The sequence below is a fragment of the Herminiimonas aquatilis genome, assembly GCF_042665175.1.
GTDB lineage: Bacteria > Pseudomonadota > Gammaproteobacteria > Burkholderiales > Burkholderiaceae_D > Oxalicibacterium > Oxalicibacterium aquatilis.
The window spans coordinates 461374-692059 of sequence record NZ_JBHTCC010000001.1; the positions used below are offsets into that span (position 1 = coordinate 461374).

Annotated in this window: 228 protein-coding genes, 3 tRNA genes, 1 other RNA gene and 1 pseudogene (2 of these 233 running past the window's edge); 107 read left to right on the plus strand and 126 right to left on the minus strand. The window is 53.8% G+C overall.

Annotated features, from left to right (window positions below; translation table 11 throughout):
* The 6 genes in view from ACFQO0_RS02020 to cobA are tightly spaced (at most 26 nt apart) and all read left to right on the plus strand, a layout consistent with a single transcriptional unit that may run on beyond the window.
* Window positions 1-1413: the 3' portion of a nitrite/sulfite reductase gene (locus tag ACFQO0_RS02020; protein WP_382232380.1), read on the plus strand. 282 nt of this gene lie to the left of the window's left edge; the window shows 1413 of its 1695 coding nt (coding positions 283-1695); the start codon falls outside the window, past its left edge; the stop codon is at window positions 1411-1413.
* Window positions 1406-1972 carry a DUF934 domain-containing protein gene (locus tag ACFQO0_RS02025; RefSeq protein WP_382232381.1) on the plus strand — a complete coding sequence of 189 codons (567 nt, stop codon included), beginning with the start codon at window positions 1406-1408 and terminating at the stop codon, window positions 1970-1972. Before ACFQO0_RS02020 ends, ACFQO0_RS02025 begins: the two co-directional genes overlap by 8 nt.
* Window positions 1969-2703, plus strand: a complete 735-nt coding sequence (locus tag ACFQO0_RS02030; protein WP_382232382.1) for a phosphoadenylyl-sulfate reductase — start codon at window positions 1969-1971, stop codon at window positions 2701-2703. The genes ACFQO0_RS02025 and ACFQO0_RS02030 overlap by 4 nt, the downstream gene beginning before the upstream one ends.
* A gap of 6 nt (window positions 2704-2709) precedes the next feature.
* Window positions 2710-3645, plus strand: coding sequence for a sulfate adenylyltransferase subunit CysD (cysD, locus tag ACFQO0_RS02035; protein WP_382232383.1), 936 nt, complete (start codon window positions 2710-2712; stop codon window positions 3643-3645).
* A complete protein-coding gene (locus ACFQO0_RS02040) occupies window positions 3645-4982 on the plus strand; it encodes a sulfate adenylyltransferase subunit 1 (protein ID WP_382232384.1) in 1338 nt (445 codons plus the stop codon). The genes cysD and ACFQO0_RS02040 overlap by 1 nt, the downstream gene beginning before the upstream one ends.
* 26 nt (window positions 4983-5008) lie before the next feature.
* Window positions 5009-5746, plus strand: a complete 738-nt coding sequence (gene cobA / locus ACFQO0_RS02045; protein ID WP_382232385.1) for a uroporphyrinogen-III C-methyltransferase — start codon at window positions 5009-5011, stop codon at window positions 5744-5746.
* Window positions 5747-5754: 8 nt separating this feature from the next.
* Here the strand turns inward: cobA and ACFQO0_RS02050 are convergent, their stop codons facing one another.
* The 3 genes from ACFQO0_RS02050 to lptF are packed head-to-tail and all read right to left on the minus strand — an operon-like array spanning window position 5755 to window position 8413.
* Entirely contained in the window at window positions 5755-6135 is a 381-nt protein-coding gene (locus tag ACFQO0_RS02050; RefSeq protein WP_382232386.1) for a sirohydrochlorin chelatase, read from the minus strand.
* Between the two features lie 2 nt (window positions 6136-6137).
* Window positions 6138-7286: an LPS export ABC transporter permease LptG gene (gene lptG, locus ACFQO0_RS02055; protein WP_382232387.1), complete on the minus strand. Its 1149-nt coding sequence runs from the start codon at window positions 7284-7286 to the stop codon at window positions 6138-6140.
* Complete coding sequence (gene lptF, locus ACFQO0_RS02060) at window positions 7283-8413, minus strand: LPS export ABC transporter permease LptF (protein WP_382232388.1); 1131 nt, start codon at window positions 8411-8413, stop codon at window positions 7283-7285. Before lptF ends, lptG begins: the two co-directional genes overlap by 4 nt.
* 39 nt (window positions 8414-8452) lie before the next feature.
* Here lptF and ACFQO0_RS02065 point away from each other — a divergent pair, with 39 nt between their 5' ends.
* The 13 genes from ACFQO0_RS02065 (at window position 8453) to ACFQO0_RS02125 (ending at window position 18318) form a co-directional block, all read left to right on the plus strand.
* Entirely contained in the window at window positions 8453-9964 is a 1512-nt protein-coding gene (locus ACFQO0_RS02065; protein ID WP_382232389.1) for a leucyl aminopeptidase, read from the plus strand.
* 110 nt (window positions 9965-10074) lie between these two features.
* Window positions 10075-10824: an SDR family NAD(P)-dependent oxidoreductase gene (locus ACFQO0_RS02070; RefSeq protein ID WP_382232390.1), complete on the plus strand. Its 750-nt coding sequence runs from the start codon at window positions 10075-10077 to the stop codon at window positions 10822-10824.
* Between the two features lie 153 nt (window positions 10825-10977).
* Window positions 10978-11403 carry a tol-pal system-associated acyl-CoA thioesterase gene (gene ybgC / locus ACFQO0_RS02075; RefSeq protein WP_382232391.1) on the plus strand — a complete coding sequence of 142 codons (426 nt, stop codon included), beginning with the start codon at window positions 10978-10980 and terminating at the stop codon, window positions 11401-11403.
* A 165-nt stretch (window positions 11404-11568) separates the two neighbouring features.
* Window positions 11569-12261, plus strand: coding sequence for a protein TolQ (gene tolQ / locus ACFQO0_RS02080; RefSeq protein ID WP_382232392.1), 693 nt, complete (start codon window positions 11569-11571; stop codon window positions 12259-12261).
* 11 nt (window positions 12262-12272) lie between these two features.
* A complete protein-coding gene (locus tag ACFQO0_RS02085; RefSeq protein WP_382232393.1) occupies window positions 12273-12710 on the plus strand; it encodes an ExbD/TolR family protein in 438 nt (145 codons plus the stop codon).
* Window positions 12711-12720: 10 nt separating this feature from the next.
* Window positions 12721-13593 (plus strand): cell envelope integrity protein TolA, encoded by an 873-nt coding sequence (gene tolA, locus ACFQO0_RS02090; protein WP_382232394.1) that lies wholly within the window; start codon window positions 12721-12723, stop codon window positions 13591-13593.
* 3 nt (window positions 13594-13596) lie between these two features.
* Window positions 13597-14868, plus strand: coding sequence for a Tol-Pal system beta propeller repeat protein TolB (gene tolB, locus ACFQO0_RS02095; protein WP_382232395.1), 1272 nt, complete (start codon window positions 13597-13599; stop codon window positions 14866-14868).
* Between the two features lie 59 nt (window positions 14869-14927).
* On the plus strand, window positions 14928-15434 hold the full coding sequence (gene pal, locus ACFQO0_RS02100; protein WP_382232396.1) for a peptidoglycan-associated lipoprotein Pal: 507 nt from the start codon (window positions 14928-14930) through the stop codon (window positions 15432-15434).
* 5 nt (window positions 15435-15439) lie between these two features.
* Window positions 15440-16177, plus strand: a complete 738-nt coding sequence (ybgF, locus tag ACFQO0_RS02105) for a tol-pal system protein YbgF (protein WP_382232397.1) — start codon at window positions 15440-15442, stop codon at window positions 16175-16177.
* A 255-nt stretch (window positions 16178-16432) separates the two neighbouring features.
* A tRNA-Lys gene (locus ACFQO0_RS02110) sits at window positions 16433-16508 on the plus strand.
* A 672-nt stretch (window positions 16509-17180) separates the two neighbouring features.
* Window positions 17181-17552 (plus strand): hypothetical protein, encoded by a 372-nt coding sequence (locus ACFQO0_RS02115; protein ID WP_382232398.1) that lies wholly within the window; start codon window positions 17181-17183, stop codon window positions 17550-17552.
* 84 nt (window positions 17553-17636) lie between these two features.
* On the plus strand, window positions 17637-17981 hold the full coding sequence (locus ACFQO0_RS02120; RefSeq protein ID WP_382232399.1) for an ElaB/YgaM/YqjD family protein: 345 nt from the start codon (window positions 17637-17639) through the stop codon (window positions 17979-17981).
* Between the two features lie 196 nt (window positions 17982-18177).
* On the plus strand, window positions 18178-18318 hold the full coding sequence (locus tag ACFQO0_RS02125) for an entericidin A/B family lipoprotein (RefSeq protein WP_304932154.1): 141 nt from the start codon (window positions 18178-18180) through the stop codon (window positions 18316-18318).
* Window positions 18319-18437: 119 nt separating this feature from the next.
* Here ACFQO0_RS02125 and ACFQO0_RS02130 read toward each other — a convergent pair whose 3' ends face one another.
* From ACFQO0_RS02130 to dusA, 3 genes are all read right to left on the minus strand, one after another.
* Complete coding sequence (locus ACFQO0_RS02130) at window positions 18438-18983, minus strand: DUF421 domain-containing protein (RefSeq protein ID WP_382232400.1); 546 nt, start codon at window positions 18981-18983, stop codon at window positions 18438-18440.
* A 200-nt stretch (window positions 18984-19183) separates the two neighbouring features.
* Window positions 19184-19633, minus strand: a complete 450-nt coding sequence (locus ACFQO0_RS02135; RefSeq protein ID WP_382232401.1) for a BON domain-containing protein — start codon at window positions 19631-19633, stop codon at window positions 19184-19186.
* A 295-nt stretch (window positions 19634-19928) separates the two neighbouring features.
* A complete protein-coding gene (dusA, locus tag ACFQO0_RS02140; protein WP_382232402.1) occupies window positions 19929-20942 on the minus strand; it encodes a tRNA dihydrouridine(20/20a) synthase DusA in 1014 nt (337 codons plus the stop codon).
* Window positions 20943-21191: 249 nt separating this feature from the next.
* Between dusA and aptA the strand changes: the two genes are divergently transcribed.
* On the plus strand, window positions 21192-22514 hold the full coding sequence (gene aptA / locus ACFQO0_RS02145; protein WP_382232403.1) for an omega-aminotransferase AptA: 1323 nt from the start codon (window positions 21192-21194) through the stop codon (window positions 22512-22514).
* A 201-nt stretch (window positions 22515-22715) separates the two neighbouring features.
* On the opposite strand, the gene typA is transcribed toward aptA, so the two are convergent.
* The 9 genes from typA to ACFQO0_RS02190 form a co-directional block, all read right to left on the minus strand.
* Entirely contained in the window at window positions 22716-24554 is a 1839-nt protein-coding gene (gene typA, locus ACFQO0_RS02150; RefSeq protein WP_382232404.1) for a translational GTPase TypA, read from the minus strand.
* A gap of 204 nt (window positions 24555-24758) precedes the next feature.
* A complete protein-coding gene (gene truB, locus ACFQO0_RS02155; RefSeq protein WP_382232405.1) occupies window positions 24759-25703 on the minus strand; it encodes a tRNA pseudouridine(55) synthase TruB in 945 nt (314 codons plus the stop codon).
* Between the two features lie 128 nt (window positions 25704-25831).
* Complete coding sequence (rbfA, locus tag ACFQO0_RS02160) at window positions 25832-26218, minus strand: 30S ribosome-binding factor RbfA (RefSeq protein WP_382232406.1); 387 nt, start codon at window positions 26216-26218, stop codon at window positions 25832-25834.
* 218 nt (window positions 26219-26436) lie between these two features.
* Window positions 26437-29241 carry a translation initiation factor IF-2 gene (gene infB / locus ACFQO0_RS02165; RefSeq protein ID WP_382232407.1) on the minus strand — a complete coding sequence of 935 codons (2805 nt, stop codon included), beginning with the start codon at window positions 29239-29241 and terminating at the stop codon, window positions 26437-26439.
* Between the two features lie 49 nt (window positions 29242-29290).
* On the minus strand, window positions 29291-30850 hold the full coding sequence (gene nusA, locus ACFQO0_RS02170) for a transcription termination factor NusA (RefSeq protein ID WP_382232408.1): 1560 nt from the start codon (window positions 30848-30850) through the stop codon (window positions 29291-29293).
* Complete coding sequence (rimP, locus tag ACFQO0_RS02175; protein ID WP_382233987.1) at window positions 30847-31335, minus strand: ribosome maturation factor RimP; 489 nt, start codon at window positions 31333-31335, stop codon at window positions 30847-30849. Before rimP ends, nusA begins: the two co-directional genes overlap by 4 nt.
* A gap of 300 nt (window positions 31336-31635) precedes the next feature.
* Window positions 31636-33276 carry a 23S rRNA pseudouridine(2605) synthase RluB gene (gene rluB / locus ACFQO0_RS02180; protein WP_382233989.1) on the minus strand — a complete coding sequence of 547 codons (1641 nt, stop codon included), beginning with the start codon at window positions 33274-33276 and terminating at the stop codon, window positions 31636-31638.
* Window positions 33254-34147: an SMC-Scp complex subunit ScpB gene (gene scpB / locus ACFQO0_RS02185; protein ID WP_382232409.1), complete on the minus strand. Its 894-nt coding sequence runs from the start codon at window positions 34145-34147 to the stop codon at window positions 33254-33256. The genes rluB and scpB overlap by 23 nt, the downstream gene beginning before the upstream one ends.
* Window positions 34148-34307: 160 nt before the next feature.
* Window positions 34308-34384 (minus strand) — tRNA-Met (locus tag ACFQO0_RS02190).
* Window positions 34385-34524: 140 nt separating this feature from the next.
* Between ACFQO0_RS02190 and ACFQO0_RS02195 the strand changes: the two genes are divergently transcribed.
* Window positions 34525-35121, plus strand: coding sequence for an NUDIX hydrolase (locus tag ACFQO0_RS02195; RefSeq protein WP_382232410.1), 597 nt, complete (start codon window positions 34525-34527; stop codon window positions 35119-35121).
* Window positions 35122-35171: 50 nt separating this feature from the next.
* On the opposite strand, the gene ACFQO0_RS02200 is transcribed toward ACFQO0_RS02195, so the two are convergent.
* Window positions 35172-36374 carry an ammonium transporter gene (locus ACFQO0_RS02200; protein WP_382232411.1) on the minus strand — a complete coding sequence of 401 codons (1203 nt, stop codon included), beginning with the start codon at window positions 36372-36374 and terminating at the stop codon, window positions 35172-35174.
* Between the two features lie 181 nt (window positions 36375-36555).
* On the opposite strand from ACFQO0_RS02200, the gene aat reads away from it, so the two are divergent.
* The 3 genes from aat to ACFQO0_RS02215 all read left to right on the plus strand — a co-directional run bounded on the left by aat (window position 36556) and on the right by ACFQO0_RS02215 (window position 39248).
* On the plus strand, window positions 36556-37287 hold the full coding sequence (gene aat / locus ACFQO0_RS02205) for a leucyl/phenylalanyl-tRNA--protein transferase (RefSeq protein WP_382232412.1): 732 nt from the start codon (window positions 36556-36558) through the stop codon (window positions 37285-37287).
* Between the two features lie 80 nt (window positions 37288-37367).
* Window positions 37368-38117 (plus strand): arginyltransferase, encoded by a 750-nt coding sequence (locus ACFQO0_RS02210; RefSeq protein ID WP_382232413.1) that lies wholly within the window; start codon window positions 37368-37370, stop codon window positions 38115-38117.
* Between the two features lie 90 nt (window positions 38118-38207).
* A complete protein-coding gene (locus ACFQO0_RS02215; RefSeq protein ID WP_382232414.1) occupies window positions 38208-39248 on the plus strand; it encodes a quinone-dependent dihydroorotate dehydrogenase in 1041 nt (346 codons plus the stop codon).
* A 96-nt stretch (window positions 39249-39344) separates the two neighbouring features.
* Here ACFQO0_RS02215 and clpA read toward each other — a convergent pair whose 3' ends face one another.
* Window positions 39345-41648: an ATP-dependent Clp protease ATP-binding subunit ClpA gene (gene clpA / locus ACFQO0_RS02220; protein ID WP_382232415.1), complete on the minus strand. Its 2304-nt coding sequence runs from the start codon at window positions 41646-41648 to the stop codon at window positions 39345-39347.
* Window positions 41645-41953 carry an ATP-dependent Clp protease adapter ClpS gene (clpS, locus tag ACFQO0_RS02225; RefSeq protein WP_382232416.1) on the minus strand — a complete coding sequence of 103 codons (309 nt, stop codon included), beginning with the start codon at window positions 41951-41953 and terminating at the stop codon, window positions 41645-41647. Before clpS ends, clpA begins: the two co-directional genes overlap by 4 nt.
* Window positions 41954-42288: 335 nt before the next feature.
* Here clpS and cspE point away from each other — a divergent pair, with 335 nt between their 5' ends.
* The 3 genes from cspE to ACFQO0_RS02240 all read left to right on the plus strand — a co-directional run bounded on the left by cspE (window position 42289) and on the right by ACFQO0_RS02240 (window position 43954).
* Complete coding sequence (gene cspE / locus ACFQO0_RS02230; RefSeq protein WP_009665919.1) at window positions 42289-42492, plus strand: transcription antiterminator/RNA stability regulator CspE; 204 nt, start codon at window positions 42289-42291, stop codon at window positions 42490-42492.
* A 321-nt stretch (window positions 42493-42813) separates the two neighbouring features.
* Window positions 42814-43374, plus strand: a complete 561-nt coding sequence (locus tag ACFQO0_RS02235) for a pseudouridine synthase (protein ID WP_382232417.1) — start codon at window positions 42814-42816, stop codon at window positions 43372-43374.
* Between the two features lie 124 nt (window positions 43375-43498).
* Window positions 43499-43954 (plus strand): DUF192 domain-containing protein, encoded by a 456-nt coding sequence (locus ACFQO0_RS02240; RefSeq protein WP_382232418.1) that lies wholly within the window; start codon window positions 43499-43501, stop codon window positions 43952-43954.
* A 117-nt stretch (window positions 43955-44071) separates the two neighbouring features.
* On the opposite strand, the gene rpsT is transcribed toward ACFQO0_RS02240, so the two are convergent.
* Window positions 44072-44335: a 30S ribosomal protein S20 gene (gene rpsT, locus ACFQO0_RS02245; RefSeq protein ID WP_011871840.1), complete on the minus strand. Its 264-nt coding sequence runs from the start codon at window positions 44333-44335 to the stop codon at window positions 44072-44074.
* 338 nt (window positions 44336-44673) lie between these two features.
* Between rpsT and murJ the strand changes: the two genes are divergently transcribed.
* A complete protein-coding gene (gene murJ / locus ACFQO0_RS02250) occupies window positions 44674-46224 on the plus strand; it encodes a murein biosynthesis integral membrane protein MurJ (RefSeq protein ID WP_382232419.1) in 1551 nt (516 codons plus the stop codon).
* A gap of 61 nt (window positions 46225-46285) precedes the next feature.
* Complete coding sequence (locus ACFQO0_RS02255) at window positions 46286-47125, plus strand: SirB1 family protein (RefSeq protein WP_382232420.1); 840 nt, start codon at window positions 46286-46288, stop codon at window positions 47123-47125.
* A gap of 40 nt (window positions 47126-47165) precedes the next feature.
* Here ACFQO0_RS02255 and ACFQO0_RS02260 read toward each other — a convergent pair whose 3' ends face one another.
* Window positions 47166-49079 (minus strand): ATP-binding cassette domain-containing protein, encoded by a 1914-nt coding sequence (locus ACFQO0_RS02260; RefSeq protein ID WP_382232421.1) that lies wholly within the window; start codon window positions 49077-49079, stop codon window positions 47166-47168.
* A gap of 171 nt (window positions 49080-49250) precedes the next feature.
* Between ACFQO0_RS02260 and ACFQO0_RS02265 the strand changes: the two genes are divergently transcribed.
* Window positions 49251-49325, plus strand: a tRNA-Arg gene (locus ACFQO0_RS02265).
* 202 nt (window positions 49326-49527) lie between these two features.
* On the opposite strand, the gene ACFQO0_RS02270 is transcribed toward ACFQO0_RS02265, so the two are convergent.
* The gene (locus ACFQO0_RS02270) at window positions 49528-51147 is read right to left on the minus strand and encodes a methyl-accepting chemotaxis protein (RefSeq protein WP_382232422.1); all 1620 of its coding nucleotides are present in this window, start codon (window positions 51145-51147) and stop codon (window positions 49528-49530) included.
* Window positions 51148-51555: 408 nt separating this feature from the next.
* Here ACFQO0_RS02270 and ACFQO0_RS02275 point away from each other — a divergent pair, with 408 nt between their 5' ends.
* Window positions 51556-52041, plus strand: a complete 486-nt coding sequence (locus tag ACFQO0_RS02275; RefSeq protein ID WP_382232423.1) for an outer membrane lipoprotein — start codon at window positions 51556-51558, stop codon at window positions 52039-52041.
* A gap of 125 nt (window positions 52042-52166) precedes the next feature.
* Here ACFQO0_RS02275 and ACFQO0_RS02280 read toward each other — a convergent pair whose 3' ends face one another.
* Window positions 52167-52862: a fumarylacetoacetate hydrolase family protein gene (locus tag ACFQO0_RS02280; RefSeq protein WP_382232424.1), complete on the minus strand. Its 696-nt coding sequence runs from the start codon at window positions 52860-52862 to the stop codon at window positions 52167-52169.
* 304 nt (window positions 52863-53166) lie between these two features.
* On the opposite strand from ACFQO0_RS02280, the gene ACFQO0_RS02285 reads away from it, so the two are divergent.
* Window positions 53167-53865, plus strand: coding sequence for a GntR family transcriptional regulator (locus ACFQO0_RS02285; protein WP_382232425.1), 699 nt, complete (start codon window positions 53167-53169; stop codon window positions 53863-53865).
* A 112-nt stretch (window positions 53866-53977) separates the two neighbouring features.
* Here ACFQO0_RS02285 and ACFQO0_RS02290 read toward each other — a convergent pair whose 3' ends face one another.
* From ACFQO0_RS02290 to ACFQO0_RS02320, 7 genes are all read right to left on the minus strand, one after another.
* Window positions 53978-55573: a gamma-glutamyltransferase family protein gene (locus tag ACFQO0_RS02290; RefSeq protein WP_382232426.1), complete on the minus strand. Its 1596-nt coding sequence runs from the start codon at window positions 55571-55573 to the stop codon at window positions 53978-53980.
* Window positions 55574-56056: 483 nt separating this feature from the next.
* Window positions 56057-56782 carry an ABC transporter ATP-binding protein gene (locus tag ACFQO0_RS02295; RefSeq protein WP_382232427.1) on the minus strand — a complete coding sequence of 242 codons (726 nt, stop codon included), beginning with the start codon at window positions 56780-56782 and terminating at the stop codon, window positions 56057-56059.
* Between the two features lie 148 nt (window positions 56783-56930).
* The gene (locus ACFQO0_RS02300) at window positions 56931-57704 is read right to left on the minus strand and encodes an ABC transporter ATP-binding protein (protein WP_382233991.1); all 774 of its coding nucleotides are present in this window, start codon (window positions 57702-57704) and stop codon (window positions 56931-56933) included.
* 10 nt (window positions 57705-57714) lie between these two features.
* Window positions 57715-58929, minus strand: a complete 1215-nt coding sequence (locus tag ACFQO0_RS02305) for an ABC transporter permease subunit (RefSeq protein WP_382232428.1) — start codon at window positions 58927-58929, stop codon at window positions 57715-57717.
* Between the two features lie 9 nt (window positions 58930-58938).
* Window positions 58939-59868 (minus strand): branched-chain amino acid ABC transporter permease, encoded by a 930-nt coding sequence (locus ACFQO0_RS02310; RefSeq protein WP_382232429.1) that lies wholly within the window; start codon window positions 59866-59868, stop codon window positions 58939-58941.
* Between the two features lie 214 nt (window positions 59869-60082).
* Window positions 60083-61012, minus strand: coding sequence for a 4-hydroxy-3-methylbut-2-enyl diphosphate reductase (ispH, locus tag ACFQO0_RS02315; RefSeq protein ID WP_382232430.1), 930 nt, complete (start codon window positions 61010-61012; stop codon window positions 60083-60085).
* A gap of 147 nt (window positions 61013-61159) precedes the next feature.
* Window positions 61160-61615, minus strand: coding sequence for an FKBP-type peptidyl-prolyl cis-trans isomerase (locus ACFQO0_RS02320; RefSeq protein ID WP_382232431.1), 456 nt, complete (start codon window positions 61613-61615; stop codon window positions 61160-61162).
* 153 nt (window positions 61616-61768) lie between these two features.
* Here ACFQO0_RS02320 and radC point away from each other — a divergent pair, with 153 nt between their 5' ends.
* The 3 genes from radC to rpmG all read left to right on the plus strand — a co-directional run bounded on the left by radC (window position 61769) and on the right by rpmG (window position 63126).
* On the plus strand, window positions 61769-62443 hold the full coding sequence (radC, locus tag ACFQO0_RS02325; protein WP_382232432.1) for a RadC family protein: 675 nt from the start codon (window positions 61769-61771) through the stop codon (window positions 62441-62443).
* A gap of 253 nt (window positions 62444-62696) precedes the next feature.
* The gene (gene rpmB, locus ACFQO0_RS02330) at window positions 62697-62933 is read left to right on the plus strand and encodes a 50S ribosomal protein L28 (protein WP_011871857.1); all 237 of its coding nucleotides are present in this window, start codon (window positions 62697-62699) and stop codon (window positions 62931-62933) included.
* A 25-nt stretch (window positions 62934-62958) separates the two neighbouring features.
* Entirely contained in the window at window positions 62959-63126 is a 168-nt protein-coding gene (gene rpmG / locus ACFQO0_RS02335; protein WP_009667251.1) for a 50S ribosomal protein L33, read from the plus strand.
* Between the two features lie 156 nt (window positions 63127-63282).
* Here rpmG and ACFQO0_RS02340 read toward each other — a convergent pair whose 3' ends face one another.
* The 16 genes from ACFQO0_RS02340 to ACFQO0_RS02415 all read right to left on the minus strand — a co-directional run bounded on the left by ACFQO0_RS02340 (window position 63283) and on the right by ACFQO0_RS02415 (window position 80744).
* Window positions 63283-64476 carry a DesA family fatty acid desaturase gene (locus ACFQO0_RS02340; protein WP_382232433.1) on the minus strand — a complete coding sequence of 398 codons (1194 nt, stop codon included), beginning with the start codon at window positions 64474-64476 and terminating at the stop codon, window positions 63283-63285.
* A gap of 122 nt (window positions 64477-64598) precedes the next feature.
* Window positions 64599-65939: a mechanosensitive ion channel family protein gene (locus ACFQO0_RS02345; RefSeq protein ID WP_382232434.1), complete on the minus strand. Its 1341-nt coding sequence runs from the start codon at window positions 65937-65939 to the stop codon at window positions 64599-64601.
* Window positions 65940-65954: 15 nt separating this feature from the next.
* Window positions 65955-67217 carry an RsmB/NOP family class I SAM-dependent RNA methyltransferase gene (locus ACFQO0_RS02350; protein ID WP_382232435.1) on the minus strand — a complete coding sequence of 421 codons (1263 nt, stop codon included), beginning with the start codon at window positions 67215-67217 and terminating at the stop codon, window positions 65955-65957.
* A gap of 56 nt (window positions 67218-67273) precedes the next feature.
* A complete protein-coding gene (purN, locus tag ACFQO0_RS02355; RefSeq protein WP_382232436.1) occupies window positions 67274-67924 on the minus strand; it encodes a phosphoribosylglycinamide formyltransferase in 651 nt (216 codons plus the stop codon).
* Window positions 67925-68083: 159 nt separating this feature from the next.
* Window positions 68084-68482 carry a barstar family protein gene (locus ACFQO0_RS02360; protein WP_382232437.1) on the minus strand — a complete coding sequence of 133 codons (399 nt, stop codon included), beginning with the start codon at window positions 68480-68482 and terminating at the stop codon, window positions 68084-68086.
* 57 nt (window positions 68483-68539) lie between these two features.
* Entirely contained in the window at window positions 68540-68914 is a 375-nt protein-coding gene (locus ACFQO0_RS02365; RefSeq protein ID WP_382232438.1) for a guanyl-specific ribonuclease, read from the minus strand.
* A gap of 92 nt (window positions 68915-69006) precedes the next feature.
* Entirely contained in the window at window positions 69007-70251 is a 1245-nt protein-coding gene (locus ACFQO0_RS02370) for a patatin-like phospholipase family protein (RefSeq protein ID WP_382232439.1), read from the minus strand.
* A gap of 134 nt (window positions 70252-70385) precedes the next feature.
* On the minus strand, window positions 70386-72176 hold the full coding sequence (gene ggt, locus ACFQO0_RS02375; protein ID WP_382232440.1) for a gamma-glutamyltransferase: 1791 nt from the start codon (window positions 72174-72176) through the stop codon (window positions 70386-70388).
* 161 nt (window positions 72177-72337) lie between these two features.
* A complete protein-coding gene (locus tag ACFQO0_RS02380) occupies window positions 72338-74488 on the minus strand; it encodes a sodium-translocating pyrophosphatase (RefSeq protein ID WP_382232441.1) in 2151 nt (716 codons plus the stop codon).
* A 265-nt stretch (window positions 74489-74753) separates the two neighbouring features.
* The gene (adk, locus tag ACFQO0_RS02385) at window positions 74754-75410 is read right to left on the minus strand and encodes an adenylate kinase (RefSeq protein ID WP_382232442.1); all 657 of its coding nucleotides are present in this window, start codon (window positions 75408-75410) and stop codon (window positions 74754-74756) included.
* Window positions 75411-75580: 170 nt separating this feature from the next.
* Window positions 75581-76330, minus strand: a complete 750-nt coding sequence (kdsB, locus tag ACFQO0_RS02390) for a 3-deoxy-manno-octulosonate cytidylyltransferase (RefSeq protein ID WP_382232443.1) — start codon at window positions 76328-76330, stop codon at window positions 75581-75583.
* A 29-nt stretch (window positions 76331-76359) separates the two neighbouring features.
* Window positions 76360-76542, minus strand: a complete 183-nt coding sequence (locus ACFQO0_RS02395) for a Trm112 family protein (RefSeq protein ID WP_382232444.1) — start codon at window positions 76540-76542, stop codon at window positions 76360-76362.
* Window positions 76523-77587 (minus strand): tetraacyldisaccharide 4'-kinase, encoded by a 1065-nt coding sequence (gene lpxK / locus ACFQO0_RS02400; protein WP_382232445.1) that lies wholly within the window; start codon window positions 77585-77587, stop codon window positions 76523-76525. Before lpxK ends, ACFQO0_RS02395 begins: the two co-directional genes overlap by 20 nt.
* Before the next feature lie 74 nt (window positions 77588-77661).
* Complete coding sequence (locus tag ACFQO0_RS02405) at window positions 77662-78096, minus strand: ExbD/TolR family protein (RefSeq protein WP_382232446.1); 435 nt, start codon at window positions 78094-78096, stop codon at window positions 77662-77664.
* A 31-nt stretch (window positions 78097-78127) separates the two neighbouring features.
* A complete protein-coding gene (locus tag ACFQO0_RS02410; RefSeq protein ID WP_382232447.1) occupies window positions 78128-78739 on the minus strand; it encodes a MotA/TolQ/ExbB proton channel family protein in 612 nt (203 codons plus the stop codon).
* 379 nt (window positions 78740-79118) lie between these two features.
* Window positions 79119-80744, minus strand: a complete 1626-nt coding sequence (locus tag ACFQO0_RS02415) for an AAA family ATPase (RefSeq protein ID WP_382232448.1) — start codon at window positions 80742-80744, stop codon at window positions 79119-79121.
* Between the two features lie 391 nt (window positions 80745-81135).
* Here ACFQO0_RS02415 and rarD point away from each other — a divergent pair, with 391 nt between their 5' ends.
* Entirely contained in the window at window positions 81136-82023 is an 888-nt protein-coding gene (gene rarD / locus ACFQO0_RS02420; protein ID WP_382232449.1) for an EamA family transporter RarD, read from the plus strand.
* A gap of 126 nt (window positions 82024-82149) precedes the next feature.
* Here the strand turns inward: rarD and ACFQO0_RS02425 are convergent, their stop codons facing one another.
* Window positions 82150-83874 carry a methyl-accepting chemotaxis protein gene (locus tag ACFQO0_RS02425; protein ID WP_382232450.1) on the minus strand — a complete coding sequence of 575 codons (1725 nt, stop codon included), beginning with the start codon at window positions 83872-83874 and terminating at the stop codon, window positions 82150-82152.
* Between the two features lie 259 nt (window positions 83875-84133).
* Between ACFQO0_RS02425 and xseA the strand changes: the two genes are divergently transcribed.
* The 7 genes from xseA to ACFQO0_RS02460 all read left to right on the plus strand — a co-directional run bounded on the left by xseA (window position 84134) and on the right by ACFQO0_RS02460 (window position 91618).
* Window positions 84134-85495 carry an exodeoxyribonuclease VII large subunit gene (xseA, locus tag ACFQO0_RS02430; protein WP_382232451.1) on the plus strand — a complete coding sequence of 454 codons (1362 nt, stop codon included), beginning with the start codon at window positions 84134-84136 and terminating at the stop codon, window positions 85493-85495.
* Window positions 85496-85677: 182 nt separating this feature from the next.
* On the plus strand, window positions 85678-86256 hold the full coding sequence (gene sodB / locus ACFQO0_RS02435) for a superoxide dismutase [Fe] (RefSeq protein ID WP_382232452.1): 579 nt from the start codon (window positions 85678-85680) through the stop codon (window positions 86254-86256).
* Between the two features lie 262 nt (window positions 86257-86518).
* Complete coding sequence (gene cysP, locus ACFQO0_RS02440; RefSeq protein ID WP_382232453.1) at window positions 86519-87529, plus strand: thiosulfate ABC transporter substrate-binding protein CysP; 1011 nt, start codon at window positions 86519-86521, stop codon at window positions 87527-87529.
* Window positions 87530-87732: 203 nt separating this feature from the next.
* Window positions 87733-88569, plus strand: coding sequence for a sulfate ABC transporter permease subunit CysT (gene cysT / locus ACFQO0_RS02445; RefSeq protein WP_382232454.1), 837 nt, complete (start codon window positions 87733-87735; stop codon window positions 88567-88569).
* 10 nt (window positions 88570-88579) lie between these two features.
* A complete protein-coding gene (gene cysW, locus ACFQO0_RS02450; protein WP_382232455.1) occupies window positions 88580-89431 on the plus strand; it encodes a sulfate ABC transporter permease subunit CysW in 852 nt (283 codons plus the stop codon).
* Window positions 89432-89817: 386 nt separating this feature from the next.
* The gene (locus tag ACFQO0_RS02455) at window positions 89818-90012 is read left to right on the plus strand and encodes a hypothetical protein (protein WP_382232456.1); all 195 of its coding nucleotides are present in this window, start codon (window positions 89818-89820) and stop codon (window positions 90010-90012) included.
* Between the two features lie 331 nt (window positions 90013-90343).
* On the plus strand, window positions 90344-91618 hold the full coding sequence (locus ACFQO0_RS02460) for an FAD-dependent oxidoreductase (RefSeq protein ID WP_382232457.1): 1275 nt from the start codon (window positions 90344-90346) through the stop codon (window positions 91616-91618).
* A 39-nt stretch (window positions 91619-91657) separates the two neighbouring features.
* Here the strand turns inward: ACFQO0_RS02460 and ACFQO0_RS02465 are convergent, their stop codons facing one another.
* Window positions 91658-92416 carry an SDR family NAD(P)-dependent oxidoreductase gene (locus ACFQO0_RS02465; RefSeq protein WP_382232458.1) on the minus strand — a complete coding sequence of 253 codons (759 nt, stop codon included), beginning with the start codon at window positions 92414-92416 and terminating at the stop codon, window positions 91658-91660.
* A gap of 110 nt (window positions 92417-92526) precedes the next feature.
* Here ACFQO0_RS02465 and ACFQO0_RS02470 point away from each other — a divergent pair, with 110 nt between their 5' ends.
* On the plus strand, window positions 92527-93441 hold the full coding sequence (locus tag ACFQO0_RS02470) for a LysR family transcriptional regulator (protein WP_382232459.1): 915 nt from the start codon (window positions 92527-92529) through the stop codon (window positions 93439-93441).
* Window positions 93442-93496: 55 nt separating this feature from the next.
* On the opposite strand, the gene nhaR is transcribed toward ACFQO0_RS02470, so the two are convergent.
* Window positions 93497-94396, minus strand: coding sequence for a transcriptional activator NhaR (gene nhaR / locus ACFQO0_RS02475; RefSeq protein ID WP_382232460.1), 900 nt, complete (start codon window positions 94394-94396; stop codon window positions 93497-93499).
* Between the two features lie 200 nt (window positions 94397-94596).
* On the opposite strand from nhaR, the gene ACFQO0_RS02480 reads away from it, so the two are divergent.
* From ACFQO0_RS02480 to ACFQO0_RS02490, 3 genes are all read left to right on the plus strand, one after another.
* Entirely contained in the window at window positions 94597-95280 is a 684-nt protein-coding gene (locus tag ACFQO0_RS02480; protein WP_382232461.1) for a Bax inhibitor-1/YccA family protein, read from the plus strand.
* 122 nt (window positions 95281-95402) lie between these two features.
* Window positions 95403-95642, plus strand: coding sequence for a TFIIB-type zinc ribbon-containing protein (locus tag ACFQO0_RS02485; RefSeq protein ID WP_382232462.1), 240 nt, complete (start codon window positions 95403-95405; stop codon window positions 95640-95642).
* 332 nt (window positions 95643-95974) lie between these two features.
* The gene (locus ACFQO0_RS02490; protein ID WP_382232463.1) at window positions 95975-96598 is read left to right on the plus strand and encodes a carbonic anhydrase; all 624 of its coding nucleotides are present in this window, start codon (window positions 95975-95977) and stop codon (window positions 96596-96598) included.
* A 98-nt stretch (window positions 96599-96696) separates the two neighbouring features.
* Here the strand turns inward: ACFQO0_RS02490 and ACFQO0_RS02495 are convergent, their stop codons facing one another.
* Complete coding sequence (locus ACFQO0_RS02495; protein ID WP_382232464.1) at window positions 96697-97830, minus strand: lipid A deacylase LpxR family protein; 1134 nt, start codon at window positions 97828-97830, stop codon at window positions 96697-96699.
* Window positions 97831-98067: 237 nt separating this feature from the next.
* On the opposite strand from ACFQO0_RS02495, the gene ACFQO0_RS02500 reads away from it, so the two are divergent.
* Entirely contained in the window at window positions 98068-98757 is a 690-nt protein-coding gene (locus ACFQO0_RS02500) for a YbaY family lipoprotein (RefSeq protein WP_382232465.1), read from the plus strand.
* A gap of 13 nt (window positions 98758-98770) precedes the next feature.
* On the opposite strand, the gene ACFQO0_RS02505 is transcribed toward ACFQO0_RS02500, so the two are convergent.
* Window positions 98771-99388: a DUF938 domain-containing protein gene (locus ACFQO0_RS02505; protein WP_382232466.1), complete on the minus strand. Its 618-nt coding sequence runs from the start codon at window positions 99386-99388 to the stop codon at window positions 98771-98773.
* Entirely contained in the window at window positions 99385-99726 is a 342-nt protein-coding gene (locus ACFQO0_RS02510) for a GIY-YIG nuclease family protein (protein ID WP_382232467.1), read from the minus strand. The genes ACFQO0_RS02505 and ACFQO0_RS02510 overlap by 4 nt, the downstream gene beginning before the upstream one ends.
* Before the next feature lie 98 nt (window positions 99727-99824).
* On the opposite strand from ACFQO0_RS02510, the gene ACFQO0_RS02515 reads away from it, so the two are divergent.
* The gene (locus tag ACFQO0_RS02515; RefSeq protein ID WP_382232468.1) at window positions 99825-100700 is read left to right on the plus strand and encodes a c-type cytochrome; all 876 of its coding nucleotides are present in this window, start codon (window positions 99825-99827) and stop codon (window positions 100698-100700) included.
* 26 nt (window positions 100701-100726) lie between these two features.
* Here the strand turns inward: ACFQO0_RS02515 and ACFQO0_RS02520 are convergent, their stop codons facing one another.
* A complete protein-coding gene (locus tag ACFQO0_RS02520) occupies window positions 100727-101608 on the minus strand; it encodes a class I SAM-dependent methyltransferase (RefSeq protein WP_382232469.1) in 882 nt (293 codons plus the stop codon).
* A 349-nt stretch (window positions 101609-101957) separates the two neighbouring features.
* Between ACFQO0_RS02520 and ACFQO0_RS02525 the strand changes: the two genes are divergently transcribed.
* The 8 genes from ACFQO0_RS02525 (at window position 101958) to ACFQO0_RS02560 (ending at window position 114355) form a co-directional block, all read left to right on the plus strand.
* A complete protein-coding gene (locus ACFQO0_RS02525; RefSeq protein WP_382232470.1) occupies window positions 101958-103673 on the plus strand; it encodes an autotransporter assembly complex protein TamA in 1716 nt (571 codons plus the stop codon).
* Window positions 103663-107631 carry a translocation/assembly module TamB domain-containing protein gene (locus ACFQO0_RS02530; RefSeq protein ID WP_382232471.1) on the plus strand — a complete coding sequence of 1323 codons (3969 nt, stop codon included), beginning with the start codon at window positions 103663-103665 and terminating at the stop codon, window positions 107629-107631. The genes ACFQO0_RS02525 and ACFQO0_RS02530 overlap by 11 nt, the downstream gene beginning before the upstream one ends.
* A 168-nt stretch (window positions 107632-107799) precedes the next feature.
* Window positions 107800-109185, plus strand: a complete 1386-nt coding sequence (locus tag ACFQO0_RS02535; RefSeq protein WP_382232472.1) for an NAD(P)/FAD-dependent oxidoreductase — start codon at window positions 107800-107802, stop codon at window positions 109183-109185.
* 355 nt (window positions 109186-109540) lie between these two features.
* On the plus strand, window positions 109541-110743 hold the full coding sequence (locus tag ACFQO0_RS02540; protein WP_382232473.1) for a cation:proton antiporter: 1203 nt from the start codon (window positions 109541-109543) through the stop codon (window positions 110741-110743).
* 14 nt (window positions 110744-110757) lie between these two features.
* A complete protein-coding gene (locus ACFQO0_RS02545) occupies window positions 110758-111870 on the plus strand; it encodes a YbdK family carboxylate-amine ligase (RefSeq protein WP_382232474.1) in 1113 nt (370 codons plus the stop codon).
* A gap of 196 nt (window positions 111871-112066) precedes the next feature.
* Window positions 112067-113194, plus strand: coding sequence for a sigma-54 interaction domain-containing protein (locus tag ACFQO0_RS02550; RefSeq protein ID WP_382232475.1), 1128 nt, complete (start codon window positions 112067-112069; stop codon window positions 113192-113194).
* Between the two features lie 27 nt (window positions 113195-113221).
* Window positions 113222-113854 (plus strand): response regulator, encoded by a 633-nt coding sequence (locus tag ACFQO0_RS02555; protein ID WP_382232476.1) that lies wholly within the window; start codon window positions 113222-113224, stop codon window positions 113852-113854.
* Between the two features lie 66 nt (window positions 113855-113920).
* Window positions 113921-114355, plus strand: a complete 435-nt coding sequence (locus tag ACFQO0_RS02560; protein WP_382232477.1) for a response regulator — start codon at window positions 113921-113923, stop codon at window positions 114353-114355.
* A gap of 174 nt (window positions 114356-114529) precedes the next feature.
* On the opposite strand, the gene ACFQO0_RS02565 is transcribed toward ACFQO0_RS02560, so the two are convergent.
* On the minus strand, window positions 114530-116545 hold the full coding sequence (locus ACFQO0_RS02565) for a PAS domain-containing sensor histidine kinase (protein ID WP_382232478.1): 2016 nt from the start codon (window positions 116543-116545) through the stop codon (window positions 114530-114532).
* Between the two features lie 792 nt (window positions 116546-117337).
* Here ACFQO0_RS02565 and ACFQO0_RS02570 point away from each other — a divergent pair.
* From ACFQO0_RS02570 to ACFQO0_RS02580, 3 genes are all read left to right on the plus strand, one after another.
* Window positions 117338-118267, plus strand: coding sequence for a YihY/virulence factor BrkB family protein (locus tag ACFQO0_RS02570; RefSeq protein ID WP_382232479.1), 930 nt, complete (start codon window positions 117338-117340; stop codon window positions 118265-118267).
* A gap of 286 nt (window positions 118268-118553) precedes the next feature.
* Window positions 118554-118772 (plus strand): CsbD family protein, encoded by a 219-nt coding sequence (locus ACFQO0_RS02575; protein WP_382232480.1) that lies wholly within the window; start codon window positions 118554-118556, stop codon window positions 118770-118772.
* Between the two features lie 95 nt (window positions 118773-118867).
* On the plus strand, window positions 118868-119401 hold the full coding sequence (locus tag ACFQO0_RS02580; protein ID WP_382232481.1) for a hypothetical protein: 534 nt from the start codon (window positions 118868-118870) through the stop codon (window positions 119399-119401).
* A 199-nt stretch (window positions 119402-119600) separates the two neighbouring features.
* Here ACFQO0_RS02580 and fumC read toward each other — a convergent pair whose 3' ends face one another.
* Window positions 119601-120989, minus strand: a complete 1389-nt coding sequence (fumC, locus tag ACFQO0_RS02585) for a class II fumarate hydratase (protein WP_382232482.1) — start codon at window positions 120987-120989, stop codon at window positions 119601-119603.
* Window positions 120990-121379: 390 nt separating this feature from the next.
* The gene (locus ACFQO0_RS02590; RefSeq protein WP_382232483.1) at window positions 121380-122276 is read right to left on the minus strand and encodes a LysR family transcriptional regulator; all 897 of its coding nucleotides are present in this window, start codon (window positions 122274-122276) and stop codon (window positions 121380-121382) included.
* A gap of 114 nt (window positions 122277-122390) precedes the next feature.
* On the opposite strand from ACFQO0_RS02590, the gene ACFQO0_RS02595 reads away from it, so the two are divergent.
* Both ACFQO0_RS02595 and ACFQO0_RS02600 read left to right on the plus strand, forming a co-directional pair.
* On the plus strand, window positions 122391-123014 hold the full coding sequence (locus ACFQO0_RS02595) for a glutathione S-transferase (protein WP_382232484.1): 624 nt from the start codon (window positions 122391-122393) through the stop codon (window positions 123012-123014).
* Window positions 123011-123952, plus strand: a complete 942-nt coding sequence (locus ACFQO0_RS02600) for a pyridoxamine 5'-phosphate oxidase family protein (protein WP_382232485.1) — start codon at window positions 123011-123013, stop codon at window positions 123950-123952. Before ACFQO0_RS02595 ends, ACFQO0_RS02600 begins: the two co-directional genes overlap by 4 nt.
* Before the next feature lie 53 nt (window positions 123953-124005).
* Here the strand turns inward: ACFQO0_RS02600 and ACFQO0_RS02605 are convergent, their stop codons facing one another.
* From ACFQO0_RS02605 to ACFQO0_RS02735, 27 genes are all read right to left on the minus strand, one after another.
* Complete coding sequence (locus ACFQO0_RS02605; protein ID WP_382232486.1) at window positions 124006-124578, minus strand: 4'-phosphopantetheinyl transferase family protein; 573 nt, start codon at window positions 124576-124578, stop codon at window positions 124006-124008.
* A gap of 67 nt (window positions 124579-124645) precedes the next feature.
* A complete protein-coding gene (locus ACFQO0_RS02610) occupies window positions 124646-125101 on the minus strand; it encodes an excinuclease ATPase subunit (protein ID WP_382232487.1) in 456 nt (151 codons plus the stop codon).
* Window positions 125102-125116: 15 nt separating this feature from the next.
* Window positions 125117-125722: a hypothetical protein gene (locus ACFQO0_RS02615; protein ID WP_382232488.1), complete on the minus strand. Its 606-nt coding sequence runs from the start codon at window positions 125720-125722 to the stop codon at window positions 125117-125119.
* Between the two features lie 39 nt (window positions 125723-125761).
* Window positions 125762-126991, minus strand: a complete 1230-nt coding sequence (locus ACFQO0_RS02620; protein ID WP_382232489.1) for a beta-ketoacyl-ACP synthase — start codon at window positions 126989-126991, stop codon at window positions 125762-125764.
* Window positions 126988-127713, minus strand: coding sequence for a 3-ketoacyl-ACP reductase FabG2 (locus ACFQO0_RS02625; RefSeq protein WP_382232490.1), 726 nt, complete (start codon window positions 127711-127713; stop codon window positions 126988-126990). The genes ACFQO0_RS02620 and ACFQO0_RS02625 overlap by 4 nt, the downstream gene beginning before the upstream one ends.
* Window positions 127714-127722: 9 nt before the next feature.
* Entirely contained in the window at window positions 127723-128187 is a 465-nt protein-coding gene (locus tag ACFQO0_RS02630) for a hotdog family protein (protein WP_382232491.1), read from the minus strand.
* Window positions 128184-129368: a beta-ketoacyl-ACP synthase gene (locus ACFQO0_RS02635; RefSeq protein WP_382232492.1), complete on the minus strand. Its 1185-nt coding sequence runs from the start codon at window positions 129366-129368 to the stop codon at window positions 128184-128186. The genes ACFQO0_RS02630 and ACFQO0_RS02635 overlap by 4 nt, the downstream gene beginning before the upstream one ends.
* Window positions 129369-129385: 17 nt before the next feature.
* Window positions 129386-129946 (minus strand): DUF3261 domain-containing protein, encoded by a 561-nt coding sequence (locus tag ACFQO0_RS02640; RefSeq protein ID WP_382232493.1) that lies wholly within the window; start codon window positions 129944-129946, stop codon window positions 129386-129388.
* A complete protein-coding gene (locus ACFQO0_RS02645) occupies window positions 129931-131229 on the minus strand; it encodes an NAD(P)/FAD-dependent oxidoreductase (RefSeq protein ID WP_382232494.1) in 1299 nt (432 codons plus the stop codon). Before ACFQO0_RS02645 ends, ACFQO0_RS02640 begins: the two co-directional genes overlap by 16 nt.
* Entirely contained in the window at window positions 131213-133564 is a 2352-nt protein-coding gene (locus tag ACFQO0_RS02650) for an MMPL family transporter (RefSeq protein ID WP_382232495.1), read from the minus strand. Before ACFQO0_RS02650 ends, ACFQO0_RS02645 begins: the two co-directional genes overlap by 17 nt.
* Window positions 133564-134169: an outer membrane lipoprotein carrier protein LolA gene (locus ACFQO0_RS02655; RefSeq protein ID WP_382233993.1), complete on the minus strand. Its 606-nt coding sequence runs from the start codon at window positions 134167-134169 to the stop codon at window positions 133564-133566. The genes ACFQO0_RS02650 and ACFQO0_RS02655 overlap by 1 nt, the downstream gene beginning before the upstream one ends.
* An 11-nt stretch (window positions 134170-134180) precedes the next feature.
* Window positions 134181-134609, minus strand: coding sequence for an acyl-CoA thioesterase (locus tag ACFQO0_RS02660; protein ID WP_382232496.1), 429 nt, complete (start codon window positions 134607-134609; stop codon window positions 134181-134183).
* Window positions 134593-136158: an HAL/PAL/TAL family ammonia-lyase gene (locus tag ACFQO0_RS02665; RefSeq protein WP_382232497.1), complete on the minus strand. Its 1566-nt coding sequence runs from the start codon at window positions 136156-136158 to the stop codon at window positions 134593-134595. The genes ACFQO0_RS02660 and ACFQO0_RS02665 overlap by 17 nt, the downstream gene beginning before the upstream one ends.
* Window positions 136145-137128, minus strand: a complete 984-nt coding sequence (locus ACFQO0_RS02670) for an LpxL/LpxP family acyltransferase (RefSeq protein ID WP_382232498.1) — start codon at window positions 137126-137128, stop codon at window positions 136145-136147. The genes ACFQO0_RS02665 and ACFQO0_RS02670 overlap by 14 nt, the downstream gene beginning before the upstream one ends.
* A complete protein-coding gene (locus ACFQO0_RS02675) occupies window positions 137125-137901 on the minus strand; it encodes a glycosyltransferase family 2 protein (protein WP_382232499.1) in 777 nt (258 codons plus the stop codon). The genes ACFQO0_RS02670 and ACFQO0_RS02675 overlap by 4 nt, the downstream gene beginning before the upstream one ends.
* A complete protein-coding gene (locus ACFQO0_RS02680) occupies window positions 137894-139666 on the minus strand; it encodes an ApeI family dehydratase (RefSeq protein WP_382232500.1) in 1773 nt (590 codons plus the stop codon). Before ACFQO0_RS02680 ends, ACFQO0_RS02675 begins: the two co-directional genes overlap by 8 nt.
* A gap of 27 nt (window positions 139667-139693) precedes the next feature.
* Window positions 139694-140206: a COG4648 family protein gene (locus tag ACFQO0_RS02685; protein ID WP_382232501.1), complete on the minus strand. Its 513-nt coding sequence runs from the start codon at window positions 140204-140206 to the stop codon at window positions 139694-139696.
* Between the two features lie 38 nt (window positions 140207-140244).
* A complete protein-coding gene (locus ACFQO0_RS02690) occupies window positions 140245-140499 on the minus strand; it encodes an acyl carrier protein (RefSeq protein ID WP_382232502.1) in 255 nt (84 codons plus the stop codon).
* A 27-nt stretch (window positions 140500-140526) separates the two neighbouring features.
* A complete protein-coding gene (locus ACFQO0_RS02695) occupies window positions 140527-140781 on the minus strand; it encodes a phosphopantetheine-binding protein (protein WP_382232503.1) in 255 nt (84 codons plus the stop codon).
* Window positions 140774-141583: a lysophospholipid acyltransferase family protein gene (locus ACFQO0_RS02700; protein ID WP_382232504.1), complete on the minus strand. Its 810-nt coding sequence runs from the start codon at window positions 141581-141583 to the stop codon at window positions 140774-140776. The genes ACFQO0_RS02695 and ACFQO0_RS02700 overlap by 8 nt, the downstream gene beginning before the upstream one ends.
* Window positions 141549-142295 carry a beta-ketoacyl synthase chain length factor gene (locus tag ACFQO0_RS02705; protein ID WP_382232505.1) on the minus strand — a complete coding sequence of 249 codons (747 nt, stop codon included), beginning with the start codon at window positions 142293-142295 and terminating at the stop codon, window positions 141549-141551. Before ACFQO0_RS02705 ends, ACFQO0_RS02700 begins: the two co-directional genes overlap by 35 nt.
* 209 nt (window positions 142296-142504) lie before the next feature.
* Window positions 142505-143227: a class I SAM-dependent methyltransferase gene (locus ACFQO0_RS02710; RefSeq protein ID WP_382232506.1), complete on the minus strand. Its 723-nt coding sequence runs from the start codon at window positions 143225-143227 to the stop codon at window positions 142505-142507.
* A gap of 63 nt (window positions 143228-143290) precedes the next feature.
* Window positions 143291-144025 carry a hypothetical protein gene (locus ACFQO0_RS02715; RefSeq protein WP_382232507.1) on the minus strand — a complete coding sequence of 245 codons (735 nt, stop codon included), beginning with the start codon at window positions 144023-144025 and terminating at the stop codon, window positions 143291-143293.
* A gap of 480 nt (window positions 144026-144505) precedes the next feature.
* On the minus strand, window positions 144506-144943 hold the full coding sequence (locus tag ACFQO0_RS02720) for a YeeE/YedE family protein (RefSeq protein WP_382232508.1): 438 nt from the start codon (window positions 144941-144943) through the stop codon (window positions 144506-144508).
* Window positions 144944-144953: 10 nt separating this feature from the next.
* The gene (locus ACFQO0_RS02725) at window positions 144954-145385 is read right to left on the minus strand and encodes a YeeE/YedE family protein (protein ID WP_382232509.1); all 432 of its coding nucleotides are present in this window, start codon (window positions 145383-145385) and stop codon (window positions 144954-144956) included.
* Between the two features lie 2 nt (window positions 145386-145387).
* On the minus strand, window positions 145388-145714 hold the full coding sequence (locus ACFQO0_RS02730; protein WP_382232510.1) for an ArsR/SmtB family transcription factor: 327 nt from the start codon (window positions 145712-145714) through the stop codon (window positions 145388-145390).
* Between the two features lie 155 nt (window positions 145715-145869).
* A complete protein-coding gene (locus ACFQO0_RS02735) occupies window positions 145870-146073 on the minus strand; it encodes a hypothetical protein (RefSeq protein ID WP_382232511.1) in 204 nt (67 codons plus the stop codon).
* A gap of 168 nt (window positions 146074-146241) precedes the next feature.
* Between ACFQO0_RS02735 and ACFQO0_RS02740 the strand changes: the two genes are divergently transcribed.
* Window positions 146242-147072, plus strand: a complete 831-nt coding sequence (locus ACFQO0_RS02740) for a prolipoprotein diacylglyceryl transferase family protein (protein ID WP_382232512.1) — start codon at window positions 146242-146244, stop codon at window positions 147070-147072.
* A 9-nt stretch (window positions 147073-147081) separates the two neighbouring features.
* Here ACFQO0_RS02740 and tehA read toward each other — a convergent pair whose 3' ends face one another.
* From tehA to ACFQO0_RS02765, 5 genes are all read right to left on the minus strand, one after another.
* Window positions 147082-148017, minus strand: coding sequence for a dicarboxylate transporter/tellurite-resistance protein TehA (gene tehA, locus ACFQO0_RS02745; protein WP_382232513.1), 936 nt, complete (start codon window positions 148015-148017; stop codon window positions 147082-147084).
* 175 nt (window positions 148018-148192) lie between these two features.
* On the minus strand, window positions 148193-148384 hold the full coding sequence (locus ACFQO0_RS02750) for a YgaP family membrane protein (RefSeq protein WP_382232514.1): 192 nt from the start codon (window positions 148382-148384) through the stop codon (window positions 148193-148195).
* Window positions 148385-148495: 111 nt separating this feature from the next.
* Window positions 148496-149290, minus strand: coding sequence for a sulfite exporter TauE/SafE family protein (locus ACFQO0_RS02755; protein WP_382232515.1), 795 nt, complete (start codon window positions 149288-149290; stop codon window positions 148496-148498).
* A 134-nt stretch (window positions 149291-149424) separates the two neighbouring features.
* Window positions 149425-151092 (minus strand): bifunctional protein tyrosine phosphatase family protein/NAD(P)/FAD-dependent oxidoreductase, encoded by a 1668-nt coding sequence (locus ACFQO0_RS02760; protein WP_382232516.1) that lies wholly within the window; start codon window positions 151090-151092, stop codon window positions 149425-149427.
* 57 nt (window positions 151093-151149) lie between these two features.
* Entirely contained in the window at window positions 151150-152025 is an 876-nt protein-coding gene (locus tag ACFQO0_RS02765) for an MBL fold metallo-hydrolase (protein WP_382232517.1), read from the minus strand.
* Window positions 152026-152079: 54 nt separating this feature from the next.
* On the opposite strand from ACFQO0_RS02765, the gene ACFQO0_RS02770 reads away from it, so the two are divergent.
* Both ACFQO0_RS02770 and ACFQO0_RS02775 read left to right on the plus strand, forming a co-directional pair.
* On the plus strand, window positions 152080-152238 hold the full coding sequence (locus tag ACFQO0_RS02770) for a hypothetical protein (protein WP_382232518.1): 159 nt from the start codon (window positions 152080-152082) through the stop codon (window positions 152236-152238).
* Between the two features lie 61 nt (window positions 152239-152299).
* Entirely contained in the window at window positions 152300-153535 is a 1236-nt protein-coding gene (locus ACFQO0_RS02775; RefSeq protein WP_382233995.1) for a sigma-54 interaction domain-containing protein, read from the plus strand.
* Between the two features lie 20 nt (window positions 153536-153555).
* Here the strand turns inward: ACFQO0_RS02775 and ACFQO0_RS02780 are convergent, their stop codons facing one another.
* The 6 genes from ACFQO0_RS02780 to ACFQO0_RS02805 form a co-directional block, all read right to left on the minus strand.
* A complete protein-coding gene (locus ACFQO0_RS02780) occupies window positions 153556-154284 on the minus strand; it encodes a cytochrome c biogenesis CcdA family protein (RefSeq protein WP_382232519.1) in 729 nt (242 codons plus the stop codon).
* The gene (locus ACFQO0_RS02785) at window positions 154285-154680 is read right to left on the minus strand and encodes a thioredoxin family protein (RefSeq protein ID WP_382232520.1); all 396 of its coding nucleotides are present in this window, start codon (window positions 154678-154680) and stop codon (window positions 154285-154287) included.
* Between the two features lie 529 nt (window positions 154681-155209).
* Window positions 155210-156367 (minus strand): tetratricopeptide repeat protein, encoded by a 1158-nt coding sequence (locus ACFQO0_RS02790; RefSeq protein ID WP_382232521.1) that lies wholly within the window; start codon window positions 156365-156367, stop codon window positions 155210-155212.
* Window positions 156368-156593: 226 nt separating this feature from the next.
* Window positions 156594-158978: a glycosyltransferase family 2 protein gene (locus tag ACFQO0_RS02795; protein ID WP_382232522.1), complete on the minus strand. Its 2385-nt coding sequence runs from the start codon at window positions 158976-158978 to the stop codon at window positions 156594-156596.
* Window positions 158979-158980: 2 nt separating this feature from the next.
* Window positions 158981-159871, minus strand: a complete 891-nt coding sequence (locus tag ACFQO0_RS02800; RefSeq protein ID WP_382232523.1) for an ATP-grasp domain-containing protein — start codon at window positions 159869-159871, stop codon at window positions 158981-158983.
* A gap of 29 nt (window positions 159872-159900) precedes the next feature.
* Window positions 159901-160830: a PIG-L deacetylase family protein gene (locus tag ACFQO0_RS02805; protein WP_382232524.1), complete on the minus strand. Its 930-nt coding sequence runs from the start codon at window positions 160828-160830 to the stop codon at window positions 159901-159903.
* A gap of 386 nt (window positions 160831-161216) precedes the next feature.
* On the opposite strand from ACFQO0_RS02805, the gene groES reads away from it, so the two are divergent.
* The 5 genes from groES (at window position 161217) to ACFQO0_RS02830 (ending at window position 167684) form a co-directional block, all read left to right on the plus strand.
* Window positions 161217-161507 (plus strand): co-chaperone GroES, encoded by a 291-nt coding sequence (gene groES, locus ACFQO0_RS02810; RefSeq protein ID WP_382232525.1) that lies wholly within the window; start codon window positions 161217-161219, stop codon window positions 161505-161507.
* A 110-nt stretch (window positions 161508-161617) separates the two neighbouring features.
* Complete coding sequence (gene groL, locus ACFQO0_RS02815; RefSeq protein ID WP_382232526.1) at window positions 161618-163258, plus strand: chaperonin GroEL; 1641 nt, start codon at window positions 161618-161620, stop codon at window positions 163256-163258.
* A 427-nt stretch (window positions 163259-163685) separates the two neighbouring features.
* A complete protein-coding gene (locus ACFQO0_RS02820) occupies window positions 163686-164678 on the plus strand; it encodes a porin (RefSeq protein WP_382232527.1) in 993 nt (330 codons plus the stop codon).
* 185 nt (window positions 164679-164863) lie between these two features.
* Window positions 164864-166399 carry a BCCT family transporter gene (locus ACFQO0_RS02825; RefSeq protein ID WP_382233997.1) on the plus strand — a complete coding sequence of 512 codons (1536 nt, stop codon included), beginning with the start codon at window positions 164864-164866 and terminating at the stop codon, window positions 166397-166399.
* A gap of 16 nt (window positions 166400-166415) precedes the next feature.
* Entirely contained in the window at window positions 166416-167684 is a 1269-nt protein-coding gene (locus ACFQO0_RS02830; RefSeq protein WP_382232528.1) for an MFS transporter, read from the plus strand.
* A gap of 120 nt (window positions 167685-167804) precedes the next feature.
* On the opposite strand, the gene ylqF is transcribed toward ACFQO0_RS02830, so the two are convergent.
* On the minus strand, window positions 167805-168752 hold the full coding sequence (ylqF, locus tag ACFQO0_RS02835) for a ribosome biogenesis GTPase YlqF (RefSeq protein WP_382232529.1): 948 nt from the start codon (window positions 168750-168752) through the stop codon (window positions 167805-167807).
* A 328-nt stretch (window positions 168753-169080) separates the two neighbouring features.
* Between ylqF and ACFQO0_RS02840 the strand changes: the two genes are divergently transcribed.
* The 5 genes from ACFQO0_RS02840 (at window position 169081) to mltB (ending at window position 175366) form a co-directional block, all read left to right on the plus strand.
* Entirely contained in the window at window positions 169081-170103 is a 1023-nt protein-coding gene (locus ACFQO0_RS02840; RefSeq protein ID WP_382232530.1) for a transporter, read from the plus strand.
* A gap of 171 nt (window positions 170104-170274) precedes the next feature.
* On the plus strand, window positions 170275-171195 hold the full coding sequence (locus tag ACFQO0_RS02845) for an AAA family ATPase (protein WP_382232531.1): 921 nt from the start codon (window positions 170275-170277) through the stop codon (window positions 171193-171195).
* Window positions 171196-171246: 51 nt separating this feature from the next.
* Complete coding sequence (locus ACFQO0_RS02850; RefSeq protein WP_382232532.1) at window positions 171247-172248, plus strand: DUF58 domain-containing protein; 1002 nt, start codon at window positions 171247-171249, stop codon at window positions 172246-172248.
* The gene (locus ACFQO0_RS02855) at window positions 172245-174272 is read left to right on the plus strand and encodes a transglutaminase TgpA family protein (protein ID WP_382232533.1); all 2028 of its coding nucleotides are present in this window, start codon (window positions 172245-172247) and stop codon (window positions 174270-174272) included. The genes ACFQO0_RS02850 and ACFQO0_RS02855 overlap by 4 nt, the downstream gene beginning before the upstream one ends.
* Window positions 174269-175366, plus strand: a complete 1098-nt coding sequence (gene mltB, locus ACFQO0_RS02860; protein WP_382232534.1) for a lytic murein transglycosylase B — start codon at window positions 174269-174271, stop codon at window positions 175364-175366. The genes ACFQO0_RS02855 and mltB overlap by 4 nt, the downstream gene beginning before the upstream one ends.
* Window positions 175367-175419: 53 nt before the next feature.
* Here mltB and ACFQO0_RS02865 read toward each other — a convergent pair whose 3' ends face one another.
* Window positions 175420-175974, minus strand: coding sequence for a YaeQ family protein (locus tag ACFQO0_RS02865; protein ID WP_382232535.1), 555 nt, complete (start codon window positions 175972-175974; stop codon window positions 175420-175422).
* Between the two features lie 236 nt (window positions 175975-176210).
* On the opposite strand from ACFQO0_RS02865, the gene ACFQO0_RS02870 reads away from it, so the two are divergent.
* The gene (locus ACFQO0_RS02870; protein ID WP_382232536.1) at window positions 176211-176789 is read left to right on the plus strand and encodes a DUF1415 domain-containing protein; all 579 of its coding nucleotides are present in this window, start codon (window positions 176211-176213) and stop codon (window positions 176787-176789) included.
* 419 nt (window positions 176790-177208) lie between these two features.
* Window positions 177209-177520 (plus strand): hypothetical protein, encoded by a 312-nt coding sequence (locus tag ACFQO0_RS02875; RefSeq protein WP_382232537.1) that lies wholly within the window; start codon window positions 177209-177211, stop codon window positions 177518-177520.
* A 36-nt stretch (window positions 177521-177556) separates the two neighbouring features.
* Here ACFQO0_RS02875 and cysM read toward each other — a convergent pair whose 3' ends face one another.
* The 13 genes from cysM to gyrA all read right to left on the minus strand — a co-directional run bounded on the left by cysM (window position 177557) and on the right by gyrA (window position 192223).
* A complete protein-coding gene (gene cysM, locus ACFQO0_RS02880; RefSeq protein ID WP_382232538.1) occupies window positions 177557-178459 on the minus strand; it encodes a cysteine synthase CysM in 903 nt (300 codons plus the stop codon).
* Between the two features lie 166 nt (window positions 178460-178625).
* Window positions 178626-178991: a ComEA family DNA-binding protein gene (locus ACFQO0_RS02885; protein WP_382232539.1), complete on the minus strand. Its 366-nt coding sequence runs from the start codon at window positions 178989-178991 to the stop codon at window positions 178626-178628.
* A 209-nt stretch (window positions 178992-179200) separates the two neighbouring features.
* Window positions 179201-180376: a lipopolysaccharide assembly protein LapB gene (gene lapB / locus ACFQO0_RS02890; protein ID WP_382232540.1), complete on the minus strand. Its 1176-nt coding sequence runs from the start codon at window positions 180374-180376 to the stop codon at window positions 179201-179203.
* Between the two features lie 98 nt (window positions 180377-180474).
* Window positions 180475-180789, minus strand: coding sequence for a LapA family protein (locus ACFQO0_RS02895; RefSeq protein ID WP_382232541.1), 315 nt, complete (start codon window positions 180787-180789; stop codon window positions 180475-180477).
* Between the two features lie 168 nt (window positions 180790-180957).
* A complete protein-coding gene (locus ACFQO0_RS02900) occupies window positions 180958-181263 on the minus strand; it encodes an integration host factor subunit beta (protein WP_011871954.1) in 306 nt (101 codons plus the stop codon).
* 11 nt (window positions 181264-181274) lie between these two features.
* Window positions 181275-182996: a 30S ribosomal protein S1 gene (gene rpsA / locus ACFQO0_RS02905; RefSeq protein ID WP_382232542.1), complete on the minus strand. Its 1722-nt coding sequence runs from the start codon at window positions 182994-182996 to the stop codon at window positions 181275-181277.
* 154 nt (window positions 182997-183150) lie between these two features.
* Window positions 183151-183822: a (d)CMP kinase gene (cmk, locus tag ACFQO0_RS02910; RefSeq protein WP_382232543.1), complete on the minus strand. Its 672-nt coding sequence runs from the start codon at window positions 183820-183822 to the stop codon at window positions 183151-183153.
* A gap of 86 nt (window positions 183823-183908) precedes the next feature.
* Window positions 183909-185234 carry a 3-phosphoshikimate 1-carboxyvinyltransferase gene (gene aroA, locus ACFQO0_RS02915; RefSeq protein WP_382232544.1) on the minus strand — a complete coding sequence of 442 codons (1326 nt, stop codon included), beginning with the start codon at window positions 185232-185234 and terminating at the stop codon, window positions 183909-183911.
* A complete protein-coding gene (locus tag ACFQO0_RS02920; RefSeq protein ID WP_382232545.1) occupies window positions 185231-186133 on the minus strand; it encodes a prephenate dehydrogenase in 903 nt (300 codons plus the stop codon). The genes aroA and ACFQO0_RS02920 overlap by 4 nt, the downstream gene beginning before the upstream one ends.
* A gap of 75 nt (window positions 186134-186208) precedes the next feature.
* Window positions 186209-187315 carry a histidinol-phosphate transaminase gene (gene hisC / locus ACFQO0_RS02925; protein WP_382232546.1) on the minus strand — a complete coding sequence of 369 codons (1107 nt, stop codon included), beginning with the start codon at window positions 187313-187315 and terminating at the stop codon, window positions 186209-186211.
* 89 nt (window positions 187316-187404) lie between these two features.
* Window positions 187405-188481, minus strand: coding sequence for a prephenate dehydratase (gene pheA, locus ACFQO0_RS02930; RefSeq protein WP_382232547.1), 1077 nt, complete (start codon window positions 188479-188481; stop codon window positions 187405-187407).
* A gap of 38 nt (window positions 188482-188519) precedes the next feature.
* Window positions 188520-189611, minus strand: coding sequence for a 3-phosphoserine/phosphohydroxythreonine transaminase (gene serC, locus ACFQO0_RS02935; protein WP_382232548.1), 1092 nt, complete (start codon window positions 189609-189611; stop codon window positions 188520-188522).
* Between the two features lie 2 nt (window positions 189612-189613).
* Window positions 189614-192223, minus strand: a complete 2610-nt coding sequence (gene gyrA, locus ACFQO0_RS02940; RefSeq protein ID WP_382232549.1) for a DNA gyrase subunit A — start codon at window positions 192221-192223, stop codon at window positions 189614-189616.
* Between the two features lie 248 nt (window positions 192224-192471).
* Between gyrA and ACFQO0_RS02945 the strand changes: the two genes are divergently transcribed.
* From ACFQO0_RS02945 to ssrA, 5 genes are all read left to right on the plus strand, one after another.
* A complete protein-coding gene (locus ACFQO0_RS02945) occupies window positions 192472-193137 on the plus strand; it encodes an OmpA family protein (protein ID WP_382232550.1) in 666 nt (221 codons plus the stop codon).
* Window positions 193138-193455: 318 nt separating this feature from the next.
* Window positions 193456-194073 (plus strand): outer membrane protein OmpA, encoded by a 618-nt coding sequence (gene ompA, locus ACFQO0_RS02950; RefSeq protein WP_382232551.1) that lies wholly within the window; start codon window positions 193456-193458, stop codon window positions 194071-194073.
* A 119-nt stretch (window positions 194074-194192) separates the two neighbouring features.
* Window positions 194193-194888: a bifunctional 2-polyprenyl-6-hydroxyphenol methylase/3-demethylubiquinol 3-O-methyltransferase UbiG gene (ubiG, locus tag ACFQO0_RS02955; RefSeq protein WP_382232552.1), complete on the plus strand. Its 696-nt coding sequence runs from the start codon at window positions 194193-194195 to the stop codon at window positions 194886-194888.
* 71 nt (window positions 194889-194959) lie between these two features.
* Window positions 194960-195634 carry an HAD family hydrolase gene (locus ACFQO0_RS02960; protein ID WP_382232553.1) on the plus strand — a complete coding sequence of 225 codons (675 nt, stop codon included), beginning with the start codon at window positions 194960-194962 and terminating at the stop codon, window positions 195632-195634.
* Between the two features lie 98 nt (window positions 195635-195732).
* Window positions 195733-196096: a transfer-messenger RNA gene (ssrA, locus tag ACFQO0_RS02965) on the plus strand.
* 313 nt (window positions 196097-196409) lie between these two features.
* On the opposite strand, the gene ACFQO0_RS02970 is transcribed toward ssrA, so the two are convergent.
* The 3 genes from ACFQO0_RS02970 to istA (ACFQO0_RS02980) form a co-directional block, all read right to left on the minus strand.
* Window positions 196410-197198 (minus strand): hypothetical protein, encoded by a 789-nt coding sequence (locus ACFQO0_RS02970; RefSeq protein ID WP_382232554.1) that lies wholly within the window; start codon window positions 197196-197198, stop codon window positions 196410-196412.
* Window positions 197199-197312: 114 nt separating this feature from the next.
* Window positions 197313-198116, minus strand: coding sequence for an IS21-like element ISPst3 family helper ATPase IstB (gene istB / locus ACFQO0_RS02975; protein WP_010454871.1), 804 nt, complete (start codon window positions 198114-198116; stop codon window positions 197313-197315).
* Complete coding sequence (gene istA, locus ACFQO0_RS02980) at window positions 198109-199608, minus strand: IS21-like element ISPst3 family transposase (protein ID WP_024012635.1); 1500 nt, start codon at window positions 199606-199608, stop codon at window positions 198109-198111. The genes istB (ACFQO0_RS02975) and istA (ACFQO0_RS02980) overlap by 8 nt, the downstream gene beginning before the upstream one ends.
* Window positions 199609-199729: 121 nt before the next feature.
* On the opposite strand from istA (ACFQO0_RS02980), the pseudogene ACFQO0_RS16915 reads away from it, so the two are divergent.
* From ACFQO0_RS16915 to ACFQO0_RS02990, 3 genes and pseudogenes are all read left to right on the plus strand, one after another.
* Window positions 199730-199912: pseudogene (locus ACFQO0_RS16915) on the plus strand (hypothetical protein); the annotation flags it as partial.
* Window positions 199907-200788 (plus strand): tetratricopeptide repeat protein, encoded by an 882-nt coding sequence (locus ACFQO0_RS02985; protein ID WP_436539023.1) that lies wholly within the window; start codon window positions 199907-199909, stop codon window positions 200786-200788. The pseudogene ACFQO0_RS16915 and the gene ACFQO0_RS02985, both read left to right, overlap by 6 nt.
* Window positions 200789-201026: 238 nt before the next feature.
* The gene (locus ACFQO0_RS02990) at window positions 201027-201872 is read left to right on the plus strand and encodes an AraC family transcriptional regulator (RefSeq protein WP_003464995.1); all 846 of its coding nucleotides are present in this window, start codon (window positions 201027-201029) and stop codon (window positions 201870-201872) included.
* A 29-nt stretch (window positions 201873-201901) separates the two neighbouring features.
* On the opposite strand, the gene ACFQO0_RS02995 is transcribed toward ACFQO0_RS02990, so the two are convergent.
* From ACFQO0_RS02995 to ACFQO0_RS03040, 10 genes are all read right to left on the minus strand, one after another.
* Window positions 201902-202420, minus strand: a complete 519-nt coding sequence (locus tag ACFQO0_RS02995) for a YkgB family protein (protein WP_003464991.1) — start codon at window positions 202418-202420, stop codon at window positions 201902-201904.
* A 443-nt stretch (window positions 202421-202863) separates the two neighbouring features.
* A complete protein-coding gene (gene istB, locus ACFQO0_RS03000; RefSeq protein ID WP_010454871.1) occupies window positions 202864-203667 on the minus strand; it encodes an IS21-like element ISPst3 family helper ATPase IstB in 804 nt (267 codons plus the stop codon).
* The gene (gene istA, locus ACFQO0_RS03005; protein ID WP_024012635.1) at window positions 203660-205159 is read right to left on the minus strand and encodes an IS21-like element ISPst3 family transposase; all 1500 of its coding nucleotides are present in this window, start codon (window positions 205157-205159) and stop codon (window positions 203660-203662) included. The genes istB (ACFQO0_RS03000) and istA (ACFQO0_RS03005) overlap by 8 nt, the downstream gene beginning before the upstream one ends.
* A gap of 92 nt (window positions 205160-205251) precedes the next feature.
* Complete coding sequence (locus ACFQO0_RS03010) at window positions 205252-205680, minus strand: hypothetical protein (RefSeq protein ID WP_382232555.1); 429 nt, start codon at window positions 205678-205680, stop codon at window positions 205252-205254.
* Between the two features lie 172 nt (window positions 205681-205852).
* A complete protein-coding gene (locus tag ACFQO0_RS03015) occupies window positions 205853-206281 on the minus strand; it encodes a hypothetical protein (RefSeq protein ID WP_023113913.1) in 429 nt (142 codons plus the stop codon).
* Window positions 206278-207633, minus strand: a complete 1356-nt coding sequence (locus tag ACFQO0_RS03020) for a recombinase family protein (RefSeq protein WP_382232556.1) — start codon at window positions 207631-207633, stop codon at window positions 206278-206280. The genes ACFQO0_RS03015 and ACFQO0_RS03020 overlap by 4 nt, the downstream gene beginning before the upstream one ends.
* A complete protein-coding gene (locus ACFQO0_RS03025) occupies window positions 207630-208127 on the minus strand; it encodes a DUF2924 domain-containing protein (protein ID WP_382232557.1) in 498 nt (165 codons plus the stop codon). Before ACFQO0_RS03025 ends, ACFQO0_RS03020 begins: the two co-directional genes overlap by 4 nt.
* Entirely contained in the window at window positions 208124-208342 is a 219-nt protein-coding gene (locus ACFQO0_RS03030) for a hypothetical protein (protein WP_382232558.1), read from the minus strand. The genes ACFQO0_RS03025 and ACFQO0_RS03030 overlap by 4 nt, the downstream gene beginning before the upstream one ends.
* A gap of 131 nt (window positions 208343-208473) precedes the next feature.
* Window positions 208474-209388, minus strand: a complete 915-nt coding sequence (locus ACFQO0_RS03035; RefSeq protein WP_382232559.1) for an ImmA/IrrE family metallo-endopeptidase — start codon at window positions 209386-209388, stop codon at window positions 208474-208476.
* The gene (locus tag ACFQO0_RS03040; protein WP_382232560.1) at window positions 209385-209705 is read right to left on the minus strand and encodes a helix-turn-helix domain-containing protein; all 321 of its coding nucleotides are present in this window, start codon (window positions 209703-209705) and stop codon (window positions 209385-209387) included. Before ACFQO0_RS03040 ends, ACFQO0_RS03035 begins: the two co-directional genes overlap by 4 nt.
* Before the next feature lie 205 nt (window positions 209706-209910).
* On the opposite strand from ACFQO0_RS03040, the gene ACFQO0_RS03045 reads away from it, so the two are divergent.
* The 16 genes from ACFQO0_RS03045 to ACFQO0_RS03120 all read left to right on the plus strand — a co-directional run bounded on the left by ACFQO0_RS03045 (window position 209911) and on the right by ACFQO0_RS03120 (window position 224227).
* The gene (locus ACFQO0_RS03045; protein WP_382232561.1) at window positions 209911-211140 is read left to right on the plus strand and encodes a hypothetical protein; all 1230 of its coding nucleotides are present in this window, start codon (window positions 209911-209913) and stop codon (window positions 211138-211140) included.
* Window positions 211103-212107 (plus strand): hypothetical protein, encoded by a 1005-nt coding sequence (locus ACFQO0_RS03050; RefSeq protein ID WP_382232562.1) that lies wholly within the window; start codon window positions 211103-211105, stop codon window positions 212105-212107. Before ACFQO0_RS03045 ends, ACFQO0_RS03050 begins: the two co-directional genes overlap by 38 nt.
* Before the next feature lie 181 nt (window positions 212108-212288).
* On the plus strand, window positions 212289-212501 hold the full coding sequence (locus tag ACFQO0_RS03055) for a helix-turn-helix transcriptional regulator (protein ID WP_382232563.1): 213 nt from the start codon (window positions 212289-212291) through the stop codon (window positions 212499-212501).
* Window positions 212498-212968 carry a hypothetical protein gene (locus ACFQO0_RS03060; RefSeq protein ID WP_382232564.1) on the plus strand — a complete coding sequence of 157 codons (471 nt, stop codon included), beginning with the start codon at window positions 212498-212500 and terminating at the stop codon, window positions 212966-212968. The genes ACFQO0_RS03055 and ACFQO0_RS03060 overlap by 4 nt, the downstream gene beginning before the upstream one ends.
* A gap of 5 nt (window positions 212969-212973) precedes the next feature.
* Window positions 212974-213288 (plus strand): hypothetical protein, encoded by a 315-nt coding sequence (locus tag ACFQO0_RS03065; RefSeq protein WP_382232565.1) that lies wholly within the window; start codon window positions 212974-212976, stop codon window positions 213286-213288.
* Window positions 213285-214160 carry an ATP-binding protein gene (locus ACFQO0_RS03070; RefSeq protein ID WP_382232566.1) on the plus strand — a complete coding sequence of 292 codons (876 nt, stop codon included), beginning with the start codon at window positions 213285-213287 and terminating at the stop codon, window positions 214158-214160. Before ACFQO0_RS03065 ends, ACFQO0_RS03070 begins: the two co-directional genes overlap by 4 nt.
* A 2-nt stretch (window positions 214161-214162) precedes the next feature.
* Entirely contained in the window at window positions 214163-214768 is a 606-nt protein-coding gene (locus ACFQO0_RS03075; protein ID WP_009521739.1) for a hypothetical protein, read from the plus strand.
* A gap of 13 nt (window positions 214769-214781) precedes the next feature.
* Window positions 214782-216458, plus strand: coding sequence for a DEAD/DEAH box helicase (locus ACFQO0_RS03080; protein WP_382232567.1), 1677 nt, complete (start codon window positions 214782-214784; stop codon window positions 216456-216458).
* A 155-nt stretch (window positions 216459-216613) separates the two neighbouring features.
* A complete protein-coding gene (locus ACFQO0_RS03085) occupies window positions 216614-216877 on the plus strand; it encodes a DUF6511 domain-containing protein (RefSeq protein WP_382232568.1) in 264 nt (87 codons plus the stop codon).
* Window positions 216877-217632 (plus strand): PD-(D/E)XK nuclease family protein, encoded by a 756-nt coding sequence (locus ACFQO0_RS03090; RefSeq protein ID WP_382232569.1) that lies wholly within the window; start codon window positions 216877-216879, stop codon window positions 217630-217632. Before ACFQO0_RS03085 ends, ACFQO0_RS03090 begins: the two co-directional genes overlap by 1 nt.
* Window positions 217629-219818, plus strand: coding sequence for an AAA family ATPase (locus tag ACFQO0_RS03095; RefSeq protein ID WP_382232570.1), 2190 nt, complete (start codon window positions 217629-217631; stop codon window positions 219816-219818). Before ACFQO0_RS03090 ends, ACFQO0_RS03095 begins: the two co-directional genes overlap by 4 nt.
* A 314-nt stretch (window positions 219819-220132) precedes the next feature.
* The gene (locus ACFQO0_RS03100; RefSeq protein ID WP_382232571.1) at window positions 220133-220594 is read left to right on the plus strand and encodes a crossover junction endodeoxyribonuclease RuvC; all 462 of its coding nucleotides are present in this window, start codon (window positions 220133-220135) and stop codon (window positions 220592-220594) included.
* A 1-nt stretch (window position 220595) separates the two neighbouring features.
* Window positions 220596-220808 carry a hypothetical protein gene (locus ACFQO0_RS03105; protein ID WP_143504924.1) on the plus strand — a complete coding sequence of 71 codons (213 nt, stop codon included), beginning with the start codon at window positions 220596-220598 and terminating at the stop codon, window positions 220806-220808.
* The gene (locus ACFQO0_RS03110) at window positions 220801-221205 is read left to right on the plus strand and encodes a DUF6362 family protein (protein ID WP_382232572.1); all 405 of its coding nucleotides are present in this window, start codon (window positions 220801-220803) and stop codon (window positions 221203-221205) included. Before ACFQO0_RS03105 ends, ACFQO0_RS03110 begins: the two co-directional genes overlap by 8 nt.
* 377 nt (window positions 221206-221582) lie before the next feature.
* Complete coding sequence (locus tag ACFQO0_RS03115; RefSeq protein ID WP_382232573.1) at window positions 221583-222995, plus strand: site-specific DNA-methyltransferase; 1413 nt, start codon at window positions 221583-221585, stop codon at window positions 222993-222995.
* Window positions 222992-224227, plus strand: coding sequence for a site-specific DNA-methyltransferase (locus tag ACFQO0_RS03120; protein WP_382232574.1), 1236 nt, complete (start codon window positions 222992-222994; stop codon window positions 224225-224227). The genes ACFQO0_RS03115 and ACFQO0_RS03120 overlap by 4 nt, the downstream gene beginning before the upstream one ends.
* Here the strand turns inward: ACFQO0_RS03120 and ACFQO0_RS03125 are convergent.
* From ACFQO0_RS03125 to ACFQO0_RS03145, 5 genes are all read right to left on the minus strand, one after another.
* Window positions 224172-224411: a hypothetical protein gene (locus ACFQO0_RS03125; RefSeq protein ID WP_382232575.1), complete on the minus strand. Its 240-nt coding sequence runs from the start codon at window positions 224409-224411 to the stop codon at window positions 224172-224174. The two genes, ACFQO0_RS03120 and ACFQO0_RS03125, sit on opposite strands and share 56 nt — an antisense overlap.
* Window positions 224411-224773 (minus strand): hypothetical protein, encoded by a 363-nt coding sequence (locus tag ACFQO0_RS03130; protein ID WP_382232576.1) that lies wholly within the window; start codon window positions 224771-224773, stop codon window positions 224411-224413. Before ACFQO0_RS03130 ends, ACFQO0_RS03125 begins: the two co-directional genes overlap by 1 nt.
* A gap of 97 nt (window positions 224774-224870) precedes the next feature.
* Complete coding sequence (locus ACFQO0_RS03135) at window positions 224871-225230, minus strand: hypothetical protein (protein WP_382232577.1); 360 nt, start codon at window positions 225228-225230, stop codon at window positions 224871-224873.
* Window positions 225231-225359: 129 nt separating this feature from the next.
* Entirely contained in the window at window positions 225360-225923 is a 564-nt protein-coding gene (locus ACFQO0_RS03140; RefSeq protein ID WP_382232578.1) for a DUF3489 domain-containing protein, read from the minus strand.
* 95 nt (window positions 225924-226018) lie between these two features.
* A complete protein-coding gene (locus ACFQO0_RS03145; RefSeq protein ID WP_382232579.1) occupies window positions 226019-226216 on the minus strand; it encodes a DUF6900 domain-containing protein in 198 nt (65 codons plus the stop codon).
* 117 nt (window positions 226217-226333) lie between these two features.
* On the opposite strand from ACFQO0_RS03145, the gene ACFQO0_RS03150 reads away from it, so the two are divergent.
* The 6 genes in view from ACFQO0_RS03150 to ACFQO0_RS03175 are tightly spaced (at most 17 nt apart) and all read left to right on the plus strand, a layout consistent with a single transcriptional unit that may run on beyond the window.
* Window positions 226334-226870: an elements of external origin gene (locus ACFQO0_RS03150; RefSeq protein ID WP_382232580.1), complete on the plus strand. Its 537-nt coding sequence runs from the start codon at window positions 226334-226336 to the stop codon at window positions 226868-226870.
* Window positions 226870-228828 carry a phage terminase large subunit family protein gene (locus ACFQO0_RS03155; RefSeq protein ID WP_382232581.1) on the plus strand — a complete coding sequence of 653 codons (1959 nt, stop codon included), beginning with the start codon at window positions 226870-226872 and terminating at the stop codon, window positions 228826-228828. Before ACFQO0_RS03150 ends, ACFQO0_RS03155 begins: the two co-directional genes overlap by 1 nt.
* Window positions 228829-228845: 17 nt before the next feature.
* Window positions 228846-229337, plus strand: a complete 492-nt coding sequence (locus ACFQO0_RS03160; protein ID WP_012080616.1) for a hypothetical protein — start codon at window positions 228846-228848, stop codon at window positions 229335-229337.
* Window positions 229337-229729, plus strand: coding sequence for a hypothetical protein (locus ACFQO0_RS03165; RefSeq protein WP_382232582.1), 393 nt, complete (start codon window positions 229337-229339; stop codon window positions 229727-229729). Before ACFQO0_RS03160 ends, ACFQO0_RS03165 begins: the two co-directional genes overlap by 1 nt.
* Entirely contained in the window at window positions 229729-229950 is a 222-nt protein-coding gene (locus ACFQO0_RS03170; protein ID WP_382232583.1) for a phage head-tail joining protein, read from the plus strand. Before ACFQO0_RS03165 ends, ACFQO0_RS03170 begins: the two co-directional genes overlap by 1 nt.
* A 2-nt stretch (window positions 229951-229952) precedes the next feature.
* A protein-coding gene (locus ACFQO0_RS03175) for a phage portal protein (protein WP_382232584.1) crosses the window boundary here: on the plus strand, window positions 229953-230686 show its 5' end (the start). 799 nt of this gene lie beyond the right edge of the window; 734 of the gene's 1533 nt are visible here — the first part of the coding sequence; the start codon lies at window positions 229953-229955; its stop codon lies beyond the right edge, outside the window.

A 230686-nucleotide genomic window follows, 5' to 3' on the forward strand; every position in this document is an offset into this window, starting at 1 on the left:
TGGATCAATCTGGAAGAAACACCGGACATTCTGACTGAACTCGCTTCAGTCGAAATGCACGCAATCCAGACCTCAGGCAATTGCATCCGCAACACGACTTCAGATGAATTGGCCGGCGTTGCAGCCGACGAAATCGTCGATCCACGTCCGTATGCAGAAATCATCCGTGAATGGAGCACCTTCCACCCGGAATTCGCTTACCTGCCACGTAAATTCAAAATCGCGATCAGTGGTGCCAAAGAAGATCGCGCTGCGACTGCAGTGCATGACATCGGCCTGCACGTGATCAAAAACGAACAAGGCGAAATCGGCTTCCGTGTGATGGTAGGCGGCGGCATGGGCCGCACGCCTATCCTCGGCAGCGAGATTTGCGCATTCCTGCCGTGGCAACACGTGATGACTTATCTGGAAGCGATCCTGCGTGTTTATAACCAGTACGGTCGTCGCGACAATATTTACAAAGCGCGTATCAAGATTCTGGTAAAAGCCATCGGCATCGATGAATATCGTCGTCAGGTCGAACAAGAATGGCTGGACATCAAGGATGGTCCAGGCACCGTGACTGAAGAAGAATTGCATCGCGTCGCTGCATTTTTCACTTCGCCAGAGTATGAAACCCTGTCTGCAGACAATGCAGATTTTGAAGCGAAAAAAGCAGACGACAAAGCGTTCAACAACTGGTTGAAGCGCAACGTCAAGGCACATAAGGTGCCCGGTTATGCGGCTGTTGTCCTGTCCTGCAAAAAAACCGGCGTACCGCCGGGCGATGCAACTGCAGAACAGCTGGATTTCATGGCTGATCTGTCTGACCGCTACAGCTTTGGCGAATTGCGCGTCACCCACGAGCAAAACGTGGTGCTGGCCGACGTTAAAGTGTCCGATCTGTACACCGTCTGGCAAGAAGCCAAAGCGCACGGATTGGCAACGCCGAATATCGGTTTGCTGACCGACATGATTTGCTGCCCTGGTGGCGATTTCTGTTCGCTGGCCAATGCCAAATCGATTCCGATCGCGGAAGCGATTGCTGAACGCTTCGACAATCTCGACTTCCAGCATGACATCGGCGAGATCGAATTGAATATTTCCGGCTGCATCAACGCCTGCGGTCACCATCACGTCGGCAACATCGGCATCCTCGGTGTCGATAAAGATGGTGCCGAGTGGTATCAAGTATCGATAGGTGGCGCACAAGGCAACGAAAGTTCGATCGGCAAGATCATCGGACCATCGTTTTCCGCGCACCAAATGCCAACCGTGATCGAACGCTTGCTGGAAGTCTATGTACGCGATCGCGTTGAAGACGAACGCTTTATCGACACTGCGCGCCGCCTCGGCGTCGCGCCGTTCAAGGAACATGTGTACGCCACCCCCATCAAGGTCGCGCATGCGAAGGGAGAAGACGCATATGCTTAATATCATCAAAGACAAAGTCGTGGTCGGCGAAGACGATTGGACATTGCTGCGTCTGAAGCCGGCAATCGTTGAAGGTACCGAAGGCGCGGAAGTGCAAGAAGGCGACGCGCCCGAAACAGTAGTCGTTCCAGCAGGCAAGGTCATCGTGCCGCTAGCCGTATGGCAAGCGCAACGCGCAACACTGGAAACACGTAAGGATGTCGGCGTCTGGCTCGCCAGTGACGAAAGGCCGGAAGCATTGAAAGACGACGCGACTAAATTGACCATGATCGCCATCGACTTTCCTAAATTTGCAGATGGTCGTGGTTATTCGATCGCCTATAACTTGCGCGCGCGTTACGACTACAACGGCGAACTGCGTGCAGTCGGCGATGTCCTTCGTGATCAACTGTTTTATATGCAACGCGTCGGCTTCAACTCGTTTGCCGTGCGTGCAGATAGGGACGTCAACGATGCGCTGAAAGGCTTGAGCGATTTTTCGGAAAGCTATCAGCAATCGTGGGATAAAAAGACCCCGCTGTTCCGCCGCGTCGATCGTCAGGCGGTCGCACCAAAATGATCAGCGAAAATTTCGACGAACTGGTGAAAACAACCATCGCAACCCTGCAACGGGTAGCTGATGAGTTTTCACCTGCGGTTTTTGCATCAAGTCTTGCAGCAGAAGATCAAGTACTGACCGACATGATCTTGCGCAACAAGCTGCAAGACAAGGTCGTCATCTTCACGCTGGAAACCGGCCGCCTGCACGCAGAGACTTTGGCCGTGCTTGATCGCATCAAGGAAACCTACGATTACGAAGTCACGCCGTATCGTCCGCAACCTGAGGCCGTCGAAGCCTATGTCAAGCAAAACGGCTTGAACGCCTTCTATGAAAGCGTCGAGATGCGCAAGGAATGCTGCCGCATCCGCAAGGTTGAGCCGTTGAATCGTGCGTTGAAAGGCAATCGCTCGTGGATCACCGGCCAGCGCCGTGCGCAATCAAGCACACGCGCCGAGCTGGATGTGCAAGAGCAGGATGAAGCGCACGACATGATCAAGTTCAACCCTCTGACGGATTGGTCGGAAGAAGATGTCTGGCATTACATCCGCAGTAATAACGTGCCCTACAACGTATTGCACGACCGTGGCTTTCCATCAATAGGCTGCGAACCATGTACGCGCGCGATTCAACCTGGCGAAGATGTACGCGCCGGTCGCTGGTGGTGGGAAAACCCGGAATCGAAAGAATGCGGTTTGCACGTCGTTGACGGCAAGCTGATCAGAATCAAACCTGTAGCAACTAACGCTTGAGATCCTATGAACACAGTAGTCGATAAATTATTTCTCGATGCAGCCAGCAATAAACATCTGGACTGGCTCGAATCCGAAGCGATCCACATCATGCGCGAAGTCGCAGCGGAATGCAGCAATCCTGCACTGCTGTTTTCGGGCGGCAAAGATTCGGTCGTCATGTTGCGTCTGGCTGAAAAAGCATTCCGTCCGGGTAAATTCCCTTTCCCGCTGGTGCACATCGATACCGGTCACAACTTCGACGAAGTGATTCAGTTCCGCGACAAGCGCGCTGCTGAACTCGGCGAACGTTTGATCGTGGGTTCGGTGGAAGATTCGATCAAGCGCGGCACTGTGCGCCTGCGTAATCCACTGACCGATTCGCGTAATGCAGCGCAAGCTGTGACGCTGCTGGAAACCATCGTTGAATATAAATTCGACGCCTGCATCGGTGGTGCACGTCGCGATGAAGAAAAAGCACGTGCCAAAGAACGCATCTTTTCCTTCCGTGACGAATTCGGCCAATGGAATCCAAAAGCGCAGCGCCCCGAACTCTGGGATCTGTATAACACCCGCGTACATCCGGGCGAAAACATGCGCGTATTCCCGATCTCGAACTGGACCGAACTCGACGTATGGCAATACATCGCACGCGAAAAACTCGAACTCCCGTCTATCTACTTTGCGCATCAGCGCCAGGTCATTCCGCGCAATGGCTTGCTGGTGCCGCTGACCGATTTGACACCAGCCAAAGACGGCGAAACAGTGGAGACGCAAACCGTCCGTTTCCGCACCGTCGGCGATATTTCGTGCACCTGCCCTGTGTCATCGGATGCCGATACAGTCGACGCGATCATTGCAGAAACCGCAGTCACCCAAATCACCGAGCGCGGCGCAACCCGCATGGACGATCAAACGTCTGAAGCATCGATGGAAAAACGTAAAAAAGAAGGATATTTCTGATGAGTGCCCAATTGAACGCTACCGTCGTGGCCGATAGTAATTCGAAAAAATCGGCCGAACGTGGCTTGCTGCGCTTCATCACGGCCGGTTCCGTCGATGACGGCAAAAGCACACTGATAGGCCGCCTGCTGTTCGACAGCAAAGGCATTTTCGCCGATCAACTCGATGCAATGTCGCGCGCCAAACATAAACGCACAGTAGGTGACACCATCGATCTGTCCTTGCTGACCGACGGTCTGGAAGCAGAACGCGAACAAGGCATCACGATCGATGTCGCCTATCGCTATTTCGCCACGCCAAAACGCAAGTTCATCATCGCCGATACACCGGGCCACGAACAGTACACCCGCAATATGGTGACGGGCGCCTCGACCGCTGATGCAGTGATCATCCTGATCGACGTCTCCAAAGTCAAACTCGGCGATAACGGCAGCGTTGAATTGCTGATTCAAACCAAACGCCATTCGACCATTGCGCACTTGCTGCAAATCGAACACGTGATCGTTGCAGTCAACAAGATGGATCTGATCAACTACGATCAAGCTATCTACGACCGTATTGTTGCGGCCTATACAGAATTTGCAAAAACTCTGGGGCTGAAGGATATTCGTCCGATTCCATTGTCGGCGCTGGCTGGCGACAACGTAGTGACTCGCGGCGAGAAACTGGATTGGTATCAAGGCCCAACCCTGATCGAATTACTGGAATCCCTAAGCGTCTATGACGAGTCGCATGACGAGCCATTCCGCTTCCCGGTTCAATTAGTCGCGCGCCACAACGGTCATGAAGCCGATGACTTCCGCGGTTACATGGGGCGCATCGAAGCTGGCAAGGTCAGCAAGGGCGACAAGCTCGTAGTGCAACCTAGCGGTCACACCGCAACCGTTAAAGATATTCAAACCCTGGATGGTTCGCTGGAATATGCCGTGGTCGGTCAATCAATCACCTTGCTGCTGGAAGAGCATGTCGATATTTCTCGCGGCGATATGCTGTCGGCTGCCAGCCGTCCAGCTGAACTGCTGAAAACCGTCAATGCTGATTTATGCTGGTTGTCGGAAGAGCCGTTGGATGTACGTCGCAAATACTGGTTGAAACATACAACCCGCCAAGTCGCGGCACGCATCACCAAGATCGACACACTGCTCGACATCAACACGCAAGAAAAACGTCCAGCCGACGAAGTCAAACTCAACGGCATCGCTAGCGTCACGATTAATGTGCAACAGCCATTGGCTGCTGATGCCTACGACGAAATCCGCTCGACTGGTGCTTTCATATTGATCGATGAAGTCACGCATCAAACCGTCGCAGCCGGCATGATCCGTCTGACGAAATAAACTCTAGGCAATCTAAGCAGCACAGCATGACGCAAGCAGAAAAAACGTACGGTAAGGTTTATTTGATTGGTGCCGGCCCCGGTGCCGTCGATTTAATCACCGTACGTGGTGCGCGCATTCTGGCGCAAGCCGATGTCGTCTTGCACGATGCATTGGTCACCGCAGACATGTTGGCGCTTTGTCCGCAGGCAGAGAAAATTTCCGTCGGCAAGCGCAGCGGCCAGCGCTCTACTGCACAGATTGCAATCAATCAGCTATTGATAGATTGTGCAGAAAAATACAAATTGATCGTGCGCCTAAAAGGCGGCGACCCGATGCTGTTCGGACGTGCCGATGAAGAACTTCACGCGCTTGAATCGCACGGCATAGAAGTTGAAATTATCCCCGGCATTACCACCGCTTTCGCCGCAGCAGCAGCGACACAGCAACCACTGACCAAACGTGGTGTCGCCCGCAGCATTGCCTTCTTCACTTCAGCCACCGCACCGAACCAACCGAATGAATTAACGCTGCCGGATTGCGATACCTTGATTCAGTACATGGGTGGCCGCGAGGCTATCGTCACTGCGCAAAAATTGCTGGAGCAAGGCCGCTCACCGGCATTACCAGTTGTCATCGTAGAAAACTGCAGTCTGGAAAATCAGCGCATCCTGCGCATGACCTTGCATGATCTGGAACAGGGATTGGGGGATTGCGAAGGGCCAGTGCTGGTGATGATCGGTGAAGCGATGGCGGAACGCAGTACTTCAATACAGAATAATTAAGCAAATAGTTAAGCGATAGCACTGACGCAATAAGTCGCCATCGCATTCAACACTTGAGGATCTTCACCGACAGCACCAGCGATCTTGAATGACAAGGCTGGATAAGTCGTTTTCAACTCATCAATGATCAAAGGCAGGTCGCGCAATACATGGCCCCCCTGCCCGAGAAATACCGGCACAATCGTCACATCATCCACGCCCGCGCTAACTAGTTCAGGCACCAGTTCCGGCAAACGCGGTGACATCAATTCCAGAAACGCCAATGACACCGTCAGTTCAGGCGACTGCGCCTGCACAATTCCCTGCAAGCGTTTAAACGGTTCGGCCCAACGTGGATCGCGTGCGCCATGTGCGAATAAAACTAAAGCACGTTTTTGTGTAGTCGCCATCTTTAATGCCTCTCCACCCACAACAAGGTACCAATCGCAGCCAGAAGAAACAGCAGGCTGGGTAAAACAGCCGTTGCAAACGGAGGCCAGGTATTTAGCAAACCCACATGCGAGAACAAACTGTTAATCAACTGAAAACTGACACCTATCATGATGCCGGTAAAAATTTTAAGGCTAACACCGCCGGAACGGAAGTGCAGATAAGCAAACGGTAAGGCCAGCGCCATCATCACGAATACGGCAAATGGATAAACGATTTTCTTCCACAACGCAATTTCATAGCGCGCGGTTTCGCGATTATTCTCTGACAGATATTGCGTGTAATTTACCAAGTCATAGGCCGACATTTGCGCCGGGTCAGAGAAACCTACGGAAAGAATTTCCGGTGTCACCTCGGATATCAGCGGCTTGCTGGCGAACTTCTTGGTCGAAATGGCAGTTGTAATATCGGACGCAACAGTAGCGCCCATCAGTTGCGTCTCACCGAAAGCCGCTTCCGAACCATCGGATAAATTCCAGGTATTGTCACCGACGTAATTTGCTGTCGCTGCAGTGATCAATGCGGTCAGGTGAAAGTTGCGGTTGAACTCATAAATTTTGAGATCAAGCAGTTTTCCATCCGGCTGTACTGTACGTACATTCAAGAAGCGAGAACCGATGACCTCGCCATCCTTGCCATTCGCCCGAATGAGGTCCTTGGTCCACAAGCCCGAGCGGAATTCCTGCGACAAGGAGCCACCTTGGTTCAACGTCCTGATTTTTCCTGCAGTGGACGATGAAATTGGCACGATGAATTCGCCAAAGACAAACGTCGTGATCGCAAACACCATGCCGATCTTGATCAACATCATGCCAGCCATGCCAGTCGACATACTGGATGCACGCATGATCGTGAATTCGGAACGCGCAGCAAATTGCGAAAGCGCCCAGATCGTCCCGATCAGTGCGGCAATCGGCATCAATTCGTACAGATAGCCAGGCATAGACAGCAGCACGAATAACAATGCATGCTGAATCTTGTAACCGCCGTGTCCCACCGCTTTAAGCTCGGCAATCAAGTCGAAGAAGCCAAACAAAGCCAGAAAAGCAATCAATACGAAGATCACAGAGCGGCCGATCTCGGCCGCAAAGTACTTTTGCAGGATTTTCATGATGCCGCCCGCCGCGTGAAATAAGCGCGCTTGATCATGGCCCACACGACCAGTGGATGGTAGCTGCTGTTCACATTCAAGCGCCATGCAAAGAATACGACGACGATCAGCAATGCCACCAGATGCACCGGCCACCAGGCCAGCATCAGTAAGCTGCGGCCCTGCACCACCGTCGCTTGCGCATAACTGAGCATGTTGCTGTAAAAAACGAAGAGGAATAATGCGATCAGCAAATTGGCTGAACGGCCCCCACGCGGATTGACAAAACCCAGGGGGATCGCCAGCAACATCAACAAAATTCCCATCAGTGGCAGGGAAACCCGCCACAGCAATTCAGCGTCGTTGAAGTTATTGCGATTAACTAAAAGTTCTTTTGTCGACAATGCACGGGCTGACGTGTCACCCACCATTGCACTGGACTGACTGGACACCAATACGCCATAACGATCGAATTCCATCAATTGAAAATCCGATTGTGTGGGTACACCGTCGTAACGCCGGCCCTGATGCATGACGAGAAATTTGTCGCCAGCCGGATCGGCTTCGACCGTACCTTCCTTCGCTACCACCACGCTGGTTTTGCCATTGCGCACGCTACTGACGAAAATGTTCCTGACCTTGGTCGCATCACCGGCTACGCCTTCGACGAAAAACACGCGATTGGATGATGAAGATTCCTGAAACTTGCCCGGCGAAACTCGCGCGATATCTTCGCGATTCGCATAGCGTTCTTTATAAATAGCGCTTTGCTGGTTAGACCACGGCGTGAGGAAAAAACTGAGCAAGGCAGTCGTGATTACAATTGGCAAACCGAACATCAGCACGGGTGAAATCCAGCGTGACAGACTCAAACCTGAGGCAAACCAGACCACCATTTCGGAATCCTGATAGCTGCGCGTCACGACCAGCAATACCGACATGAAGCCGGCCAGATTCAGAATAATCGGTAAATAGTTGAGGGCGGAAAAGCCGATCAAGGCAACCACATCGGCGGACGCGACTTTGCCGCCCGCAGCCTGCCCCAGTATACGAATCAACATCACGGTGATCGTAATAGTAAGAAGGGTGGTGAAGACGGCGCCAGCGGTATTAAGCAAGTCGCGTCTAAGCGCGCGCTGAAAAATCATTGGAAGGCTATAATCGTGGATCGACAAGGAGAGCAACGCATGGACTTTAGCATAAAAGCACTGGACGCAAAAAGCACTATCGCCAGTATCAAGACCGGCTGCATCGCAGTTGCAGTATTTGAGAACAAAAACCTGTCATCCGCTGCGCAAGCCTTGAACCTCAAGGGCGATATCAGCGCTGCATTGAAATCCGGCGACATTACCGGCAAAGCCGGTTCCACCTTGCTGTTACGCGGCGTCAACGGTGTCGCTGCAGAGCGCGTATTGCTGGTCGGTTTGGGCAAGGAAGAGGCTGTCAGCGAAAAAGATTTCTCATCCGCGGCACAAGCTGTTGCACGTACCTTCAGCTCACTGGGTGCCAGCGATGCCGTTGTCGCACTGCCCTTGGATGCTGTCGCTGGCCGCGATCCTGCATGGGCCATTCGCTGCACCATCTTGAATGCGCGCGATGCAGCCTACCGCTTCGATAGTCTGAAAAGCAAGAAAGAACCCACTCCTGTCGGTGTGAAAAAAATCGCGTTTGCCGTCGCTCCGACTGCCGAAAATATTGCGAAAGAAGCGATCGCGCAAGCCGTAGCCGTCGCAAACGGTATCGACCTAACCAAGGATCTCGGCAATCTTCCTGCCAACGTCTGCACCCCGACTTACCTGGCGAACACCGCCAAGAAAATGGGCAAGGACTTCAAGCTGCAGGTGGAAGTGCTGGATCGCAAGCAGCTGCAGGCTTTAAAGATGGGCAGCTTTTTGTCGGTCACCAACGGCAGCGTAGAACCGCCTAAATTCATCGTCATCAAACATCTGGGCGGCAAAGCCAAGGATGCACCTACCGTTTTGGTAGGCAAAGGCATCACCTTCGATTCCGGCGGTATCTCGCTGAAACCAGGTGCCGCCATGGATGAAATGAAATACGACATGGGCGGCGCTGCATCGGTACTCGGCACCATGCGCGCAATCGCCGAACTGAAGTTGAAACTCAACGTTATCGTTGTTGTTCCTACCTGTGAAAACATGCCATCCGGCAGTGCCACCAAGCCCGGCGATATCGTGACCTCGATGTCGGGCCAGACGATTGAAGTTTTGAATACTGATGCAGAAGGTCGCTTGGTTCTGTGCGATGCACTGACTTATGTAGAACGCTTCAAACCGGCCGCCGTGGTAGACGTCGCAACCTTGACCGGCGCCTGCATCACCGCACTCGGCCATCACAATTCCGGTCTGTTTACCCGCAGCGACGACGCACACGATGCACTCGCGAATGAATTGCTGGCAGCCGGCAAAGCAGCGAGCGATACCGCATGGCGCATGCCTATCGAAGACAGTTATCAGGAACAGCTGAAGTCCAATTTCGCCGATATGGCCAACATCGGCGGCCCGGCCGGCGGTGCTGTCACTGCAGCTTGTTTCCTGGAACGCTATACGAAGAAATACACCTGGGCGCATCTGGATATCGCCGGTACCGCGTGGAAAAGCGGCGCTGCCAAAGGTTCTACCGGCCGGCCGGTGCCCTTGCTGACCAGTTTCCTGATCCAGCGCGCGCAGGCAGCCAAGTAATCAGACCAACATGTGCGTGTGCAAGCGATATTTGCCACGCACATGGTTAATCTGCGATAGCGTTAAACGAACACCCTCTTCGATCACGCTTTTGTTTTAAAGGAAATTCCATGATCGTCTTGATCACAGGTGCAAGTTCAGGCTTCGGTGCTGAAATGGCGCGAAAATTTGTACAACAGGGGCACAAGGTTATTGCAACTGGACGCCGTACTGACAGACTCGCTGATCTCGCTGCTGAACTGGGCTCGGCGGTTTTAACAGTCGCCATGGATGTGACCGACAAACATTCGATCACCGCCGCGTTAGCCTCCTTGCCTCCTGAATGGCAGGAAATCGATGTGCTGATCAACAATGCCGGGCTCGCACTCGGCGTCGCGCCCGCACAGAGCGCATCGCTGGAACAATGGGAAACCATGATAGAGACCAACTGCAAAGGTTTGGTCACCGTGACGCGTCTGGTCTTGCCGGATATGCTTAAGCGCAATCGCGGCACCATCATCAATATCGGTTCCAGTGCAGGCGCTTATGCGTACCCGGGCGCCAATGTATATGGTGCAACCAAGGCCTTCGTCGCGCAATTTACACTCAATTTGCGCGCAGATCTGGTCGGCACCGGCGTGCGTGCGACCAACCTTGCTCCCGGTCTGGCAGGCGGCACGGAGTTTTCAAATGTGCGCCTGAGCGACGATGCTGCGGCTGCGAAAGTGTATGAAGGGACTGTGCCTTTGAGCCCTAGCGATATTGCAGACACTGCATACTGGATTGCAACCCTGCCACCGCATGTCAACATTAATCATATTGAAATCATGCCGACATGCCAGGGCTTTGGCCCCTTGTTTATCAAGCGGAATCAAGCGTAATACCTGATAACTGTGCCGCTTGAACATGCTAAAGCAGCAAATTCAAGCACGCAAGTAACAATCTTGTCATGTCAAATCAATATCATCGATAATTGCGCATCCGCAGATAATCATGGCAACGCCATCCAGGCGCGGCTAACTCAAGGTCAACCGATGCAGTCAAATTTTACGTGGACCATCCGCGTCTATTACGAAGATACCGATGCAGGTGGCGTCGTGTTCTATGCGAACTACCTGAAATTCTTTGAACGGGCGCGCACTGAATGGCTGCGCAGCGCCGGGATCAACCAGCACAGCATGACCGAAACACATGGCGTCATGTTCGTGGTCAAGAGCACGGCTGTTGATTATCATGCCCCTGCGAAACTGGATAATGAACTGAAATTGACGGTTGTAGTCGAAAAGATGGGTCGCGCTTCGGTACAATTCGTGCAACAGGCTTGGCGCATCAATGGCGACAGCGAAGAATTACTGGCAACTGGCCGGATCAAGGTCGGTTGCGTGGATACATTGGGTTTCCGGCCCAGCGAAATTCCTCAGGAAGTTTTGCAAAGCATCCGCACGATTGAATCAACGTGATCAAGCTTGCAATGCGGCCCCTGCCACGTGACAGGCGACGCACAAGCAAACCGTAAAGAAGCACTACAGAACCACATATTTATAGAACAGTACTTGCAAGACCAAACCGCACAGCCCCCTGCCAGTTGCGCATACAATTGATCAATTCGACTACACCACACATCCATGACCGTCACTCAAGACCTTTCTTTTGTTCATCTGATTACCAACGCTTCGGTTCTTGTACAGCTCGTCATGCTGCTTCTGGTCGGCGTCTCTGCCATGAGCTGGACCTACATCTTTCGCAAGATGTTCACGATCAAGAATGCGCGCAGACAAACCGAAGAATTCGAACGCGCATTCTGGTCCGGCGGCGACTTGAATGCGCTGTATCAGGACGCCACCTCCAATAGACGCAAAAGCAGCGGTTCGACCGGCGCGCTGGAACGCATCTTCGAAGCCGGCATGAGCGAATTCAACAAATCCCGTGCCGCTCACGACCCGTCGCAGGCCAGCGTGCGTCTGGATGGCGCACGTCGCGCCATGCGTGCTGCTTACCAGCGCGAAATGGATGCGCTGGAATCCCACCTCGCCTTCCTCGCTTCCGTCGGTTCCGTCTCACCATATGTCGGCTTGTTCGGAACCGTGTGGGGCATCATGAATTCGTTCCGTGGTCTGGCAAACGTACAACAGGCAACGCTGGCCGCTGTTGCACCGGGGATTGCAGAAGCACTGATCGCTACCGCGATAGGCTTGTTCGCAGCGATTCCTGCAGTGGTTGCCTACAACCGTTATTCGCACGATATCGACAGACTGGCGATGCGTTTCGAAAGCTTCGTTGAAGAGTTCTCGAACATCCTGCAACGTCAGACGCGTTAAGGGCTGCAACGATGTCATTCTCATCCGGAAGCATGCGCGGCGGGCGCAGCAGAAAATTCAAGTCAGAGATCAACGTCGTCCCGTACATCGACGTCATGATGGTGCTGCTGGTGATCTTCATGGTAACCGCGCCCATGGTCAATCCCAATGAAATCCAGCTGCCAAACGCCGCCAGGTCCACGCAGCCGCCGACCGAATACATCAGCATCGAATTGAAAGCCGATGCGTCGGCTGCAGTTTCGGTAAAGGGAAAAAAAGGGGGGGCAGCTTCTAGCGAAACCGTGGGACGTGGGGAACTAGGTAAAAAATTGAAGGCCTTGTACGCCGACAATCCTGATATCGCCGTGATGATCGCCGCCGACAAGAACATTAAGTACGACGATGTGATGCAAGCGCTATCGGAAGCAAAAAAACTTGGCATCAGCCGCGTAGGTCTGGCTACCAATTGAATCCCGCTTTATGACTGAACACTCACCTTACATTGTCCCGAGAGAACCTGGTCGCTGGCGTGCCATCACGCTGGCCGTGACAGTGCACGTCGCCCTGCTGGTATTTTTCTGGATAGGTATCGATTGGCAGAATCAAACCCCTGTTGCCATCAAGGCGGAAATTTGGGACATGCAGGCGAAAGAAGCGGCACCACTGCCGCCAGAACCGGAGCCTACACCGCAACCGAAGCCAGAGCCGAAACCTATCGCCAAGGAAACTCCCAAGGCAGAACCCGTGAAACCGGAACCGCCAAAAGTTGATATCGCGCTGGAAAAAGAAAAGAAGCGCAAAGAACAAGAGCGTAAAGAAAAACTGGCCCAAGAAGAAAAAGAAAAGAAGCTGAAGCAAAAAGCCGAGCAAGAGAAGCAGGACAAACTCGACAAACAGCTCGCCGACAAGAAAGCCGAACAGCAGAAAAAAGCGGACGCAGACAAAAAGCGCCTGCAGGATCAGCGTGATGCGGAATTAAGCGAGAAGCGCCGCGCGGAAGAATTACGTCGCCTCACCGGTGCCATAGGCAGCGGCGGTTCCGGCCAAGCTGCGAAATCGCAAGGCAGCGGTCGCGCAGATGGCGCCTATGCCGATAAAATCCGGGCAAAAATCCGTTCCAACACGGTATTTATCGTCCCGCCTGAATTAAGCGGGAATCCTCAGGTCGAATACGATGTCGAATTGCTGCCCGACGGATCGCTACGCGGATTGCATCTGCGCAAATCCTCTGGCTTGCCCGGTTTCGATGAAGCAGTTAAACGTGCGATCGAACGTTCGCAACCATTTCCTCCCGATCAATCCGGCAGCGTCCCTGGCCGCTTGACCGTCGTACACAAACCGAAAGATCAGTGACCCATGATAAAGACTTCATTTTTACGCTCATTCGTGATCCTTGCCTTGTTCGTTACCAGTCTGGCTCACGCGCAATTGCGGGTGGAAATCGCCGGCGTCGGCGCCAACCAGATACCGGTAGCACTGGCCACCTTCGGCGACGAATCGCTGGCACCGCAGCAGGTCAGCGCCATCATCAAAGCCGATCTATTGCGTAGCGGTTATTTCAAGGTCATCGATACCGGTACGGTCCTGACCGAAAATTCTGCAGTTAATCTTGCGGACTGGAAATCGCGCGGAGCCGATGCACTGGTGGTCGGCAGCGTACAACGTTTGCCCGATGGTCGCTTCGACGTGAAATACCGTTTGTTCGACACCAACAAAGGCAGCCAACTGTCGTCGCTGGCCTTGGCGAACCAGCCGCAATTTCTCCGCGTCTCTGCACACAAGATTGCTGATGACATCTATGAAAAATTGACCGGCATACGCGGTGTGTTTGCCACACGCGTTGCCTATGTGACCAAGTCAGGCAAGGAATTCCGCCTTGAGATCGCCGATTCCGATGGCGAAGGCACACAGATCGCACTGCGTTCGAACGAACCGATCATTTCGCCAGCCTGGTCGCCAGACGGTACCAAGGTCGCCTATGTATCGTTCGAAAACAAAAAACCCGTTGTCTATATCCAGGATCTGGTCAGCCGCCAGCGTACGGTCGCCGCCAACTTCAAGGGCAGCAATTCTGCGCCATCATGGTCTCCCGACGGCAAACGCCTCGCCGTCGCCTTGTCCCGCGACGGCTTGACACAGGTGTTTGTTGTCAACGCCGACGGCACCAATCCACGCCGTCTGAGCAGCTCGAACGGCATTGATACCGAACCACAGTTTTCGGCAGACGGTCAAAGCATATTCTTCACCAGCGATCGTAGCGGTGGCCCACAGATCTACAAAATGAGCGCCAATGGTGGCGAAGCGCGTCGCGTGACTTTCTCCGGCGCCTACAACATCAGCCCGCGCATCTCGCCCGACGGTAAATTTTTGGCCTATATTTCACGCCGCGAAGGAAAATTTCAATTATTTATACTGGATTTGACCAATGGTCAGGAACAACGCCTGTCCGACACCGTCAAAGACGAATCGCCCAGCTTTTCGCCTAACGGCAAATATCTGATGTACGCCACCGAATCCGGTCGCCGTGGCACACTGGCGGTTGTTTCGGTAGATGGTCAGGTCAAGCAACGCCTGACCACTCAGGCTGGCGACATACGTGAGCCCACATGGGGCCCGTTTATGAAATAATGCAAGTCATTGCTGTAACCAACACTCGTTAACATTCGATATCAACAAGGGAAATAAAAATGCGCACAATTACATCCGTTTTCATCTTATCGACAGCCATGCTGCTGGCAGCATGTTCGTCCACCAAACTGGACGACAAGGCACCGGTTGAAGACCGCACAGGTTCATCATCAGTAGATCCACGTTCTGTTGGTACCATCAACGCATCGAGCGATCCATTGAACGATCCACAAGGTGTATTGGCCAAGCGCAGCGTGTACTTCGACCTCGATAGCTACGTCGTCAAACCTGAATACCAGCAAGTCGTCGCAAACCACGCTAAATACCTGCAAAGCAACAAGGCTCGCAAAATCATCATCCAAGGCAATACCGATGAACGCGGCGGCGCTGAATACAACCTGGCACTCGGTCAAAAACGTGCTGAAGCCGTACGTAAGTCACTGTCCCTGTTAGGCGTTCCAGAATCACAAATGGAAGCAGTATCGCTGGGCAAAGAAAAACCAAAAGCTTTGGGTAGCGACGAAGCAGCATGGGCAGAAAACCGCCGTGCCGATATCGTTTATTAATCTGAATGGCAATGATTAAAAGAACCCTGATTGCGGCCTTGATGGCCGCATTTTCATGTGCGTCGCTGTCAGCGCATGCGGCACTATTTGGTGATGACGAAGCACGTCGCGCGATTCTCGATGTACGTACCAAGGTCGACAGCCTGCAGCAAAGCAAGGCTGATTCAACTGCGATGATCGAGTTATCCAATCAAAACGACCAGCTGCGCCAGGAGATCTCCCGACTCAACGGTCAGATCGAAGTATTGTCGAATGAAGTCGCAAATATCCAGCAACGTCAAAAAGATTTTTACGTCGATCTCGATAATCGTCTGCGTAAACTTGAACCGCAAGTGGTCGCCATTGATGGCAAGGATGCGACAGTTGAGTTATCCGAGCAACGGATATACGACAATGCACTGGCTCTGTTCAAGGCCGGCGATTACAAAAAATCCGGCACTGCCTTTGCCGAATTTCTGCAACGCTACCCGCAGTCTGGCTACGCTCCATCCGCTCAGTACTGGATAGGCAATGCTTACTACGCACAACGCGATTACAAAAATGCGATCGCCGCACAGCAAGCCTTGCTGAAAAAATATCCGGGCAATCCAAAGGGTGCAGATGCCTTGTTGAACATTGCCAGCTCGTATACGGAGCTCAAGGATCGCAGTGCTGCGAAAAAAACATTGGAATCACTGGTTGCCCAGTACCCCAATGCGCCAGCAGCACAGACCGCGAAAGAACGTCTCGCCAATTTCAAATAATCCAAATGACTGCACGCATCATGTGATGCAGTCATCAAATTGAAACGCCGACTTTTTTCAAGATCGCATATCGAATCGCCCGCTAACCCGGGCGATTTTTTTGCGTTCTTAAGAAAATCCGGGGAATTTTCTCCCGCTTATAGTGAACGCACATGCTGGAAAATTCTGAGATTCAGGTTGCGTGAATAAACTTAGATAAAAAGCAGCGATGTGATTGACAGAGGTCATAAGTGTTCTCTATAATAGCTTTCTTTCGGGTCGTTAGCTCAGCTGGTAGAGCAGCGGACTTTTAATCCGTTGGTCGCAGGTTCGAATCCCGCACGGCCTACCACGAATAGCAGTAGTAAAAAAGGACCTCCTTATGGAGGTCCTTTTTTTATGTCCACAAACAAAATGACATGCGAAGGTTGCGGCAATATTAGTGGTGAATTACTGACGCCTTAAAGAATTTATCCACTGCGTCTATCCTCCATTGCGCAAATCAAATCCTATCCAAGTACCACTTCTTCCCACCCCAACATTTTGTATGAATTTCATGGCCATCGCTTCGTTGTAGCCGCATTCCTTTTGCTCTGCTCCAGGAAAATGATAACGTGACAGACAAGCGAACCACCATGGCCAGATGTCGATCACAGCAGCCTTATCCTTCTGTGGATACTAAGGCCCTCACAATATCCCATCGATATTGGGCAAAACTTTGAGGAACTAAAACCGCGGCGGCCATTGTCTCGTCCATATACTCGTTGAATAGAACCGCCGTCTGAAGGAAAACACCACCGTCCATGTTCGATGAAAGAAGCGGTAAAAAAATATGAAAATCGGCAGAATAACGCGATGTGGAAGAAAGTGACCGTAGAAAGGCTGCGATAAAAACTGTCTCTGACCAGCGCTATATGCCCATCGTAGCGCAGCAAGATTTAACAGATACCATGACAGGAATACATTCCAATTTGTCGCTCAGCGTATATCAAGTTGCGGCAATTCTGTTATCAGGTCGGCAATCTTGAAATTTACGCAAATAATTACCTCCCCCGAACGAATCATTGCAGATTGTTGTGGTCTGAACATATATCAGCAATTTGACGCTGATTTTGCGATTCACTCAAAAGGGGAAGTCACCATGAATATTCATGACGAACACGCAGCATTTTCAAACGAATTGAAGCGACGTTTTGAGGAATTCACGGTATGGGCGATTGCCAATTGGCCCGACAAGGATACTCCGCCGACCAGCCGTGATTTTGATGTCGCAAGGAAAGAAATTGCCGCAGTAACCAAACGGGATTTTGATATAGGCGCGCGCAACGCTGCTATACCCGAACCCGAGGACGCTGGCCCACAATATGTCAGTGTCAGCCCAGCACCTTGGCCTTGAGCGTCTGTTCATTGCGTGAGTTTGAATACAAGTCCATCAGCAACAGCCTGCTTTGTTAATCGCCACTACCCTAAAGGAATCCTCATGAGCTCCAACACATCCACCGTAACAGCCCGTAGCGCCAATCAAACGACAACTTCGACGGCCACGTTACGCGAAGACTTGCAAACACTGAAAGCAGATCTCGATACTCTCCTTGGTCATGCTGCCGAATTGACGGATACAGAACTGCATGATGCGCAGGAACGCATTTTGGCAAAGTTTAGTTCCCTGCGGTTTGCGGCTAAAGGTATGGCGGTAGAAGCCGGCCGTCAATTTCATCATGGCGTAGAAGTCACCACCGGTTACGTCAAAGAGAGGCCACTGCAGTCGATCGCTCTCGCGGTAGGCTTCGGCACCCTGCTCGGTGTGATTATCAGCCGCAAATAATGGGATATGGCCGCCGTGATTTCATTCATGAATTGCTTCATAACATTGATTGAATGAACTTTTTGGCAAACGATTGTCCAACTATCAAGTTGCTTGACCAGTCAAGGAAAAGCGACGCGAACGTTTTCCAGAAATCATTACTGGAAAAATAAAGGAGGCGTTCTACGCTTATCCACTCACCTGAAAGGAAAATTCCATGAAAAAAATTATTTCCATTATGTGTCTCGTCGCAATGAGCGTTGGACTGTCAGCTTGTAACACCATCCAAGGTGCAGGCAAAGATGTAGAACGTGGCGGCGAAAAAGTACAAGACGCTGCAGTTAAAGCAAAGAACTAATAAGTCCTTTGCCTCGTAAAAAAGCGTGAAGAAATTCACGCTTTTTTTACGTCTGCACCGCAAGTAATTTTTACCTTCCACGCAGACTGGCTATCCAACATTTACATAACAGCTTAGGGTCACATACTTTCAGATCGCGAAGGACTGTGCGGATTATGATGATCGCCACCTTCTTTTTTGATCACGCTGAATCCGCCATCTGACTCCAGATAGACAGTGCGCACCTCTGCAAGAGACTGTACCCCCTCCATACGCAAATGACTCCACAGCTCATCCTCGGTAATGAACTCGCGCCGCATATTGCGCTTCAAGATATGACCGTCTTTCACCAGGCATAAAGACGCAGGCGTCGCAAATCGTCTGAATGAGGGAAAATAATAAGCAAGTCTGTCAAACACAAGATTCCAAGCCACTAAAACGGCAATAAGAACCATGCCATCGGTAATGGTTTTATAGTCACCGGACATCGCATTTTGCGAAGCGTCAGCAATAATGACCAGGATCAGGATATCGGCGATACCTATCGCACCTACATCACGCGGAATAACAAAGCGAAAAACGATAAACAAGAACCAATAGATTGCCGTTCCGCGCACCATCATTTCCGATACCGGAACACTTAAAGTGAACAGTCCTACCCAATCAATGCTAAGAAATGTCTGCATTGCGCCCTCTTGCAGAGCCCTGAATGCGCCGCACTATTCACCAGTAATATGTTTGCATGGCTCTGCAACGAGCAGAGCCATGCAAAAGATCGAGCAAAGCGAATAAATATTCGGTGTCTGTCGATGTCAGCATAAAACTTCATACATCAAAAAATTTCAGTACTGGGGCGATTCCAATAAGTAACAGAACACGCCAGCCGTTATTTTTTGATAGTGAGATTATTGATGACTGACTTCACGCCAGCCACATCAGTCGCGAGTTTGCCGGCGCGATCAATCTGGGTTTGATTGTTGACGGCACCACTGAGCGTAACTACTGCTTGGGAGGTATCCACATTTACGTCCAAGCCTTTAACGTCGGAATCGGCGAGCAACGCAGTTTTCACTTTAGTAGTGATTACAGTGTCATCCACCACGCTACCTGGCATTTGATCGCCACTGGACATCTTATCAGCCGGCACCACTGGCGCAGGCGCTGCAGGTGCGGTTTCAGGCGGTGCGCTTGGCGTCGCCATTGGCGATTCTACGGGCGGCGTTGAGCCGGTTGCAGGATCTGTTTCCGTGCGACGCTCGCAACCCGTTGCAAATAAAACCGTCAACACAGCGGCAGCAAGAACAACGCGGGAATTATTAGGCAATGTTTTCATCATTATTTTCCTTTCAGGGAATTGGAAACACCCGTTCCACTCATCACTGCGGAAGCGGAAATTTCATGTGGAACTGGAATAAAATCCGACTTGCCTTAAAGCTATGCTTAAAAACATAATCGGTTATCTTCTTGACCACATTATTTCCAGAAGGTTCTCAACAAAAATTATTGTTAAGCCAAAAGAAATACAAATGAGCATTATTTACACGATCTGTAGAAATTACAGTTCGTATAAATAAAATTTTGGGAGAAATTACAAATCCTGTGTCGCGATAGTCACAACCTCAGACAGAGATTTATGCCGCTATCGGTTGCATGCGCGCCAATGCCTGCAGTAACAGATCTGGATCGCCAAGGGCCAGTTTCTTCGAGTCGGACAGGATTTGACGGAATGCACGCGCATTCGGCAGCCCCGCCATCAAACCCAGCATGTGACGTGTAATGCTGTTCAACTTTAAACCGCCACCCTTTTCACTCTTGCCGTGCTTCTCAAGCTGAGAATGAATATACGGAATCATCGCATGCAATACTTCTGCCCGCGTTTTTGGCACGGTCGTATCGTTGTAGTAGCGTGCATCGAAGGACGTCATCAGGAACGGATTGTGATAAGCCTCGCGCCCTATCATTACGCCGTCCACGTGCAACAAATGCGCGTCGATTTCTTCCACTGTTTTGAAACCGCCATTGATGATAATTTCCAGAGCAGGGAAATCTTTTTTCAATTGATGTGCAAACTCATAGCGCAAAGGTGGTATCTCGCGATTTTCCTTTGGACTCAAACCTTTAAGGATCGCATTGCGTGCATGAACAATAAAAGTATTACAGCCAGCATCGGCAACGGTACCAACAAAGTCACGCACAAAATCGTATGAAGTTATGTCATCAATGCCTATCCTGTGCTTGACGGTTACATCGATCTGCACGGCATCACGCATCGCCTTGACGCAATCGGCTACCAGTGTTGCCTCGCTCATCAGACACGCACCGAACGCGCCCTTTTGCACGCGCTCCGAAGGGCAACCGCAATTCAGATTGACTTCGTCATAGCCCCATTGCTCACCAAGCTTGGCACACTTCGCGAGATCCAGCGGCTCGCTACCGCCCAACTGCAAGGCAACCGGATGTTCTTCATCGTTAAAATCCAGATGACGCGGCACGTCCCCATGCAACAAGGCACCGGTCGTCACCATCTCTGTGTACAGCCAGGTGTGACGGCTGATCTGCCGATGAAACATGCGGCAGTGGCGATCCGTCCAGTCCATCATGGGAGCGACAGAGATACGGCGAGAAAAAATGTTATCTGGTTTCATTACCACTGACAATCATGTGAAAAATTATAAACTCTGCATATCGGAAGGCGAAAAAGCCGGAAAACAGCCAACTTACGTAACAGGACGAAGTATACGCAAGATTGCGCGTACTGACATGATTCGGTCCGACCTGGCTCCAAGGTGAAGCGCCATACCGCATTCGGAGGTGCACTCTTGATGACGCTCGCTTTCATACCTTGCGCAAACGTACTACCATTATCTTCATCACTTTATGGAAGCATCGTGCCCATGACCAAAGCCCTCGATACCTCGCACTTGTGGATGCCATTCACCGCCAATCGCCAGTTCAAGGAAAAGCCGCGTTTGATGGTCTCTGCAGCGGGCATGTATTACACCACTGATGATGGACGCAAGATTCTAGATGGCACAGCGGGCTTATGGTGCGTAAACGCTGGCCACTGCCACCCCAAGATCGTCGAAGCCGTGCAAAAGCAGGTCGCTGTGATGGATTTTGCACCCACGTTCCAGATGGGTCACCCCAAGGCGTTTGAAGCGGCGGCGGCATTGGCAGAAATTGCACCGGACGGCATGAATCGCGTTTTCTTTTGCAACGATGGTTCTGAAGGCGTAGACACTGCATTGAAAATCGCACTGGCTTATCACCGCGCACGCGGCAATGCAGGCCGCACCCGATTGGTAGGACGCGAGCGCGCATATCACGGTGTCGGTTTTGGTGGCATCGCAGTGGGTGGCATTGCTGCCAATCGCAAGCAGTTCGGCCCCGGCCTCGCCGCGACTGATCATATTCGTCATCCACTCAATCTTGAAAAAAATGCCTACTCGCGCGGCTTGCCAGTGAACGGTGCCGAGATGGCAGATGAACTCGAACAACGTCTGCTCGCGTTGCATGATCCATCGTCCGTCGCGGCCGTCATCCTTGAACCATTGCAAGGCTCGACGGGTGTGATTGTGCCGCCAGCGGGCTATCTGGAGAAAATCCGGGCGATCTGCGATCGACACGGCATCCTGCTGATTTTCGATGAAGTCATTACCGCTTTCGGACGTTTGGGTACCGCATTCGGCGCCGACTATTTCAAGGTCAAACCTGACATGATCGTTTGTGCCAAAGGATTGACCAATGCAACCGTACCTATGGGTGCCGTCATCGTTAAACAAGCGATACACGATACCCTCATGGAGGCAGCGCCAGCAGACTCCATTGAATTCTTCCATGGCTATACCTACTCCGGCCATCCGGTGGCCGCCGCAGCGGCGATCGCCACCCTGGAGGTTTACAAGGAAGAGCAACTGTTCGAACGAGCTGCCGCAATATCGCCCTACTTTGAAGACGCCGCACATAGCCTGAAAGGCCTGCCTTTAGTCAAAGACATACGCAATCTTGGATTGGTATGCGGGATCGAACTGGAAGGCATATCCGGCAAACCGGGCGCACGCGCCTACGACTTGTTCAACCAGGCTTTCTGGGACAAGGGCTTGTTAATTCGCACCACGGCGGATGTCGTTGCGCTGTCACCGCCATTAATCATCAACAAGGCGCAGATCGATCAGATGTTCAGCAGCATCGCCGACCTTTTGAAATCGATCAAATAAAGCTGCGATATTAATTCTTAACATCGTCGCTGCAGCACGCGATGAAGATCGCATCGCATTGATGACCCTGCAAACAGTGCGCACCATGGAAAAAGCCCGCTGATTCTGATGACCGATATGGTCATGGAATCAGCGGGCTTTTCGATTTCTGCGATGCAAAGTGTTAACCAACGTATCGCAGAAAATCGAAACTACTGAAAATTATGCGGCGTCGCGACCTGCTTTTTTACGCTCGTGTTCTTTCAAGAAACGCTTGCGCAGACGAATACTCTTAGGTGTTACTTCAACCAGTTCGTCGTCGTCGATAAATTCAACTGCATATTCGAGCGACATTTCGATAGGTGGAACCAGGCGCACCGCTTCATCGGTACCCGACGAACGAACGTTGGTCAGCTGCTTACCCTTGATCGGATTCACAACCAGATCGTTATCACGTGAGTGAATGCCGATGATCATGCCTTCGTACACTGGATCGTTGTGGCTGACAAACATACGGCCGCGATCCTGCAGTTTCCAGATTGCGTAAGCAACAGCTGCGCCGTCATCTTGCGAAATCAGTACACCGTTGCGACGACCACCGAGCTCGCCCTTGGTGTTATCTACTGGTGCATACTCGTCGAACACGTGGCTCATCAAGCCGGTACCGCGTGTCAGCGTCATAAATTCGCCCTGGAAGCCGATCAGGCCACGTGCAGGAATACGGTATTCCAGACGCACACGACCTTTGCCGTCCGGTTCCATGTTTTGCAGATCGCCACGACGACGACCGAGTTCTTCCATCACGCCGCCCTGGTTGGCTTCTTCGACGTCAACCGTCAGATTTTCAAACGGCTCATGGCGTACGCCATCCACCATTTTGAACACAACGCGAGGACGCGACACAGCCATTTCAAAGCCTTCGCGACGCATGTTTTCGATCAGAATGGTCAGATGCAATTCGCCACGACCTGACACTTCGTAGGTCGAATCATCTTCTTCCGATTGGACAACGCGCAAAGCCATATTGGCTTTCAATTCTTTTTCCAGACGGTCACGAATTTGACGCGTGGTAACGAACTTGCCTTCACGACCCGCCAAAGGCGAGTTGTTAACCATGAAGTTCATGGTCAGGGTAGGTTCATCGACCTTCAACATTGGCAGGCCGTTCGGAGTATCTGGTGCGCAAATCGTAGTACCGATACTGATTTCTTCAATACCGTTAATCAATACGATGTCGCCAGCCAATGCTTCATCAACCAGAACGCGATCCAGACCTTTGAATGTCAGGACTTGGTTAATACGTGCTTTGGTAGGTTTGTCTTCAGGACCATTCATCCACACCACATCTTGCAATGCTTTGATGCGACCAGCCAGGATACGGCCAACGCCGATTTTGCCGACGTAAGAAGAATATTCCAGCGATGTAATTTGCAATTGCAAAGGCGCATCAGGATCATCTTCACGCGCTGGAACGTGTTCCAGGATCGCGTCGAACAGTGGTTCCATATTGCCTTCGCGTACGGAATCTACCAAGCCAGCGTAGCCTTTGAAACCTGATGCGTAAACGATAGGAAAATCCAGTTGCTCATCAGTTGCGCCGAGCTTGTCGAACAATTCGAAAGTCGCGTTGACTGCTTTTTGCGGATCAGCATTTTCACGGTCGATTTTGTTGACGACAACGATAGGCTTCAAACCCAGTGCCAAGGCTTTGCGTGTCACGAAACGCGTTTGCGGCATCGGGCCTTCTTGCGCATCGACCAGCAACAACACGCTATCAACCATCGACAGAACACGTTCCACTTCACCGCCGAAATCGGCATGGCCTGGAGTATCGACGATGTTGATGTGTGTGCCCTTGTATTCAACCGCGCAGTTTTTCGACAAGATCGTGATGCCACGTTCTTTTTCGATGTCGTTCGAGTCCATCACGCGGGCATCGACCTGCTGGTTGTCACGGAAAGTGCCTGATTGACGCAATAATTGGTCAACAAGCGTGGTTTTGCCGTGATCAACGTGGGCGATGATGGCAATGTTACGAATAGCGCGTTTTGAGTTTGACATAGTCGGTTTTTACGGTTGGTGGTGCTGAATTTGGAAAACCGCAGATTATAGCACAGCAAGCCCTGCCAACCTTTGGAAAAGCTTGATATTTCAAGGAGTTGCTGCGAATTTTTATGACGGTTTGATGACCACGGCACCCAAAAATGCCAGGCGTAGTGGCGGAAAAATTATTGCTTGAATGAAAACTCAAGCTTCTGATAGGGATTAAATTGCAGTAGTTTGTACAGTAGAAATCAGGCGCTCAGGTGCCAGTATGCTGTATTCCTGCATCAATCCGGTGCCCAGCAATTGTCCATCGCATTGACGATAAATACGCATCCTGCCCTGACCTTCAGGCAAAACAATATCTTCTTTTCCCAAGGCCAATCTTTGCCCATGCAAGAATCGTTTGGCCAGTTCGTCGGATAAATAGAGCGCAGGAAACGATGTCAGCAATGCATCGACAGGTGCCAGGGCAGCAAGACGGGCTTCGGCATCTTTGCTTGCGATCTCTTCAATTGTGATCGCCTTGTTTATCAACAAATCTCCCACTTGAATCCGGCGCAGGGCGTTCAAATGTGCACCGCATCCAAGGGCGGCACCGATATCTTCGCCCAGCACGCGTATGTAGGTGCCTTTGCTGCAGCGCACGCGCAAGGTCAGATACGGTGTTTGAAAATCAACGAACTCCAGCAAATGGATAGTTACCGGACGCGCTTCGCGTTCCAGCGTGATGCCGGCGCGCGCATATTCATACAAAGGTTTGCCGTCGCGCTTGAGCGCGGAATACATAGGCGGCACCTGCATGATATCGCCGCGGAACCGGGCCAGTACCGCATCGATTTGCGCCTGGCTGACATTGACCTCGCGGGTATCGATGACGTCGCCTTCGGTATCGCCGGTATTGGTGGTGAGCCCGAGATGCACGACCGTTTCATACGTCTTGTCGGCATCCAGCAAATCCTGCGCGAACTTGGTCGCCTCGCCAAAACAAAGCGGCAACAAGCCGGTCGCAAATGGATCCAGCGTACCCGTATGCCCGGCTTTCATTGCATTCAGCAACCACTTTGCCTTGATCAGGGCATCGTTGCTGGATACGCCAACTTGTTTATCGAGCAGCAAAACGCCATGAACCGGCACGCGTTTTTTTTTGACGGGAATTGTGGCCATGATGAATGCGGGAGGGAAATGCGATGGAGGCAGCTCAGACTTGCTATCCGTCTGATATGACGCAAAAATAAAAGGAATAAATGCCTATCTTTACAACGGCTGCAGCAACCAGCCCTGCTGCGGGAAGATCAGTCTTCCGCATCCTTGGCGCGCGTTGCGTTGGCTTCATCGATCAACTTGGACATTTCAATGCCGCGCGCAGTCGATGTGTCATGCACGAAATGCAGTTGCGGCAAGGTATGAATCGACAAGCGGTGACCGAGCTGGCCGCGCATATAGCCGGATGCTGCAGTCAAGCCCGATACCGTGTTCTTGATCTCGTCCTTGTTATCGCTGAGCATCGTGAAAAACACTTTGGCATGCGCATAGTCAGGCGTAACTTGCACTTCGGTAATCGTGATCATCCCGACGCGCGGATCTTTTAATTCAAACGCGACAATTTCAGACAGATCGCGCTGGATCTGATCTGCAACGCGCAAGCCGCGTCCGGGGATGGATTTACTGTGTTTGGCCATAAACTATTTTTTCGATACAACGGTAAAGCTAAAGTAATTTCGCATCGGCAAGCAGGGAAGCCGGCCGATGCGATCATGATAAAACTGTGATCTGCTCTAGCAAATTTCAAACCGACACGGATTTGCTGTCACGGTGAGAACAAGGCGCAAAGCCGCAGACAGTACGAATGTACGGCAAGGCGAAGCAACGCAGTTATCGCCGTGACCGCAAGTCCGTATTAAAGCGTACGTGCGATTTCTTGTACTTCGAAGACTTCGAGTTGATCGCCTTCTTTGATGTCGTTGAAGTTTTTCAGGGTCAAGCCGCACTCGAAGCCGGATTTGACTTCTTTTGCATCATCCTTGAAGCGTTTCAACGAATCCAGTTCACCGGTCCAAATCACTACGTTATCACGCAGCAAGCGTACCGATGCACCACGACGTACCAAGCCTTCAAGCACATAGCAACCGGCAATCGCGCCGACTTTGCTGACCAGAATAACCTGGCGAATCTCGACCAGACCCAAGGCTTGTTCGCGCTTCTCTGGAGACAACATACCGGACATCGCTGCCTTGATTTCGTCTACTGCATCGTAAATGATGTTGTAGTAACGAATATCAACGCCATTGGCTTCCGCCAATTTACGAGCCGAAGCATCAGCACGCGTGTTGAAGCCGATGATGACCGCTTTCGAGGCGACCGCCAAGTTGACGTCAGACTCGGAAATACCGCCCACCGCTGCGTGCACAACTTGCACACGCACTTCGCTGGTCGACAGTTTTTGCAGCGAGCCAACCAGCGCTTCTTGCGAACCTTGTACGTCGGTCTTGATGATCATAGGCAGGTTCTTGACTTCGCCCTCGCCCATGTTCTCGAACATGTTTTCGAGTTTCGCCGCTTGCTGTTTCGCCAGCTTGACGTCACGGAATTTGCCTTGACGGAACAAACCGATTTCACGCGCTTTGCGTTCGTCAGCCATGACCATGACTTCTTCACCAGCGTTCGGCACTTCGGTCAAACCTTGAATCTCGACTGGAATCGATGGACCGGCTTCACTAATGCTCTTGCCGTTTTCGTCCAGCATTGCACGTACACGACCATAAGCCGAACCCGCCAACACGACATCGCCGCGGCGCAAAGTACCTGACTGAACCAGAATCGTGGCAACCGGGCCGCGACCTTTATCGAGCTTGGCTTCGACTACCAAACCACGCGCAGGTGAAATGACAGGCGCTTTCAGCTCCAGCACTTCAGCTTGCAACAATACCTGCTCGAGCAATGCATCAATGCCTTCACCGGTTTTGGCGGAGACAGGAACGAACGGCGAATCGCCACCGTATTCTTCCGGCACAACTTGCTCAGCGATCAGTTCTTGCTTGACGCGATCCATGTTGGCACCCGGCTTGTCGATCTTGTTGATCGCCACGACCAGAGGCACACCGGCAGCTTTCGCATGTGCGATCGCTTCTTTGGTTTGCGGCATCACGCCATCATCTGCAGCAACCACCAGAATCACGATATCGGTTGCTTTCGCACCGCGTGCACGCATAGCCGTAAATGCTTCATGGCCTGGTGTATCGAGGAAGGTGATCATGCCGCGCGGTGTTTCAACGTGATAAGCGCCGATATGCTGTGTAATACCACCCGCTTCGCCGGACGCAACCTTGGCGCGACGTATGTAATCCAGCAACGATGTTTTACCGTGATCGACGTGACCCATGACAGTGACAACCGGTGCACGTGGCAACGATTCCACATCAGCATGTTCTTCACCGATCTCCAGCAATGCTTCTGGATCATCCAGTTTGGCTGCGTGTGCCGTGTGGCCCATTTCTTCGACCAGAATCATTGCTGTTTCTTGATCGAGTACCTGGTTGATCGTGCACATCTGGCCGAGCTTCATCAAATGCTTGATGACTTCGGATGCCTTGACAGACATTTTGTGCGCCAATTCAGCAACGGTAATCGTTTCCGGCACATGCACGTCTTTTACAACGGCTTCAGTCGGCGCCTGGAAATTGCTTTCGCGATCGTCATGATGCGATGGACGACGGCCTTTAGGGCCTGCGCGCCAGCCATCACGACCACCGCCGGTATTGCCGCGCGTCTTGATGCCGGCACCGCGTTTTTTCGCGTCATCCTGCCAGGTCGATGAGACATTGGCCGATTTGATCGACTTCTTGTCTGCGGTGACAGCAGGTTTCTTTTCGTCTTTTTTCTCGCCAGGCTTTTTATCGGCCGGCTTGTGCAAGGTGCCTTCGGCTGCAGGTTTGGCTACCGGAGCGACTGGCTCTGGTGCCTTGATTGCACGACGCGGCGCATTCATCATGGCCTTGATCTGTGCAACTTCGTCAGCCACCACTTTGCGCGCGACTTCCGTCGCAGCAGCTTTTTCAGTTGCTTCCTTGGCCGCATCCTTGGCTACTTGCGCAGCTTTTTTCTTGCTCTCTTCTGCCGCAATACGTTTTTTCTCTTCGCCGGCAGATTCGTCTGCTTTAGCTTCAACCGGTTTATCAGCTTCTGCTTTTTGCGCGTCGACTTCGGCTTTTTTCAAAGCTTTGGCTTGTGCTTCTTTTTCAGCTTCCAGCTTGGCAAGGCGATCTTGTTTTTCGCGCAAATCAGCTTCCTGACGCGCCATCAATTCTGCATGGCGGCGCGACTCTTCGGCGCGACGTTCCACTTCAGCTTCGTCAATGACGGGGGCAGCGGCAACTACCGGCGCTTCTTCAACTGTCGGTTCATCGCGTTTCACAAAAGTGCGTTTCTTGCGAACTTCGACCTGAATCGTGCGCGACTTGCCAGTGGCATCGGCCTGCTTGATCTCGGTGGTTTCCTTGCGGGTCAGCGTGATTTTCTTTTTCTCTGCGTCAGGCGCAACACCATGCGCACGGCGCAGGTGATCAAGGAGCTTGTCCTTGTCAGTCTTGGATAACTCGTCGGCCGTGGAACTTTTTTCGACGCCAGCATCCCGCAGTTGCGTAAGCAGTACATCTGCTGGCATCTTGAGCTCGGTGGCAAATTGGGCTACGTTGTTACTCGCCATTCAGTCCTCTTTTCTATATGACACGTTAGATGTAAACAACCTTCGTGGATTATTTCGCTTCCGCGAGGCTCCACACCTTGGCTTGAAGCGCCTTGGCGTGATCATCGTATTTGGCATCGATGAGCTTCATCTCTTCGTCTGTCACATCTGCAAATTCAGTTTCAATCAATTGACGTGCGCGGTCTGCGGACAAGGCCAGAATTGCACCGAATTCGTCATATGCCAACGCAGCAAAAGCTTCCAGCGTTTTGATCCCGGCCAGGCCAAGCTTGCCGGCAACGACGCGATCCATACCTTCAAAGTTCGCGAGTGCCTCGTCCATGCCTTCCAGACCTTCTTCGGATGCAATTGCTTCAGTCACCAGTGCGTCACGTGCGCGGTTGCGCAGCTCGTTGACGGTGTCTTCGTCGAAGGATTCGATATCCAGCATTTCGCTGATAGGAACGTAGGCAATTTCTTCCAGCGAGGCAAAGCCCTCGTCAACCAGGATGTCAGCGACTTCCTGATCAACGTCGAGTTTTTCCATGAACAGGATGCGAATGGCTGCGGTTTCGAGCTGCGATTTATCAGCAGACTCTTCCGCCGTCATGATGTTGATTTGCCAGCCGGTCAATTCGGAGGCAAGGCGCACGTTTTGACCGCCGCGACCGATTGCAATCGCGAGATTTTCTTCGTCGACAACCACGTCCATTGCATGCTTTTCTTCATCGACAACGATGGAGGAAACATTCGCCGGTGCCAGTGCCCCGATGACGAATTGCGCTGGATCTTCCGACCACAACACGATATCAACACGTTCGCCGCCAAGTTCGCCAGTCACAGCCTGGACGCGCGAGCCGCGCATGCCGACACAGGTACCGATAGGATCGATACGCTTGTCTGCAGTGAACACAGCAATCTTGGCACGTACACCTGCGTCGCGTGCTGCCGATTTGATTTCCAGCAAACCTTGTTCGATCTCAGGCACTTCGAGCTCGAACAATTTCATGATGAATTCTGGTGCAGTACGAGACAAGATGACTTGCGGGCCGCGTGCATTGCGGTCGACGCGTAAAATATAGGCACGAACGCGATCGCCGATACGCAGATTTTCTTTTGGAATTGTCTGGTCACGTGGCAAACGTGCTTCGATACGGCCGGATTCGACAATCGCGTCGCCACGTTCCATGCGTTTGATGGTACCAGTTACCAGCGAATCGCCGCGTTCCAGGAAGTCGGCCAGAATCTGCTCACGCTCTGCATCGCGAATACGCTGCAATACAACTTGTTTGGTGTCTTGTGCAAAGCGACGACCGAACTCCACCGATTCAATCGGCTCTTCGATATGGTCATCCACTTCGATATCGCCAATTTGTTCCTTGGCTTCAAAGTGAAGAATTTCCTGATCAGGCAATTGCAGGCCTGCATCATCGGGCACTACATGCCAGCGACGGAATGACTCAAACGCACCGGTTTCGCGATCAATGGATACGCGGATATCGACATCGCCTTCATAGCGTTTTTTGGTGGCTTGCGCGAGCGCATGTTCCAAGGCGCCGAAGACGATATCTGTTTCGACGTTTTTTTCGCGCGCAAGCGCATCAACCAACTGTAAAATTTCGCGACTCATGCTTTGCGACTCCTAAAATCCACTTTCGGCACCAAATGTGCCTTGTCTACATCAGCGAGCGTAAATTCAAGCTTCGCCGGCCCCTCGTTTCCTTCAAATTCCAACGCCAGAGTTTCGCCCACCGGCTCCAGCAAAATACCCTGGAACGACTTGCGATTAGCCGCGTTCGGCATCGGCAAACGCAATTTTACGAGTGCCTCGGCACCGATAAAACGAACATAATCCGATAACTTCTTCAGCGGCCGGTCCAAACCCGGCGACGACACTTCCAGACGTTCATAATTGGCGTTTTCAACCGTCAATACATGTAGCAACTGGTGAGTGACCTTTTCACAGTCTTCTACCGTGATCGATCCTTTTTCCGCCGCGTCTTCCGGCGTAAAGTCTATGTACACGCGCACCAAACCACGGGCTGCCTGCTCAAAATTGACCAGCTCATAACCCATGCCAACCACGGTTTTTTCTATCAACGCCGACAACAGCAAAGGAATTCTCCGAATAACGTCAATATCGGCTATACCAGCAACCGAAATTGAATACAACAACGCAAACTGTTCAACAAAAAAAAAATGGGCATCTGCCCATCTTTTTTATCATTCTGACCACCAAATTCAATGCCAAAAACATAAGTATTTGGCTGGCGACCTTTGTTAACTGCCGAATTATAGTTGATTACCTTGTGCACCGCAATGCAGGAATCCTTGCGACCAGTAATTTGGGCAGCCAACAATCGAATCGTGTACAGCGCTACCAGCCATCAGGCCGGCAGTCTGAACGATACAAAATTAGATTTTAGAGCGACGGCGCGGCCCGCCTTGACCACCTTGCGGACCATTACCGCGCGATGGGCCATTGCTATTCGGACCGCGATTTGGACCGCTGCTGCGACGTGGCTGACCCATACCCGGAAATCCAAGCGAAGTTTGCAAAGGGTCTGGCTGACGGCTACGCGGCTGACCTTGGCGTCCGCCCGGCTTGCCAGGATTTTGTCCTTGCGGACGCCCCTGACCTTGCCCTGCACCCCATTGACTAGGGCTGCGCGGTTGTTGACCCATGCCATTATCAATGCGTGGAGCACGATTGCCGTTTTGGCGATCACCCGCTCCAGCGCGACCTTTAGGCGCACCCTCAACAGATTTTTTCTCCAGCCCGCTGACTGCCAGCAAATCGCGAACAGCGTGCTCTTCCATTTCTTCCCAGCGTCCGCGCTTGAGGTTTTTTGGTAAAGTAAGCGCGCCATAACGCGTACGAATCAGACGCGACACCGTCAAACCAATTGCCTCGAACATGCGACGCACTTCGCGATTACGACCTTCGCCAATGATGACGCGATACCATTTATTCACGCCTTCTCCGCCGCCGTCGGCGATCTTCGAGAATTGCGCAAGGCCGTCTTCCAGTTCAACACCCGCTAACAGCTTTTGGCGCATGCCTTCTTCCAACTCGCCCAAAGTACGCACCGCGTATTCGCGGTCGATGCCGTAGCGCGGATGCATCAAGCGATTCGCCAGATCACCGGAAGTTGTAAACAGCAGCAAACCTTCGGTATTGAAATCGAGTCGACCGACCGCAATCCATTTCGCTGCTTTCATGGTCGGCAAACGCTCGAACACGGATGGGCGGCCGTCCGGATCGTTGGTACTGACAATTTCACCGGCCGGTTTGTGATACACCAAGACACGCGGCGGCTTGTTGCTGACTTTTCGTTGAATCAATTTGCCGTTGATGCGCACCTGATCGGTAGGCAAAATGCGTTGGCCTATGTGTGCTGGCTCGCCATTGACCGAAACACGGCCGGCGATGATCAACTCTTCCATATCGCGTCGCGAGCCGAGTCCGGCTTCTGCCAGGACCTTGTGCAATTTTGGCGCATCATCATCCGCAGTTAAATCGCGGCGTACGGTTTTCTGTTCCTGACGGCGCTTGCCACCGGCGGTATCGTCTGCGCCGGCGAACGTATCAAAACCGTCGGATGTGACAAAAGAAAATACTTCGTCCGCATCCCCCCCTCTGGATGAGGGCTTGCCGCCCCGATTTGGGCCTGCATTGCTTGCGTTGCTGGATTTTCCACGCGGTTTTTGCGGACCTCTGGCTCCCGGCTGACGATCATCACGACGAGGGGTACGCTCCATGCGCGCATCACTTGAAGCAGAGACATCCGGCGACGATCCAGCTTGCGCCGCAGAACCTTCTGCACTAACGCTAGGCACGGGGCTGTTGTCTTGATTGAGCGGGCCAGTGCGTGGCGCGTTACGAGCACGTCGCAAAGTGCGCGGACCGCGCAAACCGCGCTTTACAGGTTTGCCCGCATCATTTCCATCGGGACTTGCAGTATTTTGCTCAGTCACAGGTCGATCTGCATGCTCTGTAGGCGATGCATCATTGATCGGCGTATCAGGGGTACTATTTTTCGTTGGGCGATTCATCATTCACTTCTTGGTTGTCTTGACTTTCGACGTCAACAACCGTCAAGTCAGGCGCCGCGTCGGAGGGTGTGGCTTCGGAAGCCGAAACCGGGATTGCACTTGTATTCGTTATTATTTCTTCGTTGCCGTTTAGGTCTTCATCTACGACAGAAAGTTCAGTCGTGCTGCCTTCAGTATGGATACCAGCGGCATCAATTTCAGTTTGAACCGCATCAGTTTGAGCGTGGACAGACTGAGATTCTGACTCAGCAAAATCGATCGCGGTCTGATCCAGGTGGGCTTGTATTTCCGCTTCCAGCGTTTGCATTTCCAGCAATACGTCGCCCTGCATATCGCCCTTCTCAACTTGCTGCAATGGCGGCAATTGATCCAGAGAAGTTAAACCAAGGTCATCCAGAAAATGTTTAGTCGTCGCAAACAATGCTGGACGACCAGGTACATCGCGATGTCCGATCGATTCAATCCAACCACGATCTTCCAGCATCTTGATAGTTTGCGAATTGACCGTCACGCCGCGAATTTCTTCGATATCGCCACGCGTAACCGGTTGACGATACGTAATGATGGCGAGAGTTTCGAGGGTTGCTCGCGAATACTTCGGTGGCTTTTCCGGATTCAGTCTTTCCAGATAAATCTTCATCTCCGGACGACTCTGGAAACGCCAGCCAGTCGACAAGCTGACGACCTCTATCCCCTTGTCCGCCCAATCTTCGCTCAGCTCTTCAAGCATTTGCTTGATGGCATCGTTATCGATTTGGATTTCTGCTTCACTCGTCTCGACGTAAAGCTTGCGCATGTCGTTGATAGACAGTGGCTCGTGAGCGCAAAGTAGCGCCGTTTCGAGGATCTTCTTCGCCTCAGCAATATTCATTTACGATTTTTACGACTGTTTAGTTGCAAGGTGCAAAATTATATTCAACGACAGGATCTTATGATCGCTATCCGGTTAGAGAACCAGTTGATATTGCTGTCCGACGCCCGTTTAGAGGAGATGTAATGATGGGCGGGATTATATAAGACTTGTAAGACTTTGGTTGCGGGGGCAGGATTTGAACCTACGACCTTCGGGTTATGAGCCCGACGAGCTGCCAGACTGCTCCACCCCGCGTCTGAAGATATGAAGTATATAGAGTATCTGCGCGCAAAGCAATCTTAATCGCAGATACTTTACTCGGTGATACACTTCTTGACTTGCAACACAGCTCGCAACAACCCTGATACCGAATGTTTTAAACGATTTTATTTCCCATGAAATTTTGTTCCGAGTGCGCTCACCCCGTTTCACTAACCATCCCGGATGGCGACAATCGCCCGCGTTATGTATGTAGTCATTGCGGCGCCATTCACTATCAGAACCCAAAGATGGTTCTCGGCTCAATTCCGGTATGGGACGAGGATGGCGACATGCGTATTCTTCTGTGCAAGCGCGCCATCGAACCGCGTCACGGCTATTGGACATTGCCAGCCGGCTTCATGGAAAACAATGAGACTACAAGCGAAGCAGCAATACGGGAAACCGTTGAAGAAGCTGGCGCAAACATTCAGTTGCACGAACTCTTTTCACTATTAAATGTACCGCATGTACATCAGGTCCACATGTTCTACCGGGCTACCTTGCTGGACCTGAACTACGAAGCAGGAGTTGAGAGTCTGGAGGTGAGAATGTTTGCTGCGGATGAAATTCCGTGGGACGAGATTGCATTTCAAACCGTCAGCCATACCTTGAAATTCTTTCTAGCCGATCATGCAGCACGGCTGGCAGGTTCCAAAGGCGAAGGCTACGGTTTTCATATACACGATATCTTGAAACCAGCAACATATCCGGAAGCCATAAACATCGACTAGTCATTGCAATAACGGCGCATTGAATGCGCCGTTATCTTCATATCTAACAATTACCAATAAGTTTCTCGCTCAGGCGTGGCACTAATATTGTGGATCGATAAATCTGCGCCATTGAATTCCTGCTCTGCATCCAGACGTATCCCCATCGTCAATTTCAATGTGCCGTATATCAGCGTTCCACCTGCCAACGCGATCGCGATGCCGAGTCCGGTACCCAGCAACTGGGACATGAACGAGACGCCACCCAACCCACCGAAAGCCTTCAAGCCAAAAATTCCGGCAGCCAGACCACCCCACGCGCCACACAAACCGTGCAAAGGCCATACCCCCAATACGTCATCGATCTTCCATTTATTCTGCGTAAGACCGAACATCCAAACAAAAATGAAACCTGCAATGGCGCCCGTCACCAATGCGCCCATCGGATGCATCAGATTAGAACCGGCGCACACGGCTACCAAGCCAGCCAGCGGGCCGTTATGTACATAACCAGGGTCATTCTTGCCTGCGATGAATGCGGCCAATGTGCCGCCCACCATCGCCATCAATGAATTCACTGCTACCAGACCATTCATATTTTCCATGGTCTGCGCACTCATCACATTAAAGCCGAACCAGCCCACGGTCAGTATCCAGGCACCGAGTGCGAGGAATGGAATACTGGAAGGCGGATGCGCCGCAATCGTTCCCTCCTTCGTATAACGTCCGCGTCGCGCACCCAATAGCAAGACCGCAGGCAAAGCAATCCAGCCACCGACTGCGTGCACTACTATCGAACCTGCAAAATCATGAAACGGCGCGCCAAAAGTAGCTTGTAACCATGCCTGAATACCGAAATGCTGATTCCATGCAATGCCTTCAAACAACGGATAAATCAGGCCCACAATCAAAGCTGTTGCCAATAACTGCGGATGAAAACGCGCACGCTCGGCAATTCCACCAGAAATAATGGCTGGAATCGCTGCGGCAAACGTCAACAAAAAGAAGAATTTTACCAGCTCGAAACCATTGCGCTGGGTCAGTACCTCGGCACTGCCGAAAAAACTCACGCCGTAGGCAACGCTGTAACCAACAAAAAAATAGGCAATTGTAGAAACTGCGAAATCGACTAATATTTTGACCAACGCGTTGACTTGATTTTTCTTGCGTACCGTCCCAAGTTCAAGAAAAGCAAAGCCGGCATGCATCGCCAAAACCATAATGGCCCCCAGCATGATAAACAATGCATCAGTGCCGCTTTTAAGTGCGTCCATGCAAAAAATCTCCCAATCAGTGTGCGGTTAAATAAATTAGCGCACCATAAAAGCAAAAATCGTTCCATTTTGGTGATTTTTGTAAGTCAATGATTTTAAAAGGTAATTTTTTGAAAACCAAAAGGCACCAGTTTTTCGCACTAAAATTGCGCAAAATTACGTATCAAAATGGGGAAACACAATGATTCCGTGGCTAGAGAAGGACGAGCCGTTTCCCAATGTATCCAGCGCGCTGACCGAAGCCGATGGCGCGGCGGGTTTGCTCGCGGCAGGAGCTGATCTGTCTCCTGAAAGGCTGCTGCAAGCTTACCGAAACGGAATTTTTCCTTGGTTCTCCGAAGGGCAACCCATTTTGTGGTGGAGTACGGATCCACGCATGGTGTTATTTGTGGATGATTTTAAAATTTCTTCCAGCCTGAAAAAGACCTTGAAAAACATCCATCGCAGCATGCAGTCAAACGGACGCTGGCGAGTCAGTTTCGATCAAGCCTTTGAAGATGTCATGCGCGCATGTGCTGCCCCACGTAACGGCGAAGCCGGCACGTGGATATCCGAGGACATCATTGCAGGTTATGCCGGCCTGCATAAGCAAGGCTATGCACATTCAGCCGAAGTTTGGCTGGACGGCGAACTGGTTGGCGGCGCCTACGGTGTGAGCATAGGGACGATGTTTTATGGTGAATCGATGTTTACCCGCGTAACAGATGCATCCAAAATTGCGCTCTCCTATCTCATTCAATTCCTGAAAAGCCGGGGAGTTTCGATGATAGACTGCCAACAGCAAACCGCGCATTTGGCGTCACTGGGAGCGACCCCAATCCCGCGCTCGGCATTTATTGCGCGCTTGCGACAGGCAATTGCTGCGCCGCAAATCAAGGACTGGAAACCAATCCCTGTATTGAAAGTAGATTGAAATGCACTTACATCGCACCATCTGTCTGATATAAAGTAAAAGAGTCCAATCGAGTCATCGAATTTGCCTACGCCATAGCCATGACGCATCCCAAAGAACTACCGTTCTCTACCCTCCAGTTTTATGCAACAGCACCTTATCCGTGCAGCTATCTGGATGGAAGGCAGGCGCGCTCGCAGGTTGCTACCCCTTCACATTTGATCAACGCTGACGTCTACAGCGAATTAGTCAAGAATGGATTTCGTCGCAGCGGAATTTTTACTTACCGCCCGTACTGCGATGGATGTCAGGCATGCACTCCCGTTCGCATCAAGGCAAATGAGTTTGTGCCGAATCGCAGTCAAAAGCGTGCGCAAACTCGTCATGGCAAGCTGCAGCCTTCCGTCACCAAGCTGGCCTATTCAAGCGAACATTACGATCTCTATTTGCGTTACCAAGCCGCGCGACATGCAGGTGGTGGCATGGATCAGGATAGCCGCGATCAATACGCCCAATTTCTATTGCAAAGCAAAGTAAATACGCGACTGGTGGAGTTCCGTGGCGAGGATGCCATATTGCGCATGGTCAGCATTATCGATGTACTCGATGATGGACTTTCTTCTGTCTATACTTTTTACGATCCCGACGAGAAAAACGCCTCCTACGGCACCTACAATGTACTGTGGCAAATTGAACAGGCCAGGCTGCTGCAAATGCCCTATGTTTATCTCGGTTACTGGATCAAGGAAAGCCAAAAAATGTCGTACAAACAAAATTTCCAGCCGCTGGAAGGGCTACAACAGGGCGAATGGCAAGCTCTGGATGAGGTGCTCTCCCCAAGCCCGCGTTAAAATGCCCGCACTTCAGCGTTGTCGCACGTCAGATTTTTACCGTGGCAACTCTGAATACCCTAACTCTGACTCAACAACCTGACTTCCATCGTGTCTGAAAAACTTCTCTACGCCCTCGCTCGCCCTCTGTTATTTGCCATTGACCCGGAAGCTGCTCATAACCTGACCTTGCCCGCTCTGCGCCGTGCTGCGGCACTAGGACTGACCGCGTCGATTGCCAAACCGCCAAGCGATCCGCGTACAGTAATGGGCATTACTTTCCCTAATCCCGTTGGGCTCGCTGCCGGGCTGGATAAAGACGGCGCCTACATCGATGGTTTGGCGACGCTGGGTTTTGGCTCTATCGAAGTCGGCACTGTGACTCCGCGGGCGCAACCAGGCAACCCTATGCCGCGCATGTTCCGTCTGCCGCAGGCAAACGCCATCATTAACCGCATGGGCTTTAACAACGGTGGCGTCGATACCTTTGTCTCCAATGTGCAAGCCTCGCGTTTCTATCAAAACCAGGAAGGCATACTCGGACTCAATATCGGCAAGAATGCAGACACGCCCATTGAGCGTGCGGTCGACGATTATTTGATCTGTCTGGAAAAGGTCTATCAATACGCCAGCTATGTGACGATTAACATTTCGTCCCCGAACACAAAGAATCTGCGGCAATTGCAAGGTGCCTCCGAACTCGACGCATTGCTGTCGCAACTTAAAGAAGCGCAACAACGTCTGGCGGATCAGCACAAACGTTATGTTCCGATTGCCTTGAAGATCGCTCCTGATATTGATTCTGAACAAATCCAGACCATTGCACAGGCATTGTTGCGTCACAAGATGGATGGCGTCATCGCTACCAATACGACAATCAACCGCGATGCAGTAAAGAACATGAAGCATGCGGAAGAGGCCGGAGGCCTGTCCGGCGCACCTGTTTTCGAAGCATCAAATATCGTGATTCGCGCGCTGAAGAAGGAACTGGGCGACGCCGTGCCCATCATAGGCGTTGGTGGAATTTTGTCAGGCGAAGATGCCCAAACCAAGATCGCTGCAGGCGCATCGCTGGTACAGCTATATACAGGCTTGATTTATCGTGGCCCGGCTTTGATCAAGGAATGTGCTGCCGCTTTACGCGTAAAGTAAAAATATCCGGAGCCAGCCGTGAAACTCATTACCCGCGCAATTGAAAAAGCCCGAACCACATTCATGGTTCGGGCTTTTTGATTTTCAGCGGGATGGCTATTCCACTTCTACCGTTTCTGGCGCCGCGGCGGGAGGCGTAGGATCACCTTCGCTAAAGTCCAGCTTAACCTGCTCATTTTCATCCAGATCAACTGTGACCTTACCGCCACTCACCAGACGGCCGAACAACAATTCATCTGCCAGCGCCTTGCGTATCATGTCTTGTATCAGACGTGACATAGGCCGTGCGCCCATGAGCGGATCGAAGCCCTTCTTGGCGAGGAATTTGCGAAGATTATCGGTAAAGATAGCTTCCACTTTTTTCTCGTGCAATTGTTCTTCCAGCTGCATCAGGAACTTGTCCACCACACGCAAGATGATTTCCTCGTCCAGCGCACGGAAGCTGATGATCGCATCCAGACGATTGCGGAACTCAGGCGTAAACATACGCTTGATATCTGCCATCTCGTCGCCGGCTTCCTTCTTCTCGGTGAAACCGATAGTGCGTTTCTGCAGGCTTTCGGCACCGGCATTGGTTGTCATGATGATTATCACATTACGGAAGTCCGCCTTGCGACCATTGTTATCAGTCAACGTGCCGTGATCCATCACCTGCAGCAGGATATTGAAAATATCCGGATGCGCTTTTTCAATTTCATCGAGCAGCAGAACAGCATGCGGCTTTTTGGTTATCGCTTCGGTCAGCAAACCACCTTGATCAAAGCCGACATAACCCGGAGGCGCACCGATCAAACGGCTGACTGCGTGACGTTCCATGTACTCGGACATATCGAAACGAATCAGCTCGATGCCCATGATGAAGGCCAACTGTTTTGCGGCTTCGGTTTTACCCACACCGGTCGGACCGGAGAACAGGAAGGAACCAATAGGCTTATCAGTTTTGCCCAAACCAGCACGTGCAACCTTGATCGCCGAACCCAAAGCTTCGAGCGCAGGATCCTGACCGAACACGACGTTTTTCAAGTCGCGATCGATGGTTTGCAATTTCGAACGATCATCCTGATTGACCGTTTGCGGTGGAATACGCGCTATCTTCGAAATGATGTCTTCGATTTCAGCCTTGCCTATGGTTTTCTTCTGCTTCGATTTCGGCAGGATACGTTGTGCAGCACCCGCTTCATCGATCACGTCGATTGCCTTGTCAGGCAAATGACGGTCATTGATAAAACGCGCAGCCAGCTCTGCAGCCGACGTCAGCGCTGATGCCGAATACTTCACACCATGATGTTCCTCGAAACGGGATTTCAAACCACGCAAAATTTGTATGGTTTGCTCAACCGTAGGCTCGTTCACATCGATCTTTTGGAAGCGACGTGACAAGGCATGGTCTTTTTCGAACACGCCGCGGAATTCTGTGAACGTGGTCGCACCGATGCATTTCAACTGGCCATTGGAAAGTGCAGGCTTGAGCAGATTAGATGCGTCCAGCGTACCGCCCGATGCCGAACCGGCACCGATGATTGTATGGATTTCATCGATGAAAAGAATCCCGTTTGGATTGTCTTTCAGCTGCTTCAATACCGCTTTCAGACGTTGTTCGAAGTCGCCGCGATACTTTGTACCGGCCAGCAACGCGCCCATATCCAGTGAATAGACGACCGCATTCTGCAACACCTCAGGGACATCGCCTTGCGTAATGCGCCAAGCGAGGCCTTCGGCGATTGCGGTTTTACCGACACCGGCTTCGCCGACGAGCAAGGGATTATTTTTGCGGCGACGGCACAAAGTCTGGATCACGCGCTCGACTTCACCTTCACGACCAATCAGCGGATCGATCTTGCCTTCGCTCGCAAGCTTGTTCAAATTCTGTGTGAACTGATCAAGTGCACTTTCTTTTTGCTGGCCTTCTGCCACAGGCGCATCTTCCGCGCCTTCCGAACTTTTCTGTGCATCGATCTGTTGATCTTTGCGCACACCGTGCGAAATAAAGTTCACGACGTCGAGGCGGGTCACACCTTGCTGGTGCAGGTAATACACGGCGTGCGAATCTTTTTCGCCAAAGATCGCAACCAGCACATTTGCGCCGGTTACTTCCTTCTTGCCATTGGACGCTGACTGGACGTGCATAATCGCACGTTGAATCACGCGTTGAAAACCGAGTGTAGGTTGAGTATCAACTTCTGCGGCGCCGGGGACTGTTGGCGTGTTATCGCCGATAAAATTAGTCAGCGTTTTCCGAAGATCATCGATGTTCACCGCGCAAGCACGCAACACCTCAGCGGCCGATGGATTATCCAGCAGTGCCAAGAGCAAATGCTCAACAGTGATGAATTCATGGCGCGCCTGTCTCGCTTCGACAAAGGCCATGTGCAAACTGACTTCCAATTCCTGCGCAATCATACTTCCTCCATCACGCACTGCAGGGGGTGCCCTGCTTTTCGGGCGTGGTTCAAAACCAGCTCAACTTTCGTAGACGCAATATCCTTCGGATACACGCCACAAATACCTTTTCCGTCGCGGTGAACCATGAGCATGATTTGCGTTGCTGTCTCACGATCTTTACTAAAGTATTCCTGAAGAACCATCACGACAAATTCCATTGGCGTGTAATCGTCATTCAGCAATAACACCTGATACATAGACGGCGGCTTGAGTTTTTGCTCTTGCCGCAAAAGGACCGTACCATCATCATGCTTAATTGCCATAGGTCTATTCTAATACGTTCGACCGTGTGCACAATGCCCAGAAGAACAGAGAAACAAATTAATTTAAATCTTACGCGTTTTCTTCTGATGACGCAGATGACGATCAATTTCGGAAATTCAAGAGCTGGTGTTTTGCACTGCCGAAATATACTTGTAAATACGCCATCAAAAAATCTTGACTTTTATATTTTTTACGTAAAGAATGAGTTTTATTGACGTGCTTGACAACATTGGCAGTCAATATGAAGTGAGCAGGTTTTAGGAGGGGCAACGATAGTCGAGGCTTCTTTCTTTTGCGGCTCGTGTGATTAAGTCTATATAGAAAGACGCTTTTTATGGCAACAGGTACAGTCAAGTGGTTCAACGATTCTAAAGGCTTCGGCTTTATCACCCCAGACGACGGCGGTGAAGATTTGTTTGCACACTTTTCCGCAATCCAGATGAACGGCTTCAAGACGCTCAAAGAAGGTCAAAAAGTACAGTTCGAAGTCACGCAAGGCCCTAAAGGCAAGCAAGCTTCCAACATTCAAGCTCCTTAATATTTAAGAAGCTACAAGAAAAACCCCGCTCAGGCGGGGTTTTTTATTATGGAAGACATTCCCAGAAACATAAAAATTCATTACAAGCGCAATTTATAACAACAGTAAGCGCCTGATCTTGTCAGCCCACACTCAATTGCGCATTAGCAGGTTGGTAGCAACCTGCCGCAGTGCGGAGTCAGCTTGAGCCTCAACGCATCAACAAGAGTAGCTGCGATGTCGGTTTTGATATCGCAAGCAAAGAAATCTCTTTACCATTCCACTTGATCATCGTTTGCGCTTGTAAGAACGATCGACTTTTCAAAAACCATATTGTTGACCATGCCTCTGATTCTGTTTAACAAGCCATTCCAGGTGATGTGCCAATTTTCCCCGCATCCAACGCGTCAATCTCTGGCTGATTATCTGGATATTCCCGATATCTATCCTGCGGGAAGACTCGATGCTGATAGCGAGGGTCTATTGTTACTGACCGACGACGGCAAATTGCAGCATGCAATCAGTCACCCCGATCACAAGCAGAAGAAGACCTACCTCGCTCAAGTCGAAGGCATTCCGGATACTGAAGTACTTGCGCGCTTACGTGCGCCACTTGATCTGGGAGACTTCATTACGCAGGGTTGCGAAGTTAAGCGAGTACATGATCCGGAATGGATGTGGCCACGCAATCCCCCCATTCGTGAACGTGCTCACGTCGCAACCAGCTGGCTTGCCATTACGCTGGCGGAAGGGAAAAATCGGCAGGTACGTCGCATGACAGGCGCTGTCGGCTTTCCAACCCTGCGCCTGGTTCGCATTGCGATAGGCGCTATCTCTTTGCAGTCGCATCCGCTTTTGCCGGGCGAATCTCGCGAAATCTCTGCAACTGAACTAGGTCGTTAAACAACACTCAATACCCTCACAAATTATCAGCGCCTCAAATTTCTGTCGCGGCAAACGCGTATTCTATTTTTTCAATTACACTCGTGCAGATTCATCCTCTTACCCTTTGCCCAGATATCGCCTCATGAATAAATTTCTTACCACTTGCGCTGCAGCTTTCCTGATTGCCTCCGCCCTTCCCGCAAGCGCGGCATGGGCACAGCAATACAAGAAATTTCCAGTAATTCCACTGACTACCGGCATGCATGTTATTCAAGCTGAAGTGGTTGCTACCGAAGCAGAGCGTCAGCAGGGATTGATGTTTCGCGAACACATGGCGCAAAATGAAGGAATGGTTTTTCTTTTCGGTGCGCCGGCTGGTGTTTGCATGTGGATGAAAAATACCCTGATTCCGCTCTCGGTCGCCTTTATTGACGACGATGGTAAGATCGTGAATATCGAGAATATGAAACCGCAAAGTCTGGAATCACACTGTTCGAAAAAACCGGTGCGCTATGCGCTGGAAATGACTGAAGGCTGGTTCAAGCAAAAGAATATCAAACCGGGCAGCACAATTGATGGCTTGCCGAAGAGTAGATAAGAAGCTGAGATAGCTAGTCGTAACGGTAACTGGTAAAAAATAAAAACCCCGCATGATTTGCACCATGCGGGGTTTTTATTACTTGATCGCTGCATTTCTGCAACGACAAGGAATCGATTAAGCCAGCGCTTTCAAAGCAGCTGCGAGGCGGCTTTTATGACGTGCTGCTTTGTTTTTATGTATGATTTTTTTGTCGGCGATACGATCGATCGTCGAAACAGATGCCAAGAAAACTTGAGCTGCTGCAGTTTTGTCGCCAGCTTCGATTGCTTTGCGAACTGCTTTAACAGCGGTACGCAATGTCGAACGTTGGCTCGAATTGTGAGCGTTTTGTTTGACTGCTTGACGAGCGCGTTTGCGTGCTTGTGCGGTATTTGCCATGAATATTATTTCCTAAAACAGGGTCGACGCGCATTCGCAAACACGCATTAGTGAGACAGAATTCTGTGAAGCCTCGGATTATAGCGGCATTTTGGCAATCAGGCAAATAGATGCTGATATGCGTTTAAGTCTGTTGCAACAACCGCTACCAAAAACGCCACATCTACAACCGGCGATATTTTAACGGTAACCAACAGCGGCGCCAAAAAATATTATTTCGACAATTAAAAGGGGCACGAAACCAATATTATTCCTGAGCAATTTCAGAGCCCATACCAACACTGAGCGGCCACCACAAGCACTGCCAACGCGACGCCGACCGGCTATAATCCCGCTCCATGAACTTGCACAAAACGCTAGCAGCAGTATCCGGCATGACGATGGTTTCTCGTGTGACGGGATTGATACGCGAGATCCTGTTTGCCCGTGCATTTGGCGCATCCGCCTATACCGATGCATTCAATATTGCCTTCCGCATCCCCAATCTATTGCGCCGGCTGTTTGCAGAAGGCGCATTTTCGCAAGCCTTTGTACCAATTCTCGCCGAATACAAGAGCCAAAAAGGGGAAGACGCCACCAAAACCCTGGTTGATCACGTAGCCACCGTGCTGATGTGGACGATGCTGCTGACTTGCCTGATTGGCATTATTGCGTCACCCGTCATCGTTTACCTGATTGCAACTGGCCTCAAATCCAACGATACAGTGTTTGATGCATCGGTCTGGATGACGCGCGTGATGTTTCCCTACATCGGCTTTATGTCCTTCGTGGCACTCAGCGGCGGCATTCTGAACACCTGGCGTGAATTCAAGATTCCAGCCTTTACGCCGGTTCTATTGAATCTTTCCTTCATTGTCGCCACCCTCTTCCTCGCACCGTATCTCGATACACCGGTCTATGCGATGGCGATTGCCGTCGTGGTCGGCGGCATTTTGCAGATGGCGATCCAGATCCCCGCCTTGCTGAAAATCGGCATGCTGCCGCGCGTTTCAAAAAATCCGTTTGCCAGCCTGGGCGATGCGGGCGTACGCAAGATCCTGAGAAAAATGGGGCCGGCAGTATTTGCCGTCTCGGCCGCGCAAATCAGCTTGATGATCAACACCAATATTGCATCCCGCCTAGAAAGCGGTAGCGTCTCGTGGCTTTCATACGCAGATCGCTTGATGGAATTCCCTACCGCGCTGCTCGGCGTGGCCTTGGGGACCATTCTGCTGCCCAGCTTATCCAAGGCCAACTTCGACGGCAATACCGCCGAATATTCATCCTTGCTGGACTGGGGCTTGCGTCTGACCTTTTTGCTCGCCCTACCCTGCGCTGTAGGCTTGGCAACAATCTCTGAACCATTAACCGCCACGCTATTCCATTACGGAAAATTCGATGCGCAATCGGTAGCCATGACCTCAAAGGCCCTAGTCGCTTATGGTGTGGGCTTGATCGGCCTGATTCTGGTGAAAATTCTCGCGCCAGGATTCTATGCGCAACAAAACATCAAAACCCCGGTCAAAATTGCGATCGGTGTTCTGATTGCAACACAATTGATGAACCTGATTTTTGTACCGTGGATCGCGCATGCGGGTCTGGCCTTATCGATCGGCTTGGGCGCTTGCATAAACGCGGGATTCTTGTATTGGGGCCTGAAAAGCCGTGGCATCTATTCCGCATTGCCGGGCTGGCGCATGTTCTTTATTCGCTTGGCCGGTGCACTATTTTTGATGGGTGGCGTTGCGCTGTGGACGGCAGGACATTTCGACTGGGTTGAAATGCGTGCATTTCCGCTACGCCGCGTCAGTGCCTTGCTGATTGTCATGGCGGCTTGCGGCGCAAGTTATTTTGGCGCATTGTTGGCCATGGGATTTCGCTTCCGCGATTTCAAACGGGTATCACACTGATCGCAACACCTTGAACGTGCACCTCAGCACGTTCGCCGCATCCTCGTTATGATGGAGGCATATGACGATCAACACTCTCGAATACTTTTCTACTCTGGTGCAGCAGGACGACAGCATTCCCTTGTTTGAAGCTGCGTTGGCGATTGCGCAAGACGCCGAACCTGACCTCGATCTGGCTGCACTGGAAGAAGAAGTCGATACACTTGCCGCCAAGCTCAAGCAGCGTTTGCCGGACGATGCATCCCACCTGCAAAAACTGCGCATGCTGAATCATTATTTCTACAATGAGCTAGGCTTCAGCGGCAACGTCAACGATTACTACAATCCAGACAACAGCTACCTGCATCGCGTGCTCAGCACACGGCGCGGCATTCCCATTTCGCTCGCGATTTTGTATATGGAGCTGGCGCAACAGATCGATCTGGAAGTGAAGGGAATTTCCTTTCCCGGCCATTTCCTGATGAAATTGTCGGTGCAATCGGGTCAGGTAGTGCTCGATCCGTTCAATGGGTCAAGCCTGTCGCGTGAAGAGCTGGAAGAACGTGTAGAACCTTATATCCTGGAGCAGGATTTCCCGGACGATTTCCAGTTCAACGCCTATCTCGACGCTGCCAGCCCGCGCGATATTCTGGTGCGCATGCTGCGTAATTTGAAACTGCTGTTCATGCAGCAGGAACACTGGCAGCGCTTGCTCGAAGTGCAGGAAAGATTATTGATTTTGCTGCCGCGTGAAATTACCGAGCGGCGCGACCGTGGTCTGGCGTATGCCAATCTGGAATGTCCGCAAGCGGCCTTGCAGGATATAGAAGCGTATCTGGAGCAACGTCCGTACGCGATGGATGCGGCAGAATTGCGCGCCAGGTTGCCTGATTTGCGAGATGCCGCCGGGCGCTTGAACTAGATTGCAACTCCCGCCCAAGCGGGAGCTGCAATTGAACACCTTACGCTTTCGCGCGTGCCTCTATCGTTTCCCACTTCTCCAGCGCATCCAGCAACAAGCCATCGATTTCTGCAAAACGCTGATTCAAGCGTTTTGCTTCATCTGCCTGCTTGGTATAGATGCTGGCATCTGCCAATTTCTCGGTAATCGCTTTTTGCTCTTCTTCGAGTTGCGCAATCAAGGTAGGCAAAGCATCGATCTCACGCTGCTCTTTATAGCTCAGCTTTTTCTGCTTTGCAGCCGGTGCAGCTTGCGACGACACGGCGTCCGTTTTGGCATCAGCTTTGCCTGAACCTTTAGGCGAACCCGCCGGAATCGCCGCAGGACGCACACGTTCCCAATCGGTATAGCCGCCGATATATTCGCGCCACAAACCATTGCCTTCTGCAACGATCACTTGCGTGACGACGTTATCAAGGAAGGTACGATCATGGCTGACCAGGAACACGGTACCTTCGTAATCTTCCAGCAATTCTTCCAGCAATTCCAGTGTATCAATATCCAGATCATTGGTCGGCTCATCCAGCACCAGCACATTTGCGGGTTTGGCAAACAATCGCGCCAGCAGCAAACGATTGCGCTCGCCACCAGACAATGATTTGACCGGTGAACGTGCGCGTTCCGGTGCGAACAGGAAGTCGTTCAAATACGTCATTACATGTTTGCGTTGACCGTTGATCTCGACCCAGTCGCTTCCCGGCGCAATGGTATCGGCCAGACTGGCGTTTTCATCGAGCTGCGCGCGCATTTGATCGAAGTACGCGATCTGCAATTTGGTACCCTGCTTGACGGTGCCCGAATCCGGCTCTTCCTGGCCCAGGATCATTTTCAGCAGCGTGGTTTTGCCGGCGCCGTTCAAACCGATCAGGCCGACTTTATCGCCACGCAAAATCGTTGCTGTGAAATCCTTGACGATCACCTTGTCGCCATAGACCTTGTTGATATTTTCCAGTTCGGCCACGATCTTGCCCGAGCGATCGCCAGACGATACATCCAGCTTGACCTGACCTTGTTGATCGCGACGCGCGCTACGCGACAGACGCAAGGCTTCAAGGCGGCGCACACGCCCTTCATCGCGCGTACGACGCGCCTGCACGCCTTTGCGGATCCAGACTTCTTCCTGCGCGAGGAATTTATCAAACTTGGCGTTCTCGACTTCTTCGATTTCCAGCTGTTCAGCCTTGCGCACTTGATACGCGCTGAAGTTACCCGGGAAGGACAGCAGGCGACCGCGATCAAGTTCGATGATGCGCGTTGCCACGTTATCCAGAAAGCTACGATCATGGGTGATGAACAGCACGCTACCTTTGTAATCGCGCAGCAAACCTTCGAGCCACAGAATAGATGTGAAGTCCAGATGGTTGGTCGGTTCATCAAGCAGCAACACATCAGGCGCACTCACCAGCGCGCGTGCCAGCGCAACGCGCTTTTGCATACCGCCGGACAAGGTGCCCATCAGCGAATCCTTGACCAGATTCAAGCGATCCAGCGTCGCTTCCACCTTGTGATTCAGGTTCCACGCGTCGGCCGCATCCAGCTTGACTTGAATGTCATGCATGCGCTCCATCAAGGCTTCATCGTCATCGCCGCCAAATTGACCGGTCAACGCATCGTATTCGGTCAATAGCGCCTGCATATCACCCATACCGGACGCCACTGCGTCATAGACGGACATGTCTTGCGAAAAATGAGGCTCCTGCTCAACATAGGCGATCTTGATGCCTTGCTGCATGACAAACAGACCATCATCCAGCTTGGACGTGCCGGCGATAATTTTCAGCAAAGACGATTTACCGGTGCCGTTACGGCCAATCAAACCCACGCGCTCGGTGGTTTCCAGAGAGAATTCCGCTTTGTCGAGCAACGGGACGTGGCCGAACGCGAGCTGCGCGTTCGAGAGGGAGATGACTGCCATAAATGCCTGAGGATGTGAGGTCGGCGTGCGATTGCAGGCGACCAATTAAAAAGAGTAAATCAAGAATGAAGTCCGCATTGTACCGATAGCGGCGCCTATCCTGCCATTCTTTGCACTTTCGTCAGCTATAATCCCGTGCGGAAGTGAGCAACATGCCTCGCTTTCGCGCGTCTCGCCGTAGTTCAATGGATAGAACGAGTGCCTCCTAAGCGCTAGATACAGGTCCGATTCCTGTCGGCGGGACCAATTACCCTGAACTATCAGACCTGTGCTGCCATTCAAATTCCAGCATTGCCATCAAGAAAAAGCTCTTGCACAGTAAAAAAAAGCCCACGTCCATTAAGACGCAGGCTTGTACAAATTTACCCAAACCTATAGTGGAGAGTGGTAAACCTGTGCCATCTTAAAAAGAATTTATTACCCTATCGTGACACCCAGTCAAAAATCGTCAAGCAAGCAAAGGAAAACTTTTTGATTGTTTTGTTAGCGAGGGGGCATGGTTATCAAGTTTAAAACTACCGACAGTTTGCGCCAATTTATCTGCCTGATTTTGCAATGAGGCAGCAGCAGCGGCGGCTTCTTCTACTAATGCGGCATTTTGCTGGGTAACCTCATCCATCTGCGAGATAGCCTGGTTGACTTGCTCAATCCCCGCGCTTTGCTCCTGACTGGCAAAAGCTATTTCAGCCATGATGTCCGTCACGCGTTTTACGCTTTCTACGATTTCGTCCATCGTGGTGCCTGCCTGCGCAACCAAACGTCCGCCTGCATCTACTCTCTCTACCGATGTCCCAATCAATTCCTTGATTTCCTTCGCGGCGGATGCTGAACGTTGTGCAAGGTTACGCACCTCCGCAGCCACCACTGCAAAACCGCGTCCTTGTTCGCCCGCACGCGCAGCTTCAACAGCGGCATTCAACGCCAGGATATTTGTTTGAAAAGCGATACCGTCTATCACCGCGATAATATCCACAATCTTTTTGGAGGCCTCATTAATTGACCCCATCGTGGTGACCACTTGCGACACGACATTCCCACCTTTTACGGCAATGTCTGAGGCCGATGTCGCCAACTGATTGGCTTGCTTTGCATTGTCGGCATTTTGTTTGACGGTAGAGGTGATCTCCTCCATGGAAGAAGCTGTTTCTTCCAGCGCGCTGGCTTGCTGCTCGGTACGCGACGACAAGTCCAGATTCCCTGCTGCGATTTGATTGGAGCCGGTGGCAATTGCATCGGTGCCATTGCGCACCTGGGTCACTATGCGCATGAGATTTTCATTCATCTCTTTCAATGCCTGCATGAGCTGTCCAGTCTCATCTTTCGATACAACATGGATCTTGGTGGTCAAATCCCCTGATGCAACGGTACGGGCGATGTCAATCGCACTATTCAACGGACGGGTGACGCTAGTGATGATCCAATACGTGAATCCGGCACCGACGGCAGTCAGGATGAGCAAAGCAAACAATATGGTTTGTTCTGCAAGATCGCTCTGAGCTTGAGCTGCCCGGCGATTTTGCTGCCGAATCTGCTCCGAACGTTCGCTCACAAAACTGACAATTTGATCAATTTTTTGCGTAGGTTCACGGTCCATTCCTTTAACCAAGACATCGACCGTTTGAGCACTATCTAATTTGGACGGATCATATTGCTGGAGTGCTTCCAGATATTTTTTCTCGAGTTGCTCCAGTGAAGATTTGGCCTCACCGAGCAACGGTGACTGAAACTGAAGTTTGGCAAATACTTTTTCAAGCTTCACGAAACCTTCTTGAATTTCCTTTCCCCGCTTAACAAAGTCGGTTTTGTATTTTTCAAAAGCCTTGGCATCCTGGCCCCGCAGGAGAATATTTTTCCATTCCTGAATCTGAATCTTGAAATCGACCTGAGCTTTTCTTGCAGTATCAACAGCGTTCTCCACATCCGATGCCTGTTCCAGCGTCAATAACATTAGCGCATTGGTCTTGTGAAGCGTATTCCACCCTATCAACCCTAATGTGACAGAGCCCAGTATTAGAAACGTACTGAGAATAATGAGACGGCTGGAAATTTTGACGTTTTGAATTTGCATGATGCCGCTTTCTTAGAAGGGATACGCCCAGAATTCACCTGAATTTGCGACCCAAATGGATACGCAATCGATATCAGCATATTCCATACCAAGCACGTGATCAACGTTAAACCGTGCAAGTGGCGACAGCCCGGCTACAACACATCAAATCCCCCCATATTCATGGGAGAAAATGCAATCTCGCCATTCAAAAATTTAACAATCAAGATTTCTCTCATTTAGTTACAAAGCACACACATCCCTAACCAGCTCCCACATATTTTTAACGCACTTGCCAACACAAATGCTGTCTATTCAGGCATGCCGATCTGTGGAACTGGGTGCGGTAGCGCACCGAATATCTGTGCACTAACAGTTACGCTCATCCCGTACCGTCAAAAAAATACCATCAACAATAACGGAGTCATCATGAAAACAACTCAAACAAAAAAAGCATTCAGGGCCATCGCCGTTCTTTCCGTAGCGGTACTTGCAGGTTGCGCCACGCCCTACAATCCTGATCCCGCCGGCAACCAGTATCCGCAAACGCCTGTCTCGAATGCGCCAGCTTACAATTCTGCCTATGGCGTGGTTGATTCGATTCAAGTAGTGCAACAAACCACGGGCCATAGCGGCATCGGGGCTGGTGCGGTAGTTGGCGGCGTGGTGGGCGGTTTGGTCGGCAATCAAATCGGTAACGGTTCAGGCCGCACTGCAGCCACTGCCGCAGGTGTAGTGGGCGGCGCGCTGGTTGGCAATCAAATTCAAAACAGTAACCAGCAAGTACGCGAGGTTTATCAGGTAGGCATCCGCCTCGATAGCGGTGCTTATCAGACCATGACGCTGGATAGCGTTGGCGATCTGCGCGTGGGTAACCGCGTACGTATCGAAAACGGTCGCGTTTATCGCTACTAATACTGCAATTCAATCCGTTGATTGATATCGTTACAAAGCTGTAACGATATCAATCAATAGCATGGCGTAAAAAAGCCCTGCTTCATATAAATGACGCGGGGCTTTTTCTATTGAGTCGAAACACGCTACACCACTTTGATATTCAGTTCGCCCAAGCCTTCAATCTTGCATTCCATTAAATCGCCTTTCTGTACTGGCGCTACGCCAGCCGGCGTGCCAGTCATGATCAGGTCGCCCGGTTGCAAAGTGAAATACTGCGACAGGTACGCAATCATTTCTTCCAAACTCCAGATTAGTTTGTCGACCGTGCTTTTTTGTTTGACCTGCCCGTTGACGTTCAACTGAATCGCGCGATTACCGGGCGCGCCTATTTCTGCAACAGGATGGATAGGACCGATAGGTGCGGAGTGTTCAAATGCCTTGCCGGTATCCCACGGACGGCGCAGGCTTTTTGCTTCAGCCTGCACGTCGCGGCGAGTCATGTCCAAACCGATTGCATATCCCCACACATATTGCATCGCATCTGCGGCTGCAATATTTTTACCCGTCTTGCCTATCGCCGCGACCAGTTCCAGCTCGTACTGAAAATCCTCAGTCATATCCGGATAAGGTAGTTCTGCTACTTCACCATATGCGACCGGGAATACTGCGTCTGCCGGCTTCATGAAAAAGAATGGCGGCTCCCTGCCAGTGCCGCCCATTTCAATCGCATGCTCGACGTAGTTACGCCCCACGCAATAAATGCGATGAACCGGGAACAATGCGGCGCTACCGACAACAGGAATGACCGCCGGCGACACGGCGGGGATAACAAACTGCATGACAACTCCTGGTTAGAAAAGATATGGCAACGCTGATGCGTATCCATGTTTTTATTAAAATAATCGGGTTGCTTATTTGAAGATACGCTTCATGGAATTATGCCATCGGTGTGCGCTACGCGTGATGCGTAAACTACTGAGTTGATTACAGGCGCTGTTTTTGCTTGCAATCCTTTTGCTTTGAGTCGGACCGCTTGCGTTCGATTTTTCGGTTTCGCAAGAGACGAATCGTATAATCAACAAACAGTCAGCAAAATGCCGCTACAAAACACAGGGCAAAGAGGCGTTATCTAAAGGTAGATCGATGATTACAGAAGAACAGATACAAGCACTGCAGTCTGAAATGGAGGGAAGTGGCGAGAATCAGGCGCAGATGGCTTATCGCATCCTGGAAGAAATGATCGTCACGCTCAAACTTCCGCCGGGCAGCAAGATTTCTGAAAAAGCCTTGAACCGCTCTTTGGGCTTTGGCCGCACCCCTTTGCGTGAAGCGCTGCAACGCCTCGCGATCGAAGGCAACGTAAAAATCATGCCGCGGTCCGGCGTGATCGTTTCTGAAATCGATCTAGCCGATCAGTTGAACATGATCGAAGTCAGACGTGAACTGGAGAAAATCATCGCCGGCCGCGCTGCCCGTCTGGCGATGGAAGACCAGCGTGCGGTTTTCCTGAAACTAGCGGAAGGTTTTGACCGTGCCGCCGAAACCAATGACGGCGCAATCTTTATCGAAACCGATAGAGACTTCAACAGCCTGTGCATAGAGACCGCGCAAAACAAATATGTATCCTACGCGATCGGCCCTATCGAAGCGCAAACCCGCCGCTTCTGGTATTTGCATTTCAAACGCTTCGGCGATCTGGCGCGCGTATCGCAATTGCATGCACGCATCGCACGCGCCATCGCCGCCAACGATGAAGCTGGCGCCCGCGAAGCATCGGATCGCCTGATCGATTACGTTGAGGAATACACGCGCAAGACACTGCAATTCATGGGTGGCCTGTAAAAAAGAACGCGACGGAATAACGGCGGCATCGCTGCCGCCGTAAACTTGCTTCAAAAAAAAGATCAAACGGAATCAGTCGTTTGACGTTTATTTCCACATCGACTTCACCCAATCAGAAACCCGCCACAATACCGTTGCTGCGCGGATCAAAACCGCCTTCGAACATGCCATCTGCATTGCGCACAATCGCGCCGGCATGGCCTACCATCTCGTCGAACGCAGCGATCACATCCACCTCGTGACCCAGTGCCTGCAAGCCGGCAATGATCTCCGGTGAAAAGCGATTCTCGACTTTCAACGAATCCGAGCTCTGGCCCCAGGTACGACCCAGTAACCAGCGCGGCGCGGTCACTGCCTGCTGCACTCCCTGCCCAAATACCGCATAACGTGTGAAGACGGCAGCTTGTGTCTGCGGTTGCCCATCGCCCCCCATCGTACCGTACACCATCGTGCGGCCATCGCTGAAATGCGCGAGCGCAGGATTGAGCGTATGGAATGGTTTTTTGCCCGGTAACAGCGCGTTCAGATGATGCGGATCCAGCGAGAAAGAGCAGCCACGATTTTGCCAGTTGATGCCGGTTTTTTCCAGCACAACGCCGCTACCGAACTCGTGATAAATGCTCTGAATGAAAGACACTGCACGTCCTTCACCATCAATGACGCCCATCCAGATCGTGTCGCCCGGACCTTTGCCCTGGCCCCACGGCAACGCCTTGTCGACGCGAATTGCGGCCACATATGGCGCGAGGAATTCGTCGGTCAAACATTGCTGCGGATCGATCGTCATGTAGGCCGGGTCGGTTACATACTGGTCGCGAATCGCAAAGGCCTGCTTGGTCGCTTCAACCACGAGGTGCACATATTCCAGACTGTCTGCTTCGTACTGCCCGAGGTTCAAGCGGTCAAGGATGCCGATAATGATCAGCGACACGACGCCCTGCGTCGGCGGTGCCGAGTTATAAACATCCCCCAAGCTGTGCTTGAGATGAACAGGTGCAACCGTACGCGCGCGATAGGCGTTCAGATCCTGCAAGGTAATCGGGCTACCTACAGCGGCCAGATCGGCCGCAATCTTTTTCGCCAGATCGCCACGATAAAAACTATCGAGACCGTCCTGGGCCAAAGTACGCAAGGTCGCGGCCATGCGCGGCTGCTTGAAACGCGTGCCGGCCAATGGTGCTTTGCCGTTCACCAAAAACGTATCGGAAAACCCCGGCTGGGCTACCAGTTCAGCATGTTTGGCGGAAGTACTGGCATGCTGCGAAGGCGTCACGGGAATGCCGTCTTCCGCATAATGAATCGCATCGCCCAGCAACCGCGCCAGAGGCAAGGTACCACCCCAGCGCGCACTGACCTCCAGCGCTTGCTGCCAACCGCCTATCGTGCCGGCCGTAGTGTTCGCCGCCAGTGGTCCGCGCACCGGAATCGCGGCAAGATTACGCTCAGCATAAAAATCGGTTGAAACTCCAACCCCGGCCACACCACACGCTTCGATCGCCAATACTGGCTGCCCCGGCTCGGACATCACCCAAAAGCTATCGCCACCTATCCCGTTCATATGAGGGTAAACGACGGCAATGGCCGCCGCAGCGGCAACCATCGCTTCAAGCGCATTGCCGCCATCCTGCAATACGGATTGTGCCGCCTGCGCAGCGAGGGAGTGCGGCGCAACAGCCATGCCGCGTGTTGCGTAGGTAGTATTTTGCATAAAAACCTTTATTAATTCGTGGTGTTAATTCATTGCAATAAATCGGTATCGCTATTCCTCGACTCAAGCCTTGACAGCAACTTATGTTGATCAGCCCATCATTTTCGTCACGTCTATTGCTGACATGTCAGTTTAATTGTAAGTTAAGCGCGGTAATTACAACTGTCAAGGACTTAAGGGATTTATGACGCTTTTTACAATTAAATGTACGCCTCAATACAATTCCAAATTAAGCAAACTTGATGCCAATTAGAAAGAGGAACGCAGAAGTAAGGTCGCGAGCCCAGTAACATGTCAGAAACGGGTATGTCTGGTGGCGCACTAGAGCGAGCGCGCGTTGCGCCCGCTTTTAGTGCGAAAAACAGGTGTGAAAAGGTGCGATGCAGGATTTAAACTGCTTTATGCAATGACATGATCAAAAAATAACGAAAAAATACTGCTGGCGGCATACATAAATACAAAAAGCAGAAATGCTGCGAGCGATCAGCCTTCGCCCAAATACGCTTCTTTTACCTTCGGATCGTTCAGCATCTGTTGCGCATCACCTTGCATGGTGACCAACCCGGATTCCATGACGTAGGCCCGATTCGCCGCTTGCAGCGCCAACTTTGCATTTTGCTCGACCAGCAATACCGTGATGCCTTGTGCCGAAACGGTGCGAACGACTTCAAAAATCTTTTCCACCATGATCGGTGACAAACCCATCGACGGTTCATCCAGCAACAGCAATTCTGGATGACTCATCAGCGCCCGTGCCATCGCCAGCATTTGCTGCTCGCCGCCGGACAAGGTGCCAGCCATTTGCATGGAGCGCTCTTTCAGACGCGGAAAAACCTCAAACCATTTTTCAATATCCGCATCAATCTCCACCTGATCATCGCGCGTGAATGCACCCATCAACAGATTTTCGTGGATAGACATACGCGTAAAAACGCCACGTCCCTCGGGTACCATCGCCAGCTTTCTTTTGACAAGCTCAAACGAATGCAGCCCCTTGATCGGGTGCCCCGCATAATAGATATGGCCTTCAACCCGGCAATCCGGCAAGGTGCCGGTAATGGCTTTCAGTATCGTCGTTTTGCCGGCGCCATTGGCACCGATCAGTGTGATCAGCTCACCCTTGTTGACTTCAAGGTCGACGCCTTTGACGGCTTGAATGCCGCCATACGCAACCTTCAAACCTTCGATCTTTAGAATGTTTGTAGTCATTCTCAGTCTTCCAATTTTTCTGAATCTTGCATGCCTTGAGCGCCGTCGCGAGCAAGTGCAGGCTGGCAGGAGAAGCGCAGCCGAACGAAAGTACGGTGAGCATCATGGCGTCGGTCTGCGCTTGCGCAGTAGGCGAATAAGGTACGCATCAGTGACCGCCGCCGAGATAGGCTTCAATCACGGCCGGATTCTTTTGCACATCGGCTGGCACGCCTTCGGCAATCGGCTTGCCGTAGTCGAGCACCGTAATGCGATCACACAAACCCATGACCAATTTGACGTCATGTTCAATCAATAAAATAGTCTTGCCTTCCGCCTTGATCTTGACCAGTAATTCACGCAGACCCAGCTTCTCGGTCGCATTCATTCCGGCGGCAGGCTCATCCAGTGCCAGCAATTGCGGGTCGGTCGCCAATGCGCGTGCAATTTCGAGGCGGCGCTGATCGCCATATGACAAATGACGCGCGGTGCGCTCGGCAAACTGTGCAATGCCGACGAAGTCCAGCAACTCCATCGCACGCGTTCGAATTTCCGCTTCTTCGCGGCGCGCTGCCTTGTGGTGAAAGACTGCGCCGAACAAGCCCTGATGCGTGCGCACGTGCCTACCGACCATCACATTTTCCAGTGCTGTCATCTCGCCGAACAAACGAATGTTTTGAAAGGTGCGCGCAATACCGGCCTTCGCGACTTCATGCGGAGCCGACGGCGAATAAGACTTGCCGGCCAGTTCGAAGCTGCCGGTATCGGCTTGATACAAGCCGGTAATCACATTGAAGAAAGTGGTCTTGCCGGCACCGTTCGGCCCGATCAAGCCATAGATCTGACCTTGCATGATCTTGACGTTGACGTCGGTCAGCGCCTGCAGGCCGCCGAAGCGCTTGCTCACATTGGCAATATTGAGAATGGTTTGCGAGGTGCTCATCATGACTCCCTCACACTGCCACGACATCGGTCGATTTCGCCGCAGTATCGGTATCCGATGTGGGACGATCTTCGTTCTTGGGTGCAGGCCACAGCCCGGCTGGACGGATCAGCATGATCAATACCATGGCGAGGCCGTACAGCAATTGGCGTAGGATTTCTGCATCAACCAGCACCTCGCCGAACAGTGATTGCTGCAGCGGCTCTACCCCATGCCGCAGCACCTCCGGCAATGCAGCAAGCAGAATGCCGCCCAACACCACACCGGGAATATGGCCCATGCCGCCCAGCACCACCATTGCCAGCACGGCGATCGATTCGGTCAGGGAGAAGGATTCCGGCGATACAAAACCCTGAAAGGAAGCGAACATGGCACCGGCCACACCACCAAAAGAAGCGCCCATCGCAAAGGCCAGCAACTTGACATTGCGCGTGTTGATGCCCATCGCCTTCGCGGCAATTTCATCTTCTCGTATCGCGACAAAGGCGCGGCCCAAACGCGAATTCTGCAAACGCACCGAGATGAAGATAATCGCGATGCACAGGGCCAGGAATAAAAAGTAGTACGCATTCACCGACGGCATCGCGTAATTGCCGAGCATGACGGTCGATGCCGATCCTTCTTCACCATTCAAGGACACACCAAAAATACGGATCGGGTCGATCATGTTGATCCCTTGCGGACCGTTGGTGATGTTGACCGGGCCGTTCAGGTTGTTCATGAAGATGCGGATGATTTCGCCAAAGCCCAGGGTAACGATCGCCAGATAGTCACCGCGCAGTTTGAGCGTAGGCGCACCCAGCAACGCACCGAAAAATCCGGCGACCAGGGCGGCCAGCGGCACGATCGCCCACATCGACAAATGAATGCCGTTCTGTGCAATCTCGGGACCGAAAATCCACATCAAGGTGGCACCGATCGCCGGATATTGATTGACGAAGGATTCCAGCACGACGGCAAACTGCGGCGATGCGAGCAAGGCCGTCAGATAGGCACCGATCGCATAAAACGCGATATAGCCCAGATCCAGCAAGCCGGCAAAACCGACTACCACGTTCAAGCCCAGAGCCAGCATGATGTAAAGCAGCGCGAAGTCCATGATGCGCACCCAGGAATTGCCAAAGTTTTGCGCGATGAAGGGGAACACCAGCGCAATGGCCAGGATGACGAGCAAGCCGGTCCAGGCTTTGCGCGGATTGTTTTTGACGTCGAAATAATTGGACATGATTTCCCCTTACGCCCTGTCCGGCACGCGTTCACCCATGATGCCGGACGGTCTGAGCGTCAACACAATGATAAGGACGACAAAGGCGAAGATGTCCTGATAATGACTGCCGAGGAAACCGCCGGTCAGATCGCCGATATAACCTGCGCCGAGACTCTCAATCAAGCCGAGCAAAATGCCCCCGAGCATGGCGCCATAAATATTGCCGATACCACCCAGCACGGCGGCTGAAAATGCTTTCAAGCCAGGTACGAATCCCATCGCAAATTGGGCGGAAGAATAATTGGCGGCCCACATCACGCCGGCAATCGCGGCCAGGATTGCTCCGATGACAAAGGTCATCACAATCACGCGGTTGGAATCCACCCCCATCAAACCGGCGACGCGCGGATTTTCTGCGGTTGCGCGCATGGCCCGTCCCATTTTTGTTTTTTCAATCAACAGCACCAGCAAACCCATGGCAATCGCCGCCAGCACCAGCAACATCACCTGCACCGGAGAAATCAGTGCACCCATGATGTGCAAAGGTTCGCCCGGCATCACTTGCGGGAAAGGAATCGGGCTGCGTCCCCAGATCATCATGGCAAACGTTTGCAACAGGATGGATACGCCGATCGCGGTAATCAACGGCGCCAGGCGCGGCGCATTGCGCAAGCGACGGTAGGCGACGCGCTCGATCAATACGTTGACACCGACGCAAACTGGAATCGCGCCGAGGATGGCGATCATCAATTTGACAATGCCTGGCAAATCCGGCGCTACCGTATTCACCATCTTCAGTATCGTCAAACCTGCCATCGCTCCTATCATCAGCACGTCGCCATGCGCGAAGTTGATCAGGTTGAGGACGCCATACACCATCGTATAGCCGAGCGCGACCAATGCGTACATGCTGCCGAGCACCAGACCGTTGATGATTTGCTGGATAAAGATATCCATGGATGCTTGCTCTCCTGATCGTGTATCAAGTGTTTGCCGATTAAGTTCGTCGGCAATGATTGAAATCTTGAGACGTTTACCGCGCTACGTTCGCCATCGTCGTTTTGCCTGCGCTTTCCGCCACTGTTACTGGGGCACGTCCGCCGCAATAATCGTTCCTGCCAAATAAAAACGGCACCCCGTCATGGGTGCCGCAAGACAGACCGTCATTGAACTAGCGCTTCAAACCCTTGGGCAAGGGGAAGATAACGTGCTCTTCCACGCCTTCGAGCGTGCGCACGCTCTTCGCGCCGTACTCCTTCAACTTGTCGATAACGGCTTGCACCAATACCTCGGGTGCAGATGCGCCAGCCGTCAGCCCTATGCGTAACTTGCCTTGCACCCAATCAGGATCGATCTGCGATGCGTTATCGACCATATAGGCGGGCACATTTTTCTTGCGCGCGACTTCGCGCAAGCGATTGGAATTGGAACTGTTCGGGCTGCCGACCACGATCACGACATCGACTTGCGGCGCCATGAACTTGACCGCCTCTTGTCGATTGGTGGTGGCATAACAGATGTCGGCCTTCTTCGGCTCGGAGATATTGGGGAAACGGCTTTTGAGCGCAGCAATGACATCAGCCGTGTCATCGATAGACAAGGTAGTTTGCGTGACGTAGGAAATCAGATCAGGATTCTTGACCTGCAATTTCTCAACATCGTCCACCGTCTCAACCAGATGCATGCCATCTTCGGTCTGCCCCATCGTCCCTTCGACTTCCGGATGGCCATCATGGCCGATCATGACGATCTCGCGACCATCGCGGCGCATTTTCTCAACTTCGATATGTACCTTGGTGACCAGCGGACAGGTCGCATCGAAAACGCGCAAGCCGCGTTGCTCGGCTTCCGCCTGCACCGCTTTGGAAACGCCATGCGCAGAAAACACCACGGTATTCCCGGCGGGGACATCTTCCAGCTCTTCGATAAAAATTGCGCCCTTGTTACGCAAGTCAGTCACGACATAGGCGTTATGCACGATTTCATGTCGTACATAAATCGGCGCGCCGAATTCGGTCAGCGCGCGTTCGACGATTTCAATCGCTCGATCGACACCGGCACAAAAGCCGCGTGGTTGAGCCAGTAAAATTTCCGTATCCATCTTTATCCTTTGATGCCCTGCACCTTGTACAGGCTTGTTCTGACTTAAGCGATGCTTATGGACTAAACGCATCTCGCTCTTGAATATGTTTGTTGCATTCGCGGCCACTTGCACGACTGCGCGGCGCTACGCTTCACTACCAGACCGTTACATGACGCCGATGATTTTGACTTCAAACTGCAGCGTTTGTCCCGCCAGCGGATGATTGAAATCGAACACTGCATTTTCATTGTCGATCTCGCGCAATACGCCGGCAAACTGGCCACCGCCAGGCGCTGCAAATTCCACCAAATCACCAATGACGTAATCTTCTGTCGGCCCGGAATTCTGTTCCAGCGTAGCACGCGATACCGGACGAATCAGTTCAGGATTACGTGGACCGAATGCACGTTCAGGCGGCAATTCAAATGTCTGATGCGCGCCTTCTTCCAAACCGATCAGACACGTTTCCAGAAATGGCGCCAACTGCCCTTTTCCCAATTGCAGCGTGGCTGGATTATCCGCAAAGGTGCTGACGATATCGTCGCCGGCGACCGATGCCAGTCGGTAGTGCAAAGTCAAATAGGCAGTTTCGGTAACAACAGGATGTGGTAAATTTGACATTAGAATTCCGTATTGCACAACAACGGCTATTTTAAGCTACGTTGCCCGGCCGCGCTAAGCATTCGGCCATTCAGGACTGCTGCAAATTAAAACATAGGCATGTGCGTCCCAAGCCATGCCCTTGCACTCCCACTCCTCCCCCGAGAAAAGAATATGGCGATTACCGACTGGCCCGAAGAACAGCGCCCACGCGAGCGCTTGATCAAACATGGTGCGACGATCCTGTCAGATGCCGAATTGCTGGCAGTGTTCCTGCGCGTCGGCGTGGCAGGCAAAAGTGCCGTCGATCTGGCGCGCGATATGGTGCAACACTTTGGCTCCTTGAACGGCTTGTTTGCCGCCTCACTCCACGATTTCTCAAAGTTGAACGGGCTGGGTCCTGCAAAGTATGCGCAGCTACAAGCCGTACTGGAACTGGCCAAGCGTTCGCTATCCGAAGAACTACAAGCCGGGGTCACACTCAGCTCGCCACAAGCCGTCAAACAATATCTGCAGTTGCTGTTGGGTGGAAAAGCATACGAATCGTTTGCAGTGCTGTTTTTAGACGTCAAGAATCGATTGATCGCCTGCGAAGAGATGTTCCGCGGAACATTGACGCACACCAGCGTTTATCCAAGAGAAATCGTTAAGGTAGCACTGGGGCACAATGCTGCCAGCGTAATACTCGCGCACAATCATCCCTCCGGCACGCCTGAACCCAGTGCTGCGGATCACACTCTGACACAGGCGCTCAAGCAAGCCTTGGCACTGATAGACATTCGCGTACTGGATCATTTTGTCGTGGCAGGTAAACACGTTTATTCGTTTACCGAACATGGGCAGTTATGAGGTCAGAGTGCGTCCTGGAGAAAGACCGTATTCCATGCGGCAAAGCTATCACCCTTCGCTAGCGGTTCGGGCAGAGCGCCCGCAGAAAACCGTAACTGTATTGACTTTCAAGAGTGTGAATTGCTGAACACACAAATTGTTAAATTAATTTAACTAACAAGACACAATTAATTTACGCAAGTCGTTGAATAATCTCGATTTTTTAGATATACTCACGTTTTTTCCAATTCCGGAAATCTTTAGGAGCACAAATATGGCACGTGTATGCCAAGTCACTGGGAAGGGGCCGATGGTCGGCAACAACGTTTCCCATGCAAACAACAAAACGAAACGTCGTTTTTTGCCTAACTTGCAAAATCGCCGCATTTTCGTCGAGTCGGAAAATCGCTGGGTTTCCCTGCGTCTGTCCAACGCCGGCCTGCGCGTCATCGACAAGATCGGCATTGATGCCGTATTAGTCGATATGCGTGCTCGTGGCGAAAAAGTCTAACTAGCAGAATATTTAAGGAACCATCATGGCGAAATCTGGCCGCGACAAAATCAAGTTGGAATCGACCGCCGGTACGGGTCACTTCTACACGACTACCAAAAACAAGCGCACGACTCCGGAAAAAATGTCGATCATGAAATTTGATCCAAAAGTCCGCAAGCATGTTGAATACAAAGAAACGAAGATCAAATAATCGATCATCTCGTTTTTCATAAAAAACCGCTCATTAGAGCGGTTTTTTTTCGTCCATTCTCTCGTCGAGCTGCAATCGGTTCTTGCCCTTGCTTGCGTTTGCACCACACATAAAAAAAGCCCGATCACTCGGGCTTTTTGACATTCATGAAGACGTTTAAGCGTAACTACGCAGACGCAGGGAGAAGTCACGTAACGCGGTAATACCAGACGCTTCAGCGCGTACGCACCAATCTTGCAACTGATGCAGCAGCTGCTCACGGCTAGCGTGTGAGCGCTCCCAGATCGCACCGAGTTCGACACGCATTTCGTGCATCGTTTTCAAGGCCTTGCTGTGCGCGAACAATTGCGTCAACTGTTCCTTATGCGGCGCTTCCAGTTTGGTCGGTTCGCGATGCAGCAATTTTTTGACGGACTTCAGAAAACCCGATTCCAGCTGGGCTTTTTCCTTCAAATGCTCGAGCTCCTCGTGCCATGCCAGCTTCAAGGACTTTGCATACTTCGCTGTTACATCGTAACGATTCGAAATCACTGATTGCAGCGTATTGAAGTCCATGTGCAATTTGCCATGTTCAAATTTCGGTGCTGGCGCCACTTTTTTAACGGTAGCCAAGCCGACTGTTTCCAGTATCCGGATATACATCCAGCCGATATCGAACTCATACCATTTCGACGACAGCTTGGCCGATGTCCCAAACGTGTGGTGATTGTTATGCAGTTCTTCGCCACCAATCAGAATGCCGATGGGGAAGATATTCGTTGCCGCATCGTTGCATTCGTAGTTGCGATAACCCCAGTAGTGGCCGATACCGTTAATAATGCCCGCAGCGGTAATCGGAATCCATGCCATTTGTAGTGCCCAAACCGATACGCCGATCACGCCGAACAACAAGACGTTGATGATCAACATTAAAACGATGCCAGTCGCGCTGCGGCCTGTATAGAGATTACGTTCGAGCCAGTCGTCCGGCGTGCCGTAACCGTACTTTTCCATCGTTTCCATGTTCTTTGCTTCGGCACGGTATAACTCGGAGCCTTCAAAAAACACTTTTTTGATGCCACGGGTTACCGGGCTGTGCGGATCATCTACTGTTTCACATTTGGCGTGATGCTTGCGATGAATAGCAACCCATTCCTTGGTGACCATGCCGGATGTCATCCAAAGCCAGAAGCGGAAAAAGTGACTAGGAATCGGATGCAAATCCAGACCGCGATGTGTTGCGCAGCGATGCAGATAGATCGTCACTGCAGCGATGGTGATATGGGTAACGGCGAGTGCATAGAAAAACACTTCCCAGCCGCTCGCGCGGGTCAGGCCGTTGGACAGAAAATCGAGTACTGCATCTAACATCGTTGAGGCTCCATTTTGAATGGCATAGTCAGGGATAACTTATATGGTGTCCCTTCGCACAAAAACGAGGGGCAACTGAAAATTCGAGGAGAATTGTACCCTTTTTAGGGGCGAGAATCAGGCTAGTCGGGGCTTTGTGGCGAATTTAAGCGCTCTTTTATCGCACCATATTGCTCATCAATCAACCTTATTTCCCTGCGAGGAAAAGGAACGCTGATTTTATGCTCTTGAAATGAGCGCCAGATTGCTCGATTGACATCGGAAAGTACGCCGCCGCGTCCTTCAGGATCATTCACGAAAAAACCGAGTTGCAAATCGATGCCATCCGCGCCGAATGCGAGCAATGTCGCGCCGGGCGTACGATCCGGTCCCTTGCGCACACGTTCATGACCAAGCGCAGCTTCTTGCAGCAGGTGCAAGGCGAGATCGATATCGGTACGGTAATCGACGCTAATGCGTGTCGTCACTTGCACCACGCTATCAGTCAGCGAAAAATTCTGTACGGCGTTGGAGACAAACATTTCGTTTGGCACTACAGTATCGATACCATCGCCGCTGCGCAAAACCGTGTAACGCGTATTGATCTGCGACACACGTCCGGAAAATTTATCCAGCGTAACGGTGTCGCCTATCGTCAAACTGCGTTCCAGCAAAATGATGAAACCAGATACATAGCTGCTGGCGATTTTCTGCAAACCCAAACCCAAACCAACACCAAGCGCACCACCAAAAACCGACAACACGGTTAAATCAATCCCGACCATAGACAGGCTCAACAGAAGTCCGATCAAAATCAGCAAGGCTCTGCCCATGCGCGACAGCACGACACGCATCGAAGAGTGGATGGAAACGATGCCCATCAAGCGTTCTTCCAGCATGGCGGATGCCCACAAGGCAATCACCAATGTAATGCAAATTGAAAGCGCGCCCTGCAGCACCATCAGGACAGATATTTTGTTGCGCCCAAGCGGGATGGCGGTGTTTTCAAGTAGTTCAACAAGATCTGGTAACAGCCCCGTGATATGCATCGCAACCACGATCCATATCAAGAACGCAAACCCTTTGCTCGTGAGTAAAGCGAATCCGCCCAAACGGCCGCCCTGCGCAAATGCTTGTTGCATGACATACGAAAGCAAACGAATAAATGCGAAAGAACCTACCAGCGGAATTGCAATACGAACCAGATCAACGCCACCGCCCCAACGCAGCAACATCGGCTTGGCAACGACCAGCAACAGCAAGGTAAGCAGAGGCCACAGGACGCGTGTGAAACTTTCCAGCCCCAGTCGGCGCATCGGATTGACTTCTTCTTCGCGTGCAGTAATGACGCTGCGCGCGAAGCGAGCCAAAGCCCAACCGAGTACGAAACAAACGATCAGGGCAAGTAACTGCCAGCGCAACGCGGGTACGCCCATTTCAGTCGAGAAGTCAGCCCAAAGATTGGAAAGCAGGTTTTGATTCATTTTTCCGTTCAGATTTTAGGCTGCAACTTTACGTTCCAGAACGGCCGCGAAGAAGCCATCCGTGTGGTGCTGAGCAGGTGACAATTTCAAATAGGAATCCATCGCCAAATCAATTTTCTGTTCGGCCAACACATCACTCATAGGCACTAAAACAAAGTCATCTCTCGATGCAAGGAATTGTTCGACGATCGCTTCATTTTCTTCGTTCAGAATACTGCATGTCGCGTAAACCAAACGTCCGCCAGCTTTTACCAAACGCGCAGCCGCTGCCAGAATCGAAGTCTGCTTTTCATTTAATTCAACGATCGATTGCGGGGTCTGACGCCATTTAACATCCGGATTGCGACGCAAGGTTCCCAGTCCACTGCAAGGTGCATCGACCAATACGCGGTCGATCTTGCCAGCCAAACGTTTTACCTTGGTATCGTTCTCATGCGCGATCAATACCGGATGCACATTCGACAATCCGCTACGGGCGAGACGAGGCTTCAACTTGGCCAAACGTTTTTCAGAAATATCAAACGCGTACAAGCGACCGGTATTGCGCATCGTTGCACCCAGCGACAAGGTCTTGCCACCAGCACCAGCACAAAAATCGACGACCATTTCACCGCGTTTCGCGCCGACGATTTGCGACAACAACTGGCTGCCTTCATCTTGGACTTCAATCGCACCACTTTTAAACAAAGGCAGATTTTGCAAAGTTGGTTTTTTGATGATGCGAATACCAAGCGGTGCAAACGGAGTGAACTCGCACAAAATCGGGGCTTCGGCTAATTCCTTGACAACATCGTCACGCGTCGCCTTGATTGCGTTGACACGCAGATCCAGCGGCGCCGGTTGATTCATCGCGTGCGCCAGCTCTAACGTAGCGGTTTCACCGTCGCGCGCAACCAACTTATCGAACAGCCATTCAGGCAAATTCGCACGCAACATGGAAGGCAACAAAGTGCGATCAATTTGCATCACGTGATTAAGCCATTCGGTTTCTTCTTCGCTCAAACCCGCAAGCGAATCAACGCCGACCGCATCCGCCAAACCGAGCAAGGTCATGCGACGCATGGTCGGGCCATTGCCGGACTCTGCAAAACTTGTATAGACCGCCTTGTTGCGCAGCAAGCCGTAGATAGCTTCAGCAACCACGCCGCGTTCACGCGAACCGAGTCGGGGATGATCACGGAAATAGCGTGACAAGGTGCCGTCAGCCGGGCCGGTAAAACGCAAAATTTCGCGTAACACTTCTTCAGTGTTATTAATGATCGCGGGAGGCAATCTCATACATATTCCTTCATAAAGTATTTTTGCAGTTATTTCTGCTTGGCTGCTTAGCCTGGTTACTTAAGCAAGCCGTTTATTGAGTCAGCCGACGGCTCGACTTTGTCTGTTGCGATGCAAGCCACGCCATCAACCAGCGACAAGCGCCCCTCGATGAAGCTGCGAATGGCTTGCGGATAAATGATGTGCTCCTGTTCCAGCACGCGTGCCGCCAAGGTTTCCTCCGTATCGTCCGGCAATACCGACACGCTCGTCTGCGACACGATGGGGCCGTGATCAAGATCCGCGGTAACAAAATGTACGGTCGCACCATGAATCTTTACGCCTGCTGCCAATGCTTGTCGATGCGTCGCCAAACCGGTGAAACTCGGCAGTAAGGACGGGTGAATATTCAACATCCGCCCTGCGTAATGCGCGACAAAACGTGGCGTCAGGACCCGCATGAATCCTGCCAGAACCAGCAGATCCGGCGCAAACTCATCGATTCTGCTTTGCAGCGCGGAGTCAAATGCATCCCGCGTTGTGTAATCTTTGTGCGGAACGACAATCGCCGGAATACCCTGTTCAGCCGCGTGGCGCAAACCGCTGGCATCGGCCCGATTGCTGATAACGGCGGCAATCTTGACTGGCCATTTCTCATTTTGCGCGGCCCGAATGATGGCTTGCATATTGCTGCCACGGCCGGAAATCAAAATGACGATTGTTCTCATGGCGCGCATTGTACCGTACCGCGGACTTGCGGCATTTCATCCGGGGACGGCAAACGGAAACAAATTGGCGAAAGACGGCGCGTGGCGGCCATCAGGTCTGGAAAATAGAAAAGATGAAAAACAGATCAGCCGCGCTGGCACGGCCGAATCATGGAAAAATTACTGAAAAGAGTAAAACACGCGGAATGCGATCTTTTTATCCGCCCAGAAATCAGCTGCATCGCGGAATACGTCTAGCAATGTTTCCCGCGCTTCCTTGTCGAATTTTGGTGTATTAGGCAACTGTTCTAGGACCACCAGAAAGCCTGGTTGCGACCCTGCCTTGTGCGGAAGGCTGGTCAGGCAATCCGACAATGCGTCGAAATTTTTACCAAAATGACGGGGAAACTGAAACGCTTCTGCAATGGTGGCAAGCACCTGTTGCTTGGTTGTCGCGTGCGCGCAGTGTGCATACAGAAAATGTTGCCCAAGCTGTGCAGCCTCCGCTTGCAGATCGGCCACACGGAAAGCACGGATCGATTGCACTACATTTGACGGCACGGTTTTAAACAAACTCATTTATCCCTCATCTCCAGCAATTTACTATTAACGTCAAACTCAACTTCAATCGCTCACCTAATCGATAACTCGTTTGAAGCTTCTATAGTGGTCGGCGGTGTAATAATATTCGTGCGGCCTGCTTTTCTCTCCGCCGGTAATAATCCGCCTCGCCCCCCGATTGCGGGCATAGGGCGTTTTCACGGTAAATTCGCGATAATACCCGCGCTTTTGTTGCGGCAAAATCTTTTCGTAATTTCCAAACACGGAGCCATCTTTCTCATAAGGGAAAGGGCCGCCCTGACGAATCAATACGATGGTTTGCCTTGCCTCAGGTGGTAAATCCCTTGCTTGTATGGTGCCAAGCACGCCGGAATCGAAGGCAAAAGCATTGAAAGAAAGTAATAATGTAGCGAAAAACAGGGAAAAACGTGTGATTAATTTAACGTTCACCGAAATTCCTTCATAAATGCGGTTAATTCATGGCCAGACGGTGACATATCTGTCGCGCCGACACAGGAGAGTAACGTGTTGCGTTAACGGAATCAACCCGTAAGCGTTGGCTCTACTACACTGCGATCTGTGTTTTTCGATTCCGCACTACCCTTTTCATCTGTCCTCTGACTCGCGAAAAAGGCCAGAATTTCATTTTTATGGGCTGCGGCATCTTTCCTGCCCAAGGCAATTAATTCACAGGTGTAGCTTTTTTCAAACAAAAGATAGGATGCCAATGCCGCGCCGCGGACCTCGGTTGCACCTATGCCTGCCAGCAACATGCGCACCGGGCGCGGCAGGCTGCCGATATGGCGGCTGGCGATCGTATCCAATCGTTCGGAAGGGGCAATCGTCAACATTTCAACCGGCCGCAAAGGCGTCCTGCTTCTTTGCTCATCGTTCAATAACGACAAGGTATGGTTAACGCGATTCAGGCGTTCAATATCACCGGCAATACTGTCGAGGAAGATGCTGGACATTGCATGGCCGGCGATTTGCGCCAGACTCGGATATTGCGCATGAACTGCGGGATCAATGGCAGGTTCCAGTAAACGTCCGGCACCAATCACGAGGATCTTGTCTGCCCCCAAATGGATGGCAGGTGAAATCGGAGCCATCTGCCGCATTGAACCATCACCAAAATATTCGCGACGACCTTCGCAGTAAATCGGCGTGGCCGGAAAAATCAAGGGTATGGCTGACGATGCCAGCAAATGCTCGACCCCGATCTGACTGCGAACCGCAACGCGCTGCGTACGCACCCAAGGAGCAATATCGACTTCACTTTGATAGAACGTGATGTGCTTGCCGGCCGTATAGGAGGAAGCGGTCACTGCCAGGGCGTGTAATTTTCCATCAACCAACGCCGCGTCCAGCCGCGGCAGATTCAGCATGCGATTGAGCAGACTGACGAGCGGCGTATTGTCGAGTAAGGAGTTGGGGGGATTGGCCTTCCATTGACGCATCAGCCAGCCGAAAGACAGCAGCGACAACCATCTTGCTCCAGAACGCAGAACACCCAGCGAATCGGCCCGATACACTTGTTCGGCAGTGAAGTTTTCCCACACTTGAACGACCTTGTTCAAGCCGGCAGTGAAGTCATCGGCGTGACATGCCAAGGCAGTCGCATTGATCGCACCGGCCGACGTGCCGCAAATGATGTCATAGGGATTACGTTCGGGCGCCCACCCCGTGCCGTTCAATATTTCCGATACGGCGTGCAGGACACCGACCTGGTATGCAGCCCTGGCGCCACCACCCGTCAGTACTAGTCCGATTTTCTTTTGAGTGTGCATAGAAACCAATTATTAGGGTGTTTGATGTTTCGGGCAAGTATCACTGCAGCTGCCATATATCTCGACCAACCAGCTGGATGATTGCGGCCTTGGCGAGCCTGCGATTTTTCGGCGATGGCTTGAGAAATAATCCCTCAATCCCCTTTGGCAATTCCCTCGCGCCTTGGATCGGCGGCACCGAACCAGACGTCTTCGCCGTGTACGGACAAACGCATAATGCCGTGCAATCCCGAGGTTTGTTCCATGATCTGCACTTCATGCCCTTTGGCTTTCAATTGCCTGATCAATGTATCCGGCACACGTCCTTGTTCCAGTTCAGTCGGGCCATTGCGGCTACCGATATTCGGCAGATTGATCGCCTCTTGCACATTGAGGCCCCAATCCATCATGCCTATCAGCGTCTTGCTGACATAATTGATGATGGCAGAGCCGCCTGGCGAGCCGACCGACAGCACCAGCTTCTTCGATCCTTTTTCAAACACCAGGGTTGGCGACATGGAACTGCGTGGACGTTTTCCGCCCTGCACGCGATTCGCAATCGGGCCGTCGGCATCTACCGCTTCGGCAGAAAAATCGGTCAATTCATTGTTCAATAAAAAGCCACCTACCATCTGACGCGAGCCAAAGCCGTTTTCTATCGTGGTCGTCATTGCCAGGGCATGGCCGTCGCCGTCAACGATGGAAATATGCGAAGTCGATGGCAGTTCTGGCGATGTATCCGTGCCCCAAGCCAGCTGCTGCCGGAAAGGCATGCCAGCACGCGCCCGCCCCATCGACTGGTCACCGATCAATGCTGCGCGCTGCGCCAGATATTTTTTATCCAGCAGCGCACGCAAGCCGCCTTCTGGCAACGGAACAAAATCAGTATCGGCAATGTAGCGATTGCGATCGGCATAAGCCAAGCGCCCAGCTTCGGTAAACAGATGCACTGCTTCCGGATCGAGCACGCCGTCCACAGGCGCAAGTGCGCGCATATCCTTGGTTTCCAGTATGCCCAGGATCTGTGCGATCGCAATACCTCCCGATGAAGGCGGCGGCATCCCGCACACAGTCCAGACGCGATAATCGCTGCAAATCGCCGTGCGCGTTTTTGCCTGATAGCCGGCGAGATCCTGCACCGTCAAACCACCTGGATTGGTGGGATGCTGCGTTACCTTGCGTGCAATGTCTTGCGCGATTTTTCCCGTGTAAAAAGCATCGACACCTTCTGTCGCAATTTTTTGCAGGGTCGCTGCCAATGCCGGATTTTTTAACAGGTAACCTACAGGTCGTGACTTGCCTTGTGCATCATAGAAATAGGCTGCGGCTACCGGATCGGTTTTCAAATACGTTTCTGATTCCAGCAATATCGCCAGGCGTGGACTGAGAGCAAAGCCATCGCGCGCAAGCTTGATTGCAGGCTCAAACAATACATGCCACGGCAACTTGCCATATTGCTTGTGCGCCAGCGCCAACATGCGCAGCACCCCAGGCACACCGACCGACCGACCGCCCACTACCGCTTCATGAAAAGGCATCGCCTTGCCATCGGGGGATAGGAATAGTGTTTCGTTGGCGCTGGCCGGCGCTGTTTCACGGCCGTCAAATGCATCGATCTTTGCGCCGTCGAAATACAGCATGAACGCACCGCCGCCTATGCCCGACGATTGCGGTTCAACCAGGCCCAATACCATTTGCGTCGCAATCGCCGCATCCAATGCCGAACCGCCCGCCTTCAACATGTGATAACCGGCATCGACCGCCAGCGGATTGGCCGCCGCCACCATAAAGCGCTGCGCCATCCAGCCGTTTTTTTCGGTATAACCGCTACTGCCTTCCGGTTCGATAGGAACAGGCTTGTTGCCAAGCGGTGCAGTGCTGCAACCTGCAAGCAAGCTGGTGAACAAAAAAACAAAGAGAGACGCGACGAGCGGTGATTTAAGCATGCAGGATTCCATGTGTGACAAGCGGGACGGCGGTCTCAGTGTAAACCGCTTGAGGTCTGCTGTCGCGCCGCAAAGTACAGCGTCTGAAACCAGCAATAAATTGAAGCACCTTCAGCCAATAAAAAAGGCAGCTGCCGCTGCCTTTTACATGATGCACTGCGCTAAGGCTTGTCAGGCAGAGGAATGACAATTTTGTTGACTGGCACAACAACGGTCGTCGCCGGTTGAATGATAGTGACTTCTGTCACACCAAGAGGTTGCGCCGCGACCTGCAAACCAGTAGCAGGCAACAAGGGGACAATCAGCAAGGCCACGATATTGATAATCTTGATCAAGGGATTGACGGCCGGGCCCGCAGTGTCCTTGTAGGGATCGCCGACCGTATCGCCGGTTACCGCTGCTTTGTGTGCTTCCGAACCCTTGCCGCCATGATGGCCGTCTTCTATGTATTTCTTCGCATTGTCCCAGGCACCGCCACCTGTAGTCATAGAAATCGCCACAAAGATGCCGGTCACGATTGCACCCATTAGCAAGCCGCCCAAGGCTGCAGGTCCCAATATCATGCCGACCAGAATCGGTATGACTACCGGCAGCAAGGAAGGCACGATCATTTCCTTGATGGCAGCAGTGGTCAGCATATCGACGGCTTTATCGTATTCCGGTTTGCCTGTGCCATCCATGATGCCTTTGATGTCACGGAACTGGCGTCGCACCTCCATCACCACGGCACCGGCTGCGCGCCCGACTGCTTCCATTGCCATTGCTCCGAACAGATAGGGGATCAAGCCACCGATGAACAGGCCGACGATCACCAAAGGATTCGATAAGTCAAAGGCAGTACTTTTGCCTACAGAATCCAGTGCATGTGTGTAGTCGGCAAACAGTACCAGCGCCGCCAGACCAGCCGATCCGATCGCATAACCCTTGGTCACGGCCTTGGTCGTATTGCCGACTGCATCGAGCGGATCGGTAATCGCGCGCACCGATTCCGGCATGCCTGACATTTCGGCAATACCGCCGGCGTTATCGGTGATCGGGCCATATGCATCCAGCGCGACAATGATGCCCGCCATGGACAGCATTGACGTCGCGGCTATCGCAATGCCGTACAAACCGCCCAGCCAATACGATGCGAGGATCGCGCCGCACACCGAAACAACAGGCCATGCCGTCGAGCGCATCGATACGCCAAGGCCGGCAATGATATTGGTGCCGTGACCGGTGGTCGATGCCTGTGCCACATGCTGCACCGGCTTGAAATCGGTGCCGGTGTAATACTCTGTGATGTAGACCATCAAACCGGTCAGAACGATACCGACTATGGCAGAACCCATCATCGGAATGCGCAGTTCAGGCGGCATCACCGTCCAGGTAACGACCGCAAAGCCGATCAGCGACAAGATTGCGGCCCACCACAAACCGGTGTACAAGGCCGACATGATTTTCTTGCCGGGCTTGGCTTTCACCATCGTACAGCCGACGATGGAAGCAAGGATGGATACTCCGCCCAGCAACAAGGGATAAATCGCTGCCTGCAGCTCCATTCCTTTCAACATCAAGGAACCCAGCAACATGGTCGCAATCAGGGTAACGACATAGGTCTCGAACAAATCTGCTGCCATGCCGGCGCAATCACCCACGTTATCGCCTACGTTATCGGCAATCACGGCCGGATTACGCGGATCGTCTTCGGGAATACCCGCCTCGACCTTGCCTACCAGATCGGCACCGACGTCGGCGCCCTTGGTAAAAATACCGCCGCCGAGTCGCGCAAAGATGGAAATCAGCGACGCACCAAATGCGAGGCCAATCAAAGGTGTGATTGCATCGTGCAAGTTCGCCGCATTACCAGCACCGTAGGTAATCAGGTAGACGTAAAAAAGTGTGACGCCGAGCAAGCCCAAACCGACTACCAGCATGCCGGTAATAGCACCGCCCTTGAAAGCGACATCGAGTGCCTCATTCATGCCTTTGGTTGCAGCTTGCGCAGTACGTACATTGGCACGCACAGAAACATTCATGCCGATAAAACCGCAAGCGCCGGATAACACGGCGCCGATCAGAAAACCGATGGCAGTCTTCAAACCGAGTCCGGGCACAATCGCAATGATGATGAAGAGTACCGCACCGACGACGGCAATCGTGCGGTACTGTCGCGCAAGATAGGCGGCGGCACCGGTTTGAATCGCACTGGCGATTTCCTGCATGAGAGGATTGCCGGCATCCTGCCTCAGGATCCAGCTACGTGAGATCAAACCATAAACAACGGCAATGACGCCGCATGCAATGGCGAACCAAATACTTGATGCCATATCGACTCCTCCAATTTTTTTTAACGACTTAGTTAACCACTACGACATTACGACCGACATTTAAAAAAACGTCCTCCGAACTGCGTACTGCAAAACTTTCCGTCGCCCTTGTTATTCTTTGGATGCCAGGGCTGGCTGAGTCTGATACTGCCATCAATATGTCTTCATGCTATAGCGATACGGGAGCAAGGACAAGTGATGCCAAACTTATTGCTCACGCTATTGCACAGGCATGAAAAAAGCGGACACATGGTCCGCTTTCTCTTTAACCTTCCAACGCTTTGAATGCGCTGTCGCGAATCTGATCGACCGGACCGACACCGGCGATCTTGCGGTATTTGGGAGCGCCCGGTTTGCCGGATGCGGCCCATTGATTGTAGTAACCAACCAGCACTTCTGTTTGTTCGTGATAAACCGACAGGCGTTTCTTGACGGTTTCTTCCTTGTCGTCGTCACGCTGGATCAATTCTTCACCTGTGATGTCGTCACGACCTTCGGCCTTCGGTGGATTGAATTTGACATGATAGGTACGACCCGAAGCTGGATGCACGCGACGACCGCTCATGCGCTCGACGATCGCCTCATCCGGCACATCGATTTCGAGCACGTAGTCGATCGCCACACCGGCATCCTTCATTGCATCTGCCTGTGGAATCGTGCGCGGGAATCCATCGAACAGATAACCATGGGCGCAGTCTGCGTCTTTCAATCTGTCTTTGACCAAACCGATGATGATGTCATCGGAAACCAGGCCGCCTTCGTCCATGATTTTTTTAGCGGCGATGCCCAGCGGTGTGCCGGCCTTGACCGCCGCGCGCAACATATCACCCGTCGAAATTTGCGGGATGTTGAATTTCTCTTTGATGAAACCAGCTTGCGTGCCTTTACCGGCACCAGGCGCTCCTAAAAGGATGAGGCGCATGAATTTTTCCTAAAACGAGTTTTTGAATTCTATTTCCGAAGGGCGCAAAAGCGGCACCGGGGATAGTCTTGATCTATAGATATAAGCTATGAACTTTGCACGAAACTTACCACAAAATTATATCAAACCGATAATTTGCGTTTGTTGCGCCGCAGTATAAAACGCAATCACTAAGCGAAATAATGGCGTACGCGCTGCAGGTCTTCCGGTGTATCTACCCCCGCCGCAGGCGCGTGCGGCGTAACGTAGACTGCAATCGGCACCCCGTGCCACAACACGCGCAATTGCTCCAGCGCTTCAACTTGTTCCAGTGGGGAAACAGCCAGTTGCGGATACGCCTGCAGGAAGTCATTGCGGTAAGCGTACAAACCGATATGGCGCAGCGGTGAATACGCAGCAGGCATCACATCCTTGCTCTGTGCAAAACCGTCGCGATGCCAGGGAATTGTTGCCCTGGAAAAATAAAGTGCACGTCCCGCCTTATCCAATACCACTTTCACCACATTCGGATTGAATGCATCAGCCATGTCATCAATTGCATGCGCAGCCGTTGCCATCGGTACATCATGGGCAATCAAACGCGCCGTGGCTGCAATCAGCGATGGATCAATCAAAGGTTCGTCGCCCTGTACATTGACCACCACCGTATCGGCGGACAAGCCGAGTGCTGCCGCCACTTCGGCAATACGATCGGTACCCGACGGGTGGTCGGCACGCGTCATTTGCACTGCGATGTTGTTGTGCGTGCATGCCGCAAAAATATCGGCATGATCGGTCGCGACGATGACTTGTGCCGCACCCGATTGCATCGCGCGCTCAGCCACGCGTACGATCATCGGCTTGCCGCCGAGATCAGCCAACGGTTTATTCGGCAAGCGGGTGGAAGCGAGACGGGCAGGAATAATGACAGTAAAAGACATCAGCGGATTCCGGAATGGCGCAGCCAGCCTCAGCCGGCTGAAGGTGTAGCTTGCAGATCGCGCGCCTGATCGGCCCACATGATAGGGATGCCATCGCGGATGGGATACGCGAGTTTATCGGCGTTGCAAATCAGTTCTTGCGCTTTTTTGTCGTGCTCCAGCGGCCCTTTGCAAATGGGGCAAACCAGAATATCAAGCAGGCGAGTGTCCACGAAGTTTCTCCACAATTCTTTTGGCAAACGGGTTATCAAGATGCGCCGTTACGGGTACGACCCAGATACGCGGGTCGTTTCTTATTGCATCATTCTGTCGACATTTTACTGCATCCTTTTCCGTGATCAGAATCACGTCTGCAGCCACATCGGCAAATGGATTATCGAGGTAATCGTAATGGTCGGGCAGAGGCAACTCGTCAAACTGCAAACCGGCATTGCTCAACTGCGCAAAAAACCTGGATGGATTGCCGATTCCGGCCGCAGCCAGAATGCGCGCTGGTGAAAATCCGGTGGTCGCAGCGGAAAATGAGCGCAGTGCACGCGACAGGGCGTGACCTTCTTCGGTACTCGAAGACGCCAGCGGTTCCGCCATCACGCCGGACAAATGCATTTGAAAAACCTCTTCCTGCATCGGCGTTTTTTCGGCCGAGCCGTTCAAGACGGTGAAATCGCGACGGCGCGATACCGGTTCGCGCAAAGGTCCCGCCGGCAACAACCAGCCATTGCCAACCCCGCGCGTGTCAAACAGGATGATCTCTATATCGCGCACCAACCGGTAATGCTGCAAGCCGTCGTCGGACACGATCACATCGACTTGCGGATGCGCGGCCAGCAAGGAGGTGGCCGCCGCAATGCGGTCCCTCCCGACGACTACCGGGCACTGCGCCCGATATGCAATCAGCAAAGGCTCGTCACCCACCTCTTGTGCCAGTGACGATGCAGTCACTTCCTGCGCAAATGATTTCTTGCCGCCGTAACCGCGCGATATCACACCCGGCGTATAACCGGCCTGCTTCAGCGTGTGCACCAGCCAGATCGTCAGCGGTGTTTTGCCGGTACCGCCGACAAAGATATTGCCAACGACGATTACAGGAACCGGCAAGCGCTGAGCCTTGTAAATTCCCGCCTGATATGACCATCGTCGCAAGCCCGCCAATGCACCGAACACGCAGGATAGTGGCAACAGCATGCGCGCGGGCCAGCCGCGATGCGTCCAGGTTCGCGTCAAAAAATCTTCTAGGGAGGAACGTTCCAGGGCCAAGGGCGTGATTCCGTGAATGAAAGAAGCTGCCTGCAAACGCTGCGCTCAAAAGCGCAGCACCAATATGACAGGACTTACTTTTTACCGCTGGTTTGTGCTGCGAATGTGACCTTGGAATAACCGGCAATGCGCGCCGCTTCCAATACATTGATCACGGTTTGATGCGTGGCAGTGGCTTCAGCCGCAATGATCACGACAGGATCAACATTGGTTTTGCCGGATGCCGCCGCTGCCGCAGTCAACTCGGCAGCCAGTGCTTCCGGATTTTGTACAGCAACACGCGTGTTATTGATTGCGTAACGACCTTGTGCATCAACGATGACGTTGATTTCAAACGGCCGCTCCATCGCCTTTTCTGCATCGGCAGTCGGCAAGGTGATTTGCAGCGCGGTGAACTTGCTGTAGCTGGTCGATACCATCAAAAAAATCAGGATCACCAACAAGACGTCGATGAAGGCGATCAGATTGATTTCGGGATCTTCGCGACCCTGCCCTTTGCGAAAATTCATGAGGCGTTTCTTTCAGTGGCTTTTCGGTGGCTTACTTGCGTGCGCCGTGCACGATGTCGACGAACTTCACGGCTTGCTGTTCCATGTCGATGATGAAGCTGTCGACCAGCGCGCGAAAATGACGATAGAAGACCAGCGATGGCATCGCAATCGCCAGGCCGAAACCGGTGTTATAAAGTGCGATCGAAATGCCGTGCGCCAGCTGTGCAGGATTGGCGCCGGTACCGGTTGCATTTTGTGAACCGAAAATTTCAATCATGCCGACCACGGTACCGAACAAACCCATCAATGGTGCCAGCGTAGCAATCGTGCCCAGCGTCGTCAGGAAGCGTTCCAGCTCATGCGCGGTGCCGCGCCCCGCTTCTTCTATCGATTCCTTCATCACATCGCGCGGCGCATCGACATTGCGCAAACCGGCCGCCAGTACGCGTCCAAGCGGCGAATTCTGTTCCAGTGTATTGATCACATTCGCATCAATCTTTCCGTTGTGATAAACCCGGACTACTTCATCCAGCAGCTTCGGCGGCAAAATACGCGGACGGCGCAAGTAGATCGAACGTTCAATAATCAGGGTAAGGGCAATGACAGATGCGATCAGCAGCAGCCAGATCGGCCAGCCTGCTGCTTGAATAATGGCGAGCAAAGTAAGCTCCTTCTTTGGTTCAGTGATGATGGATGGAGAATGTAACGGTTTGCCGCAGGGAGAGCAAGCGATGCCTGCATTCGGCGGCACAGGCACACGCCAGTGTTACCAGCATGTTAACCGGCATCGGTCCGGAGGCAGAAAAATCTTTAATCGGTCGCCTGCAAAGCGACTGCAGGGTTGTGCACAATTTCTGTGGATAACATTGTGTGCAACTGTGTTTAAGTAGGCAAAGCGCTTGATTTAAAAGAAGATTTTTTCACTGCTTCTAAATGAGGCGCTACGGACAAGCGTACTCGGCGAATGACTTTTCCCATCGGAGACTGCCCCCAGAGGATGAAGCGATGTCCTGCATCGGGCTGGCCGACGCAAGACATATTCAGTTAATCCCGCGGAACATCGCACATTGCCTGAAAGTCTCTTCAGAGAATGGGATTTTTTTGCTCTTGCAGAATTTCGACGTGAGCTTCAGCAATTCTTTGATGTCGCGACCACTGGATCTCGAATAAGTGTTGCTCAAGGCATCGATTAATTCATCGGACAGGCCGACACGGAATTGGGTCGCCAGTGATTTCCACAGCCGCATGGCATCTTCTTTCGACGGGGTTTCATACTGTATCGTCGCGATGCAGCGCGACAAGATCGCATCGTCCACATCCTGAATGCGATTGGTCGTCATGAACAACAAGCCGTTGAAATATTCCAGCGTGCGCAGGAATTCAGCCACGATCGCATTGTGCTGCAGATCGTTATCTCGGCAGCGGATGTAGACATCCGCTTCATCCAGCAACAGAATCGCATCCCAGCGTGCAGCACGCTGCAGGATTTGCGACAAATTCTGCTCTACCGATTCTGCCGTAATGCCTAGCTGGCCCGAATGCACGCGGTACAAGGGCTTGCCGACGACTTCTGAATACACCTCTGCCGTCAGCGTCTTGCCCAGGCCAGGTGCGCCCTTGCACAAAATCGTGGTACCGCCCGATTTGCCTTCAACGATGTCTTCCATCAATACCGTCATGTCGGCAGTCAGGATATCAATCAGGTCGCGATGATGCTCGGGCAGGATCAGCTTGTCGCGCAGTTCCGGCTTGTACTGGTATTCAATCAAATTCTGTACGTGCACCCAGATGTCCTGATGCAGTTCCAGATGGAACATGTACAGATAACAGTGCAGCGGAATTTTTTCGAAGCCGACGTCAAAACCGCTTTCACGCCAGAACGAGGCATCTGCACTCATTTCAAAACGGCGATCCAGATTTTCCTCATCGTTGACGCATTTCGCAATCACACCGTCCTTGATGCGCATCAGATGGAAACGTGACTTTTCATCCATGACAAACGCCGATTTTCGCGCGATGAACTGTGCGCCGAACTGCGCCTGATATTTGAGGAAGCGCTTGGATTGTTCTTCGTATTCCTGCTTGAACTCGGCGCACTCTTTAAAGTAGCCCTGATCGATCAGTAATTCTGGGATCGTGCGATTGGCAATATCGTTGGCATTGATCACGATCGCATTCGTCATGCCGGAACGGCGCATGCGGTGATCGGGCGAGGCCTCCTTGCTGGCGGCCTGCATGGTATTTGCCAGCAGATCGATGACGACGTACGGCGCGCCCTGATCCGGCACAATGTGGCGCAGTCTATGCACCAGCCATGGCAGCAGCACGCCATCTTTATTACGCTTGTAGAGCCAGCCGTCGATAACATCGCGGGAAAAGTAGGCAGCCAGGCCAGGCACCAGCATGTCAAGGCTGGGAATCTTGCGCGCTTGGGGCGCACCGAGAATATTATCTTGTGCCAGCATCTGGAACATCAGCGCGCGTTCATCCTGCGCCTTGCACAAATCGTACAAGGTATTCAGCGCGGTGGCATCGAACAGGCGGCTGGGGACCACCATTTTGCCGTGACAAACGCCATGCTCATTGAGCCGCTTTGCCAGCGGCGAGTTGGCTTCTATCATGCCGAGCAAAACGGTAACCAGCGATTCGGGTATTTCAAAATCCATCACAACTCCTGCTAATTTCGTGCCGTCGCAAATGAAAACGGCCTCCATCTCTGGAAGCCGCATATTATCTATTGGTGACCACGGCCGGAATCGATACTTGGCGGCCAATTCCTACATGCATCTTCGTCAAAAGCAGCTCTCTGCTTTTTGCCGAGATCGTCTCCTGGTTCTCCGGCCATCATAAAGCAATAATCTGCACATGTGAAGCCGGGGCCAGCCCGCTATTCGGCCACCCGGCGTGCATATCCAGCCAAACTTGCTGCAAATACGGACATCGCTGCAACACAGTCCGTTCCGGCGTAGCCTTTTGTGCTGAAGCGGGAAAAATATCGCGATCAGATAGAACTCCTTATACTTGCCGGCTACGCAAATCATTCATGACGGAGTCGCAGTGTCCAAGGGCGTTTTATTTTCAGTCATCAGCTCGGTGCTGTTTGCGACTCTGTATTTCTATTCGACGCTGCTGACGCCGCTCAATGGCGAAGAAATCTTTGGCTGGCGCACGCTGCTGACCATTCCCTTCCTGACCATCTTCATATGGCGTAGCGGCCATTGGCATCACATACAAGCGTGGGCGCACAGAATGCGTCAGCGTCCCTTGCTGATCGCGGGCGCGTTGGCGACTTCCGCATTCCTGGGGATTCAATTGTGGCTTTTCATGTGGGCGCCCTTGCAGGGGCGTGCACTGCAGGTTTCGCTAGGCTATTTCCTGCTACCGCTGACCATGTTGCTGACAGGCCGCATCGTGTACAAAGACCGTCTCTCGCGACTGCAAAATCTGGCGGCCATCTGCGCAGCATTCGGCGTGGCGAATGAATTGATTCAGGTCGGCAGCTTTTCGTGGGAAACCATGGTGGTCGCGTTCGGCTACCCCGGCTATTTTGTTTTGCGCCAAAAAATGCACAGCAATAATCTGGGAGGACTGTGGTTCGACATGGCCTTGCTGCTGCCCGCCGGGCTGTGGTTCGTGCACGCAGGATCGGTTGGATTTTCCGGCGTAGCCGATCATGCGGCGCTTTATCTGCTGATACCCTTGCTGGGCGTCCTGAGTGCCGCCGCCTTGATTTTTTACATGGTGGCGAGCCAGACGTTAAGTCTGAGCTTGTTTGGCCTGTTGGGATATGTAGAGCCAGTGCTACTCGTATTCGTTGCGCTGCTGCTGGGCGAGCAAATCAAGAGCCACGAATGGTTGACCTACATTCCCATCTGGATGGCTGTGTCGCTGCTGATTATTCAAGGCGCGTTGTCGGTCTATGCAAAGGCGGATCGCAGAACGTGACGCAGCCCCGCGTTCGGGTGACGGGTATTAAATAAAATCATTCCTGCATCGCCCATAAAAAAACCGTGCCTTTTTGCTCAAGGGATCATTCGATCGATCACATGAGCAAAAAAGCACGGCACCAACCTAGAACTGCTCCCACTCGTCGCCTACAGTTGCAAGCGCGACCTTTCTTTCCTTCGGCGCGATTGACTTGCTGGCAGACTGCGCAAGCGCGGGCTTCGCTGCTCCTAGCAAGGCCGTCGAAGTGCTACGCTTCACGTCATGCATCACGTCATGTTTCACGCTGTGCTGCAGGCTGTGCGTACCATCCAGTTTGAATACACTGACCACTTGCACCAGATTGCGCGCCTGATCCTGCAATGATTCAGCTGCGGCGGCGGCCTCCTCAACCAGCGCCGCATTTTGTTGCGTCACTTGATCCATCTGCATCACAGCTTGATGAATCTGTTCGATGCCGGCAGTTTGTTCGTGACCTGCCGCAGTGATTTCACCCATGATGTCAGTGACGCGGCGCACGCTGGCAACCACTTCCTGCATGGTTGTGCCAGCATCATCGACCAGGCGCGCGCCATCATTTACCTTGCTGACGGAGTCGCCTATCAGGCTCTTGATTTCCTTGGCGGCGGCAGCCGAACGTTGCGCCAGTGTGCGTACCTCGGCCGCCACGACTGCAAATCCCCGGCCCTGTTCACCCGCGCGCGCCGCTTCCACTGCGGCATTCAGGGCGAGAATATTGGTCTGGAAGGCGATGCCATCAATCACACCGATAATGTCGACAATCTTCTTGGAGGAATCGTTGATCGAACCCATCGTTTCCACCACTTGCGACACGACATTGCCCCCTCTCGTCGCGACTTCAGACGCGGTCAAGGCCAACTGATTCGCCTGGCGTGCATTGTCTGCATTCTGTTTTACTGTGCTATTCAACTCCTCCATCGATGATGCGGTCTCTTCCAGCGAACTGGCCTGTTCTTCCGTGCGTGAAGACAAGTCGAGGTTACCGCTGGCAATCTGGGTGGAAGCGGTGGCGATCGCTTCGGTGCTGTAACGTACTTCACCCACTATCTTGACCAGGCTGTTATTCATGTCCTTCAAGGCTTGCAATAACTGGCCGGTTTCATCCCTGGAATTGACTTCGATCACGCTACTCAAGTCGCCGCTGGCGACAGTTTGCGCAATCTTGACCGCTTCGTTCATCGGCTTGGTAATCGAATGCGTGATCCACCACGCAAAGCCGGCACCCAGAATGACTGCCGCAATCCCAAGCCCTATCATCAAGGCCGTTGCCGAATCGATGTGCGCCTTCGCTTGCGCGCCACTTTGCTCAACTATTTTCTTCTGCAAGGCAGCCAGTTCGGCCACCGTCTTTTGTACGTTATCGAGCGCAGGCAAGGTTTCGCTGACCATGAGCTTGATCGCTTCGTCGCGCTCATTGGCGGCAACCATCTTTCCGACCTTGCCGAATGAGGTGACATATTTGCCGCGCACATCCTTGAATGCCACCATCAAGGCTTTTCCCTCATCGCTTTTGATCAATTGATCCAGCACGACGACGGCGTCATCGATGATTTTCTTGTTCTTTTTAATTTCATCAAACAAGCCTGCCACTTTGACTGGCTCGTTTTCAATGAACAACTCCATGTTGCGACGTGCATTGGCGCGTATGGTTGCGTCTATGGTCGACACCGCTTCAGCCTTGACCCAATCGGTATCTATCATGTCGCTATTGATCTTGCCGATTTCTGCAAAGCGCACCAGGGCGAGCGCAATCAAAATTGCCATCAATACAAATACCAGCCCGAAGCCGATGCCAAGACGTGTGCCAATTTTTAAATTTTTGATATTCATTTCCCTATTCCTCAACAAAGTTCTGATGCTTTATTTCTGACCACAGGCTTGGTGGCATTTCTCTCAAAATTTCACCTGACACTGCATTTCAAACCGCATATCCATTACCATCTATTCTTTGCTGCTCGAATTACTGCGCACTTCTGAGGTGCAAACTACAGGGTTTGCGTGTTCACCTTCCTCCTGCGCACCAATTTCTTGCGCGCAACCATGGTGTACGCACCGTTTTGCACCACCAACGACTTCAACACTCATCACGATGCCCTCTGATCGCCCATTGCCGACCCCACCATCTGCACCACCTGTACTCAGCGTTTCTGCATTGAATCAGGCCGTATCACGCATGCTGGAACGCAGCTTCCCCTTGTCCTGGATATCTGGAGAGATATCCAATTTCACACGTGCAGCCTCAGGACACTGGTACTTCACGCTGAAGGACGATGCGGCCCAGGTGCGCGCGGTGATGTTTCGCGGTCGTGCTCAATACGCAGATTTCATGCCACGCGAAGGCGACAAGGTAGAAGTACGCGCATTGGTCACGCTGTATGCGCCGCGCGGTGACTATCAGTTAAGTGTGGAAGCCATACGTCGTGCCGGTATCGGCAATCTGTATGAAGCGTTTTTGCAATTGAAGGAAAAGCTGGCGGCCGAAGGTCTGTTCGACCCCGGGCGTAAGCGCCCGCTACCGGTTTTTGTGCGCACTATCGGTATTGTCACCAGTCCGCAGGCAGCCGCCCTGCGGGATATTTTGACTACGCTAAAACGTCGTGCGCCACATGTGCGCGTGATCCTGTATCCCACCCCGGTACAGGGCGAAGGTTCAGCAATGAAAATCGCGCAAGCGATTGCCAGCGCATCGGCGCGTGCCGAATGTGATGTATTGCTGGTATGTCGCGGCGGCGGCAGCATAGAAGACTTATGGTCGTTTAATCACGAACTGGTCGCACGCACGATAGTCGGTTGCGACATCCCGGTCATCGTCGGCGTGGGCCATGAAACCGATTTCACGATTGCCGATTTTGCCGCCGACTTGCGCGCGCCTACGCCGACGGCTGCGGCGGAACTGGCAACGCTGCCGCGCGCAGACTGGCTCGCACAATTGAGAACGCAAGCCGAGGACATGCGACGCGCGATGAAACGCCAGTTATCCGATACGACACAGACACTAGACTGGTTGTCGCGCCGCCTGGTCAGTCCGGCAGCGTATATCGCGCATGAAAGAATGAAACTGCAGGCACTGCAAACCCGGCTTGGTCATGCAACGCGCATCCCTTTGAGCAAGGCACAATTTGCACTCGCCCATTTACGCAATCGCTGGCTCACGCAACTGCCTGATACGCGCGTGCAACGAGCGAACGTGATCAACCAGGCGCGCGGTCTGACCCATCAAATGAACGCCCGTATTGCGACCCAACGGCAAGCCCTGCATGCACTTTCCGCACAGCTGGAAATGCTGAATCCGCAACGTACGCTGGAGCGTGGCTACGCTATCGTCACCAATGAAAAAGGGGGCATCATACGCACACCCCAAGAATTGCATCCACGCCAGAGCGTGACGGTCAAACTGGCGGAAGGGAGCGCGCTGATCGGCATTGCAACCGTGCAGGCCGCGCTGGAATAGCCGGACTGCAGCGCGTCGCGCCCTCTTTTTACCGCTCACCGCCTCGCCAAAGGCCCGCATACCCATGGCTGGCGTGCATTGTCAGAAATTGACCTATGTCGTGTGCAAGCAAAGCTTAAGCGCTTTACAATAAGGGCCTTTCAAAAAGAACATCTTTATTTTTAACCTCACAAAGGACGACCATGGAACATACCCTGCCGGCACTGCCCTATGCGTTGGATGCACTTGCTCCACACATCTCGAAAGAGACACTTGAATTCCATTACGGTAAGCATCACCAAACCTATGTGACGAATTTGAACAACCTGATCAAGGGTACCGAATTCGAAAACGCAACACTCGAAGACATCATCAAAAAATCTTCCGGTGGCGTATTCAACAATGCAGCACAAGTCTGGAACCACACTTTCTACTGGAACGGTTTGAAACCAGCAGGCGGCGGCGCACCTACAGGTGCAGTAGCTGACGCGATCAACGCCAAGTGGGGTTCTTTCGACAAGTTCAAGGAAGAATTCACCAAATCGTGCGTCACCAATTTCGGCTCAGGCTGGACATGGCTAGTTAAAAAAGCGGACGGCTCGCTCGACCTGGTTAATACATCGAACGCTGGTTGCCCATTGACCGGCACTGACAAACCATTGTTGACCTGCGACGTGTGGGAACACGCTTACTACATCGACTACCGCAATGCGCGTCCTAAGTATGTTGAGTCGTTCTGGGCGTTGGTGAACTGGGATTTCGTTGCGAAAAACCTGGCTTAATTTGTTTTAAGCCATACCAAGTTCTGAATAAAAAACGCCTCGAACCCTTCGAGGCGTTTTTACTTGCAGGAAGCAATAATACCTATTGCCATCCTGACACTGCATTTTTGCTTATTCGTTTTTTTGCATGAAGACATTTGAAAAGTATCGTTTGAGCGCATAAGGAATTTTGCTATATTCCTTTCCATTGGGTAAGTTGCTCGATTGCATACGCCGACCACTGCACCGCGTCCTCGAATTTTTACGAAAACATGGAGTAATTATGTTCAAAAAAGTTGTTTTACTCTCAGCCGTTGCTGCCACCCTGTTATCAGGCGCAGCACACGCTCAAGACAAACCCATACTGAATGCGTCGTACGACGTTGCGCGCGAAGTGTTTGCTGCCATCAATCCTAAATTCCAGGCTAAATGGAAAGCAGAAACCGGCCAGGACCTGAAGATAGATCAGTCGTTTGCCGGCACCTCGCGTCAGGCGCAGGACATCATGCAAGGTAAAAAAGTTGACACCGTTACCTTCAATCAAGTGACCGACATCGACATCCTGGCGCAACGCGGACTGGTGAACAAGGATTGGCGCAAAGCGTTCCCTAATAATGCATCGCCTTACTACAGCACGATGGCTTTCCTGGTACGCAAAGGTAATCCAAAGAACATTAAAAGCTGGGACGATCTGGTACGTGATGATGTAAAACTTGTATTTCCTAATCCAAAAACATCAGGCAACGCACGCTACACTTACCTTGGTGCATGGTTGTATGCGAATGAAAAATTCAAAGGCGATCAGGCGAAAACCAAGCAATTCGTCGGCAAACTGTTGCGCAATGTTGTGAACTTTCCTACCGGCGGTCGCGGTGCAACGGTGGCATTTGCGCAAAATAATCAAGGTGATGCACTGATTACGTTTGAATCTGAAGTCATTAACATCGCAAAAAGCGATGAATTCAAGGCAGGCGGTTACGAAGTCGTTACTCCAGCCGTTTCAGTCTTGGCTGAATTCCCGGTCGCCGTTGTCGATAAAGTCGTCGATGAAAAAGGCACGCGCAAAGTCGCTACCGCGTACTTGAACTACGAATACTCGCGCGAAATCCAATTGCTGCTGACCACCTTCAACTATCGCGTCCATCATCCTGATGTCGCAAAAGTTGTGGCCGATCGCTATCCTAAAGTGCGCCTGATTGATCCAGTCAAGGTACTCGGCTCATGGGACCAGATTCAGGCAACCCACTTTGCCAGCGGTGCGATACTGGATCAGTTGCTGGGCCAACGTAACTAAATATTCAAGGTGTGCGACAAAGATCGCTGACGGCGCAAAGTCAGATTTGCGAACTTGCTCTTGTCAGCATCATCTTTGTCATTCTGTATGAGGGTGGTTTACAATGCCGCCATCCATGCGACCATCTGTAACTGGATGGTCGTTTGCTTTTGTGGCATAACGTTTTGCAGTGACATCACACTGCCTATGAACCTGCACCTATTGTGAACCTGTCTCTCCGCTTCTTCCGTAGTACGCCAATCTTGCCGGGCTTCTCCATGAGCTTCGGTTTTTCGACGCTGTATATCAGCCTGGTTATCCTGCTGCCGATTTCGGCATTGCTGGTGTATGTCAGCGGCATGACGTGGGATCAATACTGGTTTGCGATTACCGATGCGCGCGTGCTGCAGAGTTACAAGGTCACGCTGACGGGTGCGTTCTACTCCACCGTTGTCGTGAGTTTCATCGGTTTCCTGCTGGCCTGGATCATCACGCGCTACGACTTCCCGGGTCGCCGTCTGATCGACTCGCTGGTCGATCTACCCTTTGCACTGCCCACCTCGGTGGCAGGTGTGACGCTGTCCGTCTTGTTCATGCCCACCGGCTGGCTCGGTCAGTGGTTCGATGTTTTCGGCATCAAAATCTCTTACGCATTCCCTGGCATCGTGGTCGCGATGATCTTTACCAGCCTGCCCTTCATCGTGCGTTCGGTACAACCGGTGCTGGAAGACATGGAGACAGAACTGGAAGAAGCAGCCCTGATGCTGGGCGCAAATAAATGGCAAATCTTCTGGCGCGTGATTTTGCCGACGCTGGTACCCGCCATGATCACCGGTTCGTCGCAAGCCTTCATCCGCAGCCTGGGTGAGTTTGGTGCGGTGATCATGATCGCCGGGAATATTCCATTCCAGACTGAGGTCACCTCGTTGATGCTGTTCGTGCGCCTGCAGGAGTACAACTATCCTGCGGCGGCCGCCATTGCCTCAGTCGTGCTGCTGGCGTCGCTGGCCCTACTGTTCCTGCTGCAAATCGTGCAGAGCCGCTTCTTCAGGAAAGGTTAAGGACACCATCATGGCAAAAGCTATCAAACGTCCTTCGGAAGCACATCAATGGATCCTGATCGGTCTCGGCATCGTCTTGACGATACTGCTGCTGATCGTGCCGCTGGTATTGATTTTCACGCAGGCATTCAGCGGTGGCCTGGCACTGCTGTGGCAAAACCTGAATGAAGATTACATGGTGCACGCGTTAGGCCTGACCTTGCTGGCTGCGGTACTGACGGTGCCTATCAATCTGGTATTCGGCATCCTGCTCGCATGGTGCGTCACGCATTACGACTTTTTCGGCCGGCGCCTGTTGATCACACTAGTGGAAATTCCGTATGCGACCTCGCCTGTCGTTGCCGGCTTTTGCTATCTGGTCGTGTATGGCCTGGAAGGCGCAATTGGCAAATACCTGTACGAAAAAGACGTCCAGCTGATGTTTGCATGGCCGGGCATCATCATGGTGACCGTATTCGTCACCGCACCCTATATCGCGCGTATCCTGATGCCCTTGATGCAAAAACAAGGCACGGAAGAAGAGATCGCCGCCTTGTCGCTGGGCGCAACCGGCTGGCAGATATTCTGGCGTGTGACTTTACCGAATATCAAATGGGCATTGCTGTACGGTGCCGTCATCACCAATGCACGCGCGGTGGGCGAATTCGGCGCCGTCGCCGTCGTATCCGGCACCATCATGAATCAAACCCTGACGCTGCCATTGCTCGTAGAGCAACTGAATAACGATTACAAGACCGCTGCAGCATTCACCGCCGCCGCCTTGCTCGCATGTATGGCACTGCTGACGCTGATTCTGAAAACGGCAATGGAATGGCGCCAGGAAAGACGTGAAGCAGAGTCGGCAGACGACCGTGCAAGTTAAGTGATATTTCAGGGTGTGCAGCGATTGTGCACTATTGCGAATTAATTTCGCACTGCCGCCCTACTCCTACCAAAATCCACTATCATCGCGCTGCGCTGCAGAACTGCTTGCGGCCACTCTTCCGTTTCGGTCCACACTCCCGGTTTCGACGTTGTAAGCAAGGTGCGCGACACGCCTGTTGGCCCGTAGCAAAAAAACGTGTATGTCTGTCAGAAAGTCAGCGCATTCCTACAAACATTTGGGATGATTTCTGATCGCCATTACCGGATGGCTCATCTATTCTCGCAACTCAGGTCGCGAACAGAATTTACCAAAGAGTAAATACGCATATGCGATAACAACGCAGCTTGGCCTTTACGCAAGCTGCCTTCAACAAGGAAAATGATATGTACAACAATCACGACGACATCAACAATCCGACGTTCCTCACTCACGTTAGACGTATCCCTGACGCTCATCAAGTCCAGGCTGGCGAACAGGACAATAACGATGATGCATCGACAGATATGGAAGAGGATGCCGATCCTGCGCATATCACTACCGTTCCTTTCAGCACGACCAAGGTTGGTTCTTTCCAATAATATTTTTCAAAAACAGATCAGCTTTCTGCGTGCCATCGCTTGTTTAAAAAACTTGCTGCACTTGCATCGCACACAAAGCTGATCTGCCCTTCAGTTCAGTAGTCCCCCCGCAGTACCTTCTTCTTTCCCTCAGCAGTTCCTGTCTATCGTTCTGTACCTTTCATTCGCTCCATACTTTGCGTTTTAAGCGTTTAATCAAGCGTTGCCATACATATTTCCTTTCTGAAATATGCCATACATTACTGACACTGATGTGCGGTCCTGCTGGCTATACTTAACTTAACAAAGTCTTCCGTTTCTGTATTGCCCTGACTCTTTTCGAGAGGAATATATGCCGAACGAAATTCACACGCGTTGTTGTATTGCAGGCGGAGGGCCAGCTGGCATGATGCTGGGTTTGCTGCTTGCCCGAGCTAGCATTGATGTTGTCGTGCTGGAAAAACATGGCGATTTCCTGCGCGACTTTAGGGGTGACACCGTGCATCCGTCCACCATGGAACTGATGCATGAACTCGGTTTGCTGCAACGCTTTTTGCAACGACCCCATGACAAGGCCTTTCAACTGAGCATTAACGTGGCTGGTCAGGAATGGCAGATTGCCGATTTCTCGCGCCTGCGTACGCAATGCAATTTCATCGCCTTGATGCCGCAATGGGATTTTCTGGATTTTCTGCGCGATGAGGCGGTCACCTATCCCAATTTCCAGCTGATACAGAACGCTGACGTCACAGGTTTGCTGGAGTCCGGTGAGCATATCAGCGGCGTGCGCGTTGATAGTGCGCAAGGCTTGCACAGCGTCCATGCAGACCTTGTCATCGGCGCCGATGGTCGTCATTCAACTGTGCGCAAGGCGGCGGGATTGACAGTACGCGATTTGGGCGCACCCATTGATGTACTGTGGATGCGCCTGCCGGTTGCGACCGGCGACCCCTCCACGACAGGAGCCCGCTTGGGAGCTGGACAATTCTTCGTGATGCTCAATCGCGGTAGCTACTGGCAATGCGCATATGTCATTCCGAAAGGCGGTGTCGATGCCATCCGTATGCGCGGACTGAACGCGTTTCATGCAGAGTTGACGGCAGTAGCGCCACTCTTTGCAGACCGGGTTCAATCGCTGCAAAGCTGGGACGACATCAAGTTGTTGAGTGTGACGGTAGACAGACTGGAACGCTGGTGGAAACCAGGCTTGCTGTGCATAGGCGATGCCGCCCATGCCATGTCGCCTATAGGTGGCGTAGGCATCAATCTGGCGATTCAGGATGCGGTGGCGACAGCAAACATTCTATCCAAATCACTAGCCAATCCGCAGGTGCGGGCCAAGGCCCTGACGCCTTTGCTAAAACAGATTCAAAGCCGACGCCTGTTCCCTGCGCGTATTACCCAAGCAATACAAGTCGCCATTCAAAATCGTGTGCTGGTGCCTTTAATCGGCAAGCAAGGCAAACAGGCGCTGACGGTTCCCTGGCCGCTCAAACTATTGAATCGCTGGCCGGCCTTACGCAAGCTTCCTGCCTATGCAGTTGGCATCGGCATTCAGCCGGAACACATCCTGGACAGGCAGGTGCATACGGAATCGCATACGCCTGCCCAACCGATCAGCAAGTAAATTGCCCAAATTGCTGCAACAACATTCCCCGCTACATGCCTAGATAAATATACCGCCCGAAACTTCGATGCGCTGCGCATTGATCCAGCGACTGCCGTCGGACAGCAGGGCTGCGATCGCACCGCCGACATCATCCGGCAGGCCGACGCGACCCAGTGCCGTGGCCGATGCGATGTGTTCGTTGATTTGCGCATTGTCACGCACGGCACCGCCGCGGAAATCCGTTTCTATCGCACCCGGCGCCAGTGCATTGACTGCGATGCCGCGCGCGCCAAACTCTTTTGCCATATAACGCGTCATCACTTCCACCCCGCCCTTCATCATGGCGTAAGCGGCATAATCCGGGAAACTGAAACGCGTCAAGCCGCTCGATATATTGACGATGCGGCCGCCATCCGCGATCAAGGGCAGCAATTTTTGCGTTAGAAAAAACGGTCCTTTCAAATGTATTCTCATCAACTGATCGAACTGCTCTTCCGTGGTCTCCGCAATACTGGCACCCAGACCAATACCGGCATTGTTGACGAGATAATCGACTTGCTGCGTGTTGAATTTGCTGAATAGCACATCCTTCAGCTGGTCGACAAAGGATGCAAACGACGCGCTGTTACCGACATCCAGTTGCAGCATTGCCGCCTGACCGCCTTTGGCTTCTATTGCGCTTGCCAGCGCGTCAGCCTCTACCGTATTGCTGTGATACGTGCCGATGATGGCAACACCTTGCGCAGCCAGATGCTGTGCCGCATTTTTACCTAGGCCGCGGCTTGCACCTGTGATGATGGCGATTTTCTGATTCATGTCTATTCCTCTGTTGGTTAATGATGAACCCAGTATATTGTTCGCACAAAGCAAGATAAATACCGATTAAATGAATATACTGTTCATATTAGACAAACCAATAGACCATCATGGCAGCCAATAAATTTGACCTTTTAAGAAGCTTCGTGCGCGTGACCGAAGTCGGTAGTTTTACGCAGGCCGCTACCAGTCTGGGCTTGCAAAAAGCCAGTGTGTCTGAGCATGTACGCTCACTGGAAGAATTGGTAGGCGCAAGACTTTTGCATCGCACGACGCGCAAGGTGCAAGCGACGCATGACGGGATTGCACTGTTCGAGCGCTGCAAGGATCTGCTGTCCGATATGGATGAGCTGGAAGGCATGTTCCGCCGCGATGGTGCGGCATTGACGGGCCGTTTGCGCGTCGATATGCCAACCGCCGTTGCCCACAAAATCGTCATGCCACATCTGGCAGAATTTGTCGCACAGTACCCGCATGTGCAAATCGAGATCAGCAGCGCCGATCGCCGTGTCGATGTGGTGCGTGAAGGATTCGATTGTGTTTTACGCGTCGGCGATACCGTAGATCCATCGCTGATTGCGCGCAAGCTAGGCGCGTTTCAGATGGCCAATTGCGCCAGCCCTGCTTATCTGAAGCAATACGGTATACCTCAATCGCTGGAAGATCTGACATCTCATCAACTGATACATTACACGCCGGTGCTCGGCATGCGTTCATCTGGTTTCGAATACGTCGTCGATGGCAAGACAGTTTCGGTCCCGATGTCAGGCGCTGTCACCGTCAATAACATTGAAGCCTACGAAGCAGCTTGCCTGGGTGGCTTGGGAATCGTGCAGTCGCCGCTTTCCGGTATGAGCGACCACCTTAAAAATGGCCGCCTGGTCAGCATTCTGCCGCAATTCATTCCTGCACCAATGACAGTCTCGCTGCTGTACTCACATCGCCGTCATCTGCCGCAGCGCGTGCGGATATTCATGGATTGGCTGGCCGAACTGATGGAACAACATTATCCATTCCTAAAGTAAAAAAGAGGACGAATAAATCGTCCTCCTTTTTTATCTTTTGCTAGATTCGCCACGTTTATCGAATCAGGCTTTCACGCGCAGCCGAACTGATCGCAACAACGGCCGGATGCGTCAACTGTCGCTCTACCGAAATGGCATAGAACTGTTCCGTCACGATGGTCGTGCGACCAATTTCAGTCACACCGTACTGCTTCTTGATTTGTTCTGCGACCGCCGATGGTGCCGCGAATATCCCTTTGCCTGCTGCACCGAAGGCCTGCAGCAATGCACCATCGTCAAACTCACCGATAATTCGCGGACGCACTTTTTCTTTTTCAAACCAGCGTATCAAGCGCGGCCTGACTGCTGCATCTTCACCCGGCATCAGGAAGGGTGCGCCATCCAGACTTTTCGGAAAATTTTTCTCGTATTCTTTCGCCAGCTCATCCGTCGCAAAAAAGGTCACACCGCATTCACCCAGCAAATGGTTATAGCCGCGCACGTCGATATTCGCGGGCATCGGGCTATCGGCAATCACAATGTCCAGTCTGTGCACCGCCAGATCAGCCAGCAGGCTGGTCAGCTTGCCTTCGCGACAAACAATGCGCAGAGACTCGGGTAACTCCATTGCCGGCTCCAGCAATAGATAGGCGATTGCCTTGGGCACCGCATCAGCCACACCTACCCTGAACTGCAAAGGCCAGCCGCCCGGACGGAAGCGCAATACTTCCTGCAATTCTTCGCCCAGCGTGAAAATTTCATCCGCGTAACCCAGCACTACGCGTCCGGCATCATTGAGCTCCAGACGTCGTCCGACGCGGTTGAATAATTTGTAACCGAGCACATCTTCAAACAAGGTAATCTGACCACTGATGGTTTGCGGCGTCAGGTGCAAACGTTCACTGGCACGTCCGATGCCGCCCGATTTGGCCACCACCCAGAAATAGTGCAAATGCTTGTAATTCATTGTACTCATCACGCCTCTAAGCTCAGTTTTTACGAATGAAAAATTGATTATATTCGAATTTTCAATAGAATAAAAAGCGCGTAAATTTAACCTGCGTCATGCTGGAACACAAGAAAGAAAAGCAGGAAAACAGAACCGCAGACAAATTAATCTGTCTTATGTTTTGTGACCAGCATGATGGAAACACACACACTTAAGGAGTAGCAACCATGAATCCAGTTGACCAACTGCGCAGTTCCCCACGAACGACCGGTTTCTCGACGTCCGTGTTATCTACCAACAAGGTGATCCGCAACACATATTTATTGCTGTCCGTGACCTTGCTGTTCAGCGCAATCACGGCGGGTATCGCGATGGCCTTGAACCTGCCGCATCCGGGCCTGATCATCACGATGGTCGGCTATTTCGGACTGCTGTTTCTGACCAATAAATTCCGCAATCAGGGACTGGGTATTGCTTGCGTGTTCGGACTGACCGGCTTCATGGGTTACACCATTGGACCTTTGCTGAACATGTATCTTGGCTTGCCTAACGGTGGACAGACCGTGATGATGGCTTTCGGTGCCACCGCAGCAATCTTTGTTGCACTGTCGGCCTACGCCCTCACCAGCCGCAAAAACTTCAGCTACATGGGTGGCTTTTTGACGGCAGGCATTCTGGTTGCCTTCCTGGCTTCGCTGGGTGCTTACTTCTTCCAGATCCAGGCCTTGTCGCTGGCAGTATCAGCCGCCTTCGTCTTGCTGATGTCGGGTCTGATTCTGTACGAAACCAGTGAAATCATCCACGGTGGCGAAACCAACTACGTGATGGCAACCGTCACCCTGTTCGTGGCGATCTTCAATCTGTTCATCAGCCTGTTGCAGTTGCTCGGTGTCGTGAATAGCAACGACTAATCATTTTCCTTGCTTCCTGTTTTTACGATGTTCTGAGTAACAAGGCGCGCCATCTACGGATGGCGCGTCTACTTTAAGGCATACACATGAAATGTCCGATTTGTTCTGATATGCACTTGATCATGTCCGATCGGCATGACATTGAAATCGACTATTGCCCGCAGTGTCGTGGCGTCTGGCTGGATCGTGGCGAACTCGAAAAATTGATCGATCGCTCAGCCACGGCATTGACCACTGAGATCCCACCGCGCCATCGTGGCGAACGCAAACACGCGGAACAGGAAAAACTGCATGGCTACAACAAGGAAGGTTATGGCCAGAAGAGTAAAAAAGATTTGATAGGCGAATTATTCGATTTCTGAAGCACACGTATCGACAGCAGGTTTTCATTTAAAAATCCAGGCCGGTCGCACGCTCTATAGATCGCAGCCGCTCCCTTTTCCCTTCCCGGTTTCCATTTCTTGTCCGCTCCCCCCGCCGTTTTAAACAGTAATTAATCGCCTCATCCACAGAAACACCCTCGACAGCGGCTTCTTTTTCACGCTTTTATCGCCCAGCCTTCGCCATTTTTCCAGAAAATTTTGGAAAGCAAAGCTTGCACGAATGCTTTAAAGTAGCGGACGTCTGGCCGCAGGTGCCGCTTGTTCTGTACTCAATAAGCAGACATGGAATCGAAAAGTAAGGGAAAAATCAAATGAATACTGCAAAAGATGCACTCGAACGTTTGCGGGAAGGGAACCGTCGCTTCGTCGCCGACATCCGCAATGATGACAACACATCCACCCGCGCACGTCGCAAAGAAGTCGCGGACGGGCAAGAGCCGTTTGCCATCATTCTCGGCTGTTCAGACTCGCGTGTACCGGCTGAAATGGTCTTCGATCAAGGTCTCGGTGACCTGTTCGTGATTCGCGTTGCCGGCAATATTGTCGCGCCCTCGCAAGTCGGCAGTGTTGAATTCGCAGCGGCGCAGTTCAAAACGAAATTAGTGGTCGTTCTTGGGCATTCGAAATGCGGCGCAATTGTGGCCACATTAGAGGAATTGAAACGCCCGACAGAAAACCAATCGCGCAACCTTAAATCGATCGTCGACCGTATCCGTCCATCGGTAGAGACTCTACTCGAAACAGATTTGAAACATGACCACGATGCCTTGGTACATCAATCGATACGTGCGAATATTCGTGCCTCTGCCAATCACTTGCGCCACGGATCAGAGTTACTCGAAAACCTGATACAAAATGAAGGCTTGGTGGTCGTCGGTGCAGAGTACTCACTGGAAACCGGTGCGGTCGAATTCTTCGACGGCATGCCCGCTTAGCATTGATGAAAAAGCCGGCCTTGATCATGGCCGGCTTTTTACAAATACTCCAGATACTTGCGCATGAGCGGCACGCTCGCTGCTGCTTGTTTCTGCAATCAATATTCCAGGCTCAGCGTCAGCGAGCCGAAACTCTGCGTATCTTTCTGCTGGCGAAATTCCTTGCTGCGCCAGTACTGTGCATAGGTGATTTTTCCGCCTGCCCATTGCCACGCAATACCGGCTGACACATCACCGACAAAATATTCTTTCGCCACACTATGGCTGTCTGAAAACGTATTTCCATCCAGGAAAATATTGTGTGCGACAGCACGTGCATCGACCGCCACAAAGGTATGGATACCACCGCCGGATATACGACGCGTGGCGTGGAGTGGCAAGGGCGCATTGCTGTCGCTCGCAGGCCGGATAGGTGAGGTGCCAAAATCATCCGGCAAATAACTACCTATACGCATCTCCAGACCGGCATTCAGATAAGTCTTCACATTCCCCACACTGAAGCCGTAATGCGTGATCGCGTCGATCTTCGGAGCATCCGGCCGTGAGATAACCAGCACCTTGTTTTTTCTCTCCTTCACAAACTGGATGCCCAATTCATTATTGAGTTGGTTGTCCCAGCCGTTAAAGCGATCAATACCGCGCCAGTCGTGGATCGTATTCTGTGATTGGCGCGCCAGCGATGCAGGGCCTACCATACCGATATCTATCTCGACGGTATCCATCTCCCTTGCATTGCGTGCGTTGTAGGCAAACCCGAGATATAGCCAGCCTGCATAAGGCCTGTCATCTTTAATCAAATCGCTGCGGGTGTTATCGGTAGGCGTATACATCGACTGACCAAAACTGACGACCATATTACGGGTTTCGAATGCACCTGGCTGCAAAGTCTGAGAAAACCGATTCAACTGACGCACCCATTTCGGCAGGCAGGGATCATGTATGTAATCTGCCAGATTGGCCGATACCCACGACAATTTGATGCCGTTCGTATAATTATTATCGGTACCGGCAAACAGATCGTTTTCGTAATAGAGATTGAATACTTCGGGATAATTTTTCAGCTCTCGAACGCCAGGCACTGCAGCACATGTTGCTTCGATAGGCTGCTTATCCAGCTCGCCCTTCAACTCACCGGCCTGCTCTTCGGCCAAGGCCCCGGCACCGAACATCAGGCAAGACAGAGATATAGAAAGGTGCAGCGATTTTTTGACGAAGGAACGAGCTATATGCATGGGGCGGGCTTTACAATCATTTTTATATTATGGATAGAACGCAAACAGGACTGTACTGTCCACTCCCTGACTCAGTGCGCAATCTTGTTTTTGCTTTGGCTCTACTTTGCTTATCGGCACACTAATTTCAGTTTATACAAACATCTATGCGCTAGCGTACATAAGCAATAATAATGCCGCTTGGCGTTGTTCCTTTTGCACGCTTCATCAGATCACACCATTTTTCAGGATAACCAGATGAAATATCGTCATTCATTGATCGCACTGCTTGCTGTATGCGTACTTGCCAGCGGTTGTGCGAAAAAACTCAAACCGGACAATTTGCCCGCTCTTTCCGGCACTGTTACCGGCAGCGTCACCTATCGTGAACGGATAGCGTTGCCGCCGGATGCGAAAATCATCGTCAACCTGGAAGATGTCACACGTTCAGGAAAAAGCGGCAGCTTTATCGCCCAGCAAACTATCCGTGCCACCACACAGGTCCCGATCCCATTCAACCTGCGCTATATCCCGGAGGCGATAGACCGCAGCCACCGCTATGCAATCAGCGCCTCGATACTGGATAGTCAGGACGGCGTGATATGGACGTCGGAAGAACCGGTCCCAGTCGCCTTCAACCAGCCGGAAAAACCGATCGCCATCTTGCTGCAGCGTGCCATTAATCCGAATGCCGTCGCGCCGCCCGCTGCCAACAGCGGCATGGCCTACAAATGTGATGAGGTCGAATTCATTGCCAAGTTCGGCAACGATAAAGTGCAGATTTTGCTGGCCGGAAGAACCCTAGTATTGCCGCACGTTGTTTCAGGTTCTGGCGCGCGTTATAGCGATGGCAGCAATACCTTCTGGAGCAAGGGCAACGAGGCTTTACTGGAAATCAATGGCGTCAGCTACAAAGGCTGCAAAACCGATCCGCTGCCGGCAAAATAAGGTGAAGCATGCTTCAGTTGCGTTGCCATGCAAGTAAGCGATTATTCGCCGGTAACGCATGGTCGGCCTGCATGACAAAGCCATGTCGGCCCGCTAGTTGCTGCATCGCTTCGATATCCCGTATGCCCATATGCGCTGCTTGCGCGCGCAGGCTTGCATCGAATTGCGCATTACCGGGACTGGTGAATTGTCCGTTGTAGTTGAAGGGGCCATACACGCACAATTTACCGCCGGCTGGCAGAATGCGTGACGCACCGGCAAACATCCGCTCGACTTCGCTCCACGCCATGATGTGACATGTGTTCGCCGTAAATACGGCATCGATGCCTTTATCAAGCAAGTCCGTTTCCCAGTCGACTTTCGACATATCCACAACGATCGGCGACAACACATTTGTCAATTCGGCCTCTTGCAACCACGCCTGAATGCTTGGATGGCTTTGTGGCAGATCGCCAGTTTGCCAGATCAATTGCGACAGTGCCGCGCCAAAGAAAACGGCGTGCTGGCCGGTGCCACTGCCTATTTCGAGGACATGTTTGCGATCAGAAAATACTTTGCGCAAAGTTGCAAGTATCGGCTCACGATTACGCTCGCAGGCGGACGAAAATTGTTTATTGGCTGAAAAATTCATGGATGACTTTCTTGCGGCAAGACTGGATGAACTATGAGGGGATTAACTATTACTGCATGAACGGCAGGCAGCAAGCTGGTTTGCCACACGCCGCTGCGCTGCAGGCAAAACCGTCTTTTCTCAAGCGCACTCAAACGTTTCATGGCGTATTCAGCCTTGGACGCAGTTGAACGGTCCGGATATTCAACAATCGCCAGCAAGCGTCGGGGTGGATGCGAACGCGTGTAGCGAGCGCCCTTCCCTTTCTGATGTGCGACGTAGCGTGCGTGTACGTCGACGGCGATGCCGGTGTAGATGCTGCCATCCTTGCATTCGATCAAATAAAGAAACCAGGTCATGCTCAATCAACTTTCAGGCTGAAGCTTTTTTCTCTATCAATTCACTTGTCTGGTTTCGCTATACTGCGAGGACATCACCTTACCCGAATGCACCGCAAATGAAAAACGTGATCGCTGCCCATCTCCGCCCTCTGCCTGCTATCCGTGCGTTCTTTGTGTGCGGCCTTACATTGCTGCTGATTGCCGTCAGCAATTTCTCGACTGCAGCGGAACCGGTACTGGAACTGGCCTTCAGCAAACAAAAACAGAAACTGGCGCGCATGGATCTGTTGCGCCATCCGGATGTACGCACGATCACGATTCCCGCCGATGTCAGCTACAAAAACAAAATGGAATACCGCGCCGTGCCGCTGAAATCGATACTGCGCAATCTGCATGGCATCAGCACCGTGCAATTCAAGTCAGACGATGGCTTTGTCGCCAACATCCCGACTGAACTCTTGTCTGGCGCATCCGAACCCTGGCTTGCCATCGAGCCGGCTAATGCGCCATGGCCGGAACTCAAACCCGGCGGCCGCAGCGCAGGCGTATTTTATCTGGTCTGGATAGCGCCTGAAAAAAGCAATATCACGCCGGAATTATGGCCTTATCAAATTGCCGTCATCAGTGAAGTCGCCGCCTTGCCAGAACGCTATCCAGAAATTCTTCCCGACGCCTCTTTGAAAAAAGACAGCGCAGAATATCGCGGCATGCAAGCGTACGTTACGCATTGCGCGAGTTGCCACCAGCTTAATGGCGGTGGCGATGCAAAGTTGGGACCGGACTTGAATGTGCCATTCAATCCGACTGAATACTTCCAGGCAGATTTCTTGCGCAAATACATACGCGATCCGGCCGCCGTGCGTCACTGGCCGCAATTAACGATGCCGGGATTTTCGCCCACTGTGATGGATGATGCGCAGCTGGATGACTTGCTTGCTTACTTGCGCCACATGGCGCAACGCAAATTAATACCTGTCGATGGGAAAAACTGAGTCGTTTTCTTCGCTCGGCGATCTTTCTACGATGCGGATGGCGTTGCCGGCGCTTCGTCGGTAAAGAAGCGCGTTTGCATTTCTTCCAGACCCAACGTTTGTAGCACTTCCTGCAGGCGTTCACTCGGACGCTTGCGCGGCAGATCCTTGTAGGTGGCGATAATCAATTCATTCTTCATGGAATGCTCCCAACCCACGAGTTCAGTCACATTGACTTGATATCCGTGCGCTTCAAGCTGCAGGCAACGCAAGACATTGGTGACTTGACTGCCGAATTCACGCGTATGGAGTGGATGACGCCAGATTTCGGTCAATGCATTCTTTGCCAGCGTCTTGCCCTTGTTCTTTTTCAGGACCGATGCGACTTCAGCCTGACAACACGGCACCAGCACGATGAACTTGGCCTGTTTCTCCAAGGCGAAATGAATCGCATCGTCGGTTGCGGTGTTGCATGCATGCAGTGCAGTGACCACGTCGATTTTCTTCGGCAGCAAATCGGATGTGATCGACTCGGCAACCGATAGATTGAGGAATGACATGCCGGGGAAATCCAGTTTCTTCGCAAGCGCCTCGGATTTCTGCACCAGTTCGTCGCGCGTTTCTATGCCGTAAATGCGTGACTGATCCTTGCGCTCCTTGAAGAACAAGTCGTACAGGATGAAGCCCAGATAGGATTTACCGGCACCGTGATCGGCCAGCGCAATATCGGGATGATCTTTTTGAATTTCCTGCAGCAAGGGTTCAATGAACTGGTACAGGTGATAGACCTGCTTGAGCTTGCGGCGGCTATCCTGATTCAGCTTGCCGTCTCGCGTCAGGATATGCAGCTCTTTCAGCAACTCGATGGACTGGCCGGGACGGATATCATGCATTTGCTGGGTAGGTTCGTTCTTGCTGTTGGGGCTCATGATGCTAACTTTGATGATCGGATGTGCCGCTCACTATAGGGACTTTGTCCCACTACGGCAATACCGGTTGCGGCAACCATCGTTGCAGGGGCCAACACCTTGCAAGACCACGCCACAAATAAACGATCAACTGCAAATACTGATAAGCTAGCAGACTGGCTCCGGCAATGGTATTGAATCGCATTGATACTATGAGCTCCATTTTTTTCGCTGTAGATAAATCATCTGCATTCTGTCCTGCAACGCGCCTCACGCCTCACGTTTCTGTCCTTTAAATATAGTGTCGAAAAGAATTATCTTTTACATCAATCAGAAATGGCTAACCAGGTCTATTGCGACGCTGCTCTTCATGCTGTGCACCTGCATGCTGCCGATGCTGGCGCAGGCAGCAGTACCCACTTATAGAGTGGCGATTGATGGTGCAGGAGGACTCACATCCTTCCTGAACGATAACCTCGAAGTCAGCCGCCGCCAGTCTTCTAGTGAATTAAGTGAAGATGAGATGCAGCGACTGGTCGGCATCGCACCTAACCAGATTCGTTCTCTTCTGGCAACGGAAGGCTATTTTTCTTCTGCCGTCAGACATGAGCTTGATCGCGAATCGACGCCCTGGGTGGCACGCTTTACGGTGATACTCGGCCCGCGCACTCTGGTTGAATCGGTCGACATCAGATTCACGGGCGATATCGCTGAGTCGCATCCCCAGCGCGCCGAACGCCTGAAGCGACTATGGCTGCTACAGGCTGGCGGCATCTTCCAGCAAAAAGCGTGGGATGACGCCAAAAGCAGTCTACTGAAAGCGTTGCTGATACGCGATTATCCCGCTGCTGCAATCATTGACAGCGAAGCACGTATCGACCCGAGTACCAGCAGTGCGGTGCTGACACTGGAAGTCGACTCCGGCCCCGCCTTCACATTTGGCGACGTCCAAATCGAAGGTTTGCAGCGCTATGACCGCAGCATGATTGATGACTTGAATCCGATCAAACCGGGTGAACCCTACTCGCAGGAAAAGCTCAATGAACTGCAGGCGCGCCTGCAAAACACCGGCTATTTCAAATCGGTCTTTGCTACCGTTGATGTGGACCCCGCCAAACCGCTCTCTGTACCGATACGGCTGGACCTGACCGAGAATGAACGCAAACGCCTTTCGCTAGGCGTGGGATTTTCAACCGACTCTGGCGCACGCGGCCAGATCAAATGGCTGGATCGCAACTTCCTGGATCGCAACTGGCGACTGGAATCCGCCCTGCGACTCGATCGCGACACGCGCGTGCTCGGCTCCGATGTCTATCTGCAACCCCTCAGCAATGGTTGGCGGCCCAGCGTAGGCGCGCATTATGAATACACCAACAGCGCTGGTGAAATCAACAACAAGGTCCTGACCAGCGCGCGCCTGACCAGCCCCGATACCAATGATGAAAAAGTCTGGGCCCTATCCTTCTTCGCCGATCGGCAACGCATAGGGGATGATTTTTCCAATAATCGCGAAGCGCTGATAGGTTCATTCATCTATACACGGCGACGCGTAAACAATTTGATCCTGCCGTCGCGCGGCTATGTCGCCTCGATCGAACTAGGTGCCGGACCGGCTGGTCTGATCAACAAAAAGAGTCTGGCGCGCGTGGTCGGGCGCGCCACCTATCTTTCTCCCTATTACGACAAGCGCTGGCAGGCGGTATTGCGAGCTCAGGTGGGACAGGTATTCGGTGCCGACCGCACTACCGTACCTGGCGATTTGCTGTTTCGCACCGGTGGCGACCAAACCGTGCGCGGCTATAGTTACAACACGCTAGGCGTGTCGCAGAACGGTGCCATCGTTGGCGGCACCGTCACTGCCGTGGTCAGCGCCGAACTGGTCTATCGCATCACGCCGGAATGGGGTGCTGCCCTGTTTACCGATGCCGGTAATGCCGCCGATTCGTGGAGCGACTTCAAGCTGAAACAAGGTAGCGGCGTCGGTGCACGCTGGCGCAGTCCTATCGGCCAAGTCAATCTCGATCTTGCTTACGGTCACGAAACCAAAGAACCGCGTCTTCATTTTTCCATCGGCTATGGCTTCTGACGATACGAAAAATCCGCCGTCAGGCGCAGAAAAAAACAGCCGCCGCGCACGCCGTCTGTGGATGCCAGTATGCGCTGCAGTGTTGCTGGTATTGATTGCGGCATCGGCGTGGATAACGTCCAGCGAACGCGGCGCACGCACGCTACTCACCTTCGTGTCCAATATGTCTGGTGGCATGGTGCAAGCGGATGGTGTGAACGGCCAACTCAACGAGACCTTGCTTATCCAGCGTCTGACCCTGACGCTAAAAAATCAAACCATCGTGCTGGACGATCTTGCACTGGAGCTCCAACTTGCACAACTACTCAAGGGAAAACTGCATGTCACTTCTTTATTGATAGGCAAACTTGGCATCGTCAGCAAGATAGATCAAAGCAAAGACGCATCGATACTTCCAGAAAGCATCAGCCTGCCTCTGCGTGTACAGGTCGATAGCGTGCAAGTTGCCGGTGGTGAAATCGCATGGGGCCCGCTCAACGTCATCACACTCGGTGCGTTCGCATTTAATATGGATTTCGATGGTCAGCGTTATCTGTTGAATCTCGATCGCTTCAGCGCGCGCTCACGTTCCGCTGGCAATACATTTTCTGGCGATCTCAACGGCAAGGCCACACTATCCGTCACCAAACCTTATCCATTGCAGGCAACGCTTTCCACCGATAGCGAAACCACGTTGGGCGCACGCACCATAGCCGCAAAAGGCCGACTGGATTTGCAAGGGTCGTTGGCCGATCTGATCGCTAACATCGACGTACGTATAGACCAAGCCAGCGTAAGTGGACAAGCTGCGCTTCATCCTTTCGGTGAACAAGCGCTGGGCCAAACTACCATCACCGCGCGTCGTCTCGATCTTGCTTTGCTGGTAGAAGGTTTGCCGACGACAGCATTGGATATCGATTTGAATGCGGATGCAGATGGCAAGGGTAGCCTTAAAGTTAACAACGCTGCGGCAGGTTTGTACAACGATGCACGCCTGCCTTTGCATCGTCTGGATGTCGATTTTTCGCAGCGCGATGGCAGCTTCGCTTTCAATCGTATCGTGGCTGCATTAGGCAGCAAGCAAAGTCCAGCGGGAACGATTGAAGGCAGAGGCAGCTTTGCAAACGGTGCACTGCTGATGGCTTTAAGCACCAAGGCGCTGGATCTGAAAAAAATCGATCAACGCGCACGCACCAGTAACCTCGCAGGTAGCCTCGACATCAAACATGCCGATGGCAAGCAAGATTTCACACTCGCCTTGCGCGAGCCACGCAAAAATAATCCTTTGATACTGAATGCGCACGCCAGCATTGCAGATAATGCGGCAATCATAGACAAGGCCGAACTACGCGCAGGTAGCAGCGCAATCGATCTATCGGCAAAATTCGCGCTGTCTGGTAACCAGGCCTTCGACATCAAAGGGGTAATCCGCTCATTCAATCCAAGTGACCTCGGCAATTTTTCACAACTTCCAGCCTTGCATTTGAATGGAGAATTTTCCGCCAATGGCAAACGTCAACCAACGCTGGAAGCCGACGCGTCCTTCCGCATAGACAAAAGCAAACTAGCAGGCAATCCATTAATCGGCGAAGGTCAATTGCAATTACGTGCAGATACTTTGCTGGTACCAAAGCTATCGCTGGTCGCTGGTAGCAATCGCGTGTCGGCAAATGGCAAGCTTGCGGAAAAAGATTCGCGCATTATTTTCAAGGTCGATGCGCCGGCGATGGAACAGTTAGGCAGTGGCTTTGGCGGCGCCTTGCAAGTCAATGGCGAAATACGCGGCAGCATGCAGCAGCCAGTCGTCACGGCAAACTGGAGCGGCAAGCGCATCCGTGCGCCCGGCCCTACGCAAATCGCAGACACGCAAGGCAAGTTCGAGCTCGCACTCAATCGCAAACCTGATGCTGCATTCATCAACACCTTGAATCTCGATGGTGAAGCACAGGGTTTGAATACCGGTTCGCAACAATTGAAAAAGCTCACAGCACGTACGCAGTTCGGCGCGCAAAACAATGCGCCATTAAGTATCGAGATAAATGGTGAAGGCATCAGTGGCAAGCAGCTAGTTGCAGAAAATTTCCGCATCAATGTAACCGGCACCAGCGCACAACATTTGCTGACTGCATCGCTGCTTGAGCAAGATCAGAATTGGTCAATGACGGCAGCGGGCGGCTTGCAAAACATGGCACGCGATCCTGGCTGGCAGGGAACCATCAACACGCTGGAAGCCAAAGGAAAATTGAATATCAAACTTGCTGCGCCGGCGCCTTTGCAAGTGTCGCAGCGCCAAGTGCAACTGGATCAGTTCCGTCTCGCATTTGGCAATGGTTTGATCGCGATCGAACAATTTGTACGCAACCAACGTGGCGTAAGTACGCGTGGCCGTATTGAGAAACTGCCGGTCGCTGAGCTGCTGCGCTATGTCAAACCAGAAGCCCCTTTCAATACGGATTTGACGCTAGGAGGCGAATGGAATCTTCAGCTCGGCGATCGCGTCGACGGCAGTTTTTCTGTACGCCGCGAAAATGGTGATATCGCCATCCTCAGTAATGCGCCGGTCAAACTCGGACTGTCGACTCTGGTGATAGGCGGCACTGCAGACAAGGGCCGTGTCGCGCTGAGCTTGCAAGCTGACGGCAGCCAGGTCGGAAATATAGCCGGCAGTTTGAATACTGTAATCGGCGGTGGCAAGGGTCGTTTTTCCATCGCACCAAGCGCGCCCTTCAACGGCAGCGCGCGCATCAACACGCCAACACTCGCCTGGCTCGGTCCGCTGGTTTCGCCGACGCTGGTCACGGAAGGAAATTTACGCGGTGACATTGCGTTAAGTGGCACCTTCATCAAGCCGCGATTTTCCGGAAAAATCGCAGCCGATCAATTGCGCCTGCTATTCACCGATACCGGCGTCGATCTCAAACAAGGTGTGCTGCGCAGCGAGTTCCGCGGTGATCAACTGGTCATCAGCCAGCTCGCCTTCCAGAATGGTGGTGGCACCCTGTCGATTACCGGCCCGCTTAGCATGGTGCGCGAACAGCTGGCGCTGGAACTCGCTGTCCAGGCAACGCGCTATACGCTTATCGATAGATCAGATCGCAAACTCGTGATCAGCGGCGACGCCATCGTCGGCTGGCGTGAAGGTGGCGCCAAGGCAAATGGAAAATTCGTAGTGGATTCCGGCCTGTTCGATATCGGCTCATCCGACACCCCGCAATTATCGGATGATGTGGTGATCGTCGGACAGAGCGACAAACCAGGGGCCAAGATAGCCATCGCACTCGATCTGGCGATTGATCTCGGCAAAGGCGTTCGTGTGCAGGGGCGCGGCTTGAATGCCATGCTGGTGGGCGACATCCGTTTGCTCGCAAGTGCCAACGACGCCTTGCGGGCGCAAGGTACGTTGCGCGTCGCCTCCGGCACCTTCAAGGCATACGGCCGGGAACTGGCAATTGAACAAGGGCTGCTGCGTTTCAGCGGACCGCTGAATAATCCGGCCCTCGATATACTCGCGATGCGGCGCGGACAGGAAGTCGAAGCGGGTGTCTCGGTGCGCGGCACCGTGCTCGCACCGCGCATTACCCTCGTGTCCGAACCGACTGTGGCCGATGCCGACAAGCTCTCGTGGCTGGTCTTGGGGCGCGGGCTGTCCGGCGCTGGCGACAGCGATATCACGGCATTGCAGAGTGCTGCCAGTTCGCTGCTCACGCAAGGCGCTGCGGCCGGCCTCCAATCGCAAATCGCCACTGCTTTCGGCCTCGACGACTTTAGCATCGGTACCGATGGCAGCAACCTTCAGGAACGCATCGTCACGCTCGGCAAAAAGATTTCTGCACGCCTTTACGTCAGCTACAAGCAAAGCCTGGAAAGTGCCGGTAGCGTCCTGTTGCTGCGCTACACCTTGACGCCGCGCCTGACCTTGGAAGCAGAAGCAGGAACCAGCAGTGCCTTGTCGCTACTTTACAATTTTGCATTCGATTAAATCAGCTGCGACGTTTATCGCATGCAACTGATTTGCGCATGCATGGTCAGATACCAAACTGGCATACAGCAGCATGCGCTATCCTTAACGAGGTAACGCTAAATCGTCGACTATGGGCGAACGCTGTGATCCGTTTTTAAAAATGACATAACAATATTGGAGAGGCCGATGCCGACTACCAGGAAGGATCTCGATCAAAATATCTCAGCTTCCCCTTCTGCTTCCAGGCGCAGCCCTGCTGCGCGACACCGGATAGTCGTGGTCGGCGGTGGTGCAGGCGGCCTGGAACTGGTGACGGAACTCGGCAACAAGCTGGGCAAGGACGGCAAGGTCAGCGTCACACTGGTGGATCGGGCATCAACCCATATCTGGAAGCCGCTGCTGCATGAAGTTGCTGCCGGCAGCATGGATGCAAATACCCATCAACTCGAATATGCGGCGCAGGCGCGCTGGCATCGTTTCGTGTTTCAGCAAGGAGAACTGCTGGCGCTAGATCGCAATCGCAAGGTCATTACTATTTCCAGTCTGCTGGATGAGGAAGGGATGGAGCTCTTGCCGCAACGCGAGATTGCCTACGACACCTTGATCCTCGCGATAGGCAGTATTACCAATTTCTTTAACGTGCCCGGCGCAGAAAAAAATGCGATCGCGGTCGATACCCTGAGCCAGGCAGAGCACTTTCGCCGACGCATGATCGGCTTGTGCATGCGCGCTGAACACGCGATCGATACGCATGGCGATCAGGCGCATCCCAAACTCAATGTAGCCATCATCGGCGCTGGCGCAACCGGCGTCGAACTATCTGCCGAATTGCGCAATACGGCCGAGGTGCTGGGCGCCTATGGACTGCATCATCTCGATCCGCTGCGTGATATACGCATTACCGTGATCGAGGCTGGCCCGCGCATTTTGTCTGGCCTGCCAGAACCAATATCGATCAAGACTAAGGGCCTGCTGAATAAATTAGGCATCGATGTCATGACCGATGCGAAGGTATCGGAAGTCCAGGCACATGCTGTCGTATTCGCAAACGGCAACAGCATCCCGGCTGACCTGACAGTCTGGGCGGCCGGTATACGCGCGCCGGCAATTCTCGCCGAACTGGGCTTGCCGGTAAACCGTCTGGGCCAAATCATCGTGCAACGCACTCTGCAAACCGAAATCGACGCAGATATTTTTGCCTTCGGTGATTGCGCCGCCTGTCCCTGGCCGGAGAAAGACAGCACGGTACCGCCGCGCGCACAGGCCGCTCACCAGCAGGCAAGTTTTCTTTTTCAGGCCTTGAAGAAGCGAATGGATGGACAGGCGTTGCCGCAATTCGAATATCGCGATCTTGGTTCGCTGGTATCGCTGGGACGTTTTGATGCAGTCGGTAATTTGATGGGGCCTTTGATAGGCAGCACACTTTTTATCGAAGGTATCATGGCGCGCTTGCTATACATATCCCTGTATCGCATGCATCTGGTCGCGCTGCATGGCTATGTGCGTACGGCTGCCGACACGCTCGGACATTGGCTGCAACGCAAGACGTCGCCACGCGTCAAACTTCATTAGCAACATTGCATTGGAAACAAGGCATCAGAAAAAAGTGCGCGACTTTTTTCTGAAACTGCTGCTACACTTTCCGCAGTCAATTTTATAAAACGGTATCTCCGTTCTGCATCTCCTTTAATGAATAAAGCCTTTTCGCTGCGAAGCTCCACAATGCATAACCTGCATCAGAGCATTGCAAAACCGGATAACACTTGCCATAGAGCATGTGAACTGCCCGGGACAATCCGCGAACGAAGCTGATAGAACACTCCGGGCACCATGCTGCAATGTCACCAGAAGTGGCCAGACAGCCTGCATCAACAATATGCGTTATCAATTACGTGAAACGCTTTATTTTTAAATTGCCAGGAACAACATGACGTCACATAGTTTTTTCCCGAATATGCCGCACGCACTGAATGTGCTGACCGCAACCGGCCTGCTGCTGATAGCCGGCGTGCTCGGTGCGCGCCTGCTGCGTCGCGTATTTCCCCAAGTGCCTGCCATCACCGCCTATGTGTTAACCGGGCTCCTGATAGGGCCATCGGTACTGAACCTGATAGACGTTGCGCTCCTGAGCGAAATCAGTCTGCTGGTTGATCTGGCACTAGGGCTGGTTTTGTTTGAATTGGGTCGCCGCGTTGATTACAAATGGCTGCTGCGTGAAAAAGGTTTGCTGATCACCGGCGTCGCACTCAGCACCACGACCTTCATCGCCCTGTTCATCCTGCTCACGCAATTCGGCGTCACCAAACTGGTAGCCAGCATGGTCGCCGCACTCGGCATGGCAACCTCGCCCGCAGTGATTCTGAATGTGGTGCGCGAGGTCAAGGCAGAAGGCCAGTTGACCGAACGCATGTTGAACATTGTCGTCATCGGCAACGCTCTCGCCTTTATCGTGTTCTCCATGGGGCTGGCTGCGGTACACGTTGAATATGAAGCCGGCTGGGAAAGTTACATCCTGCATCCTTTGTACTTGTTGCTGGGCTCTGCCGCACTGGGCTGGATCATCAGTCGCTTGCTGGTATGGATAGGTCAATGGCTGGGGCGCGATAGTCAGGCTCAACTGATACTGGTGCTGGCACTGATTGCAAGTACGGTCGGGCTCGCCGTCATGCTGAATCTGTCAGCCCTGATTGCACTGCTGGTATTCGGCATTGCCAGTCGCAGCTATGATCCACGTTATGCGATTGTGGAACCCGATCTCAGCCAGTTCAGCGGTTTGTTCTACGTGGCGCTGTTTGTCTTTGCCGGCGCTAAGCTGGAATTATCGCACCTGCTTGATCTGTGGCCTGTCGTGCTGGCTTTCATCGCATTGCGCCTGTTGATTGCCATCGGCATGACGACCGGATTGGCACGCCTGAATGGCATTGCACTACGCAAGGGGGCACTACTGGGAATCGGTTTGGTGCCGCTGTCCGGCTTCAACATCATCATGGTGCAGCATGCAGTCGGCTACTATCCGCAATTCGGCGCGCAACTTACCGCACTGGTGGTTTCGATACTCGTCATTCTCGAATTGCTCGGCCCGATTTGTACCCGCTATGCGCTGGTCGCATCAGGCGAAGCCAAGAACTGATCAAGGAAATCTTTATGCTGGAATTCAATAACTCGACACCGCTGACCATGGGTGTCGAACTCGAACTGCAAATTGTCAATCGACGTGATTACAATCTGACCCGCGGTTCTGACGACCTGCTGCAGATCATCAACAAGACCGAACACGGCTACGACATCAAGCCAGAAATCACCGAGAGCATGATCGAGATCGCTACCTCGGTGCACATCGATCATCACGAAATGCTGACCGAGCTCACTGCCATGCGCACCTTACTGGTCGCGGCAGCCGACAAGCTCAATCTCGGCCTCGCCGGCGGCGGCGCGCATCCCTTCCAGCACTGGGAAGATCAACGCATCTATCCGACTGACAGGTATCGTCTGGTGTCCGAGTTATACGGCTATCTGGCCAAGCAATTCACCGTCTACGGCCAGCATATTCACATCGGCTGCCCGAGCGGCGATGAAGCGATTCGCCTTGCCCATCTGCTGGCACGCACGATGCCGCATTTCATTACACTGTCCGCTTCTTCGCCGTTTTATCAAGGAGTGGACACTACGTTCCAGTCATCACGACTGACCAGCATCAATGCCTTCCCGTTGAGCGGCACCATGCCGTTTGTCAATGACTGGGAGGCGTTCAACGCCTACTTCGACAAGATGTCGCGCTTGGGTATCGTCGCCAGCATGAAGGATTTTTACTGGGACATTCGCCCCAAACCGGAATACGGCACCGTGGAGATTCGTGTCTGCGATACGCCGCTGGCGATCGAGACGGCGGTAGCTCTGGGCGCTTATGCGCAAACCCTCAGCAAATACTTTTTTGCACAACGTGATCTGCAACCGACAGCAGATACAGCACTGACGTATTCGTACAACCGTTTCCAGGCTTGCCGCTTCGGATTGAATGGTGCGTTGATCAATCCGATTACCGGCAAGCAGTCGTCCATCAAGGACGATATCCTGCAAACCTTTGACATGCTGAAGGACGTTGCTGAAGAAATGGGCACCGACGATGCCATCGAATTGTTACGCCATCGTGTGCTTTCCGGCCAATCCGATGCGGACTGGCTGCGTGCCAGTTATGAAAAAAGCGGCTCCTTGAGCGACGTCGTACGACAACAAAGCGCAGTTTGGATGGCTCGGTAGCGAACTCGCCCGTAGGAATCGGGCGTGCTGCTCCGGGCTTAGTGCAAGCTGCAGACCTTACGCTCACCATCCTGACGCGAATTTTGTAAGAGGATTCCCACAAGCGAATCGGAAAATCGCCGATTCTGCAAAGTTTGCCCTTCCTGCACAATCGACTCTGTAAAACTTGCAATATGTTTTCACAGAGGAGAAACCAATGTCCAACGGATTGAATACAGACGGCTTCGCTGTCGGCATGCCGGCACTAAATACAAAAGACTTCACAAAAGAATTCGCTGTCCTGCCCGCTGGCGCACAAGCTGTCGGCACGTCCTATAAAAATGACCATCGTTGCGGCAATCTGTATGGCGCATCGGAAAACATGCAGCATCTGTTCACAATGATAGGCAAGGTCGCACCGACCAATGCCAATGTATTGATCGTGGGTGAAAGCGGTACCGGCAAAGAACTGGTCGCGAATGTCATTCATCAAAAAAGCAAGGAAAGCAGCAAGCCCTTTGTCGCGTTAAATTGCGGTGCCGTATCGCCGCAATTGATAGAGGCAGAATTGTTCGGTTCCGAGCGCGGCAGTTTTACCGGCTCCGTCCGCATGCAAAAAGGCTGCTTTGAACGCGCCGACGGCGGCACGCTATTTCTCGATGAAGTGACAGAAATGTCGCTCGACATGCAAGTCAAATTGTTGCGCGTCCTCGAAACCAATCGTTTCTACCGGATAGGTGCCGATGAAGAAACCGAAGTCAAGGTGCGCGTCGTAGCGGCGACCAATCGTGATCCACTGGAAGCGGTTGCGAACGGCACTTTGCGCAGCGACCTCTTCTATCGCCTGGCGGTATTCCCTATCCATGTGCCTACGCTGCGTGAACGCGGTGAAGACATACGCTTGCTGGCCAATCTCTTCCTCGCGCAATTGAACGAAGAAGAAGGCAATAACAAACATTTTTCAAAAGCGTCTTATCGACTTTTGAATGAATACAGCTGGCCGGGCAATGTCCGTGAACTGAAAAATATTGTGCACCGCAGCTATATTCTTGCGGATCAGGAACTCGACATCAAACTGAGCGTCAATCCTGCACGAGCAAACACTAGCGAGCAGGCTGAAGATTGCGTCACCGTACAATTGGGAAGCAAGCTGGCCGATGCAGAGCAAAGATTGATTTGTGCGACCTTGGGCCATTGTGGCGGGAATAAAACGCTGACGGCGGAGGTGTTAGGCGTGAGTCTTAAAACACTTTACAATCGCCTCAATGAATATCAGGCAAAGCTTTTTTTACCTGATGCCATCAACAACCGCACGCATCACTATGGCTTGCAGGCTCGTAACTAGCACTCAACTGAAAAACGCGTATTCATCATGGTAAAAATTCTCGTAGTTGACGATCATGCAGTGGTCCGAGCAGGTGTGCAGTATTTCATTGCACAAGTGCCGGACATGAGCATCGAGGGCGAGGCAGCAACTGCACAGGAAGCGATTCGTCTGGTGCGCGCGCAGGATTGGGACATCGTTTTACTTGATATCAATATGCCGGACAAAAGCGGCGTGGAAGTATTGAAGCAAATCAAACGCGAAAAACCGGATCTGCCTGTACTGATTCTGAGCATGCATCCGGAAAGCCGTTATGCGGTGCAGATTCTGCGCAGCGGAGCCAGCGGTTATGTGCAAAAAGAAGCGCTCGCCGAAGAACTTGTTACCGCTATTCAAACCATTCTGCGCGGCCATAAATACATCAGTCATACCGTCGCAGAATTATTAACGACAGAAGTAGATGCCAATGCGGAAAAACCGCTGCACGAAACCCTGTCGAAACGCGAATATGAAATTTTCTATAAATTATGTCAGGGTCACGGTGTCACCAAGATCGCCGATGAACTCTGCTTAAGCGTAAAGACCGTCAGTACCTACCGAGCGCGCGTTTTGCAGAAGATGAATATGGAAAACAACGCCGGCATTATTTACTACGCCATCAAGCAAAATCTGATCGATTAATTATTTCAGGACCGGAACGAAATGTCTTTCGATAGTGCAGTTATCAGTAGTAAAAGCGATTCTTATATGAATGAAGCGAAAAATACTACGACGGGTGGAAGTTGCCAGCCTTTGCGCATCTTCCTGGTAGAAGATTCCATCGATGTGCGTGATCTGATGATCGAAAATCTGGCAATGATCCCCGGCGTTGTTGTGGCGGGGGTATCGGAATCAGAAACTGATGCTTTGAATCAGTTGAATTCGATCGCCTGCGATATCCTGATCGTCGATATCCAACTCAAAAAAGGGAATGGCATCAATCTGCTGCGCCAGTTATCCGGAAAACGGGATTACGACCCGCTAAAAATCATCTGCAGCAATAATGCGACTGAAGTATTTCGTCGGGTCGGCCGTCAATATGGTGTCAACCACTTCTTTGACAAAACGTCAGAATTCCCGCAATTGTTTGAATTAGTCAGAGAGTTGAGCCTCGCACACGTTGAATGCCGCAGTCAAGACTGAGCTTTTGATAAAGCCCTAGCTGCATTGACACATGAATGTTCATTGCCGAGTTTAGCCAAAAACCACTGATTCTTTGGCAACTGCAGAGCCAGCTCTGCAACAGAAAATCCAGCTATCTATGCGATATAGGCAACTGAAGTCGATAGCCGACAGACTCTACTCGCAAAAATAATATCAGTCGTTTTCTTCCAGCATATTCTCATCCGACACTTCTGTATTTTCCGGTGTTTTGGGAATCGTAATAATAATCGTGGTGCCCTTTCCTTCTGCACCGTTGACTCTGACGCTCCCACCTAAATAAGCGACCCTTTCGCGCATGCCGCGCAAACCATGGGTAACCAAACCACCTGGATTGACGGCGGGAATGCCGATACCGTTATCGCGTACGGTCAATACGATTTCATCATCGACATCGTCCAGCACCACATCAACGTGGGTCGCCTTGGCATGCTTGGCAATATTGTTCAATGCCTCCTGCACAATACGGAACAAGGCAATATCGACGCGTGGTGCATACCCCAACTGGTCGTCCGGAAGATTAACGTTGCAAACAACACCGGTATATTTTTCAAATTCAGCAGCCTGTTCAGCAATCGCAATCTTGACGCCAAACACATCCAGCTTGTCTGGCCGCAAACCGTTTTGAATGCGCCGAGTGGCGTCTGTGATGGAGCTAAGCAAAGCCTTGATCTTGATTGAGCGCTCGGTAAATTTCGGTTCCGGCGGCATCTGCTGAAAGATAAGAGACAGATGCATGTTCAGCGCCGTCAGTGCCGCGCCAAGATCGTCGTGTAATTCGCGCGCGATCGAACGCTTCTCTTCTTCGCGTGTCGTTTCCAGATGGCCGATCAGCTCACTCACTTCAAAAGTACGCGCGGCAACCAATGCCTCCAGCTGTGTTTCATGTGCCTTCAGCGCATCTTCAATCCGTTTGCGTTCGGTAATGTCGGTACTGATACCGACCAGCCCCATAATCTGCCCCTGATCATCCAGCCATGGGGCTTTGGTTGAATGCATGGTGCGGATACCGGATGCATAACGCGTAGTCGTTTCGAAGGTCATAGGTTTGCCTTGCAAAATCACACTTCGATCCTCTTCCGTTACACGTGCCGCATCACCTTTATCAAGATACAACTCACCGCTACGAAAACCGATCACCTGCTCGCGCTCCTTGCCAAGCAAGCGCAATTTGGCAGGGTTTGCAAAAATGATTCGTCCATTGAGGTCTTTGACAAATATGGCGTCCGGCGTGTTGTCGCTAACCGCGCGCAATAAAGCATTGCTTTCCGCGAGTGCTGCTTCCCCGATTTGACGATCTTCGTATTCCCGATTTAATAGTCCTGCCGTACGACAAAACATGATGAACAACAGTGTGCCGCTCAGCATGATCAGTAACGGCGATGCCTTGTCGGCACTATAGAAATTATTTTGTACGCCCCATTTGATTGCAAAATCGAGAATCACCAGCATCAACAGGCTGTTGGGCAACAGGCGCCGAAGAATGGGGCCACCCGGTGATTTGCTGTTCCAGAGACGCATCAAACGATGTGAAGGACGCGCAGACAATATGCCCAGCCCCAGTACTATGAAGGTAACCGATATGAAGGGTAGCAACGTGCGCGCAGCGTCGGCAATGCCCACCGACATGACGTTGTATAGCTGCCCCACCAACGGTATGCCCATCATGCCTATGAGGATGAAAGCGACATACTCGGATGGGTAATGTCCGCCAGAAGTTCGATAGTCCAACAACAATAGACTCGAACCCACGAATACGAAGCCAAGCGCTGCGGGCGGCGAACTGTACAACATGAATTTTTCCTGCACACCCAAGCTTGCAAACAGTGTTTCGATGCCTACGTCAATGTCGAGAAAATATCGCGTCAGTGACAGTATCCCGACCGCAATAACAGCCAGTGCCAGTAACGACGCAGTCGCCTTCAATCCAGTTCTGAGCACGCCATTTGCGACGTGGATGGAACGAAATGCGAGTGTTAACGCAGCCAGGATGAAAACGATGGCACTAGGCGTCCTTATCGGTACGATATCCGACAGGCGGTAATCCAGAATCCAGAAATCTTGCGATGCGTTATAGATTGCAACGATACCAACCATCAGGATAAAAGCCGAGGCGATGAGCGGCGCGACCAGAAAGGTAAAGAATTTGCGATGTTCCGCTGATTGAAACATGTTTGCTCCGCTGCAAATGAGGAAACAGGACACCAAGGTATTGTTCCTGTTCCGGATAACACATGCCTGACTCTATTGATGCTGTTCTGGCGCCGTTGTATGACGATTCTGTTGGGAGATTTTTACAGATTTGGAAGGGCAGCAATCTGCATATTATTCAGAGCGCACAAACCAGAATGCCGTCCTGAAATGTTGTTACCTTTACAGTGAAGCATAGCAGCATCCTTCGCACCTGCAAACGCCTGGTCAGATATTTATCCCGTGAAATAGTTCCTGTTGAGATAAGTCGACATAAAGCCGATAAGCAAAAACCCGCACAGGCGGGTTTTTGCTTATCGGCTTTATATGTATCTGCTCATATTTTTATTGCGGTAATCCTAGAAAATCAGATAGACCAGTAGCAGCACAAAAAATGGTACGCCCAATAGCCAAGCAAGGAAATATTTACCCATGATATGCCTCCTGAAAGATTGCAACGATGTTTGATGAGCGGTCACTCCAATAGTGAAGGCGGTGACAGCAAGCTTGTTTTTCTTTGTACATAAAACATCGTATCAATGGCACCGCTCGGTTTCTATAGGAAATAAGCTGATATGGTTGTAGGACTGCATGCGTCTGAAGCTGATTGCAGCAATCTCTCGCAAGATTATTAGGTGCAGCAACTTTTCAGCAGGGGAACAACTCTTATCAGGAATAAAAGCTGCGGTTGTACCTCGCTACCTCTGCTGCTTGGCAGCGCACAGCGATCTATATAGTCGTCCTTCCACGTATTGTTCACTTTACGACAGCCCTATGCATACGCAAGAAAATATATCTGAGTCGCACGGTCTGGATAAATCTGAGGATCTATCTGTATGGCGACGCGCACGCATCGTTTTTACCTGCTCGATTCTGGAATGGTTTGCGCAACGTGGCGGCAGCAAAGGTGCGGCAGTGGCTTTCTATACGCTGTTTTCCATGGCACCCATATTGATACTTGCCATCGCGATTGCCGGCTCCGTATTTGGTACGCAAGCGGCGCGCGGCGAAATCGTCGCGCAACTCACGGGATTAGTCGGCCCGAACGGCGCGCAGGCAATCGAAATGTTGTTGGCGAATGCGCATAATCCAGACATCAGTCAAACCGCGACCATCATCGCAACTATCTTTCTGTTGATCGGCGCGACCACTGTATTTGCAGAGCTGAAGGACAGCCTGGATGAAATCTGGCATGTGCCCATGGCGCGTCACGCGGGCTGGATAGAAGTACTACGGGTACGCTTACTCTCATTCGGTATGGTACTGGTACTGGCATTCTTGTTACTGGTATCGCTTGTCGTCAGCGCCGGGCTCGCCTTGCTGGAGCGCTACTGGGGTGGGCTGTGGAAGGATGCAGCATTTATCTTGCAGCCCGCATCGAATCTGGTGTCGTTCATCGTGATTGCCTGCTTGTTCGGCGTTATCTACAAGACCCTGCCGCAAGTCAAACTATCATGGCGCGATGTATCGATAGGTGCATTAGGTACGGCCGGACTCTTCATCTTCGGTAAATACCTGATAGGCATTTATCTCGGCAACAGCGGCATTGCCAGCAGCTACGGTGCAGCCGGTTCACTGGTTGCGCTGCTGCTATGGGTCTATTACTCAGCGCAGATATTCTTTTTAGGCGCAAGTTTCACGCGTCAATATGCATTGTGGTTCGGCACTTTGCGACATGACAAAAAATTGAAGGCACCCGCATAAAGATTTTTCCAGCCACGCTGAAGCGACTCATTATTTCGCGCGCAGCTTTCCTGCTCGACACTTACTTTTCAGATTATTTTTCACGTTACTACTTCCTGTTGTCCTGCAAGGCTTTCCCCATTTCCCACATGTAGGCTTTGCAACTTACCCTGCGCTATTTACATATAACTAACACCATTTTTCTTAAGTACTTGATTTTTATAAGTAAAGAAACTGGCCCACGTTTTGCATAGTAATAGGCAGGCACTGTCGCCGTAGCATATGAAATTCACTTAAGGAGAATGTTATGAATTGGGACGTTATCGAAGGTAACTGGAAACAACTCAAAGGCAATGTCAAAGAACAATGGGGCAAGTTGACTGATGACAACCTCGATCAAATCGCAGGCAAACGCGATCAACTCGTAGGCAAGATTCAAGAAGCTTACGGCGTGAACAAAGATGAAGCTGAAAAGCAAATCAAGGCGTTCGAAGAACGTAATCGCGACGACAAGCGCTTTCTGTAAATAGTAATGAAATCAGGCGCGGGAGTGCAATCAATCGATTCACTCCACGCCGGATTGTCTGCCTCAGCTCAAATCAAAAACTAAAAGGACACATCATGAAAAAAGCACTCTCAATGATCATCATGGCTAGCGCCAGCTTTGGCTTCATCGCAACATCGCACGCAGCACCAACAGAAGCAAAAGTGACTTACGATGCAAGCAAGAAAAAAGCCGACGCAGACTACAAAATGGCAAAAGAAGCTTGCGACAGTCACAAAGGCAATGCCAAGGATGTCTGCGTAAAAGAAGCGAAAGCTGCACAGGTGAAAACCACAGCAGACGCTGAAGCCGCCTACAAGGGCACGGATGCAGCACGCAAAAAAGCACGTACCGATATCGCTGACGCCAACTATGAAGTCGCAAAAGAAAAATGCGATGAAATGACTGGCAACAACAAAGACGTTTGTGTGAAAGAAGCAAAAGCTGCAAAAACTGCAGCAGTTGCCGATGCTAAAGCTGGCAAAGAAGTTTCTGACGCCCGTAAAGATGCACGTGAAGAAAAGCACGATGCTAACGTTGCTGTGCAAAAAGAAAAATGTGATGCTTTGACTGGCGCGGAAAAATCGCGTTGCATGGGCGCTGCAAAATAAGCAGCCTGCTCACTGACCGACCCATGTCTGCCGCAGGTCATCGCGGACGACATGCATAGCGGACAGACCTGATTCGTCAGGGACAAGGCGATCTCGCTAACCAGGTTAGCCGGATCGCCTTTTTATTTGCGGAGAGCATCAACAGTTAACCTTGGCAATGAACGTTAATGGCGGATCAGCGAAGCCCATGCATGCAGTGTCAATTCGGATGAATCATGTCTCGCGGCCGCACCCAAAGATCGAATTCCTCACTGGTAACAAAGCCCAGGGCCAGCGCGGTCTCTTTTAATGTGCTGCCATCGTGATGCGCCTGCTTGGCTATCTTCGCTGCCTTGTCGTAACCGATATGCGGCGCCAATGCCGTTACCAGCATCAATGAACGCCCCATCAATTCATCAATACGTTCGCGATTGGCAACGATGCCGTGTGCACAATGATCATCGAAGCTCTGTATGCCATCCGCCAGCAAGCGCACGCTTTGCAAAAAATTATGCGCAAGCAGCGGCTTGAAGACATTCAATTCAAAGTTGCCGGATGCCCCGCCAAAATTAATCGCCACATCGTTGCCAAATACCTGGCAGCACAACATGGTGACCGCTTCGCTCTGCGTCGGATTGACCTTGCCCGGCATGATGGAACTACCCGGTTCGTTTTCAGGAATACTTAATTCACCCAGACCGGAACGCGGACCGGATGCCAGCCAACGCACATCGTTTGCAATCTTCATCATCGCAGCAGCGAGAGTCTTCAGGCCTCCATGTACGCTCACCAGCGCATCGTGCGCCGCCAGTGCGGCAAATTTATTCGATGCACTTTTAAACGGCAGGCCCGTACGCTGCGCCAACTCGGCTGCCACGCGCACGCCAAATTCAGGATGGGTATTCAAGCCGGTACCGACTGCCGTGCCACCGACGGCAAGTTCATGCAACGCAGTTTGCAAAGTTGCGATTGTCGCAGTCGCATAATCGAGTTGCGCGACATAGCCGGAAAATTCCTGTCCCAGCGTCAGCGGTGTTGCGTCCTGCAAATGCGTGCGGCCTATCTTGACGATGTCGGCAAACTCTTCCGATTTCAGTTGCAGCGTCTGCCGCAATTTGTCGATCTGCGGCAATAATTTCTTGCTGACGCCAAGCGCTGCCGCCACATACATCGCGGTCGGGAAGATGTCGTTGGAAGACTGCCCGAGATTAACGTCGTCGTTGGGATGAATCACGCGCTGCTCGCCACGCGCGCCTTTCAGCAATTCAGATGCGCGATTGGCCAGCACTTCATTCATATTCATATTGCTCTGCGTGCCGGAACCGGTCTGCCACACGGCAAGTGGAAACTCATGTGGATGCAGACCCGCAATCACTTCTTCTGCCGCCGCGACTATCGCGCCAGACTTTTTCCGATCGAGCTTGCCCAGATCAAGATTGACTATGGCCGATGCCCGTTTGACTTCTGCGAGCGCGATGATCAGTTCCTGCGGCATCCGTTCGGTCGATATCTTGAAATGTTCAAGCGAGCGCTGCGTTTGCGCACCCCACAACCGTTCACCATCCACCGCGATCAAGCCAAAGGTATCGCGCTCCATTCTGGTTTTCATGATTATTTCCTTAGCCATGTGCGTGTGTAGTTGTGTACGTTCCATCATGCACTAAAAATATTTCACCGATGTTCCCGCCTTGATCAAACGTGACACATATGGTGCGATCCATCCGTGCGCTTTTACAAGATAGCAGACTACCGGCTACGGATATTCAGATTCGGCCTATGCATATTCAGAAAAAATCGACTGATTCCAATTTTAATTACCTTAGAATCTTATTGCACTACATCAACACTCTTGCTCTGCTGTTGGCGAAATTTGTATCGCCCCTTGTCTCGCTCCTTAACATGCTGGTCATTTATTTTCCAGGCCGTCAGCACATACATAGCGCGCATGAACATGGAAAGAATCCTACGAATACACATGTCGTAAGACTATTCAACTAGATTACTTCTGAATTACGCGCAACTCACTAAACCTTGCCACTGCATGATCTATAAATGCGCGTGACTTCAGTGCCATCAGTCTTGCACTGGGAAGTACCAGGTGCACCGGCAACATTGCGGTTTCCATTTTTGGAAAAATTCTTACCAAGCTCCCATTCGCCAGCTCGTCCGCTACCTGATACGACAACAGGCGTGCTACGCCCCGCCCTGCTTTTGCGGAGAGCAGCACGGCATCGATTTCATTGACCGTCAAACGCGGCGTCAGCGGCACCACCTGGTCGCGGCCATTTACCCTGAAGCGCCACTCCGATGCACTACCGAATCCCGAATTAAAAATGACATCATGCGATGACAGGTCCGCCAAGAGGCGTGGCTTACCGCGACGCTTGATGTAATCGGGACTAGCAACCAAGACAGAGTGCACTTGGCCGACGCGTCGCGCGACGAGGCTGGTATCCGCCAAAGGACCAATGCGCACAGCGATATCTATCCCCTCGTCGATCAAATCTATATTGCGATCATTGATCACCAGCTCGACCCGCATTTCCGGATAAAGATCGAGATAACTATTCACTATCGGCGCCACGTGACGTCGGCCGAAGACCACCGGTGCCGTCACGCGCAAGGTCCCGCGCATAGGTGCGGATGGATCTTCCTGCACTGCCTGTTCATACTCGCTCAACACTTGCCGCGCATGTTGCAGCAATCGTGTCCCTGCTTCAGTGGCCGCCAGATGTCGCGTTGTTCGTTCCAGCAGACGTGTACCTATACGCTGCTCCAGCGAACCGAGCAGGCGCGTAACCGCAGGCGCTGAGCGGCGCAACTTGCGACTGGCACCTATCAGGCTGCCGGTGTCCATAATCGCAATAAAGACTTCAAGTTCGTCCAGTCTGTCCATCAAACGCCCTCAGATTATTCCAATAAATGAAATAGTAAATTGCAATTTTATGTAATTTACACCATTTATTGCAATGACTAAGATGAAAGCTCAATCAACTAAAAGGACATCATCGTGACTACCATCAAACTTTATGGAACACCTTTATCGGGGCATTGCCATCGCGTTGAAGTACTGCTGCGCATGCTAGGCATTGCACATGAATACATTGAGGCACCAGCCTCTGTGCGCGCCACGGAAGAATTCGGCAAACTGAATCCCTTGCGGCAAATCCCGGTATTGGTCGATGGCGGTCTGGTACTGTCCGATAGCAATGCCATCATGGTTTATCTGGTCAAACGTTATGGCGCGAAAACCACCTGGCTGTCGGACGACGCTGTCGAAGCAGCACAGATACAACGCTGGCTTTCGATAGCGGCAGGCGAAGTAAGACACGGTCCGGCTAGCGCTCGCATGTCCAGCCTGTGGAACATGAAAGGCGAAATAAATCCTTTACGTGCACATGAAATCGCCGAGAAATTATTGACTATGATGGATACGCATCTTGTCGGACGCGATTACCTCGCCACCAACAATCCAACCATCGCCGATCTGGCCTGTTATTCCTACGTGGCACATGCTCCGGAAGGCCGTATTTCATTAAGCCCGTATCCGGCTGTAAGATCATGGCTGGCACGTATTGAAGCGCTACCAGCATTTCATCCCATGCCGCAATCGGCCATACCGGAAACTGTATGAACCCGCCTCTCAAACCCCAGCCTTTCCATGAAGGGGAGCTGCGGGCGCAGGTTGCTGCTGGCACCGGCACACCTGGTTTTGCAATACGCGAAATGATGCCGGATCAGCATAGACAGTTTTTCTCTTCACTGCGTTTTGCGATGGTGGCGACTACCGACAATGAGGGCTGGCCGGTAGCAACCATAGTGACCGGACCGCAAGGTTTTATCAGCAGCAAAGACCCGCAAAGCTTAAGGATAGATGCAACTGCGCACTGGCAAGAATCGTTTATACCTTTGCTTGTTAGCGACAAGGCGATAGGCATGCTCGGTATTGAATTCAGTACCCGCAGGCGTAATCGTGCCAATGGTTACGTGACGGCATTCGATGACGATGGATTGCATGTGCATGTCGAACAATCATTTGGCAACTGCCCTAAATACATACAGGCGCGAGAAGTCAGCAATGAAAAGAATGATGGTCCCACATCATCGAAAGAGTTCTTTACCCAGTTAAATGATGCTGCTAAAAAAATCATCAGCGATGCCGACACTTTTTTTGTCGCCACGACATCAGGCAATGAAGCAATGAATGGCACCGGTGCCGATATCTCGCATCGCGGTGGCAGGCCAGGCTTTATCCGCATTAATGGCAATATGCTGACAATTCCAGACTTCATCGGCAATCGATATTTCAATACATTGGGAAATATGCTGGTCGAGCCGCGCGCAGCATTATTATTCATCGATTTCCTCCGCGGTGATTTGCTACATCTGCAAGGCAGGACGGAAGTGTTGTGGCAATCGAATGAAACTGGGAATCTTGCCGGAGCGGAACGACTATGGCGCTTTCACATCACATCCGGCTGGATAAAGTCGCATGCGATTCCCTTGCAATGGAGCTTGCGAGAAGTTGCGCCTACTACGGAGAATACTGGCGTTTGGCGTGAAAGGAATTAAAGCGCGGCTGTTGATATTTCTGCGCTGGACGGTGAGCGTATTGCTGGCTTACTTTACCAATTGTCAAAAATACGTACGCGTCCCTCTGCCAAAAGCAATTCGCTGCAGAGGACAATAGAGATGTCCGTATGTGGAAAATTCATGCAGTGTGCGATCGAATCAATAGCCGCGGTCGAAGCAAGTTTATAGCGCGCCTCTTTCGTACTCCACAAGGTATAAAACGCAGCGACGCGTGCAGCACCTTCTTTTTCCTTGAGCAAGGCACATTCAGTTGTATCGAAGGATTGTTCAGCAAGCGCGAGTAAATCGCGCGTTCCATCCATCAACTCGATATCCAGCCCCAAGGCCGATTGCTCGCTGATGGCACAGGCGACCCATGGACCGCTATGCGACAAGCTGAATCCCGGCGAACCATGTTCCAGGTTCAAGACCGGCGCATGACCTGGACGTTCGAAAAATGAAATGGAAGACGGTGTGATATTCAGCAACTCACCTAGCGTACAACGCAACAGGATACGTCCGAGCAGAAATTGACGCTGGCGCTCAGGTCGCAGGAACCGTTGATAGCGCTGCAACTCATCTGGAGTGAGCCACGAAACATAGGGTAGTAATTGATCGTCGCTCACGCTACGGCCATCCAACAGCCATACCGTGGCGACGGGACCTGCATTCGGATTTACATCCGCGCTAGTATTATTTGTCAGAGATTTTGACAAAATCGCCCTTGAATGCAGCGCCGGACATGATGGCGCCTACATGACATTCGAACTCTGTCTCGCTCGAATTGACTTCGTGATTGTAGTTGCTGACGATGTTGACTACTGCATTAGCACCCAACTCCTTGGCACGCTTTTCAAAAGAAATCATGCCCGACAGGAATGCAGTATTACAGGAAACGGCATCTGACTTACCAAAGGCATTGGACTTTTGGCTGGTGGTATCGCTACCCAGTTTTTGCAGAATCTTGCCGGCTGGCTTTTGCGTGCCAAAGAAAAATTTTACCGAACCATCAACATTGTTTCGGGTACCAGTTTGTGCAAAGGCGGCATCGATAGGCATCATCATTTTTTCATCCTTGGCCTGCGCCGACATCGTAATGCTCAACAATGCTGCAGCAAAAGACAGGGTGCACACTAATTTTTTCATCATTTTTCCTTTGGTGAATTAATTCTTGATTTCCAGCCCAGTCGGGCCGCCTACTGCATTGTCGTAATTCTTTGATGTATAGGTCGTAATCATCGACGCAATCCGATCCAGCATGTCGCGATCAGTAGCGCCAAATGAGTAGCCGCTGCCCATCATGTTGGCATGCTGATAGAACACCGGTTCCGCAATCACTTTGCCGCTGCTCGCGTCCGTGTAACGAACGTTCAATACCACGGCCGAACTACCAACAAATGCACCGCCCAATATGCGCGCCGCCGGACTGATCAGTTTTGCATTCGAGCAGACAGGTTCGATGATCAGCTTGCGCTCCTTTGCCTTGGCTGGCGCTGCGGTATTCCAGGCTGCGATCAAGCCGCCGAGGCGGTTATCCAGTTTTTGCTGAATTGCATCTAGCGCATTGTCGGCACCGCGCTGCTTGTCACAGCCGGGGCCTTGATTAATCGGCTTTACTTCAAACCGTGAGAAATTTGAAAATGCTTCAGAGGGCGCAGGATTTTGCGTATTCTCCGGCACCTTTACCTTGGTCGCGCAACCAGTAGTCAGAAGTAGCAGCGCGAGGCTGGCGATTGCGTAGGTCTTGTTTTTTGTTATTTTAAAAATCACGATCAAACTCCCTAGAAAAAAAACGGTTTCATTTTCTTGTTATCTGTAACGCTTGAAAATCAATGATGTGTTGATGCCGCCGAATGCGAAATTATTCGACATCACGTAGTCGCATTCAATTTTTCTTCCCTCGCCGACGATGTAGTCGAGTTCTGCACATTGCGGATCTATCTTTTCAAGATTGATGGTCGGTGCAAACCAGCCTTCGCGCATCATTTCAATACTGGCCCACGCTTCCAGTGCACCGCATGCACCCAGTGTGTGACCCATATAACTTTTCAGCGAGCTGATCGGCATGCGTTTTCCGAATACCTGCGCGGTGGCCTGCGATTCGGCAATGTCGCCGTGCTGGGTACCTGTGCCGTGTGCATTGACGTAACCAATATCAGCTGGCTGCAAGCCGGCATCGGCCAGCGCCAGTTCCATCGCGATTTTCATCGTCTCGGCATTCGGCTGCGTGACGTGACAGCCATCGCTATTGGTACCGAAACCTACCAGTTCCGCATGTATCTTTGCACCACGCGCCACTGCATGTTCCATCTCTTCCAGGATCAAACATCCTGCACCTTCGCCGATCACCAGGCCATCGCGATCTGCATCGAAAGGACGAGGCGTAGTATCAGCAGCGTCGTTCTTGACGCTGGTCGCGAACAGCGTGTCGAACACGGCGGCTTCTGTCGCGCACAATTCTTCCGCTCCACCGGCGATCATCGCCTTCTGCTGGCCGCCGCGTATCGCTTCATATGCGTAACCTATGCCCTGACTGCCGGAGGTGCACGCGCTGGATGTCGTGATCACACGCCCGGTGACGCCAAAGAAGACGCCGATATTGACCGGTGCCGTATGCGCCATCATCTTGATGTAAGTCGTGGCATTAATGCCTTTGGTGGTGCGCTCCTCCATCATGCGACCGAAATCACCGATCGCACTGGGCGTACCGGCTGACGAACCGAAGGAAATACCCATCTGTCCGCTCTTGAGCAAGGGATCGTCGAGCAGGCCGGCGTCGAGCAGCGCCAGTTCGCTGGCACGCGTCGCCATCAAGGCGATACGTCCCATGCTGCGCATCGATTTACGATTGAATTTATCCGAGAGTTCAAAGGGCGCAGCCGGTGCACCCAGCTGCGTATTCAAGCCATCATAATCGGACCATTCATGCATGCGCGTCACGCCATTGCGATATTCACCGAGACGCGTGCGAATCGCACTCCAGTCGTTGCCTATCGGGCTGATCCCGGCCATGCCGGTAACAACGACGCGCCGGCTCATGCCAGACCTCCGTTGACCGAAATCACCTGACGCGTAACGTAAGCCGCATCGTCGGCAATCAGAAAACTCACGACTGCCGCGACTTCTTCCGGCTTGCCGATGCGCCTGGCAGGAATCATTTTCAAGGCTTCCTCCATGGGTACATCGCTGATCATGTCGGTTGCAATCAATCCCGGCGCCACGCAATTGACAGTGATTTCGCGACTGGCCAATTCAACTGCCAACGCCTTGCTGGCGCCGATAATGCCGGCCTTGGCCGCACTGTAATTGACCTGCCCCCGGTTGCCGATCAAGCCGGACACCGATGCCAGCGTCACGACGCGACCTGGCTTGCGCCGGCGCACCATCGGCATAATCAGGGGATTGAGCACGTTATAAAATCCATCCAGATTGGTTTTCAGCACGATGTCCCAGTCTTCGCCTGACATCGCTGGAAACGCATTGTCACGGGCAACGCCGGCGTTGCACACTATGCCGTAGTAGCAGCCGTGCTCTTCCACATCAGCCAGTAAAGTCGTGGCTGCGATATCGCGTTCGCCTATATCGAACTGCAGCACGCGCGCCGCCCTACCCATATCAACAATTGTCTGCGCGACTGCATCCGCTTCAGCGCGCTGGCTGCGGCAATGCAAAACAATGTCATAGCCGTCACTTGCCAGACGCAAGGCGATCGCTTTGCCTATGCCGCGTGACGATCCTGTCACCAATATAGTTTTATTCATACTGCACCTTCATTCCGAAACTTTTTGTAAAAACTCGCCCACATTATCCGGCTGAAACACCGTGATCGTCGCTGTTGCCAACGGTGCAGCAGAGGGTTCGTTCGCGTCGTCGATGTGACAGCTGAACGCACCCAAACCGTTTTCACCCTGCAAGGCGCGATGCACATGAATATGCAATTTGCTGCCGATGGCGAATTGCGGATGGCGGCACTCGTAGCGTCTCGAACCGAGCAGAAAGCCAACCTTGACCGGCTCGCCGCGCGACAGTGCTTCGTAACCGGCGAATGCGGCAACTGCCTGCGCCATGTATTCAACCCCTATCCATGCGCCCACCCCATGCGCATCTGAAAACAGGGTATCGGGACTGATCACGACTTCTGCGCACAAGCTCTCTTCGCCAACCGCAACCAGCGTATCCAGCAAGACCATCGTTCCCGAATGCGGTACCAGCGTACGGATATCCGGCAAACTCATGCGGATCTCCCAAAAACCAGCGTCGCATTCGAGCCACCAAACGCAAATGAATTACTCAGCGCCCAACGCACAGGTCGACCCAAAAGGGTACCCGGCGCAACCACGTTCAATGTTGGCAGAGAAGAGTCCTGTACACCATCCCATAAATGCGGAGGCAGGACGCCGTCAACATTCTCATCCTGCATCGCGAGCCAGCAGATCGCCGCTTCAATCGCCGCGGCAGCACCCAGGGTATGACCGGTGAAAGGTTTGGTAGAACTGACTGCAACATGGGCACCAAACAGGTCATGAATCACGCGCGATTCCATCGCGTCGTTCTGTACCGTCGCCGTGCCATGCATATTGATGTAATCGATTTCCGAGGCACAGATGCCTGCCCGTTGCAGCGCTTGCGCAATCGACAGCCGCGCACCGCTACCGGCCGGATCCGGCGCGGACATATGATGGCCGTCGGATGACTCGCCCCAGCCGCGCAATGCCACCGCAGCCGGTTCGTTCGTCATCAGGAACAGTGCGGCACCTTCACCGATATTGATGCCCTTGCGATTCGCACTCAGCGGATTGCATTGCGCAGCACTGACCGATTCCAGGGCAGAGAAACCGGCCACTGTAAATGCGCACATGGTATCCACGCCGCCAGTCACCACGGCATCGCACAAACCCATGTTCAATAAACGTGCGGCACTGGCCATTGCCTTGGCGCTGGAGGAGCAGGCGCTTGAATGCACATAGGCAGGACCGCTGATGCCGAGCTCGATTGCCAGCATGCTGGCCGGCGATCCCATCTCTTGCTGCGCATAGTGGAACGCGTCCGGCAGGCTTGCATCCACTGCATACTGGCGCAAGGCAGTCTCGGTACTGGCAACACCTGAAGTGCTGGTACCGATCACGACCGCAATACGGTCGGCACCGAAACGTGCAATCGCTGCGTCTACGGCAGGGCGAATCTGGGACAAGGCGGCAAGCGCCATTTGGTTGTTACGACTGCGTTGCTGAACCGGCCAAGCCTCCATTGAAGGCAATTCGGCGGTGACGCAACCGAGCGGCAGCACGCGCTCTGCGCTCCATGCGTCGGTCATCGTTACGCCGCTTTCAGCACGTTCGAACAAGCGCGCCTTGATCGCATCGTGTGTATCTCCGAGCGAGCACACTATTCCACATTCATTCAAATACGGCATCATTTCATTCCGGATATTCATCAAGGGCCGAAAGGCACTGACTGAATCGTCAATCGATATTGGTAACGCATGTTTTGCAGCACGACCGTGCCGGTCCAGCGCGGCATCGCACTGTATTCGATCACCGTCACTACCGTGCCGTCCTTGTACAGGGTGCGGCGCAGGCCCTCGTCTTCTATGGACCAGCCCGGCGGCAACTCTTGGGCAATCGCCTCTTTCGGCCACAGTGTCAGCTGCAAATCCTCCAGCACATCCTCGGCGCGCACTTGCGCAGGCAACATCACATGGCGCCACGAAGTCAATTCCTTGCCATCGTAACTCAGGCTCAATACGCGCTGTCCAAATGCCAGGCCGACCAGTTGCAAATGATCAGCGTCAACTTCAAGCGCGGCATCCAGGTCGTCGATACGACCTTCACGCTCGACCTTCAAATGCTGCTGGCGTGCGATGGAAGCGCCGAGGGTGGCGGGTGCCAGCTTCAAGCCAAGACGCTCCTGTTGCGGCGCTGGCTTGGTGGCACAGCCGCTCGCCAGTAACACAAGTGAAATCAGCGTCCAGCGACGCATCAGACTGGCGTACATATACTCTCCAGGGCGGCCAGACGGCGCACGGTTTCTTTCACAAAGGGATTATTCTGATCCCATGCATAACCGGCCAGAATCGCAGCAATCATGCGGCGAATTTCCGGTTGCTGGTTCGGATGAAAAATAATCTGTTGAAATCCGCCTGCATACCATGACTCGACAAACGCACGGAAGGTATCCACGCCGGCACGCAAAGGTTCACCATATTCTTTTTGCCAATCCACCTGGATGCCATCGAATTGGCGCTGCAATACGGCGGCAGCCAGACTCGCCGACTTCACCGCGATCGTGACGCCGGATGAAAAGACCGGATCGAGAAACTCTCCCGCATTGCCAAGCAAGGCATAGCCTTTGCCCCACAAGGACGCGACGTTAGCCGAGTAGCCGACGATGTGACGCGCCGGCGTATCCCACTTCGCGTTTGCCAATACTTTTTGCAAGGATGGCACTTCCGCCACGATCGCTTGCAAGCGTTCGGTGTCGCTGCCCTTGTAGTTGTCAAGGAAGCTGGTCTCTGCCACCACACCCAGCGAACAACGCCCTCCGGCAAATGGAATCGTCCAGAACCAGACATCACAATGTTGCGGATGGATGGTTACCAGAATCTTGTTGCGATCGAAGCCTTGTGGATTTCCTCCCTGCGCAATGCCATCTTCGATATGCGTAAAGATCGCACCACGCACCGGGAAGTTGGACGGCGTTTCCAGTTTCAGCAAGCGCGGCAGTATGCGGCCAAAACCGCTGGCATCAAGAATGAAGCCAGCTTCGATTTGATAGATGCGTCCATCCGGATCTTTCACCGTCACCAGTGGCTTGTCGCGTTCCAGATCAACGGCAATCACTTCATGCCGATAGCGTATCTGCGCGCCAAAGCGTTCCGCTTCCTTCGCCAGTACGTGGTCGAAATCAGCGCGCTGTACCTGGTACGTCGTGCCCCAGCCTTCCGAATGCTTGTCGCGGAAATCGAAATCGGTATATTCATCGCCACGCGCAAAAGCCGCGCCGTTCTTGAACTGGAAACCACCCTCCACCACGGCGCGCAACATGCCCGCCTGTTCCAGGTATTGCATGCTTTGCGGCAGCAAGCTCTCGCCAATCGAAAAACGCGGGAACTGCTCACGTTCGATTACCAGCACTTGTCGACCCTGCTGACGCAACAGTGCGGCAGCGACGGCGCCGGACGGACCGGCACCAATGATCAATATTTCGGCTGATTCAATCTCGTGCTCAGGTTCGTTTTTGAGTTCGTGCTTATGCTCGTTTTTATGCTCTTGATTCATCCGTATTTTCTTTTCCGAAACAGGGAACGATGAGCCATACCAGCGCCGTCCCGATTAACATCGTCAGGCCAAACGCTTGTAGAGCAGGGGTCCGGCTCAAACCGAGCAAGCCGAACGAAAGGATGGTATTGGCCGCCGACAAACCGACAGCCAGCCACGATGTTGCATCACGCTTGCTCGATTGTTCCTGCATGAAAATGCCGTAATCGACACCCACACCCAGCAAAAGCATCAAGGCAAGCACGTGAAAAAGTTGCAGGTTTTGCCCGGCGAAACCCAGCAATGCGAGGGTGCTGATACTCGCCACAGCGGTCGGTACCAGTACCCGCCAGGTATGACGGCGATAACGCGGGAACAGCAAGGCAAACACGACGATATATGCAGCAAGCACCACCAGACTCATGTATTCGCGATAACGGCCAAGTACCGATGAAATTTCATCGACCTTGTCTACCCATTGCACGCCATCGAGTCCGGTTGCCGCCTGTTGCAGCAAGGGCAGATCAACATTGCTCAGGCCACGCAACGCCACAATACTGGCAGTCATGCCCTCTATCTGGCCAAGCCATAAATGACGCCATGGTTCACTCGCCGGCGTCTTCAGGAATTCTTCCAGCGTCAACAGCTTGCCCGACTCCAGCAGATGCGCACGCGTCGCCGCCGTCCAGGTTTTGTCTTCGCCTATTTTTTCCGCCAGTTGCGCCAAAGGGCCATCGCCATCAAGCAATTTTTCCTTCAGCAAAGCAATACGCGCATCCTGCGTTTGCGCTGAGGGTACCCAGTTCGACATGGCTTGATAACCGCTAATCTTGTGTTGGGCGATCAATGGATCCAGTCGCTTCTTCAATATTTCTTCACGCTGCAAGACAATTTCTGCGGATTCACCGCGCACCAGGAAAAACTGTACCGGCGTCGGCGCATCCAGCAAGGTGCTGAGCTTGATCTGGTCATCGATTAAATGCTTGGGCGGGGTTTGCAGCAGGCGAATATCGTCATTGGCGCCCAGACGCAGGCAGCCTATTACTGCGAGCACGATAAATATCGCGGCGCAAGACAAGGTCAACTTGTTCATGCGCAGGCGCGGCCAGTAAGACAGCGTGTTGCCGTATAAACGAATCAGGGTACCGCCTTTGAGGGTGCCGCCGCTAATGAGTAGCGGGAACCAGCACACCACCGTCATCCAGGCAAATATCAAACCCAGTGCGGAGAACAAGGCCATCTGCCGCAAACCAGGAAACGGCGTAAACGCCAGCCCCATGTAACCAATTACGGCTGCCAGCAAGGTCAGACTCAGTCCTGGCATCAGCCGTTTCAGCAAGGCTGTCGAATCGAGTTTTTCGTCGGCCCCCAGACGATTGCACAGAAAGTAAATGCCATAGTCCTGCGCCACACCGATCAGGCTGGCACCGAACACGAGTGTCAATAAATGAATCCGGTCGAACAGAAACCAGCAAATCGAAAAAGAACCGAGGCAACCTATGCCGATCGATAGCAGCACCAGACCGATAGGCTTGAAGGAGCGAAAGCTCAACCACGTCAGCAAAATGATGCCGGCCAGCGAACCCAGGCCGATCGTCGATACTTCGCCGCTGGCCTGTTCCCCGGCAGCAGCAGCATGCAATACGACGCCTGCGGTAATGATTTCAACCTGAGGGTCCGCCTTGCGAGCAGCGCTCTTGGCCTGTTCCAGCAAAGGTGCGATGACTTCCTGCGCACTCATCGAAAAAGCTGGTATCTGCAGAGTCAGCGGTAGCAATACATATTGCTTGTCCTTGTTCTCGACAAACAGATATCCATCGCGTGGTCGCACTGGCGTTTCCTGCGCACGCTGTTGCACCCACTCGCTGAATAATCCAAAGGGATCGTCACGCCACGCGCCCAGCTTGGGGCCGGAAAACGGGCTATACAGTTTGGCAAGCGCGGCATCAACCCAGAATGCGGGTGGCTGCGTGCGCAATTGATCTTCCTGTTGCGAGGTCAGCAAGGGCAGACGGTGCTGCTGGAATTGCTCCAGCCAGTCGCTCTGCATCTGATCGGTCAGTTGCGTGGCCTGCAGCAAATCCTTTCTATTCGCCAGCACGGCACTGTATGCATCGGCTGCGCGCCTGGCATCGGCCCAGTCGGCAGCACCCACCAGTACGATCACGCGCTGCTGCGAGGCTTCGACCATATGCGTGAATGACTGCTGCAATATCGGATCGCGCTCCTGCACCGGCAGCAAGGCGAGAATATCGGTGTCGGGCACAATGTGTTTACCCAGCCACAGATAGGCATTGTGCGCGAGTAGCATGCAGACCACCAGCGCCCATGCCAGTGCCAGCCCTTTACGATTCATCAAAATAAGGCTGCCTCTTCCGCCAGCATCGCTGTTTCACCGGTTTGTATCGCAGAGAAAACGATATTGGTTTTATCGCCGCTGGCTTCGCTGAGCGTGATGTTGTTGACGTAGGACCCGCCTTCCAGCGAAATATCGCCTATGGCTTTGGCCAGCGCGGGTTCGCGCGCTTTCAAAGCGACGCGCCAGCTTTTTGCATCGGCGCTGCCGTCGACTTCAAACAAGCTTTGCAGTTGCGACAGATCGCCAGACAGCAAAGAGAACAACACACTATTGATCATGCGCACAGTGGGTTCCTGCTTCGCATCCAGTCGCGTCGCAACGCGTTCGCCCTGGAATTGGACGATCTCGTCGCGCGTCAAACGCAGGGTGCTTGGAAAAGGTTGCAAGGTGCGCCACAACACACCCTTGCCGTTGACGACGCAAAAACGGCCATTCGACAACAGCGGTTTTTTCATGCCGCTCAACTGCTTGCTTTGGTCAAAACGACCGCACAGCATTTTCGGCTTGGCCAGCATATTCTGGATTTTTTCAATCGGTGCTGCCGCGCTGCTCACACCTGCGCAGAGCGTCAGGCACAGGCCTGCGAATAAATGCTTCATCATGCGTTGGATCATCATTCGACTCCCAGTTTTTTGAGTAAGACCGGCGGCGAAACAAAACACATTTCACCGCTGGCCATGTTGAGTGCTACTTGCGTGGTGCTGGCGCGCGTGAGACGGGCACCGGTTTCCGCATCGGTGATCAGGTATTCAATCTTCAAGCGGTTTTCCCATTCGACGATATCGGCGCGCAGTTTCAGGCGCTGGCCGAATTTGGCCGAATTGATATAGCGCAGTTGCACATCAATCACCGGCCACGCAAAACCGGACGCACCCATTTCGACATAGTTGTAATCGATCTTGTCGAATAATGCGCAACGCACAACTTCCAGATACTTGATGTAATTTCCATGCCAGACGATCTGCATTGGATCCAGGTCAAAAAACTGTACCTGTAGCTCGACCTCCGCCCACCAGCGACTGGCTTCAGTTTTGCGGCGCATACAATTCCCACGCCTGACTGCGTATGCGTTCCAGCAGCACGCGCAAGTCAGGCTCCAGACGACGATCTTCGACGATCAATGCGACATCCTTACCCAATACTTCCATCATGTCCGACAGCGAGGCATGCAAAGCGGCATCCGGCTGCACGCGCAAACGCAAGGCCACGCCCTGGCGCACCGAGATCAGCAACGCAGCGACAACCTGTTCGGTCAATTCCAGCACACGCAAGCAATCGCGCGCGGCGATCGTGCCCATGCTGACCTTGTCCTGGTTGTGGCATTCGGTAGAACGTGAAAATACCGAGGCCGGCATCGTCAATTTCAATGCTTCTGCTGTCCATGCGGATGCGCTGATCTGCAATGCCTTCAAGCCGTGATTGATCGCGGCGCGCGATCCTTCTGCACCGGACAGATTTGCCGGCAAGCCATGGTTGTAACGGCTGTCTACCAGCAGGGCCATTTGTCTGTCCAGCAGATCGGCCAGATTGGCGACGGCGTTTTTCATGCCGTCCATCGCAAATGCAATATGACCACCGTAAAAATGGCCACCGTGCAACACGCGTTCGCCTTCTGCATCGATGATGGGATTATCGTTGGCGCTGTTTAGTTCGTTTTCTATCGACTGCCGGAAGAACGGCAATGCATCGGCCAGCACGCCAATCACATGCGGCGCACAACGTATCGAGTATCGATCCTGCAGACGCTTGCCATTGCGTTCTGTTTGTTCGCAATCCAGGTCCTGGCGCAACCAGCCTGCTACCTGTTGCATGCCGGGATGCGGCTTGACGGAAAACAGGGTTTCATCAAAGTGATGGGCATTGCCGTCCAGCGCGAACGAGGCCATCGCGGTAATGCGTGTCGTGAGTTTGGTCAGATAGGCGGCGCGGTCGTAGGCGAGGCAAGCCAGCGCGGTCATCACGGCGGTGCCGTTCATGATCGCCAGGCCTTCCTTCGGGCGCAGGCGGATCGGCTTGATGCCGGCTTCGCGCAAGGCCTGCTCGGCCGGAACTTGCACGCCGTCGCGCCATACTTCCCGTTCACCGCACAACACGGCGGCAAGATAGGACAGCGGCGTCAGATCGCCGCTGGCACCAACCGAACCTTCGGATGGAATCAGCGGCAACAGACCGGCATCCAGCAAACGTGCAATCTGTTCCAGCAGTTCTACCGAGACGCCGGAAAAACCCTTGGACAAGGAAGCCAGTCGCGTCGCCATCACCGCACGTGTTTGCGCCGGCGTCAGATATTCGCCGAGGCCGCAACCGTGATAGGTAAACAGATGATGCGGCAACTCGGCAATCAGTTCAGGCGGAACCACGACCGTGCATGAATCGCCATAACCTGTCGTGACGCCATAGATGATGCCGTCCTCGCGCAACAGGCGGTCGAGAAAATCGGCACCGCGCGCAATCGCTGCGCGGAACTTCGGATCGTCCGACAGAATGGCTTGTGCCTTGCCGTTGGCAATATCGGCAATGTCTTCAATCTGCAAACGACCTTGATCGAATTGAACTGCGCGTTGTGTTTTTTTAATATCAGCGGGATGCATCGTGAGTATCCAGTGTTGGTAAGTGCCAGAAATCGTAGAAATTAAACCATTGCAATGGTGCACGCAGACAGTAATGCTGCAGGCGCGCAGCATAATCTGCCACCAAAGGCTGCAACGCTTCGTCCCGACCTTTGCGCGGCAATCGTATCGTTTCGCGCAGCAATTCGAAATGAAGTTCCACCCGTTTGCCCTGCTGCAGCGGGAACAAGAGAAAGGTCGGGCATTGAAGGACGCTAGCCAGAACATACGGCCCTACCGGGAAAGCCGCCGGCGCCCCCATAAAATTGGCGATGGCAATGCGCGGGTTCGGTGCCACCGGTACGCGGTCACCGGCAATCACGACGAACTCGCCCTGCTCGATTTTTTCCGCCAGCAACATCGCGGTCGCCGGCGTCATTTCTGTGACCTGCATCAGATTCAACTGACTCTGCGGATCCAGCGCGGCCAGCATTTGATTAAAGGCGCGCGCATGCTTGGTGTGGACCAGTATCGTCAGGCGCATCTTGTTGTGTTGACGCGATAACACGCGGCACAATTCCAGATTGCCGAAATGTGAACAAATCAGCAGCGCGCCGCGCTTTTCAGCAATCAAGCTATCGATCGGCTGGCTACCAAAATACTCAATATGCTCGGCCTTGAACAAGCCACCCCACAGCAACATCTTGTCGAGTATGGTCTCGGCGAAGGACGCGAAATGTTTACGCACGCCCGACATGCCGGTGCTGATGTCGACCTTGCCATCACCAAAACATTGAACGCGACGCAAATAATCCAGCGAGGCACGACGCGGCAAAGGCTGCGTCAATACATACCAGAGCAGCACCGGATACAACACAAAACGGAAAGGCCAGCGGCCGAACAATCGATAAATCCAGAACAGCAGACGCATGCCGGTCACGAAACTCAATTCGTTGATGTTCGCCCAGTGGTGCGCCTGTGCGTTCGCCTGCGCGTTTGCCTTGGTATTCATCGCGTCCGCCATTTGCGCGCCAACAGAGAAGGGAAACGCCACAGCATGCCTAAGAACAAGGTTGCATGCATACGCGTGATCAGCACATTGTCCAGCCAGAGGCGGAAGTGCGACACGCCATCCAGCGGATACGCCACCCGCGTCGGCAAATTAATGACCTCGAGTCCATCCCAATACAGGCGCACGATAATATCGGTATCGAAATTCATGCGTGTGCCTATCTTTTGCCTTGCCGCCAGCGCGATCACCGGTGCCACCGGATAGGCGCGAAAGCCGCACATCGAATCCTTGATATCCAGCGACAAGGTATTGATCCACACCCAAACATGGGTCAGGTAACGACAGTACAAGCGGATCGCCGGTACCGACTCGTCATAGATAGGACAGCCGGCGATAATGCTGGCCGGATGCGCCGCGGCTAATGAGAGGAATGCCGGAATATCAGCTACGCGGTGCTGACCATCGGCATCGATTTGCAAGGCGTGCGTATAACCATCAGCGGCAGCGCGCGTAAAACCCGTCAGCACGGCTGCACCCTTGCCGCGATTCTCCGCATGGCGTACCAGTGTGATTTTGTCCGGCTCGGCGGCAGCCAGCGCATCGAGCACCCGAGCACAAGGCAATCCACTGCCATCATCCACCAGCATGCAAGGCACGCCGTGCTGCAGCACGGCAGCGACGACCTTGCCGATTGCATGTTCGTGATCGTAGACGGGAATCAGGACAATGGGCTGGAACGGCAAGACGTCCTTGGGTTGATCCTGCTCAAGCATGGGACACCGCCTCGACCACAAACAGGACACGACCGCTGGCATGCTGCCCTGCCGTTGAAAAATAACGGAAATTCAAACTGCCTTTTTGCGCGTCATGTATCAGTTCCAGCATGACCGGCTGATCCGGTCCGATCACGCGCTGGAACTTGAGTGCATTCACCGCATGGAAACGTGGCGGCAAATCAAAATATTCACGCCCTTTGCTGATCGCCCAATCCAGCTGGACGACACCGGGCAAAATCGGCGCCTCCGTAAAATGCCCGTCGAAGTACAGCAAATCCGGCGGCACCACGATTTCAAGCGCGACGCGCTGCAGGTCTTGCTCCATCAGTCGCGCATGCGGCACACGCGGACGTTCGTCTAGCAATGCATGCAACATCGCATGCGTGGTTTTTCCCTGCGCGTTCAGTGGCAACTGATCCAGGTAACGCCAGCGTCGCGGCAAAGCCACGGGCTCGATCGCATCAACCAATAATTTTTTGAGGTAACCGTTCATAACAAGCTTGCCTTCGGCTGCAAACAGGCTTTTGCCGTGCTCCGATAAAACAAGAAAAGAAGCCAAACGTTGCCGCTGACCTGGCACTTCATCGCACATCAATACCCGCACATCACTGATGTAATCGGAGGCTGCCAGGAGTGCTTCAATCGCAGTCAGCGAAATGCGCTTTTCTTCAATCTTGACGATACGATCGCTGCGACCCGTCAGCATGAAGCGCCCGGCACCACATGCTTCAGCACAATCCGCCAGACGGAACCATGCATCATCCGGCAAATGCGGCGAGCGAATTTCCAGCACGTTTTCACTTGCTGAAAGATCTTCTTCTGTATTGGTCGCGATCAAGCGCCATTCAACCTGCGGCAAAGGCAGCCACGATTCGTCTGCGGCATGGTCTGCAGCACGAGTGCGCTGACGCCAGGCGATGCCGCCGGTTTCCGAACTTCCATATACTTCGATGGGCACCTGCCCCAGCAAGGTGCCGGTAGCGTGCGCCACGTCTGCCGGCAAGGGGCCGCCGGATGAAAAAACGGCACGTACATAGTGGGCGGCGGATGACCACGGCAAGTGATCGGGCATACGCTTCAGATGCGCAGGACTGGCGATCAGGATGCACGCGCGGCTAGCCAACAATCCGACCAGTTCTTCCGGGAAGTTCTGGCTGCGCGCATGTATGGCGCGGCCCGTGGTCAGCGGCCACAGCACCTTGAACAGCAAACCGTATATATGTTGATGCGACACCGTTGCGACTATGTCGGCGTCACCCAGCCGCGAACCAAACACGGCTTCCAGCGTGACAACCTCGTTCGACAATTGCGACAGGCGCTTGGGAATGGCCTGTGCCGTGCCGGTGCTGCCCGATGTATGCACAACCAGAGCCACAGCATCTGCATTCAGCACAGCAAAATCAATGGTAGCGGAAGCCTGCACAGGGCCGGCCTGCAAAGGTCGCCATTCCGCCGGGAATTCTCCGATGAATCCGTCCACCGATTGCGCCAGTGCCGCACAACTTGCAGCCAGCGTATCGGCAGTGAGCCACACCGTTTTCCCTGCTTGCCAGGCTCCTAAAAGAGCGGCACCGAATTCGATGCTGTCTTCGATATACAAAGCGAAATTTTGCCCTGCAGTGCGCTGTAACAATGCATGCCACGCATGCATGCGCAATACGAACTCATCATTACGCAGCACCTTGCCATCGCGCCAGCCGATTATAAAATCGGCAGGACGCTGGGCGGCAATACTGGCCAGGTTGATAAGCGGTGCGTGCATGGAATGAGTTCGAAAATAAGATAGGAATCAAATGTTGTTGAGGCGCTTGAAGCGCGGACGATAAAGAAGTTCGCCACCAAATAAAATACCCATCAAGACGTAAGAAATAACGCCGGTATACAGCGACCAAACCGCTTCGGATGCCCACAAGGCCGTACCCAGTCCGATCGATCCATTTATCACAAAGAACACGCACCAGATCTGGGTCACGCGTCGCGTGTACATCACAACCAGTGGATGAAGATTCGGCTGACGCAAGCGCGCTAGGCGTTCAATCATTGTCGGTGGAAAACGCAAGCTGTAGCCGAACAGGGCCAACATCACACAACTCACCAGCACCGGATAGAGCTTCAGGGGCAGCAGCATATTGGCCCACACTGCAATGGCAGCCAGCACGATTGCACCGGCCATAGACCAGCGCGCCACCTTGTTGAGCTTGAGTAGAGGCAAACGCGTGGCCGCAGCCAGCAGTAACAAAGCTGCCAGCCAGCGCGGCTCTACCTGCCCATGTCCGACCCAAATCACTAGCGGATAGAGCAAGGTAATGAGGACCGTAACAAGCGTCAGGATAGAGCGATTTATACTTCTTGCTCCGATGCCAGATCGGACAAGGCGTCAACCACATCACCGATGGTGCGTATGGTCTTGAACACCTCAGGTTGCAGGCGCTTACCCGTCATCTGTTTCAATTTCACAGCCAGATCGACCGCATCGATACTGTCGATATCCAGATCCACATACAAATTTGACTGCGACGTCAGTTTTGATTTATCCAGTTCGAACATCTCGGCCAACAAATCGACGACCCACACATACAGTTCGTCCTTGCTCATTGTGCTCACTGCTACCATACCTTACCCTTATTTCTGTCTATGATTTTCAATTAACGTCGCCAGTGCACGCACCGAAGAAAAATGGCGCCGCGTATCGTCCGATTCAGCCGACAAGGAAATGCCATAGCGCTTTTGCAGGGCAACGCCAAGTTCGAGTGCATCGATAGAATCGAGGCCCAGGCCCTCAACGAATAATGGCGCATCGGTGTCGATGTCGGCCGCACTGATATCTTCCAGCTGCAGCACATCGATAATCATTTCTTTCACTTCTTGTTCAAGCATGTCCTTGGCTTTCTTCAGTAAAATAATTTTGCAGATAGTCGGTCAAGTGCCGTGCCGCCAGCACTTCCGATACACCATCCGCGATAAAGCGATCGATCTTGATATCGTCGCGTACTTCAATTCGAAAACGCACGATGCGCGATGGCACACACCACCATTTTTCGCCCTTGCCCAGCGTCAGCGGATCGCAATGTATCACCACTGGTGTGATATCACGTGCCCCGCGCACCGCGATATTGGCAGCGCCCCGTTTGAGACTGATCTCGCCGCTGGCAGAAGTACGCGTTCCTTCCGGGAAGATAATCAGATTGTTCCCATTCTGCAGTGAGGCGATGCAATTTGCTATCAATTCCGCACCCGAATCATTGTTAATATAACCAGCCGCACGTATCGGCCCGCCGGTAAAAGGATTGTTCCATAACCGTCCCTTCACAATGCAATCAGCGCGCTTGACGAAGGCCATCAGAAATACCGTGTCTATCAAGGTTGGATGATTCGCCAGAATCAGCAATCCATTGCGCTCCAGCCGATGCTGGCCAACGATTTCATAACGCAACACACCCAATGTCTGCATCAGGCCGACAAAACCTCGAAACGCAAAACGTATCACCGCGCGCGCCAGCGTTACTCTTTTGTCTCGTTGCCAAACAAACAAATTCAGTAGTGGAAATACAGCAACACGCAATAACAGTCCGCCCACTCCGAACGTCAGAAAACTAAAGCCTGTGGCAAACACCCGCCAGTATAGTGAGCAACTTGAGGCCGGGTTACGCATCACGCGCCCAGCGCCAGCGTCGTCCATCGGCAACGCGCTCCAGGCAGGGATCTTCACTCAATTGAAACTGCAATACCTGCAAACTCGGCGGCATGGCGTGCACCTCATTCTGCTGTTCGTTGGCCGCCATCCAGCTCAGCCGTAACGTTGCTTTCGCATCCTCGGACGCCGGTACCATCAACCAGGCCCATGCATGAGGTTGCTCCGTGCAGTCCTGAAATTTTTCAAATACTTGCGGCAGACAATTGTCGTACGCGACCAGCAAGACCATAGGCGCACCATCCGCCATCAAGCCGCAAGCCTCAATCACAGCATGCTCTATCGTGCTGGCACCCGCCGCCAAGGCGAGGTGATTAGCTTGATCGGCGCGCGCGATCGAAAACAGACCGGCGCTGGCATTGTGAACCGCCAGACCAAATGCCGTGGGCGACAGTGCGGCACCTTGTGCCAAATCGTTCAGCAACTCATACGCACGTGCCACTTCACCATGGCGTGAGCAAAACACCGCGGGAACATCCTTGCGTCCGTCCAGACATTGATAGGCCACTTCCAGCGCCATCTTGCCAAGCGCGCCTGCCCGCCTGCGCAACATGGGTGGCATCTGCCTGACTCCAGGCTCGGCATCGCCCACGATCTCAAACGGCCGTTTCGCCCATGCAAGCCAAGCTTCAGGCGTCTCTATCCCTGGCGCCCATGCGGTATGCGCCGCAATAGAAAACCGCAAGCCGTCTATGCGCATGGTTGTTTGCCCAAGAGATCAAAATGAATAAAAACACGCATGTTTATTACGCCAGAGAAAGTGTCTGTTATTCCAAAGCCCGCGGCATTATAAACAATTGTTTTTGCCTAATGACGTCCGGCCATCCGACGCTCTTGCAGGGCATCTTTACTACTGGAATGTTGGTGGCTTATGAGAATGTACGCTGTGCGGTAACGTACTTACACGCTTTATATATGCGGCTTGGTCGCTATCAGGTTGATCAGGGTTTCTTCGCGGTCATTCGATGGCTTGAGGCCCAGCAATTTTTCCATCATCCCGAGGTCTTCACGACTCCACCAGAGATAGGGATAGGAAATCGATTCATCCGCAACCGCAAAGCCGGCGCTGCGCACCAGTGTCAAATATTCGGGCGCAGTTTTTTGTACATCCATAGGATGGCGGAACAACAAACGGATGATCCATGAATGGATATAACGGCGCGTGGATTCTGCAAACAGCAGGATGCCGCCCGGCTTCAGCACACGAAAGAATTCGCGTATAGCCTGTTCCTGGTCAATCAGATGATGAAAGGTCTGATGGCAAAACAGCAAGTCGACGCTATTGTCGTCAAGCAGGATGTTGGAACTGGAACAACAAATGAACTCTGTTTTTGCTGCCAGATCCGCGTTTTCACGAGCCGTCGCCGCCAGCATTTCAGGATCAATATCCATCGCAATCAAGCGCTGCGGTTGGAAACGGCTATTGAGCCTGCCCAAAGAGCGCCCGAAACCGCAACCGACATCGGCGACGACAGGATAAGACGCCAGACGTTGTGGGATCAATGTTTCCAGATCATTCAAGGCCCTATCCAATACATGGACGGTCCATGTATTGGTTTGCAAAAACCACTTACCAAATGCAGTCTCGGGAACATGCGGCTCCGCAGAGCCAAAAGCGATGGGCGCTGTCATAACAATTCTTTGCGGCGGTGAAGGTAAATCAGATTGAAGGAATACGGCGAAAAGGCCAATTGATCAGCGGTCGAGTGCCGCATTCGCGTATTTTCTAATTTTCTTGTTCGGTGCTTTCACGGCAACTTCCTGCAGCAACGGACGGTATTGTTCTTGTTTTGCACTACCCAAGGCTTTCACCATCCATGCAACCGCATCGATCGGGCCATTGTCATTCTCATTTGTCATATTCATATAGCTGGTACGAATCTCAGCTTCCAGCGTGCTCAGCAAAATGGCATCTTTATTTTCCGCATAGACGCGTTGCGCACCCAGTCTTTTCAGCAAAAAATCATTAGAGCGCAACATATTCAGCACGCGATTTACATCATCGCTATATTTCGCATCAAAGGAAGCACGATTGGAAATAAGCGGATTCCATTTCTGGTAATAAGGCATATCTTCCAGCGCATTTTTCGCGCGCCGTCCATACGTCAAATCGGGAGCAAAATTTTGCAGGGTGGCGGCATATTTTGACTGACCGGAAAAACCCAGGGCGCGGATGTAAAGCACAACCTCGTTACGCGTTTTTCTGTCGTAGCGTCCTGCTTCTGCCGCTTCAATCGCACGACGCTCAATCAGGTCGAACACGCGAGGGTCGGCAATACCCATCCACTCCAGCGACTCCACAACTTCCGCCGTCACACTCTGCGTGCCGGAAAATGTCTGGACATAACGATTGACATCGTCTTCCAGCGAAGCTGCATGCGCAATGCCGGTGGAAAACAATGCTAGCAATATCGCGTTGAATATTTTCACGGAGGGCCCTCAAAAAGGTGGGAAAGAATAACGGGACCCGTAGTGTAGTCGGAAATTCCGCGACATTGCACTATTAACATTTATTTGCAGCGTGAGGAGGATGGAAGAAATTATCGCGCTCATCAAGACTTGCACGCCTGCTTCAAAAGAGTCAGGTGACGAAATGCAAGCACATCAATAATGCATTAAAGGAAACGGGAGGACAGGCAGGTAGAGTATGGAAAAACTGCCCTCACACGCATGCGGCATTCCCCAATTGCGATTGGCAGATAGCGTTAGATCGATCATCTTGGGCTTATTAAGGTGCAATTCGTAAAAGCACAAGAAAGCGTCGTGATCACGACCGCTGACCCTGGCGTTATGTCGTTATGTCATTTTCCCCAGCCGCTAGTCGAGACTGACTGACCATACAGTCTTGAGCACGCCACACGCCGGTGTCCTGCTCAAGTTATCCAAACAGCCTTCACTATGCGCGTCATGTCACGACGGCTGCTTTCGGTTTGAAGCTGGCCGGCGTTCCCAAACCTCGAAAATCATCATGCCGGCAAGCATCGCAACGATGAAGATGATCGACTTTGGATTCCCCATCGTCAGCGACACGAGTGCAGGTCCAGGACAATAACCGCCCAACCCCCAACCTATGCCGAATAGCAGACTGCCGGCTATAAGGCGACGGTCCAGATTCGTTGCCGTCGGCAAGCGCATTGCTTCGCCAAGCAAGGATTTTTGCAGTCGAGAAGCAAAGCGGAATGCAAACAGCCCAACGATAATTGCGCCGCCCATGACGAAGGCGAGTGATGGATCCCAATCACCAGACAGATCGAGAAAATTCAGTACTTTAGATGGATCGGCCATGCCGGATACGATCAGTCCGAGGCCGAATATCAATCCGATGAGCGATGCCATGATTATCTGCATACAAGCCTCCTTAGGCGAATAAATGACGGATGACAAATACCGTCGCGAAACCGGCCAGCATGAAACTCACAGTCGCCGCGACCGAACGCAACGAGCCGCGCGACAATCCGCACACGCCATGACCGCTGGTACAGCCTGACCCATAGCGGGTACCAAAACCGACCAGCAGACCGGCCACAATCAACATGCCGGTTCCGGCATCGATACGCACAGTCGGCAAAGGCGCGAACAATTGATACACCAACGGAGCGCATGCCAAGCCACCGACAAAGGCTATACGCCAGGCTATGTCTCGTCGCACCGGGCGCAGCAAGCCACCTACAATCCCGCTTATGCCCGCAATCCTGCCGTTGAACAGCACCAGCAAGGCGGCAGAAAGGCCGATAAGCAATCCCCCGGCCAATGAAGCCCAGGGAGTGAAATTGATCCAGTTGATCGTCATGATTACCTTCCTTTCGATTTGTTGCAGAACAACGCGTACAGCACCTGCATCACAGCCAGCGCTTCTTCGCTGGCGATGTTGTAGTAAATCTGCTTGCCTTCGCGCCGCGTATCGACCAATCCCTGCTCACGCAGCACACCGAGCTGCTGCGACAAGGTTGGCTGCTGTATGCCCAGCATTTCCTGCAATTCGCGGACGCAATACTCACCCTGGGTCATTTGACACAGCAATAGCAAGCGATCTCGATTTGCCAGGTTTTTTAATAAACCACAGGCTTCTTCTGCAGCATCCTGCATTGCCTGCAGATCGATTTCTTTGATATCTGTCATATCCGTCTTCATTAGAAAAAGTTTCCTATCCAAATCGATACCGATAATTATATTATATATTTAAGTATAATGTTAATGATGGATTTGATCGGATCAACGCCATAAGCATCTTTGATACAAACAGACACCGATCTGGCTACATCCGATTTGATAGTTCACACGGGACCGATCGCACGTCTATGCAGAACTGGAATCAGTTGCGGGGATACGATGCGGAGTGTCGCCTCAAAAAAACAGTATGTCGCAAACATGGCGATGGCGACCTGCGCCATCTCACCGGTGCAAATCCAACCAGCCACTTTGAAACCAAAGCTGATCATGAACTGTCCCATAAACTTCTTGTCTGTAGCCATCATCATGATGACGCATCAACCGTGCGGAAATGACGCGATTGACTACCGCGCGCGCCTAAAGTGCATGATCAGATCAATGGACTAAGAGAAGCAAGATTGACAGCGGGTATATGGTTCGACGATCTGCTTGATCGACAAGCGGGATTGGGCATTCACTTCTAGAAAACTTCATACATGCATAGTATCCAGATTGGCAGCTTTACCCTCCCAGGCACGCTGATTGTTTTCGCCGTTTCAATGACGATCGCTCTACTTATCGGCAGGAAGATAGCCGGCAAACTGGCAACTGTCTTCGAAAAGAAATTCTGGCAAACATTCTGGATCGGTTTGATTGCCGCGCGCATCGGCTTTGTACTGAAATACTGGGAGTCCTATTTCGCAGCCCCGCTCGACATCATCGACATACGTGACGGCGGCTGGCATGCGTTCGCCGGTTTCGGTGTCGCATGCCTGTATGCGCTGATGCAAATCGCAAAGTTGCACGCGATCAAAAAACCGATGGCTGCAGCTTTAGTCGCAAGTCTTTCACTTTTCTTGCTGGGCTCATTCCTGTTGTCGATGCCCGTGGAAAAAGATGTCCAATTGACGGCAACACCCGTTCTTACCCTGCAAGGAGGCGCGACATCGCTCAAGGCCTTTGCAGGCAAGCCGACCGTGGTCAATGTATGGGCTAGCTGGTGCCCTCCCTGCATCCGCGAAATGCCGGTACTCAGTAAAGCCCAGCAACAATATCCGGACATTCACTTCGTCTTTCTCAATCAGGGTGAGGCAGCAGAGACTGTGCAGAAGTTTTTAAGCGCACGCAATCTCACGCTTGAGAATGTGCTGCTGGATCCGCAAGGTGCGATCGCCAAACAGTATGATGCGCGTGGCTTGCCTACCACTCTGTTTTTTGATGCCACCGGCCGCCTGATCGACAAACGAATCGGCGAACTCTCGCACGCTACCCTGATGGACCGCTTGTCCACTATCCCGCTCTCATCCACGGACAATTTCAGGCAATGAAAACCCGATTCAGCCCGGACGCCACTTGAAAAACAGATAGACGGTGCGGACTGTAAGATTGGCGATAAAAAGATTGGCAGCTATGAACACCGGTATCGCCAGTGTTTGCGCTGCACCGATACCGTTTAATGCCAGCTTCAAGCCGACAACAGTCGCCGCCGCCACGCCGAAGGTGTAAGCCCAGTACGAAGGCGAAAAAGGCTGGGCTGCCAGCCAGCTGCGCAGCCGTATTCCCAGCATTAGCTGGAACAGACCATAGCCCCACAACATCAGCAGCCAATGATCAGTGCTGCCAGGTGCTAACAGTTGCCAGGCCATCGCACAAACGACAGGCGGCGCAAACTGTATGCCGAGCAAGGGCCTTTGTTGTACCGGCATCCCGGTGGTGTGCCAGAGTCGCTGTATCACCAGCGATTCCAGCGCCAGCCACGAAAACACGCCTGCGCCGAGAAACAACCAACCCCAGTCTGCATGTCCCAGCGCCCCCAATGCTGCCGCGCTGGTGAAATTGCCAGCTACCGTCGGCAGATAAAGCGTGGGTACGGTGTCGAGTGCGTCGCGTCCGCCTTGCCATAATATGCCGGTGTGCCAGAGGGAGAACAGCAGGTGCCAGCAAATGCCTGCCACGGTTAGCGCGTAAGCCAGTGGTCGCGAATATGGCAGTGCAGCCAGCGCAATCAGCAGCGTTGCAACCGCGAGTAGCGCGGGTGTACTGCCTTGCACCGGATGTTTGAATTCGTTGCGCACCAGTTGCGGATTGCGCAGCGCTTGCAAGAGGTAGCTGAGCAGCAGAACCAGCCAGGTCAGTGCCGCCAATAACAACAGGGATTCGCCTATCCAGCGCGGCATATTCCACAACGGGACGGCGACGCGCCATGCCTGCCCTAGCCCGGACAATCCAAGCACAATGCCGAAAAATGATGCGGGAAGTGGCGCGCGAGCCATATTTTATTCCTTGATTTTTGTAACGGAGGACGAATTGTCAGATGCCGCTACCCGATAAAGGAATGTACATCACCTCAACACTATCAATGTGCAGATTGCCGCGCCTGCAAAGCACCAGCCTCCAGGGACGCGGCAACCGCTTGGAACAGTTGCGTATATTTTTTCAGCAAGCCGCTTATCTATTCAGACGGCAGGTGCTTAGGCCCAACGGTAAATATACCGGGCAAAATCGAAATAATCCGGTAGCCAACGGAATCACGCCTATCCAGCCCCACGCGCCGATTACACCAAACAGGGTGGCAGCGATCAGTCCCGCGCCAGCGACAATGCGAATTGCACGGTCGATACTTCCTACGTTAGCTTGCATGGCATTTCCTCGGTAAATTAATAAATTTATGTTATTGACCAACATCTGACGGCTAGCCGTCTCTTCATCACACACGACACCTTCCTTTAGATATACTGCCCCGCAACGAGGTCACCCTGCAGACTTGACGAACAATCCCAGAGCAACCAGCGAACACACGATTCCAAAAACGAATTTGAGATGCCGGCCAGGCCAGCGTGATGCATAGCGACCCGCGACCAGCGTTCCCAGCGCCGCGCCAGCGGCAAAGGGAAACCCCGCAGCATAGTCAAAGTGCCCACCGTAAATGCTGCCAGCCACACTGACGAGCGAGATCAAGGCGATCACGGCCAGCGAAGTGGCAACGATGGATTGCATCGTGAGATCGGTGATGCGTTGCAAGGCCGGCACAATCACAAAGCCGCCGCCTACCCCCAACAAACCCGAGAGCAGGCCAGCCAGACCGCCGATGGCGGACAGCCGGGCAGCACATTTTTTGGTCCAGATAAATTTCCCGCTTTCTGTAAAGCGCACGCAGGGAAACTCAGGGCGATCGGGTTCCTCACCCGGACGGCGCATCCCTTCTCTTACACTTTTATATGCGACACCGAGCAAGACGATTGCAAACAGCATCGTGAGATAACGCGTATCAAGTTGCCGTGCCAGCCAGAATCCGGCCGGCGCTAAGACGATACCGACTGCTGCTATCAGCCCCGCAGCGCGGTAACGGACGATACCTTTGCGCAAACCCATCGCCGCCCCGATCGCAGCGGCAATACCAACCGCCAGAAGACCGATAGGACTGGCCTGGGCGACAGTAAAGTGCAATCCAAAGACCAGCAAGGGCACCGCCAGAATGCCGCCGCCAGCGCCGGTCAATCCCATGATGCAACCAACCACCATGCCCAGGGAAAGACTGATCAACATATTTTTCTCACTAGTTTTAAGAGAAACAAATCTAACGGAGTGCCAAGCCTGCAACCGGATGTGCCAAGCAACGGCCGCGCTCGCGCGCTAAGCGCTGGCAATGGCAGCATGACCCGCGTCGCGAACATCACAAATCACCCAACCATTTCCGGTTGCGCCAGCCACTCATGTCCTTTCAGCATGCCCTCCCAGTACAGCGATGGCAGAACCCGCTCCTTCAGTAACCACGCCAGACGCGAGGGCTTGGTGCCGTCCAGCAGCCAGGTCGGAAAGCTGGGCGCAAGCTTGCCGCCATAGGTGAACTCGGCGAGCACGATCTTGCCGCGCTCCACGGTCAGTGGGCAGGAGCCATAGCCGTCGTAGCGTGCCTCGCGCGTTCCCTGCCCCAAGCTCACCAGCAGGTTGTGCGCAACTACCGGTGCCTGCTTGCGTGCTGCCGCCGCGGTTTTGGCATTCGGCGTATTGGCCGCGTCACCCAGACCAAATACGTTGGCAAATTTCTTGTGGCGCAATGTGCCCTGATCGACATCTATCCATCCTGCTGCATCAGCAAGCGGACTCTGACGAATGAAGTCGGGCGCGCTTTGTGGTGGGACGACATGAATCATGTCGAATGGAGTGTCATGCGTTTGCACCACCCCGTCCGGCGTGCTGGAAGAAAAAGTCGCGATGCGCCGTTCGCCATCAATCGCAGTGAGATTGCGGCCGAAATTCAGATCGATACCATAGGCCTTCACGTACTCCATCAGCGCCGGCACATAGTCGGCCACGCCGAACAGGACGGCACCAGCGGTATGGAACTGGACATTGCTCTTGTTCAAAACACCCGACCGGCGCCATGCGTCGCAGGATAGATACATTGCTTTCTGCGGTGCACCGGCACATTTGATAGGCATGGGTGGTTGCGTGAAAAGCGCGTTACCGCCCTTGAAGCGGTTGACGAGCTCCCACGTGTAGGGTGCCAGGTCAAAGCGATAGTTTGAAGTCACGCCGTTATGTCCCAGCGTGTCGGACAAACCCTGAATGCCATCCCAGTTCAGCTTGAGGCCCGGGCAGACGATCAAGTGTTCGTACTTGACCGTGCGGCATCCTTCCAGCAACACGCTGTTGCGCTCAGGCTCAAAACCCGCGACTGCGGACTTGATCCAGCGCACGCCGCGCGGTATCAAGGCGCCCATTGCCCGCACCGTTTGCTGCGCGTTAAATACGCCGCCACCGACCAGCGTCCAGCCGGGCTGGTAGTAATGCACATCCGCCGGATCTATGAGTGCAATGTCCAGATCCGCATTTCTGGCAAGCAGGCTCGCTGCCACAGAGATCCCGGCGGCACCTGCGCCGACAATCACAATCTGGTGACTTGTATCGGCAACTTCGGAAGACGTACTGCCAGCACTGGCGATACGGCGAATCACACCGCTGAGGTCATAGCCGGCTTCGTTTGCACGTGCGAGAATTTGCTCTTCCGACATGCGACCAGCGCGCGACAATCCCCATAGGGTGGTGCTGCGCATCCCTGTCCGGCAATAGGCCAGCGCAGGCTTGGGCAATGCTTCCAGCAATTGATCAAACTCGCTCACCTGCTCGTCGGATACCTTGCCCGACACTACGGGCAAATAGCGAATCTCGATTCCCGCCTCCTGCGCCACCTGTTCCACTTCACGAAAACTCGGCTGGTCGGCGCCTTCTCCGTCCGGGCGGTTACAGATAATCGACTTGAATCCACTTGTCACAATGTTCGCGATATCGTTCGGCATGATCTGCGGCGATACGGACAATTGCGCGCTCAATGTATTGATCTTCATGCTGTTCTCCTTTGCTCATCCGTGCCGGTTGTGCGCCAATTCGTTCTTCGTCAAAAATCACACTGCATTGACTGGAATCTTCAGATAGCGCACGCCATTGTTTTCGGCGGGAGGAAGTTGTCCGGCCCGCATATTGACTTGAACCGAAGGAAGAATCAGCACCGGCATGTCCAGCGTTGCATCCCTTGCGGTGCGCATGGTCACGAATTCCTCTTCGCTGATGCCGTCGTGAACGTGAATATTGCTTTTGCGCTCTTCATCCACCGTGGTGACGAAGCGCAACTCCCGATCGTTAGGACGATAGTCGTGACACATGTAGAGGCGTGTCTGCGGCGGCAGGCTCAATACCTTGTTGATGGATTTGAACAAGGTGCGTGCATCACCACCGGGAAAGTCACAGCGTGCCGTGCCGTAGTCAGGCATGAACAAGGTGTCGCCAACGAATGCCACCTGCTCCTGGCCATCCGTCACAACGTAAGTCAGGCAAGCGGGGGTATGCCCGGGAGTGTGCATCGCGTGCACCTCCAGACCGCCGATATGAAAACGTTCGCCATCCTTGAACAGGTAGTCGAACTGGCTGCCATCATGCTTAAAGTCGGGCCCCGCGTTGAAAAGTTTGCCGAAGACATCCTGTACCTTGCGAATTTGTTCGCCGATGGCAATGTTGCCGCCCAATTTTTGTTTCAGATACGGCGCGGCCGATAGATGATCAGCATGTGCATGGGTTTCGAGAATCCATTGGACCGTGGCGCCCAGTGCTTTTACCCGATCAATCAGATTGTCGGCACTGTGAGTGGAGGTATGACCGGATTTGGGATCGTAGTCCAGCACACTGTCCAGCAATGCGCATTGCCTGCTCTCCTCATCCATGACGATATAGCTGACCGTGCTGGTTGCGGGATCAAACAGACCTTCCACATAAAGCTTGCTCATACTGCCTCCTGTTAACGGTTATAGAGTGTTCTATACAAGAGGCGTGCCAGCCTCATGGAATATTTCTATCTCTTTGTTTTAATGGAGAAATTTAACCTTTTATTGCGCGTTCTTCCGGACAAAAACGAAAGCGTGACAGAGCATTTTGGCAGTGGCATACTGCCATTTGGCAGTTTTGGCATACACACAGGAGAACGCATTGAAAAACGCTGAAGTGCTGAAAGCGTTCCAGGTACAAGCCTTGATCTCGTATCTGGATCACGAAGCGGCACCCATGATTGTGATGAATACCGAGTACGAAATACTCGCCGCCAATACTGCCTACAAGAGACAGTTCGCGACCGCCGGCAAACCGGTCATAGGACACAAGTGCTACGCCATATCGCATCATTACAACGTGCCCTGCGATCAGGCGGGTGAACACTGCCCTTTGCAGAATGCACTGCTCAACAAAGGGCCGGATCGCGTTCTTCATATTCACCATACGCCGCGCGGACCCGAACACGTGGATGTCGAACTGCGCCCCATCATTGATGCAGAACATCAGGTCATCGGCTTCGTAGAACGCCTGCAGACTATACGGCATGCTTCTGCACAACCAAGCAACCAGGGCTTGGTCGGCAAATCTGCGGCGTTCAACCACGCACTTGGAGAGCTGCAACGCGTAGCCGGCTCCGATCTGCCCGTCATGCTTTTGGGCGAATCCGGAACCGGCAAAGAACTCTTCGCGCGCGCCGTTCATGAGGCCAGCAAGCGGGCACGCGGACCATTCGTCGTGGTTGACTGTTCAGGGCTGACAGAAAGTCTGTTTGAAAGTGAATTGTTCGGCTACGAAAAAGGAGCTTTTACAGGTGCTGTGGCACGCAAGATTGGATTGGTAGAAACAGCGACCGGCGGTACAATTTTTCTGGATGAAATCGGCGACATTCCGCTGGCGATGCAAGTGAAGTTACTACGGCTTATCGAATCCGGAACATACCGCAGGGTGGGTGGAATCGAAACGCACAAGGCAGATTTCCGCCTCGTATCGGCAACACACAAACCGTTGCAAGCGATGGTGGCAGATGGAACATTCCGGCAAGATCTTTATTATCGAATTAACGCCTTCCCCATCCATCTGCCGGCTCTTCGCGAACGCAGAGAAGACATTCCACTACTGATCAACTCGCTACTACAGCGCGCCAACCAACCCGGCAATCCGGCATTTCACGCCACACCAGAAACACTGGCAAAACTTATTCAATACGACTGGCCAGGCAATATCCGAGAGCTGCGCAATGTACTGGAACGCGCGCGCCTCTTTGCCGATGATGGAAAAATCAAACCGGAACACCTATCGTTGCGCACGGACACGCTCGCCAGCGCCCGGCTTCCCTTGAAGAAGATGAATGACGCCGACTTCATCAACTATGTGAAATTATTTACAGGCACCCGAAAAGAACTGGCCCAGTCCCTCGGCTTGAGCGAAAGAACCTTGTACCGCCGCCTGAAATCCTGCGGCCTGCAATAGCTTGCACATCTGCAGTCATCTCAAAACCGCGTGGTCAATGTTGTAAGCCATGCTGGCGAATGCGCGACCAGCCACGCTTCCAACAACTTGTCTGTACCTGTCACGATCATCACGGCGAGGATAATCATGATTGCCCCTAAAATCATCTTGCCTGCCTTCCCCGCCTGCATTAATTGACCGCGCAGCTTCAACATTGTGCTGCGAGAAAGATATGCCAAAACAACCAGCGGCAAAGCTGCACCCAGACCAAATATTCCCATCAGCAATGCCACTTGCTGGAGTTGAGAGCCTTGGCTGGCTAGCACGATAGCGGCCCCTAAAGTTGGCCCTACGCATGGACTCCAGACAATACCCAGCGTCAGGCCAATGGCAAACTGCCCCCCAAGCCCATCCAGATGCATGCGAGAAATAAAAACGTTACCTGCATCGCCAATTCCTGCCGTTGCGGATGCAAAGCGTTGTTGCAAGCTTGCGGAAATCAGAATCAGGCCAAACGCTGCCAGCAGAACAGCACCGATATTTCGAAAGATCGATACGTCAATATCCAGCGCAGAACCTGCCCACGCAATCGTCGTCCCTATAACAGCGTAGGAGATCGCCAATCCAACTGCAAGAGCTAACGGCGCACGCTTGTGTGCGTTGGTTGCCGAGCCGAGCAGGATAGGAATGATTGGCAAAACACATGGCGAAAGCGTCGAAAGAACTCCAGCCAAAAGACCGAAACCGTAAGAACCAACCCCAAACTCCATTTAATTGACCGCCTTCTTGATCAACGCCTCTAAACCGGAAGGTGTTGTGTCACCGATCGAGCGACCAACTTCTTTCCCTCCCTTGAAAGCGATCAGAGTGCTTTGCATTGTTACCTTGAAGTTCTTGAGAATCGGCTTTGAAGAATCGAAGTCAATCGTCATGAGCGTCACATCCTTATAGGCTGGTTGCTTCATGAGATTTTCAACGATGGGTTTTTGTTGCTTGCAGACGGAACACCAAGGTGCAGTGACGTCGAGCACGACCGACTGTCCGGCTTTATTCAACTGATCGAACTCTTGTTGGCTGAATGGCTTGATCTCGCCTGCAACAGCAAGGGAACTCAGGACGGATAGTGCAAAGGTAAAAGCTGCGGTTGCGAGGTTACGTGCGTTCATGTGTGACTCCATTTGATCAAGGTTGAATGAGACGATCACTGTATTAACACCGCTGTTTGCCGGCGATCTGTAAGGTAATACGCCATCCAGATTGCATTGGTTACAAGAATTTATAAATATTTTCGGCAAGGATGTAACAGCTCAAGTTGCGAACACGAATAGTTAATCGCATTCGATTTGAACGTCGACAGCTGGAACTAACTCAAGAGGCATTTGAACGAGTAACGGGGATCGAAGTATTATTTTCAGCATGTTTACAAAAAGTCAGGCTACGTACCCCAATGGCTGCCTTGAAAGGCGGTTGAAACCGCCGCCGATAGCGGACATTTGATCACCTCCACATTCGCATGAATCATTGTGGTGCATTGAATATGCGAATGGGCGGTGACTTTGTGATGCAAATTGATGGTTATTTTTGCTTGTGGCTGATTGGTTACTTTGATGCGAATACTCACCCAAGGCAGAAGAAGAGCTCTCCGCCTGCCTAGGCAATCGGCCCCTGCAGTCCGGCCGCGATTCCATTAAACATTCAGAATTTATAGATCAGCGTCGCTTGCGGATAAACCCCGCTGCGGCCGGCGCGGGTCGCGCTCAAAGCCCCGACCTCGACCCACAGGTGCGCGTCCGGCGTATATCGCAACGCCAATGAATAGATGCGCTGATTGCCACCTTGCTTGTAATCGTCATAGCGATAGCGCAGCAGGGATGACAGATTGTCGCGCCATTGGTAACTAAGCAAAAGCAGGGTTTTACTCTTGATGGAATTGTCCAGATCCGGATTGGTGATGTAGGTGGCCGCCACCTGCGCTTTCTGCGTGAGCATATAGTCCACGCCGACTTTTACCAGACTCGTATTCCTGAGATCACTGGTGGTACTGGGATTGCTGTTTAGCTCCCGCAATTGACCCGCACCGACTACGGTTCCAAAACGCGGCGACCACTGGGAACGAAGTTCAAACTCGATTTTGGTCGAATCGTAAGACTGTTGCGTCGTTTCCAGCGTGGTAGGGCGGTACGTGTAAGTCACTGTCCCTACTTGCTCGGGGGTAAAGGGATAGGCATAGCGCAATCGATATTCATCGAACTTGTCGATCGCAGAAAAATCCGTTACCGGAGCAAAATACGAATAGTCGGATTTCCTGTACCTGAATTCCAGAAAATTATTGAGGCCGAAGTAGTGCGCGTATGTGATTTTTTGGTCTTTACGCACGTACTGTCCCAGGCTCTCATCCTCGACGTACTCCAGCTGTATGTCTTCGCGCGACAGCAGGGGTAGACCGGCACCGTAGGTTTTGGTCCGGAACGTCAGATCCCGTTCGTAACGTCCATAAATCCGCGGATTTTTCTCGCGCGCAAAATCATAGGCGGCTTGCTGGACTTCTTCGTCTTGAGGCCAGCGTTCCTGCGCGGAAGCGTAGCCGGCGGCAGCCTGCTTGAAGTCATGGTCCAGAAAATAAGTTCTGGTAATCCCCAGTGCGGCGTTGGCATTGTCCGGCTCCAGTGCTGCCGCCTTTTCATAGGCCTGCCGCGATTCATCAAGATGTCCCTGCCAACGAAGTATTCGGCCCATGCCGCGCCACGCATCAGCATTTTTCTCGTTGATAGCCAATTCGTCACGATAGATTTGCAAGGCGTTGTTCCAGCGGAAATTCTGGATTTCCTGGTCCGCTTTTTCACCGTAAGTCATTTCTTTTTGCTGAGGTGCGGCCTCGGTTTCCTCGGAAGATGCGGGCGCGGAAATGGACAAACAAGCCAGAAGCGCTCCGCTAGACAACATATTTCCCCTCGTCCTGAGATTCATTTGTGTCCCCTTCATTTTTAAAGAAAATCCGGTTTTATTGTCAAATCGATAGTAATGCAGAATTTTTAACGCGCCCCGGCTTTACTGGAAATGTTGTCAAATTGGCACACTCTTAACTTGATTTAGCATAATCTTTTCCTAATTTGAGCCTTGCGAGGGCTTGCCAGTGTGACCTTGTCAAATCCTTGGCAGGCGTAACCCAGATATTGCTGCTACCGCCTCGACGGGCGGCGCGTATGGCATATGCCATTTGTTCGGCATCGATAGCACCACCCTTGTCATTCCATAATCCTATTGAATGCCAATAGCGGCCTCGTCCGAAATGGCGGCTCATGTATCTGGCAACCTTAGCGGTAACCTGCGGCGACAAGCGATCCATGGCAAAGTAATCCCAGACCACCAGGCGATGGACCAGAGGCAGCAATAAACGATAGTCCTGGCCGTTTTCCCTGCTGTTACGGCTAAGGTCGTCGCGACTCACCCTGACATCCATCAGCAATTTCTTTTTATGTGTTCGCGCAATCGCGGAAAGCCTGGCGACCGCTCGAGCCACCTGTTGGGATCGCCACTTGCCTACGGCAGGATGCTGCCAATCTATTTTTCCCTCGCCGTCGCGTGGCCAGGTGGTGCGTCCGGTCGAGGCTTCGAATGCGGCACGGCATCGTTCATCGAAGCAATTTACGTCATAGAACAACTCGGTAATGCAAATTGCATCGATTTCATTTTTGGCAGCAAGTGCGGTGAATGCCGCATCCAGTAAATCTCCGTAATCACCGTGCGCAAGGCAAGTGGAACACACGATCTCCTGACTGGACTTGCCTGCAATATCGACTGCGGCACAGTGCGGGTTCGCCTGCAGATAGCGCGGGGCCAGCACATCAAGGGTGGCTATCGTGGCATACCCGTTCGCCTTCAGGCGTGCGACGCTCATGTCCAGCATGTCGCCTTCCACATTCTGCTGTTCGGGGCTCCACCATTGTTCGCGCCCCTGCCATTGAAAAAATGTCCAATCGGGCCGTCCGGCGGAGATGGCAACCTGGTCCACATGTATCGCTTCGGGAGCAAGCAGCAGCGATTGATCGGCATTCCGCCAATCCGGCCAATCAGAGAAATGGATAGACACCACCAGATTGCCGCCGGGCGGGCTTGCGGGTTCAAGTAATTCAGTCACTTTCGCATACAGCGCATCGATGTCGATTGGCAGCAGGGGCCCCGCTGCGGCCATACCGGCGACCGCAGCGCCACCCAGCATCAGCCTGCGCCGACAAGGATCGTCGATCGGTGAGAGTTCGCGCGGGTTTCTTCGTTCAAGCTTGTTCCAGTCCGCAGCATGCGAGCGCGACTCAAGCCAGATCGAGTAAATCACCACGGCGCTGTAGACAAAACTCAGGGGAATCAGCGCGATGCTGTAAGGCAGGTAGATCAAATCACGCGGCGACCTGTCGAGCAGGATAGAAGTGATCGCCACGATAAACAAATAGCCAAATCCCAGGTAAGCGACCCACTCCATCGCTTGCAAGCTGATGACACCGAAATAAAGAGCCATCGGCAATAGAAAAAAAGTGAGCGCTTGCAGGATGGGAATAAACATCATGTTAGCGATATTGAACAACATGTAAATGCCGAATCTGCCGAATTTCGTGCGTCCGATCATGTCGCGATGGATCGAGAGGACAGTGATGTAGCTTCTGATCCAGCGCACTCTCTGCTTCCACAGACCGGCCAAATTATGTGGGCATTCGGCGATGACCTTGGTGCTGGCACCATAGACAATGCCCACACCGTGACGGTGCAGCCGCAGGGTGATTTCCAGGTCTTCTCCCCAGACTTCACGAAAGCCTCCGATGGCGCGCAGGATATCCCACCTCACGATGCCGAGATTGCCGGGAATGATCGGCAATATGGACACCATGGAAAGCGCCCGCCGTACAAAGCCGGTTCCGATGTGAGAGGTCACCACCAACATTTTTTGCAATACGCCTCTCGGATTCAGCGGGGTATCGTTGCCGCTTACGGCGCCTATCGTCGGATCGGAAAAATACATAACACCGTTTCGGATAGTATTTTTTTCGAAAAGCGAATCAGCGTCGGTAAAAAAAATGATGTCACCGGTCGCCCGTGCTATCCCTACATTGAGTGCAGACGCCTTGCCGCCATTTTTTTTTGCGTAATAGCGAATAAGGCGCCCGGCAATGAAAGGCTGTAGTTCGCGTTCAGTGGCGTCGGTTGATCCGTCGTTGACAACGATCACCTCAAAATCGGGATAGTCGGAATCGAGGATCGACTGAATACTGGGCGAGATGGTCTTCTCTTCGTTATAGGCCGGCACCAGCACACTCACCCGCGGTGTGTAATGGATGGCTCCGGCCCGCGCCTTGAGCCTGCCTTCCCAGACGCAGTAACTTAACGCCATAGGGAAATAGGCCAACGCCAGCAAACCGAAGTAAAAAATGATGGCGCCGAAAAACAATATGGGGATAAGGAGCAGGTCATTCATGCTCATCCGCCCAGGTAGCCGGTTTCATAGAGATCCACCAGGGCGTCGAAAATCTCCGGCGCCTTGTACGTATGCGCGCCGATCCGTGCGTTGATTTCAAGGACGTGCGCGACACCGTTGATATCGCGCCGGATATCCATATCCAGCGGCCCCTCGAGATCCAGCGCCCGGGCGGCGGACAAGGCGAGATCGTACACATCCGGGACGCCGACCCGTTCAAGTGTCAGCGCATTGCCAGTGCGTCCTTCACGTAAGGACGTCTTTTCGAAGATCGCACCGATCATTTCCGATACCGGACGATTGCGCCGAATCATCAGCAGCACATCGTATTCGGTGCCAGACATAAATTGCTGCCACACGAGGTTGCTATCCGCCACGCTCATATCCAGCGCGATATCGGCCCGATCATGCACCGTGACATGACGGCCGCCGCGCCCCACCCTTGGTTTGGAGACGCAGGGAAATCCCAGCCCCCGTATGGCTGCCGAGCCGGCTTCACCTATGGCGCTCCTGGGAACTGCGACGCCGCACGCAGCCAGACTTTGTGCGGTGAGCCATTTGTCGTTGCATATGGCCACCGCGTCAGGGTTCGCCATGTAAACAGCGATCCCGCGCCTGCGATACGTGTCAGCCTTTTCCGCAACCAGGATCAGCTCTTCCTGGACCGTGGGAAAAAGCCAGTTGATCTCCCAAGTCGAGAGCAGGTCGTCCAGTTGTGTCAGGTACATTGGGTGCGCCGCTGGAAGAACCATTGCGAACGCATCTGCCCGATGCTCGGTCGGTGCCATATCGGCCGCGATCACACGGAACCCCTTATCCTTGAGCGCATGTATTGCCGCCTTTCCGGAAGGCCCACCTGCCCCTGTCACCAGGACACTTTTACTGTTTGCCATGTACGTCTCCGCGAGGATCGCTGAAATAGTTACAAAGTGAACCGAATGGCTTCGAATGCTTCGGCAGCTCGCAAACGCGCTTGACCTCCCCGCACTCTTGCCAGGCTCTGCACCAGGTCTTCTTCCATATAAGGGCGCGAAATATGCTGGCTTGCGTGGCACTTCAAGGCTTTGATTTTGTGCTCCAGATACAAGGACACTTCAATGAAGCAATTCGGCTGGAAACTGGACGGGGTATTCGGATTTTCATAGCAAAGCACTGTGGGGACACGACGGGCGGCCTCCATCGTGGCCAGGTATACGGCGCGATGATCACGATGAAGATCGTGGCGGTTGTGCGTGAAGATCAGATCGGGATGGAGTTGACGCGTGCACTCCTCGATGACGCGCATGATGTCTTCCTGTTTGGTGTTGAGCTTGGTGTCCGGAAATTCCATGACGGTCAGGCTGTCGAGATGCATCACTTGGCCACCTCTTTCCGCTTCTCTTTTGCGCGGATTGCAGTTCTTCAGCTGTGGATCATGGAGACCGCCTTCTCCGTTCGAGAACACAATTCCGTGCGTTTCATGGCCTTCCACCTTGTAACGCAGCAGGGTGGCGCCACACCCAAGTTCGATGTCGTCAGGATGCGCGCCAAGGGCGAGGATGATCATTTTTTTTTGCGGTTTCGGTGAGAACCTGATCAGCCATATGAGATTGACGATAATGAACGCGAGTACGATAAAACCTGTCAATTCCAGCCCATATCCCACCGGCGAGCGGGATTGCTGCGCCACGCTGAATTCAAGCGCGCTGTTGGCCGGCATCAATACGGCCAACAGCGGCAACATACCCACCGACCTCCTCGCTGGACGGGGCAACCCCGTCAACAGCAGGCGAAAACGGAAAATATGAAACATTACGAATAGCAGGGTCGCCGAGAGAAAACACAGGAAGATAAGTTCTTCGATGGAAACCATACAATTCCTCTTACGGTTTTTTTCAGAATCAATTGTTTTTGATGAACCGACTCAAGAACTTCCCGTTTGCCAAGACCTTTAACAAGTTCTTGAGGAATCATATGACTTAAGGAAACCGGGTTTCCGACAAAACCATGGGTATTTCAGCCACAGTTCAAATCCCCAGTGGCGGGAAATGACAAGCAGCTGATTAATTTTATGTTCGTCATCATCACTTGAATTATCAGGGAACCGTCCCTATACTTAGCACTCGTCGAAGTAGAGTGCTAACAATTCCTCTTCGGTCGACCCAACTTTCTGGTGCGGCACGAATGCACTGTAAAGCATGCTTTGCAGCATAAGTGCCGCAAAAATTATCCTAACTTATTGAAAACTAAGGAGTTTGTATGAACCTTCGTCCTTTGCACGATCGCGTCATCGTCAAGCGCCTCGACCAGGAAACAAAAACTGCGTCCGGCCTCATCATTCCTGAAGCAGCTGCTGAAAAGCCTGATCAAGGTGAAGTTCTGGCTATCGGTAACGGCAAAATCCTCGACGACGGCAAAGTTCGCCCACTCGATGTTAAAGTCGGCGACCGCGTTTTGTTCGGCAAATATGCAGGTCAAGCAGTCAAAGTCGAGGGCAACGAAGTCCTCGTGATGCGCGAAGAAGACATCATGGCAATCGTACAAAAGTGATGCCGATTTTTCGAACGCGCGGCACCGCTGCAGCGATCGAAACCGGTTTCATCCACAGTGATCCATATCGCTCAACGCGAATCACTTAACGAATTTCAGGAGTATTAAACATGGCAGCTAAAGAAGTTATTTTCGGCGACGCAGCGCGCGCCAAAATGGTCGAAGGCGTAAACGTTCTGGCCAACGCAGTGAAAGTCACCTTGGGCCCTAAAGGCCGTAACGTGGTGCTGGAACGCTCGTTCGGCGCGCCTACCGTCACCAAGGATGGTGTATCGGTTGCGAAAGAAATCGAACTCAAAGACAAATTGCAAAACATGGGCGCACAGCTCGTGAAAGAAGTGGCTTCCCGCACCAGCGACAACGCAGGCGACGGCACCACTACTGCAACCGTTTTGGCACAAGCGATCGTTCGCGAAGGCATGAAATACGTTGCAGCCGGCATGAACCCTATGGATCTGAAACGCGGTATCGACAAAGCTGTTGCAGCAACTGTCGAACAACTCGCACTGATCGCAAAACCATGTACAACAACCAAAGAAATCGCTCAAGTTGGCGCGATCTCGGCGAACTCGGACTACTCGATCGGCGAGCGTATCGCTGAAGCGATGGAAAAAGTCGGCAAGGAAGGCGTCATCACTGTTGAAGACGGCAAATCCCTGAACGACGAACTCGATATCGTTGAAGGTATGCAATTTGACCGCGGCTACCTGTCGCCATACTTCATCAACAGCCCAGAAAAGCAAACTGCAATTCTGGAAAATCCGTTCATCCTGTTGTGCGACAAGAAAATCTCCAACATCCGTGACCTGCTCCCGGTATTGGAACAAGTCGCTAAAGCCGGTCGTCCACTGCTGATCATCGCAGAAGACATCGAAGGCGAAGCACTGGCAACTCTGGTTGTGAACAACATCCGCGGCATTCTGAAAACCTGCGCTGTTAAAGCACCAGGCTTCGGCGATCGTCGTAAAGCCATGCTGGAAGACATCGCTATCTTGAGCGGCGGCCAAGTCGTTGCTGAAGAAGTCGGTCTGACACTGGAAAAAATCACGCTGGAAGAATTGGGCCAGGCTAAACGTATCGAAATCGGCAAGGAAAACACCACGCTGATCGACGGTAACGGCCAAGCTATCAACATCGAAGCACGCGTTAAACAAATCCGCGCGCAAATCGAAGAAGCAACGTCGGACTACGACCGCGAAAAACTGCAAGAACGCGTTGCCAAATTGGCAGGCGGCGTTGCAGTCATCAAAGTCGGTGCAGCTACCGAAGTTGAAATGAAAGAGAAAAAAGCACGCGTTGAAGATGCATTGCACGCTACTCGCGCTGCAGTCGAAGAAGGCATCGTTCCTGGCGGCGGCGTTGCATTGTTGCGCGCACGTGCCAACATCAATGTCAAAGGCGACAACTCGGATCAAGAAGCTGGTATCCGCATCGTATTGCGTGCGATGGAAGAACCACTGCGCATGATCGTGCAAAACGCCGGTGAAGAAGCATCCGTGGTTGTGGCTAAAGTACTCGAAGGCAAAGGTAACTTCGGTTACAACGCAGCCAACGGTACCTACGGCGACATGGTTGAAATGGGTGTTCTCGATCCAGCTAAAGTGACCCGTTCGGCATTGCAGAATGCTGCTTCGATCGCTGCACTGTTGCTGACCACTGACTGCATGGTTGCTGAAATCGCTGAAGACAAACCAGCTGGCGGCGACATGGGTGGCATGGGCGGCATGGGTGGCATGGGCGGCATGATGTAAGTCGTATCTGGTAACGATACTTCTGTATCAATACCTTCAAAAAACCCCGCAAGGTTGCAAGACCTTGCGGGGTTTTTTAACGCCGCACGCTAAAGCTCCAGCTTGCATGCTGCATTGCAACATAATATAATGGCCGCTATCCGTGCAAGATCATCGTCGCGGAATCATAAAAGCAAGTCGCGACAACCGCTTCCAATGCAATTCACACTGAAGCCCGCGCCTTTCATTCACAGCATCTTCATTTCGCATCCCGTCAAACAACGCTGACGGTCATATTTTTACCGATGCTGCAAGCCCGTTAATGCAACGTCGCCATGCGATTGCATTATCGATACTGCAAACGGATTCGATTCAATTGCAACACCACAGGCATCACTGCCAATAAAATTCGTGCTGTCCAGAACATGATGCTTTCAACCAAAGCGACATGCCCTTTCCTCTTTATATAAAGGAAGACAAGATCATTTCCATTCGTCCTGCATACATCGCAATTGCCATGATTGCGCTACTCTCCTCCACTTATTCCTCAGCACAATCGAATGTCGAGATGTATGGCTATATAGACATAGGCATAGTCAAGGAAAGTGGCGACTCACCAAAAATGGAGCGCGGCTATAACAACTGGTTAGGTTTTCGTGGCAGGGAAAATTTGGGAAATGGGCTTGAGGCCATATTCAATATCGAAACCAGATTTAAACTCGACACGGGTGAAACCGAACGATCGACCACCTTCTGGCAAGGCGAATCAACCGTCGGATTGGCGAGTAAAGACTACGGCACAGTCCACCTCGGACGCGCACTCACGCCGCTATGGAACACCGTATGGAAGTATGAGCCCTGGGTAAACAGCGGCTTCAATGCTTCGCTCGCTTCGTATCAAACCGGCAGTTACAGCAGCGATGGCGTACATGACATTGAATTGGGATACGCTGATTTTTCGCGCATCAGTGATGGATTTTTCTACAGCAGTCCGACCTGGAACGGTATCGCTGTCCAGGCCGCAATCAAGATCGATGATGACGCTGCCGCAGGCAGTCGTGCACGCGGCACATCCATAAGCTATAGCAAAGATGCTTTCTCGGCTGCGGCATCGTATGAAGTCAACGCACGCAACGACGATATTTTTTATCTGGCGGCGAAATACTCAATCGGGGACGCAACCATTATGGGCTCGCATGCTCAAACCCGACAGACTGGCTTGACTGCTGAGCGTACCTGGTTGATCGCCACGACTTATGCCATCGGTGCCGATATGATCCGCGCGGGGTACGGTCGCAATCAAAAAAATGACAACCATAAAATCAGCACCGGTTATGTTCATACGCTTTCAAAACGCACCACGCTATATGCAGACCTGTATCGTGAACAGCTTGTAGATGCCAAAACGGGAATGGCGCTGGGCATCACCCACACGTTCTAGATTCGGCAATATGACGAAGGTCTATAGTTAGCCAAGCATCGTCGAATGAGTTACGCAGCACATCGATGGCTCCTTGCATGCATGACATTGGGCCGTTCGACAGAGAACTGCGCCTGAATATTTTTGCGCAAGAAAAAATCAATTCGCTGACATCCAGCTTCAATAACAATTTATGGGAGGGCGCTATGCAGCTCATTATTTCCGCCGGTTGCATCTTGCTGATTGTCTTGTGGGGAATTTTCTCCCCTTCGTCATTGAGTATGGTTTTCGAGACTGCGCTCGCCAGTATCACCAAGAATTTTGGCTGGCTCTATTTATGGACCGTACTGGGTCTGGTGGTGTTTGCTTTTTTCCTGGCGTTTAGTCGCTACGGCGACCTCAAACTCGGCAACGAAGACGACGAGCCCGAGTTTTCCATGGGGTCATGGTTCTCTATGTTGTTCGCTGCCGGCATGGGCATCGGCCTTGTGTTCTGGGGAGTCGCGGAACCGATCTCTCACTACATGACTGCGCCGCCGGGAGTACTACCCGGCTCGCCAGAAGCAGCCAATGCGGGTATGCGCTATGCCTTCTTCCACTGGGGACTTCACCCATGGGCAGTATATGGCGTGGTTGCGCTGGCCATCGCCTTCTTCCAGTATCGCCGCGAAGGAAAAGCACTGATCAGTGAATCGATCAGTAGCCTGCCTTGGGCGCCTATTCGACGCATGTCAGGACTCTTCAATGTACTCGCAGTGATTGCAACCGCGTTCGGTGTTGCGGCATCGCTGGGTATGGGCGCACTCCAGATCAATAGTGGTCTGCATACCGTGTTCGGCCTTGCCGTGAGCAATTCCTCTCAGGTATGTATCATCCTGGTAACGACATCGCTCTTCGTCACCTCTGCCGTCACCGGCGTAACCAAGGGCATCAAAATTCTATCCAGCCTCAACATGATCGTGGCACTGGTCTTGGCGCTGTTCATTTTCATCATCGGCCCGACTGTCGCGATCATCGACACACTGACAAATACCTTGGGTTCTTATCTGAGTGAATTCATCAGAATGAGTCTGCGTATGACGCCTTTTCGCGAGAGTCAATGGGTAGGTGGGTGGACGATTTTTTACTGGGCGTGGTGGATTTCCTGGTCGCCATTCGTCGGCGTATTTATCGCACGCGTATCGCGTGGTCGCACTATCCGGGAGTTCATTATAGGTACCGTTATTGCGCCTTCACTCGCAGCATTCATCTGGTTTTCCGTGTTTGGCGGAACGGCGTTGTACATGGAAATATGGCAACACGTACCGATTGCGGCTGCCGTCAAACTTGACGCATCCACTGCACTGTTCACCATGTTCAATGCGATGCCATTTGGTCTGATCATGTCCATCGTCGCAACGTTGCTGGTACTCGTGTTTTTCGTGACCTCCGGAGACTCTGCCACGCTGGTACTCGGCATCATGAGCACAGGCGGCAATCCTGATCCATCGGCCAAGGTCAAAACCATCTGGGGCATATTAGTCGCCGGGATCGCCATCTCGCTGCTGCTGGCTGGCGGTCTCAAGGCTGTGCAAACGGCAACGATTGTATTTGCCTTGCCGTTCACGATGGTGATTCTCTTGATGGTCATTGCCCTATGGCGAGCCATACGCGAAGACTGGAATGAGCAACAACGACAGGAACGTGAACTGCGCCGTCGCTTGAAACAAATGACCGCGCAAGAACCTGCCAAACCACTTTAGATCGGGATAGTGAACCATGCGGGGATTACTTCTACCACTGTCTTCATTGCTGAGTGGCGCCGGCGTGATGGTGGTGGGTGTTGGCTTGCTGTTTTCAGTATTGGGGCTGCGCGCCGGATTAGCAGAATTCTCTGGCATGGTGACTGGCCTCATCATGTCTGCTTATTTTGTCGGCTATGTCGTCGGCACAATTTATTGCCCTGCGCTGATACGTCGCATCGGACATATACGCGCATTTGCTGCGATGGCGTCTATCGCATCGATGATGCCGATTTTGCATGCATTATGGATAGACCCCTGGTTTTGGGGCGCCTTGCGCCTGACCACCGGTGTGTGCATCGTCGGTTTGTATATCGTGATCGAAAGCTGGCTCAATACACTGGCACCCAGCCAACATCGCGGCAAGGTCTTTGCAATCTACATGTCAGTAACATTTGTCGCGCTGGCGCTGGGACAGTGGTTGATTCTGGTCGGCGACAAGTTTGGCTTCGTCCCGTTTGCGCTGGTTTCGGTTCTCTTTTCATTCGCTCTACTCCCCATCACGCTAACACCTATCTCGCAGCCAGCGGCAGTCGAACGTCCACACCTTGGTTTGCGAAATCTCTACCAGACTTCACCACTTGGAGTAGTAGGCGCAGTCGGCTCCGGCCTGCTTAATGGCGCCTTCTACAGCCTGGGAGCAGCCTATGCCCAAGGAGTTGGTTTTACCGATGTAGGGGTAGCAACCTTTATGGCAGCAACCATTCTCGGAGGTGCCGCCTTCCAATGGCCGGTTGGCCATTACTCGGATCGACATGACAGGCGTTACGTCATGCTATGGGTCTGCATTGCCAGCGCTTCCCTCGCATTGCTGGGCTTTGCATTCTCACGAGCCTCGGAAGAAATACTCATTCTGGTTGGCATACTGTATGGAGGTTTTGTCTTTACGCTATATGGTCTGAGCGTCGCTCACGTCAACGATTTGATCGACTCGTCACGTCTGCTTGAAGTCACTGGTGGACTCTTGCTGGTGCACGGCATTGGTGCCGCGCTCGGCCCAACGATTGCAGGCGTAATCATGGATCTGTTAAACCCTGAGAGTCTGATGCTGTTCTTCGCAGTCGTGCTGGGAGCGCTATCCATCTTCACGGTACTCAGGATACGCGCTGCGCCTGCGGTACCGGAATCGGAAAAATCCGGCTATGTCGTCATGACAGGTATCGCGCCGGCGGCGATGCAGGTCGATACAACAGAACCTAGCGCAAGCAATCATGAAAAGGGAGATGATGAAAAGATCCAAGCCTAGCAAGATGGAATTGCCTTCCACTGTAAATACCGTCTCTACAATCTTGGGGGCATAAGCTTTTTAGCAAGAAAGTAACGAGACAGAATAAAAAAAGGAATCGATTTTTCGATTCCTTTTTTATTAACGTCGTCGGTCGAATGTTTCGTCGGGACTTTCTTCTTCTGCCTCCTCAGGCTCGCCTTCCACATCGCTCAATGATGGCGGCGGCTGGAAAGTCGCCAGCAATTCGACGCGACTTTCGGGCGTCTCCAAGCTGACGCGCCCCAGCAGGCCGGTACGATAATCCTGCAGGAAAATATGCGCAGCTTTTTCCAGATCGAGATCACCGCCCTTGATACGCAGGCCGCGACGTACAGCCACGCCTTCGATCACACTGACGCCATCGATACCTTCCGTTTTCATGCCGTAACGGGCTGCTATCAGCGCGGGATAACGCGCCAGAATGATATCGGCCAGAAATGTCGCAACTTCTTCTTCAATCAATGCATTGCTGCCGATCGCATGACTGGCCGCGAGCATCAGGCCATCGCTCGGATACGCGATCTTTGGCCACATCATGCCCGGCGTATCGGTCAGCACAATGTTATTGCCGAGATAAAGGCGCTGCTGCATCTTGGTCACCGCAGGTTCATCACCTACCTTGGCAACACGCTTCTTGAGCAGCGCGTTCATCAAGGTCGATTTGCCGACGTTGGGAATACCCATAATCATGATGCGCAAAGGCTTCAAGGCCGTACCGCGATGCGGCGCAATCTTCATGCTGAGTGCAGGAATCTTGGCGACGTCGGACGGCTTCTTGCAACTGAGCGCGACGGCATGCACATTCTTCTGCTTGTTGTAAAAATCCAGCCACTGCTGCGTCGCGGCAGGATCGGCAAGGTCACTCTTGTTGAGGATCTTGAGGCAGGGCCGCTGACGGAAGGTGCGCAATTCTTCGATCATCGGATTGCAACTGGCCTGCGGCACGCGCGCGTCCAGCACTTCGATGATCATGTCGACCTTTTCCATGGCTTCCGCCGCCTTTTTGCGGGCGGCGTTCATGTGGCCTGGGTACCATTGTATGGACATGCGTGACTTTATCTGTGGGAAGCAAGGCGCTATTTTACCTGCTCACGGCCCTACCAGAGACAGCCGATTGCGCTCCTGACCCGATTTTGCCCTCAATTCCCTCACTTTGTCATACCTACGTCATATCCTGGGCGCAGCATTTGCTTCCAGCGCCATCGGGGCCTGGCGCGGAAATGGCCCCGACCAATTTTTGGTGCGGCTCTTTCATCGCACCCAAAGCCGCACCTCGAACAAACTTGTCTATCGTGCATCGCTCTCGCCTCACTTTCTCTTGCTGCAAACCAGACTCCCTTGATCGGCCAGCGCGCGCACGCTCGCGACTCGCGCAATGATCACTCAGGCCAGCCTTAACTACGGTTCGGATCAGTCCGGATTGATCTGGGGCTTTCTGTTCAAGCCTGATGCACCGGCCAGGTTGATCAGCTCATCCGAAGCATTGATGTGGTTGCGCGAACAAGCAGGACATGCGAGCAGCGAATTCATCTGGTTGCACTTCAACCTGAGCAATACGGCCAGCGAAAAATGGATAGGCGAACACGCAGGCGTGGCCGAAGAATTCAATGAAGCCTTGCACGATGGCTCGCGCTCGACGCGCATCGAGCTTGCCGACAATACCCTGATCGCAGTCGTCAACGACGTGCTGCATAATTTTTCACTGGATTCGGCCGACATCGCCACGCTATGGCTGAGCGTGGCGCAAGGCGTGGTCATCAGCGCGCGGCGCACGCCCCTGAAATCGATAGAACGTCTGCGCCAGGCGGTCGAGCGTGGCGACACCGTGCGTTCTTCGGTCGAGCTGCTGGTGCATCTACTGCGCGATCAAGCCGACGTGCTGGTGCGTATCGTGCGCGATGCGGTCGCCCGCGTCGACAAGGTCGAAGACAATTTGCTGGCGGGGCGCTTGAACAAGCAGCGCAGCGATCTGGGTGCACTGCGACGGATACTGGTGAGATTGCAAAGATTGCTGGCCCCGGAGCCGGCAGCCCTTTTCCGCTTGCTGCAAAAGCCGCCCACCTGGGTCGCCGAAATCGATACACAAGAGTTGCGCCAATCCACCGAAGAATTCTCCGTTGTCCTCAGCGACATGAGTTCGCTACAGGAGCGCATCAAGTTGCTGCAGGAGGAGATTGCCGCCCAGGTCAATGAAGAAAACAGCCGCAGCCTGTACGTGCTGACCATCGTCACGGTGCTTGCGCTGCCTATCAACATCATTGCCGGCCTGCTCGGCATGAATGTAGGCGGCGTGCCGCTGGCTGAACATGCATACGGATTCTGGATCGTGGCTGGCATTGTTGCTACCTTCACCGTGGTCGCTGGCTGGTTCGTGGTCCGTAAGCAAAAGCAGGATTAAAGCCGGACTAACGCGCGTTTATCCCAAGGCTCCGTCACCGAAGAGCCAATCTCGCATAGAATCTCTGTGGCGATCTGTGGCGATAGCAAAATCCTGGATCCGACACACTGCGCGCGCATCCTGATGCAGCGAATGGCGCGCATGTCCCCTCACTCTGCTACGGAAAATCGAATGTTCGCAAAAGTGCATGCAGTCGCGAAACAAGTCAGTGAAATCGTTGTTGGCAAGGATTTGCAAATACGCCAGGCGCTGGTTTGCCTCTTGGCCGGCGGCCATCTATTGATCGAAGACGTACCGGGCGTGGGTAAAACCACATTGGCGCACGCACTGGCGATTTCGCTAGGCCTGCAATTCAATCGCCAGCAATTCACCAGCGATTTGCTGCCGGCGGACGTGGTCGGCATCTCCATCTTTGATCGCGAGAAGAACGGCTTCGTATTTCATCCTGGTCCCATCTTTACGCAAGTCTTGCTGGCCGATGAAATCAATCGTGCCACGCCGAAAGCGCAATCTGCACTGCTGGAGGCGATGGAAGAACGCCAGGTCACATCCGACGGCGTGACGCGCAGCCTGCCGCAACCATTCTTTGTGATCGCGACGCAAAATCCTACGCATCAGATCGGTACGTTCCCCTTGCCTGAATCGCAGATGGATAGATTTCTGATGTGCCTGTCGCTCGGTTATCCGGATGCCGCTTCCGAACGCGCCCTGCTGATGGGTGAAGACAGACGCACTTTGCTGAAGTCGATGCGCATGGCCATGCAGCCTGCCGATTTGATCGCGGCACAGGCTGAACTGAAAAACATTCACGTATCGTCAACCCTGATCGATTACATCCAGGCACTGGCACAAGCATCCCGTCAGAACGGGATGTTCGCCGAAGGCTTGAGTCCGCGTGCCACCATCGCACTTCTGCAAGCTGCCCGCGCATGGGCGGCGATGGAGGGACGTAACCACGTGATTCCGGAAGACGTGCAGGCGGTACTGGTGCCGGTTGCAGCACACAGGCTGCGCGCATTGAAATCGATCGCCGGCAATGCCTTGAGCAGTCGCGACATGGTGTTGCAACTAATGAAATCAGTCAGCGTTTAATCAGCCGTTCATATCAAAACCGCTAGCGTCATGCGCCCTTCCTTGCGAACCATGTTTCATTACTGGACCGGCCGTTGGCTGTTCAGGCTGCGCGATGCGGAAGCAGGTGAAGTCTTTCTGAACCAGCGCCGCGTCTTCATCGTGCCCACCCGCGCCGGCCTCACATTCGGCGTGATGCTGATCGTGCTGTTTCTCTGCTCGGTCAACTACAGTCTTAGCCTGGGCTTTGCATTGACGTTTTTGCTGGGTGCTTGTGCCGTCGTCGACATGCATCTGACCTTCCGCAATCTGGCACATCTGTATTTGCGACCAGGGAGCACGCCAGCGGTCTTCGCCGGTGAAGATGCGCAATTCGAACTGCATCTGAGCAATCGTCGCAAGCATGATCGCTATGCGATCTGGCTTAATTTCATCCATATTGATTTGCCTGCAATCGATCACGTAACCGATATTGCAGCCGACTGTAGTCGCAGCGTGACGCTCGCTGCGCCCACTCAGGAACGCGGCTGGCTGAATGCACCTCGCATCCGTTTGCAAACCCGTTTCCCGCTCGGCTTGTTGCGAGCATGGAGTTACTGGCAACCTGCGATGCGCGTACTGGTCTATCCGCAACCGGAAGAAAATGGTCCACCGCTTCCCGTACGCGATGGCGAAAAGGCCGATGGCCATGGTCACGCCGGTCATGACGATTTTGCCGGCATACGCGCCTATCAGGCAGGTGATTCGATACGCCAGCTGGCATGGCGACAGATCGCACGCATCGATGGCGGTGCGCTGGTGACCAAACAGTTTGAAGGTGGCGCCCGCAGCGAACTGGCCCTGGATTTCGACCGATTGCCGCCTGCAATGCATATCGAATTGAAGCTGGCACGCATGACGCATTGGGTGCTCGCAGCAGAAATGCGTGGCCTGCCTTATGCATTCCATCTGGGCAGCACCCGTTTCACGCCAGCTGTCGGGCCCGCGCATCAGGCTGCCTGCCTGCGTGCGCTCGCGCTATATGAACGAAATGAGGAAGCAAGCACGTCGGCAGCATCGGAGCGTACAGCGTGAGTTTCCTGCATAAGGTATTGCCTATGGCAGCGCGCACGACACGTCCGATGTCGCGTGCCAAGGCCGACACCTTGCTTCTCTTGTTTGCCTGCGGATTGGTGTTGGCCCCGCACGCCCTCCACCTGCCGCTCTGGATAAGCACCCTCTGCATCGGATTGATGGCGTGGCGCGGCTGGATCACGTTCCGCGGCAATCGCATGCCGCCACGCTGGCTGCTATTGCCCCTTGCCGTGTTGACGATGGGCGGCGTGTATCTCACGTTCAAAACGTTTTTCGGACAAGAGGCGGGCGTGGCGATGCTGGTACTGCTGCTCGCGTTCAAATTGCTGGAGATGCACGCCGGTCGCGATCTTTTTGTCGTGGTGTTCTTGAGCTTTTTTCTACTGCTGACAACTTTCTTTTATTCGCAAACCATCGCCACCGCGCTATTGATGATCGCTGCAGTGATCGCCATGCTGACTGCACAACTGTCTTTTCAATATACCGATGCAGTGCCGCCTTTACGCAAGCGCCTGCGATTGGGCGCAAGCATTTTTGCTTTGGCAGTTCCGCTAACGGTCGCGCTGTTTGTATTGTTCCCGCGCATCCAGGGTCCGCTGTGGGGCATGCCGGCCGATGCCAACGCCGGGCGCAGCGGTCTGTCCGACAATATGACACCGGGGAATATTTCCAAACTGGCCTTGTCGGAGGACGTCGCCTTTCGCGTCAAGTTCATCGATCCTCCGCCGGACAATTCCAAACTGTATTGGCGCGGCATTGTGCTCAGCCAATACGATGGACGCACGTGGACCAAACGACCATTGCGTAATCAGGCAAGCCAGCAAATCATGTGGACACCACGCGGCACGCCGGTACGCTATCAAATCACGCAGGAACCGAATTCACGGCCGTGGCTGTTTGCTCTCGAACTGCCTGAAGTTGCGCCACAATTACTGAATAACCGCACCGGCATTTCTCCTGATTTTCAGTTGCTGTCGGAACGCCCGATCACGGCCCGCATCCGCTACGATGTAACATCCTATCTGGACTACGATCTGCAGCCTGACGAAACGCGCACTTCCTTGCAGGAGTGGCTGGAGCTGCCCGCCAGTTACAATCCCAACACGCTCACCTTCGCGGCTGCACTGCGCCAGCAATACGCTGACGATTGGAATGCCGTAAACGCTGTATTGACATTTTTCCGGCAAGAAAAATTCAGCTATACACTGCAGCCGCCGCTACTGGGTCGCAACGGTGTGGACGAATTTCTTTTTTCTACACGCGCCGGTTTTTGCGAGCATTACGCAAGCGCTTTCGTCGTGATGATGCGGGCCATGGATATTCCGGCCCGTGTGGTCACCGGCTATCAAGGCGGCCAAATAAATCCGGTCGATGGTTTCATGACAGTACGGCAATCCGATGCCCATGCATGGGCGGAAGTCTGGATCACCGCACGCGGCTGGGTACGCGTGGATCCCACGGCTGCCGTCGCGCCCGAACGCATAGAACGCAATCGTAGCGCGGCGACCTCACCGGCCTTCGGCGGCTTGATCAATATGAATGTCGGTGCGGATTCCTGGCTGAGAAAAATCCGCTTTGGTTGGGATGCTGTCAACAATGGCTGGAATCAATGGGTATTGAATTACACGCCGGATAGGCAAAAGGGTTTGCTACAGTCGCTGGGCTTCGGTAACATCGACTGGCGCACCATGACCGCATTGATGTTTGCAATCGGTGGCATGTTAACGCTGCTGATCGCTCTTCCTTTACTTGCCAATCGCAAGCAACTAGATCCACTCGATGCTGTCTATGCAAGGCTCGGCAAGCAAATGGCGCAGCACGGCTATCCGCGGCAGGCACATGAAGGGCCACGCTCCTATTCCATACGATTGCTGGCTTCCGCTTCCAGTCTCACGCAGGAGCAGAAACACGCAGTCAAGAATTTCCTGATTATTTATGAGGCAGCACGTTACCGTCCGCTTGAAAAATCCGCATTGCCCGGCGTGCTGTCCAAACTCACATCCCTACTGAAGAAATCTCGATGAAATTATTTTCCAAGCATGCATCGCTAGTGACACTCTCGTCTGTGTTGGCACTGACCGGCTGTGCCTTTGCCCATGAGCACGACAAAAAACCGACTACTCAGGTCAAGGCCAAGAAAGTCGTCAAACCGGTACAAGGCGATGAATTCGCCAACTTCAATCAATGGAGCGACGTCGCCGCCTTTATCGATCAAATGGTTGAGAAAAACGGCTTCGACAAGAAGGAGCTGCAAGCGACCTTGAACAAGACACACTATGTCGACAGCGCGATCCAGTTGATGAAACCCGCGCCCCCCGGCAAGCCGAAGAACTGGGCCGCCTATCGCAGCCGCTTCGTCGAACCGGTGCGCATTGACGCGGGTGTCGCATTCTGGAATACCTATGCCGATGCGCTGGCTCGTGCGGAAGCACAATATGGCGTACCAGCAGAAATCATCGTCGCCATCATCGGCGTAGAAACGGTATACGGTCGCAACACCGGCAACTTCCGTGTGATGGATGCCGTCACAACGCTGGCCTTCGCCTATCCCGACACTCCCAATCGCACTGCACGCATGAACTATTTCCGCGGCGAACTGGAAAACACTTTATTGTTCGCACGCGATGAGCGCATCGATCCCTTCTCGTTGCTGGGCTCCTACGCCGGCGCGATCGGCTGGCCGCAATTCATGCCAGGCAGCATACGAAAATTCGCGGTCGATTTCGACGGCAACGGCCATATCGATTTACGCAATTCACCGGTTGATGCAATCGGTAGCGTCGCCAGCTTCCTGGTTCAACATGGCTGGCGTAAAGGTGAACCTACCGTATTCCCGGCCAAAGTAGACATGACAGAAAACTGGCAGCGTTTTATCGGCCAGGGACTAGAGGCAAAATTCAGTGTGGCAGAGATGAAGGCAGCAGGCGTGACGCCAGTGATAGAGCCGCCGGAGAATATGTTGTTTGGTCTGGTTGATTTACAGAATGGCGCAGATGCCAGCGAATACTGGCTGGGCGCGCCCAACTTTTTTGCAATCACTCAATACAATCGCAGCTTCTTTTACGCGATGTCTGTGATTGATTTAAGTCGTGCAGTGCGGGCTGCGCGTAATTACTGAATGCGGTAAGACGACAACGAATCAATGCGAATCAATGCAATACGACGCGACAATTATCGTGTCGTATCCGCAGGAATTTTCAATGTCTGCAAATCGATCAGCAGTGATTCACCCTCTCCATTGATCCAGACTTGCGCGTCCTGAATTGTGCATTGCAATTGCATATTCCTTTGCGCGAGTTTGGCGAGGGCTTGGCTGGTCGCAGCCGGCAAATTGAACACACTCAAATTTTTCGCTCTATCCACCTTGCTGGCAATCTGATTCCACCAGATATTGCTCATGCTGCTATAGCTGTAAATGATGACTTGATTTGAGCGACCGCAGGCTTTGAGAATACGTTTTTCATCGGGCTGACCAACTTCGATCCACAGGTCGATCGCTCCGGTTAAATCCTTCAGCCACAAATCAGGCTCGTCGTCTGCACTCAGTCCCTTGCCAAACACCAGCGCCTCACTCGCATGCAAAACGAACGCCATGATCCTGACCATCATGCGCTCATCGGTTTCGGATGGATGACGTGCGATGGTCAGCATATGTCCGTCGTAATACTGCCTGTCCATATCGGCAATTTGCAGATCGGCTTTGAAGATGGTGGATTTGAGAGCCATGGATGTACTTGTATAAAAGGCGTAGAGGGAAAAAAGAAATTCAATCAGCGCGCTGTGCACGCAGCCTCATGCAGTTGCATATCGCGCTCGCAAGAATAGCCGATCTATCGTCAGCCCAGCGATGATTTTTTCGCTTTATTGATAACAGTAGGCAAACGATGCCGCCCTCGTTCATGCGTTCAGAAATCATTCGTGAATTCAAACGTTTAAAATGGGTGCTTAACGAGAACACACTAATGCAAACTTCCCCGAACTCTATAGACCATCACGACAACTCGGTGATTGCCGAGACTCAGGCCTGGATAGAAAAAGCGGTCATCGGACTTAACCTTTGTCCGTTCGCCAAAGCGGTCTATGTCAAACAACAGATACGCTATGTGGTCAGTGCGGCCAACGATGTTGCGTTGTTAGCAGCAGAGCTGGAAGCTGAGCTACTGGCTTTGCAAGCCGCCGATCCTGCCAAGACTGATACCACTTTGCTCATTCTTCCAGATACCTTGGGCGACTTCTTCGATTACAACGACTTTTTGACTGTGGCCGATAATCTGGTCGAAGAGCTAGAGCTGGATGGCGACATTCAGATTGCAAGCTTTCATCCCGATTATCAGTTTGCGGGAACCCTAGCCGACGATATTGAAAACTACACCAACCGTTCGCCGTATCCCATCTTGCATTTATTGCGCGAAACCAGCATAGCGCGCGCGGTGGAGGCCTTTCCGGAGGCTGAAATGATCTTTGAAAAAAATATGGAAACCTTGCGCAAGCTGGGTCACCGAGGGTGGCAAGAACTGGATTTGAAACCAAAAACCAGATAATTAATTGACCACACGTTGATTTTTATCAATAAATATTTCAATTAACTCTTTCACAATCGTATTTCATCCTTATATAAAAAGTAGACGCCTCCTTATTGAGGCTCGCCCACCAATTTGGTTTCTTTTTGTTAATTTTTCAAAAAGAAAGCTTGTTTTGAGGAACTCTAAGCGCGCTGTGTGGCCCAATAAGGTATTAAAAGAACATTGTTTTTCAATTGCTTTTTTGGAATTTCTTGCTATATTGATTGCCTGTGGTTAATTTTTTCATATGAAAGATTCAGAAAAATCATCACCGTTTGCAACTTTAGTATTGTGGCAACACTCCAAGAAGTAGATGATGAAATTGCAGATTTTTGCATTTCCCCCATTCCACCTTTGACTTTTGAATCGAAGATATTATGACTACTCCGGATAGCCAAATGACTAGTAACCGACTTGCTGATCAAGTTGCTTATGATCCTAATCACTTGTTGGATTCGCTGATCGAAAAACTGCATCTGAAAAACGACGCAGCTCTTTCACGTGCACTGGAAGTTGCACCGCCGGTGATCAGCAAAATTCGCCATCGCCGTTTGCCGGTCGGTGCTTCGTTGCTGATTCGTATGCACGAAGTCAGTGACTTGAGCATTCGCGATCTGCGCATTCTGATGGGTGATCGCCGCGATAAATTCCGTATCAGCGACAAGCAGTTCAAGCCTAAAGATGGCGTAGCTGTAGATCAGGCAGAATAAAACAGCCGATTATTCCCGGCTGAGTTATTTACATACTCACGCCGGGAATACACCGGTTGAAAGATAGCGGTCGCCTCGGTCACAGACGATGAATACTATCGTTGCGTTTTCTGTTGTTTGAGAAATTCGCAGTGCGACTTCGCATGCGCCAGCCGCTGAAATCCCGCAAAAAATTCCCTCTTCGATTGCCATCCGTCGTGCAGTTTGCTCTGCAACGGATTGACTGACGTATTCCAAATGGTCAACCTTGCTCGCGTCATATATCTTGGGTAAGTAGGCTTCAGGCCATTTTCTGATTCCGGGAATCTGCGACCCTTCTTCGGGTTGTACGCCGATAATTTGAATATCCGGATTTTTCTCTTTCAGGTATTGGGAAACGCCGATGATGGTTCCCGTAGTACCCATTGCACTGATGAAATGCGTGATCTTGCCGCCAGTGTCGCGCCAGATTTCCGGACCTGTCCCTTCATAGTGGGCACGCGGATTATCGGGATTGGCAAACTGGTCGAGAATCAATCCTTCGCCATTTTTCTGCATCTGCTCGGCCAGATCACGTGCGTACTCCATCCCGCCAGCTTTAGGCGTCAAGACTATCTTCGCGCCATACGCAGCCATCGCCTGGCGACGCTCTTCGCTTAAATTCTCGGGCATCAACAGGATCATCTTGTAGCCACGCATCGCAGCCACCATCGCCAGCGCAATCCCCGTGTTACCGCTGGTTGCTTCGATCAGCGTGTCGCCAGGTTTAATCGTGCCGCGCGCTTCTGCGTGCTTGATCATCGACAATGCCGGCCTATCTTTTACGGAGCCTGCAGGATTATTGCCCTCCAGCTTGCCGAGAACGATGTTGTTGCGTCGCGCAGTGTCTTCACCATCCAGGCGCTTGATTTGCACCAAGGGTGTATTGCCGATGGTGTCTTCGATAGTCAAATATGGCATAGGGGATTGAAATTGTGTACTGAAGAACGTCATTCTAATCGACAGCGCTGGAGCCTGTGCAAACCTGATAAAAAACCTTGCGTGCAGAAAAAAACCCCGACGACTATTTTCGCCAGGGCTTCGCTCATCATTCGCTTGTCTTTGATCCGATATCAGTGCCTAGACATCAGGGTTTGACCGCTTTTTTGACTTCAGTTGCTTTATCGTTGACTGCAACCTTTGCCTTATCTGCTTTTGTTACTGCAGGTTTCATTACGCTTGGTTTGGCCGCACCATTTACTGTCAAGCCTGCTTGTGAAAACTTATCCGAGCTCTTTTCACCAACGCCTTTTACACGGGTCTGCAGGTCATTCCAGTCTTTGAAATTTCCACCCTTTTTCCGCGCGTCGAGTATCGCTTTTGAGGTTGTCGGCCCAATACCCTTGACGCCATCAAGCGCCGCCTGATCAGCTTGATTCACTTCAACGCTTGCAAACGCAAAGCCGATGGAAGCGATTAGTGCACCCAAGGCCAACAATAATTTATTCAACATAGAATGTCTCCAGTGTATTGATGAAAAAACTCAGGAACAGCGGGCGATTACGCCCGAGTTTATTGCGAATAATGCAATAAACTCGCATGAACTTTAACAGCAATGATGTGGGATGACATTCCCATAAACAGGTGAGTTTTCATCGTTAGAGCGATGAAAATCATGACTGGAGACAATCAAGTGCTTGAAACTTTAAGAATCATGCACACTCAATTCATGACATTTAATTCTTCGGTGCGGCGCGGCGGATAACTTTCCCATTTGCTGCAACCGGGGCATTGCCAGTAGTACTGACGCGCCTTGAAGCCGCAATTACTGCACTGATAACGCGCGAGTTTTTGCGTATAGCCGTGCACCAGATTCTTGACCATCGATAGTTCGGAACGCATTTCTGGCGGGGCATCCAATAGGCGCGCTTCAAGCAATTTATCCAAACCTAACAGTGTCGGCGTGCGGCGCAATTCGTCGCTGACCATCTGTGTCGCTTCATCCACGCCTTCCAATTCCAGCACAGCTTGAAATACAACCTCAAGCAAATCGATGGAGGATGCTTCAGTCAAATAAAATTTCAACAGATTTACACCCTCTTGCGGGCGGCCCACAGCGCGATAACCATCCATCAAACGCTGCGCTACCAATGCCACATGCGGCACGCTCTGGTGCTCGACACGGCGCCATGCAAGCAACGCAGACTCGGTATCGTCTTTGTCTAAGAAGGCATCGCCCATCAAGATCGTGGCACGCACACTCTTGCGATCGGCAGCCAAGGCTTTTTCCAACAAAGCAATGGCGGCATCAGGATGCGTGTGCACCAACTCGTCTTGCGCCAATTCGCAATAAAATTGCGCGACTTCCTTTTGACGCCCGCCTGCACCGGACTCCTGTAACGCTTGCGCCGCTTCGATCGCACGCGCCCATTCCTTCTCGCGCTGATATATTTCCAGCAAGGCGCGACGCGCCTGTGCGCTATATTGGGTATCGACCAAAAGGTTAAAGGTTTCTTCTGCACGATCCAGCAAACCGGCGTTCAGGTAATCCTGGCCCAGTTCATATTGCGCGTGCACCTTATGCTCTTGCGGCAAATCGGGACGTGCCAGCAAATTTTGATGCACGCGAATCGCGCGTTCAGTCTCGCCGCGACGCCGAAACAGATTACCTAAAGCAAAATGCAGCTCGACAGTTTCCGGATCCAGCTTAACGATTTCTATGAATGCATCGATTGCCTTGTCAGGCTGCTCATTGAGCAAAAAATTCAAACCCTTGAAATAGCCGCGCGGCAAACTGCGTGATTCGGAAACCAGTTGTTTGATATCGACACGTGCGGCGATCCAGCCCAGAGTAAAAAAAGCAGGAACTGCGAGCAACCACCAAGTTTCAAATTCCATGCGATGTCGTATGTATTATTAGTTGATCAAATGAATGAATTTGCAGCCTGGATATTTTTATCAAGTTGCTATTCAAATAGTGAAGGCAAAAATGCAATTTATAACTGAGAAATTGCGTCTGGCTGCGGCGGTTGCGATTTTGCCAGCAATTGCGCCTGTGCCTCATTTTGTATAGTCGCAAGCGCCTTCTTGTTTTTTGCTACATCCCTACGCGAGCGAAATACCATAGGCAACATGGCCAGCACGCCAAGCACGGCGCCACCCACGAAAAAGCCCAGCAACAGTAAAACCAGCGGTCCTTGTATGACGTAACCCAGAAAAAACCGCAATGTCACTTCATCTGTATTTTTCAAGGCAAAGCCGAAAAACACGATAAAAAAGAGGACGGCAAGGATTCTGAACAGTATCTTCATGATGCTGATTCCTTTATTTAGGCGAAACGGATGGCGATAACGCCATGCAAATGGGTATAACTTTTTGGTATAGCTTATTAACTAGCGAAATTGTACGTGATACCCCTCAAGGGGGTACAACGAAAAAACGGCATCCGAAGATGCCGTTCAAATTTCAATGCAAACAACTCAGTCTTCAATGATCGGTTGCCCAACCATAGCGTCTACCCGCTCACGCAACTGTTTGCCGGGCTTGAAGTGCGGCACCCGTTTCTCCGGGACCATCACCTTGTCGCCCGACTTCGGATTGCGACCGATGCGCGGTGGACGGCTATTGAGTGCAAAGCTGCCAAAACCACGGATCTCGATCCGCTGTCCGGTCGCCAAGGCGTCGGACATCGCATCGAGTATGGTTTTGACCGCGTAATCCGCATCTTTGGCTACCAGTTGCGGATAACGCTCAGCCAGACGGGCAATCAGCTCCGACTTAGTCATTTACGCTGAACTTAGTTCTTGCTGTTGTCGAGCTTGGCTTTGAGCAATGCGCCGAGGCTGGTCGTACCGGATGCAGCGTTCGAATCCGACGACATTTTTTGCATTGCTTCTTGCGTTTCAACATTGTCTTTTGCTTTGATCGACAGTTGAATACCGCGTGCTTTGCGATCAACGTTGATGACCATAGCTTCGACTGTGTCGCCGACTTTCAGGTGCGTACCAGCATCTTCCACGCGATCGCGGGAGATTTCGGAAGCGCGCAAGTAGCCTTCAACTTCTTCGGACAATTGGATCACTGCGCCTTTAGGCTCAACCGATTTAACGGTACCAGTAACCAACGCGCCTTTGTCGTTCATCGCAGCGAAGTTGTTGAATGGGTCGCCTTCGAGTTGTTTAACGCCGAGCGAAACGCGTTCACGTTCCACGTCGATTGCCAACACGATTGCTTCCAGCTCATCACCTTTTTTGAAGCGACGAACCGCTTCTTCGCCTGTTTCCGTCCATGACAGATCGGACAAGTGAACCAGACCGTCGATGTTGCCAGCCAAGCCGATGAACACGCCGAAGTCGGTGATCGATTTGATCGCGCCGCGGACTTTGTCACCTTTCTTGTGGGTGACTGCGAAGTCATCCCATGGATTGGCTTTGCACTGTTTCATGCCGAGGCTGATACGACGACGTTCTTCGTCGATTTCCAGAACCATGACTTCAACTTCGTCGCCCAATTGGACAACTTTGTTTGGCGCCACGTTTTTGTTAGTCCAGTCCATTTCGGAAACGTGAACCAGGCCTTCGATACCTTGCTCAACTTCAACGAACGAGCCGTAGTCTGTCAGATTAGTGACTTTACCGAACAGGCGTGTGCCTTGTGGGTAACGACGTGACAGACCGGTCCATGGATCATCGCCCAATTGTTTGACGCCCAGCGATACACGGTTTTTCTCTTGATCGTACTTGAGAACTTTAGCTGTGATTTCTTGGCCGACAGTCAGCACTTCCGATGGGTGACGCACACGACGCCATGCCAGATCGGTGATGTGCAACAGGCCGTCGATACCGCCCAGATCCACGAACGCGCCGTAGTCGGTGATATTTTTGACGATGCCGGTAACAACCGTGCCTTCTTTGAGTGTTTCCATCAATTTTTGACGCTCTTCGCCCATCGATGCTTCGATGACAGCGCGGCGCGACAGCACAACGTTGTTACGTTTGCGGTCAAGCTTGATAACTTTGAATTCGAGGGTTTTGCCTTCGAATGGGGTCGTGTCCTTGACAGGACGTGTATCAACCAGCGAACCCGGCAAGAATGCGCGGATGCCATTGGTCAACACAGTCAGACCGCCTTTGACTTTACCGTTAACGGTGCCGATAACGATTTCGCCAGACTCCATCGCTTTTTCAAGCGAGAGCCACGACGCCAGGCGTTTAGCCTTGTCGCGCGACAGGATCGTGTCGCCAAAACCGTTTTCGAGGGATTCGATTGCGACGGAAATAAAATCGCCAACGTTGACTTCGAGTTCGCCATTGTCGTTTTTGAATTCTTCGATTGGAATAAATGCTTCCGACTTCAGGCCCGCGTTAACGATCACAAAGTTGTGGTCGAGGCGAACGACTTCAGCCGAAATCACTTCACCGGAACGCATGTCCTGGCGTGACAACGATTCTTCAAAAAGAGCGGCAAAACTTTCCATGCCAACAGGTGTATCTTGAGTTGATGTGACAACAGTAGTCATATGAGATATTTAAGCAGGTTGACCAAAATTCGTATTTTTTCGTTTCACTGCAAACTGAAGGACACAGCGAAAACGAAACGAATAATGGGTTAGGTTTTTCAACGTCTGCCTGACTTTGCATCAGGACAGACACCGGGGTACTTCACAACAACATTTACTTCTTTAAATCTGCATACCAGCCAAGCACCTTTTCTACCGCCTGATTCACGGTCAAATCCGAGGTATCCAGCAAGTACGCACCTTCCGCAGGCTTCAATGGCGCAATTGTGCGATTTACATCGCGCGCATCGCGCTCGTTCAAATCTTTTAGAAGGTCTTGCATATTAGCAGAAAATCCCTTGTCAATCAATTGCTTATATCGTCTTTCCGCACGCGCTTCCGCAGTCGCCGTCAGGAAGACTTTCAGCTCGGCATCGGGGAAAATCACAGTACCCATGTCGCGCCCATCGGCGATCAAGCCTGGCGTTTCACGAAAACGTACTTGCAGATCGACCAACGCCTTGCGAACTGCTGGTAAAGTGGCAATTTTTGATGCCGCATTGCCAACTTCTTCTGCCCGTATCGACATACTCACGTTTTCACGATCGAGGAAAATGTCGCCGTTCTTGAAGCCGCATTTCAGGGTTTCTACCGATTTCGCCAAGGCCTGTTCATCGTCCAATGCAATACCTTGGTACAAGGCGGACAAGGCGGTCAGCCGATACAAGGCACCAGAATCGAGGTAATGAAAACCCAGCTTGGTCGCAACCAATTGTGCAACCGTGCCTTTGCCGGATGCCGTCGGGCCGTCTATCGTGATGACAGGAATAGGTAGAGATGAGGTCATTTTAAGAAATCAGGTAAGTGCGGCCATGATGGATGGTCGCTTTGTCGCATGCGCCTGCAATCCATTCAGCGCAAAGTTTGTAATCTTTAAAACAAGGTGTCTTCGGTAACTTTGGCAAAAGCCTCAAAATAATCCGGGAAAGTCTTCGCCACGCATTGCGGATCGTTGATGCGCACTTTATTGCCGCGCCGCGCCGCGCCATCCAGCGTCGCCAATGAAAAGCACATTGCCATGCGATGGTCATCGTAGGTATCAATTGCTGCCGCCTGTATCTCTGACGGTGGCGTCACACGCAAATAATCGGCGCCCTCTTCCACAATCGCACCCAGCTTGCGGAGTTCAATCGCCATCGCACTGATGCGATCAGTCTCCTTCACACGCCAACTACCGATATTGCGCAAAGTACTTGTGCCATCGGCGTACAAGGCAGCAACGGCGATCGTCATAGCCGCATCAGGAATGTGGTTGAAGTCGGCATCAATCGCACGCAACACGCCATTCGATTCGGCTTCTATCCAGTTCTCGCCCATACGGATAGTCGCGCCCATTTGTTCGAGCGCCTCGACGAAACGTACGTCGCCCTGAATACTGTCCTTGCCGACACCTTCTACCCGCACAGGACCGCCGGCAATCGCACCCGCGGCAAGAAAGTATGAAGCCGACGAGGCATCACCTTCGACATGGATAGTGCCCGGGCTGATATAGCGCTGCCCGGCCGGAATAGTGAACGACTGCCAACCATCACGTTGCACGGTAATGCCAAAGCGTCGAATCAGATTCAGCGTAATTTCAATATACGGCTTGGAAATCAGTTCGCCGATCACATCGATGCGCACATCTTCTTCGCGCGCCATCAAAGGCGCAGCCATGAGCAAGGCCGTCAAAAACTGACTGGATACATTGCCCCGCACCTGCATGCGTTGCGCATGCAGCCGGCCGCGCTGAATATGCAAAGGCGGATAACCAGCCACACCCGTGTATTCGATATGTGTACCAACCGCATTCAATGCTTCGACCAGATCGGCAATCGGACGCTCATGCATACGCGACACGCCATGCAAGGTGTAATCGCCACCGGTAACGGCCAACGCTGCCGTCAATGGACGAATCGCCGTGCCGGCATTGCCCATGAACAGATCAGCCTGGTGCACAGGGAACGACCCGTTCACGCCATGCACAACATAATCTTGCGACTCGCCGATCTGTTCCCATTTGACGCCGAGTTTTTGTAGCGCCATCAACATCACATGCGTGTCGTCGGACGCCAGCAAGTCCTTGATGTGCGTCGTGCCATCGCACAGCGCTGCCAGCAACAAAGTGCGATTGGAAATGCTTTTTGAACCAGGCAAACGGACTAGGCCTTTGGCATGCATGGCTGGTTGCAAATCAAGATAATGCGGGTAACGTTTCATTCATTGCCGTCTTGTTTAGGCTGTACTTCAGCCGTTTCGATACTGCGCTGCCAGTTATGGCGCGCACGCTGTGCATTGGAAAACATTGCGTGAATTGCCTCACCATTACCATCCGCCAACTGGCTGCGCAAGCGTGTCAGCTGCGCGATGTATGCGTCCAGCTCCGTCAGGATTGCATCCTGATTGGTGAGGCTGATATCGCGCCACATTTCCGGCGAAGAACCGGCGATCCGTGTGAAATCACGAAAGCCGCTGGCAGCATACTGGAACAGCAAATCGGCATGTTCCCTGTTCGCAATATCATCGACCAAGGCATAGGCCAGCAAATGCGGCAAGTGGCTCACTGCGGCAAAAACCGCATCATGATTTTCTGGCGTCAGTTGATGGATGACGGCACCGCATTGCTGCCATGCTTGCTGCACTGTCGCGACCTGCTCTGCCGAGTTTTCAGACAAAGGCGTCAGGACAACCTTCTTCCCAACATATAAATCAGCGATCGCCGCATCGGGGCCGGTAGACTCCAATCCTGCGATCGGATGGCCGGGCACAAACTGCCCCACTTTGTCACCGAGAGCGAGACGCGCAGCAAGTACCACTTCACCTTTGATACTGCCTGCATCGGTAACGATCGTGTTTTTTTGCAGATAAGGCTTGATGGCAGCGAGCGTGGCTTCAGTTTGCGCTACCGGCAAAGCCAGCAACACCAGATCGGCATTCTTCAGCGATTCTTCAAGTGACGTGCTGATGACGTCAATGATGCCAAGTTCCTTGGCGCGCAACAGCGATGCTGCGGTTCGACCAACACCGACAATCTGTTCAACCGCACCGGCTTTGCGCAATGCAAGTGCAAAAGATCCACCGATCAAACCCACACCGAAGATGACAATTTTTTTAAGCACGCGAATATATGGAAAGTGTGGAAAGCAATTGATCGGTTCTGTCAGAAATTCAATGGCGGCTTGCAGATTGCAAACTCAAGCCAAGGCATTCTTCAGGGCGGCAATACAGATCGCGTTTTCTTCTGGCAGCCCGATTGAAATGCGCAACCATTGCGGCAAACCGTAGTTGCCGACCGGACGCACGATTACACCTTGCTTCAGCAAGGCCAGATTGATACGTGCACCTGCACTATCGTCATCACCGACCTTGACCAATACGAAGTTGCAGCTGGACGGCACATATGTGAGCCCCAGTTCATTAAAAGCTTGTTTCAGCTGACGATAGCCTGCGGCATTCAGTTGTGCGCTTTTTTCGACAAAGGCTTTGTCATTCAACGCTGCAATCGCGGCAGCTTGCGCCAGCGAATTGACATTGAATGGCTGACGTATCCGGTTGAGCAAGTCGGTAATGCCGGGTTGCGCGATGCCATACCCAATGCGCAAACCCGCCAGACCATACACCTTGGACATAGAACGGGACACCAGCAGATTCGGATACTGAGCGACCCATGCGATGGAATCATATTGCAATTCAGGCGCAAGAAATTCCGTATACGCCTCATCCAGTACAACGACCACGTTCGGTGGCACGCGTTTCAGGAATGTTTCGATCTGATGCCCCGGAATAAATGTCCCGGTTGGATTATTCGGATTCGCAACAAAGATCAAACGCGTATCGACTTCAATCGCATCCACCATCGCATCGAGGTCATGACCAAAATCTTTTGCCGCGACAACCAGCGAGCGACCACCAACTGCCTGCGTCGCCAACGGATAAACCGCGAACGAATACTGCGCATAGATCACCGATTGTCCCGGCTGTACAAATGCATGCGCCGACAATTCCAGGATATCGTTGCTACCGTTGCCAAGCGTGATCCATTCCGCAGGTACGCCATATTTGGCTGTGATGACAGCTTTTAACTTGAAACCGTTTCCATCCGGATAACGGCCTGCATCGGCAATCGCAAGCGCCATTGCTATCTTGGCCGATTCCGGCATGCCAAGCGGATTTTCATTGGATGCAAGTTTGACGATTTTTGCTTCGTCGAGGCCGAATTCGCGCGCGACTTCAGCAATTGGTCTGCCGCCTTGATAAGGCGCAATGGCACGAACGTAATCAGGGCCGAACTGAATTGACATAAAGAATTCCAGATCAAGAGTGACTATTGTCAGGATGGCGTCGCGGCGTTTGCCGGCAAGCGCTCACTGAAGCAACAGCAGAAATCAAATTACAAGCTGAATGGATACGAACCGAGTATTTTGAAAAATGCAGAGTTATCTTTTAACTCCTTCAACGCATCTGCCACTTTGCTGTCTTTTAAATGACCTTCCACATCGACATAGAAATAATATTCCCATGTACCCATGCGTGCAGGTCGCGACTCAAAACGTGTCATCGACACGCCATGTTTCGCCAAAGGCGCCAATAAATTGTAGACCGCGCCCGCCTTGTTCGGCACCGACAACACCAGTGAAGTCTGATCCTTGCCGCTAGGTGCAGTGTGCAGTCGCCCTATCACCGCGAAACGCGTGCGATTGTGCGGATCATCCTGTATGTGCGCCTTGACGACTTGCAGGTTGTAATTTTTCCCGGCGATCTCACTGGCAATGGCAGCAACCGTCAGATCCTCACCTGCCAGCCTTGCCGCTTCACCATTGGAAGCAACGGCGCGCCGCTCGATATTGGGATAATTCTGGTTGAGCCACAACTGGCATTGCGCCAATGCTTGCGAGTGCGCGCATATGCTTGTGATGCCGTTCATGTTGCCGGAACGCGTCATCAAGCTATGATTGACCTGTATCGATACTTCACCGCTCAGCGTCAAGGTCGTTTGCAACAGCAAATCGAGCGTGCGATTGATCACACCTTCAGAAGAATTTTCAATCGGCACTACGCCAAAATCTGCTGTCCCGGCTTCTGTTGCGCGAAACACTTCGTCGATTGATGCGCATGGCATGCCTTCGACCGCGCGGCCAAATTGCTGATACACAGCCTGCTCGCTGAAGGTGCCGGCAGGACCGAGATACGCGACTGTCACGCGCTTTTCCAGCGCACGACAAGCGGACATCACTTCGCGAAATACAGTTTGTATATCCGTATCCAGAAGTGGGCCGGGATTGCGTTCTGCCACACTGCGCAAAACCTGTGCCTCACGCTCCGGACGAAACACCGGCGCATTGGTTTCTGCCTTGACGTGACCGACTTGCTGCGCGACGCGCGCGCGTTGATTCAACAAATCCAGGATTTGCACATCGATCGCGTCGATCTGTTCACGCAGCGGTTTGAGCTTGTTGTCCGTCGTCATATTAGGCAAACACGTTAGATTTTCTGATTCGAAAAAAATCAGCCGTATTTCTTTTCAAAGTCCTTCATGAAGGCAACCAGTGCCTGCACGCCTTCGAGCGGCATTGCATTGTAAATCGATGCACGCATACCACCGACCGAACTATGACCTTTGAGTTGCACCAGATCATGCTGCTCGGCTTCGGCGATGAACTTGCTGTTAAGCGATTCATCTTTCAGGAAGAAAGGCACGTTCATGCGCGAGCGATTCGCTGCCGGCACTTTATTGATATAAAAGTCTGTCGAATTCAGGTAGTCGTAGATCAATTTTGCTTTCGCAATATTGACCTTTTCCATTGCCGCAACACCGCCCTGGCGTTTCATCCACTGGAAGGTCAGACCGGCGATATAGATAGGATAGGTCGGCGGCGTATTAAACATGGAGTCATGTTCGTCCACCAGCTTCCAGTCGAATGCGGATGGGCAAATTGGCAACGCATGTCCCAGCATATCGTCACGCACGATGACGATCGTCAGGCCTGCAGGACCAATATTCTTTTGCGCGCCGGCATAAATGACCGCGTATTTGGACACATCCATTTCGCGCGACAGGATATTTGATGACATATCTGCCACCAAAGGTACATTGCCTACGTCAGGCGTGAAATCAAACTCGACACCGCCTATGGTTTCATTCGTGCAGATATGGACGTAAGCCGCATCAGACGTCAGCTTCCACGTATCCCGTGCAGGCACATGATGAAAACCCGAGTCTTCCGACGAAGCGGCAATATTCACCTTCGCATACTTGTGCGCTTCTTCAATGCTCTTGACCGACCAGTGACCGGTATTGACGAAGTCGATCGTGGCCGGCTGCGATTTATGGCCAATCAAATTCATCGGCACGATTGCATTCTCGGCAATCGCACCACCTTGCATCAACAAGATCTTATAGTTGTCCGGAATGGACATCAAGGACCGCAGATCGTCCTTGGTTGTTTTCAGAATTTCTGTGAATTCACGCCCGCGATGACTCATCTCCATGACTGACAAACCGCACCCTCTCCAGTTTGTCATTTCATCCGCAGCCTGCTGGATTACTTCTGGTGCAATGGCTGCCGGACCCGGCGAAAAGTTATACACACGCTTCATTCTTATTCTTCCTCCGTACCGGATTGATCTTCTTCAATATCTGATTCAAGTATGCGTTGCAGGCCGCTCAGCTTGGTGCCATCTTCGACAGCGATCAGAGTGACGCCCTGGGTCGCGCGACCCATTTCCCGAATTTCTGCCACACGGGTGCGAATCAACACACCACCGGTCGTGATCAGCATGATCTCGTCTGCCGGCTCAACCAGCGTGGCTGCAACGACCTTGCCATTACGCTCGCTGGTCTGGATCGCGATCATGCCTTTGGTGCCGCGGCCATGACGTGTGTATTCGGTAATTGGCGTACGTTTGCCGAAACCGTTTTCAGTCGCGGTCAATACTGATTGCTGTTCATTCTCAGCGACCAGCAGGGCAATGACCTGTTGTCCTTCTTCCAGATTCATGCCGCGCACACCGCGCGCGGTACGACCCATAGGACGCACATCGTTTTCGTCAAAGCGGACTGCCTTGCCCGAATCGGAGAACAGCATCACGTCATGCTTGCCATCGGTCAGCGCCGCACCAATCAGGAAATCCCCGTCATCCAGATCGACTGCAATAATACCGGCCTTGCGCGGGTTGCTGAAATCGCTGAGTGACGTCTTTTTCACGGTACCAAGGCTGGTCGACATGAAGATATAACGATCTTCAGGGAAAGTGCGATTCTCGCCGGAGACTGGCAGGATCACGGTAATTTTTTCGCCATCCTGCAGCGGGAACATGTTGACAATAGGTTTGCCACGCGAACTGCGCGAACCTTGCGGCACTTCCCACACCTTCAGCCAGTACATACGGCCACGGTTGCTGAAGCAAAGAATGTAATCGTGCGTATTGGCGATGAACAGTTGATCGATCCAGTCGTCATCCTTGGTCGCCATGGCCTGCTTGCCGCGACCGCCACGTTTTTGCGCACGGTATTCGGAAATCGGCTGCGCCTTCATGTAACCGGTATGCGACAGGGTCACAACCATATCCTGCGGCGTGATCAAATCTTCGGTACCCAGATCGGTCGCATTCAATTCGATTGCCGAACGACGCTCATCCTTGTTGCCAATGCCATATTCATTTTTCGCAGCATTCAGCTCATCGGTAATGATGACGGTGACGCGCGCAGGCTTGGCCAGAATGTCGAGCAGATCGGCGATCTGATCCATCACTTCTTTGTATTCGTTGACGATCTTGTCTTGTTCCAGACCAGTCAGGCGCTGCAGACGCATCTGCAAAATTTCTTGCGCTTGATCGTCAGACAATTTGTACAAACCGTCAGGCTGAATACCATAGTGCTTAGGTAAATTTTCCGGACGGAAGGCATCAACACCGCCAATACCCTCACCGGTGCGCGCCAGCATCTCACGCACGACGGACGAATCCCACGCACGCGACATCAGATCAGCTTTAGCAACTGGCGGAGTAGGCGCAGCTTTAATGATGGCGATAAAGTCATCAATGTTGGCCAGAGCAACTGCCAGGCCTTCCAGTACATGGCCACGCTCACGTGCCTTGCGCAGTTCAAATACGGTACGGCGCGTCACCACTTCACGGCGATGCGACAGGAAGCATTCAAGCATCTGCTTCAGGTTCAGCAACTTCGGCTGACCATCGACCAGCGCGACCATGTTCATACCGAATGTATCTTGCAACTGAGTCTGTTTGTACAGATTGTTCAGCACAACTTCAGGCACTTCATTACGCTTCAACTCAATTACAACGCGCATACCCGATTTATCGGACTCGTCGCGAATATCTGAAATGCCGTCGAGCTTTTTGTCACGCACCAGCTCTGCAATGCGTTCCAGCAGAGACTTCTTGTTAACTTGATACGGCAGTTCGTCGACGATGATCGAAGAACGGCTTTCCTTGCCGTACTCTTCAAAATGGGTTTTTGCCCGCATCACCACGCGACCACGACCGGTGCGGTAACCATCGCGCACGCCGGAAACGCCATAAATAATGCCGCCCGTCGGGAAGTCAGGTGCCGGAATGATTTCAATCAATTCATCCACAGTACATTCGGCATTGCGCAGTACGTGCAATGCACCATCAATCACTTCCGTAATATTGTGTGGCGGGATATTGGTCGCCATACCGACCGCAATACCGGATGAACCGTTAATCAGCAGATTCGGGATACGGGTAGGTAGCACCGACGGCTCTTTTTCCTTGCCGTCATAGTTAGGCACGAAGTCGACGGTCTCTTTATCCAGATCGGCCAGCAGCTCGCCGGCGATCTTGTCCAGACGACATTCGGTGTAACGCATCGCTGCCGCGTTATCGCCATCGATCGAGCCAAAGTTACCCTGACCATCGACCAACATGTAACGCAAAGAAAATGGCTGCGCCATCCGTACCAGCGTGTCGTAGATCGAGGCATCGCCGTGCGGGTGGTATTTACCCATGGTCTCACCGACCACGCGCGCACATTTGACGTAAGGACGATTCCAGACGTTGTTCATTTCATGCATCGCAAACAGAACCCGACGATGCACCGGCTTCAAGCCGTCGCGTACATCAGGCAATGCGCGGCCTACAATGACGCTCATCGCGTAATCGAGGTAACTCTTGCGCATCTCTTCTTCAAGCGAAATCGGGATTGTTTCTTTAGCGAATTGATCCATTGGCGGTTCGTCTGGTCTTTGGCTAGGGTTGGATAATGAGGAATCAACCACTTGATGAAGCAAACAAGCTGGCGATCCGGCAAATCGTAGATTTTAACACGTCAGGCGACTCTTCTTGCCGCTTTTGGCTACCCAGGAACTTTGTAAGCAATGGTCAGCGCTACGGCGAAATTTCATTAAAATATGTTTAAATGCGGGCTGCTGAAAATACGCATCATCTCCAGAACATCTGCCTATCAAGAGAAAATATGATCAAAAAACTGGCTTTAGTCTTATTGGTCGGCGCCGCCCCGCCCTACGTCACAGCACAAACCACTGCAGACATTTCAGCGCCCTCAAGTCATTCTTACAATCAGAACAGCAGTGGCGTGATTACGCGTAGCGCATTCGGACTCTGCTGGCGATCGGGCTCATGGACAGAAAACGATGCGATCGCTGGTTGCGATGGCGCACTGACATCGCCGATTCCAAATCCAATCGCTCCGGATCTGGCAAACAGCATGACGAAAGACGCGTCACCCATCGCAGTCAAAGCCTGCAGCTTCTCATTTGTATTAGGTAGTGACCGCACCTTTGCATTTAACAAGGCAAGCTTGAGTACTGCAGCCAAACGCCAGATCGACCAGGAGGTCTTACCGCGCCTGACCGAATGCAAAACCATTGCAAATATCACTATTACTGGTCACACGGACAATCTGGGCTCGGATCAATCAAATCAACTTCTCTCTGAAAAACGAGCTCAGTCTGTCGCCGACTACTTAAAGGCAAAAGGGGTAGGCGTTCAAATGAACGTAGTGGGTGCCGGCTCTTCTAAAGCACTTAAATCGTGCAGTGCCAGATTGTCTCATTCAAAAATGATTCGCTGCCTCGCACCAAATCGGCGCGTCTCAATAGAAGCAATTAATTCAAAATAATAAAAATGCAATTGATTATTAAAAATTTCTCAAACACATGAACGTTTTTAATATCCAAAGGTCAATGTTTTGCTGCAGGAAACATTGACCACCCTTCCGTTGTATATTTACAACAATTATAGAAAAACGATAATCCTTGTATTTAACAAGGGGGGGTAAATCAAGCGCCTATGGCAGAATAGTGGCAAGTTAAATTATTGCATGCGAACAATTTGTTTCATGCGGTTTTTGAAGCGCGTGTTATCATCCATTTCCGATGTCATTTACGTAATTTGCGCAGTTTATCTGCGGATATCTCACTCGAGAGGAGAAAGAAATATGAATAAATTAGCAAAACTCGTCTTCGCTGCGTCCGCGGTCGTTGCGTTCTCTGCACAAGCCCAAACAGACATCAAAGCAAGCACACCAAAAAGCGCTTACGCTCAAGCTTCGAACGGTACTATCGTTCGTAGTGGTACTGGTTTGTGCTGGCACACTGGCTACTGGACTCCAGCTGACTCAGTTGCTGGTTGTGATGGTGCGTTGGTCGCTGCAGCAGCTCCAGCAGCTCCAGCTCCAGCAGCAGCAGCTCCAGTTCCAACAGCAGAAAAAGTCACGTTTGCAGCTGATGCATTCTTTGACTTTGACAAAGCAACTCTGAAACCAGAAGGCAAAGCTAAGCTTGACGACCTGGCATCCAAGCTCAACAGCTTGAACCTGGAAGTTATCATCGCAGTCGGTCATACTGACTCCGTTGGTTCCGATGCTTACAACCAAAAACTGTCGATCCGCCGCGCTGAAGCTGTTAAAGGCTACCTCGTGAACAAAGGTGTTGATGCAAAACGCGTCTACACTGAAGGCAAAGGCGAAAAACAACCAGTTGCTACCAACAAAACAGCAGCTGGCCGCGCACAAAACCGTCGCGTAGAAATCGAAGTTGTCGGTACACGTAAATAATTCGTTTCATACGAATTAAAAAACCCGCTTCGGCGGGTTTTTTTTCGCACACAATTTGTGCAACGAATTTCCAATTGACGAAATCCCGCTCTGCACACTTTCCAGTTATCATTTAGCCCATGAATGCTGACCCGTTAGAACTGAAAAAATTTAGCGATCTGGCCCACCAGTGGTGGGACCCCACATCGGAATTCCGCCCTTTGCATGAAATTAATCCATTGCGACTCGAATGGATAAACAGTCGTGCCCCTTTAGCGGGGAAAAACGTCATCGACATTGGTTGCGGCGGCGGTATCCTGGCCGAATCAATGGCCAAAAAAGGCGCGAATATCACTGGCATAGATCTGTCTGAAAAAGCCCTGAAGGTAGCGGATCTGCACAGCCTGGAGTCTGGCGTGCAAGTGCGTTATGAATTGATCGCTGCAGAAAGCATCGCAGAACGCGAAGCTGGCAAGTTCGATATCGTAACCTGCATGGAAATGCTGGAGCACGTGCCCGACCCTTCCGCCATCGTCGCAGCCTGTGCACAACTTGCAAAACCAGGAGGAAAAATATTTTTCTCCACCATCAATCGCAATCCCAAAGCCTATTTGCACGCTGTCATCGGTGCCGAATACATATTGCGACTGCTGCCAAAAGGCACGCACGATTACGCCAAATTCATCACGCCTGCCGAGTTATCACGCTTTGCACGCAATGCTGGATTGACGATCGATATGCTCAAGGGCATGGGCTTCAATCCTCTGACGCAAATCTATTCGCTGCATCAGGATACCAGTGTCAATTATCTGATCGCTTGCACCAAGCCAGCCTGATTTTCAATTCAAGCCAACGCTTGCGCATGCCAGACAAAGCATGCACAGGCAGACCATCTCATAGAATCCGCATGATATTACCTATCCCGCAAGCCATCCTGTTTGACCTCGACGGCACACTGGCGGACACCGCACCGGATTTGGCGGGCGCCGTTAATCAACTGCGTATTTCTCGCGGATTGATGCCTACCGATTATGAGTTATTGCGCCCTGTTGCTTCTGCAGGAGCCCGAGGCTTGATCGGTGTCGCATTCGGCATCACCCCGCAAGATGACAGTTATACGGCGCTGCGCGATGAATTTCTGCAAAATTATGAAGCCGCTATTGCAGTAAAAAGCCGCCTGTTTGAAGGCATTACAGAATTGCTATCCGGCTTGCAGGACAAAGGCATTGTCTGGGGCATAGTCACCAACAAGATCGCATACCTCACCGATCAACTCGTGCCGAAGATCGGATTGCATCATGCTGCCTGCGTTATCTCCGGTGATACGACCGCTCACGCAAAACCACATCCTGCCCCACTGTATGAAGCGGCTAAACGTATCAATGTCCTCGCTGAACAATGCTGGTACGTCGGCGATGATCTACGCGACATTCAGGCAGGTCAGGCTGCCGGCATGACCACTATCGCCGCAGCATGGGGATATTGTGGTGAAGTTGCGCCTGCGACATGGAAAGCGAGTGCTTTAGTTGAATCTCCACAGCAACTGCTGGCTTTGCTCGATATGCAGCAGCATACATATTGAGTGAGCATTTCTTTCGCTATAACAACAATTTCGTTGCATACGCGGCTCTTGAATCAAGCGTGAAGCACCCCATCTAATACGATACAATGGCAATGCTTGGGGGCGACCTGGTTTCGACAGGGGTTGCAAAGCAGCGCAGGGCATACCGAGGACTGGTTACCTCGTAAATACATCCAGAAAAGTAATAACTGCAAACGATAACTCGTACGCACTAGCCGCTTAATAACCGGTTAGCTTCACACCGTTTCTTCCTTGGGGCGGGCTGGTCAAACAGCAGTGAAGTCATACACAAGGAATCGCGTCGGGCCGGGTCACTTGGCAAGGCGTTAAATAATAGGTGACTCGTCTGTACCAAGCGTGCGCGTCCGCGTGGTCCGGATTAAATCAAATGGCAGCGCTAAGTATGTAGAACTGTCTGTAGAGTGCTTCTGGACGCGGGTTCGATTCCCGCCGCCTCCACCAATAATGAAACCCCAACCGTTCTCGGTTGGGGTTTTTTCTTGTCTATTTGCGCCAGTTCCCGCGTGTTGTTGGGGGTTCCTGCGGAAGCCTGCGGACTTCGCCAGCCGCCCGAATTGGCCGTTCCGGGCCACATTCCACTCTCTCCTGGCCATTCCTCGCTCCGACCTCGCTCCCTGGAACTGGCCCGAAGTCCGCAAAGGCCACAAGTCAGTGCCATATAGATCAAAGACTTACGCGCGGACGAATCAAGCGGTTGGATTGCGGCATTGGCTACCGAGGGGAACAAACTGTCGCCAGCGCGAAGCCAGAAGCGCTACCGGGCCTTCCGTTCAATCTGCTCAAACAGTTTCTGCGCGGCGAGCCTGGCCGTGGCGTCCTGCTCCGGACCAAGCGGTTCAAGATCTACCCCGTCGCGACCTGCGACATAGGCTGGACCGCCGACGTCATCGTCGTAGTCCGAACCGTCTTCGTTGATCGCGTAATGCGCGTCCTGGGTTAGATCCGTTCCGACCAGCCGTGAGAGGTACACCCACGCCCAGCATCGCTGCAGGTCAGCGTGGTCGTATTCCTCAATGAGCTGGAGCATGGCATCCGTGTCCCCGCTCTCTGCAGCAAGGGTCAGCCAATGCTTGGCGTCTGAAGTGCGGCCCATGCGTTCTGCGATCGCCGCAATCGCTGCTGGGTCAGCATCGACGCCGTGGCGCGACTGCTCGAAGAAGGACGGATCGTCAAATCGATCCGCCAAGTCGAGAAGTGCATCCTGATTCCCCAGTCGACTGGCCTCCCTCAGGTGCCGCGAGTACTTCTCGGCTTGAGCGAGACGAGCCTCGTGGGCTTCGGCCCACTCCTTTTCCACCCCCGTCAGGACACGGCCCTGCTGCCCCTGGGAGTACCAATAGGAACTTCCAGCGTCCGGGTCGTCTTCATCGTCAGGGGCGTGTATCAGCGCCAGCGCGTAGTGAGCCAGGGCATTGCCCTTACTAGCCGCTGCAGCCAATCCATCTAGAAGGATCGGTCCGAACTGTTGGCGCTGATGGAAAATTGACCCACCCTGCCGATTGAAATTTGACCCAGGGCGGATTGCTGATTTTGTTACCAGCAACTGTGGATAAGTCTACCAGCGCAGCTGCTGTTGCCCCCACTCCTTCGCTAGCCCAGTTCAGTTGTTTAAGACCTGCCACACGCAGCCATGTAGCAGGCCGTCGTCGCCATGAAATCAGAACGGCTCATCGTCCTCCGGTTCCTGGCCGCCCTTACGCTTTCGCTCCCGTGATTTGATCTTGGCCTGGGCCGCCAAGCTACTGTGTTGCAGGCGATAGGACTCGTTACCGGTTTCGACGATGTGGCAGTGGTGGGTCAGCCGATCCAGCAGGGCGGTGGTCATCTTGGCGTCGCCGAACACGCTCGACCATTCGGCGAAGCTCAGGTTGGTGGTGATCACCACGCTGGTGTGTTCGTACAGCTTGGATAGCAGGTGAAACAGCAACGCACCGCCGGCCTGGCTGAAGGGCAGATAACCCAGTTCGTCGAGGATGACCAGATCCATGCGCAGCAGAGCTTGGGCGATCCGCCCGGCTTTGCCGTCGTGCTTTTCGCGCTCCAGCAGATTGACCAGATCGACCGTGGAGTAGAAGCGCACGCGCTTGCCGTGCCGGGTGATGCCGGACACGGCCAGCGCAGTGGCCAGGTGGGTTTTACCGGTGCCAGGCCCACCGATCAGCACCACGTTCTGCGCGGTGTCGGTAAAGGCCAGACTGGCCAGTTCGCTGATCAAACGAGCGTCTGCGCTGGAGGCGCTGAAGTCGAAGCCGGCCAGGTCGCGGTGCATCGGCAGCTTGGCCATGTTCATCTGGTGGCTCACCGAGCGCATGGCGCGATCTGTGTGCTCTTGTTCCAGCAGGTGTTCGAGCAGCCACTTGGACGAGGCTGTGTTCGACTCACCCTGCGCAGTCAACTCCGCCCAGGCCGTGGCCATGCCGTGCAGGCGCAGCTCCTTGAGTTCCGCCATCAAATCACGCATGACCGATCTCCTCGGTCTGGCCACGCAGGCGGTCGTAGCGCGCCGTGTTAGCGACGGGGGCTTCCTTGAGCGACAAGTGGGTTTCGACGCTGGGTGGTGGTTCGGTCGCGGCCAGGCGCGCCACGACATTGAGGATGTGTTCGGCGCTCAGGCTGCCGCTTTCCAGTACCAGCTCAACAGCCACCAGCACCGCATCGAGCCCGGCGACCGGTACGGCAGCCAGAACTTGCGCCATGATCCGGTCACCGCCGGCATGACGCCCCAGACCGTGCTTAAGCTGACGCAGCGGCGCCGGCAGATCAGCAAAGGGCGCGCCGTTGCGCAGCGCACCGGGCTTGCGTTCGATCAGCGGGAGGTAGTGCTGCCAGTCATAGCTGACCTGGTCGCGATCCAGCAAGCGGACATGGCTGGCGATCAGCGCGTCGTCAGCCACCACCTCGATTCGCGTCGGATACAAACGGCTGCTGACCCACTTACCCGCATACTCACACGGCACCGAGTAGCGGTTGCGCCCGACGCTGACCAGGCAGGTGCTGGAGACCCGCGCAGGCCGCTCGACGTAACCGTCGAATGGCGCTGGCACAGGCATCAGTTCAGCGCGCTCCAACTCCAGCACTTCGGCCACACTCAGCCCGCTGTATTGAGGGTGCGTCAGCTCGTTCCAAAGCGCGCGGCAGCGCTGGCCCAGCCAGGCATTGAGTTCCTCGAAGGAGTGAAACTGGCAGTCCTGGGCGTCTAGCCAGATACGCCTGCGGCTGTCTTGCACGTTCTTTTCAACGATGCCCTTTTCCCAACCAGCGGCGACGTTGCAGAAGTCCGGATCGAACAGGTAATGCGCGCACATCACCGCAAAGCGCGCATTCACCGCCCGGCCTTTGCCCTTATTGACCTTGTCGACGGCGGTCTTCATGTTGTCGTAGATGCCCCGGCGCGGCACGCCGCCCAAGGAGCCGAACGAGCGTGTATGGGCGTCAAATAACATCTCATGGCCCTGGCTCGGATACGCCACAAGCCAGAACGCACGGCTGGCACACAGCTTCAGATGTGCCACCTGCATACGCCGGTAAATGCCGCCGACCAGCAAGCCTTCCTCGCTCCAGTCAAACTGAAACGCCTCGCCAAGAGCAAAGGTCAGCGGCACAAAGGCCTGCGACGCCTTGCCCTGTCCCCCTCGCCAGGCACGGATAAACGCGGTGAGCTGGCTGTAGCCACCGTCATAACCTTCGGCTTTGATTTGCGCCAACAGCGCCTTGGCACTGCGCCGCTGTTGCTTGGGCCGCAGCGAATCGGCTTTTAGCGCCTGCTCCAGCGTGGCGTGAAAAGGGCTGAGTTTGTTGAAGATCGCGCGGCGTTGGTAGACCGGCGGCTTGGCCTCAGGTGCTCTGACCCACTTGCGAATCGTGTTGCGCGCCAACCCGGTGCGCTTGGCTATCTCATGCAGCGACAGCTTGTCGCGGAAATACATCCGGCGAATTTTGCCCATCATTTCCATACTGATCACCCTGTGTTCTCCTGCTCAAAAATTGAGCAGAAGCAGTTGAACACCTGGGTCAGTTTTCAGTCGGCAGAACAGCCTCTACTGGGTCAGTTTTCGGTCAGCGGCAACACTACAGCTTCAGCAAGGGGACGGAGTGATGTCTCCTGCGCAAAAAAACAGTGCCCGCTCTGAGGCGGACCGCGAATTGCTGGCGGACACCGAAGGAGCTGGCCTCGAACGTTTTTCGACTACAGGCAAGCCGCTACCAGTATTCGTGGCTTTCTTGATACCGGCGCTGGGGCTCGCGCTGTACCTGCATTTTGGCGCCAGCGACAAAGTCGAGCTGGTTCGTGAGTTCGCCCAGCCTCCCGGTTCACTCGCGCAAATGAACGACCGTCTGGAACGCGCGGTTAACGCCCAACCGGAGTCAGCTGAGAACGCTTATAACCTGGCCCAAAACTACATGGCTCAAGGGAGGCCCGACGATGCCGCTAGAATGTTCGAACGAACGGTGTCACTGGCCGGTCGCCGACCGGAGTTATTAGGCGAGTGGGCTAAAGCATTGTATTTCTCTAACAACAAAATGTGGTCTCCGCCAATCAAGGCGCTGACAGATGAAGCTTTAAATGGAAATCCGGGTGAGCTCCAGAGCTTGAGTCTCATAGGTCTGGCTGCGTTTGAAGAGCATCGTTACCAAGATGCTTTAAAATATTGGCATCACGCATTAGCAGAGATGGGTTCCGACCATCCGTCACACGCTGCTTTAGTACAGGCCATTGGAAAGGCAAGAAACGGTCTTTCAGCGGATGAAAAAAACAACAATTTGACGATTAACCATGTTGCTGGCTTGCCACCAACACCGCTCAAGGTACGGGTGGACATTTCCCCGGAAATTTTCGAAAAGGTCGCTTTGGATGACAGTGTGTTCGTTTTCGTACAGACGCTATCGGGCTCCAAGGTACCTCTCGCTACCATACGACTTAAGGTCTCAAGTCTGCCGGCCGAGGTGGAGTTTTCAGGCGCTGATGCAATAGTTACCAGCAACACCTTATCGCAGACAGCCGCGATTCAAGTGACTGCTAGGGTCTCTAGGGGAGGGAAGAGTAGGTCGGGGGAATGGTTGGGCCGAAGCTCGACGACATTAAATTCGAAGAGCGCTAGGCTGAAGCTTACGATCAACCTTCCGGATATCTGATCGACTGCACCGCAAAGTGCTGTTGCCAGGTACTGTAAAATAGAAGAGTGAGCACTTGATTTGCTGGTGCTTTCAAACAACGGTGTTGTTTTTTTAACAGCCGAACTGGAAAGGGAGGCTGAGCTGCTCAGTGATCACTTTATCCGTTGGCTGATTTACGCCGGCATGTTCGCTACAGGCACTGAACGACAACGCAGATGGTATGGTCTGTGCGTTCTGACTCGTCAAGGATCGGCCAATGGATCGTTTGTCTAATTTGCTCTCGCGGTTCGGCGTGCGGGCCAATCTGTTCTATGACGGCGACCTATGCGGCTCTGCATCTTACGATGGCGCCGAGCGGCGAGGTTATATCCATCTGCTTCAGGCCGGCAGCGTGACGTTGCTTGGTCCCGATCGCAAGGATTTGCAGCTCACTCGCCCTAGCTTGATTTTTATGCCACGCCCCGCCAAGCATCAATTGTTTGCGGGTGAGTCCGATGGCGCAAAGTTGTTGTGTGCTTCCATGGAGTTTGAGGGCGGAATTGATAATCCTTTGTCGGCTTCATTACCGGACTGTTTGGTGCTCGCACTCGATGATCTGCCCATGCTGGCAGACACGTTGGAGTGGATGTTTGCCGAGGCGGCAAATGTGCATTGTGGAAGGGAAGCCGCGCTTGAGCGCTTATTTGAGCTCCTAATCATTCTGTTGCTCCGTTACCTGCTCGATCATCACCAGTTGCGCACCGGAATGATGGCTGGACTGGCCGACATGCGGCTTGCCCGATCGCTTTTACAGATGCACAACTCCCCGGAACATGCCTGGTCAATAGCAGAGCTGGCCAGTGAGTCAAATATGTCACGCGCTGCGTATGCCGTGCATTTCAAGAGTGTCATCGGACAGACGCCTGCTGATTATTTGTTGAGTTGGCGAGTTAGCCTGGCTCAGAAGCTGATGCGAGAAGGGCGCTCGATTACGCTGATTGCAGCTCAAGTCGGCTACGAAAGTCCTTCGGCGCTGTCTCGCGCATTTAGACGCAAGACGGGGTTGAGCCCTCGTGACTGGTTGAAAGATCTGGCGGGGGAAAATGATGGCAAAAAGGCCTAAGGCATTACTGCCTTAAGCCATTGAAAAAATTATGCATTAATTTTACGTTTTTCCAGTTCAACCAGCGAATGGCCTGCCACAAATATCGAAACAGCAAGCAACCCTAAGTCTTTAAGCAGAAACTGACCTGGCGCAACGGAAATCGCCGGAAACCCTAAACTAGGCTCAATGACGCCCGGAGTGGAAAACATAAAGCTAAGGGTTGTGAAGAACAGGCCTGCAGACAGAGCGCCTCCTACCACGGATAGTTTGGGCGACAGCATGCGGCCTGCGATCAGAGTGCCGATCGAAATCTCTAGTATGCCGAGCAGGCTGGAGAACATGTCGACCGAAAAAATGCTATACACCCATCCCAAAAGCGGGCTGTTGCTCACCAGTGGAACCAGGCCCTCGGCCTCGTAGTGGGTAAATTTCATGCCGCCGAACCAGAAGTAAATAATAGCGAGAGCCAAGTACGCGCCATAGATACCTAGCCCCATAGTTTTGGTTCCAAGCGTTAAGTGGGCCTGTACGCTGGACTTCGAGTTTTCAATGCCTATGGTTTTCATGTCTGAGCTTCCAGTAGTGAGTGAGAGTGTGTTGGCTGCCGAACGCCGTATGCGTTGGCGATGAGATGATTATGGCTGGCATCTCTAATCAAGAGGCATCAGAAAGTATTGATTTCAGTGCAGATCGTCTTGGGCGGTGCAATTCGCGATGAAGGGATCGCCGTGGAGAGCGATGAGTGCACTATTTCGATAAAGGAGTCGTTTTACATAGGTCGATGAAGCGCGTTGCGGCATCGCCTACTGTCATTTTGTTGGCGCTGATGGAAAATTGACCCACCCTGCCGATTGAAATTTGACCCAGGGCGGATTGCTGATTTTGTTACCAGCAACTGTGGATAAGTCTACCAGCGCAGCTGCTGTTGCCCCCACTCCTTCGCTAGCCCAGTTCAGTTGTTTAAGACCTGCCACACGCAGCCATGTAGCAGGCCGTCGTCGCCATGAAATCAGAACGGCTCATCGTCCTCCGGTTCCTGGCCGCCCTTACGCTTTCGCTCCCGTGATTTGATCTTGGCCTGGGCCGCCAAGCTACTGTGTTGCAGGCGATAGGACTCGTTACCGGTTTCGACGATGTGGCAGTGGTGGGTCAGCCGATCCAGCAGGGCGGTGGTCATCTTGGCGTCGCCGAACACGCTCGACCATTCGGCGAAGCTCAGGTTGGTGGTGATCACCACGCTGGTGTGTTCGTACAGCTTGGATAGCAGGTGAAACAGCAACGCACCGCCGGCCTGGCTGAAGGGCAGATAACCCAGTTCGTCGAGGATGACCAGATCCATGCGCAGCAGAGCTTGGGCGATCCGCCCGGCTTTGCCGTCGTGCTTTTCGCGCTCCAGCAGATTGACCAGATCGACCGTGGAGTAGAAGCGCACGCGCTTGCCGTGCCGGGTGATGCCGGACACGGCCAGCGCAGTGGCCAGGTGGGTTTTACCGGTGCCAGGCCCACCGATCAGCACCACGTTCTGCGCGGTGTCGGTAAAGGCCAGACTGGCCAGTTCGCTGATCAAACGAGCGTCTGCGCTGGAGGCGCTGAAGTCGAAGCCGGCCAGGTCGCGGTGCATCGGCAGCTTGGCCATGTTCATCTGGTGGCTCACCGAGCGCATGGCGCGATCTGTGTGCTCTTGTTCCAGCAGGTGTTCGAGCAGCCACTTGGACGAGGCTGTGTTCGACTCACCCTGCGCAGTCAACTCCGCCCAGGCCGTGGCCATGCCGTGCAGGCGCAGCTCCTTGAGTTCCGCCATCAAATCACGCATGACCGATCTCCTCGGTCTGGCCACGCAGGCGGTCGTAGCGCGCCGTGTTAGCGACGGGGGCTTCCTTGAGCGACAAGTGGGTTTCGACGCTGGGTGGTGGTTCGGTCGCGGCCAGGCGCGCCACGACATTGAGGATGTGTTCGGCGCTCAGGCTGCCGCTTTCCAGTACCAGCTCAACAGCCACCAGCACCGCATCGAGCCCGGCGACCGGTACGGCAGCCAGAACTTGCGCCATGATCCGGTCACCGCCGGCATGACGCCCCAGACCGTGCTTAAGCTGACGCAGCGGCGCCGGCAGATCAGCAAAGGGCGCGCCGTTGCGCAGCGCACCGGGCTTGCGTTCGATCAGCGGGAGGTAGTGCTGCCAGTCATAGCTGACCTGGTCGCGATCCAGCAAGCGGACATGGCTGGCGATCAGCGCGTCGTCAGCCACCACCTCGATTCGCGTCGGATACAAACGGCTGCTGACCCACTTACCCGCATACTCACACGGCACCGAGTAGCGGTTGCGCCCGACGCTGACCAGGCAGGTGCTGGAGACCCGCGCAGGCCGCTCGACGTAACCGTCGAATGGCGCTGGCACAGGCATCAGTTCAGCGCGCTCCAACTCCAGCACTTCGGCCACACTCAGCCCGCTGTATTGAGGGTGCGTCAGCTCGTTCCAAAGCGCGCGGCAGCGCTGGCCCAGCCAGGCATTGAGTTCCTCGAAGGAGTGAAACTGGCAGTCCTGGGCGTCTAGCCAGATACGCCTGCGGCTGTCTTGCACGTTCTTTTCAACGATGCCCTTTTCCCAACCAGCGGCGACGTTGCAGAAGTCCGGATCGAACAGGTAATGCGCGCACATCACCGCAAAGCGCGCATTCACCGCCCGGCCTTTGCCCTTATTGACCTTGTCGACGGCGGTCTTCATGTTGTCGTAGATGCCCCGGCGCGGCACGCCGCCCAAGGAGCCGAACGAGCGTGTATGGGCGTCAAATAACATCTCATGGCCCTGGCTCGGATACGCCACAAGCCAGAACGCACGGCTGGCACACAGCTTCAGATGTGCCACCTGCATACGCCGGTAAATGCCGCCGACCAGCAAGCCTTCCTCGCTCCAGTCAAACTGAAACGCCTCGCCAAGAGCAAAGGTCAGCGGCACAAAGGCCTGCGACGCCTTGCCCTGTCCCCCTCGCCAGGCACGGATAAACGCGGTGAGCTGGCTGTAGCCACCGTCATAACCTTCGGCTTTGATTTGCGCCAACAGCGCCTTGGCACTGCGCCGCTGTTGCTTGGGCCGCAGCGAATCGGCTTTTAGCGCCTGCTCCAGCGTGGCGTGAAAAGGGCTGAGTTTGTTGAAGATCGCGCGGCGTTGGTAGACCGGCGGCTTGGCCTCAGGTGCTCTGACCCACTTGCGAATCGTGTTGCGCGCCAACCCGGTGCGCTTGGCTATCTCATGCAGCGACAGCTTGTCGCGGAAATACATCCGGCGAATTTTGCCCATCATTTCCATACTGATCACCCTGTGTTCTCCTGCTCAAAAATTGAGCAGAAGCAGTTGAACACCTGGGTCAGTTTTCAGTCGGCAGAACAGCCTCTACTGGGTCAGTTTTCGGTCAGCGGCAACAGTCCGAACGCATCGTCGGTAGGGTCGAATAGCTCATCCTCGTCGTATTCGAGCTCTTCGTCTTGGCTGGACGACTCCCCTCTCAGGCGACTGACCAATGACGAGATGCTGGCGACACCGATCTGGCGCTCTGCCAGGAAAGATTCCAACGCCGACGACGCCAGAATCACGGTGTCAGGTTGATACCCAAGCTCGATGCAACGCCGCTTGATGAGCGCACTTTGCGGGACCACCCGCCGGTCGTTCTGGCGAAGCTCCGTGAGCACAGTGTCAACGCCAAACGCGGCGTGAGAGTTGAAACCGAAGGAAGCTGCCAACAGCTCGTAGACGTGGGCTCGCTTGAATGAGCCACCAGTGCTGGCCTGGAGGTGCTGCTGCGCGGAATACGCGAGTTCTTTGATTGTCATGACAAACCTTTCCTCAATGCCACGCCGATTTCGGGTCAGGCGCACACGTTTAAGTCCCCGACGACGAGGCTCAAAGAGAGGTTTTCAGTTACAGTGAGGCAACGCCTTTTTTTACTCGTGTGCAAGTAAGGTGGGCACCTAGGGCAATTTTACCCCTGTGCCACCGCTCGGTCTACATGAGCCTGGCCCGCTGCTCATCCCACAGCGCTGGCGGATCAACCGCCAGATCAAACAGCGTGACGTGGTTCGGCAATGCGTCGTCCAGGATGGCCGCCACGATGTCGGGTGCCAGCGTGGTCAGGTTGACCATCCGGCTGACGTAGCTGTTGTCGATTCCTTCCCGCGTGGCGATTTCCTTCAAGGACTTCGCCTCTCCTGACTCCAGCATCGCCAGCCAGCGGTGGCCCCTGGCCAGCGCCAGTTGGATGGAGGTCGGTGCTACGTCCCACGGTCTAACCGGCGCGGTTTCGCCGTTTGGCAAGGTGACCAGCTTGCGGCCGCTGCGGCGTTTGATCTGGATCGGCACGGACAAGGTCAGCCTGCCGTCGCTGGTCTGCAGGATGTCGGGCTCGCCGGTCTTCTGGATGCGGATGTCGCTCATGCCAGTGCTTCCACTTGTTGCTCGACCGGCTCGGGGCGCAACTCCAGCACCAGGCGTTCGATGCCGTTGGCGCGCAGCCGCACTTCGAGGTCGTTGGGTGACACGATGACTTTCTCGACCAGCAGTTTCACGATCCGGGTTTGTTCTGCCGGGAAAAGTTGATCCCAAATCGCGTCGAGCCGGGTCATAGCCACGGTGATCTTCGCCTCGTCCAAGGTTGGATCGAGCTTGATCGCCTGCGGCAGCATGTCGCCGAGTAGATTCGGGGCACGCAGGATTGCGCGCAGTTGGTCCAGCACGGCCGATTCTAGTTCGGCCGCCGGCAGTCGCGGCAGGCCCGAGGCGCCCGCGTGCTCCTTGGCGTCCCGCTGTGGCACGTAGTAACGGTAGCGACGGCCATTCTTCTTGGTCGTGTGCCACGGCGACAGTGCCCGGCCATCGTTGCCGAACACGATGCCCTTGAGCAGATACGCCACGGTTGCCCGAGTCGCGTTGCCTCGCACCCGGCTATTGGTGGCCAGGATCGCGTGGACGCTATCCCACAGTTCTCGGCTGATGATGGGCGGGTGCTCCGCCTGGTACCACTGGTCCTTGTGCCGCAACTCGCCAAGGTAGGTCCGGTTGCTGAGGAGCTTGTAGATGTGGCCCTTGTCGATCGGTCTGCCCTCGCGGGTCTTGCCGTCTTGCGTGGTCCACGCCTTCGACGTCACGCCATCCAGTTTCAGCTCCTTGACCAGCGCCGTACTGGAGCCGAGTTCAACGAAGCGCTGGAATATGTGCCGGATCAGTTTGGCCTCGCGTTCGTTGGGCACCAGTCGGCGGTTCTCGACGTCGTAGCCCAGCGGTGGCACGCCGCCCATCCACATGCCCTTGCGCTTGCTGGCTGCGATCTTGTCGCGGATGCGTTCGCCGGTGACCTCGCGCTCGAACTGGGCGAAGGACAGCAGGATGTTCAGCATCAACCGACCCATCGAGGTCGTCGTGTTGAACTGCTGGGTGACCGACACGAACGACACGCCGTAGCGCTCGAACACCTCGACCATCTTGGAGAAGTCCGCCAGGCTGCGCGTAAGGCGATCGATCTTGTAGATGACGACCACGTCGATCTTGCCGGCCTCGATGTCCGCCATCATGCGGCGCAGCGCCGGACGTTCCATGTTGCCGCCCGAGAAGGCGGGATCGTCGTAGTCGTCGGCTACTGGAATCCAGCCCTCGGCCCGCTGGCTGGCGATGTAGGCATGGCCAGCATCACGCTGGGCATCGATGGAGTTGTATTCCTGGTCGAGTCCTTCGTCGGTGGACTTGCGCGTATAGACCGCGCAGCGCATGCGGCGCTTCAAAACGTCGCTCATCGTGCACCTCGCTTCTTGGTGGACGGCTTGGCCTTGGCATTGGTTGGCGGCCTGAGCCCAAAGAACAACGGTCCCGACCAGCGCATGCCAGTGATCTCACGGGCGATCATCGAGAGGCTCGGGAACATGCGGCCGTGGAAGTCGTAATGGCCATCGGCGGTTGCGATCACCCGGTACTCGACGCCTTTGTATTCTCGGACCAGCACGGTGCCGGCGGCCGGACGGTAATCGCGGTCGCGCTTTTTCACCTTGCCGGTTTCCACCAGGGATTCGATGCGGCGCTGATTGCGATCCAGCAGGTTCGCGTCGACTTTGCGGAACTCTGCCTCCTGCAGCCGGTAGGCAATGCGGCGCTCTAGGAACTGGCGGTTGTGGGTGGGCGTTTCGCCGCCGACCAACTTCTGCCAGAGGGCCCGGATCTCTGCCATGGGCAACTCGGGCAACCTGGCGATTTGTGCTGCCACCGATGGCGGCGTTGAAAATGACGTGCTCATTTGGACTCCGTAGTTGTCTTGTTGATGGGGTCTGAATGAACGCGCTGGTTGCCAGATAAGCCAAGCTCAAACTCGCTCGCTTCGGCGATGTGTGCGGACTGTTCTGCACCGCTGATACGCAGACGGGCCAGGCCGTTGGCCAGCAGTGACGCGATCTCGTGGCGACGCTGCTCCGGCGTCATCCGCTCGGGCGGTAGATGGTTGATTTGGTGCATTGGTAGCAGTCCTTTCCGTCAAAATCACATGCAGTGAAATTGTCCGGATGGACCGCCGCCGACACCATGAGGGAGTTTCGGACGCGTGCGGGCTGGTGCGGGTTGGCGCGAAAACTGAAGCGCGGTAACGCCTACTTTCTAACCGGATACTGGCCGTTGCGGATGAACCGGTCGTAGGTGTCTTCCTCCGGCTCCTCGTCGTCGTGGCGCGCTCCCTGCCACTCGGCTTCAGGCAGCAGTAGCAAGGTCAGGGTGTAGTCGTATTGGCCCGCAACCCTGATCATTTCATTTACCTGCATGCTCTCCGGTTCGCGTGGAAACCAGAGCTGCGCCTGTGCCGTCTGTTGCTGGCTGCCGGCCCAGCCGTTGTTGCTGTGCGCCAGCGCATCACCCGGCAGTTCGATGGTGTTCCTGCGGGTCGCAAAGTAGGCGCCAGACTTCAGCGCCGCCTTGTTCGACTTGGCCCACAGCATGTGATCGTCGCGACTGGCCACGAGCACCGCTCGTTTGGGTGCAATCTCGGTCCAGCGCAAGGCGGCGGCCGTGAGCGATACACCATAGCGGTCTGCGCAGTGGCCCAGCAGATCGAAGCTGATCGGCTGGCCGTCGACTTGGCGCCGGAAGTCGTCCAGCGGCATCAGCAGGGTCGAAGCAAACAAGTCCGCCTCTGCCTCGATGTCACGCTCGTTGTTGTCTCCCGTTTCGATGTCGCCGTCGCCGCACTCGAAAATGTCCTGCTGGTGACGGTGAAGGATGTAGTGACCGAACTCATGCGCAATCGTGAAGCGCTTGCGACCCTCCGACGGGGTGGCACTGTTGTAGAGGACCAGCCACTTCGACCGCGACTTATTGGCTTTCAGCAGACCATCGAAACCGTCGAGATCTTCGCCCTGGACCTTGTCGATCGGCGAGTCTGAGAAGCACTGGCGGGAATATTCCAGCGCCAGCTCGTCAACCTTGACCGGAAAGCGATTCGCACCGAGAACCGTGTTGAGCATGGACGAGATGCGGTTGGCCTCGGCCATGGGCTTCTTCGCGTCCGTCATTCATCTTCCCAGGCATCGATGATCTTGCGGATCTTCTTCTTGTCCGGCTCCGACATGGTTTTGTATTTGCGAAAGAAGGCCTCATCGAGCACTTCCTCGTCCGGCGTGGAGGCCGACTCAGTCAACAGGAACTCCGTGGTGACATCGAGGACGGCGGCGATCTTGCCGATCTTGTCGGCCGACGGTTTCGGATCGTCCTTGTTCTCCAGCTCCCAGATGTAGCTCTTGCTGGAGTCCGTCAGCTCGGCCAACTGCTCCAGGCTGAGCTTTTTCTGCTTCCGCAATGCGCGGATCTTGTCCCCCAGGGGCGATGGCACCGTTATCTCCTCATGTGTTCGCGTCAGGCCGAAAATAATACCACTACGCCGAACGAATTCGTACCTGCTTGACAAACCCCTAACCGCTCCGAGACAATCACAATCGTTCGGTACACCGAACGTGATCGGTCTGCACACCCCACTCAGGAAAAGGGGCCGTCGGGGCTGATACCAAGCCAATCCAAACCTTTTGAGGGGTATGTAGATGAACGATGCAGAGAATTTGACCAAGCTCCTGGGCCACCTGCCGCCGGCAGTGTTCCGTGAATTCATGGCGGACGAGTTCAGCCTGGCCATGCCGGAACTGGACACCAAGAAGCCAAAAAAGGAGCAGCGTGAACAGATGGAGGCCGTGCTGTCCGCCCTTGGGGTGAGTGAGCGGCAGCGGATCGAGGAAGTGGCCGAACGGGTCGTGCTGTTGTCGGATGGCGCCGGCCAGGACGTCATCGACGGCTTCAAGGACGACATCTTCGATGACGCCGCCCGAGAAGCCTTCGCTGCGATCCCGAACCAGTACCAGCGCGCGCTGTGGCTGCACGTCAATGAGCCCGTAATCTTCGAGGAAGCCCTCAACGCCCGCCAGGCCGACGTGTTCCGGCAAAGCGCCGCCTGCTACTCGGGTTTCATGGCGCCCGCCAACCTTGCGGTACTCGACAATGCAGCGGCCAAGACGGCGTTCCACCAGACCGTCGCCCAACAACTCGGTTGCTCCGACGACACCGTCGCGATCCAGATCTTCAAGCGCCTGCGGCCCGATACGCAGACCGGCGAAGACGTGGACCTCTACCAGATCAGCATCCACCACAACCGCCCGCCGGAAATCATCGACTGCGTGCAGGCCAGCGAACTGGTGCCACAAGAGGTGATCCGAGCGGTGTCATCGCACATCACCTATGAGCCGGCCAATGGACACCTGGAGGTGCTGTCGAAGGATACGGGTGGGCGCGAAGCGCTGGCCCGAATCGTGGCCGACTCCCTGCTGCAATCGCCCATCACCGGCGAGAAGATCCCGCTCAAGCAGTACGACTACCAGAGCCTGGCTGCGCCGCGAAACTTCGACTTGGCTGGCGAGCCCGTGGCCTATGTCAAGGTCGTCGAGCTCGGCTATTCCGCTGCAAACGGCCGCTCGCTTCTCGTGAAAATCTGGACCAAGGATAGCGACGATATCTACACCGCTGCTCGGTCTTTGATCAGCCCCACCTTCGACTTCCGCGATCACCACCTGAACTACGCCAAGCTGTCCATCAAGCTGAAAAAGGTCGGCAAGGACCGCGCGCGGACGATCACCGTGATCCTGCGTGACGACAACAAGTGCAACATCAAGACGAAGCGGGAAAAGGACCGGGCGTTGTGCGATCGCCTGCTCGCCAAATGGCATCTGGTGAAGGAGATTGGCCATGTCGTCGAAGCCCCTGCCGACGCAGTCGCTGCTTGAGCTGATCGACCTGTTCGAGCAGTCGGGACAGCCGATTCTCGATGGAGATGGACAGCGGCTTCATGGCGTCCCAGGGTGGAGCGCTTTCGGGCGTACTTCCCTGACCGCCAAGCAGTTGGAACACTGGGCGGATTGTGTCGGCTATTCCGGGAGCTACCCAGCGCCACTCGGCGATGACCGCGTGCATGTCGACCTGGCGGAGGATGACCAGCCTGACCGCTATCGATACCGGTGCCCCGAGACTTTTCGATGGAAGTTCGTCCCGGCCGCAGAGGTCGCAGTCTTCAGCGTCCGACCGCCGGCAATCCTGAACGTCGTCTCTGATCTTCTCGGTATCGCGCAGGCCCTGCGCAAGGGAATCGAGACGCCCTTGCTGGACGATTCACTGTGGCATCTTGGCAAGACCAGAGTGGGACCAGCACTGACAGACGTCTGGCTTGTTCGTGGGTTGGCGCGATCCGTCGAACAGGTGTTTCGGCATTTCAGCCAAAACAGTCTGCCTGATCAGGGCCTGATCTTGTCGTCGGGCGGTGTGCTGCCGCAGTTTGTTCGGCCGCCGCGTAGCTACCGATTCGCATCGCTACGAGCTGCAATCGTCGACTACGTCGCCACACCGTGCATCGACATGGATCTCCTGCATCGAATACTTGCCGCTCCGCCCGATGGCGCGATCCGCCCCGTGTTGCCGGTGCACTTCGACGAGTACACCAACACGCTGACCATCCGCACCAAGACCAAGCCATGGACCATCAAGGGCGAGCGTCAGGCTGCGGCAGTCCGCCACATGTTCGAGCAGGCTATCAACGACAGGTGGATTCTCCCGGCCGCTGAAATTCTCGACGCAGCCTATGCAGATAAGAAGACGGCGCGCAGTCAGCGCATGCAGAACCTGTTCAGTGGCAACACCGATTGGGAGGACTACATCGACAACCCTGAAAAGGGGAAGTATGGCTTCCGCCGAGATTGACGGCCACCAGTTGGCAGCTCCACGCACAACCGCCTTCGGGCGGTTTTTTGCTTTCTGGGCCCCGCTTTTCCCCGCAGAAGCTGCGCCCGTACATCAGCCCGTACATGGCGGCGGCAGACGCCCGCACAGGCCGACTTCGAAACTGACCTCACGAATTCGCAACAACCAGAAGGAGTGCATCGTGAGTGTCAAACATCTGAATCAAGGCCAATTGGCCGAACGTTGGGGGGTCAGCGAAGCAACGCTTGAACGCTGGCGCTCCGAAGGTATCGGCCCGGTATTCCTGAAGCTGCAGGGTCGCGTCGCTTATCGCATCGAGGACATCGAAGCCTACGAGTCCGAGAGCCTGCGCAAGAGCACCTCTGAACGCGTCAATGCGGGAGGTGGGCTGTGAACCGCATCTCCCCCGACGAAGTCCTGACCACCCCGGCCGGCGAACTGGCTGCGCTTGCCAGCGAGTCGCTGTTCCAGCTCAAGAACGACGCTGCTGATCTTCTCGCCGCTGCCAAGTCGATCGTCGAGCACGTCGATCGCGCACTGGATCTCAAGTATGCCGACCGCGCGCACCAGCTCCGCCTGGCGGCAGGCAAGGACACCGGCGTCGTCCACTTCGACGACGGCCATGTCCGCATCACCGCCGATCTACCCAAGAAAGTCGACTGGGATCAGACGCGGCTCGCTGAGATCACCCGTCGCATTGCAGCCAACGGCGACGACCCGTCCGAGTACGTGGACATCAGCTACCGGATCTCGGAAACCAAGTTCAACGCGTGGCCCGAGTCGCTCAAGAGCGCCTTCGCCCCGGCGCGCACCCTCAAGACCGGCAAGCCGGGCTTTCGTCTCGCTCTGCTTCAGGAGTAATCGCCATGAAAACCAAACCTACGCTGCTCGAACTGCTGCGCAAGCAGCCGGAAATGTATCTACGGGATCTGCCGGACAACATCCGCATCCCGGCACTGGACGGCAATCGCCCCGACGAAGTCGTGCGTCGCCTCGAGGACGCCACCATCGATGACTTGGCTTTCGCGATCCAAGGCATGGAGTCGGAATCCCGTCTGATCCATCGCCGTCTGGGCGGTCTGCGTGACCTGTACGAGATGGCCCGCAAGCGCGGCGCACTCGGCGTGACCACCGTCGCGGACGCGTTCGCCAGCATCAGCGCTGAGGAGGCCGGCAAATGAGCCTCCCCATCATTACTGCAGACCAGCGTCTGGCCGAGCGCCGTGGCGTGAAGGGTGTGCTCGTCGGCAAAAGCGGCATCGGTAAAACCTCGCAACTCTGGACGCTGAAGCCCACGGCCACGCTGTTCTTTGATCTTGAGGCTGGTGATCTCGCGGTCGAGGGCTGGGCCGGCGACACGATTCGCCCGCGCACCTGGCAGGAGTGTCGTGACTTCGCGGTGTACATCGGCGGGCCGAACCCGGCGCTGCGCGACGACCAGCCGTTCAGCCAGGCCCACTTCGATGCCGTATGCGCGCGCTTCGGTGATTCGACGGTCCTCGACAAGTACGACACCGTGTTCGTCGACTCCATCACCGTGGCCGGTCGCCTCTGCCTGCAATGGTGCAAGGGCCAGCCCCAGGCCTACTCCGAGAAGACCGGCAAACCCGACAGCCGGGGTGCGTATGGGCTGATGGGCCAGGAAATGATCGGCTGGCTGACCCACCTGCAGCACACGCGCGGCAAGAACGTGTGGTTCGTCGGCATCCTCGATGAGCGGCTGGACGACTTCAATCGCCGCGTGTTCTCCCTGCAGATCGACGGCTCCAAAACCGGCCTGGAACTGCCCGGCATCGTCGATGAGGTCGTCACCTTGGCCGAGCTGAAGGCCGATGACGGCGCCAGTTACCGCGCCTTCGTCTGCCACACGCTGAACGCATGGGGCTACCCCGCCAAGGACCGCTCCGGGCGGCTCGATCCGATCGAGGAGCCACACCTCGGCCGCCTCATGGAAAAGATCGCCGGTCCGGCCAGGCCCGCTACCGAACGGCTCGATTTCGCGCGCCCCGCGCCCGCTGCCATCCCCGAATCCACTTCGACTCAGGAGTCCTGATCATGACCTACTTCGATTTCAATTCCGCTTCCGAACAGACCTCTTTCGATCTGATCCCCAAAGGCACGCTGGTGCGTGTCCGCATGACCATCAAGCCGGGTGGCTTCGATGATCCGTCGCAGGGATGGACCGGCGGTTACGCCACCCGCAACGACAACACCGGCTCGGTGTACCTGAACTGCGAGTTCGTCGTGATGGAGGGTGAGTTCGCCCGTCGCAAGATGTGGTCGCTGATCGGCCTGCACAGCCCGAAAGGCCCTGAGTGGGCAAACATGGGCCGCACCTTCGTCAAGGCGATCCTCAACTCAGCGCGCGGCGTTCATCCTGGCGACAACAGTCCTGCCGCGCAGAACGCGCGCCGCATCAGCGGGTTTGCCGATCTCGATGGCATCGAGTTTCTCGGCAAGGTCGACTGGGACAAAGACCAGAACGGCCAAGACAAGAGCGTGATCAAGGCCGCGATCACGCCCGACCACAAGGACTACGCCGCCCTAATGGGTGGCGCGCAGGGAGCAGCGAAAGCGCCAGCACCCGCAAACGGGTCGAATGCGTATGCCCAGGCCACGGGCCGTGCCTCCGTGCCGGGTCGCCCGAGCTGGGCACAGTAAGGGGGACGCCGCCATGATGCTCCGCCCCCGCCAAGCCCTGCTGGTCGAGCGCTCTTTGGCGGCGCTCGCCCAACACGGCAACACCCTATCTGTTGGCCCCACCGGGTCGGGCAAGACCATCATGCTGTCGGCGGTGGCCGGCAGCTTGTTGGCCGAGCCAGATGCCAAGGCCTGCATCCTCGCTCATCGCGATGAACTGACCGGCCAGAACCTGTCTAAGTTTGCACGGGTGAATCCGAGCGTCAGCACCTCCGTGTTCGATGCCAAGGACAAATCCTGGTCCGGGCGCGCCACGTTCGCGATGGTGCAAACGCTGTCGCGCGACAACCATCTCGCTGCCATCCCGATCCTCGATCTGCTGGTGATCGATGAAGCGCATCACGCAGCCTCGGCCTCGTACCGCCGCGTGATCGACCGGGTGCTGGACAAGAACTCGCGCGCCCAGATCTTTGGGGTGACGGCGACGCCTGCCCGCAGTGACGGCAAGGGACTACGGGAGGTCTTCAGCAACGTCGCGGATCAAATCACCCTCGGCGAGCTGATCGCCTCCGGCCACCTCGTGCCGCCACGCACCTTTGTCATCGACGTCGGCGCCCAGGAGCAGTTGACGCGGGTCCGGCGCACGGCCACCGACTTCGACATGACGGAAGTCGAGGCGATTCTCAACAAGACGCCCATCACTGATGCCGTGATCCGTCATTGGCGTGAGAAGGCCGGCGACCGCAAGACGATCGTGTTCTGCTCGACCGTCGCCCATGCCGAATGTGTGCGCCAGGCCTTTCAGGATGCCGGTGTATCCGCCGTGATCGTGCACGGCGAGCTCTCAGACGCAGAGCGAAAGACACGACTGGACGAGTACGAATCCGGTACCGCGCAGGTCGTGGTCAATGTGGCTGTGCTCACGGAGGGCTACGACTTCACGCCCACCTCCTGCGTGGTTCTGCTGCGACCCAGCTCGCACAAGTCGACGCTGACCCAGATGATCGGGCGTGGCCTGCGCACTATCGACCCAGCGGAGCATCCGGGCGTCATCAAGACCGATTGCGTGGTCCTTGACTTCGGCACCGCGACCTTGATGCATGGATCTCTGGAACAGGACGTCAATCTCGACGGACACCAGCATCACGGCGAAGCGCCCACCAAGGACTGCCCGTCCTGTGAAGCCACCGTCCCGCTTGGCTGCCGCGAATGCCCTCTGTGCGGCTTCGTCTGGGAGAACGAGACCACCGAGGAAGGAGATGCGCTGGCCGATTTCGTGATGACCGAGATCGATCTCCTCAAGCGCTCCAACTTCCGATGGTGCGACCTGTTCGGCTGCGACGACGCGCTGATGGCGACTGGCTTCAACGCCTGGGGTGGCGTCTTCTTCCTGAACGGCCGCTGGCACGCGGTGGGCGGCGGTAAGGATCTGCAGCCGCGCTTGTTGGCTGTCGGCGACCGCACGGTTTGCATGGCCAAAGCCGATGACTGGCTGAACGACCGTGAGTCGGCTGACTCCGCGCACAAGACCCGTCGTTGGCTGAACGAGCCGCCGACCGCGAAGCAACTCCAGTATCTGCCGCAGGCGCTGCGCGCCGACTTTGGCATGACGCGCTATCAGGCCTCGGCGCTGTTGTCCTTCCAGTTCAACAAGTCGTCGATTCAGCGCCTCGTGGTGGCTGCCAACGATGCCCACCGGGAGGCCGCGTGAAATGTGCAGTCTGCTCACGAAAGGCCAAGGGCTTCGGCTACTTCAATCCACGTCTGCCGCGCAGCGATCCACGACGTTACTCGGACCGCTGGGTGTTCTGCTCCATGCGCTGCCAGAACGCATTTTCGCGACTCATGGAAAAGACGGGAGGTCACATGATCGATCCCAGTGATATGGAGCTCGCCGCCATGGCGTCCTGCCTGGCGCCGCTTGGAGAGTATGTCGGCGCCATCGGCATGCAGCGCCCGCTGGCGGACTACAGCAAAGACGAAGTGCTGAAGCTGATCGACGTGGTGGTGACCGCCTACCAGGAACACATGCTCGTCGAGCACGAGCGGATGGCGGAGAAGGACCGCGCTTTTCTTGAGGAGCGACTCGCCCGCCAAGGCAAGTCCGCTTCGACGGGAGTGCCGTTCTGATGCTGGACTTCAATCACCGCCCCAAGATCCACGAGCAGATCGGCGCGCTCATCGACGCCGCGCTTAGCGCCGAACGCGACAACCAACCCCGTCGCAACTATCTCGGTGCGTCTCGGTTGGGCGTTGCCTGCGAGCGGGCGCTGCAATACGAGTATCTCCAAACCCCTGTCGATGCTGGAAGGGAAATCCCGGGTCGCGTGTTGCGCATCTTCGAGGTGGGACACGCTCTCGAAGAGCTGGCCATTCGTTGGCTGCGCATGGCCGGATTCGATCTGTACACCCAAAAGGCCAGCGGCGGTCAGTTCGGCTTTTCCGTTGCAGGCGGCCGTATCCAAGGGCACGTCGATGGCGTACTGAACGGCGGCCCCGCAGAGCTAGGAATGAGCTATCCGGCCCTGTGGGAGTGCAAGACCATGAACGACAAGTCCTGGCGGGATACGGTCAAGCACGGCGTCAGTAAATCCAAACCGGTCTATGCCGCGCAGATGGCCATCTATCAGGCCTACATGGAAGCCAGCATCCCGGGCATTTCCGCGAACCCGGCGTTGTTTACCGCGATCAACAAGGACTCCGAGGAGATCTGGTTCGAGCTGGTGCCGTTCGATGGTGGCCTGGCGCAGCGGATGTCCGATCGCGCGGTTCGTGTCATCACGGCGACCGACAGCCAGGAACTGTTGCCGCGCCATACGACTACACCGACGCATGTCGAGTGCAAGTTCTGCCCCTGGCAGGACCGCTGTTGGGGTTCGACATGATGGCCGACAACATCATCTGGCTCGACTTCAATGACGCCCCCGAGCAGCGCGACGAACTGGCATCCGATACCGATGCGCTGCGTGCGGGGCTACTGGACCGGCTCGAAGCCGTTCTCCACTACCTGTTTCCGCAGGGGCGCATCCGAGGTGGAAAGTTCTATGTCGGCGATGTCGATGGCAACCCTGGCAAGAGTCTGGTGGTTGAACTCGACGGACCACGGCGCGGCCTGTGGAAGGACTTCTCCACCGACGAGGGCGGCGATGTCATCGATCTTTGGGCGCGGTCGCAGGGTCGCTCGGCACGCAGCGACTTCCCGCGCATCGCTGGCGAGATCCGGCAGTGGCTCGGTCTTGCTGCACCGAACGTCACGCCGATGCGCCGCGATGTTCGCAGCGTGCCGATGGACGACCTCGGCGCTTACACCGCCAAGTGGGACTATCTCTCACCCGAGGGCGAACTGATCGCCTGCATCTACCGCTACGACCCACCGACGGGCAAGGAATATCGCCCCTGGGATGTTCGTGCCCGCATGTGGCGCGCGCCCGACCCTAGGCCGCTCTACAACCTCCCGGTCATCTCGAGGGCTCGAGAGGTCGTCCTGGTCGAAGGCGAGAAGTGTGCGGCTGCATTGATTGTTTGCGGTATTGCGGCCACCACCGCGATGAACGGCGCCAAGGCACCAGTCGACAAAACCGACTGGCGTCCATTGGCCGGGAAATCCGTGGTGATCTGGCCGGACCGGGATGCACCGGGCTGGGACTACGCCGAGAGCGCGGCTCGCGCTTGCGTGATGGCAGGCAGCACATCCGTGGCCATCCTGGTGCCGCCCACCGACAAGCCAGCCAAGTGGGATGCCGCAGACGCTGTCGACGAAGGTTTCGACTGCGCGACATTCATCGCCCAGGGCGAACGCCACGTGGTCAAGGCGGCGGCTCCCTCCCTGCCCACCTTCACGCTCGGCGAACTGCTCGACGATAACTCACCGCTGCCACCCGACCTGATCTCTCCGCGCGTGCTGACGCCGGCCGGCATGTTGGTGTTCGGCGGCGCACCCAAGGTCGGCAAGAGTGATTTCCTGCTGTCTTGGCTGGCGCACATGGCGGCAGGCGCTGTATTCCTCGGCATGCAGCCACCCCGTCCGCTACGGGTGTTCTACCTGCAGGCCGAAGTCCAGTACCACTACCTGCGCGAGCGCGTGAAGGACGTGCGCCTGCCTTCCCATCGGCTTCTGGACGCCCGCGCCAACTTCGTGGCCACACCGCAGTTGCGGCTGGTGCTCGATGACGCCGGTCTGGCGCAGGTGATCCCAGCGATTGCGAACGCGTTTGGTGGCGAGCCTCCCGACATCATCGCCATCGATCCCATCCGCAACGTGTTCGACGGAGGAGATGCCGGTGGCGAGAACGACAACGGCGCCATGCTGTTCTTCCTGTCGCAACGGGTAGAGCGGATTCGCCAGGCGGTGAATCCCGACGCCGGGGTGATCCTCGCCCACCACACCAAGAAGCTAGGCAAGAAGCAGTTCGAGGAGGACCCGTTCCAGGCACTGGCCGGCGCGGGAAGTCTGCGCGGCTACTACTCGACCGGGATGTTGCTGTTCAGGCCAGACGAGACCAGAACGACCCGCCAGCTGATTTATGAGCTGCGCAATGGCGCGGGTATCCCGCAACGGCACGTCGACAAGATCAACGGCGAGTGGCGCGAGGTCGATGCCAACGAGCGGCTGGTGATAAAGGACTACGGTCAGCGCTTGGATGCCGAACGCCGCCGCAAACGAGACGCGATCCTCCAGATCTTGTTCGAGGAGGCCGGCAACGGGCGCTGCTACACCGCCAACCAGTTCGCGGAGTCCTTCGAGGGCAAGGCTGGCCTGGGCGGCGAGCGCACCATCCGCGAACGCGTCTCCGCGCTCTCGACGCAGGGTTACATCAAGTATTTCCGCAACGCGGCTGACTACGGTCTGCCCTCCAGCGGCCGCACCAAGTTCGGCTATCTCTGCGTAGAAGGCATGGTGCTGCGCTTGCCAGCTGGCGATGTCGACACGGCCACCGGCGAGCTGCCGATGCGCGAGCACACGGTGCTCCCCACCCACTACAAGTGCCCGCATTCCGGCGCCTCGATGCCTGTCGAGAACCCTGACGTGTGGGTCTACCACGACGAACTGAACGACCCGGAGGCCTCATGAACATTGCCCAATCGGCAGTTGGCAGCGCCGTTGCCAACTGCACTCATTTCCTTGCCAACTTCCCGCAGTTGGCAAACCCCTGCCAACTGGAACTCCAGTCAGATCAAGGCATTGCAGTGAATGACCCGCAGTTGGCAGTTGGCAACGATGCCAACTTGCCAACTGGCGCAAACCCGCGTGGTTGCTGGACTTTCTCCCATTCTCCAGTTGGCGAAAACTCCCCCTCCTACTACGTAGGAGAGGGACCAGAGGGTCCCTCCACCCTACGTAGGGGGCTTGCCGGCCACCCGGGATCAGATCATTGGCGGCCATCCGTGTCGTCGATCCTGGCATTGGATCTCGGCACCCAGACAGGCTGGGCACTGCGCGACCGCGATGGCGCAGTGACCAGCGGATCGGAATCCTACAAGCCGCAGCGCTTCGAGGGTGGCGGCATGCGCTACCTGCGATTCAAACGCTGGCTCACCGAGATCAAGCAGTCCTGCGACAGCATCGACGCCGTGTACTTCGAGGAGGTGCGCCGCCACGCCGGGGTCGATGCGGCACACGCCTACGGCGGCTTCATGGCCCACCTCACCGCATGGTGCGAGCACCACCAGATCCCGTACCAGGGCGTGCCGGTCGGCACGATCAAGAAGCACGCCACCGGCAAGGGCAACGCGAGCAAGGACGACATGGTCGCCGCCGCCCGCCGCCTTGGCCATGCCCCTGCCGACGACAACGAAGCCGATGCCATTGCCCTCCTGCACTGGGCGATCGAGACGCAGGAGGTGTGACATGAAGGTTCCGACTCCCGCATACCGCTGTGCCCTGGCTCGACTGCAGCCCGATCCGCGCCCCGATCCAGAGCAGATCAAGCGCGAGGGCTGGCGCGACCAACAGATCCTGGTGATCTCGCCTGACGACACCCGACTCGACTGGGTAGAACGTGAACTGCTTCGCCGGATCGGCGATCGGCTGTACGGGCCGAAGGAGCGTCGACATGGCTGAGTGGACGATCGAGGCTGTGGCGGATCGATTCATCGAGGCCGCGCGAACTGCCCACCGCCTGCCTCCGGTTCGCGTACAGGGCTACTTCAACTGCTGGCCCGCGATCAAGCGCATGCCATGGGAAAACCTGTGCGCCGAGCCGCCGGTCTACCGCTTTCCTCCCGACCCTGCTGCCATCGACCGGATGCTGGAGACGATGCGTTGGGTGCAATGGCTGGAGGAGGAACAGCGCCACCTCGTCTGGATGCGAGCACAGCGCTACCCCTGGAAGGAGGTCTGCTGCCGCTTTGGCTGCGACCGGACGACCGCCTGGCGTCGTTGGCAGAAGGCCTTGGAGATCGTCGTCGAGCAACTGCGAACAGAAAAATGTCATGGGGCAGCTGTCAACGGCCGCTGACGTTGCGTGTAGTTGCGAACAATCGCGACGCCGTTCGGAATCCTGCGTGCCGATGCGGGTTTCAGTCACTTTTGGGCGTGCAACATCCTGAGGCTTTTTCGCTAGTATTACGGCTAATCTTGCGAGCATTGGGTGCGTGAAGGCCACGGAGCGATCTGTGGCCTTCGTCGTTTCCCGCCCTCGATGGTCATGCCCCGTTGCGACGGGTCCTTCCTGGCCAATAACCAATGCGGGGGGCGCGAGCGCGGCGCTTTTTTAGCGTCAGGGTGCGAACCAAGGTTCGCACGGTTCGCAGTTCGCACCCCGTCAGTTCGCACCAACCCCAAAACCCGCCCACGGTTGTCGTCGGCGGGTTTTCTATTTTCAGGACACCCTCTTTGAATACGCTCAACGTCGAGTACCGCAAGGTCGAGGCGCTGATTCCCTACGCCCGCAATCCGCGCACACATTCCGATGCGCAGATCACCAAGATCGCCGCCAGCATCGTCGAATATGGCTGGACGAACCCGGTACTGGTTGATGGCGACAACGGCATCATCGCGGGCCACGGCCGTTTGGCTGCTGCACGCAAGCTGGGGCTGAATCAGGTGCCGGTGATCGAACTGGCCCATCTCACCACCGCGCAAAAGCGCGCCTTGGTCATCGCCGACAACCGGCTGGCGCTTGACGCTGGCTGGGATGAGGAGATGTTGGCGCTCGAACTGGCGGAGCTTTCCGAAGCGGGTTTCGAACTGGCGCTGACCGGCTTCGAGAACATCGAGATCGATGCGCTGCTGGCAGATGCCACGCCCACCGAAGCAGAACCTGCGGCGCAAGATGATGCAGATGCCGACGAACCCGATACGACTGATGACGTACCTGACAAACCAGTGGTGGCGGTGTCGCGCGAGGGCGATGTCTGGGCCATCGGCTCGCACCGGTTGATCTGTGGCGACGCCACCGACCCAGCCGTGGTCGCCACGCTGATGCAGGGTGACACCGCGCAGCTTTGCTTCACCTCGCCGCCGTATGGCAACCAGCGCGACTACACCTCCGGCGGCATTGCCGATTGGGATGTCCTGATGCGCGATGTGTTCGCACATCTGCCGATGGCGGACGACGGACAGGTACTGGTCAATCTTGGGCTGATCCACCGCGACAACGAAGTCATCCCCTATTGGGACGGCTGGCTGTCCTGGATGCGTCAGCTAGGGTGGCGGCGCTTCGCGTGGTACGTCTGGGATCAGGGGCCAGGCATGCCCGGCGACTGGCAGGGCCGATTGGCTCCCAGCTTCGAGTTTGTTTTCCACTTCAATCGCAGCACCCGCAAACCCAACAAGATTGTTCCTTGCAAGCACGCAGGCCAGGAATCGCACCTGCGCGCTGACGGGTCGTCCACGGCGATGCGCGGTAAGGATGGCGAGGTCGGCGGCTGGACGCACAAGGGTCAGCCGACGCAGGACAACCGAATCCCCGACTCGGTGATTCGCGTGATGCGCCACAAGGGCAAGATCGGTCAGGACATTGATCACCCCGCCGTCTTCCCGGTGGCGTTGCCGGAGTTCGCCATCGAGTCCTACACCGACGCCGGAGACATCGTGTTCGAGCCGTTCGGCGGCAGTGGCACGACGATGCTGGCCGCGCAGCGCACTGGCCGCATTTGTCGCAGCGTCGAGATTGCGCCGGAGTACGTGGACGTGGCCATCAAGCGCTTTCAGCAAAACCACCCCGGCGTGCCGGTCACGCTCATCGCCACCGGCCAATCTTTCGACGAGATCGCCACTGAACGCGAAATGGAGGTGGCGGCATGAACTGGCTGGCCGACAAGATCGAGCAGTGGCAGACAGCCAAACTGCTGCCCTATGCCCGCAATGCGCGGACGCACTCGGATGATCAGGTGGCGCAGATCGCCGCATCGATTGCCGAGTTTGGCTTCACCAATCCGATCCTTGCAGGCAGTGACGGCATCATTGTTGCTGGGCATGGACGCTTGGCCGCTGCGCAGAAACTCGGGCTGGAGATCGTGCCCGTGGTCGTACTGGATCACCTGAGCCCGACCCAGCGCCGCGCCTTGGTCATCGCAGACAACCGCATCGCGGAGAACGCGGGCTGGGACGATGCGATGCTCCGGATCGAACTGGAAGCCTTGCAACTCGAAGGTTTCGATCTGGACATCACCGGCTTCGACGCCGACGCGCTGGCCGAACTGATCGCGGGCGACGAGCCGGACAACGAGGGCCAGACCGATGAGGACGCGGTACCGGAGGTTGGCGAAATTCCAATATCGCGCCCGGGCGATGTCTGGATCATGGGCCAGCACCGACTACTGTGCGGCGACTCGACCGTGGAAGAGAGCTATGCCCGGCTGATGCAAGGCGACGTGGCGGACATGGTCTTCACCGACCCGCCGTACAACGTGAACTACGCCAACAGCGCCAAGGACAAGATGCGCGGCAAGGATCGAGCGATCCTCAACGACAACTTGGGCGATGGCTTCTACGACTTCCTATTGGCAGCATTGACGCCCACCGTGGCGAACTGCCGGGGCGGCATCTATGTGGCGATGTCATCCAGCGAGCTGGATGTGCTGCAGGCCGCCTTTCGCGCCGCCGGTGGCAAGTGGTCGACGTTCATCATCTGGGCCAAGAACACCTTCACGCTGGGCCGTGCCGACTACCAGCGCCAGTACGAACCGATCTTGTACGGATGGCCCGAGGGTGCGCAACGCCACTGGTGTGGTGACCGCGATCAGGGCGATGTGTGGGCTATCAAGAAGCCGCAGAAGAACGATCTGCATCCGACGATGAAGCCGGTGGAGCTGGTCGAGCGAGCCATCCGCAATTCGAGCCGCCCGGGTAACGTGGTGCTCGATCCGTTCGGTGGTTCTGGCACAACGTTGATTGCGGCCGAAAAGTCGGGGCGCGTCGCGCGGCTGATCGAACTCGATCCGAAGTACGTGGATGTGATCGTGCGCCGGTGGGAGGACTTCACCGGCCAGACGGCTGTCCGCGAGGCAGCAGACCAGGAAGTGTGCGCCAGTTGAAGGGCTGGCCGGGCTGCTTGGCCTCTTCTTCCTCGGCGATGCGCCGTAGGATTTGCAGGGTGGTGAGATCGCGCGGCAGTGCCATGCACATGACGCTCACAGCCTGCTCGATGGAGATGTCTGGACGCCGGTTGGCAATCAGCCAACGCAGCGCCTGCTCCCGTTCGGTGGCGGGCGTTTTCATCAGGCAGCCATCTCTTCGCAGATTTCGCAGTGGATCACAAAGCCTGTCAGGTAAGGCAGGCCGCGCGGGATGCCGTACTGCTTACTGGTCTGGCGGCCAATCGTCCAGCCTATCCAACGTTGGGTGGCGGCGTTGATCGCATCCTGCAAGGCTTGGCCTTGGTACAAACCGTTCTGGACGTCGTCGGCAAAGTGGCGTCCGTGGCGGCTGTCGAGGAAGGTCCGCACCGATTCGAGGGGCTGGTGCGTGGCGTCCGAAATGGCGTTCATGGCCAGGGGCCATGCGGCGCTGGCGTGTTCGTTCATCGTGCCCCAAAAACCCCAGGCTTCGTTTTGGGTGGCGGGTATCTGGTTGGCGGTCATGGTGTCTTCTCCGGGTTGATCGTTGCGACACCTGTAGTAACGCGCTGTTCGATTGAGAAGCCAAGCTGTTCCTGGCCTCTTTCTCGATCAGTTTCGCTTACCCGAGACGAGCTACGTAGCGGGCGTAATCACCGCCCTCGGGATTGACGTAGAGGTAAGGGCGTCCGAGAGCAGTGACCTCGACGCAGAGGTAGCCGTCGCCAGTGCCGCCACCCTTGCCACGCAGCCAGTCGCGTGACACCAGCAGGCTGCGCCCAAAGGCGTCGAATTCGGCAGGGGTGAGCTCCTTGGTCTCGGTGACGTAGACCTTGTGCTGGTCGCTCCCGCCCAGTTCGCCGAGGTCGGCAGGTTTGCGTGCAAACGGTAGGCGGATGCTCAACTCTTCGACCTGGAGGCTTTGGCCTGCGAACTGCAGGGTGCGTGGGGTGCGTTCGATGGTGATGGTCATGGTGCTCATGGCGGTTTTCCTGGTTTGGCGTCGTCAATCACGACATCTGTATGAACGCGCTGGTGGGGAGAGAAGCCAAGCTATTCATGGCTCCTCTCGCCATCTTTTTGGCTTCGCCGTAACTCGCTGTGCTCGTTTTCATGCGATGCGGTAGATCCGCTCGCCACCCTTCGGCTTGTCCGAGACGATGTTCAGGCCGAGCTTTTTCTTGAAGGCTCCGGCGAAGGTGCCGCGCACCGTGTGCGCCTGCCAACCGGTGGCGGTGCAGATCTGGCCGATGGTTGCGCCCTCGGGGCGTTGCAGCATCCGGATCACTTCGGCCTGCTTGCTGTTCTCGCGGGTGCGCGGCTTGACCCACGTTTCTTCTGCGGCGGTTACGGCGGCTTCCAGTTCGGGATCGCTCGCGGCCGCAGGCGCGCCTTCAGCGTTGGCGATGATCCGGTCGAGATTGGCTTCGAACTGACCGATGCCCTTCCTGTTCACGTCGGGACGCGGAATGCCCAGGGCGTCGTAGCCCTCCGCAGCGACAAACCAGTCGGTGCCGTCGGTTGTGATTAGTGCGCGGTTGAAAAGTCCGTCGAGCACCTTCTTGCGTGCGCCGCCTTTGATGTTGTCGGGAAACCAGTCGATCTTGCCGCTGGTGTTGTGGATGGCGTAGGCCAGGACGGAATGCTGGGACAGGGTCAGTTGGGCGGTAGTCATGTTCTGCTCCTTGGAGTGGTTGATCGGGTGATGTGATGAACGCGCTGTTCCCAAGTGAAGCCAAGCGCTTTCTGCTTGGCTTCTGCGCTTCGCAGTCAGGTGTTGGCCTTGTCCGACTGCGAGGCATTGCGTCCCTGTTCGACGCCCGCCCTGAAGGCGGCTTCCAGTGCGTCCTTGATGCACCAGACCGCCGTGTCGTGGAAATCGAGGCTGTCCGATCTGCGCGTTTCCAGCGTCTCGATGCCGAGGTGCTTCTGCGCGATCAAGGTGAGGATGGTTTCGATCTGGCTCATGTCCGTGTCCTTTGATGGTGTTGATGACGAACGTATGAACGCGCTGTTCCCGATGGAAGCCAAGCTCAATCCGCAGGAATGACGAACAAATGATTGAAGGTGCCCCGAAGGGGAAATATGGGTATTTCGATTCGTGCCTACGCACGCCACCGAGGGGTGTCCGATGCAGCGGTGCGCAAGGCCATCGCTGCTGGGCGGGTCACGCCGGAGGCAGACGGAACGATTGATGCCGAGCGCGTCGACCGCGAATGGGCACGCAACTCCGATGCGCCGCGCAATGGAACTGCCACCCGCGCCGTCAAGGTCGCCGTACCGGAGACCAGCGGCACCACGGGTGACGGGCCTACAGCGTTGCCAGCAGGTGGCACGTCCTTGCTTCAGGCGCGCACTGTCAACGAAGTGGTCAAGGCGCAAACCAACAAGGTGCGTCTGGCCCGCCTCAAGGGCGAGCTGGTAGATCGGCCGCAGGCCATCGCCCACGTTTTCAAACTGGCGCGCTCTGAACGCGATGCGTGGCTGAACTGGCCCGCGCGCATTTCGGCGCAGATGGCCGCCAAGCTCAATGTTGATCCGCACACGATGCACATCGCCCTGGAGGCAGCCGTGCGTGAGCACCTGCAGGAACTGGGCGAGATGCGACCGAGGGTGGATTGATGGACATGGATTACGAAGGCGCGGCAGAAATCGAACGCGCGTGGCGCGAAGGGCTGACCCCAGACCCGCTGCTCACGGTGTCCGAATGGTCAGATCGCCACCGGATGCTCTCCAGCAAGGCGTCTGCCGAACCCGGGCGCTGGCGTACCAGCCGCACGCCGTACCTGAAAGCGATCATGGATTGCCTGTCGCCGACCTCGCCGGTCGAGCGCGTGGTGTTCATGAAGGCGGCGCAGCTTGGCGCGACCGAGATGGGCTCGAACTGGATCGGCTACGTCATCCACCACGCGCCAGGGCCGATGATGGCGGTGTGGCCGACGGTAGAAATGGCCAAGCGCAACTCCAAGCAACGGATCGATCCGCTGATCGAGGAGTCGTCCGCACTGGCCGAACTGATTGCACCGGCGCGCAGCCGCGATTCGGGCAACACCATCCTGGCCAAGGAATTCAGGGGCGGTGTGCTGGTGATGACTGGTGCGAACAGCGCGGTTGGTCTGCGCTCGATGCCGGTGCGCTATCTGTTTCTCGACGAGGTCGACGGCTATCCGCTGGACGTCGAGGGTGAAGGCGATGCGATCTCGCTGGCCGAGGCGCGCACGCGCACCTTCGCACGACGCAAGATTTTCATTGTCTCGACGCCGACGATCTCAGGGGCGTCGGCCATCGAGCGTGAGTACGAGGCCAGTGACCAGAGGCGCTACTTCGTGCCGTGCCCGCACTGTTCGCATCGGCAGTGGCTGCGTTTCGAGCAGCTGCGCTGGGACAAAGGGCAACCGGAGACCGCTGCCTACATCTGCGAGTCGTGTGACACCGCGATTGCCGAGCACCACAAGACGTGGATGCTGGAGCACGGCGAGTGGCGCGCGATGATCACGGATGGCGCAGGCAAGGCAGCGGGTTTTCACTTGTCATCGCTGTACAGCCCGGTGGGCTGGCGTGCTTGGCGCGAGATCGCCTCTGCGTGGGAGAGCGCGGTCAGCAAGGAATCGGGATCGGCGGCCGCCATCAAGACCTTCAAGAACACCGAGCTGGGCGAATCTTGGGTCGAGGAAGGTGAAGCACCGGACTGGCAGCGGCTGGTCGAGCGCCGCGAGGACTATCGGATTGGCTCGGTGCCGCCGGGCGGAATGCTGCTGGTGGGCGCTGCCGACGTGCAGAAGGATCGCATCGAGGCGTCGGTCTGGGCTTTCGGGCGTGGCAAGGAATCCTGGTTGGTCGAGCACCGCGTGCTGATGGGCGATACCGCCCGCGACACGGTGTGGAAACGCCTCTCTGAAATGGTGGCCGAGAACTGGACGCACGCATCCGGCGCAGCGATGCCGCTGGCCCGCTTTGCACTGGACACCGGCTTTGCCACGCAGGAGGCCTATGCCTTCGTGCGGGCCTGTCGCGATCCGCGCGTGATGGCGGTCAAGGGTGTGCCGCGCGGTACAGCCCTGATCGGGACGCCAACTGCCGTCGATATGTCGCAGGGCGGCAAGAAGCTGCGCCGGGGCATCAAGGTGTATTCGGTGGCAGTGGGCATCGCCAAGCTGGAGTTCTACAACAACCTGCGCAAGAGCGCCGATGTTGGCGAGGACGGATTGACTACGGTGTTTCCTGCTGGGTTCGTCCACCTGCCCAAGATCGATGCGGAGTTCATTCAACAGCTTTGCGCGGAGCAACTGATCACCCGCCGCGACCGTAACGGCTTCCCAGTGCGCGAGTGGCAAAAGATGCGCGAGCGCAACGAAGCGCTCGACTGCTACGTCTACGCCCGCGCGGCCGCATCGGCGGCGGGACTGGATCGCTTCGAGGAACGCCACTGGCGGGAACTGGAGCGACAGCTTGGGGTGGCCAGTCCGCCAACCCTTGAAACACCAACTGAATCAATCAACGAGGCCACCCAACGAGGTGGCCTCGCTGTTTCTGGCACCACCCCACGTCGGCGCGTCATCAAGAGCCGCTGGCTGTCCTGACACACCAAGGAGAAAACATGAGTCTTGCTACCCGTATCGAAAGCCTGGTTATCCGCGTCGCGCAGGAGTTCAACGACGTCCGCGCCAAGGCAGGCAACCTGGCCAACCTCACCACCACCGACAAGTCGAATCTGGTCGCGGCCATCAACGAACTGAAGGCTGCCGTGGTGTCCTCGGCAGTGATCGACGATGCGCACGTCGCGGCCACGACCACGTACTCGTCCAACAAGATCGTCTCGTTGCTCGACGCGCTCAAGACCGAGATCTTGGGCGGTGCCGATGCCGCCTACGACACGCTGGTGGAAATCCAGCAACTACTGCAGAACGGCACCAGTGGCTTGGATGCACTGCTCGCCGCCGTCAACAACCGCGTGCGCTTCGACGCCGCTCAGTCGCTGACTGTTGCCGAACAACTTCAGGCGCGCAGCAACATCGGCGCTGTCGCTGCCAGCGATGTTGGCAACACAGACACCGACTTCGTCGCGGTCTTTGTGGGCGCGCTGGTCTGATGAGCCTCGCATCGCGCATCAGTGCGCTGGCCAGTCGTGTCGGGCTCGAGGTCAAGACCAAGATCGACGCCACCCACCCCGGTCTGGCCCGGGCGTGGGTGTGCTTCGGCTACGTCGGCAACCAGATCGTCGTGCGGTCGTCGCACAACGTGGCCAGCGTGACCCGGACGGCGGCAGGTCGCTACCGCGTGACCTTCGCCGTTGCCATGCCCGACGCCAACTATTGCTGGACGGCGCTTGCCCGCAGCAGCACCAACAGCGGCACGCAGCGCATTGCCATCGTGCGATCCAGTACCGACCAGAAGACCGCTCAGTACGTCGACATCAGTTGCGCCACCACGTCTGCATCCTTCGACGACTCCTCCGAAATCAACCTCACGGTGTACCGCTGATGGCCTACACACAAGCACATCTCGACGCACTGGAAGCGGCGCTGGTCAAGGGCGAAAAGCGTGTGACCTTTGGCGACAAGACCGTCGAGTACCGCAGCGTCGATGAACTCCAGGCCGCCATTGCGGAGGTCAAGCGCGACCTCTTCGAGCAGGCTGTGGACACCGGGCTGTGGCCCGGCGCACCACGCCAGATCCGGGTCACCACCGGTAAAGGGTTCTGAACATGCAATGGTTTGACCGAATGCGTAGACGCGTCGGCATGAGCCTGCTTGGCGGCACGCCGTTCTATGACGGCATCGGTGGTGGCCGTCGCGCCTTGGCGTGGCAGGTCGGCAATCCCGGTGCAGTCGCAGCACTGGCGTTCACCCAGAACGAATTGCGCGCCAAGAGCCGCGATCTGGTACGCCGCAATGCCTGGGCAGCGGCAGGCGTCGAGGCCTTTGTCTCGAACGCCATCGGCACCGGCATCAAGCCGCAGAGCATGCTGGCCGATCAGCCCCTGCGCGAAGCGATCCACAGCCTGTGGTGGGACTGGTGCGAGGAAGCCGATGCCGCCGGACTGACCGATTTCTACGGCCTGCAGGCCTTGGCCTGTCGCGCCATGCTCGAAGGCGGGGAATGCCTGGTGCGGCTGCGCTATCGCCGCCCGGAAGATGGCCTGCCGGTGGGCCTGCAATTGCAGTTGCTCGAACCCGAACATCTGCCAGCCACGCTGAATCAGGAGTTGGCTTCCGGAAACGTCATCCGTGCGGGCATCGAGTTCGACAAGCTCGGACGGCGGGTGGCTTACCACCTGTATCGCTCGCATCCGGGTGATGGCTCACTGGCCCCGATGTCAGGCACCGGTGGCGTGGTGGGCGGTCTCGACACAGTGCGTGTCCCGGCCAGCGAAATCATCCACCTGTTTCGTCCCTTGCGGCCCGGACAGATACGGGGCGAACCGTGGCTGGCGCGCGC

Coding starts and splice junctions, on each gene's coding strand:
- ACFQO0_RS02025 (WP_382232381.1), top strand. CDS start 1,406: ATGCTTAATATCATCAAAGACAAAGTCGTGGTCGGCGAAGACGATTGG.
- ACFQO0_RS02030 (WP_382232382.1), top strand. CDS start 1,969: ATGATCAGCGAAAATTTCGACGAACTGGTGAAAACAACCATCGCAACC.
- cysD (WP_382232383.1), top strand. CDS start 2,710: ATGAACACAGTAGTCGATAAATTATTTCTCGATGCAGCCAGCAATAAA.
- ACFQO0_RS02040 (WP_382232384.1), top strand. CDS start 3,645: ATGAGTGCCCAATTGAACGCTACCGTCGTGGCCGATAGTAATTCGAAA.
- cobA (WP_382232385.1), top strand. CDS start 5,009: ATGACGCAAGCAGAAAAAACGTACGGTAAGGTTTATTTGATTGGTGCC.
- ACFQO0_RS02050 (WP_382232386.1), bottom strand. CDS start 6,135: ATGGCGACTACACAAAAACGTGCTTTAGTTTTATTCGCACATGGCGCA.
- lptG (WP_382232387.1), bottom strand. CDS start 7,286: ATGAAAATCCTGCAAAAGTACTTTGCGGCCGAGATCGGCCGCTCTGTG.
- lptF (WP_382232388.1), bottom strand. CDS start 8,413: ATGATTTTTCAGCGCGCGCTTAGACGCGACTTGCTTAATACCGCTGGC.
- ACFQO0_RS02065 (WP_382232389.1), top strand. CDS start 8,453: ATGGACTTTAGCATAAAAGCACTGGACGCAAAAAGCACTATCGCCAGT.
- ACFQO0_RS02070 (WP_382232390.1), top strand. CDS start 10,075: ATGATCGTCTTGATCACAGGTGCAAGTTCAGGCTTCGGTGCTGAAATG.
- ybgC (WP_382232391.1), top strand. CDS start 10,978: ATGCAGTCAAATTTTACGTGGACCATCCGCGTCTATTACGAAGATACC.
- tolQ (WP_382232392.1), top strand. CDS start 11,569: ATGACCGTCACTCAAGACCTTTCTTTTGTTCATCTGATTACCAACGCT.
- ACFQO0_RS02085 (WP_382232393.1), top strand. CDS start 12,273: ATGTCATTCTCATCCGGAAGCATGCGCGGCGGGCGCAGCAGAAAATTC.
- tolA (WP_382232394.1), top strand. CDS start 12,721: ATGACTGAACACTCACCTTACATTGTCCCGAGAGAACCTGGTCGCTGG.
- tolB (WP_382232395.1), top strand. CDS start 13,597: ATGATAAAGACTTCATTTTTACGCTCATTCGTGATCCTTGCCTTGTTC.
- pal (WP_382232396.1), top strand. CDS start 14,928: ATGCGCACAATTACATCCGTTTTCATCTTATCGACAGCCATGCTGCTG.
- ybgF (WP_382232397.1), top strand. CDS start 15,440: ATGGCAATGATTAAAAGAACCCTGATTGCGGCCTTGATGGCCGCATTT.
- ACFQO0_RS02120 (WP_382232399.1), top strand. CDS start 17,637: ATGAGCTCCAACACATCCACCGTAACAGCCCGTAGCGCCAATCAAACG.
- ACFQO0_RS02125 (WP_304932154.1), top strand. CDS start 18,178: ATGAAAAAAATTATTTCCATTATGTGTCTCGTCGCAATGAGCGTTGGA.
- ACFQO0_RS02130 (WP_382232400.1), bottom strand. CDS start 18,983: ATGCAGACATTTCTTAGCATTGATTGGGTAGGACTGTTCACTTTAAGT.
- ACFQO0_RS02135 (WP_382232401.1), bottom strand. CDS start 19,633: ATGATGAAAACATTGCCTAATAATTCCCGCGTTGTTCTTGCTGCCGCT.
- dusA (WP_382232402.1), bottom strand. CDS start 20,942: ATGAAACCAGATAACATTTTTTCTCGCCGTATCTCTGTCGCTCCCATG.
- aptA (WP_382232403.1), top strand. CDS start 21,192: ATGACCAAAGCCCTCGATACCTCGCACTTGTGGATGCCATTCACCGCC.
- typA (WP_382232404.1), bottom strand. CDS start 24,554: ATGTCAAACTCAAAACGCGCTATTCGTAACATTGCCATCATCGCCCAC.
- truB (WP_382232405.1), bottom strand. CDS start 25,703: ATGGCCACAATTCCCGTCAAAAAAAAACGCGTGCCGGTTCATGGCGTT.
- rbfA (WP_382232406.1), bottom strand. CDS start 26,218: ATGGCCAAACACAGTAAATCCATCCCCGGACGCGGCTTGCGCGTTGCA.
- infB (WP_382232407.1), bottom strand. CDS start 29,241: ATGGCGAGTAACAACGTAGCCCAATTTGCCACCGAGCTCAAGATGCCA.
- nusA (WP_382232408.1), bottom strand. CDS start 30,850: ATGAGTCGCGAAATTTTACAGTTGGTTGATGCGCTTGCGCGCGAAAAA.
- rluB (WP_382233989.1), bottom strand. CDS start 33,276: ATGAATCGCCCAACGAAAAATAGTACCCCTGATACGCCGATCAATGAT.
- scpB (WP_382232409.1), bottom strand. CDS start 34,147: ATGAATATTGCTGAGGCGAAGAAGATCCTCGAAACGGCGCTACTTTGC.
- ACFQO0_RS02195 (WP_382232410.1), top strand. CDS start 34,525: ATGAAATTTTGTTCCGAGTGCGCTCACCCCGTTTCACTAACCATCCCG.
- ACFQO0_RS02200 (WP_382232411.1), bottom strand. CDS start 36,374: ATGGACGCACTTAAAAGCGGCACTGATGCATTGTTTATCATGCTGGGG.
- aat (WP_382232412.1), top strand. CDS start 36,556: ATGATTCCGTGGCTAGAGAAGGACGAGCCGTTTCCCAATGTATCCAGC.
- ACFQO0_RS02210 (WP_382232413.1), top strand. CDS start 37,368: ATGACGCATCCCAAAGAACTACCGTTCTCTACCCTCCAGTTTTATGCA.
- clpA (WP_382232415.1), bottom strand. CDS start 41,648: ATGATTGCGCAGGAATTGGAAGTCAGTTTGCACATGGCCTTTGTCGAA.
- clpS (WP_382232416.1), bottom strand. CDS start 41,953: ATGGCAATTAAGCATGATGATGGTACGGTCCTTTTGCGGCAAGAGCAA.
- cspE (WP_009665919.1), top strand. CDS start 42,289: ATGGCAACAGGTACAGTCAAGTGGTTCAACGATTCTAAAGGCTTCGGC.
- ACFQO0_RS02235 (WP_382232417.1), top strand. CDS start 42,814: ATGCCTCTGATTCTGTTTAACAAGCCATTCCAGGTGATGTGCCAATTT.
- ACFQO0_RS02240 (WP_382232418.1), top strand. CDS start 43,499: ATGAATAAATTTCTTACCACTTGCGCTGCAGCTTTCCTGATTGCCTCC.
- rpsT (WP_011871840.1), bottom strand. CDS start 44,335: ATGGCAAATACCGCACAAGCACGCAAACGCGCTCGTCAAGCAGTCAAA.
- murJ (WP_382232419.1), top strand. CDS start 44,674: ATGAACTTGCACAAAACGCTAGCAGCAGTATCCGGCATGACGATGGTT.
- ACFQO0_RS02255 (WP_382232420.1), top strand. CDS start 46,286: ATGACGATCAACACTCTCGAATACTTTTCTACTCTGGTGCAGCAGGAC.
- ACFQO0_RS02260 (WP_382232421.1), bottom strand. CDS start 49,079: ATGGCAGTCATCTCCCTCTCGAACGCGCAGCTCGCGTTCGGCCACGTC.
- ACFQO0_RS02270 (WP_382232422.1), bottom strand. CDS start 51,147: ATGCAAATTCAAAACGTCAAAATTTCCAGCCGTCTCATTATTCTCAGT.
- ACFQO0_RS02275 (WP_382232423.1), top strand. CDS start 51,556: ATGAAAACAACTCAAACAAAAAAAGCATTCAGGGCCATCGCCGTTCTT.
- ACFQO0_RS02280 (WP_382232424.1), bottom strand. CDS start 52,862: ATGCAGTTTGTTATCCCCGCCGTGTCGCCGGCGGTCATTCCTGTTGTC.
- ACFQO0_RS02285 (WP_382232425.1), top strand. CDS start 53,167: ATGATTACAGAAGAACAGATACAAGCACTGCAGTCTGAAATGGAGGGA.
- ACFQO0_RS02290 (WP_382232426.1), bottom strand. CDS start 55,573: ATGCAAAATACTACCTACGCAACACGCGGCATGGCTGTTGCGCCGCAC.
- ACFQO0_RS02295 (WP_382232427.1), bottom strand. CDS start 56,782: ATGACTACAAACATTCTAAAGATCGAAGGTTTGAAGGTTGCGTATGGC.
- ACFQO0_RS02300 (WP_382233991.1), bottom strand. CDS start 57,704: ATGAGCACCTCGCAAACCATTCTCAATATTGCCAATGTGAGCAAGCGC.
- ACFQO0_RS02305 (WP_382232428.1), bottom strand. CDS start 58,929: ATGTCCAATTATTTCGACGTCAAAAACAATCCGCGCAAAGCCTGGACC.
- ACFQO0_RS02310 (WP_382232429.1), bottom strand. CDS start 59,868: ATGGATATCTTTATCCAGCAAATCATCAACGGTCTGGTGCTCGGCAGC.
- ispH (WP_382232430.1), bottom strand. CDS start 61,012: ATGGATACGGAAATTTTACTGGCTCAACCACGCGGCTTTTGTGCCGGT.
- ACFQO0_RS02320 (WP_382232431.1), bottom strand. CDS start 61,615: ATGTCAAATTTACCACATCCTGTTGTTACCGAAACTGCCTATTTGACT.
- radC (WP_382232432.1), top strand. CDS start 61,769: ATGGCGATTACCGACTGGCCCGAAGAACAGCGCCCACGCGAGCGCTTG.
- rpmB (WP_011871857.1), top strand. CDS start 62,697: ATGGCACGTGTATGCCAAGTCACTGGGAAGGGGCCGATGGTCGGCAAC.
- rpmG (WP_009667251.1), top strand. CDS start 62,959: ATGGCGAAATCTGGCCGCGACAAAATCAAGTTGGAATCGACCGCCGGT.
- ACFQO0_RS02340 (WP_382232433.1), bottom strand. CDS start 64,476: ATGTTAGATGCAGTACTCGATTTTCTGTCCAACGGCCTGACCCGCGCG.
- ACFQO0_RS02345 (WP_382232434.1), bottom strand. CDS start 65,939: ATGAATCAAAACCTGCTTTCCAATCTTTGGGCTGACTTCTCGACTGAA.
- ACFQO0_RS02350 (WP_382232435.1), bottom strand. CDS start 67,217: ATGAGATTGCCTCCCGCGATCATTAATAACACTGAAGAAGTGTTACGC.
- purN (WP_382232436.1), bottom strand. CDS start 67,924: ATGAGAACAATCGTCATTTTGATTTCCGGCCGTGGCAGCAATATGCAA.
- ACFQO0_RS02360 (WP_382232437.1), bottom strand. CDS start 68,482: ATGAGTTTGTTTAAAACCGTGCCGTCAAATGTAGTGCAATCGATCCGT.
- ACFQO0_RS02370 (WP_382232439.1), bottom strand. CDS start 70,251: ATGCACACTCAAAAGAAAATCGGACTAGTACTGACGGGTGGTGGCGCC.
- ggt (WP_382232440.1), bottom strand. CDS start 72,176: ATGCTTAAATCACCGCTCGTCGCGTCTCTCTTTGTTTTTTTGTTCACC.
- ACFQO0_RS02380 (WP_382232441.1), bottom strand. CDS start 74,488: ATGGCATCAAGTATTTGGTTCGCCATTGCATGCGGCGTCATTGCCGTT.
- adk (WP_382232442.1), bottom strand. CDS start 75,410: ATGCGCCTCATCCTTTTAGGAGCGCCTGGTGCCGGTAAAGGCACGCAA.
- kdsB (WP_382232443.1), bottom strand. CDS start 76,330: ATGTCTTTTACTGTCATTATTCCTGCCCGTCTCGCTTCCACCCGCTTG.
- ACFQO0_RS02405 (WP_382232446.1), bottom strand. CDS start 78,096: ATGAATTTTCGCAAAGGGCAGGGTCGCGAAGATCCCGAAATCAATCTG.
- ACFQO0_RS02415 (WP_382232448.1), bottom strand. CDS start 80,744: ATGGATTTTGAAATACCCGAATCGCTGGTTACCGTTTTGCTCGGCATG.
- ACFQO0_RS02425 (WP_382232450.1), bottom strand. CDS start 83,874: ATGAATATCAAAAATTTAAAAATTGGCACACGTCTTGGCATCGGCTTC.
- xseA (WP_382232451.1), top strand. CDS start 84,134: ATGCCCTCTGATCGCCCATTGCCGACCCCACCATCTGCACCACCTGTA.
- sodB (WP_382232452.1), top strand. CDS start 85,678: ATGGAACATACCCTGCCGGCACTGCCCTATGCGTTGGATGCACTTGCT.
- cysP (WP_382232453.1), top strand. CDS start 86,519: ATGTTCAAAAAAGTTGTTTTACTCTCAGCCGTTGCTGCCACCCTGTTA.
- cysW (WP_382232455.1), top strand. CDS start 88,580: ATGGCAAAAGCTATCAAACGTCCTTCGGAAGCACATCAATGGATCCTG.
- ACFQO0_RS02455 (WP_382232456.1), top strand. CDS start 89,818: ATGTACAACAATCACGACGACATCAACAATCCGACGTTCCTCACTCAC.
- ACFQO0_RS02460 (WP_382232457.1), top strand. CDS start 90,344: ATGCCGAACGAAATTCACACGCGTTGTTGTATTGCAGGCGGAGGGCCA.
- ACFQO0_RS02465 (WP_382232458.1), bottom strand. CDS start 92,416: ATGAATCAGAAAATCGCCATCATCACAGGTGCAAGCCGCGGCCTAGGT.
- ACFQO0_RS02470 (WP_382232459.1), top strand. CDS start 92,527: ATGGCAGCCAATAAATTTGACCTTTTAAGAAGCTTCGTGCGCGTGACC.
- nhaR (WP_382232460.1), bottom strand. CDS start 94,396: ATGAGTACAATGAATTACAAGCATTTGCACTATTTCTGGGTGGTGGCC.
- ACFQO0_RS02480 (WP_382232461.1), top strand. CDS start 94,597: ATGAATCCAGTTGACCAACTGCGCAGTTCCCCACGAACGACCGGTTTC.
- ACFQO0_RS02485 (WP_382232462.1), top strand. CDS start 95,403: ATGTCCGATCGGCATGACATTGAAATCGACTATTGCCCGCAGTGTCGT.
- ACFQO0_RS02490 (WP_382232463.1), top strand. CDS start 95,975: ATGAATACTGCAAAAGATGCACTCGAACGTTTGCGGGAAGGGAACCGT.
- ACFQO0_RS02495 (WP_382232464.1), bottom strand. CDS start 97,830: ATGCATATAGCTCGTTCCTTCGTCAAAAAATCGCTGCACCTTTCTATA.
- ACFQO0_RS02500 (WP_382232465.1), top strand. CDS start 98,068: ATGAAATATCGTCATTCATTGATCGCACTGCTTGCTGTATGCGTACTT.
- ACFQO0_RS02505 (WP_382232466.1), bottom strand. CDS start 99,388: ATGAATTTTTCAGCCAATAAACAATTTTCGTCCGCCTGCGAGCGTAAT.
- ACFQO0_RS02510 (WP_382232467.1), bottom strand. CDS start 99,726: ATGACCTGGTTTCTTTATTTGATCGAATGCAAGGATGGCAGCATCTAC.
- ACFQO0_RS02515 (WP_382232468.1), top strand. CDS start 99,825: ATGAAAAACGTGATCGCTGCCCATCTCCGCCCTCTGCCTGCTATCCGT.
- ACFQO0_RS02520 (WP_382232469.1), bottom strand. CDS start 101,608: ATGAGCCCCAACAGCAAGAACGAACCTACCCAGCAAATGCATGATATC.
- ACFQO0_RS02525 (WP_382232470.1), top strand. CDS start 101,958: ATGCTGTGCACCTGCATGCTGCCGATGCTGGCGCAGGCAGCAGTACCC.
- ACFQO0_RS02530 (WP_382232471.1), top strand. CDS start 103,663: ATGGCTTCTGACGATACGAAAAATCCGCCGTCAGGCGCAGAAAAAAAC.
- ACFQO0_RS02535 (WP_382232472.1), top strand. CDS start 107,800: ATGCCGACTACCAGGAAGGATCTCGATCAAAATATCTCAGCTTCCCCT.
- ACFQO0_RS02540 (WP_382232473.1), top strand. CDS start 109,541: ATGACGTCACATAGTTTTTTCCCGAATATGCCGCACGCACTGAATGTG.
- ACFQO0_RS02545 (WP_382232474.1), top strand. CDS start 110,758: ATGCTGGAATTCAATAACTCGACACCGCTGACCATGGGTGTCGAACTC.
- ACFQO0_RS02550 (WP_382232475.1), top strand. CDS start 112,067: ATGTCCAACGGATTGAATACAGACGGCTTCGCTGTCGGCATGCCGGCA.
- ACFQO0_RS02555 (WP_382232476.1), top strand. CDS start 113,222: ATGGTAAAAATTCTCGTAGTTGACGATCATGCAGTGGTCCGAGCAGGT.
- ACFQO0_RS02560 (WP_382232477.1), top strand. CDS start 113,921: ATGAATGAAGCGAAAAATACTACGACGGGTGGAAGTTGCCAGCCTTTG.
- ACFQO0_RS02565 (WP_382232478.1), bottom strand. CDS start 116,545: ATGTTTCAATCAGCGGAACATCGCAAATTCTTTACCTTTCTGGTCGCG.
- ACFQO0_RS02570 (WP_382232479.1), top strand. CDS start 117,338: ATGCATACGCAAGAAAATATATCTGAGTCGCACGGTCTGGATAAATCT.
- ACFQO0_RS02575 (WP_382232480.1), top strand. CDS start 118,554: ATGAATTGGGACGTTATCGAAGGTAACTGGAAACAACTCAAAGGCAAT.
- ACFQO0_RS02580 (WP_382232481.1), top strand. CDS start 118,868: ATGAAAAAAGCACTCTCAATGATCATCATGGCTAGCGCCAGCTTTGGC.
- fumC (WP_382232482.1), bottom strand. CDS start 120,989: ATGAAAACCAGAATGGAGCGCGATACCTTTGGCTTGATCGCGGTGGAT.
- ACFQO0_RS02590 (WP_382232483.1), bottom strand. CDS start 122,276: ATGGACAGACTGGACGAACTTGAAGTCTTTATTGCGATTATGGACACC.
- ACFQO0_RS02600 (WP_382232485.1), top strand. CDS start 123,011: ATGAACCCGCCTCTCAAACCCCAGCCTTTCCATGAAGGGGAGCTGCGG.
- ACFQO0_RS02610 (WP_382232487.1), bottom strand. CDS start 125,101: ATGATGAAAAAATTAGTGTGCACCCTGTCTTTTGCTGCAGCATTGTTG.
- ACFQO0_RS02620 (WP_382232489.1), bottom strand. CDS start 126,991: ATGAGCCGGCGCGTCGTTGTTACCGGCATGGCCGGGATCAGCCCGATA.
- ACFQO0_RS02625 (WP_382232490.1), bottom strand. CDS start 127,713: ATGAATAAAACTATATTGGTGACAGGATCGTCACGCGGCATAGGCAAA.
- ACFQO0_RS02630 (WP_382232491.1), bottom strand. CDS start 128,187: ATGAGTTTGCCGGATATCCGTACGCTGGTACCGCATTCGGGAACGATG.
- ACFQO0_RS02635 (WP_382232492.1), bottom strand. CDS start 129,368: ATGATGCCGTATTTGAATGAATGTGGAATAGTGTGCTCGCTCGGAGAT.
- ACFQO0_RS02640 (WP_382232493.1), bottom strand. CDS start 129,946: ATGTACGCCAGTCTGATGCGTCGCTGGACGCTGATTTCACTTGTGTTA.
- ACFQO0_RS02645 (WP_382232494.1), bottom strand. CDS start 131,229: ATGAATCAAGAGCATAAAAACGAGCATAAGCACGAACTCAAAAACGAA.
- ACFQO0_RS02650 (WP_382232495.1), bottom strand. CDS start 133,564: ATGAATCGTAAAGGGCTGGCACTGGCATGGGCGCTGGTGGTCTGCATG.
- ACFQO0_RS02655 (WP_382233993.1), bottom strand. CDS start 134,169: ATGATGAAGCATTTATTCGCAGGCCTGTGCCTGACGCTCTGCGCAGGT.
- ACFQO0_RS02660 (WP_382232496.1), bottom strand. CDS start 134,609: ATGCGCCGCAAAACTGAAGCCAGTCGCTGGTGGGCGGAGGTCGAGCTA.
- ACFQO0_RS02665 (WP_382232497.1), bottom strand. CDS start 136,158: ATGCATCCCGCTGATATTAAAAAAACACAACGCGCAGTTCAATTCGAT.
- ACFQO0_RS02670 (WP_382232498.1), bottom strand. CDS start 137,128: ATGAATACCAAGGCAAACGCGCAGGCGAACGCACAGGCGCACCACTGG.
- ACFQO0_RS02675 (WP_382232499.1), bottom strand. CDS start 137,901: ATGCTTGAGCAGGATCAACCCAAGGACGTCTTGCCGTTCCAGCCCATT.
- ACFQO0_RS02680 (WP_382232500.1), bottom strand. CDS start 139,666: ATGCACGCACCGCTTATCAACCTGGCCAGTATTGCCGCCCAGCGTCCT.
- ACFQO0_RS02690 (WP_382232502.1), bottom strand. CDS start 140,499: ATGAGCAAGGACGAACTGTATGTGTGGGTCGTCGATTTGTTGGCCGAG.
- ACFQO0_RS02695 (WP_382232503.1), bottom strand. CDS start 140,781: ATGCTTGAACAAGAAGTGAAAGAAATGATTATCGATGTGCTGCAGCTG.
- ACFQO0_RS02700 (WP_382232504.1), bottom strand. CDS start 141,583: ATGGACGACGCTGGCGCTGGGCGCGTGATGCGTAACCCGGCCTCAAGT.
- ACFQO0_RS02705 (WP_382232505.1), bottom strand. CDS start 142,295: ATGCGCATAGACGGCTTGCGGTTTTCTATTGCGGCGCATACCGCATGG.
- ACFQO0_RS02710 (WP_382232506.1), bottom strand. CDS start 143,227: ATGACAGCGCCCATCGCTTTTGGCTCTGCGGAGCCGCATGTTCCCGAG.
- ACFQO0_RS02720 (WP_382232508.1), bottom strand. CDS start 144,943: ATGCAGATAATCATGGCATCGCTCATCGGATTGATATTCGGCCTCGGA.
- ACFQO0_RS02725 (WP_382232509.1), bottom strand. CDS start 145,385: ATGACGATCAACTGGATCAATTTCACTCCCTGGGCTTCATTGGCCGGG.
- ACFQO0_RS02730 (WP_382232510.1), bottom strand. CDS start 145,714: ATGACAGATATCAAAGAAATCGATCTGCAGGCAATGCAGGATGCTGCA.
- ACFQO0_RS02735 (WP_382232511.1), bottom strand. CDS start 146,073: ATGATGATGGCTACAGACAAGAAGTTTATGGGACAGTTCATGATCAGC.
- ACFQO0_RS02740 (WP_382232512.1), top strand. CDS start 146,242: ATGCATAGTATCCAGATTGGCAGCTTTACCCTCCCAGGCACGCTGATT.
- tehA (WP_382232513.1), bottom strand. CDS start 148,017: ATGGCTCGCGCGCCACTTCCCGCATCATTTTTCGGCATTGTGCTTGGA.
- ACFQO0_RS02750 (WP_382232514.1), bottom strand. CDS start 148,384: ATGCAAGCTAACGTAGGAAGTATCGACCGTGCAATTCGCATTGTCGCT.
- ACFQO0_RS02755 (WP_382232515.1), bottom strand. CDS start 149,290: ATGTTGATCAGTCTTTCCCTGGGCATGGTGGTTGGTTGCATCATGGGA.
- ACFQO0_RS02760 (WP_382232516.1), bottom strand. CDS start 151,092: ATGAAGATCAATACATTGAGCGCGCAATTGTCCGTATCGCCGCAGATC.
- ACFQO0_RS02765 (WP_382232517.1), bottom strand. CDS start 152,025: ATGAGCAAGCTTTATGTGGAAGGTCTGTTTGATCCCGCAACCAGCACG.
- ACFQO0_RS02770 (WP_382232518.1), top strand. CDS start 152,080: ATGGAATATTTCTATCTCTTTGTTTTAATGGAGAAATTTAACCTTTTA.
- ACFQO0_RS02775 (WP_382233995.1), top strand. CDS start 152,300: ATGATTGTGATGAATACCGAGTACGAAATACTCGCCGCCAATACTGCC.
- ACFQO0_RS02780 (WP_382232519.1), bottom strand. CDS start 154,284: ATGGAGTTTGGGGTTGGTTCTTACGGTTTCGGTCTTTTGGCTGGAGTT.
- ACFQO0_RS02785 (WP_382232520.1), bottom strand. CDS start 154,680: ATGAACGCACGTAACCTCGCAACCGCAGCTTTTACCTTTGCACTATCC.
- ACFQO0_RS02790 (WP_382232521.1), bottom strand. CDS start 156,367: ATGACTTACGGTGAAAAAGCGGACCAGGAAATCCAGAATTTCCGCTGG.
- ACFQO0_RS02795 (WP_382232522.1), bottom strand. CDS start 158,978: ATGAATGACCTGCTCCTTATCCCCATATTGTTTTTCGGCGCCATCATT.
- ACFQO0_RS02800 (WP_382232523.1), bottom strand. CDS start 159,871: ATGGCAAACAGTAAAAGTGTCCTGGTGACAGGGGCAGGTGGGCCTTCC.
- ACFQO0_RS02805 (WP_382232524.1), bottom strand. CDS start 160,830: ATGGTTTCCATCGAAGAACTTATCTTCCTGTGTTTTCTCTCGGCGACC.
- groES (WP_382232525.1), top strand. CDS start 161,217: ATGAACCTTCGTCCTTTGCACGATCGCGTCATCGTCAAGCGCCTCGAC.
- groL (WP_382232526.1), top strand. CDS start 161,618: ATGGCAGCTAAAGAAGTTATTTTCGGCGACGCAGCGCGCGCCAAAATG.
- ACFQO0_RS02820 (WP_382232527.1), top strand. CDS start 163,686: ATGCCCTTTCCTCTTTATATAAAGGAAGACAAGATCATTTCCATTCGT.
- ACFQO0_RS02825 (WP_382233997.1), top strand. CDS start 164,864: ATGCAGCTCATTATTTCCGCCGGTTGCATCTTGCTGATTGTCTTGTGG.
- ACFQO0_RS02830 (WP_382232528.1), top strand. CDS start 166,416: ATGCGGGGATTACTTCTACCACTGTCTTCATTGCTGAGTGGCGCCGGC.
- ylqF (WP_382232529.1), bottom strand. CDS start 168,752: ATGTCCATACAATGGTACCCAGGCCACATGAACGCCGCCCGCAAAAAG.
- ACFQO0_RS02840 (WP_382232530.1), top strand. CDS start 169,081: ATGATCACTCAGGCCAGCCTTAACTACGGTTCGGATCAGTCCGGATTG.
- ACFQO0_RS02845 (WP_382232531.1), top strand. CDS start 170,275: ATGTTCGCAAAAGTGCATGCAGTCGCGAAACAAGTCAGTGAAATCGTT.
- ACFQO0_RS02850 (WP_382232532.1), top strand. CDS start 171,247: ATGTTTCATTACTGGACCGGCCGTTGGCTGTTCAGGCTGCGCGATGCG.
- mltB (WP_382232534.1), top strand. CDS start 174,269: ATGAAATTATTTTCCAAGCATGCATCGCTAGTGACACTCTCGTCTGTG.
- ACFQO0_RS02865 (WP_382232535.1), bottom strand. CDS start 175,974: ATGGCTCTCAAATCCACCATCTTCAAAGCCGATCTGCAAATTGCCGAT.
- ACFQO0_RS02870 (WP_382232536.1), top strand. CDS start 176,211: ATGCAAACTTCCCCGAACTCTATAGACCATCACGACAACTCGGTGATT.
- ACFQO0_RS02875 (WP_382232537.1), top strand. CDS start 177,209: ATGACTAGTAACCGACTTGCTGATCAAGTTGCTTATGATCCTAATCAC.
- cysM (WP_382232538.1), bottom strand. CDS start 178,459: ATGCCATATTTGACTATCGAAGACACCATCGGCAATACACCCTTGGTG.
- ACFQO0_RS02885 (WP_382232539.1), bottom strand. CDS start 178,991: ATGTTGAATAAATTATTGTTGGCCTTGGGTGCACTAATCGCTTCCATC.
- lapB (WP_382232540.1), bottom strand. CDS start 180,376: ATGGAATTTGAAACTTGGTGGTTGCTCGCAGTTCCTGCTTTTTTTACT.
- ACFQO0_RS02895 (WP_382232541.1), bottom strand. CDS start 180,789: ATGAAGATACTGTTCAGAATCCTTGCCGTCCTCTTTTTTATCGTGTTT.
- ACFQO0_RS02900 (WP_011871954.1), bottom strand. CDS start 181,263: ATGACTAAGTCGGAGCTGATTGCCCGTCTGGCTGAGCGTTATCCGCAA.
- rpsA (WP_382232542.1), bottom strand. CDS start 182,996: ATGACTACTGTTGTCACATCAACTCAAGATACACCTGTTGGCATGGAA.
- cmk (WP_382232543.1), bottom strand. CDS start 183,822: ATGACCTCATCTCTACCTATTCCTGTCATCACGATAGACGGCCCGACG.
- aroA (WP_382232544.1), bottom strand. CDS start 185,234: ATGAAACGTTACCCGCATTATCTTGATTTGCAACCAGCCATGCATGCC.
- hisC (WP_382232546.1), bottom strand. CDS start 187,315: ATGTCAATTCAGTTCGGCCCTGATTACGTTCGTGCCATTGCGCCTTAT.
- pheA (WP_382232547.1), bottom strand. CDS start 188,481: ATGACGACGGACAACAAGCTCAAACCGCTGCGTGAACAGATCGACGCG.
- serC (WP_382232548.1), bottom strand. CDS start 189,611: ATGAAGCGTGTGTATAACTTTTCGCCGGGTCCGGCAGCCATTGCACCA.
- gyrA (WP_382232549.1), bottom strand. CDS start 192,223: ATGGATCAATTCGCTAAAGAAACAATCCCGATTTCGCTTGAAGAAGAG.
- ACFQO0_RS02945 (WP_382232550.1), top strand. CDS start 192,472: ATGATCAAAAAACTGGCTTTAGTCTTATTGGTCGGCGCCGCCCCGCCC.
- ompA (WP_382232551.1), top strand. CDS start 193,456: ATGAATAAATTAGCAAAACTCGTCTTCGCTGCGTCCGCGGTCGTTGCG.
- ubiG (WP_382232552.1), top strand. CDS start 194,193: ATGAATGCTGACCCGTTAGAACTGAAAAAATTTAGCGATCTGGCCCAC.
- ACFQO0_RS02960 (WP_382232553.1), top strand. CDS start 194,960: ATGATATTACCTATCCCGCAAGCCATCCTGTTTGACCTCGACGGCACA.
- istB (WP_010454871.1), bottom strand. CDS start 198,116: ATGCGTGATTTGATGGCGGAACTCAAGGAGCTGCGCCTGCACGGCATG.
- istA (WP_024012635.1), bottom strand. CDS start 199,608: ATGGAAATGATGGGCAAAATTCGCCGGATGTATTTCCGCGACAAGCTG.
- ACFQO0_RS02990 (WP_003464995.1), top strand. CDS start 201,027: ATGGATCGTTTGTCTAATTTGCTCTCGCGGTTCGGCGTGCGGGCCAAT.
- ACFQO0_RS02995 (WP_003464991.1), bottom strand. CDS start 202,420: ATGAAAACCATAGGCATTGAAAACTCGAAGTCCAGCGTACAGGCCCAC.
- istB (WP_010454871.1), bottom strand. CDS start 203,667: ATGCGTGATTTGATGGCGGAACTCAAGGAGCTGCGCCTGCACGGCATG.
- istA (WP_024012635.1), bottom strand. CDS start 205,159: ATGGAAATGATGGGCAAAATTCGCCGGATGTATTTCCGCGACAAGCTG.
- ACFQO0_RS03010 (WP_382232555.1), bottom strand. CDS start 205,680: ATGACAATCAAAGAACTCGCGTATTCCGCGCAGCAGCACCTCCAGGCC.
- ACFQO0_RS03015 (WP_023113913.1), bottom strand. CDS start 206,281: ATGAGCGACATCCGCATCCAGAAGACCGGCGAGCCCGACATCCTGCAG.
- ACFQO0_RS03020 (WP_382232556.1), bottom strand. CDS start 207,633: ATGAGCGACGTTTTGAAGCGCCGCATGCGCTGCGCGGTCTATACGCGC.
- ACFQO0_RS03025 (WP_382232557.1), bottom strand. CDS start 208,127: ATGAGCACGTCATTTTCAACGCCGCCATCGGTGGCAGCACAAATCGCC.
- ACFQO0_RS03030 (WP_382232558.1), bottom strand. CDS start 208,342: ATGCACCAAATCAACCATCTACCGCCCGAGCGGATGACGCCGGAGCAG.
- ACFQO0_RS03035 (WP_382232559.1), bottom strand. CDS start 209,388: ATGACGGACGCGAAGAAGCCCATGGCCGAGGCCAACCGCATCTCGTCC.
- ACFQO0_RS03045 (WP_382232561.1), top strand. CDS start 209,911: ATGAACGATGCAGAGAATTTGACCAAGCTCCTGGGCCACCTGCCGCCG.
- ACFQO0_RS03050 (WP_382232562.1), top strand. CDS start 211,103: ATGTCGTCGAAGCCCCTGCCGACGCAGTCGCTGCTTGAGCTGATCGAC.
- ACFQO0_RS03065 (WP_382232565.1), top strand. CDS start 212,974: ATGAAAACCAAACCTACGCTGCTCGAACTGCTGCGCAAGCAGCCGGAA.
- ACFQO0_RS03070 (WP_382232566.1), top strand. CDS start 213,285: ATGAGCCTCCCCATCATTACTGCAGACCAGCGTCTGGCCGAGCGCCGT.
- ACFQO0_RS03075 (WP_009521739.1), top strand. CDS start 214,163: ATGACCTACTTCGATTTCAATTCCGCTTCCGAACAGACCTCTTTCGAT.
- ACFQO0_RS03080 (WP_382232567.1), top strand. CDS start 214,782: ATGATGCTCCGCCCCCGCCAAGCCCTGCTGGTCGAGCGCTCTTTGGCG.
- ACFQO0_RS03085 (WP_382232568.1), top strand. CDS start 216,614: ATGATCGATCCCAGTGATATGGAGCTCGCCGCCATGGCGTCCTGCCTG.
- ACFQO0_RS03090 (WP_382232569.1), top strand. CDS start 216,877: ATGCTGGACTTCAATCACCGCCCCAAGATCCACGAGCAGATCGGCGCG.
- ACFQO0_RS03095 (WP_382232570.1), top strand. CDS start 217,629: ATGATGGCCGACAACATCATCTGGCTCGACTTCAATGACGCCCCCGAG.
- ACFQO0_RS03105 (WP_143504924.1), top strand. CDS start 220,596: ATGAAGGTTCCGACTCCCGCATACCGCTGTGCCCTGGCTCGACTGCAG.
- ACFQO0_RS03110 (WP_382232572.1), top strand. CDS start 220,801: ATGGCTGAGTGGACGATCGAGGCTGTGGCGGATCGATTCATCGAGGCC.
- ACFQO0_RS03120 (WP_382232574.1), top strand. CDS start 222,992: ATGAACTGGCTGGCCGACAAGATCGAGCAGTGGCAGACAGCCAAACTG.
- ACFQO0_RS03125 (WP_382232575.1), bottom strand. CDS start 224,411: ATGAAAACGCCCGCCACCGAACGGGAGCAGGCGCTGCGTTGGCTGATT.
- ACFQO0_RS03130 (WP_382232576.1), bottom strand. CDS start 224,773: ATGACCGCCAACCAGATACCCGCCACCCAAAACGAAGCCTGGGGTTTT.
- ACFQO0_RS03135 (WP_382232577.1), bottom strand. CDS start 225,230: ATGAGCACCATGACCATCACCATCGAACGCACCCCACGCACCCTGCAG.
- ACFQO0_RS03140 (WP_382232578.1), bottom strand. CDS start 225,923: ATGACTACCGCCCAACTGACCCTGTCCCAGCATTCCGTCCTGGCCTAC.
- ACFQO0_RS03145 (WP_382232579.1), bottom strand. CDS start 226,216: ATGAGCCAGATCGAAACCATCCTCACCTTGATCGCGCAGAAGCACCTC.
- ACFQO0_RS03150 (WP_382232580.1), top strand. CDS start 226,334: ATGGGTATTTCGATTCGTGCCTACGCACGCCACCGAGGGGTGTCCGAT.
- ACFQO0_RS03155 (WP_382232581.1), top strand. CDS start 226,870: ATGGACATGGATTACGAAGGCGCGGCAGAAATCGAACGCGCGTGGCGC.
- ACFQO0_RS03160 (WP_012080616.1), top strand. CDS start 228,846: ATGAGTCTTGCTACCCGTATCGAAAGCCTGGTTATCCGCGTCGCGCAG.
- ACFQO0_RS03165 (WP_382232582.1), top strand. CDS start 229,337: ATGAGCCTCGCATCGCGCATCAGTGCGCTGGCCAGTCGTGTCGGGCTC.
- ACFQO0_RS03170 (WP_382232583.1), top strand. CDS start 229,729: ATGGCCTACACACAAGCACATCTCGACGCACTGGAAGCGGCGCTGGTC.